The 226461-nt window shown below is 66.7% G+C and carries 213 protein-coding genes and 3 pseudogenes (2 of these 216 only partly in view); 99 read left to right on the top strand and 117 right to left on the bottom strand.

Annotated features, from left to right (window positions below; all coding sequences use genetic code 11):
- The 3 genes from OHZ10_RS20575 to OHZ10_RS20565 all read left to right on the top strand — a co-directional run.
- A protein-coding gene (locus OHZ10_RS20575; protein WP_059237784.1) for a helix-turn-helix transcriptional regulator crosses the window boundary here: on the top strand, positions 1 to 787 show its 3' portion. It extends 98 nt beyond the left edge of the window; only the last 787 of its 885 coding nucleotides appear in the window; the start codon falls outside the window, past its left edge; its stop codon occupies positions 785 to 787.
- Positions 788 to 955: 168 nt separating this feature from the next.
- The gene (gene speB, locus OHZ10_RS20570; RefSeq protein WP_342705661.1) at positions 956 to 1906 is read left to right on the top strand and encodes an agmatinase; all 951 of its coding nucleotides are present in this window, start codon (positions 956 to 958) and stop codon (positions 1904 to 1906) included.
- 22 nt (positions 1907 to 1928) lie between these two features.
- Positions 1929 to 3410: an aldehyde dehydrogenase family protein gene (locus tag OHZ10_RS20565; protein WP_256086847.1), complete on the top strand. Its 1482-nt coding sequence runs from the start codon at positions 1929 to 1931 to the stop codon at positions 3408 to 3410.
- A gap of 147 nt (positions 3411 to 3557) precedes the next feature.
- Here OHZ10_RS20565 and OHZ10_RS20560 read toward each other — a convergent pair whose 3' ends face one another.
- Entirely contained in the window at positions 3558 to 4484 is a 927-nt protein-coding gene (locus OHZ10_RS20560; RefSeq protein WP_425394791.1) for a patatin-like phospholipase family protein, read from the bottom strand.
- A gap of 482 nt (positions 4485 to 4966) precedes the next feature.
- On the opposite strand from OHZ10_RS20560, the gene motA reads away from it, so the two are divergent.
- From motA to OHZ10_RS20540, 4 genes are all read left to right on the top strand, one after another.
- On the top strand, positions 4967 to 5836 hold the full coding sequence (motA, locus tag OHZ10_RS20555; RefSeq protein WP_059237787.1) for a flagellar motor stator protein MotA: 870 nt from the start codon (positions 4967 to 4969) through the stop codon (positions 5834 to 5836).
- Between the two features lie 27 nt (positions 5837 to 5863).
- A complete protein-coding gene (motB, locus tag OHZ10_RS20550; RefSeq protein WP_256086849.1) occupies positions 5864 to 6835 on the top strand; it encodes a flagellar motor protein MotB in 972 nt (323 codons plus the stop codon).
- Between the two features lie 119 nt (positions 6836 to 6954).
- A complete protein-coding gene (locus OHZ10_RS20545) occupies positions 6955 to 7494 on the top strand; it encodes a hypothetical protein (RefSeq protein WP_256086850.1) in 540 nt (179 codons plus the stop codon).
- A gap of 120 nt (positions 7495 to 7614) precedes the next feature.
- Positions 7615 to 8961: a DUF2325 domain-containing protein gene (locus OHZ10_RS20540; RefSeq protein ID WP_342705660.1), complete on the top strand. Its 1347-nt coding sequence runs from the start codon at positions 7615 to 7617 to the stop codon at positions 8959 to 8961.
- Positions 8962 to 8990: 29 nt separating this feature from the next.
- Here OHZ10_RS20540 and OHZ10_RS20535 read toward each other — a convergent pair whose 3' ends face one another.
- The 4 genes from OHZ10_RS20535 to OHZ10_RS20520 all read right to left on the bottom strand — a co-directional run bounded on the left by OHZ10_RS20535 (position 8991) and on the right by OHZ10_RS20520 (position 11559).
- Positions 8991 to 9314, bottom strand: coding sequence for a winged helix-turn-helix domain-containing protein (locus tag OHZ10_RS20535; protein WP_047901809.1), 324 nt, complete (start codon positions 9312 to 9314; stop codon positions 8991 to 8993).
- 120 nt (positions 9315 to 9434) lie between these two features.
- The gene (locus OHZ10_RS20530) at positions 9435 to 9926 is read right to left on the bottom strand and encodes a molybdopterin-dependent oxidoreductase (protein WP_059237791.1); all 492 of its coding nucleotides are present in this window, start codon (positions 9924 to 9926) and stop codon (positions 9435 to 9437) included.
- Between the two features lie 140 nt (positions 9927 to 10066).
- On the bottom strand, positions 10067 to 10834 hold the full coding sequence (locus OHZ10_RS20525; RefSeq protein WP_059237792.1) for a DeoR/GlpR family DNA-binding transcription regulator: 768 nt from the start codon (positions 10832 to 10834) through the stop codon (positions 10067 to 10069).
- Between the two features lie 44 nt (positions 10835 to 10878).
- On the bottom strand, positions 10879 to 11559 hold the full coding sequence (locus tag OHZ10_RS20520) for an MgtC/SapB family protein (protein ID WP_059237793.1): 681 nt from the start codon (positions 11557 to 11559) through the stop codon (positions 10879 to 10881).
- A 261-nt stretch (positions 11560 to 11820) separates the two neighbouring features.
- Here OHZ10_RS20520 and OHZ10_RS20515 point away from each other — a divergent pair, with 261 nt between their 5' ends.
- From OHZ10_RS20515 to OHZ10_RS20500, 4 genes are all read left to right on the top strand, one after another.
- Entirely contained in the window at positions 11821 to 12765 is a 945-nt protein-coding gene (locus OHZ10_RS20515; protein ID WP_059237794.1) for a choline ABC transporter substrate-binding protein, read from the top strand.
- A 23-nt stretch (positions 12766 to 12788) separates the two neighbouring features.
- A complete protein-coding gene (locus OHZ10_RS20510) occupies positions 12789 to 13469 on the top strand; it encodes an HAD family hydrolase (RefSeq protein WP_059237795.1) in 681 nt (226 codons plus the stop codon).
- Positions 13470 to 13637: 168 nt separating this feature from the next.
- A complete protein-coding gene (locus tag OHZ10_RS20505) occupies positions 13638 to 13775 on the top strand; it encodes a hypothetical protein (RefSeq protein ID WP_233464268.1) in 138 nt (45 codons plus the stop codon).
- Between the two features lie 38 nt (positions 13776 to 13813).
- Positions 13814 to 16261, top strand: coding sequence for a phosphocholine-specific phospholipase C (locus tag OHZ10_RS20500; protein WP_342705659.1), 2448 nt, complete (start codon positions 13814 to 13816; stop codon positions 16259 to 16261).
- A gap of 76 nt (positions 16262 to 16337) precedes the next feature.
- Here the strand turns inward: OHZ10_RS20500 and OHZ10_RS20495 are convergent, their stop codons facing one another.
- From OHZ10_RS20495 to OHZ10_RS20485, 3 genes are all read right to left on the bottom strand, one after another.
- Positions 16338 to 16997 (bottom strand): M24 family metallopeptidase, encoded by a 660-nt coding sequence (locus OHZ10_RS20495; RefSeq protein ID WP_340625402.1) that lies wholly within the window; start codon positions 16995 to 16997, stop codon positions 16338 to 16340.
- 160 nt (positions 16998 to 17157) lie between these two features.
- Positions 17158 to 18321, bottom strand: coding sequence for a porin (locus OHZ10_RS20490; protein ID WP_342705658.1), 1164 nt, complete (start codon positions 18319 to 18321; stop codon positions 17158 to 17160).
- 406 nt (positions 18322 to 18727) lie between these two features.
- The gene (locus tag OHZ10_RS20485) at positions 18728 to 18898 is read right to left on the bottom strand and encodes a hypothetical protein (RefSeq protein WP_342705657.1); all 171 of its coding nucleotides are present in this window, start codon (positions 18896 to 18898) and stop codon (positions 18728 to 18730) included.
- A 178-nt stretch (positions 18899 to 19076) separates the two neighbouring features.
- On the opposite strand from OHZ10_RS20485, the gene OHZ10_RS20480 reads away from it, so the two are divergent.
- Positions 19077 to 19667 carry a GNAT family N-acetyltransferase gene (locus tag OHZ10_RS20480; RefSeq protein WP_174993308.1) on the top strand — a complete coding sequence of 197 codons (591 nt, stop codon included), beginning with the start codon at positions 19077 to 19079 and terminating at the stop codon, positions 19665 to 19667.
- A gap of 33 nt (positions 19668 to 19700) precedes the next feature.
- Here the strand turns inward: OHZ10_RS20480 and tam are convergent, their stop codons facing one another.
- A complete protein-coding gene (gene tam, locus OHZ10_RS20475) occupies positions 19701 to 20486 on the bottom strand; it encodes a trans-aconitate 2-methyltransferase (protein ID WP_342705656.1) in 786 nt (261 codons plus the stop codon).
- Between the two features lie 138 nt (positions 20487 to 20624).
- Between tam and OHZ10_RS20470 the strand changes: the two genes are divergently transcribed.
- Together OHZ10_RS20470 and OHZ10_RS20465 are read left to right on the top strand one after the other, a co-directional pair.
- Positions 20625 to 21521, top strand: coding sequence for a LysR family transcriptional regulator (locus OHZ10_RS20470; protein ID WP_256086854.1), 897 nt, complete (start codon positions 20625 to 20627; stop codon positions 21519 to 21521).
- 139 nt (positions 21522 to 21660) lie between these two features.
- Entirely contained in the window at positions 21661 to 22944 is a 1284-nt protein-coding gene (locus OHZ10_RS20465; RefSeq protein WP_059237802.1) for a cystathionine gamma-synthase family protein, read from the top strand.
- Positions 22945 to 23254: 310 nt separating this feature from the next.
- Here the strand turns inward: OHZ10_RS20465 and OHZ10_RS20460 are convergent, their stop codons facing one another.
- The 8 genes from OHZ10_RS20460 to OHZ10_RS20425 all read right to left on the bottom strand — a co-directional run bounded on the left by OHZ10_RS20460 (position 23255) and on the right by OHZ10_RS20425 (position 29020).
- Positions 23255 to 23689, bottom strand: a complete 435-nt coding sequence (locus tag OHZ10_RS20460; protein ID WP_059237803.1) for a GNAT family N-acetyltransferase — start codon at positions 23687 to 23689, stop codon at positions 23255 to 23257.
- A gap of 131 nt (positions 23690 to 23820) precedes the next feature.
- The gene (locus OHZ10_RS20455; RefSeq protein WP_059232999.1) at positions 23821 to 24660 is read right to left on the bottom strand and encodes an ABC transporter permease subunit; all 840 of its coding nucleotides are present in this window, start codon (positions 24658 to 24660) and stop codon (positions 23821 to 23823) included.
- On the bottom strand, positions 24657 to 25643 hold the full coding sequence (locus OHZ10_RS20450; RefSeq protein WP_256085334.1) for an ABC transporter permease subunit: 987 nt from the start codon (positions 25641 to 25643) through the stop codon (positions 24657 to 24659). Before OHZ10_RS20450 ends, OHZ10_RS20455 begins: the two co-directional genes overlap by 4 nt.
- Positions 25644 to 25653: 10 nt before the next feature.
- A complete protein-coding gene (locus tag OHZ10_RS20445) occupies positions 25654 to 26808 on the bottom strand; it encodes an ABC transporter ATP-binding protein (RefSeq protein ID WP_256086856.1) in 1155 nt (384 codons plus the stop codon).
- 37 nt (positions 26809 to 26845) lie between these two features.
- A complete protein-coding gene (locus tag OHZ10_RS20440; RefSeq protein WP_340625403.1) occupies positions 26846 to 27025 on the bottom strand; it encodes a hypothetical protein in 180 nt (59 codons plus the stop codon).
- Positions 27026 to 27279: 254 nt separating this feature from the next.
- On the bottom strand, positions 27280 to 27747 hold the full coding sequence (locus OHZ10_RS20435) for a nucleoside deaminase (RefSeq protein ID WP_174992671.1): 468 nt from the start codon (positions 27745 to 27747) through the stop codon (positions 27280 to 27282).
- Between the two features lie 106 nt (positions 27748 to 27853).
- The gene (gene cynS / locus OHZ10_RS20430) at positions 27854 to 28324 is read right to left on the bottom strand and encodes a cyanase (RefSeq protein ID WP_059237807.1); all 471 of its coding nucleotides are present in this window, start codon (positions 28322 to 28324) and stop codon (positions 27854 to 27856) included.
- Between the two features lie 36 nt (positions 28325 to 28360).
- Positions 28361 to 29020, bottom strand: a complete 660-nt coding sequence (locus tag OHZ10_RS20425) for a carbonic anhydrase (protein ID WP_059237808.1) — start codon at positions 29018 to 29020, stop codon at positions 28361 to 28363.
- A 113-nt stretch (positions 29021 to 29133) separates the two neighbouring features.
- Here OHZ10_RS20425 and cynR point away from each other — a divergent pair, with 113 nt between their 5' ends.
- Positions 29134 to 30063 carry a transcriptional regulator CynR gene (cynR, locus tag OHZ10_RS20420; RefSeq protein WP_174992669.1) on the top strand — a complete coding sequence of 310 codons (930 nt, stop codon included), beginning with the start codon at positions 29134 to 29136 and terminating at the stop codon, positions 30061 to 30063.
- A 42-nt stretch (positions 30064 to 30105) separates the two neighbouring features.
- On the opposite strand, the gene OHZ10_RS20415 is transcribed toward cynR, so the two are convergent.
- Both OHZ10_RS20415 and OHZ10_RS20410 read right to left on the bottom strand, forming a co-directional pair.
- Positions 30106 to 30309: a hypothetical protein gene (locus OHZ10_RS20415; protein WP_059237810.1), complete on the bottom strand. Its 204-nt coding sequence runs from the start codon at positions 30307 to 30309 to the stop codon at positions 30106 to 30108.
- Between the two features lie 34 nt (positions 30310 to 30343).
- Positions 30344 to 31663 (bottom strand): DUF3422 family protein, encoded by a 1320-nt coding sequence (locus tag OHZ10_RS20410; RefSeq protein ID WP_174992668.1) that lies wholly within the window; start codon positions 31661 to 31663, stop codon positions 30344 to 30346.
- A 161-nt stretch (positions 31664 to 31824) separates the two neighbouring features.
- Between OHZ10_RS20410 and OHZ10_RS20405 the strand changes: the two genes are divergently transcribed.
- On the top strand, positions 31825 to 32700 hold the full coding sequence (locus OHZ10_RS20405; RefSeq protein ID WP_059237812.1) for a LysR family transcriptional regulator: 876 nt from the start codon (positions 31825 to 31827) through the stop codon (positions 32698 to 32700).
- On the opposite strand, the gene OHZ10_RS20400 is transcribed toward OHZ10_RS20405, so the two are convergent.
- The 3 genes from OHZ10_RS20400 to OHZ10_RS20390 form a co-directional block, all read right to left on the bottom strand.
- Positions 32701 to 33261 (bottom strand): hypothetical protein, encoded by a 561-nt coding sequence (locus OHZ10_RS20400; protein ID WP_342705655.1) that lies wholly within the window; start codon positions 33259 to 33261, stop codon positions 32701 to 32703.
- A 142-nt stretch (positions 33262 to 33403) separates the two neighbouring features.
- Positions 33404 to 33754, bottom strand: a complete 351-nt coding sequence (locus OHZ10_RS20395) for a hypothetical protein (protein ID WP_256086862.1) — start codon at positions 33752 to 33754, stop codon at positions 33404 to 33406.
- 196 nt (positions 33755 to 33950) lie between these two features.
- A complete protein-coding gene (locus OHZ10_RS20390; protein ID WP_044848054.1) occupies positions 33951 to 34868 on the bottom strand; it encodes a LysR family transcriptional regulator in 918 nt (305 codons plus the stop codon).
- Between the two features lie 326 nt (positions 34869 to 35194).
- On the opposite strand from OHZ10_RS20390, the gene fae reads away from it, so the two are divergent.
- The 4 genes from fae (at position 35195) to OHZ10_RS20370 (ending at position 39776) form a co-directional block, all read left to right on the top strand.
- Complete coding sequence (fae, locus tag OHZ10_RS20385; RefSeq protein WP_031397394.1) at positions 35195 to 35719, top strand: formaldehyde-activating enzyme; 525 nt, start codon at positions 35195 to 35197, stop codon at positions 35717 to 35719.
- Between the two features lie 41 nt (positions 35720 to 35760).
- Positions 35761 to 36783 carry an aldo/keto reductase gene (locus OHZ10_RS20380; RefSeq protein ID WP_342705653.1) on the top strand — a complete coding sequence of 341 codons (1023 nt, stop codon included), beginning with the start codon at positions 35761 to 35763 and terminating at the stop codon, positions 36781 to 36783.
- 38 nt (positions 36784 to 36821) lie between these two features.
- Positions 36822 to 38273, top strand: a complete 1452-nt coding sequence (locus OHZ10_RS20375) for an NAD-dependent succinate-semialdehyde dehydrogenase (protein WP_059240836.1) — start codon at positions 36822 to 36824, stop codon at positions 38271 to 38273.
- 168 nt (positions 38274 to 38441) lie between these two features.
- Positions 38442 to 39776 carry an MFS transporter gene (locus OHZ10_RS20370; protein ID WP_226196186.1) on the top strand — a complete coding sequence of 445 codons (1335 nt, stop codon included), beginning with the start codon at positions 38442 to 38444 and terminating at the stop codon, positions 39774 to 39776.
- A gap of 157 nt (positions 39777 to 39933) precedes the next feature.
- Here the strand turns inward: OHZ10_RS20370 and OHZ10_RS20365 are convergent, their stop codons facing one another.
- Entirely contained in the window at positions 39934 to 40227 is a 294-nt protein-coding gene (locus tag OHZ10_RS20365) for a type II toxin-antitoxin system RelE/ParE family toxin (protein WP_081051958.1), read from the bottom strand.
- 2 nt (positions 40228 to 40229) lie between these two features.
- Complete coding sequence (locus OHZ10_RS20360; protein ID WP_059237817.1) at positions 40230 to 40487, bottom strand: type II toxin-antitoxin system ParD family antitoxin; 258 nt, start codon at positions 40485 to 40487, stop codon at positions 40230 to 40232.
- A gap of 212 nt (positions 40488 to 40699) precedes the next feature.
- On the opposite strand from OHZ10_RS20360, the gene OHZ10_RS20355 reads away from it, so the two are divergent.
- The 3 genes from OHZ10_RS20355 (at position 40700) to OHZ10_RS20345 (ending at position 42616) form a co-directional block, all read left to right on the top strand.
- Positions 40700 to 41434, top strand: a complete 735-nt coding sequence (locus OHZ10_RS20355) for a hypothetical protein (protein ID WP_059237818.1) — start codon at positions 40700 to 40702, stop codon at positions 41432 to 41434.
- 106 nt (positions 41435 to 41540) lie between these two features.
- The gene (locus OHZ10_RS20350) at positions 41541 to 42266 is read left to right on the top strand and encodes a hypothetical protein (RefSeq protein ID WP_059237819.1); all 726 of its coding nucleotides are present in this window, start codon (positions 41541 to 41543) and stop codon (positions 42264 to 42266) included.
- On the top strand, positions 42263 to 42616 hold the full coding sequence (locus OHZ10_RS20345) for a hypothetical protein (protein ID WP_059237820.1): 354 nt from the start codon (positions 42263 to 42265) through the stop codon (positions 42614 to 42616). Before OHZ10_RS20350 ends, OHZ10_RS20345 begins: the two co-directional genes overlap by 4 nt.
- Before the next feature lie 165 nt (positions 42617 to 42781).
- On the opposite strand, the gene OHZ10_RS20340 is transcribed toward OHZ10_RS20345, so the two are convergent.
- Positions 42782 to 43657 carry a LysR family transcriptional regulator gene (locus tag OHZ10_RS20340; protein WP_342705652.1) on the bottom strand — a complete coding sequence of 292 codons (876 nt, stop codon included), beginning with the start codon at positions 43655 to 43657 and terminating at the stop codon, positions 42782 to 42784.
- A gap of 265 nt (positions 43658 to 43922) precedes the next feature.
- On the opposite strand from OHZ10_RS20340, the gene OHZ10_RS20335 reads away from it, so the two are divergent.
- The 5 genes from OHZ10_RS20335 to OHZ10_RS20315 all read left to right on the top strand — a co-directional run bounded on the left by OHZ10_RS20335 (position 43923) and on the right by OHZ10_RS20315 (position 50962).
- Positions 43923 to 44861 (top strand): LysR substrate-binding domain-containing protein, encoded by a 939-nt coding sequence (locus tag OHZ10_RS20335; protein WP_011356424.1) that lies wholly within the window; start codon positions 43923 to 43925, stop codon positions 44859 to 44861.
- A gap of 336 nt (positions 44862 to 45197) precedes the next feature.
- Entirely contained in the window at positions 45198 to 46622 is a 1425-nt protein-coding gene (aldA, locus tag OHZ10_RS20330) for an aldehyde dehydrogenase (RefSeq protein WP_174992661.1), read from the top strand.
- 111 nt (positions 46623 to 46733) lie between these two features.
- Positions 46734 to 48065, top strand: a complete 1332-nt coding sequence (locus OHZ10_RS20325; RefSeq protein ID WP_340625410.1) for an MFS transporter — start codon at positions 46734 to 46736, stop codon at positions 48063 to 48065.
- Entirely contained in the window at positions 48062 to 49279 is a 1218-nt protein-coding gene (locus OHZ10_RS20320; RefSeq protein WP_059237823.1) for a mandelate racemase/muconate lactonizing enzyme family protein, read from the top strand. The genes OHZ10_RS20325 and OHZ10_RS20320 overlap by 4 nt, the downstream gene beginning before the upstream one ends.
- 15 nt (positions 49280 to 49294) lie before the next feature.
- Positions 49295 to 50962 (top strand): GMC family oxidoreductase, encoded by a 1668-nt coding sequence (locus OHZ10_RS20315; protein WP_059237824.1) that lies wholly within the window; start codon positions 49295 to 49297, stop codon positions 50960 to 50962.
- Positions 50963 to 51066: 104 nt separating this feature from the next.
- On the opposite strand, the gene OHZ10_RS20310 is transcribed toward OHZ10_RS20315, so the two are convergent.
- The gene (locus OHZ10_RS20310) at positions 51067 to 51366 is read right to left on the bottom strand and encodes a barstar family protein (protein ID WP_059237825.1); all 300 of its coding nucleotides are present in this window, start codon (positions 51364 to 51366) and stop codon (positions 51067 to 51069) included.
- A gap of 154 nt (positions 51367 to 51520) precedes the next feature.
- A complete protein-coding gene (locus OHZ10_RS20305; protein ID WP_256086872.1) occupies positions 51521 to 52414 on the bottom strand; it encodes a LysR family transcriptional regulator in 894 nt (297 codons plus the stop codon).
- Between the two features lie 120 nt (positions 52415 to 52534).
- Between OHZ10_RS20305 and OHZ10_RS20300 the strand changes: the two genes are divergently transcribed.
- Positions 52535 to 53566, top strand: a complete 1032-nt coding sequence (locus tag OHZ10_RS20300; RefSeq protein ID WP_059237827.1) for an NAD(P)H-quinone oxidoreductase — start codon at positions 52535 to 52537, stop codon at positions 53564 to 53566.
- Positions 53567 to 53599: 33 nt separating this feature from the next.
- On the opposite strand, the gene OHZ10_RS20295 is transcribed toward OHZ10_RS20300, so the two are convergent.
- From OHZ10_RS20295 to OHZ10_RS20285, 3 genes are all read right to left on the bottom strand, one after another.
- Positions 53600 to 54421, bottom strand: a complete 822-nt coding sequence (locus tag OHZ10_RS20295) for a quaternary amine ABC transporter ATP-binding protein (protein ID WP_059237828.1) — start codon at positions 54419 to 54421, stop codon at positions 53600 to 53602.
- Positions 54422 to 54435: 14 nt separating this feature from the next.
- Positions 54436 to 55401 (bottom strand): proline/glycine betaine ABC transporter permease, encoded by a 966-nt coding sequence (locus OHZ10_RS20290; protein WP_342705651.1) that lies wholly within the window; start codon positions 55399 to 55401, stop codon positions 54436 to 54438.
- A 76-nt stretch (positions 55402 to 55477) separates the two neighbouring features.
- Positions 55478 to 56515 carry an ABC transporter substrate-binding protein gene (locus OHZ10_RS20285; RefSeq protein ID WP_059237830.1) on the bottom strand — a complete coding sequence of 346 codons (1038 nt, stop codon included), beginning with the start codon at positions 56513 to 56515 and terminating at the stop codon, positions 55478 to 55480.
- A 563-nt stretch (positions 56516 to 57078) separates the two neighbouring features.
- Here OHZ10_RS20285 and OHZ10_RS20280 point away from each other — a divergent pair.
- From OHZ10_RS20280 to OHZ10_RS20270, 3 genes are all read left to right on the top strand, one after another.
- Positions 57079 to 58230 carry a porin gene (locus OHZ10_RS20280; protein WP_011356436.1) on the top strand — a complete coding sequence of 384 codons (1152 nt, stop codon included), beginning with the start codon at positions 57079 to 57081 and terminating at the stop codon, positions 58228 to 58230.
- Positions 58231 to 58557: 327 nt separating this feature from the next.
- Positions 58558 to 59367, top strand: a complete 810-nt coding sequence (blaOXA, locus tag OHZ10_RS20275; protein WP_342705650.1) for an OXA-1043 family class D beta-lactamase — start codon at positions 58558 to 58560, stop codon at positions 59365 to 59367.
- The gene (locus OHZ10_RS20270; protein ID WP_342705649.1) at positions 59364 to 60503 is read left to right on the top strand and encodes an acyltransferase; all 1140 of its coding nucleotides are present in this window, start codon (positions 59364 to 59366) and stop codon (positions 60501 to 60503) included. The genes blaOXA and OHZ10_RS20270 overlap by 4 nt, the downstream gene beginning before the upstream one ends.
- Before the next feature lie 103 nt (positions 60504 to 60606).
- On the opposite strand, the gene OHZ10_RS20265 is transcribed toward OHZ10_RS20270, so the two are convergent.
- From OHZ10_RS20265 to OHZ10_RS20245, 5 genes are all read right to left on the bottom strand, one after another.
- Positions 60607 to 61350, bottom strand: coding sequence for a hypothetical protein (locus OHZ10_RS20265; protein ID WP_342705648.1), 744 nt, complete (start codon positions 61348 to 61350; stop codon positions 60607 to 60609).
- A gap of 33 nt (positions 61351 to 61383) precedes the next feature.
- Positions 61384 to 62775 carry an alkaline phosphatase gene (locus OHZ10_RS20260; RefSeq protein ID WP_059237833.1) on the bottom strand — a complete coding sequence of 464 codons (1392 nt, stop codon included), beginning with the start codon at positions 62773 to 62775 and terminating at the stop codon, positions 61384 to 61386.
- Positions 62776 to 62807: 32 nt separating this feature from the next.
- Complete coding sequence (locus OHZ10_RS20255; RefSeq protein ID WP_059237834.1) at positions 62808 to 64241, bottom strand: alkaline phosphatase; 1434 nt, start codon at positions 64239 to 64241, stop codon at positions 62808 to 62810.
- A 154-nt stretch (positions 64242 to 64395) separates the two neighbouring features.
- Complete coding sequence (locus OHZ10_RS20250; RefSeq protein ID WP_342705647.1) at positions 64396 to 64986, bottom strand: class I SAM-dependent methyltransferase; 591 nt, start codon at positions 64984 to 64986, stop codon at positions 64396 to 64398.
- A gap of 225 nt (positions 64987 to 65211) precedes the next feature.
- Positions 65212 to 66195: an aldo/keto reductase gene (locus tag OHZ10_RS20245; RefSeq protein WP_059237836.1), complete on the bottom strand. Its 984-nt coding sequence runs from the start codon at positions 66193 to 66195 to the stop codon at positions 65212 to 65214.
- Positions 66196 to 66306: 111 nt separating this feature from the next.
- On the opposite strand from OHZ10_RS20245, the gene OHZ10_RS20240 reads away from it, so the two are divergent.
- Positions 66307 to 67224 carry a LysR family transcriptional regulator gene (locus OHZ10_RS20240; protein ID WP_342705645.1) on the top strand — a complete coding sequence of 306 codons (918 nt, stop codon included), beginning with the start codon at positions 66307 to 66309 and terminating at the stop codon, positions 67222 to 67224.
- 32 nt (positions 67225 to 67256) lie between these two features.
- On the opposite strand, the gene OHZ10_RS20235 is transcribed toward OHZ10_RS20240, so the two are convergent.
- From OHZ10_RS20235 to OHZ10_RS20225, 3 genes are all read right to left on the bottom strand, one after another.
- Positions 67257 to 67697: a GNAT family N-acetyltransferase gene (locus OHZ10_RS20235; protein ID WP_342705644.1), complete on the bottom strand. Its 441-nt coding sequence runs from the start codon at positions 67695 to 67697 to the stop codon at positions 67257 to 67259.
- Positions 67698 to 67759: 62 nt separating this feature from the next.
- Positions 67760 to 69481: a ubiquinone-dependent pyruvate dehydrogenase gene (poxB, locus tag OHZ10_RS20230; RefSeq protein ID WP_342705643.1), complete on the bottom strand. Its 1722-nt coding sequence runs from the start codon at positions 69479 to 69481 to the stop codon at positions 67760 to 67762.
- A gap of 226 nt (positions 69482 to 69707) precedes the next feature.
- Positions 69708 to 70235, bottom strand: a complete 528-nt coding sequence (locus tag OHZ10_RS20225; RefSeq protein ID WP_047901851.1) for an Lrp/AsnC family transcriptional regulator — start codon at positions 70233 to 70235, stop codon at positions 69708 to 69710.
- A 150-nt stretch (positions 70236 to 70385) separates the two neighbouring features.
- Here OHZ10_RS20225 and mdeB point away from each other — a divergent pair, with 150 nt between their 5' ends.
- Positions 70386 to 73118, top strand: a complete 2733-nt coding sequence (mdeB, locus tag OHZ10_RS20220; RefSeq protein WP_342705642.1) for an alpha-ketoglutarate dehydrogenase — start codon at positions 70386 to 70388, stop codon at positions 73116 to 73118.
- A gap of 90 nt (positions 73119 to 73208) precedes the next feature.
- Here the strand turns inward: mdeB and OHZ10_RS20215 are convergent.
- The 3 genes and pseudogenes from OHZ10_RS20215 to OHZ10_RS20205 all read right to left on the bottom strand — a co-directional run.
- A pseudogene (locus OHZ10_RS20215) lies at positions 73209 to 73651 on the bottom strand (RES family NAD+ phosphorylase); the annotation flags it as partial.
- Positions 73648 to 74109 carry a type II RES/Xre toxin-antitoxin system antitoxin gene (gene parS, locus OHZ10_RS20210; RefSeq protein WP_340625420.1) on the bottom strand — a complete coding sequence of 154 codons (462 nt, stop codon included), beginning with the start codon at positions 74107 to 74109 and terminating at the stop codon, positions 73648 to 73650. The gene parS and the pseudogene OHZ10_RS20215, both read right to left, overlap by 4 nt.
- A gap of 110 nt (positions 74110 to 74219) precedes the next feature.
- Positions 74220 to 74720, bottom strand: coding sequence for an Lrp/AsnC family transcriptional regulator (locus OHZ10_RS20205; protein WP_048249817.1), 501 nt, complete (start codon positions 74718 to 74720; stop codon positions 74220 to 74222).
- A 196-nt stretch (positions 74721 to 74916) separates the two neighbouring features.
- Between OHZ10_RS20205 and OHZ10_RS20200 the strand changes: the two genes are divergently transcribed.
- Positions 74917 to 75933, top strand: a complete 1017-nt coding sequence (locus tag OHZ10_RS20200) for a 1-aminocyclopropane-1-carboxylate deaminase (RefSeq protein WP_059237843.1) — start codon at positions 74917 to 74919, stop codon at positions 75931 to 75933.
- A gap of 81 nt (positions 75934 to 76014) precedes the next feature.
- Here OHZ10_RS20200 and OHZ10_RS20195 read toward each other — a convergent pair whose 3' ends face one another.
- The 12 genes from OHZ10_RS20195 to OHZ10_RS20140 form a co-directional block, all read right to left on the bottom strand.
- The gene (locus OHZ10_RS20195) at positions 76015 to 76785 is read right to left on the bottom strand and encodes a heparin lyase I family protein (RefSeq protein WP_342705640.1); all 771 of its coding nucleotides are present in this window, start codon (positions 76783 to 76785) and stop codon (positions 76015 to 76017) included.
- Positions 76775 to 77500 carry a WecB/TagA/CpsF family glycosyltransferase gene (locus tag OHZ10_RS20190; protein ID WP_342705639.1) on the bottom strand — a complete coding sequence of 242 codons (726 nt, stop codon included), beginning with the start codon at positions 77498 to 77500 and terminating at the stop codon, positions 76775 to 76777. The genes OHZ10_RS20195 and OHZ10_RS20190 overlap by 11 nt, the downstream gene beginning before the upstream one ends.
- 51 nt (positions 77501 to 77551) lie before the next feature.
- Positions 77552 to 78526, bottom strand: a complete 975-nt coding sequence (locus OHZ10_RS20185; RefSeq protein ID WP_342705638.1) for a glycosyltransferase — start codon at positions 78524 to 78526, stop codon at positions 77552 to 77554.
- 20 nt (positions 78527 to 78546) lie between these two features.
- Complete coding sequence (locus OHZ10_RS20180; protein ID WP_342705636.1) at positions 78547 to 79737, bottom strand: hypothetical protein; 1191 nt, start codon at positions 79735 to 79737, stop codon at positions 78547 to 78549.
- A 56-nt stretch (positions 79738 to 79793) separates the two neighbouring features.
- Positions 79794 to 81080: a hypothetical protein gene (locus OHZ10_RS20175; RefSeq protein ID WP_342705635.1), complete on the bottom strand. Its 1287-nt coding sequence runs from the start codon at positions 81078 to 81080 to the stop codon at positions 79794 to 79796.
- A gap of 20 nt (positions 81081 to 81100) precedes the next feature.
- Positions 81101 to 82345, bottom strand: coding sequence for a UDP-N-acetyl-D-mannosamine dehydrogenase (gene wecC, locus OHZ10_RS20170; protein WP_059237850.1), 1245 nt, complete (start codon positions 82343 to 82345; stop codon positions 81101 to 81103).
- A gap of 28 nt (positions 82346 to 82373) precedes the next feature.
- Entirely contained in the window at positions 82374 to 83552 is a 1179-nt protein-coding gene (gene wecB, locus OHZ10_RS20165) for a non-hydrolyzing UDP-N-acetylglucosamine 2-epimerase (RefSeq protein WP_059240840.1), read from the bottom strand.
- Between the two features lie 19 nt (positions 83553 to 83571).
- Positions 83572 to 85821, bottom strand: a complete 2250-nt coding sequence (locus tag OHZ10_RS20160) for a polysaccharide biosynthesis tyrosine autokinase (RefSeq protein WP_342705634.1) — start codon at positions 85819 to 85821, stop codon at positions 83572 to 83574.
- A 7-nt stretch (positions 85822 to 85828) separates the two neighbouring features.
- Positions 85829 to 86320: a low molecular weight protein-tyrosine-phosphatase gene (locus tag OHZ10_RS20155; protein ID WP_063805265.1), complete on the bottom strand. Its 492-nt coding sequence runs from the start codon at positions 86318 to 86320 to the stop codon at positions 85829 to 85831.
- The gene (locus OHZ10_RS20150) at positions 86317 to 87546 is read right to left on the bottom strand and encodes a polysaccharide biosynthesis/export family protein (RefSeq protein ID WP_059240843.1); all 1230 of its coding nucleotides are present in this window, start codon (positions 87544 to 87546) and stop codon (positions 86317 to 86319) included. Before OHZ10_RS20150 ends, OHZ10_RS20155 begins: the two co-directional genes overlap by 4 nt.
- 35 nt (positions 87547 to 87581) lie before the next feature.
- Complete coding sequence (locus tag OHZ10_RS20145; protein ID WP_342705633.1) at positions 87582 to 88979, bottom strand: undecaprenyl-phosphate glucose phosphotransferase; 1398 nt, start codon at positions 88977 to 88979, stop codon at positions 87582 to 87584.
- A gap of 379 nt (positions 88980 to 89358) precedes the next feature.
- On the bottom strand, positions 89359 to 89799 hold the full coding sequence (locus OHZ10_RS20140) for a hypothetical protein (RefSeq protein ID WP_342705632.1): 441 nt from the start codon (positions 89797 to 89799) through the stop codon (positions 89359 to 89361).
- Between the two features lie 83 nt (positions 89800 to 89882).
- Between OHZ10_RS20140 and OHZ10_RS20135 the strand changes: the two are divergent.
- Positions 89883 to 89996, top strand: a pseudogene (locus OHZ10_RS20135) (pyridoxal-phosphate dependent enzyme); the annotation flags it as partial.
- A 28-nt stretch (positions 89997 to 90024) separates the two neighbouring features.
- Here OHZ10_RS20135 and OHZ10_RS20130 read toward each other — a convergent pair.
- The 7 genes from OHZ10_RS20130 to OHZ10_RS20100 form a co-directional block, all read right to left on the bottom strand.
- Positions 90025 to 90684, bottom strand: coding sequence for a hypothetical protein (locus OHZ10_RS20130; protein WP_425394800.1), 660 nt, complete (start codon positions 90682 to 90684; stop codon positions 90025 to 90027).
- A gap of 2 nt (positions 90685 to 90686) precedes the next feature.
- Positions 90687 to 91229, bottom strand: a complete 543-nt coding sequence (locus tag OHZ10_RS20125; RefSeq protein ID WP_059237852.1) for a hypothetical protein — start codon at positions 91227 to 91229, stop codon at positions 90687 to 90689.
- Between the two features lie 8 nt (positions 91230 to 91237).
- A complete protein-coding gene (locus OHZ10_RS20120; protein WP_342705631.1) occupies positions 91238 to 92284 on the bottom strand; it encodes a hypothetical protein in 1047 nt (348 codons plus the stop codon).
- A 55-nt stretch (positions 92285 to 92339) separates the two neighbouring features.
- A complete protein-coding gene (locus OHZ10_RS20115) occupies positions 92340 to 92795 on the bottom strand; it encodes a hypothetical protein (RefSeq protein ID WP_342706017.1) in 456 nt (151 codons plus the stop codon).
- A gap of 17 nt (positions 92796 to 92812) precedes the next feature.
- A complete protein-coding gene (locus OHZ10_RS20110) occupies positions 92813 to 93499 on the bottom strand; it encodes a pilus assembly protein (RefSeq protein WP_342705630.1) in 687 nt (228 codons plus the stop codon).
- Positions 93500 to 93531: 32 nt separating this feature from the next.
- The gene (locus tag OHZ10_RS20105; protein WP_342705629.1) at positions 93532 to 95793 is read right to left on the bottom strand and encodes a TcfC E-set like domain-containing protein; all 2262 of its coding nucleotides are present in this window, start codon (positions 95791 to 95793) and stop codon (positions 93532 to 93534) included.
- 101 nt (positions 95794 to 95894) lie between these two features.
- The gene (locus OHZ10_RS20100; protein ID WP_342705628.1) at positions 95895 to 96425 is read right to left on the bottom strand and encodes a CS1 type fimbrial major subunit; all 531 of its coding nucleotides are present in this window, start codon (positions 96423 to 96425) and stop codon (positions 95895 to 95897) included.
- A 694-nt stretch (positions 96426 to 97119) separates the two neighbouring features.
- On the opposite strand from OHZ10_RS20100, the gene OHZ10_RS20095 reads away from it, so the two are divergent.
- From OHZ10_RS20095 to OHZ10_RS20080, 4 genes are all read left to right on the top strand, one after another.
- Positions 97120 to 97773: a fimbrial protein gene (locus OHZ10_RS20095; protein ID WP_230950427.1), complete on the top strand. Its 654-nt coding sequence runs from the start codon at positions 97120 to 97122 to the stop codon at positions 97771 to 97773.
- 115 nt (positions 97774 to 97888) lie between these two features.
- Positions 97889 to 98635: a fimbrial biogenesis chaperone gene (locus OHZ10_RS20090; RefSeq protein WP_342705627.1), complete on the top strand. Its 747-nt coding sequence runs from the start codon at positions 97889 to 97891 to the stop codon at positions 98633 to 98635.
- A gap of 177 nt (positions 98636 to 98812) precedes the next feature.
- Positions 98813 to 101416 (top strand): fimbria/pilus outer membrane usher protein, encoded by a 2604-nt coding sequence (locus OHZ10_RS20085; protein WP_342705626.1) that lies wholly within the window; start codon positions 98813 to 98815, stop codon positions 101414 to 101416.
- Between the two features lie 112 nt (positions 101417 to 101528).
- Positions 101529 to 102602, top strand: a complete 1074-nt coding sequence (locus tag OHZ10_RS20080; RefSeq protein WP_342705625.1) for a fimbrial protein — start codon at positions 101529 to 101531, stop codon at positions 102600 to 102602.
- 138 nt (positions 102603 to 102740) lie between these two features.
- Here OHZ10_RS20080 and OHZ10_RS20075 read toward each other — a convergent pair whose 3' ends face one another.
- From OHZ10_RS20075 to OHZ10_RS20045, 7 genes are all read right to left on the bottom strand, one after another.
- Complete coding sequence (locus tag OHZ10_RS20075) at positions 102741 to 105782, bottom strand: ATP-binding protein (protein ID WP_342705624.1); 3042 nt, start codon at positions 105780 to 105782, stop codon at positions 102741 to 102743.
- An 87-nt stretch (positions 105783 to 105869) separates the two neighbouring features.
- On the bottom strand, positions 105870 to 106538 hold the full coding sequence (locus OHZ10_RS20070) for a response regulator transcription factor (RefSeq protein WP_059237863.1): 669 nt from the start codon (positions 106536 to 106538) through the stop codon (positions 105870 to 105872).
- A 317-nt stretch (positions 106539 to 106855) separates the two neighbouring features.
- The gene (locus OHZ10_RS20065) at positions 106856 to 107026 is read right to left on the bottom strand and encodes a hypothetical protein (RefSeq protein WP_196486641.1); all 171 of its coding nucleotides are present in this window, start codon (positions 107024 to 107026) and stop codon (positions 106856 to 106858) included.
- Positions 107027 to 107153: 127 nt separating this feature from the next.
- Complete coding sequence (locus tag OHZ10_RS20060) at positions 107154 to 110192, bottom strand: ATP-binding response regulator (protein ID WP_342705623.1); 3039 nt, start codon at positions 110190 to 110192, stop codon at positions 107154 to 107156.
- Positions 110193 to 110555: 363 nt separating this feature from the next.
- Complete coding sequence (locus OHZ10_RS20055; RefSeq protein WP_059237866.1) at positions 110556 to 111572, bottom strand: hypothetical protein; 1017 nt, start codon at positions 111570 to 111572, stop codon at positions 110556 to 110558.
- Between the two features lie 114 nt (positions 111573 to 111686).
- The gene (locus OHZ10_RS20050) at positions 111687 to 112514 is read right to left on the bottom strand and encodes a hypothetical protein (RefSeq protein WP_059237867.1); all 828 of its coding nucleotides are present in this window, start codon (positions 112512 to 112514) and stop codon (positions 111687 to 111689) included.
- A 121-nt stretch (positions 112515 to 112635) separates the two neighbouring features.
- On the bottom strand, positions 112636 to 113223 hold the full coding sequence (locus OHZ10_RS20045) for a tetratricopeptide repeat protein (RefSeq protein WP_059237868.1): 588 nt from the start codon (positions 113221 to 113223) through the stop codon (positions 112636 to 112638).
- Between the two features lie 361 nt (positions 113224 to 113584).
- Between OHZ10_RS20045 and OHZ10_RS20040 the strand changes: the two genes are divergently transcribed.
- The 3 genes from OHZ10_RS20040 to atsR are packed head-to-tail and all read left to right on the top strand — an operon-like array spanning position 113585 to position 116838.
- Entirely contained in the window at positions 113585 to 114457 is an 873-nt protein-coding gene (locus OHZ10_RS20040; protein ID WP_059237869.1) for a response regulator, read from the top strand.
- Positions 114458 to 114512: 55 nt separating this feature from the next.
- A complete protein-coding gene (locus tag OHZ10_RS20035; protein ID WP_059237870.1) occupies positions 114513 to 115016 on the top strand; it encodes a molybdopterin-dependent oxidoreductase in 504 nt (167 codons plus the stop codon).
- 1 nt (position 115017) lies between these two features.
- Entirely contained in the window at positions 115018 to 116838 is a 1821-nt protein-coding gene (gene atsR / locus OHZ10_RS20030) for a hybrid sensor histidine kinase/response regulator AtsR (protein WP_059237871.1), read from the top strand.
- A gap of 43 nt (positions 116839 to 116881) precedes the next feature.
- Here the strand turns inward: atsR and OHZ10_RS20025 are convergent, their stop codons facing one another.
- Together OHZ10_RS20025 and OHZ10_RS20020 are read right to left on the bottom strand one after the other, a co-directional pair.
- Positions 116882 to 117301, bottom strand: a complete 420-nt coding sequence (locus OHZ10_RS20025) for a secondary thiamine-phosphate synthase enzyme YjbQ (RefSeq protein ID WP_174992626.1) — start codon at positions 117299 to 117301, stop codon at positions 116882 to 116884.
- Positions 117302 to 117311: 10 nt separating this feature from the next.
- Positions 117312 to 117638 (bottom strand): thioredoxin family protein, encoded by a 327-nt coding sequence (locus OHZ10_RS20020; protein ID WP_059237873.1) that lies wholly within the window; start codon positions 117636 to 117638, stop codon positions 117312 to 117314.
- A gap of 228 nt (positions 117639 to 117866) precedes the next feature.
- Between OHZ10_RS20020 and OHZ10_RS20015 the strand changes: the two genes are divergently transcribed.
- Positions 117867 to 118568 carry a flavin reductase family protein gene (locus OHZ10_RS20015; protein ID WP_256086897.1) on the top strand — a complete coding sequence of 234 codons (702 nt, stop codon included), beginning with the start codon at positions 117867 to 117869 and terminating at the stop codon, positions 118566 to 118568.
- A 22-nt stretch (positions 118569 to 118590) separates the two neighbouring features.
- Positions 118591 to 120024: an MFS transporter gene (locus OHZ10_RS20010; RefSeq protein WP_342705622.1), complete on the top strand. Its 1434-nt coding sequence runs from the start codon at positions 118591 to 118593 to the stop codon at positions 120022 to 120024.
- 99 nt (positions 120025 to 120123) lie between these two features.
- On the opposite strand, the gene OHZ10_RS20005 is transcribed toward OHZ10_RS20010, so the two are convergent.
- Both OHZ10_RS20005 and OHZ10_RS20000 read right to left on the bottom strand, forming a co-directional pair.
- Entirely contained in the window at positions 120124 to 121497 is a 1374-nt protein-coding gene (locus tag OHZ10_RS20005) for an APC family permease (RefSeq protein ID WP_256086899.1), read from the bottom strand.
- A 102-nt stretch (positions 121498 to 121599) separates the two neighbouring features.
- Positions 121600 to 123159 (bottom strand): carboxylesterase/lipase family protein, encoded by a 1560-nt coding sequence (locus OHZ10_RS20000; RefSeq protein WP_342705621.1) that lies wholly within the window; start codon positions 123157 to 123159, stop codon positions 121600 to 121602.
- Positions 123160 to 123333: 174 nt separating this feature from the next.
- On the opposite strand from OHZ10_RS20000, the gene OHZ10_RS19995 reads away from it, so the two are divergent.
- The 4 genes from OHZ10_RS19995 to OHZ10_RS19980 all read left to right on the top strand — a co-directional run bounded on the left by OHZ10_RS19995 (position 123334) and on the right by OHZ10_RS19980 (position 126302).
- Positions 123334 to 123885: a TetR/AcrR family transcriptional regulator gene (locus OHZ10_RS19995; RefSeq protein WP_059237878.1), complete on the top strand. Its 552-nt coding sequence runs from the start codon at positions 123334 to 123336 to the stop codon at positions 123883 to 123885.
- Positions 123886 to 124252: 367 nt separating this feature from the next.
- On the top strand, positions 124253 to 124585 hold the full coding sequence (locus tag OHZ10_RS19990) for a DUF2322 family protein (protein ID WP_256086901.1): 333 nt from the start codon (positions 124253 to 124255) through the stop codon (positions 124583 to 124585).
- Positions 124586 to 124655: 70 nt separating this feature from the next.
- Positions 124656 to 125525 carry a PASTA domain-containing protein gene (locus OHZ10_RS19985; protein ID WP_422674355.1) on the top strand — a complete coding sequence of 290 codons (870 nt, stop codon included), beginning with the start codon at positions 124656 to 124658 and terminating at the stop codon, positions 125523 to 125525.
- A gap of 144 nt (positions 125526 to 125669) precedes the next feature.
- Complete coding sequence (locus tag OHZ10_RS19980) at positions 125670 to 126302, top strand: LysE family translocator (RefSeq protein ID WP_059237880.1); 633 nt, start codon at positions 125670 to 125672, stop codon at positions 126300 to 126302.
- A gap of 30 nt (positions 126303 to 126332) precedes the next feature.
- On the opposite strand, the gene OHZ10_RS19975 is transcribed toward OHZ10_RS19980, so the two are convergent.
- The 3 genes from OHZ10_RS19975 to OHZ10_RS19965 all read right to left on the bottom strand — a co-directional run bounded on the left by OHZ10_RS19975 (position 126333) and on the right by OHZ10_RS19965 (position 128405).
- A complete protein-coding gene (locus OHZ10_RS19975) occupies positions 126333 to 127013 on the bottom strand; it encodes a YebB family permuted papain-like enzyme (protein ID WP_059237881.1) in 681 nt (226 codons plus the stop codon).
- A 143-nt stretch (positions 127014 to 127156) separates the two neighbouring features.
- On the bottom strand, positions 127157 to 127726 hold the full coding sequence (locus tag OHZ10_RS19970) for a hypothetical protein (protein WP_059237882.1): 570 nt from the start codon (positions 127724 to 127726) through the stop codon (positions 127157 to 127159).
- Positions 127727 to 127946: 220 nt separating this feature from the next.
- Positions 127947 to 128405, bottom strand: coding sequence for an Lrp/AsnC family transcriptional regulator (locus OHZ10_RS19965; protein ID WP_059237883.1), 459 nt, complete (start codon positions 128403 to 128405; stop codon positions 127947 to 127949).
- Positions 128406 to 128530: 125 nt separating this feature from the next.
- On the opposite strand from OHZ10_RS19965, the gene OHZ10_RS19960 reads away from it, so the two are divergent.
- The 3 genes from OHZ10_RS19960 to surE all read left to right on the top strand — a co-directional run bounded on the left by OHZ10_RS19960 (position 128531) and on the right by surE (position 130546).
- The gene (locus OHZ10_RS19960; protein WP_059237884.1) at positions 128531 to 129265 is read left to right on the top strand and encodes an AzlC family ABC transporter permease; all 735 of its coding nucleotides are present in this window, start codon (positions 128531 to 128533) and stop codon (positions 129263 to 129265) included.
- Positions 129258 to 129566: an AzlD family protein gene (locus tag OHZ10_RS19955; protein ID WP_059237885.1), complete on the top strand. Its 309-nt coding sequence runs from the start codon at positions 129258 to 129260 to the stop codon at positions 129564 to 129566. The genes OHZ10_RS19960 and OHZ10_RS19955 overlap by 8 nt, the downstream gene beginning before the upstream one ends.
- 200 nt (positions 129567 to 129766) lie before the next feature.
- Positions 129767 to 130546 carry a 5'/3'-nucleotidase SurE gene (surE, locus tag OHZ10_RS19950; RefSeq protein WP_059237886.1) on the top strand — a complete coding sequence of 260 codons (780 nt, stop codon included), beginning with the start codon at positions 129767 to 129769 and terminating at the stop codon, positions 130544 to 130546.
- Positions 130547 to 130613: 67 nt separating this feature from the next.
- Here the strand turns inward: surE and OHZ10_RS19945 are convergent, their stop codons facing one another.
- From OHZ10_RS19945 to OHZ10_RS19935, 3 genes are read right to left on the bottom strand one after another with little or no spacing between them, the layout of a single operon-like run.
- The gene (locus OHZ10_RS19945) at positions 130614 to 131435 is read right to left on the bottom strand and encodes an SDR family oxidoreductase (protein WP_340625447.1); all 822 of its coding nucleotides are present in this window, start codon (positions 131433 to 131435) and stop codon (positions 130614 to 130616) included.
- Between the two features lie 14 nt (positions 131436 to 131449).
- The gene (locus OHZ10_RS19940; RefSeq protein WP_059240846.1) at positions 131450 to 132691 is read right to left on the bottom strand and encodes an MFS transporter; all 1242 of its coding nucleotides are present in this window, start codon (positions 132689 to 132691) and stop codon (positions 131450 to 131452) included.
- A gap of 4 nt (positions 132692 to 132695) precedes the next feature.
- The gene (locus OHZ10_RS19935) at positions 132696 to 133436 is read right to left on the bottom strand and encodes an MBL fold metallo-hydrolase (protein ID WP_340625448.1); all 741 of its coding nucleotides are present in this window, start codon (positions 133434 to 133436) and stop codon (positions 132696 to 132698) included.
- Positions 133437 to 133509: 73 nt separating this feature from the next.
- Between OHZ10_RS19935 and OHZ10_RS19930 the strand changes: the two genes are divergently transcribed.
- Positions 133510 to 134184, top strand: a complete 675-nt coding sequence (locus OHZ10_RS19930) for a metalloregulator ArsR/SmtB family transcription factor (protein ID WP_342705619.1) — start codon at positions 133510 to 133512, stop codon at positions 134182 to 134184.
- A gap of 37 nt (positions 134185 to 134221) precedes the next feature.
- Here the strand turns inward: OHZ10_RS19930 and OHZ10_RS19925 are convergent, their stop codons facing one another.
- The 4 genes from OHZ10_RS19925 to OHZ10_RS19910 all read right to left on the bottom strand — a co-directional run bounded on the left by OHZ10_RS19925 (position 134222) and on the right by OHZ10_RS19910 (position 141559).
- Complete coding sequence (locus tag OHZ10_RS19925; protein WP_342705618.1) at positions 134222 to 136885, bottom strand: GH92 family glycosyl hydrolase; 2664 nt, start codon at positions 136883 to 136885, stop codon at positions 134222 to 134224.
- A gap of 64 nt (positions 136886 to 136949) precedes the next feature.
- On the bottom strand, positions 136950 to 139421 hold the full coding sequence (locus tag OHZ10_RS19920) for a GH92 family glycosyl hydrolase (RefSeq protein ID WP_342705617.1): 2472 nt from the start codon (positions 139419 to 139421) through the stop codon (positions 136950 to 136952).
- A 329-nt stretch (positions 139422 to 139750) separates the two neighbouring features.
- The gene (locus OHZ10_RS19915; RefSeq protein ID WP_059237892.1) at positions 139751 to 140218 is read right to left on the bottom strand and encodes a cupin domain-containing protein; all 468 of its coding nucleotides are present in this window, start codon (positions 140216 to 140218) and stop codon (positions 139751 to 139753) included.
- A gap of 117 nt (positions 140219 to 140335) precedes the next feature.
- Positions 140336 to 141559: a Zn-dependent hydrolase gene (locus OHZ10_RS19910; RefSeq protein ID WP_059237893.1), complete on the bottom strand. Its 1224-nt coding sequence runs from the start codon at positions 141557 to 141559 to the stop codon at positions 140336 to 140338.
- 144 nt (positions 141560 to 141703) lie between these two features.
- Here OHZ10_RS19910 and OHZ10_RS19905 point away from each other — a divergent pair, with 144 nt between their 5' ends.
- On the top strand, positions 141704 to 142621 hold the full coding sequence (locus OHZ10_RS19905; protein ID WP_174992615.1) for a LysR family transcriptional regulator: 918 nt from the start codon (positions 141704 to 141706) through the stop codon (positions 142619 to 142621).
- Between the two features lie 3 nt (positions 142622 to 142624).
- Here the strand turns inward: OHZ10_RS19905 and OHZ10_RS19900 are convergent, their stop codons facing one another.
- The 3 genes from OHZ10_RS19900 to OHZ10_RS19890 form a co-directional block, all read right to left on the bottom strand.
- Positions 142625 to 143977, bottom strand: a complete 1353-nt coding sequence (locus OHZ10_RS19900) for a pyridoxal phosphate-dependent decarboxylase family protein (protein ID WP_342705616.1) — start codon at positions 143975 to 143977, stop codon at positions 142625 to 142627.
- 20 nt (positions 143978 to 143997) lie between these two features.
- A complete protein-coding gene (locus OHZ10_RS19895; RefSeq protein ID WP_059237896.1) occupies positions 143998 to 144297 on the bottom strand; it encodes an ArsR/SmtB family transcription factor in 300 nt (99 codons plus the stop codon).
- Positions 144298 to 144424: 127 nt separating this feature from the next.
- Positions 144425 to 145312, bottom strand: a complete 888-nt coding sequence (locus tag OHZ10_RS19890; RefSeq protein ID WP_342705615.1) for a LysR family transcriptional regulator — start codon at positions 145310 to 145312, stop codon at positions 144425 to 144427.
- A gap of 127 nt (positions 145313 to 145439) precedes the next feature.
- On the opposite strand from OHZ10_RS19890, the gene OHZ10_RS19885 reads away from it, so the two are divergent.
- Together OHZ10_RS19885 and OHZ10_RS19880 are read left to right on the top strand one after the other, a co-directional pair.
- Positions 145440 to 146477 carry an aldo/keto reductase gene (locus OHZ10_RS19885; protein WP_059237898.1) on the top strand — a complete coding sequence of 346 codons (1038 nt, stop codon included), beginning with the start codon at positions 145440 to 145442 and terminating at the stop codon, positions 146475 to 146477.
- 296 nt (positions 146478 to 146773) lie between these two features.
- Positions 146774 to 147250, top strand: coding sequence for a GNAT family N-acetyltransferase (locus OHZ10_RS19880; protein WP_342705614.1), 477 nt, complete (start codon positions 146774 to 146776; stop codon positions 147248 to 147250).
- 18 nt (positions 147251 to 147268) lie between these two features.
- On the opposite strand, the gene OHZ10_RS19875 is transcribed toward OHZ10_RS19880, so the two are convergent.
- Complete coding sequence (locus OHZ10_RS19875) at positions 147269 to 147994, bottom strand: class I SAM-dependent methyltransferase (RefSeq protein WP_059237900.1); 726 nt, start codon at positions 147992 to 147994, stop codon at positions 147269 to 147271.
- A gap of 190 nt (positions 147995 to 148184) precedes the next feature.
- Here OHZ10_RS19875 and OHZ10_RS19870 point away from each other — a divergent pair, with 190 nt between their 5' ends.
- The 3 genes from OHZ10_RS19870 to OHZ10_RS19860 all read left to right on the top strand — a co-directional run bounded on the left by OHZ10_RS19870 (position 148185) and on the right by OHZ10_RS19860 (position 151375).
- On the top strand, positions 148185 to 149186 hold the full coding sequence (locus OHZ10_RS19870) for a hypothetical protein (RefSeq protein ID WP_342705613.1): 1002 nt from the start codon (positions 148185 to 148187) through the stop codon (positions 149184 to 149186).
- 221 nt (positions 149187 to 149407) lie between these two features.
- Positions 149408 to 149998 (top strand): DUF4410 domain-containing protein, encoded by a 591-nt coding sequence (locus tag OHZ10_RS19865; protein WP_342705612.1) that lies wholly within the window; start codon positions 149408 to 149410, stop codon positions 149996 to 149998.
- Between the two features lie 567 nt (positions 149999 to 150565).
- Entirely contained in the window at positions 150566 to 151375 is an 810-nt protein-coding gene (locus tag OHZ10_RS19860; protein WP_059237903.1) for a TlpA family protein disulfide reductase, read from the top strand.
- 39 nt (positions 151376 to 151414) lie between these two features.
- On the opposite strand, the gene OHZ10_RS19855 is transcribed toward OHZ10_RS19860, so the two are convergent.
- A complete protein-coding gene (locus OHZ10_RS19855) occupies positions 151415 to 152332 on the bottom strand; it encodes a LysR substrate-binding domain-containing protein (protein ID WP_059237904.1) in 918 nt (305 codons plus the stop codon).
- A gap of 112 nt (positions 152333 to 152444) precedes the next feature.
- Between OHZ10_RS19855 and OHZ10_RS19850 the strand changes: the two genes are divergently transcribed.
- Complete coding sequence (locus OHZ10_RS19850) at positions 152445 to 153044, top strand: FMN-dependent NADH-azoreductase (protein ID WP_342705611.1); 600 nt, start codon at positions 152445 to 152447, stop codon at positions 153042 to 153044.
- Between the two features lie 78 nt (positions 153045 to 153122).
- Here OHZ10_RS19850 and arsH read toward each other — a convergent pair whose 3' ends face one another.
- The 4 genes from arsH to OHZ10_RS19830 form a co-directional block, all read right to left on the bottom strand.
- Positions 153123 to 153845 carry an arsenical resistance protein ArsH gene (gene arsH, locus OHZ10_RS19845; RefSeq protein WP_342705610.1) on the bottom strand — a complete coding sequence of 241 codons (723 nt, stop codon included), beginning with the start codon at positions 153843 to 153845 and terminating at the stop codon, positions 153123 to 153125.
- A gap of 20 nt (positions 153846 to 153865) precedes the next feature.
- On the bottom strand, positions 153866 to 154939 hold the full coding sequence (arsB, locus tag OHZ10_RS19840) for an ACR3 family arsenite efflux transporter (protein WP_342705609.1): 1074 nt from the start codon (positions 154937 to 154939) through the stop codon (positions 153866 to 153868).
- Positions 154940 to 155009: 70 nt separating this feature from the next.
- On the bottom strand, positions 155010 to 155504 hold the full coding sequence (locus tag OHZ10_RS19835; RefSeq protein WP_342705608.1) for an arsenate reductase ArsC: 495 nt from the start codon (positions 155502 to 155504) through the stop codon (positions 155010 to 155012).
- A 21-nt stretch (positions 155505 to 155525) separates the two neighbouring features.
- Positions 155526 to 155873 carry an ArsR/SmtB family transcription factor gene (locus tag OHZ10_RS19830; protein ID WP_174992677.1) on the bottom strand — a complete coding sequence of 116 codons (348 nt, stop codon included), beginning with the start codon at positions 155871 to 155873 and terminating at the stop codon, positions 155526 to 155528.
- A 312-nt stretch (positions 155874 to 156185) separates the two neighbouring features.
- Here OHZ10_RS19830 and OHZ10_RS19825 point away from each other — a divergent pair, with 312 nt between their 5' ends.
- The 3 genes from OHZ10_RS19825 to OHZ10_RS19815 all read left to right on the top strand — a co-directional run bounded on the left by OHZ10_RS19825 (position 156186) and on the right by OHZ10_RS19815 (position 157460).
- Complete coding sequence (locus OHZ10_RS19825) at positions 156186 to 156599, top strand: hypothetical protein (protein ID WP_342705607.1); 414 nt, start codon at positions 156186 to 156188, stop codon at positions 156597 to 156599.
- Between the two features lie 202 nt (positions 156600 to 156801).
- Complete coding sequence (locus OHZ10_RS19820; protein WP_174992603.1) at positions 156802 to 157143, top strand: SymE family type I addiction module toxin; 342 nt, start codon at positions 156802 to 156804, stop codon at positions 157141 to 157143.
- Entirely contained in the window at positions 157140 to 157460 is a 321-nt protein-coding gene (locus OHZ10_RS19815) for a helix-turn-helix domain-containing protein (RefSeq protein WP_059237910.1), read from the top strand. The genes OHZ10_RS19820 and OHZ10_RS19815 overlap by 4 nt, the downstream gene beginning before the upstream one ends.
- 161 nt (positions 157461 to 157621) lie before the next feature.
- Here the strand turns inward: OHZ10_RS19815 and OHZ10_RS19810 are convergent, their stop codons facing one another.
- The 3 genes from OHZ10_RS19810 to OHZ10_RS19800 are packed head-to-tail and all read right to left on the bottom strand — an operon-like array spanning position 157622 to position 161771.
- Entirely contained in the window at positions 157622 to 159205 is a 1584-nt protein-coding gene (locus OHZ10_RS19810) for an MDR family MFS transporter (protein WP_342705606.1), read from the bottom strand.
- Positions 159202 to 160326, bottom strand: coding sequence for an HlyD family secretion protein (locus tag OHZ10_RS19805; RefSeq protein ID WP_059237912.1), 1125 nt, complete (start codon positions 160324 to 160326; stop codon positions 159202 to 159204). Before OHZ10_RS19805 ends, OHZ10_RS19810 begins: the two co-directional genes overlap by 4 nt.
- A 59-nt stretch (positions 160327 to 160385) precedes the next feature.
- Positions 160386 to 161771, bottom strand: a complete 1386-nt coding sequence (locus OHZ10_RS19800; RefSeq protein WP_342705605.1) for a TolC family protein — start codon at positions 161769 to 161771, stop codon at positions 160386 to 160388.
- 169 nt (positions 161772 to 161940) lie between these two features.
- Between OHZ10_RS19800 and OHZ10_RS19795 the strand changes: the two genes are divergently transcribed.
- Together OHZ10_RS19795 and OHZ10_RS19790 are read left to right on the top strand one after the other, a co-directional pair.
- On the top strand, positions 161941 to 162714 hold the full coding sequence (locus tag OHZ10_RS19795) for an AraC family transcriptional regulator (protein WP_081051962.1): 774 nt from the start codon (positions 161941 to 161943) through the stop codon (positions 162712 to 162714).
- A 102-nt stretch (positions 162715 to 162816) separates the two neighbouring features.
- Positions 162817 to 163875: a LysR family transcriptional regulator gene (locus OHZ10_RS19790; RefSeq protein WP_342705604.1), complete on the top strand. Its 1059-nt coding sequence runs from the start codon at positions 162817 to 162819 to the stop codon at positions 163873 to 163875.
- Here the strand turns inward: OHZ10_RS19790 and leuA are convergent.
- Positions 163793 to 165502 (bottom strand): 2-isopropylmalate synthase, encoded by a 1710-nt coding sequence (gene leuA / locus OHZ10_RS19785; RefSeq protein WP_174992676.1) that lies wholly within the window; start codon positions 165500 to 165502, stop codon positions 163793 to 163795. The genes OHZ10_RS19790 and leuA overlap by 83 nt on opposite strands.
- A 935-nt stretch (positions 165503 to 166437) precedes the next feature.
- On the opposite strand from leuA, the gene OHZ10_RS19780 reads away from it, so the two are divergent.
- The 4 genes from OHZ10_RS19780 to OHZ10_RS19765 all read left to right on the top strand — a co-directional run bounded on the left by OHZ10_RS19780 (position 166438) and on the right by OHZ10_RS19765 (position 169928).
- Positions 166438 to 166827: a fucose-binding lectin II gene (locus OHZ10_RS19780; RefSeq protein ID WP_059237917.1), complete on the top strand. Its 390-nt coding sequence runs from the start codon at positions 166438 to 166440 to the stop codon at positions 166825 to 166827.
- A gap of 121 nt (positions 166828 to 166948) precedes the next feature.
- Complete coding sequence (locus tag OHZ10_RS19775) at positions 166949 to 167773, top strand: fucose-binding lectin II (protein WP_256086921.1); 825 nt, start codon at positions 166949 to 166951, stop codon at positions 167771 to 167773.
- An 83-nt stretch (positions 167774 to 167856) separates the two neighbouring features.
- A complete protein-coding gene (locus OHZ10_RS19770) occupies positions 167857 to 168318 on the top strand; it encodes a hypothetical protein (protein ID WP_342705603.1) in 462 nt (153 codons plus the stop codon).
- A gap of 404 nt (positions 168319 to 168722) precedes the next feature.
- Positions 168723 to 169928, top strand: a complete 1206-nt coding sequence (locus OHZ10_RS19765; RefSeq protein WP_342705602.1) for an NAD(P)/FAD-dependent oxidoreductase — start codon at positions 168723 to 168725, stop codon at positions 169926 to 169928.
- A gap of 75 nt (positions 169929 to 170003) precedes the next feature.
- Here OHZ10_RS19765 and OHZ10_RS19760 read toward each other — a convergent pair whose 3' ends face one another.
- Positions 170004 to 170525, bottom strand: a complete 522-nt coding sequence (locus tag OHZ10_RS19760; RefSeq protein ID WP_059237921.1) for an RrF2 family transcriptional regulator — start codon at positions 170523 to 170525, stop codon at positions 170004 to 170006.
- Between the two features lie 164 nt (positions 170526 to 170689).
- On the opposite strand from OHZ10_RS19760, the gene OHZ10_RS19755 reads away from it, so the two are divergent.
- The gene (locus tag OHZ10_RS19755; RefSeq protein ID WP_059237922.1) at positions 170690 to 171529 is read left to right on the top strand and encodes an AraC family transcriptional regulator; all 840 of its coding nucleotides are present in this window, start codon (positions 170690 to 170692) and stop codon (positions 171527 to 171529) included.
- Between the two features lie 70 nt (positions 171530 to 171599).
- Here OHZ10_RS19755 and OHZ10_RS19750 read toward each other — a convergent pair whose 3' ends face one another.
- The 3 genes and pseudogenes from OHZ10_RS19750 to OHZ10_RS19740 all read right to left on the bottom strand — a co-directional run.
- Positions 171600 to 174899, bottom strand: a complete 3300-nt coding sequence (locus OHZ10_RS19750; RefSeq protein WP_342705601.1) for an autotransporter outer membrane beta-barrel domain-containing protein — start codon at positions 174897 to 174899, stop codon at positions 171600 to 171602.
- A gap of 145 nt (positions 174900 to 175044) precedes the next feature.
- Positions 175045 to 175284, bottom strand: coding sequence for a hypothetical protein (locus OHZ10_RS19745; protein WP_155627240.1), 240 nt, complete (start codon positions 175282 to 175284; stop codon positions 175045 to 175047).
- A gap of 113 nt (positions 175285 to 175397) precedes the next feature.
- Positions 175398 to 175837, bottom strand: a pseudogene (locus OHZ10_RS19740) (M23 family metallopeptidase); the annotation flags it as partial.
- Between the two features lie 453 nt (positions 175838 to 176290).
- Between OHZ10_RS19740 and OHZ10_RS19735 the strand changes: the two are divergent.
- Entirely contained in the window at positions 176291 to 177166 is an 876-nt protein-coding gene (locus OHZ10_RS19735) for a mechanosensitive ion channel family protein (RefSeq protein ID WP_342705600.1), read from the top strand.
- A gap of 12 nt (positions 177167 to 177178) precedes the next feature.
- Positions 177179 to 177346: a hypothetical protein gene (locus OHZ10_RS19730; protein WP_174992592.1), complete on the top strand. Its 168-nt coding sequence runs from the start codon at positions 177179 to 177181 to the stop codon at positions 177344 to 177346.
- Between the two features lie 42 nt (positions 177347 to 177388).
- Here the strand turns inward: OHZ10_RS19730 and OHZ10_RS19725 are convergent, their stop codons facing one another.
- On the bottom strand, positions 177389 to 178531 hold the full coding sequence (locus OHZ10_RS19725; protein WP_174992591.1) for a branched-chain amino acid ABC transporter substrate-binding protein: 1143 nt from the start codon (positions 178529 to 178531) through the stop codon (positions 177389 to 177391).
- 69 nt (positions 178532 to 178600) lie between these two features.
- The gene (locus OHZ10_RS19720) at positions 178601 to 179638 is read right to left on the bottom strand and encodes a histone deacetylase family protein (RefSeq protein WP_059237926.1); all 1038 of its coding nucleotides are present in this window, start codon (positions 179636 to 179638) and stop codon (positions 178601 to 178603) included.
- Between the two features lie 129 nt (positions 179639 to 179767).
- On the opposite strand from OHZ10_RS19720, the gene OHZ10_RS19715 reads away from it, so the two are divergent.
- The 5 genes from OHZ10_RS19715 (at position 179768) to dbpA (ending at position 184735) form a co-directional block, all read left to right on the top strand.
- The gene (locus OHZ10_RS19715; RefSeq protein ID WP_059237927.1) at positions 179768 to 180256 is read left to right on the top strand and encodes an Lrp/AsnC family transcriptional regulator; all 489 of its coding nucleotides are present in this window, start codon (positions 179768 to 179770) and stop codon (positions 180254 to 180256) included.
- A gap of 69 nt (positions 180257 to 180325) precedes the next feature.
- Positions 180326 to 180631 (top strand): hypothetical protein, encoded by a 306-nt coding sequence (locus OHZ10_RS19710; protein WP_059240848.1) that lies wholly within the window; start codon positions 180326 to 180328, stop codon positions 180629 to 180631.
- Positions 180632 to 181169: 538 nt separating this feature from the next.
- Complete coding sequence (mqo, locus tag OHZ10_RS19705) at positions 181170 to 182813, top strand: malate dehydrogenase (quinone) (RefSeq protein ID WP_425394790.1); 1644 nt, start codon at positions 181170 to 181172, stop codon at positions 182811 to 182813.
- A gap of 330 nt (positions 182814 to 183143) precedes the next feature.
- Positions 183144 to 183341, top strand: coding sequence for a hypothetical protein (locus OHZ10_RS19700; RefSeq protein WP_059237929.1), 198 nt, complete (start codon positions 183144 to 183146; stop codon positions 183339 to 183341).
- A complete protein-coding gene (gene dbpA, locus OHZ10_RS19695) occupies positions 183338 to 184735 on the top strand; it encodes an ATP-dependent RNA helicase DbpA (RefSeq protein WP_059237930.1) in 1398 nt (465 codons plus the stop codon). Before OHZ10_RS19700 ends, dbpA begins: the two co-directional genes overlap by 4 nt.
- Before the next feature lie 46 nt (positions 184736 to 184781).
- On the opposite strand, the gene OHZ10_RS19690 is transcribed toward dbpA, so the two are convergent.
- Positions 184782 to 185606, bottom strand: a complete 825-nt coding sequence (locus OHZ10_RS19690) for a phosphate/phosphite/phosphonate ABC transporter substrate-binding protein (RefSeq protein WP_342705597.1) — start codon at positions 185604 to 185606, stop codon at positions 184782 to 184784.
- A 244-nt stretch (positions 185607 to 185850) separates the two neighbouring features.
- On the opposite strand from OHZ10_RS19690, the gene OHZ10_RS19685 reads away from it, so the two are divergent.
- Both OHZ10_RS19685 and OHZ10_RS19680 read left to right on the top strand, forming a co-directional pair.
- Complete coding sequence (locus tag OHZ10_RS19685) at positions 185851 to 186876, top strand: fatty acid desaturase (RefSeq protein WP_342705596.1); 1026 nt, start codon at positions 185851 to 185853, stop codon at positions 186874 to 186876.
- A 185-nt stretch (positions 186877 to 187061) separates the two neighbouring features.
- Positions 187062 to 188264, top strand: a complete 1203-nt coding sequence (locus OHZ10_RS19680) for a benzoate/H(+) symporter BenE family transporter (RefSeq protein WP_342705595.1) — start codon at positions 187062 to 187064, stop codon at positions 188262 to 188264.
- A 23-nt stretch (positions 188265 to 188287) separates the two neighbouring features.
- Here OHZ10_RS19680 and OHZ10_RS19675 read toward each other — a convergent pair whose 3' ends face one another.
- Entirely contained in the window at positions 188288 to 189175 is an 888-nt protein-coding gene (locus tag OHZ10_RS19675) for an NAD(P)H-binding protein (protein WP_342705594.1), read from the bottom strand.
- A gap of 135 nt (positions 189176 to 189310) precedes the next feature.
- Positions 189311 to 190234 carry an AraC family transcriptional regulator gene (locus OHZ10_RS19670; RefSeq protein WP_342705593.1) on the bottom strand — a complete coding sequence of 308 codons (924 nt, stop codon included), beginning with the start codon at positions 190232 to 190234 and terminating at the stop codon, positions 189311 to 189313.
- Positions 190235 to 190426: 192 nt separating this feature from the next.
- Here OHZ10_RS19670 and OHZ10_RS19665 point away from each other — a divergent pair, with 192 nt between their 5' ends.
- Positions 190427 to 190624, top strand: a complete 198-nt coding sequence (locus tag OHZ10_RS19665) for a hypothetical protein (protein ID WP_256086931.1) — start codon at positions 190427 to 190429, stop codon at positions 190622 to 190624.
- A 21-nt stretch (positions 190625 to 190645) separates the two neighbouring features.
- Here the strand turns inward: OHZ10_RS19665 and OHZ10_RS19660 are convergent, their stop codons facing one another.
- On the bottom strand, positions 190646 to 191599 hold the full coding sequence (locus OHZ10_RS19660; protein ID WP_059237937.1) for a LysR family transcriptional regulator: 954 nt from the start codon (positions 191597 to 191599) through the stop codon (positions 190646 to 190648).
- A 100-nt stretch (positions 191600 to 191699) separates the two neighbouring features.
- Here OHZ10_RS19660 and OHZ10_RS19655 point away from each other — a divergent pair, with 100 nt between their 5' ends.
- The 3 genes from OHZ10_RS19655 (at position 191700) to OHZ10_RS19645 (ending at position 195616) form a co-directional block, all read left to right on the top strand.
- Entirely contained in the window at positions 191700 to 193058 is a 1359-nt protein-coding gene (locus OHZ10_RS19655) for an NAD(P)/FAD-dependent oxidoreductase (protein WP_342705592.1), read from the top strand.
- A gap of 324 nt (positions 193059 to 193382) precedes the next feature.
- Positions 193383 to 193817 carry an HAD hydrolase-like protein gene (locus tag OHZ10_RS19650; protein WP_256086932.1) on the top strand — a complete coding sequence of 145 codons (435 nt, stop codon included), beginning with the start codon at positions 193383 to 193385 and terminating at the stop codon, positions 193815 to 193817.
- Between the two features lie 179 nt (positions 193818 to 193996).
- Positions 193997 to 195616, top strand: a complete 1620-nt coding sequence (locus OHZ10_RS19645) for a histidine-type phosphatase (RefSeq protein WP_256086933.1) — start codon at positions 193997 to 193999, stop codon at positions 195614 to 195616.
- Positions 195617 to 195640: 24 nt separating this feature from the next.
- On the opposite strand, the gene OHZ10_RS19640 is transcribed toward OHZ10_RS19645, so the two are convergent.
- Both OHZ10_RS19640 and OHZ10_RS19635 read right to left on the bottom strand, forming a co-directional pair.
- Positions 195641 to 196321, bottom strand: a complete 681-nt coding sequence (locus OHZ10_RS19640) for an alanyl-tRNA editing protein (RefSeq protein ID WP_342705591.1) — start codon at positions 196319 to 196321, stop codon at positions 195641 to 195643.
- A gap of 36 nt (positions 196322 to 196357) precedes the next feature.
- A complete protein-coding gene (locus OHZ10_RS19635; RefSeq protein ID WP_059240849.1) occupies positions 196358 to 197377 on the bottom strand; it encodes a sterol desaturase family protein in 1020 nt (339 codons plus the stop codon).
- A 94-nt stretch (positions 197378 to 197471) separates the two neighbouring features.
- Here OHZ10_RS19635 and OHZ10_RS19630 point away from each other — a divergent pair, with 94 nt between their 5' ends.
- Both OHZ10_RS19630 and OHZ10_RS19625 read left to right on the top strand, forming a co-directional pair.
- Positions 197472 to 198518, top strand: coding sequence for an AraC family transcriptional regulator (locus tag OHZ10_RS19630; RefSeq protein ID WP_059237943.1), 1047 nt, complete (start codon positions 197472 to 197474; stop codon positions 198516 to 198518).
- Between the two features lie 91 nt (positions 198519 to 198609).
- Entirely contained in the window at positions 198610 to 198897 is a 288-nt protein-coding gene (locus OHZ10_RS19625; protein ID WP_059237945.1) for a hypothetical protein, read from the top strand.
- A 45-nt stretch (positions 198898 to 198942) separates the two neighbouring features.
- On the opposite strand, the gene OHZ10_RS19620 is transcribed toward OHZ10_RS19625, so the two are convergent.
- Both OHZ10_RS19620 and OHZ10_RS19615 read right to left on the bottom strand, forming a co-directional pair.
- A complete protein-coding gene (locus tag OHZ10_RS19620) occupies positions 198943 to 199239 on the bottom strand; it encodes a hypothetical protein (RefSeq protein ID WP_059240850.1) in 297 nt (98 codons plus the stop codon).
- A gap of 167 nt (positions 199240 to 199406) precedes the next feature.
- Complete coding sequence (locus tag OHZ10_RS19615; protein ID WP_174992543.1) at positions 199407 to 199742, bottom strand: hypothetical protein; 336 nt, start codon at positions 199740 to 199742, stop codon at positions 199407 to 199409.
- Here OHZ10_RS19615 and OHZ10_RS19610 point away from each other — a divergent pair.
- Positions 199699 to 201303, top strand: coding sequence for an EAL domain-containing protein (locus OHZ10_RS19610; protein ID WP_174992580.1), 1605 nt, complete (start codon positions 199699 to 199701; stop codon positions 201301 to 201303). The two genes, OHZ10_RS19615 and OHZ10_RS19610, sit on opposite strands and share 44 nt — an antisense overlap.
- An 18-nt stretch (positions 201304 to 201321) precedes the next feature.
- Here OHZ10_RS19610 and OHZ10_RS19605 read toward each other — a convergent pair whose 3' ends face one another.
- The 4 genes from OHZ10_RS19605 to kduI form a co-directional block, all read right to left on the bottom strand.
- On the bottom strand, positions 201322 to 201693 hold the full coding sequence (locus OHZ10_RS19605) for an SH3 domain-containing protein (protein ID WP_059240852.1): 372 nt from the start codon (positions 201691 to 201693) through the stop codon (positions 201322 to 201324).
- A 64-nt stretch (positions 201694 to 201757) separates the two neighbouring features.
- The gene (gene kdgR / locus OHZ10_RS19600; protein ID WP_342705589.1) at positions 201758 to 202684 is read right to left on the bottom strand and encodes a DNA-binding transcriptional regulator KdgR; all 927 of its coding nucleotides are present in this window, start codon (positions 202682 to 202684) and stop codon (positions 201758 to 201760) included.
- A gap of 58 nt (positions 202685 to 202742) precedes the next feature.
- Positions 202743 to 203549 (bottom strand): 2-dehydro-3-deoxy-D-gluconate 5-dehydrogenase KduD, encoded by an 807-nt coding sequence (kduD, locus tag OHZ10_RS19595; RefSeq protein WP_174992578.1) that lies wholly within the window; start codon positions 203547 to 203549, stop codon positions 202743 to 202745.
- A gap of 4 nt (positions 203550 to 203553) precedes the next feature.
- Positions 203554 to 204390: a 5-dehydro-4-deoxy-D-glucuronate isomerase gene (kduI, locus tag OHZ10_RS19590; RefSeq protein ID WP_342705588.1), complete on the bottom strand. Its 837-nt coding sequence runs from the start codon at positions 204388 to 204390 to the stop codon at positions 203554 to 203556.
- A 280-nt stretch (positions 204391 to 204670) separates the two neighbouring features.
- Here kduI and kdgT point away from each other — a divergent pair, with 280 nt between their 5' ends.
- Positions 204671 to 205690, top strand: a complete 1020-nt coding sequence (kdgT, locus tag OHZ10_RS19585; RefSeq protein WP_059237952.1) for a 2-keto-3-deoxygluconate transporter — start codon at positions 204671 to 204673, stop codon at positions 205688 to 205690.
- Between the two features lie 262 nt (positions 205691 to 205952).
- Here the strand turns inward: kdgT and OHZ10_RS19580 are convergent, their stop codons facing one another.
- Positions 205953 to 206327: a nuclear transport factor 2 family protein gene (locus tag OHZ10_RS19580; RefSeq protein WP_342705587.1), complete on the bottom strand. Its 375-nt coding sequence runs from the start codon at positions 206325 to 206327 to the stop codon at positions 205953 to 205955.
- Positions 206328 to 206430: 103 nt separating this feature from the next.
- On the opposite strand from OHZ10_RS19580, the gene OHZ10_RS19575 reads away from it, so the two are divergent.
- The 4 genes from OHZ10_RS19575 (at position 206431) to OHZ10_RS19560 (ending at position 211694) form a co-directional block, all read left to right on the top strand.
- A complete protein-coding gene (locus OHZ10_RS19575) occupies positions 206431 to 207411 on the top strand; it encodes a LysR family transcriptional regulator (protein WP_256086943.1) in 981 nt (326 codons plus the stop codon).
- Between the two features lie 184 nt (positions 207412 to 207595).
- The gene (locus tag OHZ10_RS19570; protein ID WP_342705586.1) at positions 207596 to 209980 is read left to right on the top strand and encodes a DNA polymerase II; all 2385 of its coding nucleotides are present in this window, start codon (positions 207596 to 207598) and stop codon (positions 209978 to 209980) included.
- A 153-nt stretch (positions 209981 to 210133) separates the two neighbouring features.
- Positions 210134 to 210457 (top strand): DUF4148 domain-containing protein, encoded by a 324-nt coding sequence (locus OHZ10_RS19565; RefSeq protein ID WP_059237961.1) that lies wholly within the window; start codon positions 210134 to 210136, stop codon positions 210455 to 210457.
- Between the two features lie 109 nt (positions 210458 to 210566).
- On the top strand, positions 210567 to 211694 hold the full coding sequence (locus tag OHZ10_RS19560; RefSeq protein WP_342705585.1) for a molecular chaperone DnaJ: 1128 nt from the start codon (positions 210567 to 210569) through the stop codon (positions 211692 to 211694).
- A 66-nt stretch (positions 211695 to 211760) separates the two neighbouring features.
- Here OHZ10_RS19560 and OHZ10_RS19555 read toward each other — a convergent pair whose 3' ends face one another.
- Entirely contained in the window at positions 211761 to 213137 is a 1377-nt protein-coding gene (locus OHZ10_RS19555; protein WP_059237965.1) for a pectin acetylesterase-family hydrolase, read from the bottom strand.
- Between the two features lie 66 nt (positions 213138 to 213203).
- Positions 213204 to 213914: a phospholipase C accessory protein PlcR gene (plcR, locus tag OHZ10_RS19550; RefSeq protein WP_342705584.1), complete on the bottom strand. Its 711-nt coding sequence runs from the start codon at positions 213912 to 213914 to the stop codon at positions 213204 to 213206.
- Between the two features lie 430 nt (positions 213915 to 214344).
- On the opposite strand from plcR, the gene OHZ10_RS19545 reads away from it, so the two are divergent.
- The 5 genes from OHZ10_RS19545 to OHZ10_RS19525 all read left to right on the top strand — a co-directional run bounded on the left by OHZ10_RS19545 (position 214345) and on the right by OHZ10_RS19525 (position 220671).
- Positions 214345 to 215571: an amino acid deaminase/aldolase gene (locus OHZ10_RS19545; protein ID WP_342705583.1), complete on the top strand. Its 1227-nt coding sequence runs from the start codon at positions 214345 to 214347 to the stop codon at positions 215569 to 215571.
- Positions 215572 to 215640: 69 nt separating this feature from the next.
- Positions 215641 to 217041 (top strand): D-arabinono-1,4-lactone oxidase, encoded by a 1401-nt coding sequence (locus tag OHZ10_RS19540; protein WP_342705582.1) that lies wholly within the window; start codon positions 215641 to 215643, stop codon positions 217039 to 217041.
- Complete coding sequence (locus OHZ10_RS19535) at positions 217038 to 218222, top strand: MFS transporter (protein ID WP_342705581.1); 1185 nt, start codon at positions 217038 to 217040, stop codon at positions 218220 to 218222. The genes OHZ10_RS19540 and OHZ10_RS19535 overlap by 4 nt, the downstream gene beginning before the upstream one ends.
- A 138-nt stretch (positions 218223 to 218360) precedes the next feature.
- Positions 218361 to 219557, top strand: a complete 1197-nt coding sequence (locus OHZ10_RS19530; RefSeq protein WP_059237974.1) for a porin — start codon at positions 218361 to 218363, stop codon at positions 219555 to 219557.
- A 94-nt stretch (positions 219558 to 219651) separates the two neighbouring features.
- Positions 219652 to 220671 (top strand): AraC family transcriptional regulator, encoded by a 1020-nt coding sequence (locus OHZ10_RS19525; RefSeq protein ID WP_059237976.1) that lies wholly within the window; start codon positions 219652 to 219654, stop codon positions 220669 to 220671.
- 27 nt (positions 220672 to 220698) lie between these two features.
- Here the strand turns inward: OHZ10_RS19525 and OHZ10_RS19520 are convergent, their stop codons facing one another.
- A complete protein-coding gene (locus OHZ10_RS19520) occupies positions 220699 to 221976 on the bottom strand; it encodes a Zn-dependent hydrolase (protein ID WP_340625485.1) in 1278 nt (425 codons plus the stop codon).
- Positions 221973 to 223358, bottom strand: a complete 1386-nt coding sequence (locus OHZ10_RS19515) for a dihydroorotase (protein WP_059237980.1) — start codon at positions 223356 to 223358, stop codon at positions 221973 to 221975. The genes OHZ10_RS19520 and OHZ10_RS19515 overlap by 4 nt, the downstream gene beginning before the upstream one ends.
- Positions 223359 to 223457: 99 nt before the next feature.
- Here OHZ10_RS19515 and OHZ10_RS19510 point away from each other — a divergent pair, with 99 nt between their 5' ends.
- The 3 genes from OHZ10_RS19510 to OHZ10_RS19500 all read left to right on the top strand — a co-directional run.
- Positions 223458 to 224348 (top strand): LysR family transcriptional regulator, encoded by an 891-nt coding sequence (locus tag OHZ10_RS19510; RefSeq protein WP_059237982.1) that lies wholly within the window; start codon positions 223458 to 223460, stop codon positions 224346 to 224348.
- A gap of 260 nt (positions 224349 to 224608) precedes the next feature.
- On the top strand, positions 224609 to 225700 hold the full coding sequence (locus tag OHZ10_RS19505) for a DUF917 domain-containing protein (RefSeq protein ID WP_256086951.1): 1092 nt from the start codon (positions 224609 to 224611) through the stop codon (positions 225698 to 225700).
- Positions 225701 to 225724: 24 nt separating this feature from the next.
- On the top strand, positions 225725 to 226461 hold the 5' portion of the coding sequence (locus OHZ10_RS19500; RefSeq protein ID WP_059240853.1) for a urocanate hydratase. 904 nt of this gene lie beyond the right edge of the window; only the first 737 of its 1641 coding nucleotides appear in the window; the start codon lies at positions 225725 to 225727; its stop codon lies beyond the right edge, outside the window.

Raw genomic sequence — 226461 nt, 5'->3', positions numbered from 1 at the left:
CTTCGTGCCGCGCCTCACGCAACTGCTGAACGACGTCGTGCCGCTCGACGTCGCGCACGTCGAACGCTCGCGCGTCGACGGCACGATGCCTACCGGCTACCGCTGCGAATGGATCGGCAGCAGCGGCATCGGCACCGAATCCACCGAAATCTCCGACGTGATGACGCTCTACTACGAGCGCTTTCTCGACAGCGACCCGCTGTTCGCGGGGCTGCGCGGCAAGACGGGCACGATGCTCGTCGTGCGCGACATCGCGGCGATCCCGCCCGGCGAATTCCGCCAGCGACTGTTCGACGACGTCCATATCGGCCATGAATGCGTGCTCGCGCGCGGCACGCGCTATTCGCAGCATTCGATCGCGCTGGAACGCGGCCGCGACCGGCCGCCGTTCACGCTCGCCGAGATGAACCGCTTCCGCAGCATCAGCGACGTGCTGTTCCCGCTGCTCGAACTGCACGCGTCGACCACCGCCGTGCGACGCGTCGCACATCCGACACCGGAAGTCCATCCGCTCGCGCAGTTCGACGCGCGCATCGCAGCCGACGGCGTGAAGCTGTCGAAACGCGAATACGAAACCTGCAAGCACCTGATCTCCGGCAAGACCGTGCCGGAAACCGCCGGAATTCTCGGCGTGCGCGTCGCATCGGCCGAGTCGTACGTGAAGCGCGCGTTCGCGAAGCTCGGCGTGCGGACCAAACGCGAACTCGCCGCGTGGGGTTCGGCCGCCACCGCGTTTCCTTGCGCCGGATCGCACGACGGCGCCACGCCGCCGGTCATCTCCGGCTGACCCGGCCGGGACCGGCCGCACGGCCGCCTTCGGTTGCGCCGCGTCGATGCGGGGGCGCCACTCGCATCGAGACCCGTCGATGTAAACGTTGCGACTTCAAAATCTTCGCGCAGGCGTTCTCCTCTACCATCGGCCGATCGCTTTACCTCAGAAAAAGGAGACGGCCCCATGCCCCGCGAACTCAATCAACCGATGGGCGGCAACGACATGCCGCGCTTTGGCGGCATCGCCACGATGATGCGGCTGCCGCAGGCCGCGACGACCGACGGCCTCGACGTGTGTTTCGTCGGCGTGCCGCTCGACCTCGGCACGTCGAACCGCTCGGGCTCGCGCTTCGGCCCGCGCCAGATCCGCACCGAATCCGTGCTGCTGCGCCCGTACAACACGGCCACGCGCGCCGCGCCGTTCGATTCGCTGCAGGTGGCCGACATCGGCGACGTCGCGACCAATCCGTACGACCTGAAAGACTCGGTGCGCCGCATCGAGGAAGCCTACGACGAGATCGTCGCGAACGGCTGCCGGCCGATCACGCTCGGCGGCGATCACACGATCGCGTGGCCGATCCTGCGCGCGCTGCATAAAAAGTACGGCAAGGTCGCCGTCGTGCACATCGACGCACATGCGGACGTGAACGACACGATGTTCGGCGAGAAGATCGCGCACGGCACGCCGTTCCGCCGCGCGGTGGAAGACGGGCTGCTGCAATGCGACAAGGTCACGCAGATCGGCCTGCGCGGCACCGGCTATCACGCGGACGATTTCGACTGGTGCCGCCAGCAGGGCTTCACCGTCGTGCAGGCGGAAGCATGCTGGAACAAGTCGCTCGTGCCGCTGATGGCGCAGGTGCGCGAACGCGTCGGCGATACCCCGGTCTACCTGAGCTTCGACATCGACGGCCTCGACCCGTCGTTCGCGCCCGGCACCGGCACGCCGGAAATCGGCGGCCTCACCGTGCAGCAGGGCCTGGAAATCATCCGCGGGATGCAGGGCCTGAACATCGTCGGCGCGGACCTCGTCGAAGTGTCGCCGCCGTACGACCCGACCGGCACGACCGCGCTCACCGGCGCGAACCTCGCATTCGAGATGCTCTGCGTGATGCCGGGCGTCGCCTACCGCTAACCCGATCGACAGGATGCCCCTCATGTCCACCGCCGAGCTTTCCCGCGCCACGACCACCTTCGTACTGCCCGCCGCGCGCATCGCCGGCCAGCCGGTGCGCACGCATTCCGACACGGCCGGCGCGCCGATCTTCAATGCGTCGACCGGCGACACGATCGGCTGGCAGGAATTCGCGACGCCCGCGCACGTCGACGCCGCGGTTCGCGCCGCGCGCGACGCGTTCGCGGGCTGGCGCGACACGCCGCCCGCCGGGCGCGGGCGCCTGCTCGCAACGATCGCCGAGCGCGTCGAAGCCGCGCGCGACCGCCTGGCCGCCTTGCAGATGCAGGTGAGCGGCAAGCCGCCGTTCGAAGCCGAAGCCGATGTCGGTGATGTCGTCGCGACGTTCGCGTACTACGCGAAGCTGTGCGAAGACCCGGCGCTGTTCGCGGCCGAACCCGTCACGCTGCCGAGCGACGCCGTCACGGCCGAACGCTTTTACGATGCGGTCGGCGTCGCCGCACTGGTCATGCCGTGGAACTTCCCGATGGTCACGACCGCGTGGAAGCTCGCGCCGGCACTCGCGGCCGGCTGCGCGGTCGTGCTGAAGCCGTCCGAACTCACGTCGCCGGCCGAGCATGCGCTGCTCGACATCATCGTCGAAGCCGGCGTGCCGGCCGGCGTCGTCAACGTCGTGAACGGCGGCGCCGAGATCGGCGCGGCGCTGACCGCGCATCCGCTGATCGACAAGATCTCGTTTACCGGCAGCACGGCGGCCGGCCGCAAGGTGATGCAGGCCGCTGCCGTCGACATGAAGCGCGTGACGCTCGAACTCGGCGGCAAGTCGTCGCTGATCGTGCGCGAGGACGCCGATCTCGACGTCGCGGTATCGCTCGCGGTCGCGGGCGCGTTCACGAACGCGGGCCAGATGTGCTCGGCCACCGCGCGCATCCTCGTGCACGACAGCCTCTACCGCAGCTTCATGGCCGCGTTCGAGACGGCCGTACGTGCGCTCGTCGTCGCGCCGCCGGCCGCCGAACAGGTCGCGATGGGGCCGCTGATCTCGGCCGCGCAGCGAGCGCGCGTCGAGGCGATGCTCCAGCACGGCATCGATGCGGGTGCACGCGTCGCGTTCCGCGGCCGCGTGACGGATGCCGGCGGCGAAGGCTTCTTCATGGCGCCCGTCGTGATCGCCGAACCGGCCGCCGACAACCCGCTGTGGACCGACGAAGTGTTCGGCCCCGTCGCGTGCGTGAAGTCGTTCCGTACCGACGACGAAGCGATCGCGCTCGCGAACGACACACGCTACGGGCTCGTCGCAACCGTCGTCACGCGCGATGCCGACATCGCCAGGCAATTCCAGCAGCGCGTGCGCGCAGGGCTCGTGTGGATCAATGCGCCGCAGCTGATCTACCCGCACGTGTGCTGGGGCGGCTTCGGGCTCAGCGGGATCGGCCGCGAACTCGGCGTCACCGGGCTGCGCAGCTATCAGGAACTGCGCCACGCCATGCGCGCAATCGACTGACCAGTGCGGCCGTTCAGGCCGTTGGCGGCGCCGTGGCGGGTGGCACGGCGCCGCTTTTTTTATTCCTCGAAGATTTCTGCGGAGCGGCCCGGCAGTCCGGCGATCGGCATGCGTCCGTCATGCGTCGGTACGGTGCGAGAGCCACCGCTAATGCGACTGCTCCGCGGCATGATCGTGCTCGCGCAACTGGCCGGGAATCGCACACTGCGCAAGCCCGCCCGCGTCGATCCACGCGCGCGTACGTTCCGCGGCCGCGTCGATCAGTTGCGCACACTTCGAGTAATCGTATGACGACACGTCGAGCGGACAGAGCGGCGGCACGACATGGATGTGCGCGCGTGCCGCGTACAGCTCCAGATCGCGCACCAGTTGCCGCGCGATCACGAGTGTCAGCGCGTGCGTCGCATGCGCGATCGCGCTGCGCGGCGGGACGCGCAACGCACAGGCGAACCCGGCCGGCAGCACGACGATCCGCTTGACGCCAAGCGCGATTGCAACGGAGATCGGCGTGTTGTTCGCGACGCCGCCGTCGACGAGTTCCACGCCGTCGATGCAGACCGACGGAAACACACCGGGAATCGCCGCGCTGGCCTGCACGGCATCCACGACCGAGCCGGCGGACAGCACGACTTCGCGGCCGTTCAGCACGTCGGTCGCGACGATGTGAAGCGGCAACGCGGCCTGCTCGATCCGCCGGTATGGCAGGTTCCTTTCCAGCAACAGGCGCAGCGCGTCGGCCTCGACCAGATGCGGCCGGTTGCGCAGCAGCATCGCGACGACGCTGCGCATCGAGAACGGCATGACGTCCTGGCGGCGGATTCGGCACCACAGCGCGGCGAGCATCGCGACGCCGTCCGCGTCCGGCCGGCCGGCGAAATACGCGGCATTGATCGCCCCCGCCGACGCGCCGACGACGCAATCGGGCCGTTCGCCGCTCGCGACCAGCTCGCGGAGCATGCCGACCTCGATCGCGCCAAGACTGCCGCCGCCGGCAAACACGAAGGCGGTCGAGGGAGTGGGATCGGAAGTCACGGTGCGCTCTCCTGCGGTTGGCTGCGACAGTGCCTGCTCCATGATGGATCGTGCGGCGCCCCGGATGTCCTGATGAAAACCCTGCCGGCACGCGGACCGCGCCGCTCGGCCGACGATGCGCGTCGCACGCCGCGCTCCCCGGAATCCCGCGATGAACCTTCTCCCGGGAAAGGTTACGTCATTTGCCGCCCTGTTTCAGGGTCGCATCGATACGGCCGTTCGCGCGATCGCTTCGCACTTTTTGACCTCGATCAAGAAAATCGCGCACCTCGGCGCCCGCAAACGTGTGCCGGGCGCGAATCGCGCGGGATACGTGGAATCACGGGTTCAGTCGTCCGGACGATCGCCGTTATTGCATCAACACCCGCCGACTGGCATCGCGCTGCGACGCATCGGGACGACCGCCCTGATCGCATTCGACACGCAACGATCCGGCGCCGTCGCGGGCATCGAGCGAGATGGCCGGACATCCCGCTCGCTTTTCGACAACACGTGCATCAGCGCAAGTCGCGGACGAGGTAATCATGTTTGTAGCCATCGGATGGATCGTCGTGATCGGGTCGGTGATCGGCAGTTTCGTCGGCGTCGGCGGCCATTTGCCGGCCTTGCTGCAACCGTTCGAGCTGCTATGCATTTTCGGCGCCGCGCTGGGCGCGTTCGTCGTCAGCAATCCGGTCACGACGCTGAAGAAAACCATCAAGACCCTGCCGACCTGCTTCAAGGGCGGCGGCTACACGAAGCAGCAGTACGTCGAACTGATCGCACTGCTGTACGAGCTGCTGCAGAAGGCACGCAAGGACGGCATGATGGCGCTCGAGGCCGACGTCGATGCGCCCGAGCAAAGCCCGCTGTTCCAGAAGTATTCGCATGTGCTCGAAGACCATCACCTGCTCGACTTCATCGTCGATTACCTGCGGATGATGTCGAGCGGCAACGTGAACGTGCTGGAGATGCAGGACCTGATGGACGAAGAACTGCATACGCATCACGCGGAAGCGTCGGTCGCGGCCAATGCGATCCAGAAGATGGCGGACGGCCTGCCGGCGTTCGGCATCGTCGCCGCGGTGATGGGCGTCGTGCACACGATGGGCTCGGTCGGCGCGCCGCCCGCCGTGCTCGGCAAGATGATCGCCGGCGCGCTCGTCGGCACGTTCCTCGGCATCCTGCTCGCGTATGGTTTCGTCGGCCCGCTCGCGGATCTGCTCAACGCGAAGGGCCGCGCCGCGGCCAAGCCGTTCCAGTGCGTGAAGGCCGTGCTGCTCGCGTCGATGAGCGGCTACGCGCCGGCGGTGGCGGTGGAGTTCGGCCGCAAGGTGCTGTTCACCGCCGATCGCCCGAGCTTCAAGGAACTCGACGATGCCGTCCGCGCGACCAAGTCGCCCAAGGCGGCGTAACGGATACGCAAGGAAACGGAACACGCCATGACCGACCGCCGCTCCAGTTCGTCGAAGCAGTCCGCATCGCCATCGCTCGTCGTCGTGCGTCGCAAGAAAGGCGGCGACCATGACGCCCACCACGGCGGCGCCTGGAAAATCGCGTACGCCGATTTCGTCACGGCGATGATGGCGTTCTTCCTGCTGATGTGGCTGCTTGGCTCGGTCTCCAAGTACGACAAGCAGGGGATCGAGGACTACTTCAACACGCCGTTGTCGACGCTCCTGTCCGGCGGGAAGGACGCGGACGCCCCGCGCCCGAGCGTCGTGCAGGGCGGCGGCCGCGACCTGTCGGACCCGGCGCCGGCGATCGGCAAAAGGACGCCGCCATCGCCCGCCGACTCGCCCGCGGCGCTCGCCAGCACCGTGGATACGCAAAAACTCGAGCGCCTGAAGGCGAAGCTGACCGCGGCAATTGCCCGCAGTCCGGCGTTGCGCGCGTACCAGGACCAGATCCGGATCGCGATCACCAACGAAGGCTTGCGCATCGAGATCGTCGATTCGCTCAAGCGTCCGATGTTCGCGACGGGCAGCGCGCAACCGGAAAGCTATGCCACCGCGATCCTCACGCAGATCGGCTCGGCGCTCGACGATGTCGAAAACCGCGTGTCGATCGCGGGGCATACCGACTCGACGCCCTATCCCGATGGCCCGACCGGCTATTCGAACTGGGAGCTCTCCAGCGATCGGGCGAACGCCGCGCGGCGCGCGCTGGTCGTCGGCGGGTTGCGGGAAGAAAAGCTGCTTCAGGTGCGCGGGCTCGCGGATGTGCTGCCGCTCGACAGGAACGTCGCCGACGAGCCGACCAATCGCCGCATCAGCATCCTCGTGATGAACAATGCCGCCGAACAGGCGTTCTTTCGCGACGGCGGCCGGACGACCGTCGACGAGACGCCCGGCATCCGGCCCGCCGCCCTGCCGGTGGCGGTCACGCGACGGCACCCGGTTGCCATCGACTGACGGGCGCGGCCGTTCGGGCCGTTGGCGACACCGCGTCTCGCGACACGGTGTCGCCGTTTTTTTGCGCACTCGATATATTCCGTAGAATATATCGATACCTGCCTACCCGGAGAAACACCATGGCCCGCCCGTCGACGGATCGCCTCCCGCTGCACACCGCCCGGGAACAGCCGATTGCGCGCAGGATCAGCGCACTCAAGCCGTTGTCGAGCGATGCGCGCGCGCAGCAGGTCACCGATGTCGTCGATGCGTTCCGGCGCCTGCGCGGCAGCGTCGCGCGTTTCATCCGGATGTTCCGGGCCGCGCCCGCCGGCGCCATGCCGGACGACAGGCTGTCGGCCATGAGCTTTCGCGAACTGCTGGCGACGCTCGAACACGAAGCCCGTACCGCGCGCTTCACGCGGCTGCCCGATCTCGAACGTGCGATCGGCCACGCGCGCCGCCTCGAACGCACGCGCGACGACGTGTTTTCCGACTCGTTCAGCAACGATCCGGCCGCGATGCGCGATGCGGTTGCGGCGCTGGAGCGCGTCGACGTGCTGTTCGTCGGGCTGTGCGTCGAATCCGTGATGGCGCGCCATGCGCAGGCATCGCTCCCCGTTTCACCCGCGGCACCGGCCGCCCTGCCGCACACCGGCCGTTCGACCGCGCTCTGCTGACCGCGCTCCCCCGCGTGGCCCGGTGGTTTCCCCGGCATTTCCCCCGTTATATTCCATGGTATATTTCGCGAATCTTTCGCGCATCCGTCTCCGGTCCGAACCTGCCGGATAGAGGTCAACATGCACGCTCCGCCCTTTCGCCTGGCCCGCACGGCGGATCTCTCGTCGCCGGGCGGCACGCCCCGCGCAGCCGCCGGCGCGCGGATCGACGCCTGCTGCGCGCCGTCCCGCTCGCAACAGGTCGAGCTGAAGCGCCGCGCGCGCCTGTCCGAACTCGATGCCAACCTGCATTGCTCGATCATCGGCACCTGCCTGACCACGCACGAACTGCGCAAGCTCGTACCGAAGTTCGCCGATCTCGATCGCCAGCACGCGACCGATCTGGAGATCCACCACGCGGCCGTCGAGCTCGCGATCGGCGGCACGGCCGGCGCCAAGGCGTTGCACAAGGCGCTCGACGAACGCTATGCGGGTGCAATCCGTGCGTTCGACGCCGCGAAGGACGCGGACGAACTCCTCGCGCGCTGGAAGGAAGCGCTCAAGAGCGGCGACGTTCCGCCTGCCTACTGGGCGCTGATGACGCATCCGCGCACGACGATGGGCGTGCGTCAGGCCGCGTTCGGCGACCTGCACATGCTGTCGCACCTGGTCGGCGCGGCCAATCGCGCCGATATCCGGCGGCTGGTCGCGCTGGAGGAAGAGAATGCGGAACTGCACGCGAAGATCGAGCGGCAGCAGGCGCGCCTGCACGAAATGAGCACGCAGCGCGACGCGGCGCTGCAGGAGCGGGATGCGCTCCACGCACGCCAGCATGCGCAGCCGCTGGCCGCCGAAAGCGTGTTGCGCGACGAAGTGCATGAGCTGCGCGAAGCGCTGGCCGCACGAGACGAGCGGCTCGCGCTGCACACGAGCCGCCGCGAGGCGGCCGAGCAGCGGATCGCCGCGGAACAGGCGAGCGCCCGCGCGATGCGCGCGCGGCTCGACGACCTGATGGCGATGGTGAAGACGCTGCGCGCCGAAGCGAGCGCGATCGAACAGGCGGTGCAGGCGTCAACCGGCGATCCGGCCGACCCGGCAACGGATTCGCTGTCGATGCTTCAGGGCAGGCGCCTCGTCTACGTGGGCGGGCGGCCCGGCTCGAACCGGGCGATCCGGCGGATCGTCGAAACGGCGGGCGGCGAAGTGACGCTGCACGACGGCGGCATCGAGGATCGCAAAGGCCTGCTGGCCGCGGCGCTGCCGGGCGCGCAGATGGTCGTGTTCCCGGTCGACTGCATCGACCACGATTCGATGAACCTGCTCAAGCGCATCTGCGAGCGTCACCACATCGCGTACTACCCGCTGCGGACCGCCAGCGTCGCGAGCTTCGTCGAACTGATCGGGCGGCTCGATGCCCAGGCGCGCGACGTCATCGCGACGGATACCCCCGCGGGCGACACGTCACGCTTCTGCCTGCGACACGGGTAGCCGGCGCCAGCCTCGGTACGATGCGTCTTTCAGCGGCGCACCATTTTCGTGAGCGCGGCGATCTCGTCCGCGCAGGCCGCATACGCGCGTTCCTCGATCCCGCGATAGAGGCGGATGATCTCTTCGCCAACCGGCGTCAGCACGCTGCCGCCGCCGCTCTGCCCGCCATGCTCGGACACCGTCGCCGGCGATTTCAGCGAGCGGTTCAGCTCGTCCATCAGCAGCCACGCACGCCGGTACGACATCTTCAGACTGCGCGCCGCCGCCGAAATCGAGCCGTGCTCGCGCACCGCTTCGAGCAGCGCGACCTTGCCCGGGCCGAGCGCGATCGTATCGGCCTGCTGGATACGCATCCTGAACCGCACCTCAGGCTTGGGGTGTGCCGAAGTCTTCATCTTGTCCGCCGTTAGATCGATGCGGGCAAGCATACACGATGGCCGCCGCCGCGAACGCCGGCAGCGCGCGCGTCGCGATCAGATCTCGAGCACGCGCGCGACGATGCCGGCCAGCCGCTTCACGTGGCGCGGCGCGGGCAGCAGGTCGGCGCCCGAGAACAGCAGCGGCGCACCGTCCTCGATCGACAGCGGCGCATCGCCGCATTCGAACGCAACGATCACGTGTTCGCCGACGGGTGTATTGAACAGCTCGTGCCACGAGAACGTGACCGCATAGCCGTCGTGCGCATGCGCGATGAATACCATTCGCTTGAAGTCGCCGGGCTCGTCGTTGCGCAGCCCGGCCGCGTCGAGCAGGTCCTTCAGCCGCGCGCCGCGATACGGCGCGACCGAGCGGATGAAGCGGTTCGTCGTGAAGCAGCGCAGGTCGAACGGCTCGGCCATCGCGCTCGCGTGCCGGCGCAGATCGTCGAGCGTCACCGTCATCGGCCGCACGAATGCGCCCGTCAGCGCAATCGAACCTGCCGCCGCCTGATGCGCCGAAGGCGCCGCCGTCCCTGCCATCTCCATCGCCCGCCTCCGTGACGGCCCGCCGGGTGGCGGGCCTGCGTTGTATCGGCGGATATATTACGCCGCGAAAAGGCCGGCTGGCAGAATGCGCGCCGCATGAGCGGTATACGGCAGCCGGTCGTGCCCCGCGCCTGCAGGCGCTATGAAAGCACGATGTTCCGGATCGCCTTCCTGATGCTCTTGTAGCTGTCGACCGACTCCGCCTTCTGGTCGGTCACCAGCGTGCCGATCCGTGCCGGCTCGCAGAAGCCGATCCGGCTGTTCGTGCCGAGCTTGCTGAAATCGGCCAGGATCGCGACCTCCGCCGCGTTGCTGACCATTGCGCGCGCCACCTCGGTTTCCATCCGGTCGTAGTTCGTCGCACCGCGAACATGGTCGACGCCGACCGGCGACAGCAGCGCGAGATCGGCGCGGTAGCGGAAGATTTCGGCAACCGTGCCGTCACCGACCGTTGCGGCCGCGCGGCTGCCGATCATCCCGCCGAGCAGGATCGTTTCGTTCTTCCCTTGCTCCGGGTCGCTCGACCGCATCTTCAGCGCGACGTCGATCGAATTCGTGATGATCGTGAGGCCCGACAGCTTCGCCAGTTCCTCGGCCAGCAGCGTGGTGGTGGTCCCCGCGTCGATGAACAGCGTCTGCGAGCCCGTGACGAGCCGCGCCGCCGCGCGCGCGATCGACAGCTTCGCCTTCACGTGCGTCTGCGCGCGCTCGGCGATCGGCGCTTCGTCGCCCACCTGCACCGCGCCGCCATGCACGCGCTTCAGTTCACCGAGCGCCTCGAGGTCGACGAGGTCGCGGCGCACGGTTTCCCGCGAGACGTTCAGATCGGCCATGATCCGGTCGGTGGAAACGCGCTGCATCTTCGATAACAGAAGCCGGATCCTCTGGTATCGCTCTTCTTGCCACATGAAATATCCTCGGAAATGTCTGTCAATCTTATTCGAACGACCGTCTACCCAGCGCTTTCCTCCATCTTTTTGATGCCGACGAGGGTCTGCAGGGATTGACGGACCACCTGGAACTCGCTGCTCGTCATCTTCGAAAACACCACGTGGATGCGGTCGTCGTCGGGCGCCGCGTCGTCCTGCTCGATGATGAACTGGACGATCCGCGCCTGGTCGATGCCGGGCATCGCCTGCAACGACGTCAGTTTCACGGCGCCGCGACTCGCGAGGATGCGCACGCCCCAGCGCTGCCGCGCGACGAAGAAGCGCTTCTCGATCGGCTTCAGCCCGGCCAGGATCGCCAGCACGATCGCCGTCGCGGCGATCGAGGCCACGTACATCCCGCCGCCCACGGCCAGCCCGACCGCCGCGACCACCCACAGGCTCGCCGCCGTCGTCAGCCCGCGGATGATCTCGCCGCGCAGCATGATCGACCCTGCACCGAGAAAGCCGATGCCCGACACGACCTGCGCAGCGACGCGCGACGGGTCCAGCGACACGTTCTTCGCGTCCTGGATATCCGCGAAGCCGAACGCCGACACGATCATCACGAGCGCGGCGCCCACGGCGACCAGCATGTGCGTGCGCAACCCGGCCGCCCACGACAACCGCTCGCGCTCGATGCCGACGATGCTGCCGAGCAAGGCCGCCAGCAACAGGCGCGAAATGATTTCCATTTGACTGATCATCGAGGTCTCCTCTTTCTGTCGATCTGCTTGATGAGGCGCCCGTCCCGGCCGCCCCGGCTTGTCCTGACTTCATCCGGCCGCCGTCGCATCCGGCGAGCGGCGAGTTGTATTTTTGTGCGATCTTGCGATTTTGTGCGTTCTAATATACGGTACGCAAAACGACAAAGCCAGACCCAAGTTCGTTTGTTTCATCTGATCCACACGATCAATCGTCAGACCAATCAGGCAACACGATCCGAAACACTTGCTTAGGAGACCAACATGATCAAGAAGGTATGGATGCTCGCTGCAACCCTGCTGGCGGCATTGGCAACGGCCCCCGTTCACGCGTCGGAAAGCGACGTCTGCAAGAAGGTGACGCTCGGCGATGTCGGCTGGAGCGACATCGCGGCGACCACCGGCGTCGCGATGATGCTGCTGGACGGTCTCGGCTACGAGGCGACCAAGACGATCGCGTCGCCGCCGATCGTGCTGGCCGGCGTGAAGAAGGCCCAGATCGATGCATTCCTCGGCTACTGGGATCCGAGCATGACGCCGACGGTGAAGCCGTTCGTCGATGCCGGCGCCGTTCACCAGTTGCCGCAGCCGAACCTGGTCGGCGCGCGCTACACGCTGGCCGTGCCGCAATACGCGGCCGACCAGGGCCTCAAGAGCTTTGCCGACATCGCCCGATTCCGCGACCAGCTCGACGGCAAGATCTACGGGATCGGCGCCGGCAACAACGGCAATGCGCTGGTCCAGCGAATGATCGACAAGAACGAATTCGGGCTCGGCGGCTTCAAGCTGGTCGAATCGAGCGAAGCCGGGATGCTCGTGCAGGTCACGCGCGCGGTGCAGGAACACCGGATGATCGTGTTCCTGGCCTGGGAGCCGCATCCGATGAACATCAACTTCAAGATCGCGTATCTCGACGGCGGCGACACCGTGTTCGGCCCGAATTACGGCTCGGCAAAGGTCTACACGCTCGTCACGCCCGGCTATCTCGAACGCTGCCCGAACGTCGGCCACCTGCTGACCAACCTGAAATTCACGACCAACGAAGAGAACCAGCTGATGGTGCCGATCATGAATCATGCAGATCCAGTCGCGGTCGCGAAGGAGTGGGTGAAGAAGAACCCCGGCGTGCTGTCGAAGTGGCTCGACGGCGTCACGACCATCGACGGGAAGAACGCGAAGGACGCGATCGAAAAGCTCATCGGCGCGTAAATCCGCAATACAAGGAATAACCCATGCACAAGAATCTCGCGCTGTTCGATCTCGATCACACGCTGCTGCCACTCGACAGCGACCAGGCCTGGAGCCGCTTCATCACGCGGGTCGGCTGGCAGGAGGACGACGCGCATACGGCACTGATCGACGAGCACTACGGCCACTATGCGGCCGGCACGCTCGACATGGACGCGTATCTCGCCGTGACGCTCGCGCCGCTCACGCGCTACTCGCGCGAGCAACTCGAACGCTGGCATGCGCAGTTCATGGACGAGGTGATCCGGCCGGCGATTACGGCGGAAGCACGCGCGCTGGTCGACCGGCATCGCGAGAGCGGCGACCTGTGCTGCATCGTGACGGCGACCAACGTGTTCGTCACGCGGCCGATCGCGGCCGAGTTCGGGATCGAGCATCTGCTCGGCATCGAGCTCGATACCGACGACGGCACGCCGGCCGGGCAGTTCACCGGGCGCAGTGTCGGCGTGCCGAGCTTCCGCGAAGGCAAGATCGTGCGCACGGCTGCATGGCTGAGATCGCTGGGTTACATACCCTCCGATTTCGAACGAACCTACTTCTACAGCGATTCGATCAACGACGTGCCGCTGCTCGACTACGTCACGCATCCGGTCGCGACCAATCCCGACTCGAGGCTCTCTCAGGTGGCCGGCAAACGCGGCTGGCCTGTCATGAAGCTGTTCTGATTCGGGCGCTACTCTCTGCTGTCCATTTTCATGTCTGGAGGAGAAATGAAAGACGGAGCACGCAGTATTCACCCCGATCAATCAGGAATCCGATTCGAATCGAATCGGAAGCATGTCGTCCCGCCTCGCCGTGCGGCAAGCCATATGCCGCCCTGGCGCGGCGTTTTCATGATCGCGCTCCTGTGCACGCTGGCCGCTTGCGGCGACGGCGACCCGGGCGCCGCGGGCACCGTCGCCGCCGCGCGCGCGCCGGCATCGGGGCCGGCATCCGCGCCGGTCATTCACTGCGCCAGCGAGTGTCACTGACCGGCGCAAGCCCAACCCGCCACCCAGGAAAAGCGATCATGCAAAACAAACCCACGACACGACGTCAGTTCCTCACCGATGCGCTGAAGCTCGCAGGCGCCACCGCCGTCACCGGCATGCTTCCCGAAAGCATCCTGCGCGCACAGTCGATCCCGGCGGCGACCGTCACCGGCACCCTCCAGGATGTGCAGCACGTCGTCATCCTGATGCAGGAGAACCGGTCGTTCGACCATTATCTCGGCACGCTGCGCGGCGCACGCGGCTTCGGCGATCCCCGGCCGGTCGTGATCTCCAGCGGCTATCCGGTCTGGCGCCAGCCGTCGGCGCTGTCCTACGTGTTTCCGTTCAACCCGTCGCCGCCCGTTTCCGGCGTCGCGAACGGCGACACGTACTACAACGACCTGGATCACACCTGGAGCGGCACGCACAGCGCGTGGAACAACGGCCGCTACGACAACTGGGTCGCGGCGAAGACCAGCGGCACGATGTACTACTTCACGCAGAACGACATCCCGTTCTACTACGCGCTGGCGAGCGCATTCACCGTGTGCGACGACTACCACTGCTCGATGCTCGGCCCGACGGACCCGAACCGCCTGTATCTGTGGACCGGCTGCTGCGGCAACGTCGCCGGCTATTCGCCGTATACGACCAACACGATGACCGGCACCGGCTGGACCACGATGCCGGAACGCCTGAACACGGCCGGCGTCACGTGGAAGTTTTACCAGGACAAGGGCAACGGGCTGGACGCCGGGCATGGCTATGGCGAATACAACGGCTCCAGCAGCGATCTCTGGTGGAACGGCAACTACGGCGACAACGTCATCCTGAACTTCAAGCAGTACCAGAATCTCGGCGCCAATGATCCGCTCGCACCGGCGCTCAACGGCACGCAGGTCGACCCGACCGGCGGCGGCACCGAATACGACACGAATCTGTTCAGCCAGCTGCGGGCCGACGTCGCGAACGGCACGCTGCCGCAGGTGTCGTGGATCGCCGCGCCTTATGCGTATTGCGAACATCCGTCGTGGGCCGCGAGCGGCGGCGAATGGTATGTGAGCAACGTGCTCAATGCGCTGACGTCGAATCCGGCGGTATGGGCCAGCACGGTGCTGCTCGTGATGTACGACGAAAACGACGGCCTGTTCGACCACATGCCGCCGGCCGTTCCGGCGAGTGCCGCCGCCGGCACCGGCCGGTCGACGATCTCGACGGCCGCCGAATTCGTCGCCGGCAGCGGTGCCGCATCGGACGGCTCGGCAAGCGGCGACGTGCCGATCGGGCTCGGCCCGCGCGTGCCGATGTTCGTGATTTCGCCGTGGTCGAAGGGGGGCAAGGTCAACTCGCAGGTCTTCGATCACACGTCGGTGATCCGCTTTCTGGAAGCGCGCTTCGGGCTGCAGGAGACCAACATCACCCCGTGGCGTCGCGCAGTCTGCGGCGACCTGACGTCGGCGTTCGACTTCGCGAATCCCGACCAGACGATTCCGGCGATTCCGGCAGCGGCCAGCAACATGAATCCGAACGGCTCGACGGTCCCGATTCCCGCGGCGACCACCACGGCGGTCCCCGCGCAAACGGCTGGCCGCAACACGGCGTGCCGGCTGCCGTACGAGTTCTTCGTCCAGGGCCGGGTCAACCGGTCCGGCAAGACGCTCGGGTTGACGATGACCAACACCGGCGCAGCCGGCGTGCATCTGCAGGCCTGGGTCGACGGCACGAGCACGACACCGCGGCAGTACACGATCGGTGCCGGCACGGGGACGTGTCTCACGGATTCGCTCGCGCTGAATTCGGGGGGCGGTTACGACTATTCGATCTACGGACCGAACGGGTTCCTGCAGACGCTGCGCGGCAACATCGGCGCATCGGGAAACGCGGGTTCGACCGCCGAAGTCAGCCTCTGCTACGACGTGCAGAACGGCAACGTGCGGATCACGCTCGACAACTCGGCCGGCTCGAGCGCGACGACGTTCCAGCTCGTCGACAACGCGTACGGGATGAACGGCGCGCAGTCGGTCAGCGTGCCGGCCGGCGCGACGCAGGCCGTCACGTGGTACGGCGACGCCGGCTGGTACGACGCGAGCATCCGCGACGCGAACGACCCGAACTTCCTGCGCCGTATCGCCGGCTGCGTCCAGACGCAATCGGGCACGTTGCTGACGGATTCGGCAATCGGCAACACGAACGGGAAGTTCGTCCCCACGCTGGCGTCGCAGGGGTCGTCGTACGGCACGCTGCGGTTCGACTACGTCGTGCCGCCGTGGCGCCACAGCCCGAAGAACTGGGTTGGCATCTATCCGCGCGGCGCGCAGCCGACCAAGGGCGGCTACAAGTCGTGGGCGTACCTGCCCAAGAGCACCGGCTCGCTGCTGTTCTCGTCAACCGCGAACAGCACGCTTGCATCGGGCCAGTACGACGCGTGGCTGCTGTTCGACGACGGCTACACGCCGCTCGCAGGCCCGATCACGATCAGCATCTGAGGTCGCGGCGGTTCCGTCGTCGTTTCAGGCCCCCGGCCGGTGTGCACGTGTGACGCGCGCCGGCCGGGCGCCGCGCCTAGACGAGCAGGTCTTCGTAGAACGCGCCGAACGGCCGCGTCGGGTGGGCGATCTGGATTTCGAGGATCCACAACCCGGCGGCCGGCGCGGCGTCGAAATCGCCGAGATTGCCAGCCTTGTAGATCGCGTGCGGGAAATCGCTGACGCGATGGCCCTTGATGTCGACGTTCAACCGGAAGCCGTGCGCGTCGGCGCGTTGCGCCGCGAACTCGTACAGCGCGATACCCGCGCAACCGGTGGTCCGCCAGTGATGCTCGACTTCACCGTAGATCACGCCTGCCGCACGCGCACAGGCATGCATGTCGGGATCGTCGCCGCATACGAACGTCGCGCCCGCATCGCCCTCGTGCTTCGCCCAGACGGCGCCGAGGTCGATGAAGAAGATGTCGTCCGCCGCAAGGACCGGGTCCGCCACCGAGCGCTCCTTGAACGTGCGCAACGTGTTTTCGCCGAAGCGGACGAGGACCGGATGCCAGATCCGGTCCATGCCGAGGTCCTTCAGCACGCTCAGCCCCAGCGCGTTGGCCTCCGATTCGTGCATGCCGGGCCGGACGCCCTTGGCGATCGCGTCGACGGCCTGCCATGTCATGGTTCTTGCATGCTGCATCGCGTCGAGCGAAAAGGCTTCGCCGACGGCTTCGCGTTGCGTCGAATTCAAGAGCGTGCTCCCGGGCAATGAATGTGGGCGGATCGAGTGTCGCCTCGATATGCACAGGAGAATATATCGATTTTCGAACCGGTGCCGTGTCGCGTTTCGTCGCGCGCTACAGCAATACGGGCGCTCCCGAGAGAGCGCCCGCCCGTGGGTCATGCGTCGATCAGAACTTGTGACGCAGGCCGATGCGCGTGACGAACTGCGTGTTCGCACCCGCGTTGCCGATGAACGACCCCGACGAGCCGATCTCTGCCTGGACCGGCACCGCGCGGCCGTTGATCGTGTTGCTGCCCGACGCCTTCTGGTAGGCCGCGCTCACGTACACGTCCGTGCGCTTCGACAGCGCGTAGTCGACCGCGGCGTTGACCTGGTGCCACTTGCCGTCAAAGCGGCCGTCGAGCTTCGAGAACGTGTAGCCGAGACCGCCGCTCAGGGCCGGCGTGAACGCATAGCGGCCACCGATTTCATAATTGTTCAGCTTCGACGACTCGCCCGACAGCGGCGTGAACTTCGTATGCGTCCAGTTCGCCCACACGAGCGCCGCCGCGATCGCATAGCGCGCGCCGACACCGACCGTCTCGAGATCGCGCAGCCCGAGCGTGTTGATGTTCGCGATGCTCACGCCGAACGCGGGCGTCGCGCCGTTCGGAAAGCGGATGTTCGTGTACGCGGCGCCGATGCCGAACGGCCCTTGCACGTAGTTCGCGCCGAAGCTGTACGCGCTCGACGAACCCTGCGAACCGTTCGCGCCGGTCGTGGTCGGCGTGCCCGCGAACTGCGTCGAGTTCGAGAAACCGTACATCGCGCCGAACGTGAGGCCCGCGAAGTTCGCGCTCTGGAACTTCACCGCGTTGTTGATGCGGCTCGACGTGAGCTGGTCGAGATCGTTGATGTGATACGCGTAGTTGCCGGCCGGCGTCTGGCTGCCCATCGTGTAGTTCGCACCGATGTAGTCGGTCGAGAACGAGTACTGGCGGCCGAACGTCAGCGACCCGATCCCGTTCTTCGACAGGCCGACGAACGCCTGCCGGCCGAACAGTGCGCCGCCCTGGCCGATCGTGCCGTCGCCGCTGCTGAAGCCGTTCTCCAGCACGAACAGCGCCTTCAGCCCGCCACCGAGATCCTCGGTGCCGCGGATGCCCCAGCGGCTGCCCGATGCCACGCCGTCGCCGTACTTGACGAGCTTGTCGTGCCCGCCCGTCGTCGCGACCTTGTTCGAATACGTGATACCCGCATCGATCAACCCGTAGAGCGTGACGCTGCTTTGCGCATGCGCGGCCGTGCCGAACATCCCGAGTGCGGCCGCGGCCACGATGGTCTTCTTCATGTTGCTTCCTTTTGTTGTGGACGCACGCGCCTGCGTCGCAGCGAAACGCGCGGCGTCTTGACGAAAAACCGTATGACGGACGAACGCAAGCCCGCTCACCGACGGAACGCCGGACGCGCCCATGCCTCATGCGTGCGCACGATGTTCCGATTCGATGCCAGTGTGGGCTTGCGGAAGCGGCATGCCGAAGGGCGGCCGCTCGTGTTGCAGCGTCGGGAAGCGTGCGCACCGGTTGCGCGTGCCGTGACGACGCGTTGCTCCGGCGATGCAGGTCAGAATCTCTTCCGGCTTTCGTGGAGCGGGTGGACGACGTGACGCCTGACGGCATCACGACCTTCGATATATTTTTCGGAATATATCGAGTTGTCACCAAACGGTAAACAATTATTCGGGTTCCTGTCGTCTTTCATCCACAGGCGACCGCGGGCGAACCGGAAGCGGCGACGGGCTGCGCGGCGGCCGTCATCGCATCGCGTCGCACCGGGCCGGCGCCGAATTCCAGCATAATCAGGCGTTTGATCGCGCACCCCAGCCCGCGCACGTATGCCGCAAACGTGTGCGCGGTCGTCGGGTTCACGGCTCGCGTGCCTTCGACCGCCGGAAACGCCGCCGGTCTGTGCCGGTTTCGCGCGCGGCGAATTGTGCAGGTGCAGAAAACGAAGAAAGACAATCGATGCGAATCGGCATGCCTCACGGCGCCGGCGATCGCGTCACGGACAGAACCACACCCTCCCGCGAAGACAGGACACCGACATATGGACCGAGCCGAACACATCAGCATCGAACCGGCGCTCGCGCTTGCCGCAGACGAACTGGACGGATGCGATTTCTCGTTCGACATCGCATGGGAATTGAACGCGCCGTATCAGGACTTGCTCGATCTTCGCGCGCTGCCGGTGCGACGCAAGGACTACGGCTTCGATCCGGCCGGCTGGGCGGACGAGGCGTCGGGCAAAACGGCGCTCTTTCGCGCGACGGCCGGCGAGCGGCTCGCCGGGTTCGTCGCGATCGAGGAGAGCTGGAACGGGATGGCCGAGATCGCGGAGCTGGCCGTCGACCGGGATCATCGACGCCTCGGTATCGGACAATTCCTGCTGGCAGCAGCGGAAGCCTGGGCGCGCAATCACGGGTTCGGCTTCATCCGGCTGGAAACGCAGGCGAACAACGTCGCGGCCTGCTCGACGTATGCGCGTGCCGGCTTCGCGCTCGGCGGCCACGACCGCTTCCTGTATGCCGATGGCGAGAATGCCGGGGAAGTCGCCCTCTTCTGGTACAAGGACCTGCGCGACGGGCAGACCGCACGGAGCCGCACGGTCGATCCGGCATCGGTGCCGCCGGTGCGTTGACGCACCGCCGCCACCCGTCACGTCGTTGCCGCGTTACTTCCGCGTCGCCACGATGAACAGGCGCGGAAACGGCAGCAGCACGGTGCCGTCGTCCTGCACCGGATAACCGCCCGGCCCGGCGAGCGCGTCGCGATAGCGCGCGAGGAATGCGCGCTGTCCGGCGTCGTCGAGCGCCGCGAGATACGGCCGCAACGCGCTGCCCTTGAACCATTCGACAATCGCATCGGCGCCACCGCGCAGCGCGTGGTAATAGGTCGTGCGCCACACGTCCACGCGCGAACACAGCGGCGACAGCAGCGCGTAGTAGTACCGCGCATCGAACCGCTCGGTACGCGCCGCACCTTTCAGCCGGTCGGCCCACGGCCCGGCCGCGGCGACCTCGCGCATCAGCCGGTGCGCCGGTTCGTCGAGGTTGTCGGGCATCTGCACCGCCAGATGGCCGCCCGGCGCAAGCCGGCCGACGAGCGCCGGGAACAGCGTGTCGTGCACGGGCACCCATTGCAGCACCGCGTTCGACAGGATCAGGTCATAGCCGCCCGGATCGTCCCACGTGGCCACGTCGGCGATATCGAAACGCAATGCGGGCAGACGCTTGCGTGCGGCCGCGATCATGTCCGCCGACGCATCGATCCCGTGGATCGTCGCGTCGGGCGCACGGGCAATCAGCGCTTCCGTCGAGTTGCCGGGCCCGCAGCCGATATCGATCGCGGTGTGGATCGGCGTCTTCGGCACGGCGGCCAGCAAATCGCGCACCGGCCGCGTGCGTTCGTCTTCGAACTGTACATACTGGTTCGCGTATTGATCGAGTGGGGTCGTCACGCTATTTCTCCTGGTCGGCTTGGGCGGCCGCGGCGCATCCGGGTACGGGATGCATGGGGCCGCCGATGCAGCGCATTCTGCGACTGCCGCCAACCTTCAGTAAAATGAATTTAATATCGTGATTGATTCAAGATTCTGATGAAGATCGATACGCTCGGTGTCCAGGCCTTCGTCGCAATCGCCGACGGCGGCAGCTTCCGGCAGGCAGCCGATACGCTGCACGTCACGCAAACGGCGATCACGCAGCGGCTGCGCAAGCTCGAATCGTATCTCGGCGTCGCACTGGTCGAGCGCACGACGCGCCGCACCACGCTGACCGAGATCGGCCGGCGTTTCCTGCCGCAGGCGCGCCGGCTGCTGAACGAGCTGTCCGACGCGCTGACCGAAATCCGCGAGACGGGCCTGAGCCAGCGCGGCGACGTCACGATTGCATGCGTGCCGACGGTCGGCGTGCAGTATCTGCCGCGCATCCTGCGCGCGTTCTCCGGGCACCGTCCGCACGATCGCGTGAAGATCCTCGATCACGCATCGGCGTCGGTGCTGCAGGCCGTGCTGCGGCGCGAGGCCGAATTCGGCATCAGCATCGCCGGCGACCAGCACCCCGAACTCGTCAGCGTGCCGCTCACGCACGATCCCTATGTGCTCGTGTGCCGCGACGATCATCCGCTCGCGAAGCGGCGGCGCATCCGCTGGGCGGCATTGCAGCCGCATCCGCTGATCTTCGCCGGCGAAGTGAGCGGCAATCGCGGGCTGCTCGAAGGCGCGCTGAAGACGAGCGGCGTGTCGTTGCATTCGTTCTACGAGGTGCAGCGCAGCTCGACGGCGCTCGGGCTCGTCGCGGAAGGGCTCGGCGCGGCCGTCGTGCCGAAGCTCGCGATCCAGAAGAATGCGTATCCGATGATCCGCACGATCGAGCTCGTCGAGCCGTCGGTGTCGCGCACGCTCGTGCTCGTCACGCGCAAGAACGCGCAACTGTCGCCCGCGGCGTGCGCGCTTTACGACATGATCGTCGCGCGTGCGACACCCTGTCCATAGTGTCAGTAGCGCGTCACGAAGCAGCGCCTTAGGGTTAGTATCGGCACATGCGGCTGCCACGAACGGCGCCTACCCGGCGCCGCACGCGTGATGCCGCCGCTGCAACGGCCGTTCCTCACCCCTCTGCACGGAGCACTGCATGGCCTATCGCAACTACCACAAGCGCAAGATTGCAGACCGGGAACTCCATCCCGAAACCCAGATGATGTCCTACGGCTACGATCCGTTCCTGTCGGAAGGATCGGTGAAGCCGCCCGTGTTCCTCACGTCCACGTTCGCGTTCCGCACGGCCGAGGATGGCGCCGAGTTCTTCGACGTCGTGGCCGGGCGCAAGCCGTCACCGGAAGGCGAAGGCGCGGGCCTCGTCTACAGCCGCTTCAATCACCCGAACCTGGAGATCGTCGAGGACCGCCTCGCGCTGCTCGACGATTCCGAAGCCGCCGTCGTCACGTCGAGCGGCATGTCCGCAATCGCCGCGATCCTGCTGACGTTCCTGCGGCCGGGCGACTGTGTCGTCCAGTCCGTGCCGCTGTACGGCGGTACCGAGACATTGATCTCGAAGTTCCTGCCCGAGTGGGGCATTCGCTCCGAAGCGATCGCCGACGGGCTGTCCACCAGCGCGATCCGCGCCGCGCTCGAAGCGGCCGCGCAAAAGGGCAACGTGCGGATGTGCTACATCGAGACGCCCGCCAACCCGACCAACGCGCTGTTCGATCTCGAAGGGCTGCGCCGCGAAATCGACGCGTTCGAGGCGCGCCACGGCTATCGCCCGCTGTCGGTCTGCGACAACACGCTGCTCGGGCCGCTGTACCAGAAACCATCGCGGCAAGGCATCGACCTGAGCGTGTACTCGCTGACGAAATACATCGGCGGGCATAGCGACCTCGTCGCCGGCGGCGTCACGGGCGCCCGCGACCTGATCACGAAAATCCGTTCGGTCCGCAGTACGCTCGGCTCGCAGCTCGACCCGCATTCGTCGTGGATGATCACGCGCTCGATGGAAACGCTCGTGCTGCGCATGCAGCAGGCCGCACGCAGCGGCAGCGCCGTCGCCCGCTGGCTCGCCGGCAATCCGCATCGGCCGGTGCGCGTGCTGCACCCCGAGCTGATCGACGATCTGGCCTACCAGGCCGTCTATCAGCGCCAGTGCAGCGGGCCCGGCTCGACGTTCGCCTTCATCCTCGACGGCGGCCGCGAGCAGGCGTTCCGGTTCATCAACCACCTGACGCTCTTCAAGTCGGCGGTCAGTCTCGGCGGTACGGAATCGCTGATCTGCCATCCGGCGTCGACGACGCATTCGGGCGTGCCGGCCGATGCGCGTGCCGCGGCGGGCGTATCGGAAGGGTTGATTCGCGTGTCGGTCGGGCTCGAACATCCGGATGACCTGATCGCCGACCTGTCGTACGCGCTGGAGCATTGCTGACGCAGGCGGCCGGTGCTCGATAGCGGTTCGCACGGAAGGCGCGCCGGTCGGTGCGGCAGGCAATCTGCAACGCCTGCTGCGCCGGCATGCCGGCGTTCGAGTGGCAGCGTCGCGTTGGCACAAGGCATCGCACCATGAGCACCACGCGGCATCGATACCGGGTCACGGATCGTCAAGACGCGTTGTTCGCGACGACGACGATCGCGCATCTTCCGGGGCCGGTTCGTCGATCCGGTCCGTCTTCCCGGCTAGGTCCGGAAGGCGATCGCCGCGAAAATCCGGCCGCGAGAAGCGAGCCGGTGGCAGCGATTCACAGTACCTTCACCATGAATACGCGCGATGTCCCTTCCGGCTCGCACGGCACTTCGCCGAACGTCTCGTAACCCTGCTTCCGGTAGAAGTCCGGCGCCTGGAACGAGATCGTGTACAGCACCGCGCGCGCACAACCGCGCCGCTTCGCTTCCGCTTCGGCCTCGCGCAGCAGCCGGCTGCCGAAGCCGCCGCCGCGCAGCGATTCGGGCAAATAGAACAGGTCGATGAAGAACAGGCCGAGCGATGTGCGGCCGGTGAGGCCGCCCAGAACCTCGCCGGTCGCGGGATCGGTTACGTAAACGTCGAGCGCGGCCGCGTCCGAGCGCCCCGTCATCGCATGGTTGAATTCGCCGAGCCGGCGGCTGATGAAGTCTCGGGCGGCCGGCTGCTCGGTGTCGGTCAGTCGGAGGGTGACGTCGGGATGGGCGGTCATCGGGCGAATGCGTGCGTGAAAGGGGCCGCCGGGCATGCAGCAACCGCGGCGGGCATCGCACGACTATAGCGCGTCGCCACGCGACGTGGCGACCGCGCCATTGCCGTGCGACATCGCGCCCCGCCACACGCTCACGCCGCCGCGAACGCCGCCTTCAGGTCGGCCATGCGGCGCCGCTCGCGCGCGATCATCATCCGGTTCACGACGATCACGCCGATCGTCACGGCCGTGATGAACAGCGTCGCCAGCGCGTTCATCTCCGGGTTCAGCCCCAGCCGCACGCGCGAGAACACCACCAGCGGCAACGTCGTCGACCCCGGCCCCGACAGGAACGCCGACAGCACCAGATCGTCGATCGACAGCGTGAACGACAGCAGCCACCCCGACAGCAGCGCCTGCGAGATCAGCGGCAGCGTCACCACGAAGAACACCTTCAGCGGCGTCGCACCCAGATCCAGCGCGGCCTCCTCCAGCGACTTGTTCATCTCCTTCACGCGCGACTGCACGATGATCGCCACGTACGACACGCACAGCATCACGTGACCGATCCAGATCGTCACCATCCCGCGACCCTTCGGCCAGCCGAACATCTGCTCCAGCGCCACGAACAGCAGCAGCAGCGAGATGCCCTGGATCACTTCCGGAATCACCAGCGGCGCGTTGATCATCCCCGTGTACAGCGTGAAGCCCTTGAAGCGGCCGAAGCGCGCGAGCACGAAGCCCGCCCACGTGCCGATCACGACCGACGCGGTCGCCGTCAGCAGGCCGATCTTCAGCGACAGCCACGCGGCCGTCAGCAGCTCGTCGTCCTCCAGCAGCGCCGCGTACCACTTCAGCGAGAAGCCCGACCACACCGTCACCAGCTTCGACTCGTTGAACGAGTACACGATCAGGCTGATGATCGGGATGTACAGGAACAGGAAGCCGAAGGCGAGAACGCCCGTCGACAGCGGTTTGCTCGGCTTGATCATTTCGCTTCCTCCAGTTCCTTGACCTGGTAGTACTGGAACAGCGCCATCGGCACCAGCAACAGCAGCACCATCGCGACCGTCACCGCGGACGCCATCGGCCAGTCCATGTTGTTGAAGAATTCATCCCACATCACCCGGCCGATCATCAGCGTGTCGGCGCCGCCGAGCAGCTCCGGAATCACGTACTCGCCCACCGCCGGGATGAACACCAGCAGGCTGCCGGCGATGATCCCGTTCTTCGACAGCGGCAGCGTGATCCGCGTGAACGCGACCCACGGCTTCGCGCCCAGGTCGTACGCGGCTTCGAGCAGCGTCAGGTCCATCTTCACCAGGTGCGCGTACAGCGGCATCACCATGAACGGCAGGTACGAATAGACCATCCCGATGTAGACGCCCGCATCGCTGTGGTACAGCCGCAGCGGCGTGTGGATGATGCCGAGCGCGATCAGCGTGTGGTTCAGCAGGCCGTCGTCCTTCAGGATGCCGATCCATGCGTACACGCGAATCAGGAACGACGTCCAGAACGGCAGCATCACGGCCATCATCAGCACGTTGCGGCGGTTCGGTTCCGAGCGCGCGATGTAGTACGCCATCGGGTAACCGATCAGCAGGCACAGCACCGTCGACACGGCGGCCATCTTCAGCGAGCTGAGGTAGGTCGCGATGTACAGGTCGTCCTGCAGCAGGAACGCGTAGTGCGACAGCTGCAGCGCGAAGTGCACGACGCCGTCCTTGATCTCGACGAGCGACGTGTACGGCGGAATGCCCATCACCTGGTCGGCGAAGCTGATCTTCAGCACCAGCACGAACGGCAGCGCGAAGAACACGGCAAGCCACAGGAACGGCACGCCGATCGCGACGCTGCGGCCCGACGGCAGGAAGCGCGACAGCGCGGCGAAGCGGCCCGGGCGGGCGCGGCCGGCGCCCGTACTCGCGGCGCCGGACGACACCGGCGCGGAAGGCGTGGAAGCAGAGGTTCTCATCGTGTCGTCCTCACTGCGTCAGCACGACGCCGCTGGCCGGCGACCACGACACGAACACGTCGTCGTTCCACGCCGGCGCGTTGTCGCTCATCAGGTGCGAGCTCGACAGGTTCGACACGACCGTCTTGCCGCTCGGCAGCCGCACGTGGTACAGCGAGTAGCTGCCCATGTACGCGATATCGGTCACGACGCCGCGCGCCCAGTTGTGCTTCGAACCCGGCTTCTCGCGCGACACGTGCACGCGTTCCGGGCGCACCGAGATGCCGACCGGCATCCCGAGCGGGCCGGTGACGCCGTGGCTCACGACCATGCGCGCTTCGAGGTCGTCGCTCTCGACGAAGATGTGGTCGGGCTCGTCCTCGACGACGCGGCCTTCGAACAGGTTGGTCGAGCCGATGAATTCGGCCGAGAAGCGGCTGTTCGGAAACTCGTACACCTCGCCCGGCGCGCCGATCTGCACGATCTTGCCTTCGCTCATCACCGCGAGGCGGCTGGCCATCGTCATCGCCTCTTCCTGGTCGTGCGTGACCATCACGCAGGTCACGTCGACCTTCTCGATGATGTTCACGAGTTCGAGCTGGGTCTTCTGGCGGATCTTCTTGTCGAGCGCGGACATCGGCTCGTCGAGCAGCAGCAGCTTCGGGCGCTTGACCAGCGAGCGGGCCAGCGCGACGCGCTGCTGCTGGCCGCCGGACAGCTGATGCGGCTTGCGCTGCGCGTACTTGCTCATCTGCACGAGCGCGAGCGCATCGGCCACGCGCTCCTTGATCTCATGCTTCGGCGTGCCTTCCTGCTTCAGGCCGAACGCGACGTTCGATTCGACCGTCATGTGCGGGAACAGCGCGTACGACTGGAACATCATGTTCACCGGGCGGCGGTACGGCGGCAGCGACGCGAGGTCCTCGCCGTCGACGAAGATCTTGCCGGAGGTGGCCGTTTCCAGCCCGGCGAGCATGCGCAGAAGCGTGGACTTGCCGCAGCCGGAGCTGCCGAGCAGCGCGAACAGTTCGTTCTTCGCGATCGTCAGGTTCACGTTGTCGACGGCCGTGCTGTCGCCGAACTTCTTCACGACGTTTTCGATGCGCACGAAGGCGTCGTTCGGCTTGAGCTGATCGATCGTCGCTCGAAGCGCTGCATCAGGTGTACTGAATGAATCCCGTTTCATGATGGTCCGTGTTGGGCAGGTAAGCGAATCTCGGGCGTCAGGCGCGACCGGTCGGACGCGCGCGCGGTGTCGGTGGAGCGGAATCGAACGACTCCCCGTCCGGAACGAATGGCGCAACGAAACAGGGCTGGGGGAAAGGCACGGCGATCGGCAGCCATTCGCGTCGGCCGGCATCGGCCGGCGCGCTGGCTGTCATGAACATTTCATTGGTTTTCATCGGGCTTTCCGCACGTTTCTGTCGTCTCCAGGGCGAATTTTTAAACGTGTCAAAAACCTTTTGGATCGCGGATTTCCGTTCCGGACATTGAACGGGATCGATGTTTGGGGAGGCGGGAAAACGGGGCGCGACACGGCGCCCGTGCAGCGGCGCGGGCACCCGGCAGATCGGGCGCCGCCGGGCGAAACGGAGGGTGGGGAAAACGAGCAGCCGGGGCGGCTGCCACGCGCGGCCGGTGCGCCGCGCGGGTGACGTCACTTCGCGTTCAGTTCCTGCCAGCGCCGGTACACGTCGATCGCACCGCTGTGCTTTTGCTGCACCATCGGCAACCGGCGTGCCTCGATCGGCTTTGCATATTCGGCATAGAACGTGTCGAGCTCGAAGTACTTGCGGTCGTCGCGGTAGAACGGCGCGTAATCCTCGCGCGTCGTGATGTAGATCACGCGCTTCGGGCTGCAGTAGTACAGCGAGCCGAGGCACATCGGGCACGGGCTCGCGAGGATGTAGATCTCGCAGTCGGTCAGGTGCTCGGTGCCGAGCTTGCGGCATGCGTCGCGCACCGCGAGGATCTCGGCGTGCGCGGTTGGGTCGCGGGTCTGCGCGACGAGGTTCGGGCTCTCCGCGACGATCTCGCCGTCGCGGACGATCACCGTCGCGAACGGGCGGCCGCCTTCTTCCACGTTCTTCATCGCGAGATCGATCGTGCGTTTCACAAAATCCATGGCGGTGTCCTCGTTGCAACGGAATCGCGGGAACGCGCGCCGGCCGGCAGCCGGCGCACGTCGGGCGGAACCTGTACGGCGCTGCTGCCGCGGCGCCGTGCGGGCGTCAGAACGGCTTGGTCGGCAGGTACTTGCCGTCGAGCGTGATCACCGCGCGCGAACCGCCTTCGGGATCGTCGACCTTCTTCACGTCGAGCCGGAAATTGATCGCGCTGATGATGCCGTCGCCGAACTTCTCGTGGACGAGCGCCTTCAGCGTCGTGCCGTACACCTGCAGCATTTCGTAGAAGCGGTAGATCGTCGGATCGGTCGGCACGCGATCGTCGATGCTGCCGCGCAGCGGGATCGTCTGCAGCAGCAGGACCGCATCGTCGTCGAGGCCGAGCTTGCCGGCGACGACGCGCGCCGCATCGGCCGGCAACGCATGCTGGCCGAGCAGCGCGGCCGTGACGAACGCTTCGCTCAGGCCCGTGCCTTCGGTGAGCTGCGCGAACGACAGGTTCTTGCGCGCCTTCGCGAGGACGACGGTTTCCGCAAGCGCGTGGCGGGCAGTCTGGCTGTGCTGGGACTGGATCATGGCAATTCCTCGTGGTGGGGTGGGAGCAATTCGGATTCAGGCCGCGACGGCGAGCGTCGCGGGAGTCGCGCGGACACCAGGGTGGTCCGCGAGGGACACGAACCGGCCGGTCGCGCCGTCATAGGCGTCGATACAGCCCGATTCGATGTCGTAGACCCAGCCGTGCAGCGCGAGACGCCCTTCTTCGAGCGCGAGCCGCACGGCAGGGTGCGTCTTCAGGTTGGCGAGTTGCGCGACGACGTTCTCGCGCACCATCGAGTCGATCCGCTCGCGTTCGCTGCGGTGCGTGCGCGCCTCGTTCACGACGCGCGCCGAATCGGCGTAGCGCAGCCAGTGGCCGACGGCCGGCATGTGGTCCATGCACTGGCACGTCGCGATCGCGGTCATCGCGCCGCAGTCGGAATGGCCGCAGATCACGACGTCGGTCACGCGCAGCGCGGCGACCGCATATTCGACGGACGCCGACACGCCGCCCGGCTCAGGGCCGTACGACGGCACGATGTTGCCGGCGTTGCGGATCACGAACAGGTCGCCCGGTTCGCGCTGCGTGACGAGTTCCGGCACGAGCCGGCTGTCCGAGCACGAGATGAACAGCGCACGCGGGTGCTGGCTGCGGGCGAGATCGCGGAACAATGCGGCGCGTTCCGGATAGGCGTCGCGCTGGAACTTCAGGAAGCCTTCAATGATGTCCTTCATCGCGTGTTCTCCGGGTCGGGTGGAATCGATGAAGGGCAGGTTACGCCGGACTTCCAATAACGTAAAAGACTGATTTATGATCAACCCGATAAGCACAACTTATAGGAACCGCCATGCTGCTGCGCCATATCCACTACTTCCTGGCCGTCGCCGAACACCGCAGCTTCACGCGTGCGGCCACCGCGCTGCATGTGTCGCAGCCCGCGCTGTCGCAGCAGATCCGGCAGCTCGAGGAGACGCTCGGTGCGCAACTATTCGACCGCACCGGGCGCGTCACGCGGCTGACGGACGCCGGCGACGTGTATTTCCGCTATGCGCGGCAGGCGCTGCACGATCTCGCGGAAGGCCGGCGCGCCATTCACGACGTGCAGGATCTGAGCCGCGGCTCGCTGCGGATCGCGGTCACGCCGACTTTCACGAGCTATCTCGTCGGGCCGCTCGTCGACGCGTTTTACGGGCGTTATCCGGACGTGACGCTGTCGGTGCGCGAGATGTCGCAGGAGCGTATCGAGACGCTGCTCGTCGACGACGAGCTCGATGTCGGCATCGCATTCGAGGACGTGCAGTCGGCGGATATCGAAGTGGAGACGTTGCTGGTCGAAACGCTCGCGCTCGTCGTGAACCGTCGGCACGCGCTCGCGGGAAAGCGCAAGGCCGGCCTGCGCGCGCTGCACGATGCGCCGCTCGTGCTGCTCACGGCCGAGTTCGCGACACGCACGCAGATCGATCGCTATTTCCGCGAGCACGACGTGCAGCCCCGCGTGCTGATGGAAGCGAATTCGCTGGGTGCGGTGATCGAGATCGTGCGCCGCACGAACCTCGCGACGCTGCTGCCCGCGACGATCGCGACGGGGCACGACGATCTCGTCGCCGTCGCGCTCGATCCGGCCGTCCTGAAGCGCACGGCCGTGCTGCTGCAGCGCAAGGGCGCGTACCGCAGCGCGGCCGCGCGCGCGTTCGTCGAGCTGGCGCTGGCACTGGGAAAGGGAAAGGAAAAACCGGAAGGCGATTCACGCCCGGCGAGCCGGAAGGCAGCCGGGTAATGCAGGCCGCGGCGCCGGATCGAACCGGCGCGGCAAACCGCGTCAGTTGTAGCCGAGAATCGCCACCGCCGCGACGTCCGGCCGATCGAGCGTATTCCCGACGAGCGACGTCATCGGTTCCTGCAGCACGGCCTGATACGACGTCACGCGCGCCGCTTCCGGCACGCCGGCATCGTCCGATGCCGGTTCGTCGAACGCGGCATCGAAACCGCTATGAAACCCTGCTTGATTCTGCGAAAAAGTCATCTCCACTCCTTTACCTGATCATGTTTTAGATGTTCTAACCGACCTGCTTCAACGCTGCCGCATGCACTGTCGTGCCGTCGTGCGCCGCCTCCGATCGCGCCAGCTGCGCACGCGTTCGCCGCGTGATGTGAATCACCGCGAACACGACCGGCGCGATCAGCAGGCCTTCCGCCAGTTCGGGGTCGACCGGCAGGTTCATCACGTGCAGCGCCTTGAACGCTGCCGTGGCAAGCGATAGCACGTAGTACGAAATGGCAGCCACCGACAGCCCCTCGACCGCATGTTGCAGATGCAGCTGGTTACGCGCGGTGCGCTCCATGCCCGCCAGCAGGCGTGTCACGTCCTTTTCCTGCGCGAGGTTCACACGCGTGCGCAGCAGGTCGACCGCCCGCGCGATCCGTGCGGCGATCTGTTCGTGGCGCGCCCATACGCTGCGACAGGTTTCCATCGCCGGCGCGAAGCGCCGCTCCATGAATTCGGCGATCGTCGGCATCCCTTCGATGCGTTCCTCGCGCAACTCGTGGATGCGCGCCAGCACGAGCTTTTCGTACGCACGCGACGCACTGAAGCGCGCGCCCGATCCCGACAGCGATTCGACCCGTACCGCGAGATGCGTGAGCTTGACGAGCAGCGCCGTGTCGTCGCCGTCGGCACCGCTCGCGTCCATCCGCTGCATCAATGCGTGCAGCGCCGCGTGGATCTCGTCGAGCTCGCGGCTCATCCGGCGCGCGACGGGCAACGCCAGCAGCGCCATCATCCGGTACGTTTCGATTTCATACAGGCGCTGCAGCAGGCGGCCGCCCTGCTCCTCGCGGAAATCCTCGTCGACGACGAGAAAGCGCATGAAGCCGTCGTCGCGCACATGCCAGTCGCAGAACACCTTGCCGCCGCCGAGCACGCTGCTGCCGACGAGCGCGGGCCCGTCGATCCAGCGGCGCAGGTCGCCGCAGACGAGCCGCGCGGCGTCGCCCGTCAGCAGTTCCATGCGCACCGCGACGAAACGGATGCCGGCGAGCCGCGCGAACCACGCGGCCGGAATGCCTTCGATCGCGAGATCGTCGAAATAGCCGGTGTCGCGACGCGGCGCGACGAACGTGAAGGTCGAGAATTCGGTGTGGCGCTCCCACTTCAGGTGCCAGCCGCTCGGCGACTGCACCGCGTAGTGCGTCGCGCCGTCGTGCGGCGCGGCAATGCCGGTATCGCGGCACAGCGCGTGCAGCAGCGTTTCGTGGATGTCGGGCTGGCCGTCCGCGTAGATCGCGTAATGCGTGAGCGACACGGCTTCGGCGAGCCGCAGGAACGGCCGGGCATGCAATTCCGCGGCCAGGGCGGCGCGCAACGGATGGTCCATCATCGATACACCACGCTTCCTTGTTCAGTCCTGCACGCCGGCTCGGCCGGCCCGTTCGCCGCGCCACCCTCGGGGGAAACGCCAGCGTGATCGCACTATGGCAGACACACAGCAACAATAAAAACGCATAATGCTGATCGTTACGTTCAGTTTTCCTGATACCGATGAAGATGCTCGATCACGACGTGCTGACCACCGTCGTCGCCGTCGCGGAGACCGGCAACATGACGCGCGCCGCCGAGGCCGTGAACCGCTCGCAGTCGGCCGTGAGCATGCAGATCAAGAGCCTGGAAGACGCGATCGGCCGGCCCTTGTTCGTGCGCAAGCCGCGCAGCATCGTGCTGACGCGCGAGGGCGAGGTGCTGCTGGGATTCGCCAGACGAATGCTGGCGCTGCGCGACGAGGCATGGGCGGCCGTGGTACGGCCGGAAGTGACCGGCAAGGTCGTGATCGGCGTGCCGGACGACTATGCGTCGTCGCTGCTGCCTTCCGTCCTGAAGAAGTTTTCGGCGACCTACCCGAAGGTCGAGATCCAGGTGATCGGGCTGCCGAGTAGCGCGCTCGCGCCGTTGATCAAGGACGGCACCGTCGATCTCGTGTGCGGCACGCGCATCAAGGGGCTGACCGGCGATTTCATCCGCCACGAGCCGATGGCGTGGGCCGCGATGACGAACGGGCCGCGCGTCTGGGAAGAACGGCCGCTGCCGATCGCGGTGTTCATGCCGGGCAGCGTCGCGCGCGAGAATGCAATCCGCAGCCTCGAGCGCGCCAAGGTGCCATACCGCACCTCATATGAAAGCCCGAGCCTGCTCGGGCTGCTGAGCATGGTCGAGGCCGGCCTTGCGGTCGCGCCGCTCGCGCGCTGCGCGATTCCCGCGCAACTGTCGATGTTGGGCCGCTCGCACGGGTTGCCCGACCTGCCGCCGCTCGAACTGATCCTCGCACGCAGCACGAAATCGAAGCGGCCGCCGTGCGACTTTCTCGCGGAACAGCTGATGGAAGACCTGCAGCGGCAGACCGGGCAGGCCGGCGACGCATAGTCAGCGCGTCGCGCCGAACCCGGCCGCGCCCAGCGCCGCGTTGACGTGCGCGGCAACCGCATCGACGAGTGCCTCGAGCGTATCGGCGCGCACGTGCCGACATTCCGGCACCACGTGTTCGGTACGTTGCCAGCCCCATTGCGCGCCCGACGCGACCGACAGCGTCGCGCCGAACCGGTGGCCGTGGCGGCGGCCGAAGATGCTCACGCGCCGCTCGGCCACATATGCCTGCTCGGGCAGGCAGAGCCGGATCTCGACCGCCACCTGGCCGGGATCGTTGACGCGTGCGGCCGGGCTGACCGCCGCCCCGAACACCTTGCCGATCCGCCAGGCCACGCAGGTCTCCCAGGCATCTAGCGGCCCGCCGATCGCGTCGACCCGCTCGGTGTCGACCGACCACTGATGCCCGTCGGGCACGACGATCGCCTGATGCAGCAGCACTTCGGCCACGCGCACCGTCGTCACGAGCTGACGCGCGAGTTGCTGGCCCGACGGCAGCAACGCCGTCCGTACGCGACGGCTTGCCGGCCGCGCGACCTGCACTGCTTCCATGAGGTCCATGACCCCTCCATATTCAGGATCGGCGCCGCGCACGCGGTGTCGCGCGCCTGTCCGCCGCCTGCGGGCGGATAGCGCGGCAACCCGGCGGTCGGGCAGCGGATCGGATAAGCCATCGAGGAACGGGCAACAACCGCTCCCCGCTTCACCGTGCCTTCGGCCCGACGCGCAACCAGCGCGCGACCGGCCCGATCACCGCATCGGCCTGCTGCGCGATCAGCATGTGCAGCGTGAAATCCAGGTCTTCAGGCGCGATGTCGAAGTGCACGTGGATCACGTCGCGCACGGCACGCGCGCTGACGACATACACGCCGAGCGGGGAATGCAGCAGCGCCGCGAGCCGCGCGTGCGCGTGTTCGCCGGAATCGGCCGTCAAGGTGACGGGCAACTGCAGGCGCGGGCGCGGCGGCGGGAACGGAATGACGTTGTTGCGTGCGCCGGCGCGCAACTGGCGGCCGGCGACGTCGTAGGCGGGAACGGGATGAATGAAGGTCATGGAGCGGACGGAGGCCGTCTCGGCTGTTCGACACATCCCCAGCTTAGAAGAGACCGCATAAACGTCGTGCAAAAAAACGGGGCGCCGGCGCAAAAAACGGCACGGAGACGCGACACGTCACCGTGCGGCCGTCATGTGCGCGCCGCAGCCGCGCGCCACGGTTCGCGTCAGCCTTGCCTGCGCGTCGGTCGCCGCACTACGCGAACGCTTCGAGCGACGCGCGCCGCCGCTCGTCGACCATCGATTCGATCAGCGACACCAGATCGTCGGTCAGCGGATCGCAGATGCCCGGCGAGCGATGCAGTTCGAGATCGGCCGCCGGCAGCGGCGGCAGCCCGTCCGTCTCGTCGAGCACGCGCCAGTTCTCGGGCAGCGTGCAGCGGTCGATCATCGTCACGGCCGCGCCGTGGTTCACCGCGATCTTGATGCCGGTCGGGCTCTGGCTCGTATAGACGACGTGATACGGCCGCTCGGCCGTCGCGAGCGCCTGCAGCCCGCGCTGCCGGTAGCAGCACGTCTCCGGAAACAGCGCGAGCGGCACCGACGCCTGCGGGCCGAGCGCGAAATCCCGGTGCGCGGCCCACACGACCTCGTGACGGCCGAGCAGCCGTCCGCCCGCGTTCGGCCCGTGGCGCACGACGAGCGCGACGTCGAGCTCGCCGGCCTGCAGCCGTTCGAGCAGTTCGAGCGACGTGCGGCAATGCACGTGAAAGCGCGCGCCCGGCCGCATCGCATAGAACGACTTCAACAGATCGGGCAGCCACAGCTCCGCATAGTCCTCGGGCAGCCCGAAGCGCACGACGCCGCGATCGCTGCTCGCCTGCTTCAGCGCGAGGATCGCGTCGTTCTGCACCTGGATGATGCGGCGCGCATGGATCAGGAAATTCTCGCCGTCGCGTGACAGTTCGAGCCGCCGGCTGTTGCGCATGAACAGGTGCGTGTCGAGCCGCTCCTCGAGCGTGCGGATGCGCAGGCTGATCGTCGATTGCGTGCGATGCAGTTGCCGGGCCGCCGCGGTGAAGCCGCCGCTCTCGACCACGGCGACGAATGCGCGGATCAGTTCCGGATCGAGCGAACTGAGCTTCGACCAATCGGGCCTTTGAATGGCAGCCATCGGAATTACTCGCTTTCGAAAAAAGAAGGGAAGACGAAAGATAGGGCTCGGAGTACGCCGATTGTTGTCCGGATGCGCCCGGCCCTCCAACCCCTGCCCGGGTATGACAAACCCGGAGCCGGTTCGCGAATGCCCGCCCGCCGAGCCCGCCCCGCCCGCCGTCACGACACCGGCCGAGGCCCGCCCGGCGGGCGTCCGCGTGCCGACCTCAGGGCATTCCCGGAGACGACGAAAACTCATAGCCCGATCAGAAAACATCGATTCACCGGCCGCGCCGCGGCCCACCACAATCGCCTCACACCCAACCTCATCGACGAGACACCGCAATGACCGCATCTCAACCCAGGCAGCTTTACATCGGCGAAGGCTTCGAAGGCCCCGGCGTCAACCTCGCGCACATCAACGTGCTGGTCGGCCCGCGCAACGGCCCGGCGGGCCAGGCGTTCGCCACGGCCCTCGCGACGCCGTCGGCCGGCCATGCGCCGTTCGTCGTGATCGCGCAGCCGGGCGTGCCGACCAAGCCGCTCACGCTGTACGTCAACAAGGCGCAGATCGCCGGCGATTTCCACGGCAACGCCACGTGGGGCGCGTCGCAGGCCGGCATCGCGAAGGCCGTGGCCGAAGCGCTCGAGAACGGCACGCTGCCGCCCGAAGCGGAGAACGACTGGGTCGTCGTGTCGGCGAACTGGGTGAACCCGCAGACCGACGATCTCGATGCCGTGTTCGAGAACAACTATCGTGCGTGCCGCAACGCGATCGTCGCCGCGATGGAAGGGCTGCCGCATCGCGACGCGGTATTCGCCGCCGCGCGCGACGTGTCGAACCCGTTCTATACCCCGAAGAAAAACTGACGACGACAAGCGGCCGACACAAGGCCGCACCTGGAGGAAACATGGAATACGTCCGCCTCGGCCAGTCCGGCCTGAAGGTGTCCCGCCTGTGTCTCGGCACGATGAACATGGGCACCCCCGAATGGAAGCCCTGGATCTTCGACGAAGCGCAGAGCGAGCCGATCGTGCGCCGTGCGCTTGACGCCGGCGTCAACTTCATCGATCTCGCGGATTTCTATTCGACGGGCGTCGGCGAGGAAGTGGTCGGCCGCATCCTGAAGCGCAACGCGCGCCGCGAGGAGCTCGTCGTGACGACCAAGGTCGGCTACGACATGGGCAGCTATCCGAACGCGGGCGGCCATTCGCGCAAGCACGTGCTCGACGGAATCGACGCTTCGCTGAAGCGGCTCGGGATGGATTACGTCGACATCTTCATGCTGCACTTCTTCGACGTGAACACGCCCGTCGAGGAAACGATGAGCGCGCTGCACGACATCGTGCGCGCGGGCAAGGCGCGCTATATCGGCGTATCGACGATGTATACGTGGCAGTTCGCGAAGATCATGCAGGCCTGCGAACGAAACGGCTGGGACAAGCCGATCAACATGCAGCTGCAGTTGAACCTCGCGTATCGCGAGGAAGAGCGCGAGATGGTGCCGTACTGCATCGACCAGGGCGTCGGCGTGTCGGTGTTCAGCCCGCTCGCGCGCGGCCTGCTGACCTGCGAGCCGCAATCGACGCGTAACCAGACCGACTTCTTCACCGCGCAGATGTACGGCGATGCTTCATCGCTTGCGATCGCGGAATCGGTCGCGAAGGTCGCGAAGCGCCGCAGCGTACCGCCCGCGCAGATCGCGCAGGCGTGGGTGCTGAGCCGCCCCGGCATCGCGAGCATGCTGGTCGGCGCGGATTCCGTCGCGCAGTTCGACAGCGCGCTCGGCGCGCTCGAAACGCAACTCGCCGAAGAAGAACTGCACGAGCTGGAACGCAACTACACGCCGTGCGACCTGATCAACGACTACACGGCCGGCAAGCGCATCGCGCGCGCGTCGCGTCCGGCGCAGGGCAGTTTCGCGACGGACTGATGGGCCGAGGCTCCGAGGCACTGAAGGAACAACACACAATGAACGAATTTCTGAGGACCGGCCATTACATCGGCGGCGAATGGCACGAATCGCATGGCGCGAGCGATGCGACCTATCCGGTGCTGAACCCCGCGACCGGCGAGACGATCGCGAAAGTCGCGAAAGGCGGCGCCGACGACACACAGCGCGCCATCGACGCGGCCGCGCACGCGTTTCCCGCGTGGCGCGCACTGACCGCGAAGGCGCGCGGCGCGCGTGTGAAGCGCTGGGGCGAGCTGATGCTCGAACACCGCGACGCGCTCGCCGAACTGCTGACGCGCGAGCAAGGCAAGCCGCTCGCGGAAGCGCGCGGCGAAGTCGCGTACGCGGCGAGCTTTCTCGAATGGTTCGCGGAAGAAGCGAAGCGCATGTACGGCGACGTGATCCCTAGCCCGAAGCCGGATGCGCAGATCGTCGTCACGCGCGAGCCGGTCGGTGTCGTCGCCGCGATCACGCCGTGGAATTTCCCGCTCGCGATGATCACGCGCAAGGCCGGCCCCGCACTCGCGGCCGGCTGCACGATGGTGCTGAAGCCGTCCGAGGAAACGCCGCTGTCGGCGTTCGCGCTCGCGGTGCTCGCCGAGCGTGCGGGCGTGCCGGCCGGCGTGTTCAACGTGGTGTCGGGCGACGCGGTCGCGATCGGCGAGACGCTGACGAGTTCTTCCGTCGTGCGCAAGCTGTCGTTCACGGGCTCGACGCGCGTCGGCAAGCTGCTCGCGAAGCAGTCGGCCGACACGCTGAAGAAGCTGTCGCTCGAACTCGGCGGCAACGCGCCGTTCATCGTGTTCGACGATGCCGATCTCGATGCGGCGGTCACGGGCGCGATCGCGTCGAAGTTTCGCAACACGGGCCAGACCTGCGTGTGCGTGAACCGCTTTCTCGTGCAGGACGGCGTGTACGACGCGTTCACGCGCAAGCTGGCGGACGCCGTGCGCACGCTGCGCGTCGGCAATGCGCTCGTCGACGAAGTCGACCAGGGGCCGCTGATCAACGAGGCGGCGCTCGGCAAGGTCGAGCGGCACGTGGCCGATGCGACCGCGAAGGGCGCGCACGCGCTCACCGGCGGCAAGCGTCATGGGCTCGGCGGCACGTTCTACGAGCCGACCGTGCTGACCGGCATGACGGCCGACATGCTGATCGCCGAAGAGGAAACCTTCGGCCCCGTCGCCGGCTGCTTCCGCTTCACGACCGAGGAAGAGGCCGTCGCCGCGGCCAACGACACGCCATTCGGGCTGTCCGCGTACTTCTACACGCGCGACCTCGGCCGCGCGTGGCGCGTGTCGGGTGCGCTGGAGAGCGGCATGGTCGGCGTCAACGACGGGATCATCTCGACCGAGGTCGCACCGTTCGGCGGCGTCAAGCAATCGGGGCTCGGCCGAGAAGGCTCGAAGTACGGCCTCGACGAATACGTGGAACTCAAGTACACGCTGATGGCCGGCCTCGGCCGCTGACCGCTCCCCGCGGTCGACCCGCGCCGCGTGCCGCCCGGGCGCGCGGCCGCACCACGCCTTGCACGACGCTCGCGGCGGCGCGCCGCCTGCGCGCGCCATTGCGCGCCAGATAACAATCCAGGAGGCAGCTTGACCCAAGCCAACGTTCAATCCGGCACCGCGCGCGCGTTGCCGCTGTCGCGCGGCGCCGATGCGCCGCACCGCCCCGTCGCGCTCGACGACGTGCCGCTCAACCGTTTCCACGTGAAGATCGCCGGCCTCACGTTCGGCGCGCATTTCACCGAAGGCTACACGCTCGGTACGATCGGCTACGCGCTGGCCGCGCTCGGCAGGCAGATGCCGATCGACGCGTTCTGGATGGGGATGATCGGCAGCTCGGCGCTGATCGGCATCTTCTTCGGCAGCCTCGTGTTCGGCTGGCTGTCGGACCGGATGGGCCGGCAGAAGATCTTCCTGACGAGCTTCGTGATCATCACGGCGGCCGCGTTCGCGCAGTGCTTCGTCACGTCGCCGCTCGAACTGTGCGCGCTGCGCGTGCTGATCGGCTTCGGGATGGGCGGCGACTTCACCGTCGGCCATGCGATCCTCGCCGAATTCTCGCCGCGCAAGCATCGCGGCGCGCTGCTCGGCTCGTTCAGCGTGATCTGGACGATCGGCTATGTCGCCGCGAACGTGCTCGGCCTCGCGTACGGCGACGCCGCGCCCGACGCATGGCGCTGGCTGCTCGCGTCAGCTGCGCTGCCTGCGCTGATCGTGCTGGTGCTGCGGATCGGCACGCCCGAATCGCCGCGCTGGCTGCTCGGCAAGGGCCGCGTGCAGGAAGCGCGCGCGATCGTCGCGAAGCATTTCGGGCCGCACGTGATGCTCGACGGTTCGGCCGAACCGCATGCGAATGCCGGTTTCGCGCGACTGTTCCAGCGTGACCTGGTCCGCCGCACGCTCTTCAACTGCGCGTTTTTCGTGTGCCTCGTGATTCCGTATTTCGCGATCTACACGTTCCTGCCGACGATCCTGAAGACGATCGGCCTCGCCGAAGGATTCGGTGCGGACCTGCTGCTGAACGCGTTTCTCGTGCTGGGCGCGCTGATCGGCATCTGGCTGACGATCCGGCTGTCGCGACGCGGCTTCCTGATCGGCTCGTTCGCGGTGACGTGCGCGTCGCTCGTCGCGCTCGCGGTGCTGCCGTCGTCGGCGGCCCTCGCGATGATCGTCGCGTTCGCAATCTTCACGCTGACGATGTCGGCGTTCAGCAACCTCGTCGGCGTGTTCCCGCCCGAGTGCTTCCCGACCGAAGTGCGCGCGAGCGGCGTGGGCCTCGCGATCGCGTGCAGCCGGCTCGGATCGGCGATCGGCACGTTCCTGCTGCCGGCCGGCATCGCGACGCTCGGCTTTCACGCGACGATGTTCGCGCTCGCGGGCGTGTTGCTGGCGGGGATGATCGTGTCGATCGCGTGGGCGCCGGAGACGAAGCATCTAACGCTGGAGGAGGCGTCGGGGCATTGACGATGGAGGCGGGTTGCGTGCCCGCCTGCTTCATCGCGCCTGAGGCTTTCGCATCGGCACGCCGCTGATGTGCCGCGGCGATGCCGAACGCGATGCGGTCGAACCGGGTCGTGGCCGGGTTCGTTCATTCCGGACACGATGAGATGCGCGCGTCCGCTCAGAACAGAATCGACGCGTAGTCCCGCGCGCCGTGCAGGACGTGAAGAATGTCGATCCGCGTCGGCGGATCGCCGACGACCCGGTAGAAGATCTGGTAGTTGCCGTACACTCGGTGCCGCACGCCGTCACGCTCGAGGCGCGGCACCAGCGGAAACGCCAGCGGCATCGCGGCCAGGCCCAGACACTTGTCGCGGATTTCCCGCACGAACGTCACGGCGCGTTGCGGGTTGTCGCGTGCGATGTCATCGGCGATTGCTTCGAGTTCGGCAATCGCAAAATCGGACAGGCGCACGGTCAGGCCTGACGATCCGCCTGATCCCGATACTTCGCCTCGAGACGATCGAAGACTTCCGCCGCCTCGGCGCTGCGCCCTGCTTCCGCATCGGCCACGCTGCGCGCGATCACCGCGTCCAGCGCATTCAGTTGCGCCTCGCGATCCTGGATCAGGCGCACGCCTTCGCGCAGCACTTCGCTCTTGGAACCGTAGCGCCCCGATTCGACCAGCTTCGCGACGTAAGCCTCCAGTTGCTGGCCCAGTTCCGCACTGATCATGTCGACCTCCCGACCGGATTGCATTCGATCTGCCAAGCGTATCCCGGCTATCAACTATTATCAAGAAGACGATCTCCAGACGGACCGGCGCGAATGCTTTCACGGCCGATCGGGTGGATGGACGGAACGGGGCGCGCTACGAACAGGCTGCGACGGCGCCGGTATTCATCCGGGTTTCGCCTTTACTCGTGTAGCCTTGCCGGATCCTCACCATGCGGATACCGATCACGATTGAAGACATCGTCACGCCACAACCTGGCCTGAAGGTCTACCCGCCGGACACCGACGTCTTTGCCGAGCCCCATGCCGCACTCGCGCGCCATCTGCATCCGCTCGTGTCGATCGACCTGTCGACGGTCAATCCGTCGTGGCAGGGCTGGATCCACCTGCTCAGCCCCGTCGAACCTTATGACGGGCTCGTCGGGCAGGACACGGCCGCGTACCACAACGACTATCTCCGCGCGAACTGGATCGGGTTCCGGCTCGACGAAAACAACCGCTACACGCTGCTCGGCGACCCGCGCTACTTCTATCTGGAAAACCCGCCCGGCACACATGACGCAGGCTATCGCGCGGAACTGAAGGCGCATTACGCCGAACAACAGGCCAGCATCGAAGCGACGCGCAAGCGGTTCGCCGAATACGGCGTGCTCTACTCGTCCAACCAGTACGCGCCGGACGAGCGCGATTTCAGCCAGGAAAAACCGTGCAACCTCATCGACCAGCTTGGCGGATCGGTGGGCTGGGGCAACTGGTCGGGCACCTCGGATTTTCCGGTCGACGACAGCGATCCGGACAACATCCGGCCGATCGGCCCCGACGGTGCGCGCTTTCGCTTCGTCGCCGGCGTAACCGGATGGGAATATCGCGCGATGGGGGCGGACTGGATTCTCCTGTTTTACGAGCCGGTGAGCCGTGTGGCGCTGTTGACGTTCGACTGGTCGTAAGGCGGGCGGAACGGCGGGCGTTCCGTCTCGCGATTGGCCGTTCGGCTGACTCGGCCCGCAGGATTCGCGGCGATATGCTGGGGTTTTCCGCTTTTCGACCGCCACCATGCCCGCTCAGCATGTCGACCTCAGCCATGTCCTGCCGTACGAGACGACGTACTTCGACGATCGGCTCACGATCGATCGAAACGACCTGGATATCTCCGCGTTGCTGGGTGTGGAGGGTCACGTTCCCGACGCGTTGCTGGTTTCGTTGTGCGGAGCGCCCACCGGATCGGCGATTCAAGCCTATCTCGACAGCAGAGGCTGGTTGACGCTCTCGGTCACGAACACCACCTGGATCCGATCCGAAAACCGTGTATCGGTGCGTCGAGAATCGGACACATCCCTACTCGAACTCAAGACGATCGATCTCGTCGACAACGCAATCGCGGGACTCGGCGCGGCGATGCTGTGGCGCATCGCCAGGGCATCTGATACGTTGGGCATCAGCCGAATCATTGCATTCGCAGCGGGGGGCCGGAAGGGCGCGCCCAAACCGGGCGGGCGCCGGCTACTCGGATACTACGCATGGCCACGGTTCGGTTTCGACGCGCCCATTCCCGACAAGTGCAGCGATGAAGCGGCGTTGTTCCAGTATTTCCAGGGGCACCCGGTCGGTCTTGCCGACGGATCGCTCCGGTCGCTGCGTGCGCTCTATGCCACACGATTCGGGCGAGATTTCTGGCGTGTGGCGGGATCACATCGCTGGATGTCATTCGACGTCGCACCGCACGGCACATCTGTGCGGGCGTTGCAAAGATATCTGATCGAAAAGGGGATTTACGAATGAACGCAAAGCACACGCCGATTGCCGGATTCCGGATCGCGCGCGCCACGGCAAAGCGGGGCCGGCAGGCGAACCGGCATCGCCTCGCTCTCGTCTCCGAAGCCAGGCAACTCCTCGATACGCTCGTCGCAAGCGAACTCCATCGAAGCCTGGCGCGCGTCATGCGCCAGTCCGCCGTCGAGCATGACACACGGCCGGCCGACGTGCCGGCATCCCCGCCGCGACGCGCCGTCTTCAACGTCGGGCGTATCGATCTCTCCAAGTGCCAGTTGCCGGTCGAATCGCTCGCCGAAATCGAAGCCAGCGGCCGCCGGGAGACACTCATGCACTTCGGACACGACCCCGACGCGTAGCCGGCAACGACGGGGAAAAGCCGTCTGGCTCGGCTCGACAACGACCGTACACGTCTCCCGTCGGTAACGATCTTTAACGGACACCAAAGTTGAAAGCACCGTGCGACGGGCGCGGACCGATCCGATTTCCCCCACCTTCCGATCAGTCGCGTCCCACGGTCGCCCCTACCCCTTCCGCCCCGCCTGCTCCCGCAACCACGCGGCGAACGCGACTACTGGCTCGACCGCGATACTCTCCGGCTCGACATCGAGCCAATAACCGAACGGCCCGATCGGCTGCACCGGCGACAGCCGCACCAGGCTGCCCTCGCCGATCTCCTCCTCGATCATGTTCAGGTCGACCACCGCGAGCCCCGCACCCTTGCGCGCCGCGCGGATCGCCTGTTCGAGCGTGGAAAACTCGATGCCGTCGCCGATCCGCGCCACCGGCACGCCCGCTTGCTCGCACCAGTCGGCCCACAGCGTCAGACGCTTGCCTTCGTGCAGCACATGCAGCGACGGCAGCCGGCCGAGCAGCACGTCGAGCGCGTCACCGCGATAGCGCGGCGCGCCGACGAGCGCATGCCGCTCCATCATCAGAAGCTCCGACTGCATCCCGGCGCGCGCCGCGCGCCCGAAGCGGATGTGGCAATGGCAGTCGTCGGCCGGCTCGGTGCGGATCGACAGCTCGACGTCGGGCAGCGTCTCCGCGAGCGTGCCGAGCCGCGGCGAAAACCACTGCGTCGCGAACGTCGGCGGCAGCGACACCGTCAGCCGCCGCTTCGCACCCGGCCGCGTGGCGGCGATTTCGTCGACGCCGCGCTCGATCGTGTCGAACGCCTGCCCGATGAACGGCAGCAACCGCTGGCCGGCATCGGTCAGGCGCACGCCCTTGTGATCGCGCTCGAACAGCCGCGTGCCCAGCGCTTCCTCGAGCAGCCGGATCTGCCGGCTCACCGCCCCCTGCGTCACGCACAGCGAAACCGCCGCACGGTTGAAGCTCAGGTGACGCGCGGTCTCCTCGAAAAATCGCAGCGCGATCAACGATGGCAGGCGTCGCATGATGTGTGTCCCTTTCGTTCGAATCGTTCGTATCGTTCGTATCGTTCGTATCGTTCGTATCGTTCGTGCCGTTCGTGCCGTTGCCGGCCGGCGCCGCCGTCCATCCAGCGCGCAGCCTTGTCGCAACGCCGCGCCAACCGCCGCGCCATAAAGCTGCCCGGAGGCCCGCGCCCTCCGTCGCATCCATTCATCGTCCCCGCGCCCGCGCCGCCCGCCTACAATAAGCATCCCGCACCAAACACGACACCGCCCCGTGAGACGCAAGATGCCGGCGCTGAATGCGCTGAAAGCCTTCGAGATGGCCGGCCGCACCGGCAGCTTCACACGCGCGGCCGAACTGCTCAACGTGACGCAGAGCGCGGTGAGCCGCCAGGTTCGCCAGCTCGAGGGCCAGCTCGGTGAAACCCTGCTCGAGCGCCGCCATCACCAGCTCGAACTGACGGCGGCCGGCCGCGTGCTGCTGCGCGCGCTGCAGCAATCGTTCGACAAGATCGAGCTGACCGTACGCAGCCTGCAGGAAAAAACCCACCTGAACCGCCTGCGCGCGAACGTGCCGCCCACCTTCGCCGCGCGCTGGCTGATGCCGCGGCTCGGCCGGCTGCGCGACGCGCATCCCGAATTCGAGCTGAGCCTCACGACCCGCATACACGACAGTCTCGGCGAATCGCGCGTGCTCGACTGCGCGATCCGGTTCGGCGACGGCGAATGGGACGGCTTCGACAACGCACTGCTGATGCAGGAGCAGCATATCGCCGTCTGCGCGCCCGCGCTGTATGCGCGGCTGCGACAGGACGGCGCGCCGATCGACCTGAACCGCTTCACGCTGCTGCACGTGCTCGCCACCGACGACCAGCGCTACCTGACCTGGCAGCACTGGCTGAAGGCGGCCGGCATCGCCGACGTCGACACGCGCGGCGGCTACGAATTCGACCTGCTAGACCACGCGATCCGCGCGGCGATCGACGGCCTCGGGATCACGATCGCCGATCGCCACATGGTCGCGCGCGAACTGGCGACCGGGCAACTGATGCAGGTGCTCAACGTGCACGTCGACGGCCACCAGTCGTACTGGTTCGTCACGCGGCCCGAGCAGACGAACCTGCCGCACATCGTCCAGTTCCGCGACTGGCTGCAGCAGGAAGTGTGGCTCGCGAAGCGCCATCTCGAACCGTCGTCGCCGCTTCCGCAAGTGCCGCTGGCCTAGCGCACGATCCGTCCCCCCAGGCATAGCCGACCGCCCCGTCCGCGCCGAAGCCCCAAGCGCGGCCGACACCTTACCGCCTCCCGCCCCCGCGCGCCTTCGGACCAGTCGGCAACCGCGGCCCTGCCACCGCCCGTCCCGCTCCCGGCCCGCGCCACGACAGCCACGCCGGACACGCGATTCCGGCCGATCGGCCGAGTAACGTGCGTTTTTCTCATGCTCGACGCGAAAATAAGTCGTTTGTCGTGCGCTAAACGCATGAAGAGAATGACCTCTGTCCCGTACCGCGCGTGTCGCCACCCGAAGCGATCCGCCCGCATTCATCGGAGGAGTCACTTCATGCGCACCGAACGCAACTACGTGAACGGCCGTTTCGTCGCCCCGGAAAGCGACGCGTTCATCGTCGTCCACAATCCCGCCACCGAAGCGCCGTTCGCGCGCGTGCCGGCCGCGACGCCGGCCGACGCACTCGCCGCCGTCGACGCCGCGGCCGCCGCGCAGAAGACGTGGCGCAAGCTGCCGAGCGCCGAACGCGCTGCGTACCTGCACCGTTTCGCCGACGCGCTGACCGCACGTGCGCCCGAGATCGGCGCGGCGCTCGCGCAGGAATCCGGCAAGAGCGTCGAGGACGCGTCGAACGAAGCCGTCTACGCGGGCCAGATCACGCGCTACCACGCGGAGTGGGCACGCCGGATCGAAGGCGAGATCATCCCGAGCGACACGCCCGACGAGAACCTGTTCCTGCAGCGCGAGCCGATCGGCGTCGTCGCGTGCCTGATCCCGTTCAACTATCCCGTCTACACGCTGCTGCGCAAGGTCGCGCCCGCGCTGATCGCCGGCAATACCGTGGTCGTGCGGCCGAGCAACCACACGCCGGTCTCCGCGTTCGAGATCGCGAAGGCGGCCGACGATGCGGGCTTCCCGCCGGGCGTCGTCAACATCCTGACGATGGACCACGCGACGGCCGAAGCGCTGTGCACGCACCCGGCAGTCGGGATGATCACGCTAACCGGCAGCGTGAACGCGGGCCGCAAGGTGCTCGACTACTGCAAGGCGAACATCGCGAAGCCGTCGCTCGAACTCGGCGGCAAGACGCCCGCGATCATCGAGCCGGACGCCGATCTCGAACGCGCGGCCGCTGCGCTCGTCGCGTCGAAGACGACCCATTGCGGCCAGCTCTGCACGGCGATCGAGCGCGTGTACGTGCACGACAGCGTGCACGACCGTTTCGTCGCGCTGCTGAAGGAGAAGATGGCGGCCGTGCGCATCGGCAACCGTGAGGAAGACGCCGCGCGGATGGGCCCGCTCGTGAGCGCATCGGCGCGCGCACACATCCACGGAATGGTCGAACGCGCGATCGCGGCAGGCGCGACGCTCGAAACCGGCGGCGCGATCCCCGACGGCCCCGGCTTCTTCTACCCGGCCACGCTGCTCACCGGCGTGCGGCAGGACATGGAGATCGTGCAGGAGGAAACCTTCGGCCCGATCATGCCCGTGCTGCGCTACACGACGATCGACGAAGCGATCGCGCAGGCGAACGACCACCAGTTCGGCCTGTCGTCGGTGCTCTACACCGAGCATTACCGCACCGCGATGACCGTCGCCAACGCGATCGAAGCCGGCGAGCTGTACGTGAACCGCACGCCGGCCGATCCGTACCAGGGCTTCCACGCCGGCTGGAAGCGCTCGGGCCTCGGCGGCGACGACGGCAAGCACGGGATGCTCGAATTCACGCAGACGCGCCTCGTCGTCATGAAGTACTGACACCGGCGCGCGCCCCACGACACCACGCCGCGCGCGCCGCCCCTGACCCGACCAGAACATAAAAAAACCTGCAGGCGTCCGCTTCAAGGACGCCTGATGGAGGAAGACATCATGCCGACCCAACCGTCGACGCCCGCGGCGTCGCTCGCGTTGCACGACGACGCTCACGCGTCGCAGCATTCCCGTGCGCAACGCTACCTGCAACTGCTGCTGCTCGTGATTGCCGCGGGCGCGATCTACCCGATGCTGTATCTGCGGCAGGTGTACCAGCCGACGATGCTGCAGTTCTTCCATATCGACGACGTGCAGCTCGGCTACCTGTATTCGTCGCTCGGCACGATCTTCCTCGTCAGCTACCTGCCGAGCGGCTGGCTTGCCGACCGCCTGTCGCCGCGCTGGCTGATCTGCTTCTCGCTGCTCGCGACGGGTGCGCTCGGGCTCGTCTACGCGACCGGGCCGTCGTTCGACACGCTCGTGCTGATCTTCGGCTGCTGGGGGCTGTCCACCGGCCTCACGTTCTGGGCCGCCGTGATCAAGCGCGTGAACATGATCGCGGGCCCCGACGAACAGGGCCGCTTCTTCGGCCTGCTCGACGGCGGCCGCGGGCTCATCGAGGCGCTGCTCGCGACGATCGCGATCACCCTGTTCGCCTACGTGACGCAGGCGCGCGGCGGTACCGATGCGGCCGGCTTCAGGCTCGTCGTGCATCTGTACGCGTTCTTCTGCATCGCGCTCGGCGTGCTGCTCGCTTTGGTGAAGGATCCGGCGAGCACGGGCGAACGCAAGGCCGTGACGGAACGCCGAAAAGGCAACGTGCTGACCGACCTGAAGACGCTCGCGGCGATCCCCGAGCTGTGGCTCGTCGCCGCGATCGTGTTCTGCGGCTACCAGGTGTTCTGGGCGACCTACAGCTTCTCGGCCTACCTGCACGAAGGCAATTTCGGGCTCAGCGCGACGGCGGCCGGCTTCATCACGACGCTCAAGCTGTGGATGCGCCCCGTCGGCGGTATCGGCGGCGGCTTCCTCGGCGACCGCGTCTCGAAGGTGTCGGTGCTGTTCTGGGCACTGGTGCTCGCCGCGCTGTCGCTCGTCGGGCTGATCGCAGCGCCCGCGCACAGCCCGCAGGCGATGCTCGTCGTGCTCGTGCTGTTCATCGGCATCCTCACCTACGCGATCCGTGGCCTGTACTGGTCGCTGCTCGACGACTGCAAGGTGCCGACGCATTGCGCGGGCCTCGCGATCGGCCTGATCTCGGTGCTCGGCTATTCGCCCGACGTGTTCGTGCCGCTGATCAACGGCTACGTGACGCAGACCTACCCGGGCGCGCATGGCTACCAGCTCTATTTCGGCTATATCGCGGCCATCGCGCTCTGCGGCGCGGGCGCCGCCGCGTTCCTCAAATACCGCCTCAACCGAATTCACCGCATCCAGGAGTCCGCATGAAGATCGTTTCGCTCGAAACCCATATCGTCGCCGTGCCGCCGCCGCATATCGGCGGGATGTACTGGATCTTCGTGAAACTGAAAACCGACGACGGCATCGAAGGTGTCGGCGAGATCTATTCGGCGACGTTCGGCCCGAAGGCAATGGCCCCGATCATCGACGACGTGTTCGAACGCCACCTGCTGGACCGCGACCCGCACCACGTCGAACGGTTGTTCCGCCAGGCCTATTCGAGCGGCTTCACGCAGCGGCCGGATCTCACGATGATGGGCGTCGTCAGCGGCCTTGAGATGGCGTGCTGGGACATCATCGGCAAGGCCGCCGGCAAGCCCGTGTACGAACTGCTCGGCGGGAAGATCCACGAGCGGCTGCGCGCGTACACGTACCTGTACCCGAAGAACGCGAACGGCGAATACGACTACGACGATCCCGACCTCGCGGCGGAATGCGCGGCCGAGAACGTGAAGCTCGGCTTCACGGCCGTCAAGTTCGACCCGGCCGGCCCGTACACGGCCTACTCCGGCCACCAGCTGTCGCTGGAAGTGCTCGACCGCTGCGAGTTGTTCTGCCGCCGCGTGCGCGAGGCGGTCGGCAGCAAGGCTGACCTGCTGTTCGGCACGCACGGGCAGATGGTGCCGTCGTCGGCGATCCGGCTCGCGAAGCGGCTCGAGAAGTACGACCCGCTGTGGTTCGAGGAGCCGGTTCCCCCCGGCCAGGAAGACGCGATCGCACAAGTCGCGAAGCACACGTCGATTCCGATCGCGACCGGCGAGCGCCTGACCACCAAGTACGAATTCCACAAGCTGCTGCAGGCGGGCGGCGCATCGATCCTGCAGTTGAACGTCGCACGCGTGGGCGGCCTGCTCGAAGCGAAGAAGATCGCGACGCTCGCCGAAGTGCACTACGCGCAGATCGCACCGCACCTGTACAACGGGCCGGTGGGCGCGGCCGCGAGCATCCAGCTCGCGACCTGCACGCCGAACTTCCTGATCCAGGAAAGCATCATGACGTGGGGCGGTTTCCACGCCGAAGTCGTGAAGACGCCGATCCGCTGGGAAGACGGCTACATCATCCCGTCGAACGAGCCGGGCCTCGGTATCGAACTCGACATGGACGTCGTGAGGCGACACACGCCCTACACCGGCGAACGGCTGCACCTGCAGATGGGTGAACACCCCGTCGACGTGAAGGATCTCGCCCCCGCGAAGGGCTGAGCGCAAAGGACAGACATGAGCTACGACTACATCATCGTCGGCGCGGGTTCGGCCGGCTGCATCCTCGCGAACCGCCTGAGCGAATCGGGACGGCACTCGGTGCTGCTGCTCGAAGCGGGCGAACGCGACGCGTCGTTCTGGTTCAAGGTGCCGGTCGGCTTCACGAAGACCTACTACAACCGCCGCTACAACTGGATGTACTACAGCGAGCCCGAGGCGCAGCTCGCCGATCGCAAGCTGTACTGCCCGCGCGGCAAGGTGGTCGGCGGGTCGGGCTCGATCAACGCGATGGTCTACGTGCGCGGCCAGCGCAGCGACTACGACGACTGGGCGAACGCCGGCAATCCGGGCTGGGCGTACGACGACGTGCTGCCGTACTTCCGCAAGCTCGAAACCCACGCGGCCGGTGCGACCGATCCGCAGCATCACGGTGCGACGGGGCCGATCCACATCACGTCGATGAAGGCCGACGTGCATCCGATCGTCCACGCGTTCCTGAAGGGTTGCGCGCAACTGAACCTGCCGCGCACCGACGACTTCAACGGCGCGCAGTTCGAAGGCGCGGGCATCTACGACCTGAACACGAAGAACGGCGAACGCTGCTCCAGCAGCTTCGCGTACCTGCGTCCCGCGCTGGGCCGTTCGAATCTCACGCTGCGCTCGGGCGTGCTCGTGCGGCGCGTGACGTTCGACGGCACGCGCGCGACCGGTGTGGTCGTCGCGGGCGAGCAAGGCGACGAAACGCTCGTCGCAGCACGCGAGGTGATCCTCGCGGCCGGCGCGGTCGATACGCCGAAGCTGCTGCAACTGTCGGGCGTCGGCGATCCGGCGCTGCTCGCGCGCCGGCGCGTGCCGCTCGTGCATGCGCTGCCGGCCGTCGGCCGCAACCTGCAGGACCACCTGTGCGTGAGCTTCTATTTCAAGGCGAACCGGCCGACGCTAAACGACGAGATGGGCACCCTGCTCGGCAAGATGAAGATCGGGCTGCGCTACCTGCTGACGAAGCGTGGCCCGCTCGCGATGAGCGTGAACCAGGCAGGCGGCTTCTTCCGCGGCACGGCCGATGCGCAGGAGCCGAACCTCCAGCTCTACTTCAACCCGCTGTCGTACCGGATTCCGAAGAGCGACCGCGCGAGCATCAAGCCCGAGCCTTACTCGGGCTTCCTGATCGCGTTCAACCCGTGCCGGCCGACGAGCCGCGGCATGATCGAGATCGCGTCCAACCGCGCGGAAGATGCCGCGAAGATCCACGTCAACGCGCTCACCACGCAGAAGGATCTCGACGAGGCCGTGCAGGGCAGCAAGGTGATTCGTGCACTGATGCGCGCACCGGCGCTGAAGTCGATGACCGTCGAGGAAATCTCGCCGGGGCCGCAGGTCGATTCCGACGACGCGATGCTGCAGTATTTCCGCGAGCAGTCGGGTTCGATCTACCACCTGTGCGGCTCGTGCGCGATGGGACCGGACGCGGCGACCTCGGTGGTCGATGCGTCGCTGCGCGTGCATGGGTTGCAGGCGCTGCGGATCGTCGATGCGTCGGTGTTTCCGAACATCACGTCGGGCAACATCAACGCGCCGACGATGATGGTCGCGGAGAAAGGCGCGGATCTGATTCTGGCGGATGCGAGGCACGGCGAAGCGTCTGCCGTGCGGGTAAGCGAACGGGAAACGGTCCCGCATTGAGGCGGCTGCGTTCTCGCCGATGCGGGCCGGCGCGCACGATGCGCTTGCATGCCGGCCCGCCGATCGGCGTCACGACGCAACGCAACGCAACGTCAACGCCACGACTACGCCCAATACGACAAGACGATCAACGGATCGCCGCCGTCCTTCGTCGCGCGCCAATTGATGAACGCGCTGCACGCGACGAGTGCGGCGAATATCTCCGGATTGCGATCCTTCAACGCTTCCGCGTCGTCGATCCGCAGCGACACGATGCCGTGCTCGTAGCAATAGTCGCTCATGCAATCGTTCCATGCGTCCATGTTCCGGCCGTAGTAACCCGGAAATCCGAATTCGCTCGCGAAGTAGTCGTGAAACTTCTTCCAGTCGCAAAGCGTTGTTCCGTCCACACTGAATCGATTCATCGAGCCCCCTCACTCCCTTGAGAATCGTTGCGACCATTCGGCGTACGACACGAAAGGCCCGTTCACCCGCAGCGGAATCGGATGCGCCTGCCGCACGGATCTCGTCGATCTCCAATGCATCGACGCGCGCCGCGCCTCATCCGTCGATGCACCCTCAATCCCCTGCCCCGCTCCGCCCCTCCACCTCGTCGAACACCCGCACGATGTGGTCGATCATCGCGCTCATCCGCGCGGTATGCCGCAAATCCTTGTGCGTCACCATCCAGACTTCGTAAGGACGCGCCGACGTACGTGCCGGCCACACGCGCACCAGCGCGTCGCGCTCCGCGATCGGCACCGGGAGTTCGGCGAGCCCGAGCCCGGCGCGCGCCGCCGCGCGCAACATCAGATTCGAATTCAGCCCCGACACGATCCGCCCCGCGCGCACCGGCTCGCCGACCACCGTGAGCGGGCTGCGCGCATTCAGGTGCGGCAGGAAGCACACGAGGTCATGCCCTTCGAAGCCGGTGCCGGGCACCGGCTCGCCATGCCGCTCCAGGTATTCCTCCGACGCGTACAACCCCGTCGGCCACGCGGCCAGCCGGCGCGTGAGCAGATCGGGATTGTCGGGCTTGATCGTGCGGATCGCGATGTCCGCCTCGCGCTTGGCCAGGTTCTCCACCTGCGTCGACGTGTTGAGCAGCACGCGCACGTCCGGATGCTCGTCGTGCAGGTCGCGCATCGCGCGCATCACGAATTCGAGCCCGATCGTATCGGTCGTCGTCACGCGCACGTCGCCCGCCAGGCGCCGGTCGACGCCCTGGGTCTGCCGCACCAGGTCGATCGCCGACTGCTCCATCTTCTCCACGTTGCGCAGCGCGACCTCGCCCACCGCGGTCGGCACATACCCGGCCGACGTGCGCAGGAACAGCGTCGCGCCGAGCGCGCGCTCGAGTGCCGCGAGCCGCCTGCCGACCGTCGCCTGGTCGAGCCCGACCGCCCGCGCGGCGCCGCGCAGGCTGCGTTCCCGGTGGATGGCGAGAAAGATCCGTGCGTCGTCCCAGTTCAAGCGGCTTCTCCGGTGTGATGCGAATTTGCATCGGTGGTTGTGAAAATCGCTGCGCGAATTCATCAATGCCCAAGCCTATACTTTTTTCACCGACCACTCACCTGTCTTTTGGAGGCAAACATGTCCGATACGCTTTCCCCCGTTCCCGCCGACATGGCGGCAGTCGAAATCACCCGGCCCGGCGGCCCCGACGTCCTCGCGACCGCACGTCGCCCGGTGCCGCGCCCGAAGGCCGACGAAGTGCTGATCCGGGTTCACGCCGCCGGCGTAAACGGCCCGGACGTGCTGCAACGCAAGGGGCTCTACAACCCGCCGCCCGGCGCATCCGACATCCTGGGCCTGGAAATCGCGGGCGAAGTCGTCGCGACCGGCGAAGCCGTGCACGGCTTCGCGCCGGGTGACCGGGTCAGCGCGCTGGTGACGGGCGGCGGCTATGCGGAATACGCGGTCGCCCATCACCTCACGACGATGAAGCTGCCGCCCGGCCTCGACATGATCGAAGCCGCGGCGATGCCGGAAACGTTCCTGACGGTCTGGCTGAACCTGATCCAGCGCGGGCGGCTGCAGGCGGGCGAATCGGTGCTGATTCACGGCGGCGCGTCGGGCATCGGCACCACCGCGACGATGATCGCGAAGGCGATGGGCGCATCGACCGTCATCACGACGGTCGGCTCGGACGCGCATCGCGCCGCGAGCCTGCGGCTCGGCGCGGATCACGCGGTGCACTACCGGGAAGAAGATTTCGTCGCCGAAGTCGACAGGATCACCGCCGGCAAAGGCGTGGACGTGATCCTCGACATCATCGCGGGCGACTACGTCGCGCGCAATTACCGGGCGGCGGCGATGAACGGGCGGATTCTGCAGGTCAGCGCGCTCAACGGGCCGGCGAAGGAACTCGACGTGTGGCCGATGATGACCAAGCGCCTCACGCACATCGGTTCGACGCTGCGCTCGCGCACGCCGGAGGAGAAGGGCGCGCTCATCGCCGAACTCGAACGGCACCTGTGGCCGCACGTCGCGGCGGGCACGGTCAGGCCGCAAGTGTTCCGCACCTTCCCGCTCGACGACGCACGCGGCGCGCACGTGCTGATCGACTCCGGCGTGCACGTCGGCAAGATCGTACTGACGACGTCCGCGCACCGCGCGCAGTGAGCGCGGTACGCGGCCTGGGCGGCGTGACGCGCGTCAGTTCACGCTCGTGCGCTTCTCGACGAACCGACGCACGTAATCGTCCGCCGGGCGCGACAGGATGTCGTCCGGCGTGCCGACCTGCACAAGCGTGCCGTCACGCAGGATCGCGATCCGGTCGCCGATGCGCAACGCTTCGTCGAGATCGTGCGTGATGAACACGATCGTCTTCGACAGCGTCGCCTGCAGTTCGAGCAGTTGATCCTGCATCTCGGTGCGGATCAGCGGATCGAGCGCGGAGAACGCCTCGTCCATCAGCAGCACGTCGGTATCGGCCGCCAGCGCGCGCGCCAGCCCGACACGCTGCCGCATCCCGCCCGACAGCTCGTCCGGGTAATGATCGCCGTAACCGTCGAGCCCGACCTTCGTCAGCCAGTTGCGCGCGGCATCAAGCGCGTCGTGCCGTTTCTCGCCGCGCGTGCGCAACGCATACGCGGCGTTGTCGAGCACGGTCTGGTGCGGCAGCAGCCCGAAGTTCTGGAACACCATGCTGACCTTGAAACGGCGCAGCTCGCGCAGCCCGTGCGCGTCGAGCTTGATCACGTCGCTGCCGTCGATCACGATCTCGCCGGCCGTCGGCTCGATCAGCCGGTTGAAGTGCCGCACGAGCGTCGATTTCCCGGAACCCGACAGCCCCATGATCACGAAGATCTCGCCCGACTCGATGCCGAGGCTCACGTCGTTGAGCCCGACGTTGCAGCCCGTTTCGGCCAGCACGTCGGCCTTGCGCTTGCCCGAGCGCAGCAGGTCGAGCACGCGCGCATGCGCGGCCTGCGGCCCGAACAGCTTGTACACGTGTTTGACGTCGATGGTCGTCATGTCTGCCTCCGTTCCTATGCGCGCGACGATTGCGTCGCCTGATTCGAATCGACGCCCGCCGACTGCGCCTTGCGCGGCTGCCGGTACGGCACGCGCGATGCGCCCTTCTGCCGGCGCTGCTGCGCGAGCCTGCGGCGCGCGCGCCGCTCCTGTCCGAAGCCCTGGCTGATCCGGTCGATCACGATCGCGAGGATCACGATCGCGAGGCCGGCCTGCGTGCCCTTGCCGACATCGAGCGTCTGGATGCCCGCGAGCACGTCCTCGCCGAGCCCGCGCGAGCCGATCATCGACGCGATCACGACCATCGACAGCGCCATCATCGTCGTCTGGTTGATGCCGGCCATGATGCTCGGCCGCGCAAGCGGCAACTGCACGTTGACGAGCAATTGCCAGCGCGTCGTGCCGAACGCACGCGCGGCTTCCGTCACGTCCGGATCGACCTGGCGGATGCCGAGATCGGTCAGGCGGATCAGCGGCGGCAGCGCGTAGATGATCGTCGCGAGAATCGCGGGCACCTTGCCGAGACCGAACAGCATCAGCACCGGGATCAGGTACACGAAGCTCGGCAGCGTCTGCATCACGTCGAGCACGGGCAGCAGCATCCGGCGCAGCCACGCGCTGCGCGACGCGAGGATGCCGACCGGCACGCCGATCGCGACCGACAGCACCGTCGCGACGAGCATCAGCGCGAGCGTCTGCATCAGCTTGTCCCACAGGCCGAAGCAGCCGATCGCGTAGAGCAGCAGCATGAAGAGCGCGCCGAGGCCGATACGGCGCGTCGCGTTCCACGCGATGGCGCCGACGACCAGCAGCACGAGCCACGGCGGCGCCACGCGCAGCGCGCCTTCGAGCGGCACGAGCAGGTAGCGCAACACGAGCACGCTGAAGTGATGGAAGCTGTCGCCGTATTGCGCGACGAACGTCTCGAGCGCGCTGTTCACCCAGTCGGCGATCGACAGGTGCAGAAAGAAGCCGTTCATGTTGATTCTCCGTCGCGCCGCGAAGGCGCGTGACGGCGGCGGCGAGCCCGAGCCCGAGCCCGCCGCCGCGCGCAGGTTACGCGCCCTTCAGGCTGCCGGCGATCTTCTGCGCGACGTCGGCCGGCACCCACTGCTTCCACATGTCCTGGCGGGTCTTCAGGAACTGCGTGGCCATCGCCGCGCCATCGATCTTCTTCGTCGTCATCTCGAGGATCGTCTGGTTCAGGAAGTCCATCGGGAAACGCACCTTGCCGAATACGCCGACGAGATCGGGGTTCGCATCGGCGAACGGCTTCGACACGCCGACCGTCAGCCGCGACACCATGTACGACGACGCGCACTGGTGCGTGCTGCTCTCGTCGCGCAACGTCTTCCAGCATGCTTCGTTATAGGCCGGCATCTTCAGCGCGGTGAACTTGTATTTCGCCATCAGCGCGGCCGGGCCCCAGTAATAGAACACGATCGGCGCGCCGCGCTGGTACGCGGACGCGATCGCCGCGTCGAGGGCCGCGCCGGTGCCCGGATGGAAGTTCGTGTACGACTGATCGAGCTTCAGCACCTTCAGCAGGCGCGTGTTCACGCGCTCGCAGTCCCAGCCCGTCGGGCAGTTCAGGAAACGGCCCTTGTCCGGTTCCTCCTCGTCGGCGAACACCTGCTTGAACTTCGGCAGATCGTCGACCGACACGAGCCCGGGCGCGACCGGCTTGATGTTGCGCGCCGGATCGCCCTTCAACACGTAGTCGGGCACGAACCAGCCTTCGGTCGTGCCGCCCGGCAGCGTGTCGCCAATCAGCTTCACTGCGCCCGACGAGACGGCCTTCGCGGTGATCTCGCTGCGGCCCGTCCACTGCTCGGCCCAGATCTGCAGGTCGTTGCGCGCGAGCGCCGTTTCGGTCGCGGCCGTGCTGCCCGGCACGACGTCGGTCTTGCAGCCGTAGCCCTTCTCCATGATCTGCCGCAGCACTTCGGTCGCAAACGACCCGCTCTCCCACGTGATGCCTGCGAAATGGACCGTCTTGCCGTCGGCGCACGCGCCGCCGGCCGCGTGCGCCGCGGGCGCGGAAAGAATCGCCGCGGCGGCGAGAAGGACCGTTTTCAGTCGTCGAATCTGCATGGTGGGTCGTCTCCAAATCGAATCTGTTGTTTGTGCGTCGCGGCATGCGCGGCGACCGGCGAATCGTGCATCCCGCCACGTCCGGTCAGCCTGCATGTTTCCGTCGCCAATTTGTTTAGGGAAACGAGTAATTCCGATCAGTGCAATCGGCTGCGCCAATCGATCGCCGGGCGCCCTGCCAGGCAGGCTGGACGGGCTTCGGCCGGGATTCCGGGAGGCGCAAGCCCCTGCCCGGACCGCGTCGTGGCGCTGGCCCGGCCAGCCTTGAACCACCGCGCCGCGCACACCGTTTCGACTGTCGAAACGAGCTGTCGCGCCCCCATTGGCGAACCCGATCCCATCCATCGAAATTACTCGCTTTCGATTCCTTTTCGGCTTCGGAAGAATGCGCGGTGTCATCGGAGGAGACACGACCCGTCACAGCCGGTCGCCGCGGCGCCGCGCATTGCGCGTTTCCGGCGCCGCGCGCGCTGCGCCGGAAACGCCCCGGATGACGGGGCGCGCCTCGCCGGACGCGCTCACGACAACCGATACAAGAAGCTGGATATCCCGGAGATCTCTCAATGAAAAAGACCCTGACGGCGCTCGCCGTAACGGCAACCTTCGCAGCCCCCGTGTTCGCGCAAAGCAGCGTCACGCTGTACGGCGTGATCGACGAAGGCCTGAACTACACGAACAACGTCGGCACCGGCCACGTCTACGAGATGGCGAGCGGCTACGCGCAAGGCAGCCGCTGGGGCCTGAAAGGCAGCGAGGATCTCGGCGGCGGCATGAAGGCGATCTTCCAGCTCGAGAACGGCTTCGACGTGAACACCGGCCGGCTCAACCAGGGCGGCCGCATGTTCGGCCGCCAGGCGTACGTCGGCCTGAGCCAGACGCAGTACGGCACGCTGACGTTCGGCCGCCAGTACGATTCCGTGGTCGACTATCTCGCGCCGACCACGGCCAACGGCAACTGGGGCGGCTACCTGCTTGCGCACCCGTTCGACAACGACAACACCGACAACTCGTTCCGCCTCGACAACACGGTGAAGTACGCGAGCCCGAACTTCGGCGGCTTCCAGTTCGGCGGCGCGTACAGCTTCAGCAACAGCACGAACTTCTCGGACAACCGCGCGTACAGCTTCGGCGCGCAATACCAGAACAACGGCCTGCTGATCGGCGCCGCGTACCTGCAGGCGAACCATCCGGGCGACGGTTCGGCCGGCGCGATCACCGCGAACGACGCGAGCTACATCGCCGAGCGCATGCGCGTGTTCGGCGCGGGCATCAACTACACGTTCGGGCCCGCGACGGTCGGTTTCGCGTACACGAACTCGAACTACAAGAACCCGACCGGCAACGGCTACCTCGGCACGCCGGGCGCGATCATCGCACCGGGCGCGACGGTCAGCGCGATCAAGTACCAGAACTTCGAGGTGAACGGTTCGTACCAGATCACGCCGGCGTTCATGGTCGGCGCACAGTACGTGCTGTCGCTCGAGAAATACGACGCATCGACCGGCGACGCGAAGCCGAAGATCCACTCGGTCGGGCTGATGGCCGACTACAACCTGTCGAAGCGCACCGACGTGTACGTGCAGGCCGCGTACCAGCACATCGCCGGCGACAAGACGAACTCGATCCTCGACAACGCGTTCATCCCCGGCACCGACGCGCCGTCGTCGACGTCGAACCAGGTGGCCGTGCGGCTCGCGCTGCGCCACAAGTTCTGACGCAACCCGGCGCTCCGTTCTTCACGCGACACCCGCGCCGATCGGCTCGAGGTGTCTTCGCCCGCCCGCAGGCGCCAGCCTGCCGGCGGGCTTTTTCATGCGCGCCGCCACGCGCGACGGGCCATTGCCGCCGCCAACGGGTAACGGGCACGCAATTGCCCCGTCAACCGTGACAGGTCAACGAACGACGATCCGTCGATACACTGTGGGCCTGCGCAACGGCCGCCATCCCCGCCTTCCTCGATGCCGGCCGTCGCCTTCCTTGCGCACGGCCTGCCGCCTTTCGCCCGCGCCGTGCGCCTGCTGCCCATCCCCGAGGAGTGTCACTTGAAGCCCTGGCGCCGCGCGCTGTTCACCTTCGCCGCCGGCCTCCTGGCCGCCGCGTCCTCTCACGCCCATCCGGTCTGCACCGTCGTCGCCGACGCCGCCACCGGCCAGGTGCTCGTGCAGCAAGGCGACTGCGCGGCCCGCGTGACGTCCGCATCGACGTTCAAGGTCGCGATCAGCCTGATGGGCTTCGACGCCGGCGTGCTGAAGGACGAGCACACGCCCACGCTCGACTTCCACGCCGGCTACCCCGACTGGGGCGGTGCGCCGTGGCGCGAGCCGACCGACCCGGCCCGCTGGATGAAGCTGTCGATCTTCTGGTATTCGGAGCAGGTCGCGCAGGCGCTCGGGCAGGCACGCTTCCAGCAGTACACGAGCGCGTTCGGCTACGGCAACGCCGACGTGACCAGCAAGCAGGGCGAACTGAGCGGCGTGATGGGCGCATGGGCCAACTCGTCGCTGCGGATCTCGCCGCTCGAACAGGTTGCGTTCATGCGCAAGATCGTGCGCCGCACGCTGCCCGTCAGCGCGCATGCGTACGACATGACCGAGCGCATCACGCTGATCGACGCGCACCCGGGCGGCTGGACCGTGCACGGCAAGACCGGCACCGGCTCGCCGGGCCTCAAGTACGACGGCGCGCACGCGTATGGCTGGTTCGTCGGCTGGGCGACGAAGGGGCCGCGCACGCTGGTGTTCGCGAACCTGATCCAGGACGACAAGCGGCAGACGCCGAATGCCGGCCTGCGCTCGCGCGACACGTTCCTCGCGGCGCTGCCGGCGCTCGCCGAGCCGGGCCAGCCGCAATGAGCACCGGACCGCGCAACGCCCGCATCGACCTGCTGCGCGGCGTGTCGATCCTGCTCGTCCTGCTGCATCACTTCAACATCGCGTACTCGCTGCGCGACACCGCGCTCGCGCGCGTGCTCGGCTGGGACACGCTCCACGCAATCGTGCGCAACGGCAACTACGGCGTGACGATGTTCTTCGCGATCTCGGGCTACCTGATCACGTCGAACGCGCGCCGCCGCTGGGGCAGCCTCGGCGCACTCGACGTACGCGCGTTCTACGTGTCGCGTATCGCACGCATCGTCCCGTGCCTGCTTCTGTTGCTCGCGCTCGTCAACGGCCTCGCGGCGGCCGGCGTGCCGATCTTCACGAACCATGCGCCGCAGGGCGTCGCCGTGTCGTACTGGCTCGTGAATCTCGCGTCGCTCACGTTCTGGATGAACGTGCTGATCGGCACCTACGGATGGGTCAACTACGCGCTCGGCGTGTTGTGGTCGCTGTCGGTCGAGGAGGTGTTCTACCTGTCGTTCCCGCTGCTGTGCATCGCGCTGCGCCGCGACGCGCGGCTGTGCGCGTTCTGGCTGCTGATCGCCGCGATCGGTCCCGTGTACCGCTACACGCATCCAGGCGACGAAGGCGGCTTCCTCTACGCGTACTTTGCGTGCTTCGACGGCATCGCGATCGGCTGCTGCACCGCGCTGCTGGCCGAACGCGCACGCTGGCAGGCGCTCGCGGCAGCGCCGGTGCAATGGATTACGGCAACGTCGATGGTGGTGCTGTATCTCGCATGGCCGATCGCCGAAAGCCATGTGCCCGGCGTCTCCGCGATGGCGCTCGGCACGGCCGTGCTGCTGATCGGCGCGCATGCGGAGCGCGAACGCACGCACGGCCGCATGCTCGCACCGCTGCGCTGGAGCGGCCGGCTCAGTTACGAGCTGTACCTGTTCCACCTGATCGTGCTCGGTGCGCTGCGCACGTTCTGGCCGCCTTCGGCGATGCATGGCGACGGCAAGCTGGCGTTGCTCGTCGCGTATCTGGTGCTGTCGGCCGGATTGAGCGCGATCATCGCGCGCGGCTATGCGACCCCGCTCGACCGCTTGATCAAGCGGGTCGCGTTACGGCCTGCGGTGCAAGTGACGGACAGCGCGCGCGTGTAGCTTCCCGCGCACGTCGGCGAGGAAAGAAAAATCGGCCAGGACCCGACCGTATCGCGCAACGATACGGCCTGCCTGACCGCAAGCCCCGCCTACGACACTTCGATCAATCGAGATAGTCCGCGTATTCCTTGCGCGAATAACCGGCGAGCGTCTGCCACGGCAACGTCTCGCGCCGCACGGCCGCCGCCGGGGTCAGCGTCAGCTTGCGCATGACGCGCCCATCGGCACTCCGGTATTCGACCGACAGCGGCGCCTGCAGCCGCTCGCTCCACAGGATCCGGTTCACCCCACGCGCGCCGGGCGTATCGACGGCCTGCTCGTACCAGAGCGTACCGGGCGCGTCGCCGCGCCTGGCGACCGCGAGCCGCTTCAGCTGCGAAGGCGGCGTCACGTAATACGCGTTGTCCCACGAGCCGTCGAAGCCCGTGGTTTCGTACTCGGCCGGCGGCACGCTGACGACCGTCCGGTTCGTTGCATCGACGTACTCGATGCGCGCCGCCTTGCCGTCGTACGTGACGTGCCGCGCGGCCGCCTGGAAGTTGAAGTGCTTGTGCCCGGCGTGTGCCGCAGCCGGCTGCACGCCGGTGCGGCGGCCCGCGTCATGGTCGTGGTCATGGTCGTGATCGTCGCCATGACCGCCGCCGGCCGCCGCGGCGGGCAGCACGCGCTCGACCCATACGTGCCCGTCGCGCCGCACCATCCGTTCGCGATACAGCGTCGTGCGTGTCACGCCGTCGGCCGTGACCGTGCGGCTCTCGTGCAGCAGCACGGCGTCGAGGTCCGCCGCTGCAAAAGCCGGCAGTGCAGCCATCCCGCAGGCGAGCGCACAGAGGATCTGACGTTTCATCGGGCGTTCCCGTTCGTCATGCAATCACCAGGCTCAGAAACCGAACGCCGAACGGACGAGACCGAACACCTTCGTGTTGTCGATCGTGCCCTTGAACGCCTTCGCATCCGCGCCGTCGGCAAACAGCATCACGTCGCCGCCGCCATGCGTCTCCGAACCCGCGCTGCCCATTCGCACGCCCACTTCCTGCAGATACGCCTCGTTCATCGCGGTGGCCGAATCGACCGACGTACGCACGTTCGGCCGGTTCGCGCCGTTGCCGAACACCAGCGTCGTGTAGGTATTGCCGTCGGCATCCTTGCTCGGCTGGCCGTCGCGATAATTGCGGCTGATGTCGAGAATCGGATTGCCGCGCTTCGAATAGCCGTTGATCGTCATCGTGTGGTCGTGGTCGGCCGTCACGACGATCAGCGTATTCGACAGGTCGACCTTCGACAGCGCGACGCGGATCGCTTCGTCGAACGCCGCCGTATCCTCGAGCGCGCGCTTCGCGTTGGTCCCGTGCAGCGCGTGATCGATCCGGCCGCCTTCGACCATCAGGAAATAGCCGTTCGAATTCTTCGACAGCACGTCGATCGCCTTCGACGTCATGTCGGCCAGGCTCGGCTGCGTCGGCCCTTCGCCCTTGCCCGCGACACGGTCGAGTTCGTACTCGAGATGGCTCGTCGAGCTGAAAAGGCCCACCAGCTTGCCGTTGCCGGCTTGCGCGAGCTGATCCTTGGTGGCAACAACCGTGTAGCCCTTTGCCTTCATCTCGTTGAGCAGGTTGCGCCCGTCCGCGCGCCCGCGCTTGTTCGACACCGAATCGAACGGCGTCCAGTGGTTGCGGCCGCCGCCCATCAGCACGTCGACGCCGTCGCCGAGCGCCGCGTTGTAGCCGGCGCCGCCCGGTGCCGCCTGCGCAGCGATGTCGTACTGCGCATCGCGATGGCAGATGTGCGAATAGGTCGCGGCCGGCGTCGCATGCGTGAGCTCGGTCGTCGTGATCGCGCCGACCGCCTTGCCGCGTGCCTTCGCCAGTTCCAGCAGCGTCGACACCGGCTGGCCGTTGCCCGGCGCGCAGTTGTTGACGGTCTTGTTGCCATTGGCGTCGTTGCCGGGCGCCACGGCGCGCGTGTCGGACGACATCGACAGCACTTCGTTGTTCATCTTTACGCCGGTCATGTACGCGGCCATCGACGGCGCGCTGTCGGTCGTCTGCGCGTCGTTCGAGAAGGTCTTGACGCGCGCGGTGCGCGCCAGCTTCTCCATCGTCAGTTGTCCCGACTCGCCGACCTTGTAGATCCGGCTCGCCGTCACGGTCGTCGGCCCCATGCCGTCGCCGAGAAAGAAAATCACGTTCTTCGCCTGGCCGGCGGCCTGCGCCGCGCCGCACGCGAAACCCGCGACGGCCAGCGCCGCCGCGATGCACTTGATGGTCGACATCCTGTATTCCCCTGTACCCGTGTTGTCGGCGCTCAAAGCTGCACCGCGTTGCGCACCAGCTCGAACACCTTGTTGTTCTCGATCACGCCGTGGAACGCATCCGCGCCGCGACCGATCGCACCGAGGAACACATCGGTGCCGCCGTGCGTCTCGTTGCCCTTGTCCATCCGCACGACCGCCTCCTGGCGATAGTCGTCGGCGCCCGTCACCGCATCGGTGAGCGCGGTGCCCGCGCGGCTGCCCTGCACGCGGTTCTCGCCGTTGCCGAAGCCGATGATCGTGTACGGCGCGCCGTCCGCGTCCTTCGCGATCGCGCCCGTCTGGTAGCTGCGCAGCACGCCCAGCACGCCGGGCTTGCCCGCTTCGGTCTTGCCCGTGCGCGCCGCATAGCCGTTCAGCACCAGCGTGTGGTCGTGATCGGCCGTGACGACGATCAGCGTGTTCTTCAGGTCGGGATCGGTCTTGCGGACCTTGTCGAGCGTCGCCTTGATCGCGTTGTCGAACGCGACCGTGTCCTGCAGCGCGCGCTTCGCATTGGTGTCGTGCAGCGCGTGATCGATCCGGCCGCCCTCGACCATCAGGAAATAGCCGTTCGGGTTGCTCTGCAGCACGTCGAGCGCGCGCGTCGCCATGTCGGTGAGGCTCGGTTCCTTGGTCGCGCCGCGATCGAGGTCGTAGCTCATGTGGCTCGACGAGAACAGGCCGACCAGCTTGCCGCTCTTCGTCGCATCGGCGGCCAGCAGGTCGTCGCGGTTCTGCGCGACCGCATAGCCCTTCGCCTTCAGTTCGTTGACCAGGTGGCGGCCGTCGGTGCGCTTGCCGCCGCCGTCCTTCGGCACGAAGAACTGCGTGCCGCCGCCGAGCACGACGTCGACGCCGTCGCCCAGCGCGCCGTTGTAGCCCGCGCCGCCCGGCACGAGCTGCGCGGCGATGTCGTTCTCGGCATCGCGATGGCACACGTGCGCGTAGGTTGCAGCAGGCGTCGCGTGCGTGACGCGCGTGGTCGTCACGACGCCGGTGGCCATCCCCTTCGCCTTCGCGATTTCGAGCAGCGTCGACACCGACTTGCCGTTGTTCGCGCCGCAGTTGCCGGTGAGGCCGGCGCTCGGCTCGATCGCCTTCGTGTCGGGCGACATCGAGATCACTTCGTTGTTGGTCTTGACGCCGGTCATGTACGCCGACATCGACGGCGCGCTGTCCGTCACCTGTGCGTCGTTCGAATACGTCTTGATGAACGCGGTTTCCGGCAGCGTGTCGATCGTGAGCGCGCCGTCTTCACCGACACCGTAGATGCGCGCGGCCGTCAGCGTCGTCATCCCCATCCCGTCGCCGAGGAAGAAGATCACGTTGCGCGCCGCTGCCTTCACGGGGGCGGGCGTCGAGCTGGTCGGGCCGTCGTCGCTGCCGCAGCCGGCCAGCGCAAAGGCGCCGGCACACAGCAGCGCCGCCATTTTGATTCGATTCATGTTGCCGGTTCTCCCCGCCGTTGATGCTTTCGAAATGAAAGGCGATGGTAGGAACCTGATGTGACGGCACGATGAATGGAAATTGGAAGGATCGGTATGACTTATGAAAGGATGCGGCAGGCCGCCGCGTCCGGATGCCCCGCGCGTGGCCGCGTCACTCCGCGTGTTCGGCGGCGGCGCTGCGCACGGTCACGATGCGCGCAGGCGGAATATTTGCCCAGACGATCCGGCTGCCGCGGACAACGAATGCCGAATCGCCGAGCGGATGACGGCCGGGCGGCCGCAGATCGTACGTGAACTGAATCATCACGCCGTCAGCCGACAGCACGCGACGACATTGATCGACGATCGCCGTCACGGCCTCGCGCGGCAGCGTGCGCAACGGCAGGCACGACACGATCGCATCGACGCGCGCATCGGGCGGCAACAGCCGCTCGAGCTGCCGCGCATCGCCCGATACGATCGAGATGCCGGGAAAGCGTCGTCGCAGGTGCTGCACGAACGCCGGCGAACGCTCGACCACGACGAGGCGCCGTGGCGCGACGCCGCGTTCGAGCAACGCCGCGGTGATCGCGCCGGTGCCGCCGCCAAGCTCGACGACCAGCCCGTCGCCGTCCGGCACCGCATCGGCCATCTCGCGCGCCAGGTGCCGCGAACTCGGGCACAACGCGCCCACCGCGGCCGGACGGCCGACCCACTCGCGCACGAACAGTGCCGAGACACGCCACGCATTCGGCCACATCATGGGCAGCCCTTGAGCAGTTGCGCCGCCCGCGGCGACGTGCCGAAGACTTGATGGAACAGGGCTACGGCGACACGGGGCTTTGGCATGCGCATCCTCCTGGACGAATCGGTCCGCCGCAGGAAGAGCGACGATCAAATCGATTCTAGGAAACGCAAACTTAAGGCGACGTGAAGATTGACCCTGATTCCCCTGATCAATTCGTGCCCGATCAGCCGCCGGACGCGTTCAGCGATCGACGCGCTGCTGCAAGTGCGCGGGATAACGTTCGCCGACGATCCGGATCTGCTGCAGCGCGGCCTCGATCGCGGCGAGATCGTCGGCCGTCAGCGTGACGGCGGCCGCACCGACGTTCTCGTCGAGCCGGTGCAGCTTCGTCGTGCCCGGAATCGGCACGATCCACGGCTTGCGGGCCAGCAGCCAGGCCAGCGCGATCTGCGCGCGCGTCGCGCCTTTATCGGTCGCAATGCGGCCGAGCAGATCGACGAGGCCCGCGTTCGCCTTGCGGTTTTCCTCGGAGAAACGCGGCACGAGATTGCGGAAATCGTCGGCGGCGAACGTCGTGTTCGCATCGATCGCGCCGGTCAGGAAACCTTTACCGAGCGGGCTGAACGGCACGAAGCCGATGCCGAGTTCCTCGAGCGTCGGCAGGATCCGCGCTTCCGGCTCGCGCCACCACAGCGAGTACTCGCTTTGCAGCGCGGCGACCGGCTGCACCGCGTGTGCGCGGCGAATCGTCCGCTCGCCGGCTTCCGACAGTCCGAAGTGCGCGACCTTGCCCTCGCGGATCAGGTCCTTGACCGTGCCGGCTACGTCTTCGATCGGCACGTTCGGATCGACGCGATGCTGATAGAACAGATCGATGCGGTCGATCTTCAGCCGCTTCAGCGCCGCATCGGCTACTTCGCGGATACGCGACGGCCGGCTGTCGACGCCCTTCATCGCCTGCCCGTCCTCGAAGCCGAACTTGGTCGCGATCGCGACCTGGTCGCGAAACGGCGCAACCGCCTCGCCGACCAGCGCCTCGTTGACGAACGGGCCATACGCTTCCGCCGTATCGAAGAACGTCACGCCGCGCTCGAACGCGGCACGGATCAGCGCGATGCCGCTGGCCTTGTCGGTGGCCGGGCCGTAGCCGTAACTCAATCCCATGCAGCCGAGCCCGATTGCCGAGACTTCGAGGCCGCTGTTTCCCAGTGCACGCTTTTGCATGAATGGCTCCTGCTGAAAGTGAAGGCGAATGCCGAGGAAGCCAGTGTAGGTTGATGGATACTGCTCAACAATCGGCGTACCATTTCATGCGTTATTGAGGGAATCTCACAAATGCTGCGCACCGGCATCGGCGAACTGACGACTTTCATCACGATCGCGGAGCAGCGCAGCTTCAGCGGCGCGGCGCGTATCCTGGGCGTATCGCCGTCGGCGCTGAGCCACGCGATCCGCCACCTCGAAGCGCGGCTCGGCGTGCGGCTGTTCAACCGCACGACGCGTTCCGTCGCGCTGACGGAAGCCGGCGAACAACTGCTGCTGCGCGTCCGGCCCGCGGTGGCCGATCTCGAGGATGCGCTGAACGACGCCGCGACCGCCCGCAACCGGCCGTCCGGCCAGATCCGGATCAGCGCGTCGGAAGCGGCATCGCGCCCGCTGATCCTGCACGTGCTGCCGGCGTTCGCCACGCGCTATCCGGACATCCACGTCGAATTCGTCGTCGATTCGCGGCTGATCGACATCGTCGAGCACGGCTTCGACGCGGGCATCCGCGTGCACGAAGACGTGCCGCGCGACATGATCGCGGTGCGCTTCGGCGATCCGCTGCGCTTCATCGCAGTTGCATCGCCCGGCTACCTGACGCGGCACGCCGCGCCGGAAAGCCCGCAGGAACTCGCGCGTCATGCGTGCATCCGCTACCGGTTCGAAAGCGGCACGCTCCTTCGCTGGGACCTGATGCGCGACGGCAGGCGCGTGACCGTCGATGTCGACGGGCCGCTGACACTCGGCAACCAGAACCTGATGATCGACGCGGCGCTGGGCGGCCTCGGGATCGCGTGGGTCACGGCATCGCGTGTCGCCGACCACGTGGCCGCCGGGCGGCTCGTGCACGTGCTGCCGCAGTGGGGCCAGGACTTCGGCGCGCTGTGCCTCTACTATCCGGCGAACCGGCATCCGCCAGCCGCGTTGCGGCTGTTCGTCGAGGCCGTGCGTGAGTGGGCCGCTGCCGGACGCGAAGCGGCGACGGACTGAACGCACGCGGCACGCCGAGCCTGCCTGCGCACTCAGCGCGTCGAACGCATCCGGATGTTCGCGAACGGCAGGCCGTCGTCGTCTTCGTCGCGCCGCGAGACTGCCTCGAAACCGAGCCGTCCGTAGAACGCGCGGGCGTCGCGATTGTCGGCATACACCTCCAGGTCGAGCGCGCCCTTGATCGCGAGCGCGTGCTCGACCAATGCGCGACCGATCCCGTGGCCGTGCATCGCCGGCGCGACGAACAACCCGCCGATCGCCCCGTCGAGCAGGCCGATGAAACCGACCGGCTCGTCCGCGCGACAGGCAACCCAGGTTTCCGAGCGAGGCAGGTAGATGTCCTCGACGAGCGTGCGCTGCTGGCGCAGGCGCGCGTTGCCGAGGAATGGATGCGCGAGCATCGATGCGTCAAACCAGATGGCCGACAGTGCGTGCAGGTCGGATGGTTGGTAGGTGCGAATCAGGATATCCATGCTTCCGTGTCGTTCGACCGGCAACGCAAAACGGGCGCGGCCACGACGCGCCCCGTACCGCATCACCGCAGGTTGGTTCTCGCAAGCTCGACGATCTCGTCGCCGCGCCCGCTGAGGATCGCGCGCAGCATGAACAGGCTGAAGCCCTTCGCATGCGCGAACTCGATCTTCGGCGGCATCGCCAGCTCGTACTTCGACGTCACGACGTCGACAACGGCCGGCCCGTCATGCGCGAACGCCATGCGCAGCGCTTCCTCGACGTTCTCCGAATGCTCGACGCGCACGCTGAAGATGCCCGCCCCCTTCGCGATCGCCGCGAAATCGGTCGGACTCAGGTCGACGTTCGTATCGAGATAGCCGGCCGCCTTCAGTTCCATCGACACGAAGCCGAGCAGGCTGTTGTTGTACACGACGATCTTGATCGGCAGGTTGAGCTGGCGCGCGCTCAGCAGATCGCCGAGCAGCATCGACAGCCCGCCGTCGCCGGACAGCGACACGACCTGCCGCCCGGGATGCGCGCCTTGCGCGCCGAGCGCCTGCGGCATCGCATTCGCCATCGACCCGTGATTGAACGAGCCGTGCAGTTGCCGCTGGCCGTTCATCGTCAGGTAGCGTGCGGCCCACAGCGTCGGCGTGCCGACGTCGGCCGTGAAGATCGCGTCGTCGGCCGCGACTTCGTCGACGATCTTCGTCAGGTACTGCGGATGAATCGCGCGGCCCGGCGGCTCGGCCACCGCGAGATCGTCGAGCCCCTTGCGCGCCGCCGCGTAGTGCTTCAGCGCATTCTCGAGGAAGCGCCGCTGCGTCTTGCGTGTCAGGCGCGGCAGCAGCGCCGCGATCGTTTCCTTCACCGTGCCGACGAGGCCGAGCGCAAGCGGCGCGCGATGGCCGAGCTGCGAGCCCTTCCAGTCGATCTGCGCGACCTTCGCGTTCGTCGGATAGAACGGCCGGTACGGGAAATCCGTGCCGAGCATCAGCAGCGTGTCGCACGATTCCATCGCGTGATAGCCGGAGCTGAAACCGATCAGCCCCGTCATCCCGACGTCGAACGGGTTGTCCCATTCGACGAACTGCTTGCCCCGCAGCGCATGCACGACCGGTGCGCCGAGCATGTCGGCCAGCGCGACCACTTCGTCATGCGCGCCCTGCGTGCCGCTGCCGCACAGCAGCGTGACCGCGTCGGATGCGTTGAGCAGCGCCGCGAGCCGGTCGAGATCGGCATCGGCCGGCAGGATCGACGGCGGCGCGGAATCGCTCCATGCCGGCGCCTCTTCCGGGCCGTCGCCGAGCGCGATGTCGCCCGGCAGCACGATCACCGCAACGCCGCGCGCCTCGATCGCGGTGCGCATCGCCCGCGCGAGCACGCGCGGAAACTGCGACGCATTCGTCACGAGTTCGACGAAGTGGCTGCACTCGCGGAACAGATCCTGCGGATGGGTTTCCTGGAAGTAGCCGAGGCCGATCTCGGTGGACGGGATGTGCGCGGCGATCGCGAGCACCGGCTGGTGATTGCGGTGGCAGTCGTACAGCCCGTTGATCAGGTGCAGGTTGCCGGGGCCGCAACTGCCCGCGCACACCGCGAGCCGCCCGGTCGACGCGGCATCGGCGCCGGCCGCGAACGCGGCGCTCTCCTCGTGCCGCGTATGCATCCAGCGGATCGAGCCGATCTGGCTCAGGCTGAACGACAGGCCGTTCAGACTGTCGCCCGTCACGCCCCAGATGCGCTCGACGCCCGCTGCCGCCAGCGTCTTCGCCAGGTATTCCGCCATCGATTGTCTTGCCATGATGCCCTCGCTGTTGATGGATCGAGACACGCATGAGCCGGACGTGCATGCGCAGCCGGCAGCGACCGAACGAGCATACGCGATTGGTCCGCGCCGCGTCGTGACCGCGCAAGCGGGCCGACTGCCGTAGGACGCGCTGGCGCGCGACGGGTTCGATCCGGTGCGGCGAGCGTCATGGTTCCGTCACCGCGCCGTCAGCGAACGGACCGGCGGACAGGTCGTGCGCTCAGCTCCAGTCGGACGCCGACTCGTCCGGATCGACGAGCGTGAGCCCCGCCGCCGGCAGCGGCAACGCGGTCTTGTAGCGCACCTGCTTCAGCGCGAAGCTCGACCGGATGTTCGACACGCCCGGAATCGTCGTCAGCCGCTCGATGATGAAGCGTTCGAGCGTGCGCATGTCCGGCATCACGACGCGCAGCAGGTAGTCGGCGTCGCCCGACATCAGGTAGCACTCCATCACCTCGGGCCGCTGCGAGATCGCCTCCTCGAAGCGCTGCAACGCGTCCTCGACCTGCTTCTCGAGGCTGACCTGGATGAACACGTTGATCCGCAGCCCAAGCGGCTCGGGATCCAGCAGCGTGACCTGCTGCCGGAACAACCCCAGCTTCTCGAGCGCGCGCACGCGGTTGAAGCACGGCGTCGTCGACAGGTTCACCGCGCGCGCCAGTTCCGCGTTCGTGATCCGCGCGTTCTGCTGAAGCTGGTTCAGGATGCCGATGTCGATGCGGTCGAGCCGCTTCGGGGAGGTGCTCATGGCCTGAATATTCCTTATCTCGCGACGATTCCAGAATATTTACACTATCCAGACACAAATTCCCAATGAAATCAGACGCATATTCTGCGGATCGGCGCGTAGCATGAGTCCCATTGATGCGTGCCGCCGCCGGCGCGCGAGGAGACTGGCATGACGGATCTGTCGAACGGTATCGAACACGCGCAGCGCGCGGCCCTCGCGCGCGTCGATGCGGACCCGGAAGAAACCGCCGAATGGCTCGAGGCGCTCGACGCGGTGGTTGCACACGTCGGCCGCGACCGCGCGCAATACCTGTTCGACCGGCTCGCCGAGCATGCGCGCGCGACGGGCCTCGCATCGTCGCGCACACCCGTCACGCGCTACCTGAACACGATTGCGCTCGCCGAGCAGCCGCCGTATCCGGGCGATCTCGACCTGGAGGAACGGCTGTCGGCCGCGCTGCGCTGGAACGCGCTTGCGATGGTCGTGCGCGCGAACCGCGCGTACGGCGAGCTTGGCGGCCACATCGCGAGTTATGCGTCGGCGTCCGACCTGTTCGAAACCGGCTTCAACCACTTCTTCCGCGCGGCGCCGCCCGAGACCGGCGATGCAACCGGCACGGCCAGCGGCGATCTCGTGTACTTCCAGCCGCATTCGTCGCCGGGCGTCTATGCGCGCGCGTATCTCGAAGGTTTCCTCACCGAGGATCACCTGAAGCACTATCGCCGCGAAATCGCCGGCCCGGGCCTGTGCTCGTATCCGCACCCGTGGCTGATGCCCGATTTCTGGCAATTCCCGACCGGCTCGATGGGGATCGGCCCGATCAACGCGATCTACCAGGCGCGCCTCATGCGCTACCTGCAGCATCGCGGCCTCGCGAACACCGCGGGCCGCACCGTGTGGGGTTTCTTCGGCGACGGCGAGATGGACGAACCCGAATCGCTCGGCGCGCTGTCGCTCGCCGCGCGCGAAGGGCTCGACAACCTCGTGTTCGTGATCAACTGCAACCTGCAGCGGCTCGACGGCCCGGTGCGCGGCAACGGCCGCGTGATCGACGAGCTCGAAGCGCAGTTCGCGGGCGCCGGCTGGAACGTGATCAAGGTGTTGTGGGGCTCCGACTGGGATCCGCTGTTCGCGCGCGATCACGCGGGCGCGCTCGCGCGCGCGTTCGCCGGCACCGTCGACGGACAGTTCCAGACCTTCTCCGCGAACGACGGCGCATACAACCGCGCGCGCTTTTTCAGCCAGGATCCCGCACTCGAAGCGCTCGCCGCGCAGCTCACCGATGCGGAGATCGACCGCTTGCGCCGCGGCGGCCACGACGCGCGCAAGCTGCACGCCGCGTATGCGCGTGCGCTCGCGCACCGCGGCCAGCCAACGGTGATTCTCGCGAAGACGATGAAGGGTTACGGGATGGGCGCGGCCGGCCAGGGCCGGATGACGACCCATCAGCAGAAGAAGCTCGACGTCGACGATCTGAAGGCGTTCCGCGACCGCTTCCGGTTGCCGCTGTCGGACAGCGACGTCGAGCAACTGAAGTTTTACAAGCCAGCGGAAGACAGCCCGGAAATGCGTTACCTGCATGCCCGCCGGGCTGCCCTGGGAGGCTATCTGCCCAGAAGGCGGATGGCGGCATCGAAGGGGCTGACCGTCCCTTCGATGCCGGCCTGGGGAGCGTTCGCGCTGGACGCGGCCGGCCGCGAGATGTCGACGACGATGGCGCTCGTGCGCATGCTCGCCGCGTTGATCAAGGATCGCGACGTCGGCTCGCGCGTCGTGCCGATCGTGGCCGACGAAGCGCGCACGTTCGGCATGGCCAGCCTGTTCCGGCAGGTCGGCATCTACTCGCCGCTCGGCCAGCGTTACGAGCCGGAAGACCTCGGTTCGATGCTCTATTACCGCGAGGACACGCGCGGCCAGATTCTCGAGGAAGGCATCTCGGAGGCGGGCGCGATCTCGTCGTGGATCGCGGCCGCGACGTCGTACAGCGTGCACGACCTGCCGATGCTGCCGTTCTACATCTACTACTCGATGTTCGGCTTCCAGCGCATCGGCGACCTGATCTGGGCCGCCGCCGACCAGCGCTCGCGCGGCTTCCTCGTCGGCGCGACGTCCGGGCGCACCACGCTCGGCGGCGAGGGGTTGCAGCATCAGGACGGCAGCAGCCATCTCGCCGCGTCGACGATCCCGAACTGCCGCGCGTACGATCCGGCGTTCGCGTATGAAGTCGCGGCGATCGTCGATGCCGGCATGCGCGAAATGGTCGAACAGCAGCGCGACGTGTTCTATTACGTGACGGTCACGAACGAGAACTACGCGCAGCCGTCCGCGCCGGACGGCGATCCCGACGCGCTGCGCGAAGGCATCCTGAAGGGCATTCATCTGCTGCCGGCCGAATCGAATGCGCGCGCGCGCGTGCAGTTGCTCGGCGCGGGCGCGATCCTCGGCGAGGTGCTCGCCGCGCAACGGATGCTGAAGGACGACTGGGGGATCGACGCGGCCGTGTGGAGCGTCACGAGCTTCACCGAACTGCAGCGCGACGGGATGGAAGCCGAGCGACTCACGCGGCTTGGTGAGGATACCGGCACAATGCCTTACGTGACCGCCGCGCTCGCCGCAACGCGCGGGCCCGTGATTGCCGCGACCGACTACGTGCGCGCGGTGCCGGAACTGATCCGCGCGTACTTGCCGCGCCGCTACGTGACGCTGGGCACCGACGGGTTCGGGCGCAGCGACACGCGCGACGCGCTGCGTGCGTTCTTCGAAGTCGATCGCGCGAGCATCGTGCTCGCCGCGCTGAAGGCGCTGGCGGACGATGGGGAACTCGATGCGGCTGTCGTGCGCGACGCGCGAGCGCGTCTCGGCAAGCCCGCGCAGCCAGGCGTCGCGCCATGGCAGCGCTGACCGGACGACGCGACCGCCCGGCACTCGACGACTGTTCGTCGATCCAGGCAAACCAACCGGTTAGCCAAAGAGGCGAGGATCCAGCGCGAACGCTTCCTTGCTGATCACTTTCACACTCGAAGCGAAATCCGCATGCAGCGGGTTCAGCAACACGTTGAAGTCGGTCGGGCAAACGATTGACGGTACGCGCATCGCCAACGGCTCGCCCGCTTCAAGCCAGACCTGCCCGATCCGGGCGGTCGACTCCGGATCCTGCGACAGTACCGCCCAATCGTCCGGCAGGTCCGGCTGGTACGCGTTGTCATGGAGGTGTCGGGCACTTCCAGCGTCACCAGAAAAAATCCGCCAGCGGGAAGCAAGCCGGACAGATGGACGAGCGCCTCGAGCAACGACGTCGACGCATGGCAGCAGGTGTACAGCACACGCATGCCGCGCGGATTCCAGCGGCCACCTGCGATCGCCGCGCCGTTCCCGCTCAGGTCGTCGGCCAGGTAGTGCCCCTTTCGTTCTTTCGCGAGACGATACAACCTCACGCGGCGACCCCGAACTGGGCACGGTTCAGAATGTCGCGCACCCGGTCGTAGCCGGGCTGGACGTCGAGCACTTCGAGCGGCTTCAACCCGTCGAGCTCCGCGTTCGCCCGGCTCATCCACACCGCTGCGCGCTCGCGGTCTTCAAACAGATCGGTAGCGAGATCCAGCACATAGAGCACGCGCGCAACGCGATCGGACTCGCCTTGCGACAACCGGCCGTGTTTGGCGATTTTCCGCAGAATGGTCGAGCTGGGAAGGCTCAGCGCGCTCAGGAGGGACTGAACCGGCACGCCAAGCAACTCGCGCGCGACGCGCTCGATGATGACCGCATCGAAACCCTCCGCGATCGTGCGCCGCTGCAACATCGGCGCCATCCGGCGAAAGGTGTCGAAATCGCCCTTGCCGGCGCCCAGACCGTTCGAACTGCCCGCCGGCGCCGCGGGTGTGGTCGCCGTCATTGCGACTCCCAAATGGGTTAATGTGAATTCCCATTGCATGCAACCAATCGAGAACTTCCAATCAACCAAATGGCATAGCCGTCACTACCGGGAACCGCCCGCGCGCCGCGCTACACCGGCAGCGCGTGCGTCGACAGGATCTCCTTGAGTACCATGAACGAGCGTACCTGCCGCACGCCCGGCAGGTAGATCAGCTGCTCCGCGTGCAGCCGGTTGAAGCTCTCGTTGTCGCGCGTGCGCACCAGCATGAAGTAATCGAATTCACCGGTCACGACGTGGCACTCCACGCACCCCGACACCTTCTGAGCGGCCTTCTCGAACGCGGCGAACGCTTCCGGCGTCGAGCGGTCGAGCACGAACCCGATCACGACGAGCATGCCGGCCCCGAGCGGTTTCGGGTCGAGCAGCGCGACGATCCCGCGAATCATCCCCATCTCCTTGAGCCGCTCGACGCGCCGCAGGCACGCCGGCGCGCTCAGCTTCACCTTCGCGGCGAGGCTCACGTTCGAGATCGACGCGTCCTGCTGAAGCTGCCTGAGGATCGCGCGATCGATGCGATCGAGCGCGGGTGCGGCGTCAGCCGACGAAGCCGAACGTCCACTTAATTTCATTGCGTCTTCCTCCGTTTCTGCGAACTCAAATTTTGATATTGATGTTCGAATCATTATCAACGTAGGCCGACGATATTTATTTCGCAAGCTCATTTCTCGCCTGCATGCCTATCATTTTTTATCGGGAGACGCCGTGCCGGTTGCTCCCGAGCGCACCGATTCCCATGCACATTCCGCCTTACCGGAGACCGCTTCGATGAACCTGCAACGCTTCCCCCGTTATCCGCTGACGTTCGGCCCGACGCCGATCCAACCGCTCAAGCGCCTGAGCGCGCACCTCGGCGGCAAGGTCGAGCTGTATGCGAAGCGCGAGGACTGCAACAGCGGCCTCGCGTTCGGCGGCAACAAGACCCGCAAGCTCGAATACCTGATCCCGGACGCGCTCGCACAGGGCGCGGACACGCTGGTGTCGATCGGCGGCGTCCAGTCGAACCAGACCCGGCAGGTCGCGGCGGTCGCCGCGCATCTCGGCATGAAATGCGTGCTGGTGCAGGAGCACTGGGTCAACTATGAAGACCCCGTCTACGATCGCGTCGGCAACATCCAGCTGTCGCGCATGATGGGCGCCGACGTGCGGCTCGTCGCGGACGGTTTCGACATCGGCATTCGCCGGAGCTGGGAAGAAGCGATGGAAAGCGTGCGGCAGGCGGGCGGCAAGCCGTATCCGATTCCGGCCGGATGCTCCGAGCATCCGCTCGGCGGGCTCGGGTTCGTCGGCTTCGCCGAGGAGGTACGCCAGCAGGAAGCCGAGCTCGGCTTCAAGTTCGACTACATCGTCGTGTGCTCGGTGACGGGCAGCACGCAGGCCGGCATGGTCGTCGGCTTCGCGGCCGACGGGCGCGCGGATCGCGTGATCGGCATCGACGCGTCCGCAACGCCGGAAAAAACGCATGCGCAGATCACGCGCATCGCACGGCATACCGCTGAAATCGTCGAACTCGGGCGTCGCATCGACGAGCGCGAAGTCGTGCTCGACACGCGCTACGCGGGCCCCGAGTATGGGTTGCCGAATGACGGCACGCTCGAAGCGATCCGGCTGTGCGCGCGACTCGAAGGCGTGCTGACCGATCCGGTCTATGAAGGCAAGTCGATGCACGGGATGATCGACAAGGTGCGGCGCGGGGAATTCGAGCCGGGGTCGAAGGTGCTGTATGCACACCTCGGTGGCGTGCCGGCGTTGAGTGCGTATTCGGAGATTTTCCGGCAGGGGTGATGGGGGCCGGGCGGAGGCGTGGTGCGCACCTGCGTCGCTCCTCCGTCGAACCGGTACGACAGCCGCCCGGTTCGACTCCGCTCACCGCTCCGTCTCGTGCAATACCTTCATCTCGATGTCGCCGTAATACATCGTTCGCTCGGTCACATCGGACGGGCGAGTCTTCCACCACCATTTATAGAGGCCGAGCTTGAAGTAAGCGTTGCGATCGTTCGGATACGCGTTCGGGACACCCGTAACATGCACGACGCGTTCGCCGTTCCGGAAAACATCGGTCAGCGCGTCGACGCCTTGATCGTCCGCTCGATACCGCAGCCTCCACCAGACCGGCTTCCCGCGATCCGCCGACGGGTCGCCGAACGTAATGGATCGGCTCGGCATGCCCGGCACGCCGCGCACATCGACTTCGTACTTTCCGTTATTCAGCAGCAACGCAAACGGCGGTGATCCGTCGCTGCCGCCCTGATGCAACTGCGCGATGAGTTCCGGCTGTCCGGAATCGAACCGGTAGTCGGCGGGAATGACCGTCGACCAACGCACCTCGTAGTCGCGACCGTTGACGAAGCGAAACACCGGAGAGAAGCTGATCTCGGAACGTGGCGTGCCGCTCGCCACGCCGCTGAAGTCCTGCGAACGGCTCATCGTCACCCTCAACAGCGTGCCGTGAATACCGGAAATTTCGGCAGTGGTGATGTTCTGCGCCACCGGCGCCTGCAAACGAAGCCGCGAATCGATGCCACGCGCCCAGTCCGACCGATAAAAGCGCGCATCGTCATGCTTGCCACTTTCCGGACCTGCGCGGCAAACCGATGTAACGAGCGCGCATGCGGCAACGACGAATCTACCGCGCATTCGGCCCGCCTTTTCGCCGAAACAACCGCGATACATACGCGCGCGCCAGCATCGCCAGGAAGCGGCTATTGGTCCACAGATAGCGCTTCCACATCCGCCCCGGCTCCTGGATCACGCGAAACGCCCACTCCAACCCACTGCGCCGCATCCACATCGGCGCCCGCTTCACCTTCCCCGCCACCACGTCGAATGTCCCGCCCACGCCCATCACGAAATCGACGCCCAACTGCGATTTCCAGCGATTGATGAAGGTTTCCTTGCGCGGCGACGTGATCGCGACGAACAGCAGCCGCGCGCCCGACCGGCGGATGTCGTCCACGATGGCCTGTTCGTCGTCCCGGAAATAGCCGTGGTGATATCCGGCGACCGGCAGCCGCGGAAAGCGTGCCGCCGTCACCGCGACGACCCGCTCGACGACCTCCGGCGTTGCGCCGAGCAGATAGACCGGCAGCCCTTTCGCTTCGGCCAGCGCCAGCAGACGATCGAACAGATCCACGCCCGCGACGCGCTCCGGCACCGGGATGCCGAGCAGCCGCGCGCCCCAGACGACGCCCATGCCGTCGACGTTGACGATGTCGCATTCGCGGACCGACGCGGCGAGTTCCGCATCGCGCTGCAGGTTGACGATCTTCGCAACGTTGACGGCGACGTGCTGCGTGAATTGCCGTTTCTCGACTCGCGCGCCGATCCAGTCAACCGTCTCGTTCATCGACATCAGATGGATCGGGCATGAAAATATTTCGGCGCGGTTCATGGCAGGGCCTCGTTATCTTTTTTTGACATCCGGGGTATCGTCGACAATTCGGGGCGCCCCGCGCAGCGACGCGTACAGTGCCTTCAATTTCGCCGACACATCGGCGGAGAAGTAACCGAGCGCCGCAAGCTTCTCGCGCCCGTTGGATCGCGCGCCGTCCATCAACACATCCGCAACGCCGTTCGTGAGACGGCCCGCGTCGTGGCCGAACACCACCATGCCCGGCGACACGCCGTCGAGCAGTTGCCGCACGTTGCCGACATCGACCGATACGACCGGCAGATTGAGTGCCATCGCTTCCTTGACCGATTGCGGCGACCCTTCCCGGGTCGACGTCATCAGCAGGCACGCGGCACGCGCCAGCAGGTCGCGCACCTCGCAGCGATCGAGGCCGTCGATATGCCGCTCCTGCACCCGGATGCCGTGCTGTTCCGCGAGTTGCTGCAGCACTAGCGCAAACAGCGGATAGTTCTTCTCCCGACGCTTCGGCGACGACGGAAAGACAACGATCGGCACGGCGGATTTCATGAGCGCATCGTCGCGAGCCTCAGCGAAGACCTTCTCATTGACGGCACACGGAATCGTCACGCATCCGCGGCGCAGCCAGACCAGACGCGATGAAATTTCCGCACTCACGCCGATGCACGCATGCGCGAAGCAGGCCATCGATTTCGACAGCGCGCGCATCCAGAGCGGACCCAGGATGTCGGTGCCGTGGAACGTGATGACAACCCGCGCTTTCGTGAACAGCCGGACCAGCGGCGCGGAACACGCGCTCAGGCCGAAGTGGTAATGCACGATGTCGTACCGTCCCGCGCGAGCAGTCTTCCAGACCTGCCAGACCGAGCGCAGGTATTCACGCTTGTCGCCGTGCCCCTCGATGACAAGCACATCGACCGTGCAACCGCCGGAACGCCGCAACGCCTCGACCTGCTCGGTCACGAACACGCCTTGCCAGGGACTTGCGCGGTTGCTGCCGAGATACATGTTCGTCACGACGAGAATATTCATGAGCGGACCTCCACCTCCCCGCCGCGCTGCACCGAGCCGACGCGCGGCCGCCCCCACGAAAACGCATACATCGTGAGCAGCGAGGAAAATACGTAAGACGGCGACACGAATGCCATCGAGAAGATGTTGTCGAAGCAGAACGCGCCGACGATGTAGAACCAGACGGCCGGCTTGCGCCGGCCTTGCCCGTATGCCAGGACGAACGCCAGCCACGCGATCGCGCCGAACACGCCCATCTCGACGAACAGGTGCGGGTAGAACGTGTCGGTGGTCTTCAACAGCCCGCCCAGCCCGTACCAATCGAAGTGATAGAGCGGGTAGAGCGGCGACGAGAACTTCACCGATGCCGGGCCGCCGAAGCTGCCCAGCCCTTCGCCGAGCAGATGGCCGTTGCGGATCGACTCGAACATCACGCGATAGGACTCGGCGCGCGCCGAATTGCCCGCGACGACGTAGAACAGGATCTTCGCCATGCCGACCTTCAACAGCGAATCCAGCACGCCCATCGCCATCAGCACGAGCATCGTGCCCGCGATGCCGGCAGCGGCCAGCCATGCGCGCATATCCCTGACGTTCCTCACGAACGGATAGAGCGCCAGCGCCGCGAACAGCTTGAACGAGAAGCCGAGCAACGCGAAGAACAGGAACCCCCACGACGCGATCGCCGCGCGACGGCCGGACCAGTGCCAGCGGCACAGCAGAAACGCACAAAAATTGATGAAGCTGAACTCCGAAAAGAACCCCATCCACCCTTGAGCACGCAGGAACAGTCCGGAGTCGATCCGCACCGGCATGAACAGCGGCAACCCGGTCGCATACGACACGTAGAAATACAGCTGGAACAGGTCGTTGCTCACGACCACAGCGATGAACGTTCTGAGCAGCACGTCGAGCCGGTCGCGGTACGGGAAGATCGCTACCGTGATCGCGACCGGAAAGAGGAAACGGACGAGTTCCTCGATCCCGGCACGGACGTTGAACGACAACAGCATCCCGATGCAGAGCGACACGGCGATGGGGAGCACGACGACGGCCAGCCGATGAAAGCGCGGGCGCAAGAGCATTGCCGCGAACACGAGGCCGAACGCGCCCATCTTGACGGCTTGCGAACGATCGTCGTCGAGCGTGAGCAGCGTGTCGCTGACGCAGAAGACGAAGTACGCGAACGCCAGCAGTCCGGCGCCCACGTCGGCTACGCGCGACCGACGATGTGGCGCGATCGCCGGGAATCGGGCCGCCACGTTCATGAACGGGCCCCCGACGACGCCGGCACCGTTTTCCGATCGGCAACGTCCACCGCCCCGATCGAGCCTGCATAGGCCGCACACACCCGCCGCGCCTGCATCACGACGATCGCGTTCCGGATCAGCGTGACGATCACGGCTGACACCAGCATGCAGAAGAACCCTGCGTCGCCGCCGATCGCGATGCTGCCGCCGAGCAGCGCGACGAACAGCGACGACGTGCCGATGTTGATCCGCGCGGTGATCGCGCTCTCCTCGAACGCCATCATCACGTTACTGCTGACGACGCCGAGCACGCCCGCCGCGCACTGGATCGCCAGCAGCACGCCGCCCGCGAACACCACGTACACGCCGTCGCCGTCGAGCCCATAGCGGTAGGTCAGCCCCGCCACCATCGCAACGTTCGCGACGAGTACAACCAGATTCGACACGCCGATATTGCGCCGCATCGCGCCCAGCGTTGCGTCGAGCGGCGCCCTGTCCTTCTTCCGCTTCACGAGGTCCGGCAATTGCGCGATCGAAATGGCGCGCGGCAGCAGGTTGCCGACCGCGGTCACCGAAGCAAACAACGACAGCATTCCCGCGAACGACGCACCGCACATCGCCTTCGCCGCCGGCACCGTCACCAGCGCAACACCGCCGGACAGGAAATTGGTCAGCCCGAACTGCAGCCCCTTCACGTCGATGCGCATCGAGAACGCGCGACGACCGGGCACCCCGATCGCGGCAAACATCGCGACAGCCACCCCGACCAACGCAACGGCCAGGCACGACGACGCGGAATAGCCGTGGCGCATCCCGACCCATAGCATCGCGCACGAACCCGCGATCAGCAGGCCGTCGAATGCGATCGTGATCCGGTAGCGGCGGTACGACACGAAAAAATGTCGCGCGAGCTGATACACGGCCCAACCCCACGTCAGCGCGACCACGCCGCCGAGATCGAACGCGGCGAGGCCGGTCGCGGACACCAGCACGCAGGCGACCGTGGCGGCCACGGCGGTCCATCCCGCCATCGACACCAGCGCGTAGAACGCGTCACGCGCCGCCTGCTTCCCGTCGGTTGCCGGTACGCGTACCAGAATCAGCGTCGCCCAGCCGATCGCCGTGAAGAAGCCGATCATCTGTGCGATCGACAGGTTGGACGCCGCCTGTCCGAGCTCGTCCAGCGAATAAATTCGCTGGACGAGCCAGAATGTCAGCACGCGATAAAGGCCGGGCGCGCCGGTGCAGACAAGCGCCTCGACACGGCCCTGCAGCTTTTTGGCGTCGGTATTCCGCAGCATGGCTTTCGCGCACCTACCTGTTACCCGCGCGCCAGCACGCCGCGCGTGTCGATCACGACCTTGGTCTGCAGCCGCACCGGGTCCATGCGCCGAAACGACGCGTGGTCGACGAGGATCGCGATCACGTCGGCTTCGGCCAGCGCGGTGTTCAGGTCGCACAGCCGGGTCTTCGCTTCGAGCGAAGCCGGCAGCGCCGCGATGTTGGGTTCGACGACCAGCAGCGTCGCGCCGGCGTTCTCCGCCAGCGCTTCGACGATTTTCACTGCCGGGCTCTCGCGCAGATCGTCGATATCCGCCTTGAATGCAAGCCCGAGACACGCGATCACCGGGTCGCGGAACCGGCTCGCCGCCTGCCGCACGCGCTCGTAGACGAAGTGCGGCTGGTCGTCGTTCACGTGGCGCGCGGTGCGGATCAACCGAGCGTGCTCCGGCGCCGAATCGACGATGAACCACGGATCGACCGCGATGCAATGGCCACCCACGCCCGGCCCCGGCTGCAGCACGCTGACACGCGGATGGCGGTTCGCCAGCCGGATCAGTTCCCAGACGTTGATGTCCAGCCGGTCGCAAATTACCGACAGCTCGTTCGCGAACGCGATGTTCACGTCGCGGAACGCATTCTCGGTCAGCTTGCACATTTCGGCCGTGCGCACATCGGTCAGGATGCATTCGCCTCGCACGAACACCTCGTACAGCGCCTGCGCACGCGTGCCGCATCTGCGCGTCATCCCGCCGATCACGCGGTCGTTCTCCACAAGCTCGCGCACGACATGGCCCGGCAGCACACGCTCGGGGCAATGCGCGATACGGATGTCCGAGCGCTCGCCGGCCTGTTGCGGGAATGTCAGGTCCGGGCGTTGCGCGGCGAGCCATGCGGCCAGTTTTTCGGTCGCGCCGACCGGCGAAGTCGACTCCAGCACCACCAGATCGCCCTTCTTCAGCACGGGCGCGATCGACCGGCCCGCGGCCTCGATGTAGCTCAGGTCCGGCTTGTTGCCGTCGGCAAACGGTGTCGGTACCGCGATCAGGAACGCATCGGCCGGCTCGGGCGCTCGCGTCGCGCGCAGGTAGCCTTGCGCCACGGCGGCATGCACGAGCATGTCCAGCTCGGGTTCGACGATATGGATTTCGCCGCGATTGATCGTGTCGACCGCGTGCTGCGATACGTCGACGCCGATCACGCTTTTACGGCGCGCAGCAAAGGCCGCCGCGGTGGGCAGGCCGATATAGCCCAGTCCGATGACGGAAACGGTTTCGAATGACATGAATGAGGTTCTCAGGACGTCGGGGGATTCAGCAGGGCGAGCCGGCCGGGAATGTCGGCCCCTGCGTCAGGACCGGCGGCGAGACCAGCAGATCCGCGATCCGCTCGCTGGCACGGCCGTCGCCATACGGGTTGTGTGCGCGGCTCATCGCGCGATAGGCGCGGCCGTCTTCCCACAGCTCGACCACCGCGCCGACCAGCTGGTCGACCCCGGTGCCGACCAGCCGCACCGTGCCGGCCGCGACGGCTTCCGGCCGCTCGGTGGTGTCGCGCATCACGAGCACCGGCTTGCCGAGCGACGGCGCCTCTTCCTGGATTCCGCCGGAGTCGGTCAGGATCAGCCATGCGCGGCTCATCAGATAGACGAACGGCAAATACGCCTGCGGCTCGATCAGCACGACGTTGCCGATATCGCCGAGCAGCCGCAGGACGGGTTCGCGCACGTTCGGATTCAGGTGCATCGGGTAGACGATGCGGCACTCCGGATAGCGCTTCGCGATGGTCGCGATCGCTTCGCACATCTGCTCGAACCCGCGTCCGAAGTTCTCGCGGCGGTGGCCGGTCACGAGGATCATGCGCCGCTCGTCGTCGACGAACGGGAACCGCTCGTGCATCTGCCGCACCAGTGCCCGGTCGTGCTCGAGGCGCCCGGTGATCGTCAGCAATGCGTCGATCACGGTGTTGCCGGTCACATGCACGCGATCGGCTTCGACGCCTTCGGCCAGCAGGTTCGCCCGTGAGGTTTCGGTGGGCGCGAAGTGATGCAGCGCGAGCGCGCCCGTCACCTTCCGGTTCGCCTCTTCCGGCCACGGCGAGTACAGGTCGCCGGTGCGCAGCCCGGCTTCCACGTGACCGACCGGAATGCGCCGGTAGTACGCCGCGAGCGTCGCGCCGAGCGTCGTGGTCGTATCGCCGTGCACAAGCACGAGATCGGGACGGAACGATGCCAGCACCGGGTCGAGCGCATTGAGAATGTGCCCGGTCAGGCTGCCGAGCGTCTGCCCGGCGCGCATCAGGTCGAGATCGAAATCGGGCACGATGCCGAACAGGTCGAGCACCTGATCGAGCATCTGGCGATGCTGGGCCGTCACGCAGACACCGCATCGCACGCCTTCGCGGGCACGCAGCGCGTGGACGAGCGGCGCCATCTTGATGGCTTCCGGGCGCGTGCCGAACGTAACGAGGATGTTTTCGTGGCGATGAGTCATCGGATTCTCCATCGGCGGATCACGCGCGATCCACAGCGGTTTGCACATCGGCGCCGTCATACGCATACGCGCCGTAGTTGCCGTACCGAGCGGAGCGCAGCCCCGGCCGGAAGCCGTTGAACACGACCGCCGTCGGTCGCACGCCGACGCGTTCGATCCGCTTCACCGATTCCAGCAGCTCGCCCGAGGTCGTCACGCCGGCGCGCGCCGCGAGCAGGATCGTGTCCGCGTGCGCGGCCAGCACGACCGCGTCCGTCACCGGCAACAGCGGCGGCGCGTCGACCAGTACGACGTCGTAATCGCGCGCAGCTTGCGTCAGCAGCGCCGGCAGACGATCCGACGACAGCAGTTCGACAGGCCGGTCGGTGCGCGGCCCGGACGGCAGCAGGTCGACGTTCGGCGCGACGTCGCGCACGATGGCGTCGGCGGCGCTCACGCCGCCGCGAAGGACGCTCGACAGGCCGATACGCGGCTGCATGCCGAAGCGCGTCGCCAGTTCGCCGCGACGCAGGTCGCCGTCGATCAGCAGCACGCGCTTGCCCGACCGTCCGAGCAGCGCGGCCGTGTTGGCCGACACGAACGATTTCCCGACTCCCGCGGAAGGTCCGGTGATCAGCACGCGGTTGCCCTCGGGCCGGTCCATCAACTGGAACCGCAGTGCCGTGCACAGGCTCTGCAGCGCCTCGACAGCGGGCTCCCCCGGTCGCGCCAGCGCCAGAACCGTTGCCCCGCCTGCCGCGGCGCAGCGCTGCGCGACCCGGCGTTGAGCAGCACTGTATGGAATCGTCGCCATCACGTTCAGGTTCGTCTCTCGCTCGATCTCCGCCGGATCGGTCACGCCGCCGAACAACACCGCGCGGCCGATGACGGCGCACGTGCCGAGCACGAGCCCCACCAGCGCGGCAATCGCCGCGACCAGCACCGGCTTCGGACGCACGGGCTCGTCCGGCACGATCGCCCGGTCGATCACGCGCACGTTGCCGATCTTGCTCGCGGTCGCCACGCGAAGCTGCTGGATGCTGTTCAGCAAGCCGACATAGATCTCCGTTTGCACGGTCGCGTCGCGGCGCAGGCGCACGACGTTCTGCTGCGCGTCCGGCAAGCGCCGGATCGTGTCGTTGATCGTCCCGATCTGCGCCTTGGCGGCGGCAATCTGCCGGTCGACCGCCGCGAGCTCCGGGTGCGCCGGCGTCAGCGTTGACGCCAGCACCAGCCGCTTCTGTTCGAGCTCGAACAGCGACGTCTGCGCGGCGGTCGATTGCGTCAGCATCGCCTTTGCCTGTTCGGTCAGGTCCACGATTTCATGGCGGGCCTTGTATGCATTGAGGCGATCTTCGGCCGCGCGCAACTGCCGCTCCACGGTCGGGATCTGGTCGCTCAGGAACGCCAGCGACTTCTCGGCGGTAGCCGCCTTGCGGTTCGCGTTCTGCCGCACGTAGTTGTCGGCGATCGCATTCAGCACGGTGGCCGCGCGCACCGGATCATGGCTTTCGTACGACACGCCGATCACGCCGGACTGATCCTTGCCGCGGTTCGCTATCGTCAGTTTCTTCTGCAGTTCGGCGAGCACGACCTGCTTCGAATCGGCCTTCACGACGAACTGCGCGCCCGCCGCGGCTTCGATGCCGGCCACCTGCAGCGTCACGTCGCCGGCGCCCGTCTTCACGCGCAGCAGTTCGCCGGTCGCGCCTTCCACATCGCGATCGAGATCGCCGCCGGACAGGCGATAGCGCCCGTGGCCCAGCGTCGTGACGATGAATGCGTGCTCCAGGAAGTCGCGCGGCACGTCGAAAGTCGGAACATCGATGCGCTCGTTGCCCCAGACGAATCCGCCGATCCCGAAGAGGCCAGGTGCCGACTGCCCGCGATTGAAGCGCGCGACGATGGAGCCGATCACGGGCACGCGGCGCGGACGCGCTTCGATGTGCAGATGCTGGCCGTCGACGACCGGTTCGGTCACGAGCCGCGAGCGGATGATTTCCATCTCGCCGTCGTCGGTCGACTTCACGTTGAACAACGCGCCGAGGCCGCCGACGAGCCCGCCTTCCGCCGTGCTGCGCAGGTCCGAGCTGCCGCTTTCCACCTGCACGACGATGTCTGCCTTGTAGACCGGCTTCGCGACGAACGCACAACCGACGCCGAGCGCCGCACACGTCACCGTGACCGCGACGATGCGGCCCGCGTGCCGGATCAGCACGTCGAGGAGGCCGCGGACGTCGAGTTCATCGGCGTCGCGTAAATGAGGTTGGCGTAGGTTCGATGCATTCATTTGAGGTTCACTGCGATTGTTCCGGCGCATCCACGCCGGTATCCGGACACTGCGGCCGGTTCGGTTCCAACGTCGCGATCCGCGCAGCCCAATCGGCAACGCCGTGCTCGATCAGCTTCGTCGCATAGTCGTAGACGTAGCGGCTACGGCGATACGGATCAGGAACGTCGGTCTGGTAGCGCTCGGTAAGGCGATACACACGGCCGCGCGTCACCGGGTAAGTCCGCTCGATCAGTCGGCGATGCGCGCTCTCCATGACCAGGATCAGGTCTGCCCACAGGCAGGTCCGGTCACCGATGCGCCGGGCCCGATGCGCGGAAAGGTCGAAACCGCGCGCGGTCAGCAACTCGTTCATCACGGGGTCGACCACCGTCCCGTCGATCGCCGCGACGCCGGCCGACTGCACCGTGCGCCCGAGCAGCGCATGCGACAACAGCGCCTGTGCGGCCGGGCTGCGGCATACGTTGCCGGTGCACACCACCAGGATCCGCTGCATCATTTCGTGACGATCGCGGCAGTCAGGCCCGCGTTGATGGCCGGCAGCAGCTGCGCGAGCACGCGGCCAAAGCGCGCCAGCTTCGTGCTGTCGACGTACACGACGTCGCGCGGCTGCAGCTCGAACTCATCGGCGAGCACCATCGACACCGGCGAGCTGCCATCCAGATGAAACACCTGCGCCTGACGATCCGCGCCGGCGCGAATCACGTAGGTTTGCTTCGGGTCGGCCGTTCCCTGGTTCACGCTGCCGGCCTGAGACAGCGCGTCGGCCAGCGTAAGCCGGCCGTTGCGCAACGGCAGTGCCGTCATCGGCTTGTTGACCTCGCCCATCACGTACACGCCGAACTGGTCGCGCGCGCCGACCTGCAGCAGGTCGCCGTTGCGCAGCAGGATGCGCGACGGATCGAAGCGCTCGCGAATCAGCGCCGGCAGATCGACCGGATAGGCGGTACCGGCACGCACGAGCGTCATCCGGCTCTGGTCGGCATCGGCCGTGAAGCCCCCCGCGCGCCCAACGGCCTCGAGCAGCGTCATCGGCACGTCGTTGAGCGGTTGCGCGCCCGGCGCACGGACCTCGCCGTCGACATAGACGCGATTCCCGCGATACGACGCGACCCGCACCGTCACCTGCGGCGCAACGAACCACTTCGAGAGCCGCGCACGCAGCGCCGCCTGAATCCCGCTCGTACTCATACCGGCAACGTGCAGTTCACCCACGTACGGAAACGACACGCTTCCGGCCTGATCGACGACGAAGCCCGCCGGCGGATCGGCGGGGCGTACCTGCTGATTGCCCGGATTGCCCTGTGCCGCGGCCAGCTCGGGGTGATCCCATACGGTGATCTGCAGCACGTCGCCCGCGTCGACCACGTAGGGTGCCGGCTTGGCGAAGAGCGCCGCGCGCGTGCGTTCGCCCTGTGTGCGCGCGTCGCGCCGCTGGGCTGCGATCAGCGTGCCGTCGATCGGCCCGATCGGCACCGGCGCCGCTTCGCGCGGCGCAGGCTCACGTTGCGACTGATCGAGCAAGGCCGCATCGATGCGATGCATCGACACCGTCACGCCGCCGTCATGCGTCCGCGCGAGACCGGCATCCTGCCGCGTATCGTTCGCGAGGTTCATGTGCATGCCAGGCTCGACTGCGCAAGCGGACAGCAGCATGACGGGCAACCCCGTCAGCACCGATCGCAGGCGTGGCGCCCATGAGCGCGACCATTTTCCAGTTTCCATTTCCGTTATCCAGACCGCGTGCGGCGACGCGTCGTTCAATAGGCATTGCGATGCGTGAATCCGCACAGAACGGTGGCCGCCACAATCCGCACGTCCAGCGCAAACGACCAGTTGTTCAGGTAATAGAGATCGTGTTCGACCCGCTTCTGCATCTTCTCGACGCGATCCGTTTCGCCTCGATATCCGTTGACCTGGGCCCAGCCCGTGATGCCCGGCTTGATCCGGTAGCGCTGGATGTAGCCGTCGACGAGAGGCTGGTAGAAGCGGTCATGCTCCACCGCATGCGGGCGCGGCCCGACCACCGACATGTCGCCCTTCAGCACATTGAAGAACTGCGGTAGTTCGTCGAGGCTCGTGCGCCGCAACAGCGCGCCGATGCGCGTGACGCGCGGGTCGCCTTGCGTCGCCTGCCTGACCTCGCCCTGTTCGCCCGCATCGTGCCGGTGCATCGTCCGGAACTTGTAGATCGTGAAGATGCGCCCGTAGGCGCCTCGGCGCTGCTGCCGGAACAGCACCGGCCCCGGCGACGACCACTTCACCGCGATCGCGATGAGGGCCATCAACGGTGCGATCACGACCAGCGCCAGGCCGGCGAATGCACGATCGAACATCGCCTTGCCTGCCAGCGCCCGCGCCGATAGCGGCGACGCGACGAGATCGAGCGCATGACCGCGATTCGCCCGATGCGGATGAAGCGGCGTCATGCCGGTCAGGTCCGGCATGAAGCGGATGTCCACCAGATCCTCTGCGAACGCACGAACGATCTCGCCGACGCGATCGGCCGCCGACAGCGGCAGCACGATCCAGACTTCCCCGATGTGGGCGCGGCGCACGCTATCGACAAACGCGGCCAGATCGCGATGGACTTCCGGTTCATCCGGGCCGACCGGCGACGAACCGGACATATCGAAGATCGCGGCCACCTGGAACGGACTGCCCGCTTCCCGTGCGTCGGGACGGGTGACCGCCCGACAGCGTTCGCGATATCCGGCGAGCGCAATCGGCTTGCGCCGGAGATGCCGAGCCGCCGCGCGAACGCCCAGCCATCGCCTCAATGCCTGCGACGCGGCGAGCGCAACCGCCGACAGCGCAAACCAGCCGATCACCCACCCGAGCGCCACCTCGGACTGCTCGTCGAGCGTGGTGACGCAAACCGTACCGACACACAACGCGACGGCCAGGCCGGCCGGGGCCAGCCATACGCGGTGCCGCGGTGCGCCGCGTCCTGGATCGCCGTACAGACCGAGCAGCGAGAACAAGGCCAGCGCACAAACGATCGAGATGGCGATCTGCACGGAGTCGGCTCGCGCGTACGACGAGCCGCCGAACCAGCTTCTCGCCGCCCATGCGGTAGCGACAAGCAGGCCGGCGTCCACCAGCCCGAACCGGTAAACCTTCCTGCGCGCGACGGAGACGTATCTGGCGTGGTTCAACGAAGACATAACCCTGATCGATCACCCGTCACAATCGAGCGACGACAGGACAGCAACGTGCCTACACGCCGCACACGTCATGCCGGAACGAATCGATGATCGAGTGTAGAGCGATTCCTGAAAATTATTTAGCGATACGAATCTTTTTTCATGGATGCTGGCTAACCGCCAAACTTCATGAACCGTCAAATTTCAAACTCCGGTGACAGGATCGGCACACCCCGGATGGACTGCCGCCTGCGGCTTGCCGGCGAGCTCAATGCTGACCGAGACGAAGCAAACCCGAATATTGCCTGCACGATCTTCCGGTTTAAATCGGTCACGTCCCAAAACGTCATAAACAAGGACGAGTCTTGTCCGATTTTTCGATGAAGTGCATTTACGTACCTGACGGATTGATGGTGGTCAATGATCGACCGAGCCCTGCAATGTGTGTCCGCCCGCCTTCGCGCAACGACCTGCGGATGAACATCGCCGCGACGCACCGCTCGTCCGCTGCCGTGCCTGCCGGCACGCCTGGTTCGGGAACACGGGTTGCAGATTCGTTTCCGGCCGAAATGGCAACATCTGCAGCGCCCACCGAAATTGCGCGTGCCGAGGCGATCACGCATTCGCGCGAGTACTTGCCCGATTTCGAAGTGTGCGGCCCTTTCGCGATATCCCAGAGATCGTCAACGGGTCGGTGCGGATGCATAGGATCGACCCATGCTCTTTGATCCGGGACGGGATAGACATATCGACCGCCGCATTCGGGCACCGATGATCTCGATCGCGGCTTTGCGCTGCCCGACGGCAATCCGCATCCGGATACGTTGCTCAACGGCATGCTCGACGCGATCCGCCCGCGTACGTGGCTAGAGAGCGCACCGACCGTTCTGGTTTGCGACGGAAACGATGCAATAAATGACCGACACGGTGCCGCGCGGGGAATTCGAGCCGGGGTCGAAGGTGCTGTATGCGCAGTCGGGCGGGGTGCCGGCTTCGAGCGCGTATGCGGAGATCTTCAGGAACGGCTAACGGCGGCCAGCATCACACCGGCGCGCCGTCAACGCGCATCGCCGCCGCGGCACGCCGGCTGCCCTGGAATCTCCACGACGCGCCCTTGCAGCATCCTAGGCACGCCCGGGTAGACATTGAAGCGCTCGACCGCGCGCCCGTCGACCCGGGCGCCTTTCACCTCGTAGCGCACGTTTCCCGCGGCCGTCAGGCGGGCGCCGGATGCGTCGCACGCGACGGACAATTTTTCTTCCGGGCGAGCGGGCAACTGACGGACCAGCGCGCTGAACCCCAGATTGACGACGACGTTGCCGACAGCCTTCTGCTGCTCCGTGCCCAACACCTTGATTTCCGGCCTGACGTCCAGCCGGTAGACCGTCTCCGTATCGACCGGACTCAACGGCTTCAGCACGATGGTCTTGGTCTGCCCGGGCCCGAGGCTCAACCTGAACGGCGACGCGTAGAGCGTCGGCCTGGCCGCGTTGCCTACCGGCTCGAGTTTTTCCTCGTCCAGCGGCACACCCGGATTGAGCAGGCGCGACAGTGAAATGGTCACGTACTCGGCGCGGCCGCCGTTGTTCATGACCTGCACCGTGGCTGTGTCCGAGCCGATCGACATCTCTTTCGGCAACACATCGATTGTGGCCCCGGCGTGATCGGGGCCAAATGTGGCGATCATCGTCACGAGCAGGAAAAGAAAAGGGCGCATTTTCACGGCTTCGCCACGAGCGGTTCGAAGACCAGCGACAAGGTGCCCGTATACGTCCCCGCCGTGCTCTTGAAATCGCCCACCGGCGGATAGGCGGAAACAGCGAGGTTGTAATAGCCCTCGGAGTCGACGTTAGGCAACGGCGCCGCCGGGTTCTGGAAATCGACGCCGTGCCCGACGACGAGCGGCTTGCGCTCGGCGCCTTCGGCGCCGAGACTGACCGCCGGCGACCGGAAGACCACGGCTGGCTTCGCCTGGTTCCTGATGTCCAGCGGTTCGTCCATCCGGACCCGGAACCGTCCCGTCGTCGATACGACACGCAGCCGCGCCTGCACTTCGTAGGCCGTATCCCAGCCGCCGAGTTGCTGCATCGTCAGACCGCTGCCGAACCAGCCGCCCTTGTCGTCGGTCACGATCAGGTTGTCCGCGCGCACCACGCGAGCCGTGACCTTGCTCACGGTCTTGCCCTTGATCTCCTGCGCCGCCGCGCACATCGGCAGGCAAGCCGACGCCGCAAGCAGGCAACCCCAGATGTGCTGCTTCATTCAGACTCCTAGGTTTTGGTCATGACCGTGAACGACAGCACATCGCTGTAGTCGCCGGGCTCGGTGGACATCTCCACCGACGTCTTGAACGTCGGAATGAAACAGGTGCGCATCGCCTTGTTCAGTCTCACGCCCGCACTGCCCGTGTTCGGCAACGGGAACCGTTCGGTGCCGCTGTCGAGCGTCAGGCTGTACGGAATGCTCTGGGCCGGCTGGCGAACGTTCCGAAGCAGATAGCGATTTCCGGCGACGCCGTTTGCGCTCGTCGCGTCGATGACGAAATTCCGGAAGCCGTCTTCGCCCATATAGGTAAAGCACAGCTGATCCGCGGGCTTGGCGAGCGTGACTTCATGTTCGCCCCGCTGCAGTTCGCCGAGGTCCCAGTCCGGAGCGGCCATGTCGACGGTGACGATAGGCGGCGGCTTGGGCGGCCGGATTCCAGGATCGATCTTGCGACACGAGCCGCCCCCCAAGTCGCTGACATAAAGCGCCTGGTAATCAAAGACCCAGCCGCTCTGCGTGCTGTTGCCGGCGCCCACGCCGACTGCGGGCCAGTCCTTGATCTTCGCGTCGTTGATCAGAATCCGGACAGTGACGTCCCGGAAACCTCCGAAATCCCACCCAGGAACAGGACCGGCCACGGTGCCTCCGTCATAAATCCGAGCCGTGTAGACAGCTCCGGCACGCGTGTGGTAAGTGCCATTCATCGTCACCAATGTGGCCGCCGCCGCCTGAGGGCCTGGATCCGGCTTCCCGGTGCTGTCGTACGTATATACCCGCACGAGCCTGGAGGTGAACCAGCTATCTGGCCGGAACGCTCCCGACGGGTCCTTGCCCAGTGCGTCTCTAATCGGTAGGTAAAAGACATTCAGCTCGATCGTGCTGGTTCCGTCACCGTTGCTCCTCCATGTGCATTTGGTGAAGGAGCCCATGACGTTTCCAAACTCGAGCGCCGCCGACGCACCACGCGAGAACAAGGCAAGTGCCAACGCCAATGCCAATGCACCGGATTGCCGCCACCTCGCCATTCCGATTACCCCAATCACTCTTTTCATGTCGCTCCAGTCATGTTGCAGTCTCTCGTCACAACGAACCTGTTCGCATTCCTGCCTATTCCTTCCCGGTCGCGCGCTGGTATATCACCACGCCGTACCCGATCTTGACGAACAGCGGCGCCGCGCCCTCGCGCTCGCCACCTTCGACGCGTACCCGCTCGTTCGGCCGAAACGTGACCCGCCATACCTGGGGCCGTGACGGCACACTCAGTTCTTTCAGCACCATCCTGTACCGCTGCCCCGGTGCGAGCGAGAGCCGGCCGGGCAGCACCAGCAAGCTCGGCCGTGCCACTTCGGCAATCGGCACCCGCCGCTCCGGCGCCTCTCCCGGATTGGTCAGCAGGTGCTGCTCGACATCCAGGTAGAGCGGCGTATCACCGACGTTCTCGACATACAGTTCGCCCGGTGGCCGGCCCGGCTCCAGCGTCAGTTCCACACGCGACAGCTTCAGCACGCCGGCGGCCACGCTGCTGCCCGCACACGCCAGCCCTGCCAGCATGCCCATCGCCATCCGGGCGCGGCGGGTCGTCACGGACACTGCAGTGTCCGAGGTTTGTCGTCGACCCGCAGCGTCATCCGCTTCGTGGCGAACCGCTGCGGCGTGCCCGGAAACACGGCGACGGTTTGCGCGGCAGGCGCCTGGTCGTATGTCACGTCCGTGAAGACCTGTCGCACGTTGCCGGTGTTTTCGAGCGTCAACCCGCCGCCGTCACACCGATGCGCCCATCCGCTGCGCTGCTTTCCCGGAGGCGGCATCAGCCGGACGAGCACGCCGTATCCGACGGAAACCGACATCGGCGCGGTGATCTTGTCTTGCGGCGCATCGTCCACCTTCAGCGATTTCACCGGCACGATGTACAGCCGGTACAGCTCCTCGTTCCCGGGCTCCGCAAGCGACTTCAGCGAGATCGAGCGATCCTGGTTCGGCCCGAGCGTCAGTTTGTCGGGGCTCGCGAGGATGCCCGGATGCGGCAGATCGCCGAGCGCTACCTTCGTTTCGGGCGTCATGCCCGGATTCGTGACCTTCTGCACGGAAACGGACAGATAAAGCGGCGCATCGCCGAGGTTGCGCACCGTCACTTTCTGCTCGTGCCCATCGAATACCTTGACGGTGGCCGGCATCACCATCAGTTCGCCTTCCGCGTGTGCCGAAAGCGCGGTTGCCAGCCACAGGACGCCCGCTGCGATGCGTGCGATTCGCCATTTCCGATTCATGTGTCCATCCGTAAAGTTCATTGTCGAAGCCGTCATTCGCAGCGGAAGTAGTTGCCGTCCGGCTGCTTCAGGTTGCAGGTGCGCCGCTGGCCGCCGGAATCGAGCGTGATCGTCGACAGCATCGCCTTGCTGACGATCGAGAACAGCCCGTTCGGGTGCACGGTGTCGCCCGTCTCGACGATCTTCCCGCTGACGGGCTGGCCAGCCGTATCCGTCAGGAAGCCGCTGTAGATCATGTTGATGTCGATCCGTGCTTTCGCGGAATACACCTGCCCGGGGTGCGCGCGAACGATGTTCGCGGGCACCTCGATGTTCATGTCGACGCCTTCGCTGTTGCTCAGCACGCGCGCGAACGGCACGTCGCGATACGCGTTCAACGGCACCGCATAGGTGCCGCCATCGCCGACGGGGCTGCCCTCGACGTTGAAACCGTACGACAGACCGTCGAGAGCGGGCGTCTTCAGCAGCATCGCGCTGCCGCTCTGGCTGTAACGCCCGAATGCGATGCCGTCGCGGCCGGCCGCGATCATGCCTCGATAGTTGAAATCGACGTTGCTGCCCGCACTGCTGTGGCCGAGGTTCAGCGATGCATCGCCGCGCGTGCCCGCGCGCGTGCCGTATACGTTGAGGCTGTATTCGTTGCCGATGCGCGCACCAGTGAGCCCGGCCGTGGTCGACCCGAAGCTGTCGATGAACTCCTTGCGGACGTCGCCGCTCAACTGTGTCTTCCCGCCCGCATAGGTCGCGTTGACGGTGCCTTGCACACGATCGAGCATCATCGTCATGTTGAAGTACACGCCGTAGCCGTTGCTGCGGTTCGGCTGGAAGCCGCCCTTCTGCACGCCGAGCGCGAACGAGCCCCACAGGCCGTTCGGCCGGTAGTTCCAGCGCGCCTCGGCCTGCTGCGATTCGCCGGAATTCGACTTCTGGTAGTTGTAGCCGAACGTCACCCCGCGCACGTTGCGGCTATAGGACACGGCCGTGCTCGGCTGCCCCGCATAGAAACGCGACACGTTGGTATTCTGGTACCGGCTCACCGACAGGCTGCCGAGCGCTTCGCTCGCGGTCGAGATATTGATATACGCGCCGGTGCTGCGCTCGCCGCTCAGCACGCCGAGCGTCGGCGCGACGTCGACGCCGGCGATCTGCATCGGGCGCGTGACGTTCACTTCGGCCGCCCACTTGCCGCCGCGCCCGGCAATCGCCGACGCGTTCATGTAGAACAGCTTCAGGTTCCGGCTCATCGCGGCCTCGAGCAGATATCCGCCCTCGCTCATCTCCTTGCCGGCCGTCACATGCCACGAATTACCGTTGCTCGCGCCGAAATTGAGGTTGTTGATCTCGCGCGTCTCGCGATTGATCACGTTGCCGTTCCGGTCGACGAGGCGCACGTCGACCGGGTAATAGCCGCCCGGCAGGTCGGCGAAATTGATTTCGTTGCGGCCGAGCATGGCCGGACGCTTCAGGATGAGACGGCCGCCGCGATAGAATTCGTAGTTGCCTTCCGCCGTCGCGTACAGGATCAGCGATCCCGCGCGCGTGTCGGCTTGCAGGTGGGTCTGGCTGCCGAGCGTCACGAACTGGTCGAAGCTCGGCGTCAGCAGCGTGCTGACCGACCCGGCCGCGTAATCGATGCTGCTCTGCTTGCCCGCCCGCATGTAGGTGCTGGCGAAATTCTTCTGCAGGTAATACGACGACACGCCTTTCGTACTGCTGTTGTAACTGCGCGTCTCGGTGCGGCTGGCATACCAGCTGACATACCCGAAGCTCTGGAACGGCAGTCCGACCCAGGTATTGCCATTGACGTTGACCGTGCGGTACCCGTCGGACGCCGCGCGCAAATCGAGCGACTGGTTGTTGACGATGCCGACGCCCGTCTGCGGTGCGATGGTGTCCTCGCCCGCGTCGCGAATGGCGATCGAGCGTCTCAGCTTGTCGACGGTGACGTGATAGCCGGCGATGTCGAGATCGCAGCCGCGACTGCACTCCTTGTAGTCGAGCTGCGACACGACACGGCGAAGCGTGTCGATGTCGTCGCGCGAAATGCCGTTCGCTTCGTACTTTTCCTCGTCGAAGACAAGCGCAGCCGCTTCCGGCGAGTAGCCGATGAAACCCGGCAACGTCCGGCCGTTGAACGTCGCCACGTAATTCGCGGTATCGTCGAGCTCGGCCGCGCTGAATCCATCAGGCACGCCATACGATACTTTCAGTTCTGCATACGAGTGCGATGAAATGAAAAGACACGCGCCCAGCCACAGCTTGTTGACGCGAAACGGAGCTTGATAGGCGGACACGCTGTTTTCTTCTGACGTGATTCTTGACGGGCGGGCACGGTGCGATGACCGTGCCGTGAAGGGGACAACGAGCCCCGCCGGAAGCGGGGCTCGTTCGTGGGTTACGGCGTGCCCGACGCAGCGGCAGGCTCGAACACCATCACGAGATCGCCGCTATAGCTGCCGTTGGTGCTGATCGAGCCGAGCTGGGCCGGTGCGTCGACGTCGATCTTCAGGTTGTGGATCTCGTCGAAGCCGCCGTTGCCGGGCGTCGTCTGCGTGATCTTCTGGACCGCGCCGAACTTGACCTCGGACGGGCCCGCGTTGGACGACAGCGTGACCTTCGCATTCTTCATTTCGTACGCGCCGCTCGACATCTTCAGCGGCTGCGCCAGCGAAATGTTGAAATCGGCGTTCTTCGTGAACACGCGCACCGGCAGCGTCTTCGTGAACTTCGACTGCGTGTAGTCGGTCGGTGCCAGCTCTTCGGTGTTGTACCAGGACGAGCCGTCCGGCTTCGACACGAAGATCGCGTCGTTGATCTGTGCGGTCAGCGTGATTTTCTTCGACACGGCTTCGGCCTGCGCCGTTTGCACGACGCCGAACACCGCGCCGCCAACGCCGAGCACCAGAATGAGTTTGCTGAGTTTCATCGATTGGTCTCTATCAAGAATAGGCTTCGAACAAGCGACTCCCGGCGTTTTAAATTCACACCGGAAATCCGTACGTGGATAATTCAATTCCACGACACGAATATTGCCAGCCGACCCTACATGACGGTCAATAGAACTTGTTCGTCAATATTCGAAAATATCACTAGGACTTTTACGAAATCAGAATTTCCAAAAAAATCCGTCAAAAGCACTGCATGCATGGCCGCCCCTGTCCATGCGGTGCCGACGCCGATGCCGGCCCGGCCAGGCAAGACTCACCGGATAGTGGGTGCGCAGCCTGATTTGTCTTATTCGACTTCCTGATTTTCACGACTCGCCTTCATATTTTTTTTAATTTTACGAATCCGACCAGGGATATCGCGCCTCTTAAATCTATCCTTTCGGACTATGCAGAATGACTGACTTACGATTCATCACCCCCGAGGGACCGGAGGCTGTCCGATTGTCTTCGGCACGGAGACCCGAATCAGCATAACCCGCTGATTTAAAAATGTTAAATCCACCGAACAATTCCACCTCGCAACCCCGCAAACCACACCATAAATTCCGATTTAGTACTTGTACTATTAAATCAACAATCAATCTCGTTCGAATCCCATTTCATCCACTGGTCGAACTCTCGACAATCGTTCCTGATTCGTACCTCGCCATTCCAAGACTTGCCATGCCCCAAATGTGCACTGTCAAAAAGCGGCTTTCGTGCGTTTCACAACATCAACCACCGTTTGAGATCAAGACTATGAAACTCGCAAGCACCAAACTCATTTCAACGCTGCTCGCCGTGGCTGGCCTTGGCCTGGCGTCGGCCGCCCATGCGGCGGACGGCACGATCACGTTCACCGGCAACGTCACCGCGGCAACCTGCAAGATCGACGGCACCGATGCCGGCAGCACGTCCAACAAGGCCGTCCCGATGCCAACGGTCAGCGCCGGCGCGCTGAATGCCGCCGGCGCGGTGGCGGGCCGCACGGCGTTCGGCTTCAAGCTGTCGGGCTGCGCGGTGGACGGCGAATCCAGCTCGGGCAACCCGACCAAGGTTCAGGTCTCGTTCGAAAACGCGACCAACGTGACGGCGGACGGCAAGCTGTCGCTCGACAAGGGCACGGCAGAGAATCCCGAGGCGCAAAACGTCGTTCTCCAGATCCTGAACGACGGCCAGAGCCCGATCGTGGTCGGCGCGAACGCATCCGACCAGCAATCGCAAGTGGTCTCGATCGGCGCGGACGGCACCGCGCAGCTGAACTTCTTCGCCGAGTACCTGGCGACCGGCGTGGCAATCGGCGGCCCGGCAAATTCGAAGGTCCAGTACTCGCTGGTCTATCAGTAATCCTCCGCTCGACCAGGCCCCGCTTGCACAGGAGGCCTTCCGGCGGCGTGCGGCGCACGCCGCCGCTTCGTCCCACCGATCGACGACAACGATCGGCAAACCTATCCGGCTCGCCATGAACGTCATCCTCAAATCGCTTCAAGCCATCGCGCTGACTACCACCTTGATCGCTTCGCATGCGTATGCGAACGTCGTGATCTCGGGTACGCGCGTCATTTTCCCCGGCAACGACCGCGAGGTGACGATCAAACTCACGAACGACGGTTCCGCGCCGGCGCTGGTGCAGACCTGGATCGACACGGGCGACGCGGACGCATCGCCCGATACCATCGACGTCCCTTTCACCTTGACGCCGGCGATGTTCCGGATGGAGCCGCAGAAAGGTCAGACGCTGCGGCTCATCTACACGAACGACCCGCTTCCGGCCGACAAGGAGTCGCTGTTCTGGCTCAACGTGCTGGAAATTCCGCCGAAAGCGGCCGGCAACGCCGATCGCAACCAGCTTCAGATCGCGTTCCGGTCACGCATCAAAATCATGTTCCGCCCCCGCGATCTGCCCGGCAACGCGCAAGGCGCGCCCGCACAGATGCGCTGGCAGGTCGCGCGCGGCGCGGAAGGCAAATATGTCCTGCAGGCGACGAATCCGACGCCGTATGTCGTCAATATCGGCAGCGTGCTGTTGCATTCCGGCGGCAATAAATACGACGCCGGCGCCGGTTACGTGCTGCCGGGCACCACGCAGTCATTCCCGATCGCCGCGCTCAAGACCCAGCCCGCCGCCGGCGCAATGGTCCAGTTCGGCAGCATCAACGACTGGGGCGCGTCGACCAACAACGAACAGCCGGTGTCCATGCAGCCGTAACGCCGTGCGGGTTGCCCGCGCGTCCCCACCCGACCGCCTAGCCTCGCGACGTGGCCACACGGCCACGCATGCGGACGACCGGCGAGCCCATGCCCACGTTGTCCGCATCGACCTCACGACCGGTTCGTGCAATTGCGCACGCCGCTACGCATCCTCTCCACCCGAGGCTCATCCACCATGACTCAGCCCATCCAGCATCCGCTCAAGGATGCGCCGTCTACCACGCGCCTCAAACCGATGTGCGCCTTGGTGCTGTCGAGCCTCGCCGCGTGGGCAGGTGAAGGACATGCCGACGGCGGCCTCCCCGAGACAGGCGTGTCCGATACGATGCAGATCGCGCAGGTCGAGTTCGATCCGGGCTTCCTGAACAACGGCAACGGGCAGCCGGTCGACATCACGCGCTTCGCGCGGGGCAACCTCGTCGAGCCGGCCACCTATAGCGTCGACCTCATGGTCGGGCCGCGCTGGATCGGGCGCTACGACATCGCGTTCGCGGCCGTCCCCGGCATGCCGGACGCGCAACCCTGCTTCGACGAAAAGCTGCTGCGCCGTATCGGCGTCGATTTCACGAAGCTGCCCGCGGAGACCGTGGCCGCGATCACCGTCAAAGGCGAGTGCCGCCGCATTGGCCAGATCGTGCCTGAGGCCAGCGCATCGTTCGACTTCAGCGAGCAGCGCCTGACGCTCGCCGTTCCGCAGGCGTCGCTCGTTCGCCAGGCACGCGGGCATGTCAGCCGGGATCAGTGGGATGCCGGCGTGCCCGTCGGGATGCTCGACTACAGCCTCAACGTCTACAGCTCGAAGCCGAGGGGCAGCCGCACCGATACGCAAGCCTATCTCGGCCTGAACGGCGGCATCAATATCGGCAACTGGCACTTCCGCCACAACGGTTCGTACACGTGGTCGGAACGCGGCGGCAGCCGGTATCAGGACATCTCGACTTATGTGCAGCGGGATCTGCCGTCGCTTTCGTCGCAACTGGTGATCGGCGAAACCTTCACGTCCGGGGAACTGTTCGACTCGACACAGTTCCGCGGCGTGCGCCTGTCGACCGACGACCGGATGCTGCCTGACTCGCTGCGCGGCTATGCGCCGGTCGTGCGCGGCGTCGCGAACACCAATGCGAAGGTCACGATCCGGCAGAACGACGTGACGCTGTACGAAACGACCGTCTCGCCCGGCCCGTTCGAGATCAATGATCTGTATCCGACGGGCTACGGCGGCGACCTGCGCGTGTCCGTCACGGAAGCGGACGGCTCCGTGCACACGTTCTCGGTGCCGTATGCGGCGGTGCCGCTGTCGCTGCGGCCCGGCATCCAGCGCTACAGCTTCGTCGCGGGCACGCTGCGCAACCAGCAGAACTCGGGCCACCCATTGTTCGCGCAAGCGACCTACCAGCGCGGCCTCACGAACCTGGTCACCGGGTATGGCGGCGTCACGATCGCGGCCGGCTATGCGTCCGCGATGCTGGGCGGTGCATTCAACACGCGCTTCGGCGCGCTCGGCCTCGACTTCACGCAGGCCGCCACGTCGATCCCCGGCGTGAAGCGCTTCAGCGGCTCGAGCCTGCGCGTCAGCTATGCGAAATCCGTCGCGGCGACGGGCACCGACGTGTCGATCGCCGCGTACCGCTACTCGACGAACGGCTATTTCAACCTGAACGACGCGATGAACGCGCGCGATACGGTGCGCAAGGGCCAATCGGTCGACACCGTCTGGCGGCAGCGCAGCCGTGCGTCGCTGATGGTCAGCCAGCGTCTCGGCGAGAAAGGCGGCCAGTTGAGCCTGACCGCGTCCGCCGCCAACTACTGGAATCGCCCCGGCTCGGACATCAACTACTCGGCCGGTTACAACAATTCGTTCCGGAATATCTCATACAGCCTGTCGGCAACGCGCCAGCGCGATTTCGGCGGCGCCATGAGCACGCTGTACTACGCGAGCGTGACGATTCCGCTCGGCAAGTCCAGCCCGACGATGCTGACGAGCAACGTGTCGCGCGATACGCAAGGCCGCACGCAAGTGCAGTCGATGGTATCCGGCTCGCTCGGCGAGGACAACGCGTTGTCGTACAGCGTCGGCGCCAACTATACGAACAACCGCGGCAACGCGAACACCGACGGCAGCGGCAACCTGACGTATCGCGCGCGCGTCGCCGAGCTCAACGTCAGCGCCGGCGGCAGCTCGAACTACCAGCAGGGTTCGATCGGCATCCGCGGCGCGGCGGTCGCGCACCCGGGCGGCATCACGCTGTCGCAGCCGCTGTCGGAGACCTTCGGCATCGTCGAGGCGAAGGGGGCGGAAGGCGCGCGGCTCACGAACGCATCCGGGGTGCGGGTCGACAGCCGCGGCTACGCGATCGTGCCTTACCTCACGCCGTACAACATGAACACGGTCGAGCTCGACCCGAAGGGCATTTCGATGGACGTCGAGCTGAAGGAAACGAGCCAGCAGGTCGCGCCGCGCGCCGGCGCGGTGCCGCTGCTCAAGTTCGACACCGACAGCGGACGCGCGGCCGTGATCCAGGCGCGCAAGCCGGATGGCACGCCGCTGCCGTTCGGCGCCGCGGTCACCGACGAAACCGGCAAGAGCCTCGGCGTCGTCGGTCAGGCGAGCAAGATCTTCGTTCGCGGCCTGAAGGACAACGGCGCGCTCACGGTCACGTGGGGCAACGATGCGCGTTCGATCTGCCGGATCGAATACAACCTTCCGGTCAAGGCGGGCAAGCGTCGATCGGCCGTGCTGGAACAGGTCGGCGGCGTATGCAGGACGAATGCGACCTGACACGCCGTCCGACTCCCGAACGCCCCCGTTCCGGCGAATGCGCCGCCTTGACCGGCCGGCCAATGCATGCGGCAACGGAAACCCAACCGACATCTCATCGCAGAGACACACCATGACACGCAATTCGACCCGCTCTTCTCGCCACTTCGTTCATCTGATCGTCGTTGCACTCGCGGTGCTGATCGCTCCGTCCGCCGTGCATGCGATTTGCGTCGTCATTCCCGGCAACGCCCTCCCGCGTCCTACGATTCCCGCAAGTATCTCCAGCGCGCGGGATGCCCAGATTCCGGGCACCCTGGTCGAGGCCGGTTCGTTGAGCAACATCACGGCCCCCGGAGGATTGACGGAAGACTGCAATCCGAACAAATGGGACGCCAAATTGCTCGGCACCAGCGTGCTCGTCCCCAACGTCACCTATCTTTTCGAAGGGCAATCGGTTCCGGTCTATGAAACGGGGATTCCCGGCATCGGCTTTGCCGCAATGGTCCGGCTGAAACACCCGTCGGTCGTCGGGCCATGGCATGCGCTTACATCGGAGACCCGCTCGGAGCCCACCCCTGCCAACGGCAACGGCAACAAGCAGGTAGGGCCCGAGTTCCGGCTCGCACTCGTTTTCAGCGGTTCACTCGCTACCGGTTCCTACAAGAATCCGCAAAAGGCGATCGGCGAAAGCGGCGTCCACTCTTCAACCCAGCATACGAATCACACCCTGTACTTGCCGGCCCTTTCGGTCAACGTGACGACCGACGGCTGCTCGCTGACTTCCGGCACACATAACACGATCCCCCTTCCCGGCATCTACGGCGGCGCGCTCAAGGCCGTCGGCGACGTCTCCGATGCATCGAAGAATCTTTCCGTGAGCGTCGCCTGCCGCGGAAAGGTGAGTGTTCATGTAACGATGACCGATATCAACCAGCCCGCGAACACCGGCGACACGCTGAGCTTGTCCTCGACGTCGGGGGCGAGCGGCGTAGGCGTTCAGCTGTTCCGTCAGGGCAATTCGACACCGATTCGCTTCGGCCCCGACTCCGCGGCAAAGGGTAACACCAACCAATGGTTCGTCGACGAGGTCAACGACGGCGGCACCGTGACGATTCCGCTGGTGGCCAAGTATGTGAAAACGGCGCCGACCATCACCCCGGGAACAGTCGACGCGCGCGCGTCGTTCACGTTCTCCTATCAATAGCGGCCCGCGCTTGACAGGCCGCGTATCGCGGCAAGCCGGATCATGGCATGTTCATCCGGCATCGTCGGGGCAACGCGCGCGGCCCGCCATCCATTCGGAGGACCCGCCAGCGCGGATCATGCCGGCACTCGACCGACATCAGGTATCGATCGACGAGGGCCCGTCCGCCAGCCGGTCAAGCGCTTCCTCGACCGCGTGCCGAACCGTCGGCCAGATCGGCGCGAGTGCATCGAGGCCGCCGTCATGAACCGCGCGCTCGGCGCGCGCGCACGCGTCCATCGCCTCCGCGTATCCGGCCAGCGCGAAACCGCCACGCATCGAGTGCAATTCGATCTTGACCTGATCGACATCGCCATTCGACAAACCGCTTTCGATCATCGTCAACGAGCGCATCGAGGCCACATGCAGTGCCTGCCTGATCTCGTCCGTCATCACGACATCCGAACGCCCGTTATCCGAGCGCTCGCCGTGCCCGGCATGTCTTCGCAATACTTCGTCGAGCGCATCGATCGACAACGGCTTCAACACGACCTCCACGACCCCAACCTGCACGCAGCGCCGGCGATCCTCGTCGGTCGCGTGCGCCGTCATCGCGATCACCGGTATCTTCGCCCCCTGCTCGCGCAGGAAATTCGCCAGCGCGAAGCCGTCGAGTTCGGGCATCCCGAGATCGGTCAGCACGACATCGTACTGCCGCTCGAAAAATGCACGCATCGCCTCCACGCCGTTTGCGACGATCGTCGCATCGAAGCGCAGCGCGTCAAGCTGGTCGCGCAGCAGCGCGCGGCTCGCGGGGTGATCCTCGGCTACCAGCACGCGCAATGGCACCGCGTCGTCAGCGGGGATTGTTGCCGCTCCCTCGTCGGAAAACGGCTCGCCGTCGACGTGCATACCGGATGCCGGTTGCTCCGCGCACCAGCCGGGCGGCGCCTCCGGCAGCGGCAGCGCGGCGACGAACATCGAACCTTCGCCGGGCCGGCTGCTGACGGACAGCTCGCCGTCCATCAGCTTCACGATGCGCCGGCACAGCGGCAACCCGAGCCCGGTGCCGCCAAAGCGCCGGTAGATCGACGCATCGGCCTGGATATACACGTCGAACAGCGTCGGCATCGCGTCCTCGGGAATGCCGACCCCCGTGTCGGTCACGACAATCTCGACGCCTGGCCCGCCCGCGCCCGCCGCCGCCGCGCGCCGCGCGTCGATCGTCACGCCGCCGCGCTTCGTGAACTTGATCGCGTTGCTGACGAGATTCGTGACGAGTTGCTGGAGCCGCACGGGATCGCCGACGTAGCCGTCGGCCAGCTCGGGCGCCAGCCGGCACACGAGCGTCAGATGCTTTGCGTCCGCGAGCGGCCGGAAGATCGCGGCGACATCGCGCAACACGCCGCGCAGGTCGAACGGAATATGCTCGAGCGCCATCTGGTTCGACTCGGCTTTCGACAGGTCGAGCACGTCGTTGATCACGCGCAGCAGCGCATTGGACGACGACATGATCGTACCGAGCCGACGGCGCAGGGGCGCCGCCATCGACGCACGCTCCATCAGCTCCAGGTTGCCGATGATCGCGTTGAGCGGCGTGCGGATCTCGTGGCTCATCGTCGCGAGGAACGTCGACTTCGCCTTGTTCGCATGCTCGGCCGCTTCGCGCGCGGCGCGCAACGCCTCCTCCGCCTGCTTGCGCGCCGTGATGTCGAGCAGCGTGCACAGCAACACATCGATCCCGCGATACTTGGTGCGCATGATGTGCACGGCCAGATACGCGGTGCCGAACCCCGTGCGTTCGACCGCCAGTTCGTGCGTGACGAGCGCGCGGCCGCCGTCGCGCGGAAGCGCGGGCACGTGATCGCGATAAGCACGCCAGAGCCGCTTGCCGAGCGGCTCGCCCGACACGTCCCGATCGTATGCGGTCATCACCTCGTTGCGCACGATCGTGTCGCCGTCGGCAAACGACAGCAAGGCGAGCCCGGCCGGCGCCGTGCGGATCAGCGTCCGGTTGAGCGCCTCGCTCTCGATCAGGCGAATCGCACGGCGGTTCGCGGTGCGCAGCGCGCGTCGATCGAACGTGACGATCACGAACCACAGAACCGCGATCGCGAACAAGGCCGCGGCGGCCGTCAGGCTCGCGGACGCGGCGACGGCCGCCAGTACGCTGCGCCACGAGAATGTCGTCATCAGCACGAGACCCGTATCGGGCAGGCGGTCGCCGATCACGAAGCGGCTGCCGATGCGACGCGGGGCGACATGGTCGCCCCGCGCTTCTCGCGCTGCATCCAGCGCGTGCGCAATCATCGCCCGGTCAGGCTGCCCGCCGGCCACGACGTCGCCATCCTGATCGACCAGTGCGAACGCCTGATCGACCTCCTGCGACGCCATCAGATCGTCGATGCGGGGGCGGGCGTTGAACACGAGCCAGCCGACCGGGTGGCCGTCCGCGTCGCGAAACGGTTCCGCGACGCGCAGCACCGACCGGCCGAGCAACGGATCGACGCGGGCGTCCACGATCGTATCGCTGTCGCCCACCGGTGCCACCGGCAGCGCGCGGTCATCGCGCGGCGTCAACTGGCGCAACAACGCCGCGAGATCGAAACCGGGCGGCAGCGCGAGCGCCCGCTGCGCGAGCCTGCGGCCCGCCACGCCAAGAAACTCGCCATCCAATCCGATCAGATAGGCGTTGATCCCGGAATCCCTGGCCTCCTGCGTCGGCAGGACCGTCACTTCGGCCTGCCGCAGCACGATCGCGAGATACCGCGAATAGCTTGCGATCGGATGCGTCGGCGTCACGCGCGCGAATGCGACGAAGGTCGCCTGTCCGTTGCGATTGCGAAACACCCGCTTGTCGCCGGAAGGCGCAAAGCGGGCAAGCGCGTCCGGCGATGCCTGCTCGCCGCGCCGCCACAGCAGTTCCAGGTTGTCCACATGGCGGTTCAGCAGCACCGTCGTCACCTGCAGCTCGGCGTACAGCTCGGCCTTGCGCCCGAGGAAGGCCGAACGCGTGCGCGCGAGATAGTCGGTGACGTCGAGCCGCATCACGAGCATCGCACAGAGCACGATAAACGCCGTGATCGCAATGCCGCCCCCGTACAGCAACGCTTGCTGCTGGCGCCGCACGCGGCCGGGATCGAAGGGTTTGCCGCCTACCGCGGCGACTTGCGCGGCGTGCCGTTTCAGTTTTGCTGGCATCGTTCCGTTGCTGAGGGTCGACCGGGGGCGACGGGGCGGGCAAGTCTTGCGAGATGGCCGCGCATGAACGCGTGCCGCGTATCCACGCTATTCGCTCGCGTCCGACGCGCCCGGTACCGGTTGAAGCCTTTCGTCGTCGGCGTAGCGGATCAGATCGGCATCGCGGACGATCCCGAGCTTCTTCATCGCGCTCGACTTCTGCGAACTGATGGTCTGCTTGCTGCGATGGAGCTGCGCAGCGATCTCGCCCACCGTATAGCCCGCGCAGAACAACCGGACGACCTCGATCTCGCGCGTCGTCAGCGCACGCGCGACCGGCGCGAGATCGCCGTCCTGCAGAAGCTGCTTGATGTATGGCGACAGGTAATTCCCGCCCACGTACGCGGCGTGCACCGCGCCGATCAGGTGCGAGATCGCATCCGACTTGCTGAGGATGCAATTCACGCCGTGCCTGCCGATCGCGCGCAGCACGCTCGGACTGTCGATCATCGTGATCGACACGATATGCAGCGCGGGATAGCGGCGCTGCAGGAACGACAGCAGCGCGAGACCGTCGCCGTACTTGCCGCTCGGCATCACGTAATCGAGCACGAGCACGTCGCTCTGTTGCGCGTCGAGCGCCGCGACCAGGTCCGTCGAATTCGAAACGGCGCCCACGAGCTTGATCGTGCTGCTTCCCTGCAGCGCTTGCGACATCCCGAGCGCGGACGCCGGATGGTCGTCCGCCACCATTACGCGCACAAAGAATTCGTCCATGTTCCTGTTTCCCCGAGGCTTTCCGTCACGCATCCGGTTCCCCGCCCAGGCGGGGGCGTGCAAGCGCCATCGCGTCGATGGCTGGCCGTGATCGGCACACCGGACAAAAGGTGACTCAATTTTAAGATAAATCCCGTTTCGCCTCTCCATCGGCACCATCCCCGTGGCGATCAGGCATTCGATGCACCCCCACACCCCGCGCGCATGACGCATTCGCACGACTTCTTCGCACGATTCGCCGAACCTCGCAATTGGTCCGGCGCCGCTACTGGATACCGCGACGGCACCCGAGCCCCATCGCGCCCCATCGCGATCGGCTATCGACCATCCGGATTGACGGGCAGGTCATGCGCGTGGCCATCCGCTCTGCTTTTCCATTCGCTGATCGCGCGCCGCTTCTGTGCCGGCGACATCAACAAAAACTCGTTCATCGACGTCAGAAATTCCCGGCGGGATTTCTCCGGGAGCGCGGCAAACTCAAGCAGCATTGTGAATGTCTTCCTCGCATGGCGCACGACCTTCCCCTCCAAGGTTGATTGGAAATCTGCCGCGCGACATGCGACGGCATCCTGCCTTCTTTTTCTTGACCCGCACTCGCACGCCTGCGGTCGATCGTTATTCGTCGCACCACGCTGTTGCGTGATCGGCCGGCCCCGTTGGCCCGGAAACCGCGCGCGCCGAAGCGGCACCACGCTGCCACACCGGCGCGAGCGCGCCGCGCAAGCGTGCGAGCGTCACGGGTTTCGTCAGGACGCGCCGCACGCCTGCCGCCACGCAACGGCGCATGCTTTCGGGCGTCAGGTGCGACGTCACGACCAATACGTCGCAACCGGCGGCGGCGGCGCGCGCGGCCTCGGCCAGTTCATACGCGCGCATGTCGGGCAGATCCGCGCCGATCAACAACACGTCCCAGCCGCCGCCCATCAACGCTTCAAGCGCCGCGTGTCCGGCCCTCACTTCGGCCACCATGCAGCCGAGCGCATGCAGTTGCTCGCGGAAAATCGAACCGTCGACGGCTTCGTCGTTTGCCACCAGCACGCGCGGCCCGCGGCCGGCGCCCGGCCGCTCGCCGGACGACGAAGCGTCGAGCGAGCCTTCGCCGGCTGGCGGCCCGCCCTGCGTCAGCACCGCGCGCAGGCCGCCGAGCGCATAGCTCGACACGCGTACGGTAGCGCCCGCGCGGTACGGTTCGAGCGGCCCGTCGCGCGTGGCGAGAATCAGCGGCGTACAGCCGCGCAGGCTGTCCAGGTCCGCCTGCGACCATGCATCGGCATCGCCGAACAACACGACCGGCCCGCGCCACGCGGCGTCGCGCGGCAGGTTCGACGGGCTGTCGTACACGACGACGTCGAATCCCCACGCATCCAGGTGCGGCCACGCGAAATCGCGCCACTCGGGTTGCGCGGCGATCAGCGTCAGCGTGCCTACGCGGCAGGCGCGCGGCCGGCCGAGCGCGACGACCGTCGCACCAAGCGGCAGGCGCACCGCGAAGCAACTGCCGACGCCAACCTCGCTCGCCACCGAGATGCGGCCGCCCATCGCGGTGACCAGCCGGTCGCACAGCGCGAGCCCGAGCCCCGTGCCGCCGTAGCGGCGCGTGATCGACGTGTCGACCTGCGAGAACACCTTGAACAGCTTGTGCCGATGCTCGGCCGCGATGCCGATCCCCGTATCCTCGACCTCGATGGACAACTCCGGCGCGCCGCGGCCGTTGGCGACGACGGCCACGCGCACGCTCACGCGGCCCGTGTCGGTAAACTTGATCGCGTTGTTCAGCAGGTTGGCGAGCACCTGCGCGAGCCGCGTCGGGTCGCCGCGCATCCGCTGCGTGACGCACGCACGAAATTCGCAGAACAGCTGCAGCCCTTTTGCCTTCGCGATCGGCACGAACGCGTTCAGTTCGCGCTCGACCGTTGCGATCACGTCGAATTCGATCGACTCGACCTGCATCGCGCCCGCCTCGATCTTCGAGAAATCGAGAATGTCGCTGACGAGCGCGAGCAGGTTCGTCGCCGACGAGCGCAGCGTGCGAATGCGGCCGTGCTGGGCCGCGTCGAGCGCCGAGCGTTCGAGCAACTCGAGGTTGCCGAGGATCACGTTCAGCGGCGTGCGGATCTCGTGGCTCGTCGCCGCGAGGAACGACGATTTCGCTGCATTGGCCGAATCGGCCGCACGCACGGCCTCTTCGAGTCGCTGCGTGAGTTGCCGCTTCGCGGTGGTGTCGGCGACCGCGGCAATCAGCACGTCCGCGCCCTGGTAACGCGCGCCGCACGCAATGAATTCGAAATGCGGGTGCGCGGCTTCATCGTCGCCCAGCACGAGATCATCATGCAGCACGCCGCCCTCGTCGCCGCTCGCGACATGCGCTTGCCACGCGGCAGCCACCTGATTCGACAGCGCGTGATAGTCGCCGCCGATCCGCGTGACCATGTCCGTCAACGCAGGGCTCGCGAGCAGGAAATGTCCGTCGTCACGCGCGATCAGCCCGAGCCCGATCGGCGCCATCTCGATCACGCTGCGGCACAGCGCCTCGCTGTCGAACACGCGCTGCGAGCGCGCGTAGAGCGGCGCGAATTCGCGCCGGTGAAAGCGCAGCAGCAACCCCCACATGACCGCGAGCGTGAGCAGCGTTGCCGCCACCAGCGTGCCGGCCGAACGGGCGACGCCGGCCGCAACGTCGGCCCACGACAACGCATACGCGAACGTCCAGCCCGTCGATTCGAGCGTGCCGTGGAACAACAGGAAACCGTCGCGGAACACCGGCGAACCCGCCGACGCACGGCCCCGCCACGGGGCGAGTTCCAGCAGGCGCGCAACGCGGCCGGCGTCGCCCGCGGCGGGATCCATCGCGACGAGCCGGCCATCGGCCGTCGTGATGTAGAACGCACCTTCGGGACGATAATCGGCCAGCCACGACAGCAGGTAATCGGGCGGGTATTCGGTCGCGAGCACGGCAAACGTGCCGCCGTCGTCATGTGCCTCGGCCGCGATCCGGATGCGCGGCTGCCCCGATACGGGATCGGCGAACGGCGCCAGCCAGCGCACCTGCGGACGGGCATCGACGACACCCGGATACGTACGCCCGAAATCGATATGCAGCGCGTCGAGCACGCGTGCGCGCGCGTCGGGCGACACCAGCGCGGGATCGTCGCGGTTCCGGTTCGGCACCAGCCCGAACATGCCCGTGCGCGTGCTGTAGTGGTAACCCTCCAGCGTGCGCCCGCGATTGATCGAGCTCGCCGCGCTGATGCGCGACAGCAGCACCGACAACGACAGGTAGCGCGCGACCTCGGCGCGGTCGCCGGTGTGCCCGGGCACGCCGAGCACAAGCGACGGATGCGGCCGGATCGCGACGCGCTGGTCGTCGCGGAAGAATGCAGCGACAGCCGACTCGGGCGCGCTATCGGCCTCGCGCCAGATCAGCTGCGCATTCGCGACGCCGTTGCGGAACGACGCCTCGCTCACCTGGATCTCGTTGAGCGTCTGCTCCAGCCCGTTCAGGTAGTTGCGCCGCTCGCCCTCGACATGGCCCGAGACGATCGCCACCATCCCGAGACCGCAGGCGATCAGGACCAGGACCGTAACGACGATGCCGCCACCGAACACCGAAATGCTCTGGTAGCGGCGGAGGGATTGAAGCGAACTCTGCGGCATGACGCGCGGCGGCGGCCGCGACCCCGAACACGACCGATTCGGATCGCAAGCGCTCGCCGGAACTCACCATGGAAAGGATGGAATGAATTCCGACGATGCCAAACGCGTGTGCGAGCGTCCACCCCGAATGAACCGTTTCGTACACGTCAGAGTCTATTGGTTAGATATTTAGAACTTGACCTAGATTCGATGCGGGGAAAAACCGTGACAGGACGCGTCCCGGCCGCGCACGAAACAGGCGACGCGTGACCGCGAGGGGAAGAAACGAGGAAAAAAGCGGGGGTGGGCCCGAAAGCGGCGGCCCCCCGCGGAAGCGCCGCGCAAGCGGCGAGGCACATGGACAACCGGCAAGCGACGGCCGGTTCAGTTCTGCGTGAGCGGGTTGAGCGTCGTGCACAGGAAGCCCGTGCAGTTCGTCGGCTTGAAGTAGAACGACGCCATCACCGGGCTGGTCGTACCGAGCGCGAGATCGCCCAGATAGGCGGAACCCTGCGCGCCGAACGTGTTCGACTGCTGGACGAAGGCGGCGCCGGTCGACTGGATCGCGGCCGACTGGTACGTGAAGGTCGGCGACTGCGTCTGGTCCTTCACGTAGACCCACGAGATCGTCGAACCGAACAGCATCCCGCCCTTCGCGCGATAGCCCTTCGCGCCTTCGCTGTTGGCCTGGGCGATGAAGTCGCTGACGGTCGTCGTCGGCACCAGCGCATCGTACGTATAGGTCGCGTTCGACGCGTTGTTCTTCATGTACACGTTCGCCTGCACGGCCCCGATCGCCATCGGGCCGAGGAACCAGTAGCCCGACTGGCCCTGGCCGTTTGCCTGCGTGAGGAACGCGTTCGTGTCGGCCGGCAGGCCCGTCGTCGTGTACGTATAAGTAGCCGACGAGCCGCCGTCCTTGCGATAAAGCTCGCCGAACGTGAGCGGCCCTTCATAGCGGTAGCCGCTCGCCCCTTGCGCGTTCGCCTGGCTGACGAAGGACGGCATGTCGGCCGCGGCCGTCTGCAACTGGTACGTGTAGGTCTGGGCAGTGCCGTCGTTCACGAAGATCGATTGCGAACCGCCGCTGCCCGCGTTGTAGAAGTAGTCGCCCAGATAGCGATAGCCCTTCGCGCCTTCGCTGTTGACCAGCGTCAGGAAGCTCGCCTTGTCGGCCGCGACGGGCTGCGCCTCGTAGCGCCACGTCAGCGTGCTGCCGCCCGAGCCGCCCGACCCGCCGCTACCGCCGCTGCCACCACTTCCCGTCCCGCCCGAACCCGACCCGCCGCTGCCACCGTTGTTGCTCGTGCCCGATCCACCGCCGGGCGAGGAATTGTCGTCGCCGCCGCCGCAAGCGGTCAGCGCCAGACAGGTCAATGCGATCAATGCAACGGCCTTCATCGGGATCACCTCACTGCAAAAAGGACGGACGAAGCCAGTACGCACGGCTCACGCCGCGCGCACGGACAGTCATGAATCAGGAATCGGCCAGCGGCGCTCCGCCGGCCGGGGACGTCAGTTGACCTGAAGCTGGCCACCACGGCCGAGGCCGCCCTTGACGTCCTGCGCCTTGTAGCTGCGCAGTGCAACGACCATCTTGTTGTATGCGTCGATGAACGCGACGACCGTCGCCTTGCCTTCCGGCGTCGTCGAGAAGCCGGCCAGCGCACCGCCCACGCCGCCGCCGAAGCCGCCCAGCGCCGCACCGTAGTTGGTTGACGTCGAGCTGCCTTCCGACGCCGCGATCTGCACGGCCGAACGCACGTCGAACAGCGTCAGCGTCACGACCGACGCCTTCGTCTGCAGGTGGCCGGCCACCGCCGCCACCGCGCTGTTGCCGATCAGGCCGCCGATCATGCTGCCGATGCCGCCGATCGGCGAATCGTTGATGACGATCTGCGGTTCCATGTAGTAGTCGGCCGCGACACGCTGGCCCTTCTGCTGCTTCGAGCCCGCGCGGTATTCGCCCGAGTTGCGCTGCAGCTGCGTGATGCGCGACAGCCGCGCGTCGCTCTTCTGATTGCCGATCGACGTGATCACGAAGCAGTTCGACTGCTGGACCGCCAGGCGCAGCAGCGGATCGATCGTCGTCATCTTGGTCGCGCTGCCGAACGGGCCCCACCAGTCGGCATTGCGGCCGTCGTCGACCGCGATCGTGCCGAGCGGCGACGCGCAGCGCTGCAACCCCGAATCGGCGCCGGCGCTCGTGCCGCCCGCCGCCGCGCCCGTCACGCCGGCGTTCTGGCCGCCGGGCGTCACCATGCCGCCGCAGCCTGCGACGGACGCGCAAAGCGCTGCAACCAGCGCACCTTGAGTGAGACGATGGGAAAGGTTGGTCTTCATGTCGTTGTCGATCGATTAGAGTCGTTGTTCGGCTTATGTGTTCGTGCGAACTTCGATAAGCCCCCCGGCGTGGCGCGCGATGGTGGTCTCCCCGCTGCTGCCCCCGTTGCTTTAGGCCCGGTCAGTAGTACCAGTACGTCTGCTGCCAGACGCCGTAGTACGGATAGCCCGAGTACCAGTAGCCGTAATAGACGTCACGCCATTGCGTGCGCCATTTCCAGTCTTCCTCGTCTTCCTTCTTGGCCTTGCGCGCGAGATCGAGCAGCTTTTTCGATTCCTTGTCGCCGCGGCCCGCCGCGATCGACAGCCACTTCTCCGCTTCGCGCGCGTCGGAGCCCATTTCCTCGAGGCCGAACAGGTAGAAACTGCCGAGCGCCTTCTGCGCCTGGAGGTCGCCGCGTTCGGCGGCCTCGCGCATCCACTTGAGCGCCTGGTAGCTGTCCTGGCGCACGCCGTCGCCGCGGAAATAGCGCAGCCCGAGGTCGTAGGCCGCCTTCGGCTGGGTCTTCGCGGTCTGCTTCAGTGCGGCGATGCGCGGGTCTTCCCGGTCTTCCGTATCGTCCCTTTTTTGATAGGACACCTGATCTTTTGGACGGTCGGAACAACCTGTGTCGTCGCAGATCCGCACCGTGTTGCTGGTGACGGACGGATCCTGCGCGCACGCGGCCAATAGCAACAGCAGCCCCGGTGCGAGTAAACGGCGATACATTGGTACTTTCCTCAAGTTTTATTGGCGCCGCAATTCTTCGAGCTGTCCCACCCTAGGAGCTCGTACCCGGTTGCGCGCGGCGCAGCGGATACAATGCCATCCGCCAACGCCGACACGCGCCCAAGGCTCTCTCAGGTTCTCTCTTCGAATCGTTCCGTCACTGCCTCACTGCTGCCGCTTTTCGCTGTACCGGCTGCTGCCGGCTCGATCTCCAAACATGACGCGACAAACAATAGTGACGTGGTGAGCAATAATAATGGAGAAAAATGGCATGTCAAGGTCATTCGCTTTCTCAAAACTTGCATGATGCGTCAACTTTGATATGCTCTTCCTCGCCACAACCCCCGGAGACCCCATCGAGATGTCCACCACCGAGCAGGCCAATGTCGATCTCATGACCGCCAACAAGGTGCGCGACCTACTGAACCGGAACGGCATTCCGCCGCGAAGTCACAACACGACGATCGCGAACGTGCTCGGCCTGAGCTTCTCGGTCGTCACGCGCAAGATGAAAGGCCTGATCCCGTGGAACCTGTCGCAGTTGCAGGACATCGCGACGCACTTCGGCGTGCCGCCCGCGATCCTGCTCGACGACAAGGGCTCGCAGCCGGCCGCCGCCGAGATGATCGATGCGACGCTCGTGATCGAATCGAAGCGCTTCCGCTGCCGCGCCGCGATTTCGGCGAAGGCCAGCAGCCAGATCGAAACGGATTTCGTCGCGATGCAGTGGCAGGGCGAATGGATCGTCACCGAGCGCCAGCACGCGCGCGAGGGCCGCACCTATCCAGTCGACGTGATCGAGCTGCGCTCGGCCCAGCCGAGCGTGTATGCGGCGCGGATCGCCGTGGTGGACGATTCGCAGGACGTCGCCGAAACGGTGTGTGAATACTTCATCGAAAAAGGCGTGAACGCGATTCCGTACTTCGACGGCGCGACGTTCCGCAAGGCGCTGGAAGTCGAGGATTTCGACGGTTACATCCTCGACTGGATGCTCGGCGACCAGACCGCCGCCGAACTCGTGCGCGGCATCCGCTCGAGCGAGAACAGCGGCGCGCCGATCTTCCTGTTGACCGGCAAGATCTCGACCGGCGAAGCCAGCGAGGACGAAATCGCGCACATCGTGTCGCACTACAACGCACGCTGCGAAGAAAAGCCGGTGCGCCTGCCGATCCTGTTCGCCGAAGTGGCGCGCGAACTGAAGATCGCGCTGCCGGCCGCGGCCGCCGCGAACTGAGAACCGGAACCGGAACGACAACCCGCCAAACGAACCACAATACCGAGGGAAAGACATGCGCGTTTCAACCATCTGGACCAAGAGCGTGCTGGCAGCCTGCCTGCTCGGCATGGCCGCCGCCGCATGGGCCGCTTCGTCGTTTACGTTCACCGTCGACGGCAAGATCGGCAAGAGCAACCAGCAGGGGAAGATGACCTACATCTTTTCCGAGCAGGAACTGATGGCGCTGCCGCAGCACACGATCGTCACGTCGACGAGCTGGACGCCGAAGGCGGCCTTCACCGGCCCGCTCCTGTCCGACGTGCTGAAGACCGTCGGCGCGCACGGCACGCAGATCGAATTCCGCTGCATCGACGAGTACACGTTCACGATTCCCGTATCCGATGCCGACCGGTACGGCGTGATCCTCGCGCGGACGATGAACGGCAAGGTGCTCGGCAACGACAACTACGGCCCGCTGTGGATCATGTATCCGCGCGACGAGTATCCCGACGAGCTGAAGACGCCGCTCGGCGAAGCCAAGTTCGCGTGGCAGATCATCGGCCTGACCGTGAAGTGACATGAAGCGGCGGCGGTGGAAGAACAGAAAGATCATCCTGGTCCTCGGCTCGCTGTGGATCATGGGGTTCGCCGCGTGGGCGTTCCTGCTGTGGGACCTCCTCGCCACCTCGGTCAACGAGGGTGTGCTCGAAGGGCCGCGCGAAGGCGTGTTCTGGACCGCCGCGCAATACCGCAACGTCTACACGCGGTTCGACCGCCAGCTGATTCTCTACGCGACGCACGAGGACGACGATTTCGATCACGTGCAGATGCAGCTCGACAGCCTGTCGGTGTCGTTCGGCTTCCTGCAGCGGCCGTCCGAAGTGTCCGAATACTGGCTGCGCATCCCGCGCGCGCGCAACGAGATCGACGCGCTCGGCGAATTCATGACGCGCCTGAAGCGCGACGTGCCGCTGCTGCGCGACTCGCCGAAGAACGCGCACAAGGTGATCGACGAGGTCGACGCGTACTGGCCGAAGGTCAACGGCCTCGCGAACTACTTCCGCGCGATCGAGATGGCGCAGCGCGACTTCACGTTTCATCAGTTGAAGGAAAAGCAGCGTGCGATCCTGATCCTCGGCATCGTGCTCGGCGTGATCCTGTGCGCGCTGTTCCTGCTGCTGTTCTACACGATGCGCACGCGCGACGACCTGCTCGAACGGCAGGACGCGGCGCTCGACGCCGAACGCAAGGCGTCCGACCGCGCGTTCGAGATGATCGAGGCGAAGAATGCGTTCCTCGGGATGGTGAGCCACGAGCTGCGCACGCCGCTGCAGGCGATCTGCGGGTCGATCGAGATCCTGCTCGCGCGCCCGCAGTCGGACGCGAACCTGAAGACGATCCGGCGGCTGCAGAATTCCGCGCTGTCGCTGGAAGCGCTCGTCAAGGACCTCACCGACTACATCAAGCTGCGCTCGACGAAACGCCTCGCCGAACTGGATACCGTCGGCATCGCGCCGCTGCTCGCCGAAGTGCTCGAACCGCTGCGCGAAAAGATCGCCGCGAAGCGGATCGCGGTCACGCAGCTGGTCGAACCGCCCGGCCTCGCGATCCGCTCCGATCGCAAGCTGCTGAGGCAGGTGCTGTCGAACCTGATCGAGAACTCGGTCAAGTACACGCTCGGCGGCTCGATCCGGGTATCGATCACGCTCGCCGACGCACCAGCCGGCCAGCAGGTGAGGATCGCCGTGCGCGACACCGGCGCCGGCATCGCGAAGCAGCACCTGTCGAAGATCTTCGAGCCGTTCTATCGCGCGAACGACGCGGTCGGGCTGCACGTCGACGGGATCGGGATGGGGCTCGCGGTCGTGCGCGAAATCGTGACGACGCTGCGCGGGCATGTGGACGTGCACAGCGTGGTCGGCGAAGGCAGCGAGTTCGTCGTGACGCTGCCGGCCGAAGTGCCGGGTGTCGACACCGCCGGCCACGCGGCCGGCGACGGGCCCGCGCTGCCGCTCGCGATCCCGCATCACGACCGGCGCGCGCTGGTGGTCGACGACAACGACAACGCGCGCGAAACGCTCGGCGCGATGTTGTCGGCGCTCGGCATCGACGCCGATCTGTGCGGCACCGGGCAGGAAGGCGTCGCGCGCTTCGGCACGGGCCGCTACGACATCGTCGTGCTCGATCTCGAACTGCCCGACCTGAGCGGCTTCGAAGTCGCGCGGCGCATTCGCGCGGTCGCGCAACCCGACGACGACGGCCGCCATCCGGCCATCCTCGGTGTCAGCGCGTACGAATCGGCCGCGTTGCGCGAGAACCAGCGGGTATTCGACGCATTCCTGCCGAAGCCCGTCCACCTGCGCGAACTCGGCGCGCTCGTCGAGAAGCTGCTCGCCTGAGCCGGCGGCCCAGCGGCCCGGCAGGCTGGCCCCGCGCGCCCGCCTACTCCCCGATCACGTGCAGCACGATGTCGCGCCGGTGCGCGGCACGGCGATGCTCGAACAGATAGATCCCCTGCCACGTGCCGAGCACCATGCGGCCGTGCTCGACCGGAATCGACAGCTGCACCTGCGTGAGCGCCGTGCGCAGATGCGCCGGCATGTCGTCGGCCCCTTCGGTGTCGTGCTCGTAGCGCGTGTCGTCCTCGGGCGCGAGCGTCGCGAAATAGCGTTCGATGTCGCGCCGCACCGACGGATCCGCGTTCTCCTGGATCAGCAGCGAGGCCGACGTATGACGGCAGAACACGGTGACGAGGCCGGTGCGGATCGTCTGCTGGTCGACGAACGCACGCACCTGCGGCGTGAATTCGACGAGGCCGCTGCCGCGCGTGTCGACGCCGATGTGCGTGATGGCCTGTTGCATCGCCGTGATCTCAGGCCAGCGCGGCGAAGCCGTCGGCTTCGATCTGTTGCGCGTCGGCGGGGCGCACGACGCGCGCGACTTCGACGCCGTCGCGCAGGAATACGAGCGTCGGCCACAGCTTCACGCCGAACGAGCGGCCGAGCGGGCGGCCCGGGCCATCCTCGATCTTCAGGTGGCGCACGGCGGGATGCGCGGTGAACGACGCGACGATCGCGGGCTGCGCGCCTGCGCAAATTCCGCACCAGTTCGCGCCGAATTCGATGACGGTGGCGCCGCCCAGTGCATCGACTTCCGCGCGTGTCGGCGCGTTGGCGGTGTAGCGTTGCTCGGTGTCCATCAGGCCCTCGGGTGCGTTGGCGGAACGTGGCCGCGCCCGCGTGCGTGGTGCGGCGGGCGCGGCCTGCGATTTCCTACTGTAGCGGAAAAGCGCACGCGCTGCCGACCGGTCCATTGCGGCGTCATCGCCACCTGCGCACACGTTCGGAATGACACGACAAGATTCGGAGCGCCGCGCCGCGGCGACGCGATCAGCATGTGGACTGATCCGTCACCGAGGGCTCCAGCCATGAATGCACCGCATTGCGTCACCGAACCGAACATCCTCTATTTCGGCACGCCCGTCGTGCTGGTCAGCACGCTGAACGAGAACGGCACGGCCAATCTCGCGCCGATCTCGTCGGCGTTCTGGCTCGGCTGGCGCGGCGTGATCGGCATCGCCGCCAGCTCGCAGACCACCCGCAACCTGCTGCGTACCGGCGAATGCGTGCTGAACCTGCCGTCGTCCGCGCAGGCGAACGCGGTCGACCGGATCGCGCGCACGACCGGCACCTATCCGGTGCCCGACGGCAAGCGCGCGAAAGGCTACGTGTTCGAACCCGACAAGTTCGGCACGGCCGGGCTCACCGCGGCCGCCTCGCAAACGGTCGCGCCGCCGCGCGCGCTCGAATGCCCGGTGCACATGGAAGCGGTCGTCGCGGCCACACACGGAATCGGCGAAGAAGCGCCGGACCTGCGTGGCCATATCCGCGTGTTCGAAGTGCGCATCCAGCGCGTGCACATCCACCCCGACCTGCTGATGGACGGCCACCCGGACCGCATCGATCCGGACAAGTGGTCGCCGCTGATCATGAGCTTCCAGAAGTTCTACGGGCTGGCGCCGCGGCAGGTGCATGCGTCGCGGCTCGCGGAGATTCCCGAGCGCGCGTATCGCAGCCCCGACATCGAGCGCTCGCGCGACGCGGGCGTACTGAGCGGTACCGGACGGTAATGGGACGCCAAGGGGATTGCCCGTGAACCCGACGCTTCGTCCTGCTTCCACCGGCGCGGCCGATGCCGTCGCGCCCGCCCGGCACCGCCTCGTGCTGCCGGCCCTGTGCATCGCCGTGCTGATCGCGCAGATCGACACCGCGATCGCCAATCTCGCAACCGAACCGATCGGCGCGGCGTTCGGCGCGCGTGTCGGTGCGCTGCAATGGGTCATCGACGCGTACAACCTCGCGTATGCGGTGCTGCTGCTCACGGGCGGCCTGATCGGCGACCTGTTCGGCCGGCGGCGCGCATTCGTGCTCGGCGCGGCCGTGCTGAGCGGCGCATCGGTCGTGTGCGCGCTCGCGCCGACGCTCGGCGTGCTGATCGCGGGCCGCGCGCTTGCCGGGGCCGGCGCCGCGCTGCTGATCCCCGCATCGCTCGCGATCGTCCGCGTGACCTGGCGCGATCCGGCCGAACGTGCGCGCGCGCTCGGCATCTGGGCCGCGTGCGGCGGCATCGCGATGATCGTCGGGCCGACGCTCGGCGGCGTGCTGATCCCCGCATTCGGCTGGCGCAGCATCTTCGGCATCGTGATTCCTTTCAGCGTCGCCGCGATCGTGCTGGCCAGCGCCGTCGTGCCGGAATCGGCCGATCCGCAGGGCCGGCGCTTCGATCCGGCCGCGCAGGTGCTCGGCGCGATCGCGATCGGCTGCGTCGTGTTCGCGACGATCGACGCGCGCCACGCCCCGCTGCGCGCGGTGCTGCTGGTCGCGGCTGCGGCTGCCGCCGTCGCGCTGTTCGTGCGGATCGAACGGCGGCTCGGTACGGCCGCGCTGGTGCCGCTCGACCTGTTCGCGAACCGCGCGTTTCGCGGGATGCTCGTCGGCAACGGCACGATGACGTTCGGCGGCTACGGGATGCTGTTCGTGCTGCCGCTCGCGTGGCAGAGCCACCACGTGCTCGACGCCACCGGCGCGGGCCTCGCGCTGCTGCCGATGTCGATCCCGTTCGCGCTCGTGTCGTTCGGCTCAGGTGCGGCCGCAGCCCGCGTCGGCGGGCGCACGGCCGGTGCCGGCGGGGTCGCGCTGATGGGGCTCGGGCTCGCCGCGATCGGCATCGGCGCAGCCGGCTCGACGGACCCGCACGCGCCGATGCTGCTGTGGGCCGAGGCGGGGCTCGCACTGACGGGTACGGGGCTCGGCCTTGCCGTCGGGTCGCTGGCCGCGACGGCCGTCGGCGCGGTCGATGCCACGCGCGCGGGCACGGCCGCATCGCTGATGAACGTGACGCGGATGATCGGCGCGGTGTTCGGCGTCGCGATGCTGGGCGCGCTGTACGACGCGTGCGGCGGCGATGCGACCGGGTTGCGGGTCGCGATGCTGACGGGCAGCGCACTGCAGCTCGCGGGCGCGGCGCTCGCGTGGCGCACGGCCGGCGCCAGCGTGCCGACCGGTACGACACGACCGGGCAGATAAGTGCTCGAGATCCGTCGTTCCGGCGATCTCCGGACACGCATCATTAATCTGTATACCTAATTAAAAAGAGATCGCCGGTTCCCGCAATATTCCGCGTGATCAGCTGTCGCTCAGGAAGCGTCCCAATCGGCTATAGACCGTCGGCCGCGCATACCGCAGCCACGCCGCGAAGGTCGCACCGATGACAGCGATCGCCGGTGTCGTCCACGGCAGCATCGACACGACGACCGACGACGTACCGGCCATCAGCGAGACGTTGCCGATCATCGCGTACAGGAAGTAGCCGAATCCCGCAAAGCTGATGGCCGGGAAAACAGCCCACCGGACAAACCGCGTCTCGCGCTCGCGACGGGCGGCGAAGAACCGGATGACCGCGAGCGCGGTCAGCGCCTGCACGCACACGATGCCGATCGCGGACGGAATGCTCAGATACGGTGCGATCACCATGACCGGGTCGACACGATAGAGGGCAAACAGAACGATCATCGTGACCATGATCGTCGACTGCATGTTCGCAGCGCGGATCGGAAGCCCCTTCTTCACGCTCAACCGCGCAAGCCACTCGAACGCAATGCCGTCGCGGCCGAGCGAATACCAGTAACGCACGGTCGCGTTGTTGAAGCTGATGATCGCGGCCAGCATGCTGGTGATCAGCAGTGCATTGGTGACCACCACCATCTGCTTGCCGAGTACCCGCTCAGTCACGGCGAACCACAGATCCGCCGGGGACTTCACCGCAAGGGCAACGACTTCGGCATAACCGAACGCATTGGACATCTGCACCGTCGACACCACGTAGATCGCCATGATGACCGCAACGCTGACGTACGTGGCGATCGGAATCGACCGGCTCGGGTTCCGAACGTCGTTCGCGTAGATCACGGTCGTCTCGAATCCCATGTAGGCCACCACGACGAACACGAGTGAAGTGCCGAACTTCGCGGTGAATACATTCGCGGGATGCAGCGGTGCGAGACTGAAGTGCTCAACGCCTCCGCCCGTGGCAGCCACCTTGATGTTGAAAGCGACGATCAACCCGATCTCGACAATCATCAACAGGAACAGCACCGCGCCATTGAACTGCACATTGTTGATCGCGAACACGTGCACGACAACCGCCGCGCCCAGCGTGCCGAGCCACCACGGCACGGTCACGCCGGTCAGCGTGCCGATGAAATAGCTGATATAGAAGCCCAGCAGTGCATAGCACGCGAGCGTGATCACGAAATAGGATGCGACAGCCATGAACGCGGCTCCCACGCCCGCCGGCCGGCCCAGACCTTGCCCGACGTAGGCATAGAGCGCGCCGGCATGACTCACGTGGCGGCTCATCGCCGTGAAACCGACCGCGAAGAACAGATAGATCAGCCCCACGCAGAGATAGGAACCGGCGATCCCGATTCCGTTTCCATACGCAACGCCATACGGCACGCACCCGATGAGGCTGGTGAGCGGCCCGTTGGTGGCAAGCACGAAAAATACGATGGCAATCCAGTTCAAAGGCCGCGTGGGTGCGGATGCAGGGGTGGCCGCTGACGTCTCCATGGTGGTTCCTTGTCGATGAGGGGAGGTGCATTACAAGCCCGCGTGCCCGGCGAACAGCGCTCGCCGGCGCTCGGCATCGGGATCCTGGTCGATGCGGCAGGTGCGGTCGAAAATCCGTATCGAACGCGCCTCCGTCGTGTAAAGCGGCCACACCGGGGCGCCGCGCGCCGATGGATCTCCGTATCGGGCGAAATCGGCCCATGCGCGCCGCATGCGCGCGGCCAGTTCGAACCGGTCGCCTCGCGTGTCGCCCGGATACCGGTTGCCCGGGAAATCCGTGCTGTCCCAGGCCGGAAGCGCGTAGTCGAGCGTACCGAATACGAAAGGGATCTCGGCGCCGTGAATGGCGTAGCTGCCGCCACAGCACGGGAATTCCCAGTCGAACCGGTACATGAATGTGTCCGCCCGCCGGCTGTTGCGCTCCGCCAGCGCCACCGCGGGCATCCAGAACACGGCGTCCGTCAGATCCCGACCGATCGTGTCGGGTTCGATTTCATGGGTACGCCATGCGGCTCCCACGGTTGCCGTCACCTCGTCCGGGCCGGTGCTGAACGGGCGGACACCGTTCTCCAGCGCGTCGCGATGGCCGGTCGAGTCGAGCGAATCGTGCGCGAGCAACCCGGGTTCCAGAAAGTACGCTGCCTCGTGACGCGTCGTACCGATCATCATCGGTATCGACGGGCTCCGGCTTCTCGACGCATCGATGACGACACCATCGTCGACGGGCCAGAACGCGGTATAGCCATGGCGATCGAACAGGCGTCGCGCGGCTTCGAGCACCCGCTCCTCCGGCATCCCGTCGAGCGATCGCGCATCGGCGCCCAGCATCGAAAGGAATTCACCGGCCCTGGCGTTCGCCTGCTCCCGCGACAGCATCGTGAGAAACGCGCCGCTCTGAATGATGGCCTTGTGATACAGGCCGTCGGCTGACGGCATCATCGTCAGCGCGCAGATCTTCCCGCCACCGCCTGATTCGCCGAACAGCGTGACGTTGGTCGCATCGCCGCCGAATGCGCCGATGTTCGCCGCGATCCACTCGAGCGCCAGCACGATATCCTGCTGTCCCACGTTCGCCGCGTGCGAATAGCGGGCATCCTGATCGCACAGGTACAGGTAGCCGAACGCATTGAGGCGATGGTTGACCGACACGACCACTACCTGCTGCTCCTCGGCGAGCATGCGCCCGTCGTACAGCGGCAGGTTTGCGGAACCCGACAGATACGCGCCGCCATGCAGCCACACCATGACGGGCAGACGATCGCCACGCTCCGCCGCGACCGGCATCCAGACATTGAGGTTCAGGCAGTTCGCCGAATGGCCTCCATCGAACTGCCAGGCCGGCAAGTCGTCATTGAACTGCGGGCATGCATCGCCATAAGTGCAGCAATCCCGGATTCCGTCCCATCCCGGTGCGGGCGCAGGCGGCTTGAAACGCAGCTCGCCATTCGTTGGCCTTCCATACGGAATGCCAACGAACCGGATGCTGTCGCCCATGTGGGCGCCGCAGACCTTCCCTTGCGAAAGCGTCAATACGCAGTCGAGACGTTCGGCGCATTCGTCGATCGCGGAGAAACTCGTGTACTCGTTCATCGTTCTATCCAGGCCGGGGCAGATGGGATTTTGATTGGCGCACGTCTTATGTACCGTCCAGCCGGTACAGTAACGAAATCAAAAAAAATGGCAAAGGGAATTTGTATAATGCACCGTCCAGCCGGTATGGCTCGTTTCGAATCATTTTTACTGCAGTATTCCGCCAGATAGCATATGAACAATGAAATCAGCGACACAAAGAGAAAAATATTCGAAGCGTCGCGAAACATCCTGCAAGACAAGGGCATCCTGGGATTAACCCTTGCAGAGGCCGCGTCGGTTGCCGGCATCAGCAAAGGAGGACTGCTCTATCACTTCTCGAGCAAGTCCGAACTTCTGGCCGGGCTGCTTCACTTCGAAGCCACCACCTTCGAGCGGGCAGTCACCGAAGCCGCACAGGCCGATGGGCAGCCAGGCGCCTGGACGCGCGCCTACATCATCGCGAGTTCCGAACAGGCGCTGCAAGGGAGAAGCCTTTCCGCCGTGATCGGCAGCCTGCTTCTGGAACCCGGCCTGCTGCCTGTTTACGCGACGCATGCGGCGCGCTGGGCAGAATTGCTGAGCCGCGACCAGTTGCCCGAACGCACCGCTCATATCATCCGCTTCGCGGTGGAAGGGCTGTGGTTCGACGAAGTGTGCGGACTGCGTCCGCTGGGCCCGGCGCAGCGCGAGGCATTCGTCAACTCGCTTCTGGCCATGACACGTCCGGCCGCCTCGGGCCAATAGCCCGCTTCGGAGCGCGCACGCTGGCGGGGCTCGCGAATCGTCGCCCGCGATCACCACTGGCCTCTTCTGTCGACTGCAAGCGTCCTGCCATGCCGCCCACGGTTACGCCAGTGCCAACGACGCGGGGAAGCCTCTGCTGCGCCATCGGGCGCGCCAGACCCGGCCGGCGCCATATTTGCCCTGTCGCGTCAGTCATGCGCCCGGATTCAGGTGCCGTTCACGTCGCCTCGTCCCCGGCGAATCCGTGCCACCGAAGGCGAAGCGCTGTCGAGTCCTCCGCCGCGCCGGCCAGTTCGCCGAAGCCGATCGGATAAGATACGGCCGGCCACGCACTTTGGCCCATGACCGAACCGACGGAGTGTTTTCAGTGATTCAACCGACCCCAGTATTCAAGGACAACCTCGCGCAACTGCCGGCCATCGACGGCGTCGCGCGCATCGATCTCGTCGGCGCGAACGGCGACGTGGTCGCGACCATCGAGAACCAGCCGGGCAAGCAGGGCTCGCTCGCGGTGTACAACTATCTGCGGCAGGCCTTCGGCACGCTCGACGCGAAGGCTGCCGAGCATGGCCTCGCGGTGTTCGCCGAGCATACGGCCGACGCGCGTAACCGCCCGGGCGCGCACCCGAACGTCGATCGTCTGCTGGCGATCGTCGACGGCGGCGCAGCGCTGCGGATCGACGTCGTCGCGCAGGGCTGAGTCGTTGGCGGCACGCGCGCGGAAAATCGCGATCGTCGCGTTCGCCGCCCTTTCGACGGAGACTGCCCGCGTGTTCCGCTTCATCGCTCCGGCCTTGGCCCGCCGTCTCGCCCCTGCAGCCGCGATCGCGGCCGTTGCCTGCGCCGCGCTCGGCGGCACGGCATCGGCCGATACGCTGCGCACGGCCTCCGAGATCGCCGGCGCATCGCTGGTGCCGCTCGGCGTGCTGCCGCATTCGCCGGAGAACGGGTCACTCGATCCGTTTTGCCCGCAATATCGCGCGAAGACCACCACCGCGGCCGGCCGCGAAGTCGCGAAGCGCAACTGGATCGTGACGTCCGAAGCGCCGCTTGGGCGCTACACGGTCGTGACGTTCTCGAGCGGATTCAGTGCCGGCACGAGCGCGATCTGTTTCGCGCGCAACGGCAACGTCGGTGTGTTCGACGGCACGACGCTCGTCGCGCTCGGCTATACCGCTCGCAAGGCCGGCTGGCAGCTCGGCTCGGCCGATCGTCTGGACAACGGCGCGCTGCTGATCTGGGGCGGCGACGGCCCGGCGCCGCCCGTCGGCGAACTGCATGAAGAGAACGGGAGCCTGCGGCTGACCCGCGTCGCCGCCGAAAGCACGCACTGCAACGGCCGCGCGGTCGTGCCGAACGTGTACGGCAAGCCGCTCGACGCGGCACGCAAGATCCTGATCGCGCATGGCTGGCAACCGCTGCCCCCGCGCGAGAAACCGGACGCGATGGACGGTGCGGCAGCGCTCGCAAAGCACGGCATCATCGAAGCCGAAGCATGTTCAGGCACCGGCATGGGGTATTGCGCGCTGCGCTACCGGAACGCGGCCGGCGCGCTCGGCGTGACGACAGTCGGCGGCGAGCCGGACAAGCCTTCGGCGAACACCGTGATCGACTATCAGGTTGCTTGCCGCAAGCAGTGACGGGTGCGCCGATCGCGCGCGCATGATGATGAGTCACGTTGCGATCTGCGACGCCTGACCATCGTCCGCTCGCTCGATTGACCGGCTGCGCGCGCCCTCCTAAACTGACCTCCCTTTTACGTCGCATCGACAAAAGGGACTGCCATGATCGACCTCTCCACGCTCGCGCTATTCTCCGGCGCGTGTCTCGCGCTGACGGCCACGCCCGGCCCCGACATGCTGCTGATCGCGTCCCGCAGCGTGAGCCAGGGTCGGCGCGCAGGCTTCGCGACGCTCGCGGGCATTCAGGCCGGCACCTACTGCCACGCGCTCGCGGCGGCACTCGGGCTGTCGCAGCTCTTCGTCGCGGTGCCGCTCGCGTACGACGCCGTGCGCTTCGCGGGCGCCGCGTATCTGCTGTATCTCGCGTGGAAAACGTTCCGTTCTGATGCGACCGCGCTGTCGCCCGTCGCGTCGCCACGTCGCCACTCGACCGCGACGATCTTCCGTCAGGGGCTGACGACGAACCTGCTGAACCCGAAGATGGCGCTGTTCGTGCTCGCGCTGTTCCCGCAGTTCGTGCGGCCCGAGCACGGTTCGATCGCCGTGCAGATTCTCGTGCTCGCGACGGTGCTGAACCTGATCGGGATCGTCGTGAACGGCGCCGTGATTCTCTCCGCGAGCCGGCTGAGCCAGCGGATCGGCGCGCGCCGCCGGCCGTCGAAGCTGCCGCAGTATCTGCTCGGGTCGGTGTTCGTGGGGCTGGCGGCACGGCTTGCGGTGGCGGGACGGAACTGAGCACGGGCGGCGCGGCGATACACGTGCTCGTCAGTCGGCTCGATCGTTACCCGGATCGCGTGTATCCACCACCACCCGCAATGCGCCGCTGTCGAGCAAGCTCGCCGGCGTCACGGTGCGGCGACGCCACGGAATCCGGCCGAAGTACCAGATCTTCCAGAAACCGAGCGGATGATCGGGATTCCGGCGCAGCAGCATGTCGAAGGTCTCGACGTCGCCGAGCACGATCCGCGTCGCATCGCGCACCACTTCGCGCACGAACCGCGAGCAGAACTGCCGGCGCGACGCGAGATTGAAACCCGTGTCGTAGACCACGCCGATCCGGCGCATCGCCGCGTCGACGAGCCCGCGCCGCTGCGCGGCGTCGAGCGGCTGCCTGAGCCGCGCGATCACGCATGCGCCGCGGTCGGAGCGCGCGAGAAATCGCGACATCGTCGTCACGCGCGACAGCGGAAACGTGCTCTCCGCGATCAGCGCCTCGCCGCCGCGCTCGCCGACGATGATCCCGACGTGATTCGTCCATGAGCGCGTTGCGCTCGCCACCTCGAGAAACGGCCGCACGGTTACACGGATGAACACGATGTCGCCGATCTCCGGGTCGACCGGCAACGGCGTGTCATGCGTTTCGAGAGAAGCAACGGAGAAGAAACGCCGCCGGCCCGCGCCGGGCGAGCGGACCAGGAGCGGCTGGCAGCCAGTGTCGACAACCATACGGACCTCGCGCGAGTGGTGATGGCGCGAGCATGTCAGCAGCGGCCGGGCTCCGCATCCGCTTCGTGTGCCAGGGTGGGGTTTCGCGCCGCCCGGTGCCGGATTTCGATACCGGCGTGAAGCGTCGCGCCGGCGCCGAAGCCTTAGCGCGTCGCGCCGAGCGCCACGCGCAGCCGCTCCATCAACTGCGTGTAATGGCGCAGCACGTCGTCCTTCGGCACGACATTCGCGGTCGCGAAACGGTCGGACCACGCCGGCTTCCAGTCATAAGAACCATGCACGCTGCGATCGCCGTCGGGCGCCTGGATCAGCGAGCGGATCCGCGCGTCGCGGCCCGGGCCCGTATGCACGTCGAACAGCGCGTGGATGTACGTGTGATACGCGTCGTACACGTCGTCGTCGAACAGGTAGCGGTAGATGTGGAACGTGCGGTCGAGGTCGCGCTTCGCACGGATCACGTCGTCCGGCGAGATGTCCTTCCAGTAGCCGATCCACGTGTAGAAGCACAGCAGCGCATTGAGCTGCGGCGCGACGGCGTCGTACAGCGCGAGCCGCTTCTCGATCAGCCGCTGGTTGGTCCACTGCACGAGTTCGAGCCGCTTCAGCCGGCGCGCGACGAGCCAGCCAAGACACGCGACCGACAACGGCGTCAGCACGCCGAGCACGAGCTTGACGATTTCCAGCGAATTCCACGGATTGTTGAATGGCTGCATGAATGGCCCGACAAGAAGAAACGCACTCGCTTCAACGCATGACCCGGCGCGGCGCGCCGTGTGCCCGGTCGCATCGAGATTGACCGTTAGTTGCTTGCGCATCGAACGTCGCACGACTGCACCGGCAACCCGCGCGATGCGACTTACCCCGCCAGTTTATCCGCCGATTGTCACCGCGCCATGACCATTCGTCGACGCGCTGCCGCCTACCCGCGTCGCACTACGTCGGCAACGCCGACGTGAGCTTGACCTTCTGCATCGGAATGTCGGTCTTCACGCTGAGCACGCCCGGAATGCGCGTGAGGTATTCCATCTGGAAGCGCCGATAGTCGTCGATGTCGGCCGCGACGACGCGCAGCAGGAAATCGCAATCGCCGGCCATCAGGTGGCATTCGACGACTTCCGGCATCTGCTGGACGGCCTCCGAGAAACGGTTCACCGATTCCGCGTCCTGCCCCTTCAGCCACACGCGCGTGAAGATCGTCAGGCCCTTGCCGACCTTCGCGGGATTCAGCACGGCCACGTATTTCTCGATCACGCCCGCTTCCTCGAGGAGCCGCACGCGCCGCAGGCACGGCGACGGCGACAGCCCGACCTCGTGCGCGAGTTCCACGTTCTGCATCCGGCCGTCGCGCTGCAGCGCGCTCAGGATCCGGCGGTCGATAGCGTCAAGTTTCATTTGGCATCCGATTCCAAAAAATTCATGTATCACGCGTTCAATGCCAAATTCTGAGAAAAATCTGGCCACAACGCAACCCGATTCGAGTCAAAAAAGCAGACAATCCCTCCCCCGAAGGAGGAGTAATGAGCAGTAGCGTTTCAACGTCGTCCGGGCTTCGCGACAAGCCCGCCTATGTCGCCGAGATGGGTCGCGGTTTGCGCGCGGCGCTGCCCGTCATGCTGGGTTTCGTGCCGTTCGCGCTCGTGCTGGGCGCGCAGGCCGCGCAGAAAGGGCTGAGCCTGTTCGAGGTGCCGATGATGACGGGCCTGAACTTCGGCGGCGGCTCGGAATTCGCGGCGATCCATCTGTGGACGTCGCCGCCGCACATCGCGCTGATCGTCGCGATGTCGTTCCTCGTGAATTCGCGCCACATCCTGATGGGCGCCGCATTCGAGCCGTACATCCGGCGCCTGCCGCGCCGCCGCGCGTTCATCGCGCTGTTCTTCATGTGCGACGAGAGCTGGGCGATGTCGCTCGCCGACGCCAGGGCGCGCTCGGCCACGCACATCAGCGTGCCCTATTACGCGGGCATCTGCATGGGGCTCTACCTGACGTGGATCTCGATGACGACGCTCGGCGCAGCAGTCGGCCCGACGATCGGCAACGTCGAGCAGTACGGCTTCGACATGGCGTTCACGGCCGTGTTTCTGGTGCTGCTGCGCGGGATGTGGAAAGGGATGCGCGCGAGCCGCCCGTGGTTCGTGAGCCTCGTCGTCGCGGCGGCCACGCATCTTGCGTTGCCGGGCGCGTGGTACGTCGCGGCCGGCGCGTGCGCGGGACTGATCGCCGCGCTGCTGTGGGAGCCGCGCGATGCCTGAGCTTCCGGATTTCAGCACGGTCGCGACGATCGTGCTGATGGCGTCGACGACGTATCTGTCGCGCATCCTCGGCTACGTGCTGCTGCGCAACCGCACGCTGAGCCCGCGGATGGCGTCGGTGATGGAGAACGTGCCCGGCTGCGTGCTGATCTCGGTGATCGCGCCGGCCTTCGTGTCGACGCGCCCCGCCGACCTGCTCGCGCTCGCGATCACGCTGCTCGCCGCGACGCGCCTGTCGATCCTGCCGACCGTCATCGTCGGCGTCGTCTCGGCCGGCCTGCTGCGCTACCTGCTCGGCTAAGCGGTGCCGGCCCGCCGCATCGCCGGCACATTCGACGACGAACGGGCGCACGAGGCGCCCGTTTTCACGTCCGCGCCGCCGAACGCCGGTGGCGTGACACGACGATCCTCACGCCGCGGTGCTAGCCTTGTGGTTTGCGCCACGCAGGCCGCGGCGCTGCACTCCCCCTCTCATTGCCCATCTCCGCGAGGATCGTCCCGATGCAAGCAACCCGCCCGCTGTTCGACCGTGTCCTGCTCACCAACGACGACGGATTCGACGCCCCCGGCCTTGAAGTACTCGAACAGGTCGCCACGCAACTGGCGCGCGAAGTGTGGATCGTCGCGCCGGCGGAAGACCAGAGCGGCACGTCGCATTCGCTGAGCCTGCACGAACCGCTGCGCGTGCATCGCAAGGGCGAGCGCCGTTTCGCGGTGCGCGGCACGCCCGGCGATTGCGTCGCGATCGCGGTCAGCCACCTGATGAAGGATGCGCGGCCCGACGTCGTACTATCGGGCGTGAATCGCGGCGCGAATCTCGGCACCGAAACGGTGTTTTCCGGCACGGTCGGCGCCGCGATGACGAGCATGCTGGTCGGCGTACCGGCCATCGCGCTGAGCCAGGCGTTCACCGATCGCAACGCGGTGCCGTGGGGCACCGCACGCGCGCATGCGCCGGACGTCATCCGTCGGCTCGTCGCCGCCGGCTGGGACAGCGATGCGTGCCTCAACGTGAATTTCCCGCCGCGACCGGCCGACGACGTACGCGGCCTGAAGGTGACGAACCAGGGCACCGGCACGCTGCAGGGTGTCGAGATCGTGTCGGGGCGCGATCCGCGCGAGATCGACTATCACTGGCTGAGGCTCGCGCGTGCCCCGCGCGACGACGATGCGGATTCGGAAACGGTTGCGCTCGGCGAAGGCTACATCGCGGTCACGCCGCTGAAGTTCGAGCGCACGCACGACCAGGCGCTCGCGCGGCTGCGGTCGAACCTCGGCTGATCGCCCGCCCCTTCCGATCGCCCCGGCGGTTGCGCACGCGACGCGTGCGCGCCGCTGCATCACCCCATCACGTCAGGTTCAATCCGCCATCGAGCATCACGATCTCGCCCGTCACGTAATCGGATGCGACGAGCATCGCGACCGTCTGCGCGATGTCGTCCGGCGTCGCCGCGCGGCGCATCGGCGCGCGCTCGCGCCACAACTGCTGCGCTTCCGTCCAGTCGGCAGTCAGCGGCGTATCGACGAGCCCCGGCGCCACGGCATTGACGCGGATCGCCGGCGCGAGCGTACGCGCGAGCAACCGTGTCGTGTGATTGAGCGCGGCCTTCGCGGCCGCATACGGAATCGACGCGCCCTTCGGCCGCACGCCCGCATGGGAGCTGACGTTCACGACGCACCCGGCCCGCCCGTGCGACGCGGCCTCGCGCAACGCGGCCTCCGCTTCGGCGACGAGCCGGAACGGCGCGATCACGTTGATCTCGTGCATCTCGCGCCACACGTCGGGGGTGGCCGCCGCGAGGTCGTCATGCGGAATCACGCGGCTGACGCCTGCATTGTTGACGAGCACGTCGAGCCGCCCGTGCACGGCAAGCGCGTCGCGGATCAGTCGCACGCGCTCCGCATCGTCCGCAAGATCGGCCTGCACGTAGGCCCCGCCGAGTTCGCGCGCCATCTCGCGCCCGGTGCTGGCCGAGTGGCGCGAATGCAGGATCACCGCGTAGCCGTCCGCCGCCAGGCGGCGCGCAACGGCCGCGCCGATCCCCGACGTCGAGCCGGTGACGAGCGCAACCGGCCGGTGCAGGCGCGACGCGCGCGGCTCGCCGGCGGCTTCGGTTTCAGGGGCCGTTTCGGCTATCGGGGCAGACATCGGCGGGAGCGGCGCGTCCATATCGGGGAACCCTGTCAGTGGCGTTCCCGCATCATAAGCGCGACGACGCCCCCTGACGCGAACGTGACGGCCGCCACCACGAGAATCGCCGCCGCGAAGCCGAAACGATCGGCCATCAGGCCGGCCGACAGCGCGCCGATCGCATAGCCGAGATCCCGCCAGAACCGGTACACGCTCAGCGAACGCGCGCGCCAGCCGGGCTCGGACGCATCGGACACAGCCGCAATCAGGCTCGGATAGACCATCGCCGTGCCCAGGCCGAGCAGCACGCTCGCGACGAGCCACCAGCGGAACTGCCCCGTCAGCGCGGTCAGCGCAAGCCCGGCCGCCTGCACCCACATTCCGGCGACGATCAGCCCCTTGCGGCCCCACCGGTCGCTCAGCGGGCCGGTGACGACCTGGCAACCTCCCCATACGATCGGATAGACGGCTTTCAGGATGCCGATCCGCTCGATGCCGAGCCCGAGCGTCGTGAAGAACAGCGGGAAAATGCCCCAGCTCATCCCGTCGTTGAGGTTGTTGATCATGCCGGCCTGCGACGCCGCGAACAGGTTGCGGTCGCGGAACGACGTCAGCAGGAAAACCTCGCGGAACGACAATGCGGACGCGCCGCCCGGCTTGCCGCTTTCGAGTCGCACATGCTCGCGCGTATCGCGCACGACGAGGATCGACAGCAGCAACCCCGCGATCGCGTAGAACACGCCGAGATAGATCGGCGTCGGCCGCAATCCATGGCGGCTCGCGAGATAACCGGTCGCGAACGCGGTCGCGCCCACCGCGAAGTAGCCGGCGAATTCGTTCAGGCCGACCGCGAGGCCGCGGCTCTTCGGGCCGACCAGGTCGACCTTCATGATCACCGTCATCGACCATGCGAACCCCTGGCTCAAGCCGAGCAGCACGTTCGCGGCGATCACCCATTCCCAGTTCGGCGCCGCGATGATCATGAACGGCACCGGCAGGCCGAGCAGCCAGCCGACGATCAGCACGCGCTTGCGCCCCCACGTATCGGCGAGCTGGCCCGACACGAGGTTGGCGAACGCCTTCACCAGCCCGAAGCTGACGATGAACGACGTGATCAGCGTGGTCGATTCGAGATGGAACTGCTCCGACCCGATCAGCGGCACGACCGTGCGCTCGATGCCGACCATCCCGCCGACGAACGCGTTGACCAGCACGAGCAGCGCGAATTGCCGCCAGTTCGCGCGCAGGCCGAGCGCCACTGCGCGCCCGCCGCGCGCCACCGCTCCATTCGTCATCACGTCAGCCCCCCGCCGCGTCGCGCCCCGCGTTGGCCGCGCGCAGCTGCGCAGCGGCCGGCGGTGCGGGCGGCACGTCGGCCAGCATGAAGCGGACGAACGCGTCTTCGTCGTCGATGCGCAGCGCAGCGTTGTAGCGCTTCTCGAACCCGATCGTCGACGCCGGTTTCCCGCTGAGCGCGCGTCCGCACACGGAGCCCGAGAACGCGCCGGGCAGCACTTCGACGTGGTCGGGCAGCGCGGCCAGCCGCCGCACGCTGCGGAACAGGTCGCGCGCCCCCGTTTCGGCGCTGACGGCCAGCTCGGTGCGGCCGACGTCGCCGATCATCAGCGTATGGCCGGTCAGCACGAACCACGGCTCGTCGGCGCGCGTGCGATCCGTCACCAGCAGGCTGATGTGCTCGGGCGTGTGGCCAGGCGTGTGCAGCACGTCGACGGCGACGTTGCCGAGCGCGAGCCGGTCGCCCTCCCCGACGCCGGTAAACGGCACCGCCACATCGGCCCGCGCGGACAGCACGTACGCCGCGCCGGCCACGTCGGCCAGCGCACGGCCGGTCGACAGGTGGTCCGCATGCACGTGGGTATCGATCACGTATGCGATCTTCATGCCGACCGCCTCGGCCGCGCGCAGGTAGTCGTCAGGCGGAGCGACCGGATCGACGACCGCGCCGGCCGCCTTGCCGCCGCAGCCGAACAGGTATGAAATGCCTCCCGTATCGGGATGCAGGAATGGTCTGAGGATCATCGGATTTGCCCCTGTCCCGCGGATGCGGTAACATTCAATCAATTTGATGAATGATTGATCGAGGAGAGGCCACGTGTCAAGCACGGGACCCAAGCAAGCGATTTATGCGAGCCTCGCCGAGGTCGCGCAGGCGATCGGTCACCCGAACCGGCTCGAACTGCTCGAGCACCTCGCGCAGCGCGAGCGGTCGGTCGAGGAACTGACGACGCTGTCGGGGATGACGTTCGCGAACACGTCGCGGCACCTGCAGATCCTGCGGCGCGCACGCCTCGTCGATACCGAGCGGCGCGGCAAGCACATCGTGTATCGGCTCGCCGGCGACAGCGAAGTCGTCGTGCTGATGAAGGCGCTCGGCCGCGTGGGCGAGCGCAATGTCGCGGAGGTCAACCAGGTGCTGGGCGACTACTTCCATGCGCGCGATGCGCTGGAGCCGGTGTCGCGCGGCGAGCTGACCGGCCGGATGGCCGACGGGCTCGTTGCGCTGCTGGACGTGCGTCCGCACGACGAATTCGCGCTCGGGCACCTGCCCGGCGCGATGAACATTCCATTGAGCAACCTCGAAGAACGCCTCGGCGATCTGCCGGCCGGCACGGAAATCGTCGCGTACTGCCGCGGCCCTTACTGCGTGCTCGCGTTCGAGGCCGTCGCCGCATTGCGCGCACGCGGCTTCAAGGCCGCGCGGCTCGAAGACGGCTTTCCGGAGTGGAAGGCGGCCGGCCTCGCGATCGAGACCGACACGGCCGAGTGAAGAAACGCGGCCCCCGTCGAAGCGGGCTGCTTGCGGCTTACTTGCCGGCCAGCGCCAGCGACGGCGCGAGCGCGCTGTTCGGGTCCTGGCCGTTCCACTGGCCAACCCACGCATCGTTCGGCGTCGAACCCATCACGAAGTCGAGCGTGCCGCCGGCCTTCATCTCGTCATAGGTGATGTACGGCCGGTGCAGCGGCGTGCCATTCAGGCTGACCGACTGCACGTAGCGGTTGACCGGCGACGGCGCGCCGCCGCCCGCCGTATGCGCGCTCACCTTGAAGCGCCGCGTCGCGCCGAACTTCAACACCCCGCCCGCCCCGCTTCCCGACGCAACCGGGATGTCGATCGTCGCTTCCTCGAACAGCGGCGTGCCGAAATAGAACACGCCGCCGACCGGATTCAGCGAATAGATGCCGAGTGCGGACAGCACATACCACGCGGACAGCTGGCCGCAATCGTCGTTGCCCGGAATCGCCGCATCGCGTACGCGCCGCGGATCGTTCACCGCGGCCTTCAGGCTGTCGCCGCTCAGTAACGCGCGATCGCCGGCCGTCAGCGTCAGCGAGTACATGTCGTCCATCACCGTGCGCACCCGGTCCTGCGTCTTCGACGGCATGCCCGCGACGTCGTACAGGTACGGCAGGTGGTTCGCCGGCTCGTTGCCCGCGAAGAACTGGCCGCTGCGGCCGGTCAGGTCCGGAAAGCCCTGGTTGTTGAGGAAGGTCAGCGGGTTGGACTGATCGAACGTGCGGTCGAGCTGCGCGATGAACTGGCTCTTGCCGCCGAGCAGCGCAACGAGGCCCGGGAAGTCGTGGAAGATGTTCCACGTATCGACCCACGAATTCGATTCGGAGAAGTCCGTCTTCTCGGCGGCCGACGGATCGAAGCCCGCGACCCAGTTGCCTTGCGCGTCCTTCGGCTGCGAGAACTTCCAGCCGTTGTTCGGCACCGGGTTGAACACGTTCCGGTAGTTCTGGCTGCGTTGCAGATACGGCCGGTAGTCGGCCGCGCTCCTGCCGGCCGCCTTGCCGACCGCGGCCGTCGCCCAGTCGTCGAACGCATAGTCCTGCGTCGTCGACACCGACGCGTTGTCGCCGGCGAACACGTAACCGCTTTGCCGATACTGATCGAAACCGTGCGCGCTTGCGCTCTGCGTGGTCGTCAAGGCGGTCCAGATGTCGTCGATGCCCGCGCTCGTCAGGTGCTTCAGGTACGCATCCGCGATCATCGGGATCGACGGGTGGCCGGCCATCGTGAAGGTTTCCGTTTGCGCGAGCGGCCACACCGGCAGCTCGCCCTTGCCGTTCTGCCTGAACTGCGTGAGCAGCGACTTCACCCAGCCGTCGACGCGCTCGGGCTGCACCAGCGTCATCAACGGCGATTCGGCGCGGAAGGTATCCCACAGCGAGAACGTCGACGAATAGTCGAAGCCCGGGTTCGCATGCTTGCTCGTGGTCGGCGGCGACTTCGTGCCGTCATTGGTCGAATCCATGCCGACGTAACTGCCGTCCGCGTTGTTGTAGACCGTCGGCGCGAGCATCGTGCGGTACAGCGACGTGTAGAACATCGTCCGCTGGTCGGCGGTGCCGCCCTTGATCCGGATCCGGTCGAGCGCGGCGCTCCACACGCGCTCCGCGGCGCCGCGCACCTGGTCGAACGATTTCGTGCCGACTTCCGACGCGAGATTGGCCTGCGCATCCGCGATGCCCGACGGGGAGATGCCGACTTTCACGGTGACCGCGCCGCCGTCGCTGCCGTCGGCGAACGTCAGGTAGGCCTTGAAGCCGTCCGCGCTGAACGCGACGTGCTTCGTATCGAACGGCTTCGAGAAACGCGCGACGAAATACGTCGGCTTGTTGTTCGCCCAGTTGTTCGTGAACTGCCAGCCGGCGATCGTCTGCGCGTCGATGACCTGGATCTTGCCGCTCGCGGTCGAGCCGCCGATCGGGTTGTCGATGCTCACGATCATGCTGCGTTTCTGCGTCGCCGCACTCGGGAAGTACGTATAGCGATGGACGCCCGCGTGCGTGGTCGCCGTCATTTCCGCGAGGATCTTCGCGCCCTGCACGTTCCACGGCGTGTTGCCGCTGCCGACCGGCGCCATCTTCACGCGGTAATAGCCGGGGCTCGCGGTTTCGTCGTCGTGGCTGAACGATGCGTTGTAGGTGATCGTCGCATCCGCGGCGACCTTCGCCAAGGTCGCCTTGTCGACCGGCGCGAGCGTCGGCATGAACCGCACTTCACCGCCCGAACCGATGCCGGTGCCCGACAGGTGCGTATGCGTGAAGCCGGTGATGAACGGATCGTCGTACTGGTAGCCCGACGTGCGATCCCAGTTCCACGGCAACGTATGCGCGCCGCCGGTCGTGTCCGGCCCGAGCTGCACCATCCCGAACGGCACGGTCGCGCCCGGGTACACGTGACCGTGCCCGCGCACACCGCTGCCCCAGTCCGCGTTGATGTCGAGGTTCGCGGTGCCGATCATCGGATCGACGCTGCGCAGCACCGACCGCTTGCTCGCGCCGCCGTTCTCGCCTTGATCGTTCTGATCGCCCTGGCCGTTCTGGTTGCCTTGATCGTTCTGGTTGCCCTGCGCGTTCGATATCTGCGCCAGCACGCTCGCATCCGTCGAACCCTGATCGCCTCCGCACCCCGACAACACGGCAAGGCACCCGATACCCACCACATGACGTAGCTTCATCCGTTCGTCCCTCCCTCTCTCTCGTCGATCCTGTTGGCAAGAACCGCTCGTTGATCCCCTGGATTTACTGCGCGCCGCCCGCCCGCGGGAACGACGGCATCGCGGATGCATCGGTGCCCCACGTCGTGGCGCTCGCATCGGCCGTCATCGAATACGACAGCTTCCCGCCCTTCGCGATGCGCTCGAACGGCAGCCACGCGGTCGAGTAAGGTGCGCCGTTCAGCTTCAGCGACTTCACGTAGAACGACGCGCCGTCGCCCGAGCCCGCGCCCGGCGCGGCGATGTGCAGCAGGCGGTAGCTGCCGTCGTGCTGCCCGACGCGCACCGTGATCTTCTCGAACTGCGGGCTCGACAGCGCGACGCCGCTCACGCCCGGTACGACCGGATAGAGACCGAGCGCGGCCCACACGTACCAGCCGGAGATCGCACCGAGGTCGTCGTTGCCGGGCAGCCCTGCCGCACCGGTGCCGAACTCGCTCGCGAGCGACGCGTGCAGCACGCGCTGCGTATGCGACGGTGCGCCGGCCCACGCATAGGCCCACGGCACGGCCATCGTCACTTCGTTGCCGACGTAGAAATACGGCTGCACGGTGCCGATGTTCAGGTGCGTGAAGAACGTGTCGAGCCGCTTCACGACCGGTGCGGCGCCGCCCGCCTGCGCGACCACGCCGGCGAGATCGTGCGGCACGTACCACGTGTACTGCTCGGAATTGCCTTCCATGAAGCCCGAACCGTCGGTCACCCACGCACCGGCCGACGTCTTCGGCTGGATCGCGCCCTGGTCGAACAGGTTTTGCCAGTTGCCGCTCGACTTCAGCAGCGTGCCGGCCGTCGCCGTATCGCCAAGCGCCGTCGCGAAGCGCGACACCGCGAAATCGCGCAGCGCGTATTCGAGCGTGTTCGACGCGGTCTGGTTGTCACCGTTGCCCGATGCCGGCACGTAGCCGAGCCGGTCGTAGTCCGCGCGGCTGCCCATCACCGGCGTGCCCGCGCACGCGGCGCCCGGCGCGGTGCTGGTCTTCATGATCGACAGCGCGGCCTGCGTATCGAAGTTCGTCGCGCCGAACGCATACGCGTTCGCCGTGACGATCGACCCCGCATCGCCCGGCATCACGGCCGTTTCGGTATTGAAGTACGCCCAGCGCGGGAACGCGCCGCACGCCTTCGCATCGAGCACGAGCGACTGCACGATATCGCTGGTGCGCACCGGGTCGAGCAGCGCCTGCAGCTGGATGAACGAGCGGTCGATGTCCCAGCCGGAGAAGTTCGCGTACATCGTGCGGCCCTTGTCGACCTGGCGCGTCGGCGCCGTGGATGCGCCGTTCGACGCGTAGAAGTCCGGATACTGGCCGTTCACGTCGTTGAACACGTTCGGGTGCAACGACGCGTGATACAGCGCGGTGTAGAACTTCGTCTTGTCGGCTTCGTTGCCGCCCGTCACCTGGATCGCGTTCAGGCGGGCGTTCCATGCGGCGCTCGCTGCGCTGCGCACCTTGTCGAAGCGCCAGTTCCGGCCGCCTTGCGCATCCGTTTCCGGATTCTCCGCGCGCAGGTTCGCCTTCGCATTCGCTTCGCTGACGAACGAGATGCCAAGCTTCATCATCACGTCCGGATGCTTGCGGTCGACGTTGAACGTCAACGTCAGCGGGCGGTTGTTCGACAGCGCGGGCTTCGCCGCGAACGGCTGGCTGAATTCCGCGTAGTAGTAGACAGGCACCGCATGCCCGGCCCAGCAGAACCCGCCGCCCGCGATCGTGCCCGACAACGCCCGGTCGCCAACCTGGCCGACCGTGTCGGCCGTCGTGCCCTGCGCACGGTTGTTCAGCACGGTCGGATCGATCGCGATCGTCGCCTGCTGGCCCTGCGCGAGTGCCGGATACGTGAAGCGCGCGAAGCCGGTGCGTACCGTCGTCGTCAGCTCGGCCTTGATGCCGTTGCCGAGCGTGACGCCGTAGTAGCCGGCCTGCGCGGTTTCGTTCGCGTGGCTGAAGCTGGCCGGCGTGCCGGCGTCGCCGGGTGCGAGTTGCGGCATCACGTTCAGGTAGCCGCCGTTCGCCCAGCAGCCGGTGCCGCTCAAGTGCAGGATGCTGAATGCGTCGATCGACGTATCGCCGTACCAGTAGCCGCCGGAGAAGCCGGAGCCGTCGCCTTTGCGGCTGTCGTATTGCGCAGTGGGCGTCATCGGGCTCCACTGCATCATCCCGAACGGAACCGTCGGCCCCGGGAACGTGCCGCCGCCGAGACCCGAGCCGACCGGGTCGGCCGGCTGGTCGGTCGCGTAATCGGTGCCGATCAGCGGATTGACGTACTGGACGACGCGGATGTCGGCGTTTTTCTTCGACGCCTCGTTGCCGTTGCTCTCGTCGTTTCCATTGCGGTTGTCGTCGCCGCCGTTGCCGTCTTCGTTGCCTTGCGAATGCGCCGCGGCCGACAGATTCGAAGCCGCTGCCGACGGCGAATCGCCGTCACCGCCGCATGCAGCCAAGACAACGCACAGCGCCAGCAGCGCCGTTCCCAACCCCCAGTTCCTCGACATCGCCTGTCTCCGTTTCGCTCTTGAATCAAGCTGTTGGTTCGAACTACTGAGCTTCCAGCCAGGAATCTTTTCGTGACTTGTCGCGTACGCGGTCAATCGGTCGAAACTGCCGGACGCGCGTATTTATTGCCGCATTCGGGTGACCGAAAAAAGACGCGCCGGCATGTCGAAATACCGGCGCTCAGGAACGGACAATGCGCACAAGCGTGCCCAAATAAACGCGATTTCTCTACCCCGTATTTTTACGAATTTTTATTTTGTTTATCTAAACAAGATAGAGTTGATTCGATTTTTTATATGGAATCCGGCATCGCGGATGCGATGGGTCTTTACGGCTGTTTCGGCAGCTCGACATAGTCTTCAAGCTCGCCCGCGATATAAAGCCGTTTGCCGATTCGCGGGTATTCGCAGACGTCGTGTTCGAGCCGCTGCCCGCCGACGAGCAGCTCCAGCGGCGCTTCGCCCGTGTTCTGCACCGTATGCGCTTCACCGCCGCGCGGAAAGCCGATGAAGTCGCCCGGTCCGATTTCACTGGCGCGTTCGCCGATCGTGACCGAGCCCGTGCCGGACAGCACGTACACGAATTCTTCTTCGTACAGGTGACGGTGATATTCGGCCGATTCGTGACCGGGCATCAGCGTGAGCAGATGGACACCGAATTGCGTCAGACCGGTCAGGTCGCTGAGTTGTCGCTTGAGACGAACGGCATTGGGATTCAGCGAATGCACCGCGCGCGCCGGTTCCATCTTCTCGATATCGGCGGCCTTCAGCAGTTCCCGGGGAAAGGGCGTTGGCATGGGGATCTCGCAAGCGTGAATGCGTCTATTGAACGCGGCGCCGACGTGGCGCGCGCAGCGGCTATTGTCCGACATTTTCACGCTCGAAAGGTACGCCAGGCCGCCCCTGCGATACGGCTAGCGCGCGCAATCGGCCAGCAGGTTCACCAGCACCGACGCGCCCTGCGCGAGGTGCACCGGATCGGCATCTTCCGCTTCGTTGTGGCTCAGGCCGGCCTTGCACGGCACGAACACCATCGCGGACGGCGCGACGTACGACAGGTTCACCGCGTCGTGCCCCGCGCCGCTGCACATCTCCAGGTACGGATAGCCGGCGGCGGCCGTTGCCTGCCGCACGCGTGCGACGCATTCGGCATCGAACACCACCGGCTCGTATTCGGCGATCGTCTGCACCTCCACGCTCGCGCCGCGCAGCGCGGTGCGCTCTACGCAGATCGCTTCGATGTCGGCGACGAGCTGCTGCAATGCAGGCTGCGACGGGTGGCGCACGTCGACGCTGAACCGGACCTTGCCCGGTATCGTGCTCGGCGAATTCGGCTGGCACGCAACATGGCCCACCGTCACGCGCGCATCGGCGTCGAACGCGTGGCCGTGCTCGATGATCGCGGCGATCATCGCGGCCGCCGCCCCCATCGCGTCGCGACGCACGCTCATCGGCGTCGTGCCCGCATGCGATTCGAAACCGGTCACCGTGACGTCGAGTTCGTAGATGCCCTGCACGCCCGTCACGACGCCGATCGGCAAGCCGGCCTGCTCCAGCACCGGCCCTTGTTCGATGTGCGCTTCGAAATACGCTTGCGGCATCTGCCGCTCGCGCGCAGGGCCGGCGAAGCCGGTCCGTTCGAGCTCGTCGCGGAGCAGCACGCCCGTCTGCATGCACGGGCGATCCAGTGCGTAGTCGAGATCCAGCGAGCCTGCGTAGACGGCCGAGCCCATCATGCCCGGCGTGAAGCGCGAACCCTCTTCGTTGGTCCATGCGACGACTTCGATCGGATGCCGCGTTTCGATCCCGTGCTCGTTCAGCGTGCGGATCGCTTCGAGGCCCGCGAGCACGCCATAGACGCCGTCGAAGCGGCCGCCGAGCGGCTGCGTGTCGAGATGGCTGCCGCACATCACGGCCGGCAGCTCGGGCTGCGTGCCCGGCCGGCGCGCGAACACGTTGCCGATCGGATCGACGCGGATCTCGCAACCGGCCGCCTCGCACCACGCGATGAAGCGGCGCCGGCCGCGCGCGTCGTCGTCGCTCAGCGCGAGCCGGCAACTGCCGCCGTGCGCGGTCGCGCCGATCGCCGCCATCTCCATCAACGAATCCCACAGCCTTTGCTGGTTAACGAGCATCATCGTCGCCGCTCCTGAAAAGCACCGAGCATATACACTCGACCCAATAAGAAAAATCCAAGATTTCGTTGTAGACGATAATTTTTTCTTGTCACCTGGCGTTCCGCCCGGAACCCCGCGCTTTCTTCGTCACCGGATCGGTCACCCATGAAGCTCAAGCAGCTCGATGCGTTTCTCGCGGTCGCCGAGCATCGCACCATTCGCGGCGCGGCGCGCGCGCTCGGCGTTACGCAACCGGCCATCAGCAGCATCGTGCGTGAACTCGAACAGGAGCTGGGCGTGCCGCTCGTCATGCGCAGCGTGAAAGGGATCGCACTGACCGACTACGGCAGCGCGTTCGCGATTCGTGCGCGCCTGATCGTCGAGGAGATCCAGCGCACGCGCGACGAAATCGAGCAGTTGCGGCTGGGCACGACCGGCTCGGTGTCGATCGCGGTCAGCCCGACGGTCGCGTTGACGATCCTGCCGCGCGCGTTCGCGGCATTCGCGCGCGACCTGCCCGGCGCGACGCTGAACGTCGACGATGCGCTGACCGCGACGGATCTCGCACGGCTGCGCGACGGTTCGCTCGACTTCATCGTCACGCATCAGCTGTCGAACGCGCTGCCGGACCCCGACGAATTCGTCAGCATTCCGTTGTTCCGGACGGCGTTCGCGGTCGTCGCGAGAAACCGCCATCGGCTCGCGCACGCCCGCTCGTTGCGCGAACTCGTCGATGCGCAATGGTGCGTGCCGCGCTACGGCGAAGGCGGGGACGATCTGGTGCGCTCGATCTTCATGCCGTTCGGCATCGACACGCCGAAGCGGGTGGTGCACTGCCCGTCGTTTGCGGCGACACTCGGGCTCGTGTCGCAGACGGATGCGCTCGGCGTGTTCGCACGGCCGCTCGCCGACGTCGAACGCAAGTCGCGCGGCATCGTCGCGCTGGACCTCGCCGAGCCGATGCCCGCGTTGACGGTCGCGATCGTGATGCGGCGTCATGCGTTGCTGACGCCGGCCGCGCTGCATTTCATCGAATGCCTGAAGGCGGCGTCTGCAACCGTCGTGAATCAGGACGATGCGTGACGTTCAACGCACGTGCACGCCGCGCAGCTCAGTCAGCAACGCGACGAGCCGGTCGATGTGCGCATCTTCCGTGCGCCACGACGATACGCTGATCCGGAACGCCGGCCGCCCCTGCCACACGGTCGCACCGAACCACACGTCGCCCGACGCCTGCGCGGCGTCGAGGATCGCGGCGGTTTCGTCGTCGGTGCCGGCGCGCACGAGCACCTGGTTCAGCACAACGCGGTTCAGCACGTCGTAGCCGGCCGCCCGCAGGCCGTCCGCGACCCGCGCCGCCTGCGCGCAATGCCGCTCGACCAGCGTCGCCACGCCGGCGCGGCCGAGCGAACGCAGCGCGGCCCAGACCGGAATGCCGCGCGCACGCCGCGAGAATTCGAGGTTCAGGTTCTTCTGCGCATCCTGCGCGCCGCTCAGGTAGACGGCGTCGCTGTTCATCGCGGTCGCGAGCGCGGCTGCGTCGCGGCAGATCACCATCGCGCCGTCGTACGGCGTGTTGAGCCACTTGTGGCCGTCGGTCGTCCAGCTGTCCGCGCCGTCGATGCCGTCCGTCAGCGCGCGCTTCGACGAGGCGCGCGCCCACAGGCCGAATGCGCCGTCCACGTGCACCCATGCGCCCGCCGCCTTCGCGGGCGGAATCAGCACCGCGAACGGATCGAATTCACCGGTGTTCACTTCGCCGGCCTGCACGCAGAAAATGGTCATGTCGTCGAGCGGCGGCATCTGCGCGGGGTCGATGCGGCCGTGTACGTCGACCGGCGCGACGACGATGCGCTTCATCCCGAAGCCGAGCACGCGCAGCGCCTTCTTCACCGTGATGTGCGCGAGCGCGGAAATCACGACCTTCACTTCGGGCGCACCGATCAGGCCGTTTTCATCGATATCCCAGCCCTTGCGCGCGAGCAGCGCACGCCGCGCGGCCACCAGCGCGACGAGCGTGCAGGCCGTCGCGCTCGTGCCGAAGCCGACCGCGCTGCCTTCGGGCAACGCGAGCGCATCGACGACCCAGCGCGCGGCCTGCCGTTCGAGCGTCGCGGCCACCGGCGAATTCGCATACGACGATGCGCACTGGTCCCACGCAAGCATCAACCGCTCGGCGGCCGCCGCGGCCGGCAGCGTCGCGCCGATCACGAAGCCGAAGTAGTTCGGGCCGTTCGATGCGACCGTCGCGGGCGTGCCGTGCTCGTCGAGCAGGCGCAGCACGTCGTCGGCCGGGCGGCCCGTATCGGGCAACGGTTCGTCGAACGCGGCGAGGCCAGCCAGCGCGGCCGCGTCGGGAAACGCGCGCCGGTCGGCGGTTGCAGCCAGATACGCGTGCGCGCGCCGGTCGGCGTCGGCCAGCAATGCAAGTTCGTCCATGTCGGTTGCCTCGGTGGGAGTCAGAGTTGCGAGAGATCGTGGCCGAGCTGCTGCAGCGCGCCGTCGATCCGCTTGTAGTACGTGAACTTGCCGACGCGGGTCGCCCGCACGAGCCCGGCATCCGCGAGGATGCGCATGTGGCGCGTGGTCGTGGCCGGCGCGATGCCGAGCTTCTCGGTGATGTACGTGCAGCACACGCCGAGCTCGTCGAAGTCTCCATGCGGCTGCGGCGGGAAATGCCTGCGCGGCTGCTTGAGCCAGCGCAGCACGGCCAGACGGCTTTCGTTGGCCAAAGCGCTGATGCGGGTGACGTCGTCCATGGGGTGCGGTTTCGTTTGACGTTTTGAATATTAGCTAAATGACGAAATGTGGGCAAATGGTTTGGCGGGGGATTTCCGCCGGCGATGCGATCGCAGCGAGACCGTCGCTGCAACGTGTGGCGACGCGTTACGCCGCCGTCAGCGCCTGCGTCAGCATGTCGATCAACGCGCGCACGCGCCGCGGCTGCGCCACACCACCTGGATAGACGATCTGCAAATCGACTTCATCCGGCGAGAAGTCGCGAAGGATCTCGATGAGCGCACCCGAAGTCAGATCCCGTTCGACGTCGACCAGCGACTTCAGCGCAATGCCATGCCCCGCGACGCACCACGCGCGCACGAGCGCGCCGTCGTTGGCCACACGCCGGCCGCGCACCATCACACGCTTCGGTTGTCCATCGATGCTGAACGGCCATTCGGCATAGAGCTCCTGCCCGAAACGCATCACGATGCAGTCGTGAGCAGCAAGATCGTCCGGATGCGTCGGCGTGCCGTGCGCGGCGAGATACGCGGGTGACGCGCACACCACGCGCCGTGCCCGGCCAAGCGAACGGCTGCGCAGCGAACTGTCGGCCAGCGTGCCGCGGCGGATCGCGAAATCGAGCCCCTGCCCGACGAGATCGACGTAACCGTCGCCGAGATGCAGGTCGACCGTCACGCCCGGATGCTCGGCCAGGAACGCATCGACGACCGGCACGACGCGCTCGCGCCCGAGATCGGCCGGCGCGCTCAGCCGCACGGGCCCCGACAGCGTCTGCACGCCCAGCCGCACGCGGCTCTCGAGTTCGTCGGCTTCGGCCAGCAGGCGCCGTGCGCCGTCGGCGAGCGTGCGCCCCTCGTCGGTCAGGCTGATCGCGCGCGTCGTGCGCGTGAGCAGCGCCGCGCCGTAGTGGCGCTCGAGCGCCGTCAGCCGCTCGGACACCGTGGCCGGCGACAGCCCGACCTCGCGGCCCGCCGCGGCCAGCCCGCCCTTCTCCACGATGCGCAGGAACAGCGCGAGGTTGTCGAGCAGCATTGTTCGCCTCTTCCGAAGGATATTTTCGCTATCTTCAGGATTATCAGGAAAAGCCGCAAACGGTACAGTGATCGCCTGACAAACGACACGCGGCCTCGCACCGCGCTCACGACGAAAGGAAGCGCACATGGAATACCGCACGCTCGGCCGCTCCGGCCTCAAGGTTCCCGTCCTGAGCTTCGGCGCAGGCACCTTCGGCGGCACCGGCCCGCTGTTCGGCGCATGGGGCAACACGGGCGTCGACGAAGCGCGCCGCCTCGTCGACATCTGCCTCGAAGCCGGCGTCAACCTGTTCGACACGGCCGACGTGTATTCCGACGGTGCGTCCGAGCGCGTGCTCGGCGCCGCAATCAAGGGCCGCCGCGACCAGGTGCTGATCTCGACGAAGACGGGCCTGCCGACCGGCGACGGCCCGAACGATACAGGCACGTCGCGCGCGCGGCTCGTGCGCGCCGTCGACGACGCGCTGCGCCGCCTCGACACCGACTACATCGACCTGCTGCAACTGCACGCGTTCGACGCGGGCACACCGGTCGAGGAAGTGATGTCGACGCTCGACGATCTCGTGCGCGCGGGCAAGCTGCGCTACATCGGCGTGTCGAACTTTGCCGGCTGGCAGATCATGAAGTCGCTCGCGGCGGCCGACCGGCACGGCTGGTCGCGCTACGTGGCGAACCAGGTCTACTATTCGCTGGTCGGCCGCGACTACGAATGGGACCTGATGCCGCTTGGCGCCGACCAGGGCCTCGGCGCGCTCGTATGGAGCCCGCTCGGCTGGGGCCGGCTCACCGGCAAGATCCGGCGCAATGCGCCGCTGCCCGAAGGCAGCCGCCTGCATGAAACGGCCAGCTACGGGCCGCCGGTCGACGACGAACGTTTGTACGACGTGGTCGATGCACTCGACGCGATCGCGGAAGAAACCGGCAAGACGGTGCCGCAGATCGCGCTGAACTGGCTGCTGCAGCGACCGACCGTGTCGTCGGTGATCATCGGCGCGCGCAACGAGGAACAGCTGCGGCAGAACCTCGGCGCGGTCGGCTGGGCGCTGACCGATGCGCAGGTCGCGAAACTCGACGCAGCGAGCGCGGTGGAAGCGCCTTATCCGTACTTCCCGTATCGCCGGCAGGCGGCGTTCGCGCAGCTCAATCCGCCGATGCGCGGGTAAGCAACCGCGCCGTACCCGTCGCTGCGGTCGAGGTCCGCTCGCCCATGTGCGACTGGAAAGGCCCAACACCGGTATTCGAGGAAGAATCACGATTGCAGTCGGGCCGTCGGCGCATCCCGAAAGCGCTGCCGGCGCTTCACGATCGCGTTGGCCGGATGCCCGGTCCCTGGCGGTGGCACCAGAAAGTGCGGTCGTCATGGGCCTACCCGTCGAGCCGCGAACTTCCTATCGTAGAGGCCTGCGACGTGCCCGCCGGATGGGCAACGCACCCTACCCTCATCGACAGGCTCGCGAACATGAACGTTACCGACACCGACCTGACCGTACGCATGGTCCGGGAAGACGACTACGACCAATGGCTGCCGCTGTGGGACGGCTACAACCGCTTCTACGGCCGCTTCGACACCACCGCGCTGCCGCTGTCCGTCACGCAGCTCACGTGGTCGCGCTTTTTCGACGGCTACGAACCCGTGCACGCGCTCGTCGCCGAACACGACGGCCGGCTCGTCGGACTCGTGCATTTCCTGTACCACCGCAGCACGACGCACGCGGGGCCGTCCTGTTACCTGCAGGATCTGTTCACGCTCGACAGCGAACGCGGCAAGGGCGTCGGCCGCGCGCTGATCGAGGCCGTGTACGACGCCGCACACCGGCATCGCGCCGAACGCGTGTACTGGCAGACGCACGAGACAAATCACACGGCGCGGCGGCTCTACGACACAGTCGCGGATCGAACAGGCGGGGTGGTGTACAGGAAGGCGCTGCCGCGCTGAGCGTGGCGGGCCGGGCGCTCAGCCCAGCGGCCGCGCCTTGATCCACAGAAACAGCGGCACGCGCGCCCACTGCTTCAGCTGATCCGTATCGGCATGATCGGGCGGCGGCTCGCGCAGCGACGCGATCGCGAACCCGGCCGCCTCCAGCGCTTCCATGTACGCCTGCAGCGGCAACGACCACCCCGCGAAATGCATCGACAGCCCGTCGCGCGTTTCCACGCCGTCGAAATGCTCGCGCCCGAAATAGCTGCCCTTCAGCACGAACGGCGCATCGGGTTGCGGCCCCGCGAAGCCGCCGCGATCGCGGAACGGATGCACGAGCGAGATGAACAGCGTCCCGTCCGGCTTCAATACGCGGCGCGCCTCGTTCAACGCGCGCTGCATGTCGTCGAGATCCATCAGCACGTTGTACGCCATCACGAGATCGAAGCTGGCCGCGTCGAACGGCAGCGCCGCCGCGTCGGCCAGTTGATAGCGATGCGCGGAATCGGCGTGGCGTGCCGCGTCGAGCATCGCGGGCACCGCGTCGCTCGCGGTCACGTCGTAGCCGAGCGCCTTCAGCTCGCGGCTCACGCGGCCTTCGCCGCAACCGATCTCCAGCGCGAGGCCGGTGCCGCGGCCAATGTAGGCCGCAAGCCCCGCACGGTATTTCCAGAACGCATCGTGCCCCGGCTTGCCGGCCCAGCCAATCCATTGATCGGCGACCTGCATCCAGTGTTCGGTAATGGCTTTCGTGTCGGTCATGTCCGCTTCCGCCCGGTATTCGTCGTTGCCCAGGATGCGGATGGTAAGCCGAAGCGGCGAACGGCGTGGGCCGGCTACGGCATTGGGCCGGTTTCCGTTTCCGGCCGCAACGTCCTACAGTTACGACAAACAACCCGCGCCGCCGCGTATCGCCCCCTCGACGATACGCACCCGATTCCGAGGAAAGTCCATGCCGAGCATCCTGGCCGCTCAAGCCAACCTCCCCCCGAGCCCTGTCGCGGCGGAAACACGCATGGTGCACGACGTGGCGACGCTGAAACCGTCCGACTACCATTCGGCGGATGGTGCATCGTGGGTCATCTCGACCGTCACGCCCGCCAAGGACAGCGGAGCGAACGTCACCGGCCCGACGTATTTCGACACCGCAAAAGGCCAGACCGTCGCGGTACCCGATGCGCGCCGCCGCTATGCGAACCGCGGCACGTGGCAGGTCGTCGCGAGTTCGAGCCCCTCCGTGCCCGCGACGGGCCGCTATGACTGGCTGACGCTGTCGTGGCTGCCGATCAACCGGCGGCCGCTGCCGCAAACGCCCGAACACCTGTATTCGCCGTTCATTCGCGGCGGCACGATCGTCTATCGGTGGAATCCGGCGGCGGAAGGCGGCGAGCAGTTCGGCAACGTGCGGATGATCTTTCCGGAATGGACGCAGCAGGTGGCCGCTGCGTTGCGGTCCGCGCCGGGTGCGGCGCCGGATGGCGCGTCGGCCGCACCACCCGCGCTCGATCGCCTGACGGCGGACACGAATCCGATGACCGCCGTGCTCGACTTCGGCGACGCGCTGCGTGAAGAACCGGTCGAGCGGATCGTCGCGCGGCTGCCCGCGTTGCTGCGGGTGAAGGACCTGCATGAACTGTCGGCGATCGTGTTCCTGTGCCTGTCCGGATCGCGCGCCGAAGACCGGCCGCGCTTCGCCGAGACGATCAACGGCGCGATCGCGTCAACCGACGACCACGCACGCCTGCTCGCCATCGCGTACGGCGCGTTCGCGGCCGGCCGGTCGCGGCCCTATCCGTTCAACGATGCGGGACAGACGGCGCGCATCAACGACGTATTCGGCGCGTTGAAGCAGCGGACGGCAGCGCTCGGCGTGCCGGTCGGGGAAGGGTCGCCGTGGTACGAGTTCTTTACCGCGTATCGGCTGGGTGGTGCGGTATCTGCCAACCGACGGTAATCGCACGCAATGGGTCGCCGCCGCGACCGCAAAGGCCGGTCTCCAACACCTGTCGTCCGACACCACGCAGTGCCGCCGCCATGCATCGGCGCTAAGCACCACGATGCATAAACACCGAATCGAATTTCGATCCATTCGACTATCTGGATCGGATCGCGTCATGTTAGATTCCGGCCCGGCCACAGAGCCAATTCAAATAACCCCAATCAAAAGACCAAACCATGCAATCTCTTTTCCGTCATGCCGCGCTGGCACTGGTGACGATCGGCTTCCTGTCGGGCTGCGCCAGCAGCGTGACACGCGATGCCGGCAATCCGGCGGGGGCCGACGTGACCGCATCGACGACCCAATTCGGTACGAAACCCGTGATCGTCAAGGTCACGCTCGACAATGCTGCGCAGGAGGCGTTGAAAGACAACCTGAAGTTCGACGCCAAAAAGCTGCAGGAGAAAATCGAAAGCGCGCTGGACGCACGCAAGCTTCTGGCAAAGGCGGATTCAACCGATGCGATGCACCTGAATGTCGAAGTCACCGGCATTCGCGTGCGGTCGAGTTTCTCTGCCGTCATGTTCGGCTTCATGGCCGGCAGCGATTACATCGACGGCGCCGTCACGTTTGCCGATGCCGACAATCATCCGGTCGACCACTTCAAGGTGTCGGCGTCGTATGCGCTCGGTGGTATCGCCGGTGTCGACAGCATCCGCTTGGACTGGCTGTACGAGAAATTCACCGAGAAGACGCTCGCGACGCTCGATCCGGCGACCGCGGCGCAGCAGGCCACCGCCGCATCGGCAGCGTCCAAGAAACTGTAAGGCCCGATGCCCGACGGAACGCGGATGCGCGGCCCGTCGGGCCATGGCGGCAGACCCCATGCCGCCGCCAACGATCAGCTTCGCCGGTCGACAACCAACATCATGCAATGCGCGAGTGAATGCCCCGCGCTCGCATCTGGCAGCATTCCTGTTGCGTTGGTCCGGCCGACTGGCATCGGCGCGCGGCCGCGCCCACCGGCCGCCACAAGGCATTCACCCCCGCTCGCACGACGATAAAAAAGCGGCCGCTCGCGAGAGGAGCGGCCGTCAAAGAACGTTCCCGGTTCGGGATACCGGATGACACCACATCTCACCGGCATGCATCTTGTTGATGAGCGAAATGCCGCTGGCCATCAGGCCGGTCTGATTCGCTGCCCATCCACATGAACATCACGCAGTCCTGATCCACGCGCGTTCGCCGAATCCGCAATACGCCGTTACGTTCTCGAAGGGAACCCCCATACGTGGCAACCGGTCGAATCGCCGACATCACCGTCGACGGTTTCATCGCCGCGGCGGACAATCCCCTCTCCTGCCCCGCTCGTTCACGTCCAACCATTCCCTTTCATGCTGAGCCTCGGTCCCTTCTCGATCCGCGTCGTCGCGGTCGCTGCCGCCGCGCTGCTGGCGTGGCTCGTCGCGCGTGTCATCCAGCGCCGCCCGCCTGACGGACATCACAAGACGGCATCGAGCCTGATCCTCGACGTGCTGCTGCTCGGGCTGGTCGCCGCGCGCGTCGGCTATATCGCGCAGTGGTGGAGCGACTATGCGGCATCGCCGCGCTCGATCGTCGCGCTCGGCGACGGCGGCTTCGACTGGCGCATCGGTCTGGCGGCCGCCCTGGTGTTCGCGGGCTGGCGCCTGCGCCGCTTGCCCGCGCTGCGGCGGCCGGTACTGGCCGGCATCGTCGCGGGCCTCGGTGCGTGGGGTATCGCGCAAGGCACGCTGGCGACACTGCAGCAGAGCGCGCCGCCGCTGGCCGCAATGGAACTCCAGGCGCTCGATGCAACGCCCGTGCTGCCGGCAAGCTTCGTCGGCAAGCCGGTCGTCGTGAACCTGTGGGCGACATGGTGCCCGCCGTGCCAGCGCGAGATGCCGATTCTCGAACAGGCACAGCGCGACCATCCGGGCATCACCGTGCTGATGCTCAACCAGGGCGAAAATGCACAGGTCGTGCGCGCGTTCCTCGAACAAAAGGGCCTGCGCTTCGATCACGTGCTGCTCGACCCGTCGCTGCACACGATGCATGCGTACGGGTCGCGCGGGCTGCCGACGACGCTGTTCTTCAATGCGAAAGGCGACCTCGTCGAGTCGCACATGGGCGAGCTGACCGCCGCGCGACTGAAGGACGCCGTCGCGCAACGCTTCGGACAGTAACGCGCGCCGGCGGACGGGAGGCGGCGCGATGCCGCTTCATCACATCCGCGCTTCGACTACCGCCAGCCGGGCAGGCAAGTGCACCAGCAGCGCATCGACCGCTGCGCGGACTTTCAGCGGGAGATGCAGCGTGTAAGGCCATACCGCCTGGATCGGATAGATCACGCCCGGCCGATCGGCCAGCAACTCGCGCAACGCGCCGCTGCGCAACGCATCGCGCGCCAGCCAGTACGGCAGCCACGCCACGCCGAGATCGGCCAGCGCGGCATCCATCAACGCGCGCAGGTCGTCCGACAGCAGCCGAACAGCGGGCTGCAGTTCCACGCGCTGACCGTCGACGATGACGGGCCAGCGATGCACCTGACCAAAGCGCGTGTAGGCCAGCGCCTTGTGCTGTTCCAGTGCTTCATGGGTTCGCGGTTCGCCGTAACGGCTCAGGTAAGCCGGAGATGCGCAGAACGCCATCCGGTGCTCGCCGAGCGGGCGCGCGACCAGCCCGCTGCTGTTCGGCAACGTGCCGATGCGCACCGCGAGATCGAAACGCTCTTCGACGAGATCGACAGACCGGTCGCTGAACGACAGGTCCAGATCGAGATCGGGGTGTGCCTTCGCCAGTTCGATCAGGATCGGCGCGAGGCACAGATGACCGAACAGCGTCGGCATCGACACGCGCAGCCGCCCTTTCATCTGCCATTTGCCGGTTTCGAGCAGTGCCTCGCCGGCCTGGATCTCGTCCATCGCGCGCAGGCAATGCTCGTAGAACAGCGCCCCTTCGTCGGTCAGGCTCTGGCTGCGCGTCGTGCGCTGAAACAGTACGACACCCAGCCGCTCCTCGAGGCGCGCGATGCTCTTGCCGACCGCCGAACGCGTGATGTGCAGCTTCTCGGCCGCCTGCACGAAGCTGCTCGCTTCCACCGCGGCGACGAACACGTCGATGCCTTTCAGGTTGTTTCGCATGCAATTGAGGACAATTACGCTACACAATGCGTCGATCTTATCGCTTTTGGCGATAAAAAGTGAATGATAGGATCGATTCCAGTCCTCAACATTCGCAATGGAGCACGCCCCCATGGCCCGGATCCTCGCCCTCAAATCCAGCATCAACGGCAGCCAGTCGCAAACCGGTACGCTGATCGACACGTTCCTCGCGCAGCGCCAGGCCAACGGCCACACGGATGAAGTAAGCGTGCGTGACCTCGTCGGCGACGACCTGCCGATACTCGACAGCGAGCTGTTTCACGCACTGCGCGGCGCGGAGAATCCCAGCGAACGCGCGCAACAGGCGATCGCGTTGTCCGACAAGCTGATCGCCGAACTCAAGAGCAGCGACCTGCTGCTGATCGGTGCGCCGATGTACAACCACAACGTGCCGACGCAGTTGAAGAACTGGTTCGACCTCGTCGCGCGTGCACGCGTGACGTTCCACTACACGGAGACCTATCCGATGGGCCTCGTCGAAGGCGTCAGCGCGATCGTATTCAGCGCGCGCGGCGGCGTGCACGTCGGCCAGGCGACGGATGCCGTCACGCCATACCTGCGCGCCGTGCTCGGCCTGATGGGTATCAATGAAGTGGAATTCGTCTATGCCGAAGGGCTCGACATGAAGCCGCACGGCTTCAATGCCGGGCTGGAGCATGCGCGCCAGCGGATGGAAGCGCTGCTCGCGTAAGTCGACGCGTGCCTGCCACGTATGTGCAGTGCGGGTACGCGTGACGCAGCGTCACGCATCAATCGACGTCGAGAAAGGTCAGATGCTGCGCTGATTGACCCGCAGCGACAGCGCCTCCGCAGTCTCTTTGCGTTCGCTGTACCGATCGACGAGGTAGGGACCGACATCGCGCGTCAGCAGCGTGAACTTCACCAGTTCTTCCATCACGTCCACCACGCGATCGAAATACGCCGACGGCTTCATCCGCCCCGCTTCGTCGAATTCCATGAACGCCTTCGCCACCGACGACTGGTTCGGGATGGTCAGCATGCGCATCCAGCGCCCGAGCACGCGCATCTGGTTCACCGCGTTGAACGACTGCGAGCCGCCGCTCACCTGCATCACCGCGAGCGTCTTGCCCTGCGTCGGCCGCACGGCGCCGACCGACAACGGAATCCAGTCGATCTGCGATTTCATGATGCCGGTCATCGCGCCGTGCCGTTCCGGCGAACACCACACCATTCCTTCCGACCACATCACCTGCTCGCGAAGCTCGACGACCTTCGGATGACTGTCCGGTGCGTCATCGGGCAGCGGCAGGCCGCTCGGATTGAACACGCGCACGTCGGCCCCCATCGCCGTGAGCAGGCGCCCGGCTTCCTCGACCAGCAGACGGCTGAACGAACGCTCGCGCAGCGAGCCGTAAAGAAGCAGGAGCCGGGGCGGATGAGTCGAGGGCCTCACGGGCCGCAATTGAGCGGCGTCCGGCACGCGGAACAGGTCGCCGTCGAGTTGCGGCAAATCGTTCAGGTAGTCAGTCATGGGTGAGTTCTCCGATGTTCTCAGGTCCGGCACTCGTACCAGCCCTTCGACTGATTGACGATGCGCACGACCAGCAACATCACCGGCACCTCGATCAGTACGCCGACGACCGTGGCCAGCGCCGCGCCGGAATGAAAGCCGAACAGGCTGATCGCGGCCGCGACGGCCAGCTCGAAGAAGTTGGATGCGCCGATCAGCGCCGACGGACACGCTACGTTATGTTGCTCGCCGACCGCACGATTGAGCCAGTAGGCCAATGCCGAATTGAAGAACACCTGAATCAGGATCGGCACCGCGAGCAGCGCGATCACCAGCGGCTGCTTCAGGATCGCTTCGCCCTGGAACGCGAACAGCAACACGAGCGTGGCCAACAGCGCAGCGATCGACCACGGGCCAATCTTCGCCATCGCGGCATCGAAGGCAGCCGGCCCCTTTGCAAGCAAACGCCTGCGCCAGAGTTGCGCGAGGATCACCGGGATGACGATGTACAGCACGACCGACGTGAGCAGCGTCGCCCAAGGCACCGTGATCGCCGACATACCGAGCAGCAGACCGACCAGCGGCGCGAACGCGACCACCATGATGCTGTCGTTCAATGCGACCTGCGAAAGCGTGAACAGCGGATCGCCCCCCGTCAGCCGGCTCCACACGAATACCATCGCCGTGCATGGCGCGGCCGCCAGCAGGATCAACCCGGCGATGTAGCTGTCGAGCTGGTCCGCCGGCAGCATCGGTGCAAACAGATGGCGGATGAACAGCCAGCCGAGGAATGCCATCGAGAACGGCTTGACGAGCCAGTTCACGACGAGCGTGACGCCGATGCCTTTCACGTGCCGGCGCACCTCGTGCAACGCACCGAAGTCGACCTTGACGAGCATCGGGATGATCATCACCCAGATCAACAGCCCGACCGGCAAATTGACTTGCGCATATTCCATCCGGCCGATCTGCTGGAACAGGGCCGGCAGTGCCTGGCCAAGCGCAATGCCGGCGACGATGCACAGCGCAACCCAGGCGGTCAGGTAGCGCTCGAAGAAATTGATGGCGGGCTTCACGACAGCCTTGCCCGGCGGGGCGACGTTGGAGGTATTCATGGCGTGGGCGTGGGCGTCGGTGTTGAAGTCGCGCGTGGCGGCTCGATGCTTCGAGCCGCCACGCATGCGATCAGTTTTGCGAGATGGCGGTCAGCGCCGTCTGCAGTTCGGCATTGCTCATGCGATCGACGGGCAGCGCCAGCAACTGCAGCATCCGGTAACCGATCGCCTGACGCGTGAGCTCGAACGCGAGGCGCTTGCCTTCGTCCCCCCCTGTCGCATTCGACGGATCGGCGTAGCCCCAATGGATTTTCACGGGACTGCCGGGCCAGTACGGGCAGGTTTCCACCGCCGCGCCATCGCACACCGTGATGACGATGCGCATTTCAGGCGCGCCGTCGCCGACGAATTCGTCCCAGCTCTTGCTGCGGTAGCCGTCGACGTCGACACCCGCGTTCGTCAGCGCCTCCAGCGCGAACGGATTGAGTCGCCCGCTCGGCGCACTGCCGGCGCTGTACGCCCGCACGTCCTTGCCGAGCTTCGCGGCCCAATGGTTCAGCATCCCTTCCGACAACACGCTTCGTGCCGAGTTATGGGTGCAGAGGATCAGTACGTTGGTCGTCATGAATGGGGGCGCGCGTGCGCTTCACGGTTGACGGGCGCGAGCCGTTCCACCGGCCGGCGAACAAACGGACACGGGCGAGCATGGATTGCCGCCGCAGCAGTTCTCCGTGAGATAGCCGAGCAACCCGTTCATCGTATCGAAGTTTGCGCAATAGATCACAAAGCGCCCTTCCTGCCGGCTGGTAACGAGTTGGGCGTGCGCCAGCTCTTTCAGGTGGAAGGAAAGCGACGACGGCGGCACATCGAGCAGCGTGGCGATCTGGCCGGCCGGCAAGCCTTCCGGCCCCGCCTGCACGAGCGTGCGGAACACGGCAAGCCGGGATTCATGCGCGAGCGCCGCGAGCGCGGCAACGGTCTGTTTCGTTTCCATATTTCCATGATAGTCGAAATATTGAAATATGTGAAGCAGCCGTGATGGCGAGCAATGCGCGTGAGGCGCCGGCTCGACGCCCTGTCGGCATCCGGTTCTTCTCGATGCAATCCGCCCGAGACGTTGCCCGTGCCGGGAACGGGTTGCGATGATCCATTCGAAACCGGATTGCGCGATGTACGCCCCGAACATTGGGGTGGGATGCCCGACGCATCGGAATCAGCCATCGCCGCGCCTCGCGCAACTGCCCGATTCAGGCCGCCCGACGCATACGTCGCATTGCTTCGCGTCCGCACCGGTGGCGAAGGGTCGTTGTCCGATCCGTTCGGTACGTTGTGCTTCGATCGCACCGAAGACACACGCCACGCCGGGCGCCCTCGGAGCTGCGACGTTGTCCTGTTCGAATTCGATCTGCCAGCCGCATCGTGGTGGCCGGCGCTCGGGTTCGACCGCATCGAGCCGATCGGTTTGGCACGAACGGTTACGGACAATTCTTCACAGTTTCCACAACTGATCGGCGTATCTCGTTTGCACGATGACCAAGCTCGCATCGAACATCGCGCCCCCGTGCCGGCAACGCCGGATCTCAACGTGCCGAACCTTGACAGCACAACGCTCTCACCCTTGTCGCGCGTGCTGCCGGCTCTACCGGCGAACGCGCATGAACGGCATGTACATCGTTGCAGAGACGATCGCGCCCTGCATCGTCCACATGGCCAAAGTTAGGAAAACGCATCTTTCCATAACCCGCCCCAATCGCGACTACGCTACAGTGGCTGTGCGTTTTCGCGAGGATGCATGGCCATCGAGCGTGTCATGTATGCGATGGCCTGGCCGACAAAAATCCGTCGTGTAAACGAGCGCGGCGCGCGGGTGCACGAACACCCACGCGCCGCTGACCACAACCGACTCACAGCAGGAGTTAGCCATGGCTGACGCGAATCATAGCGCAACCGTTCTGTTCCCCGATCGCTTCGTCATGCCCCACGCGGCGATTGAACATCGCCGCACCATTCCGCACCTCCGACTCACCGACATGGCGCCGCCCGAGCGGTATCTATCGATGAAGCTGTCCGGCCGTTGGATCGAGGCAGCGGGTTTCGATCCGGGGCAGCGCCTGAGAATCGAGGTATCGCACAGGCGTCTGGTGATCACGCCAATCGACGAAAGCGACTGCGATTCTTTCGAGCGCGAACGATTCCCCGAGCCCGGTCCCGCGACGAAAAACCAGCAGCAACCGCTTTCGCCGACAACGGGAAATGCACGATGAATCGCCACGCCCCGCACCAACCTGCCGACGACGTGCCGGCCGATTTCGATTTCTATGACGTCGGTGAACTGGCGGCCAAGTCCGCGCTCGTGCTGAAGCTCAATGCACTGATCGCGTCGCGCGGCCTGAGCGACGACGAGGCTGCCGCGCTCACGGAAATGGTCCGGCCGGTGGTGACTCCGGAGCAGCGCGACACGCTCCGGAGCGTGTCGCTGGATCAACTGATGCTCACGTTGGTGGCGTTTGGGCAGCAAGTGGAAATCGTCGTGCGACCGGCCGGACACTCGGCTTCGGCAGGTATCACGGTTTCAGTCTGACGGCCGACGCCGCGCTTCCTCGAGGTCGGTCAATCACGCGTCCGAAAGCTGGTACGCATCTCGCGGCACTCGCGTGCGCGCAACAAGACACTGCCCGAAACCGGGCAGTGCATCGCACGATGCGATGGCGTCGAATACGAGGTATCGCGCCCCCTCCACCGTCACCCCTTCCTCTTCCCCTTCAACACGAACGCCGCCGCCGTACACCCGATCATCGCGATCCCGGCAATCAGGAACGTATCGCTGTACGCCATCAGCAGCGCCTCGCGCATCACGCGCTGGTTCACGAGCCCGAGCGCGAGCTCGTGCACGCCGGAGATCGATCCGCCCGGCAGTACGTCCACACGCGGGGCATGCACGCGTGCGAGCAGCCGCGCGAGCATCGCCATGCGTTCCTGGAATGCTTCGGAGAACGGCGTGACCGCCTCGCCGATGCGCATCGCGTGCAGCTTCTGCCGTTCGACGACGAGCTGGCTCATCACCGCAATGCCGATCGCGCCGCCGACGTTGCGGACCATGTTGAACACGCCGGAAGCTGAGCCGAGCTGCGCCTTCTCGATCCCGTCGACGGCCATCACGGCCAGCGCGATCACGACGAACGACTGCCCGATCCCGCGCACGATCAGCGACGGGACGATCACGTTCGATGCGGCGTCGGCGTCGAGGTGGATGTTCATCAGGCACCCGGCCGCGACCAGCACGAAACCGAGCACGATCGTCGTGCGCGGGCTCGTGCGGCGCATCAGCGGCGGCGTGAGGAACGACATCGCGAACTGCACGAGCCCGTACGGAATCATCGCGAGGCCGATGTCGCGCGCGCTGTAGCCGTGCAGTTCCGCGAAGTAGTTCGGCACGAGGAACACCACGCCGAACACGACCGCGCCAAACAGGAACTGCATCAGGCTCGCGATACCGAAGTTGTAGCGACCCAGCAGGCGCAGGTTGATGAACGGCTCCTTGCACCGCAGCTCGATCGCAACGAACGCGGCCAGCCCCGCCGCCGCGACGAGCGACAGTTCGACGATCAGGCCCGACGCGAACCAGTCCTTGCGCCCGCCCTCCTCCAGCACGATCTGCAGCGCGCTCAAGCCGACCGCCATCGTCGCGATCCCGAACCAGTCGGCCCGTCTGAGCATTCCAAGCTGCACGGGCACCGGCCGGATCGCCCAGCCGATCGCCGCAACCAGCGCAATCGCCGGCGGAATCTGCAGGTAGAAGATCCAGCGCCACGAATACACGTCGGTCAGCCAGCCGCCGATCGACGGCCCGGCCGCCTGCGCGACGTTGTTCGCGATCGCGAACAGCGCCATCCCGAGCGGGTGCTTCGACGGCGGCAGCTCGGTGATGATCAACTGGAACGACAGCGGAATCAGCACGCCGCCGAATGCGCCCTGCAGCGCACGCGCGGCGATCATCGTCGAGATGCTCGGCGCGACCGAGCACGCGAGCGAAAACGCGAGGAAGCCGGACGCCCCGACCAGCAGCACGCGCCGCGCGGAAAACACCTGCACGAGCCAGCCGGTAAGCGGAATCACGACGATCTCGGCGACCAGGTACGCGGTGGTGATCCACGAGCCTTCCTCGAAGCTCGCGCCGAGCGAGCCGCGGATGTCGGGCAGCGACGCATTGGTCACGTGCACGTTCATGCCTGCCATGAAGCAGCCGAACACGCCACCGAGCACCGCGACCCACGCGCGCAGCGAAACGGTCTCTTCGTGCGCAGCCTGCGCAGTCGTATCGGTCACGAGCCGGCCCCCTGCGTGCCGCGCGTGTCGACGCGAGCGATCACCGACATCCCGGGCCGCAGCACGACGCCGGCCGGCGGCACATCGACGCGGATCTTCACCGGAATGCGCTGCACGATCTTCGTGAAGTTGCCGGTCGCATTGTCGGGCGGCAGCAGCGCGAACTGGGCGCCGGAGCCCGGCGCGAGGCCGATCACGCGGCCGTGCAGCGTGCGGCCCGCATAGGTGTCGACGTCGATCTCGACCGGCTGGCCGTCGCGCATCGCGCCCAGCTGCGTTTCCTTGAAGTTCGCGACGACATACACGTCGCTCAGCGGTACCACCGCGAGCAGCGGCATCCCCACTTCGACGTACTGGCCCGAGCGCACCGCGCGCTGGCCGACACTGCCGTCGCGCGTCGCACGGATCACCGTGTGGTCGAGATCGAGCTGTGCGAGTGCCAGCTTCGCCTGGGCGGCTGCGCGCCGCGCACGCGCCTGCGCGATCGCCGCGGTGCTCTGCTCGCGACGGCGCTGCAGCACGGTCTGCTGGTCGGTCTGCACGCGCACGGCCGCGCCCGCGCGGGCCAGCTCGGCGCGCGCCTTCAGCGCGTCCGCGTGCGCCTGCTCCCAGCGCTGTCCGCTCGCTGCCGATTCGGCGAGCAGTTGCTTGTAGCGCGTCGCATCGGCGTCGCGTCGCGCGGCTTCGGCGCGTGCGGCGGCCGCGTCGGCGTCGGCCTGCGCGATCTGGCTGCGCTGCTGGCCGACCTGCGCGTCGAGCGTCGCGGCCGCCGCCTGCTCGGCCTGCAGCGTCGCATCGGCCGCCGCGACGGCCGCCTGCGCATCGTCGACTTTCGCGCGGTAGTCGCGGTCGTCGAGCCGCACGAGCACGTCGCCGCGCTTCACCGGCTGGTTGTCGTCGACGGTGACCTGCACGACGTAACCCGATACGCGCGAACTGACGGTCACGACGTCGGCGCGGACATACGCGTCGTCGGTGCCCTCGATGAAACGGCCGACGGTCCACCAGTGCGAGCCGGACACGGCAAGCGCGATGACGGCGAGCACGACGCCCGCGGCAATCAGTTGGCGCCGGGAGAATCGGGCGGTTTTGGCTTTTTCGGGTATGGCAGTCGTGCTCATGATCGGAATGATGAGTGGGCGTGCAAGAGAACGGACAGGGGTGCAGCGAATGCGGCGGGCTACGGTTGCCAGCCGCCTCCGAGCGCCTTGAATACGGCGACCTGGTCGAGCGAGACCTGCTGCGTCGACTCGGCCAGCGCCGAATCGACCGCAACGAGGCTGCGCTGCGCATCGAGCACGCCGAGGAAATCGAGTGCGCCGGCCTCGTAGTTCAGCTCGGCGAGGCGATAGGCGCGCGCATGCTCGGCGCGCGCGGTTTCGAGCGCGGCGCGGCGGCGCCAAGCGGCGCCGTACCGCGCGAGCGCCTGCTCGGTTTCCTTCAGCGCGCGCAGCACCTGCGCATCGAATTGAGTTCGGGCGAGCGTGTCGTCGGCGCGCGCCTGCGCGAGTCGCGCGCGGCTCGCCGCCAGGTTCGGAAACCGCCACGTGATCAGCGGTCCGACACCCCATGCGATCGCGTACTTGTCGCCGAGCGTCGCCGGGTCGCTGCCGGTCGACAGCCAGTTCACCGAGCCGCCGAGCGAGATCGACGGATACAGCTCGGCCGTCGCCACGCCGATCCGCGCATTCGCGGCAGCCAGCTGGCGCTCGCTTTCGCGCAGGTCGGGGCGGCGGCGCAGCAGCGACGCGCCATCGCCGACCGGGAACGGCCGCGCGAGCACCGGCGCCGTGCGGCAATGCGCGGCGGCATCGGGCAACGCGCCGGGCGCACGCCCGGTCAGCACCGCGAGTTCGTACAGCGCCGCGCGACGCGAGCCGACGAGTGCGGGCAGATCGGCGCGCGTGTCGCCGGCGAACGCGCGCGAGCGCGCCACCTCGAGGTCGGATACGAGCCCGTGGGCGCGCTGCTTCGCCGTCAGCGCGGCCAGCCGATCCGCGATCCCGACCGACTGTTGGGCCACGTCGATCCGCTCGCCGTATGCGCACACCTGCGCATAGGCGGCCGTCGTTTCGGCAGCCACCACGACGCGCATCGCATCGGATGCGGCCTGCACGGCATCGGCATCGGCGCGCGCAGCGTCGACCAGATGGCGCACGCGGCCCCACAGATCGACTTCCCACGACAGCGAGAACGACGGCGCGAAGCCCCCGCGCGTATGCGCATCGGTGCCCTTGGCCGCCGCGACGATCTGGTCGGGCGCGTGTTTGCCGTAGTCGACGCCGAACCCGGCCGTCGTGTCGGGCAGCCGCGCGGCGCCGGCCTCGTCGAACACCGCACGCGCACGCTCGACCCGCGCGGCGGCGGCCGCGAGATCGCGGTTCTGCGCGAGCGCGTCGCGCACGAGGCCGTCGAGCACGGGATCGTCGTAGAGCCGCCACCAGCGCGCGGGCGGTTCGCCGGCGGCCGCGACCGGCACGTCGGACACCGCGTCGAACGGTCCGATGCGCGCCGCATCGGGTGCGGGCGGCCGGTACGGCGCACCGACCGAACACGCGGCGAGCATCGCCGCGCTCAGCAACACAACAGCAACGGACGAACGAAGAAAAACCGGAGGCAATAACGAGGCGCGCATCGTGCAATGGCAATCGAACAAAAACGATGGGCCTATGGTAATTTCGACCCGGTCGGTCGATCTCGCGCGTAAAGCGCATTCGTCGTCGAGAAAAGGACACGTGGATCAATTCTTCAGCGCGCTCGAGCGCAAGGACAAGCACAAGCAGATTGCCGCCGTCGCGTCGGACGCAGCGGCCGGCATCGCCTATCCGCCGCATTCGCATCGGCATGGCCAGCTGATTCACGCGATTTCCGGCGTGATGCTCGTGCATGCGGACGCCGGCAGCTGGGTCGTGCCGACGGGCCGCGCGGTCTGGGTGCCGGGCGGCACGCGGCACGAGATCCGCATGGCCGGTGACGTGCAGATGCGCACGGTGTTCGTTGCGCAGGAAGTGCGGCCGAGCCTGCCGCGCGAATGCCGCGTGATCGAGGTCGGCACGCTGCTGCGCGAGCTGATCGTGACCGCATGCGAACTGCCGGCCGACTACGACCTCGCGCATCGCGCGGGCCGCGTGCTCGCACTGATCCTCGATGAAATCGAAATCGCGCCGCTGCTGTCGCTGCATGTGCCGATGCCGCGCCATCCGGCGCTCGCTGCGCTGTGTACGCAGCTGATCAGCGACCCAGCGACGGCCGTCACGCTGCAGTCGTGGGCACGCGACGCGCACATGAACGAGCGCACGCTCGCGCGCACGTTCAAGCGCGAAACGGGGATGACGCACGGCGCGTGGTGCCGCCATGCGCGGCTGCTGCTGAGCCTGCCGCGCCTCGCGGCCGGCACGCCGATCCTCGAACTCGCACTCGAACACGGCTACGACAGCCCGAGCGCATTCGCGGCGATGTTCCGCAAGGCACTCGGCGTCCCGCCGAGCGAATACTTCCGGCGGCGCTGAGCCGGACTGTCCGTTTCGCGACGATCGATCGCTGGCGGGCGCGCGCAGCGCGCCGGGCCGCTCGCTACAGTAGCGGCATCGCACCACACACGCGCCACGCCGATGGATCTGATTCAAAGCATGCAGGTCTTCGTCACACTCGCCGACGCGGGGACCCTCACCGAGACCGGCAAGCGGCTCGACCTCACGACCGCGTACGTGAGCCGCACGATCGCGGCACTCGAAACGCATCTCGGCATCCGGCTGCTGAACCGCACGACGCGCTCGATGTGCCTGACCGAAGCCGGCGAACGCTACCTCGCGCGCGCACGCGACATCACGCTCGCCGTCGCCGCGAGCGAACGCGAGGCCCGCGGCGCGCAACGGCATCCGCACGGCCGGCTGCGCGCGCACTGCAGCGCGAGCATCGCAAACCGCTTCGTGATTCCGCTCGTTGCGCGGTTCCAGGCGTGCTATCCGGACGTCAGCGTCGACCTGACGCTCGCGCCGCAGGTGCCGGACCTGATCCGCGGCAGCTACGACGTCGCGGTGATCGCGATGCCGAGCCTGCCGAGTTCCGACCAGGTCGCGATCGACGTCGGCAGGATCCGCAGCGTGCTGTGCGCCTCGCCCGCGTATGTCGCACGCTACGGGATGCCTGACTCGCCGCGCGCCCTCGCACGGCATCGCTGCGTGCAACTGGTCGCGCCCGCGTACCCGGCGCGCGAATGGGCGCTGACGAACGGCACTGCTTCGGAGACGATCGCGTTCGAACCGGCCTTGACGGCCGATATCGCGGCTTCGCTGGCGATCGCGGTAACGGAAGGGGCGGGCGTCGGCCTGCTGCCGGATTTCGTCGTGGATGACGCGCTGCGTTCGGGTGCGCTGCTGCGCGTGCTGCCCGACTATCGAGCGGACGACGTGAGGGTGTTTCTGGCGTATCCGTCGCGCCAGCTTCTCGATGCGAAAACGCGCGCGTGGGTGAACTTCATGAAGAAAGCGCTGCACGACTCGCTTGCCGGATCGTGCAGCAGCAGCGACACAGCGATCGGCGAGGCCGCCGCGCCGGAGCACCCCGGCGCGGCCACCCCGGCTCCGCTTACGCGACGGCCTTCACCGCGGCCCGTGCGCCAAAAAACGTCGCCTGCACGGCCTCGTCCGCACGGGCATACGCGCGATTGACGCCGCTGATCACCGCACGAATCGACGCGGTCGTCAGGTTCGCGTCGACGCCGACACCGAATGCGCTGCCGCGCACGCCGGAACCGGCCAGCTCGGCGATCGCGATCGCCTTCGCGTCGGCGCCCTGCGACAGCGCGCGTTCCTCGTAATGCTGGATCCGCAACGGCGTGTGGAGCGCGTGCATCAGCGCGTCGAGCGGGCCGTTGCCTTCGCCGCGCAGCACGCGGCGCTCGCCGTGCACGTCGACGGTCAGCACGATCGACTCGCGGCCGTCGCGTTCGGTCAGCTCATGGCCGACATAGCGCAGCGGCGCATCGCCTTCGACGTACTCCTGCTGGAACAGCGACCAGATCTGCGCACTCGTCACCTCTTGCCCGCTGTCGTCGGTCAGGCGCTGCACGGCTGCGCTGAAATCGACCTGCATGCGGCGCGGCAACGCGACGCCGTAACCCTGTTCGAGCAGGTACGCGATGCCGCCCTTGCCCGACTGGCTGTTCACACGAATGATCGAATCGTAGGTGCGGCCGAGATCGCTCGGATCGATCGGCAGGTACGGCATTTCCCATACGGCGTCGGCACGCTGCACCGCGAAGCCCTTCTTGATCGCGTCCTGGTGCGAACCGGAGAACGCGGTGAACACGAGGTCACCGACATACGGATGACGCGGGTGGATCGGCAACTGCGTGCACGCCTCGGACGTGCGCGCGACTTCGTTGATCTGCGAGAAATCGAGGCCCGGATCGACGCCCTGCGTGTACAGGTTCAGCGCGAGCGTAACGAGATCGACGTTACCCGTGCGTTCGCCGTTGCCGAACAGGCAGCCTTCGATGCGGTCCGCGCCGGCCATCACCGCGAGCTCGGCCGCCGCAACCGCGGTGCCGCGATCGTTGTGCGGATGCACGGACAGGATCAGCGAATCGCGACGCGCAAGGTTCCGGTGCATCCACTCGATCTGGTCCGCGTAGAAGTTCGGCGTGCCGACTTCGACGGTCGCCGGCAGGTTCACGATCGACTTGCGTTCGGGCGTCGGCTGCCACACGTCGAACACGGCGTCGCAGACTTCCTTCGCGAAGTCGAGCTCGGTCGCCGTGAAGGTTTCGGGGCTGTATTGCAGCGTGAACTGCGTATCGGTCGCCGCGTCGGCGAAGCGCTTGATCGTGCGCGCCGCGTTCACTGCGAGCTGCTTCACGCCGTCGCGCTCGAGGCCGAACACGATCTTGCGGAATTCCGGCGCCGTTGCGTTGTACAGGTGCACGATCGCGCGCTTCGCGCCGCGCAGCGATGCGAAGGTTCGCTCGATCAGGTCGTCGCGCGCCTGCGTCAGCACCTCGATCGTCACGTCGTCGGGGATGTGGCCGCCTTCGATCAGTTCACGCACGAAGTTGAAATCGGTCTCCGACGCGGACGGAAACGCGACCTCGATCTCCTTGAAGCCGATCGCAACCAGCGTCTTGAACATCCGCATCTTGCGCGCGGCGTCCATCGGCTCGAACAGCGCCTGGTTGCCGTCGCGCAGGTCGGTGCTCATCCAGATCGGCGCCTGCGTGATCGTGCGCGACGGCCACGTGCGGTTCGGCAGGTTGACGGGCGTAAACGGGCGGTACTTCGTCGCGGGGTTCTTCAGCATCATGGTGTTCGGTCCTCGGTCGGTTTGTCGGGAAACCGCGTCGCGGCGGCCATCGGCGGGAGTGGCCGGCTGCGCGCGCAGCGGTGACAGCGATGAAACGGCACAACGGCAAAGCGGTACGGCGAACGACAGCCTTGGCGGTTGAGCGACCGGGACGGAGCGGAGCGATACGGAACAAAGACGAACTCAGGCGCCGGTCGATAACCGGGGCCAGGTCGGCGATACGGGGGAAATCTGGCGCTTCAGGACAGAAGCAGATGGAAAGCGCGCAGCCGCAGACCCAGCCCGGAGAAACGGGCTAGTAGTCGTAGCGAGAAGAGGGACTGGGCGGCTTGCATGGCCAGAATCAAATCACAGGGTGGCCGGGGCTGTCAACGGGGTGCGCGGGAATCGCGCGTTTTTTGTGTGCGCAGAATCAGTCGTGTCCGATAGGCGGCGCCCTGCCCTGCCGATATGCTTCACGGGTGCGGCGCCGGTGAGGTCCTATTCATGTTCGGAGTGAGTCGGTCCATCCTCTTCGCCGGTCGCCGCCCCTTCCCCTTGTAACCGGGTTTCGGTGTGGGCGTTCGACGGTGGCCGGTGGCGCGGCCACGACCGAGGTGTCGATGTTGAAACGACAACGCTGCCATATGCGAACGCCGAGTGTCGGCTCCGAAGCCCAATCGCGCCCGCCCCCTCCCCGCCGGCACAGCCACGCAGCGTTCAATAAAACGATACGCGCACCGACATCATTTCCCGAATACCTCGAAACTCATTTCATTCAATCCATTTCATTGAATCGATTAAACGTGATTTTCGATTCATTAAACAATAATCACTCAATTTCGAATATTTTTTTATTTATTTTTCGGCATGCTCGGGAAGTCGCATTTCAAACGGCAAACGTTTGCGCGACAGGGCCTCACGCCCTACCCAACACTCCTCAGGAGGAACGCATGGCCGACTCTCAAACGTCTTCCAACCGCGCTGGCGAGTTTTCGATTCCGCCCAATACCGATTTCCGCGCGATTTTCTTCGCGAATGCGGCCGAGCAACAGCACATCAAGCTGTTTATCGGCGACAGCGCCGAACCCGCGGCCTATCACAAGCTGACGACGCGCGACGGCACGCGTGAAGTCACGCTGAATTCCGGTAACGGCAAGCTCCGCTTCGAAGTGTCGGTCAACGGCAAGCCGTCGGCCACCGACGCACGCCTCGCGCCGATCAACGGCAAGAAGTCGGACGGCTCGCCGTACACGGTCAACTTCGGCATCGTCGTGTCGGAAGACGGCCACGACAGCGACTACAACGACGGCATCGTCGTGCTCCAGTGGCCGATCGGCTGACCTGACGCGCAACAAACGACCGACCGCCGCCGGCCGGCCGCCTGCCGGCCGGCGGATTTGCGTCGCGTTCGGCGGACCCTCACGCCCCCCATCCAGAACTGCGTTATCACCGGAGACTTCCATGCCGCTTCTTTCGGCTTCGATCGTCAGCGCGCCTGTCGTGACGTCAGAAACCTACGTCGACATCCCGGGCCTGTATATCGACATCGCCAAAGCAGAGATTCGCAACGGAAAGCTGCAGGTCATCCTCAACGTGCCGACGCCGTACGCGACCGGCAACAACTTCCCCGGCATCTATTTCGCGATTGCGACCGACAAAGGCCTCGTCGCGGACGGCTGCTTCACTTATTCATCGAAGGTGCCCGAGTCGACCGGGCGCATGCCGTTCACGCTCGTCGCGACGATCGACGTCGGCAGCGGCGTCACGTTCGTGAAAGGCCAGTGGAAAAGCGTGCGCGGCAGCGCGATGCATATCGATTCGTACGCGAGCCTTTCCGCGATCGGCGAAACAGCCGCGCAATCGTCGTCGCAGGGCGGCGGAAGCAGCGAAACCGGTGCGGGCGGCAACACCGGTGCCGGCAACGTCGGCGCCGGCGGCGAACGAGACGGCACCTTCAACCTGCCGCCGAACATCAAGTTCGGCGTCACCGCGCTCACCAACGCGGCGAACGACCAGACGATCGACATCTACATCGACGACAACCCGAAACCCGCCGCCACGTTCAAGGGCGCGGGCGTGCAGGACCAGAACCTCGGCACGAAGGTGCTCGACTCCGGCAAGGGACGCGTGCGCGTGATCGTCATGGCCAACGGCAAGCCGTCGCGCCTGGGCTCGCGGCAGGTCGACCTCTTCAAGAAGTCGTACTTCGGGATCGTCGGGTCGGAAGACGGTACGGACGACGATTACAACGACGGCATCGTGTTCCTGAACTGGCCGCTGGGTTAACCGGCCGCACCATCAACGGGAAGGCAATCGCCGGGGGCCGATTCACCCGGCGATTGCCAGTCAATGGATTTGACGAGGAAGCAATGCCAGCAGGCAAGGCAATCATGAAATGGGCCGGTCGTCGCAGCGACACCCGGCACCTGTTGAAACCGCTGCCGACCGACATCGTGCAAACCCTGTCGCTGGCCCATCATCTGGCGCTGGAGTCGGTGACGTCGGGCGGCGGCAACCTCGATCAGGTCGGCTACCTGGTCCGCATCGTCTACCTGACGTTTTACCTGCGCGATACGGCGTCGATCGACACGAACGTCATGGCATACCGGTGCGCAGAGCGCGCGCTTCACGCGTGCGTCGCACGCGTCGACCAGGGCGCCTGCTGCCGGCTGGTCGATCACGAACCGGAAGCGGTCAGCCGCATCCTGCTGATCCACGATCAGCAACTGTCCGCCATCACCGGGCACCTGTATCTGGCCGCCCGGGAACGCCTGCGTCATCACGTCGCCAACGGAAGACGCTCGCCGATCGCGCTCGCGGCAGGACGTTGAGCGCCGTCGGCGAAGGCCGGCAACCATGAAGCCGGACGCCGGATCCCCGCGCCGGCACGTTCCCCTGCGCCTCAGCATCGCTTCGCGTCATGACGCAGCAACGGTCGCCCGTCCAACGACTGCGACATCGTTACGGTGCGGGCGACGGATCGGCGTCAGGCCAACCCGATTACGGTCCAGTCGCGCGGCAATGCCCCGCGAGCATGCCGGCAAACCGGCTCCGAACCGGGTGCGCGACACAGCCTCCAACCGGGTCACTCCCTGATTTTTCGCCGGGTCATTCCGAACACAGGACTTGCGCTCCATAACTACGACTCATAGAATCGTAGTTATGGAGCGCATCCATGCGGGAGGCAACGTCGGTGTTCTACCGACCTCGTGCATCAATCAACCGGAGTGGAACAGTGGCACAACGAATTCTTGTTATCGGGGCCGGCTTTGCCGGCATGTGGAGCGCATTGAGCGCGGCGCGTCTGCTCGACCTGCACGGCCGAACCGACGTGGAGATCACCGTGGTGGCGCCCGACGCGCACCTGCACGTTCGTCCGCGCCTTTACGAAGAAGGCCCGGCGAATTTCCGCGCGCCGCTCGGCGAGATCTTCGACGCGGTCGGCGTGACGTTCGTCCAGGGCACGGTCGAGCGCATCGACGCCGCGCGCCGGGCCGTCGAGGTGCTGGGCACCGGCGGCCAGGCGTCGACGCTCGACTACGACCGCCTTGTGCTGGCAACCGGCAGCCGCCTGTTCCGCCCGGCAATTCCGGGCCTCGTCGAGCACGCGTTCAGCGTTGATCAGACCGACGAAGCCGTCGAACTCGAAGCGCACATTCGCGACCTGGCGCGGCAGCCGGCTTCCGCCGCACGCAATACGGTCGTAGTGGCAGGCGGCGGATTCACGGGCATCGAGACGGCAGCGGAAATGCCGGCGCGCCTGCGCACCGTGCTGGGCGAGCAGGCCGACGTGCGCGTCGTGATCGTCGAGCGCAACGACGCGATCGGCCCCGATCTGGGCGCGGGGCCGCGCCCCGTCATCGAGGAAGCGCTGCGCACGCTCGGCGTGACGTGGCAGCTCGGTTCCGGCGTCGCGTCAGTCGACGCAGGCGGCATCACGACGGCCGACGGCGAGCGCATCGAGTCGAACACCGTGATCTGGACCGCCGGCCTGCGTGCGAGCACGCTGACCGAACAGATTCCGGGCCGCCGCGACGCGACGGGCCGCCTGCACGTCGACCGCAACCTCGCGGTCGACGGCGTGCCGGGCGTCTATGCAACGGGCGACGTCGCCTATGCGGCAACCGACGACGAAGGCAACCATACGATGATGTCGTGCCAGCACGCGATGAACCTGGGCCGTTCGGCCGGGCACAACGTGGCGGCCGATCTGCTGGGTCTCGAACCGATTCCGTACAGCCAGCCGAAGTACGTGACGTGCCTGGACCTCGGCCCGTGGGGCGCGGTCTATACGGAAGGCTGGGAGCGCGAGGTGAAACTGACGGGTGCTGAAGCGAAGCAACTCAAGCACCGGATCAATTCGGAGTGGATCTATCCGCCGCGCGCGGATCGTGCGGAAGCGCTGACGGCCGCGGATCCGTTGCGGATCGTCGTGGCCTGACCGGCGCACGTGCGCCGATGATGCGCGGGGCGCGGTGACAGCGTCCCGCGTATTGTCGTTTCACGCAAACACGAATCAGCGCTCGCCGCCACGGTTCGCCGCGCGATCGGCAAACCAGCCGACCACCTTCGGACCGTAACTGGCCGGCGCTTTCGACCACGCCCGCCCGGCAAGATCGGCGAGCGACTGCTTCTTCAGTTCTTCCCGCATCGCCTGTTCGGCCGCCTGCATCACAGCGTGAATCGAACAGGTGCCGCGCGTGGCCCACGCGGGTGCGTCACCCTCGAACACCGCGCACTGGCTGCGTACTTCGCGGCAGTCGAACAGCCGCTTGTCGCCGTCGATCGCTGCGACGACATCCTGCACGGAGATGTCACGCGCCGGCTTCGCCAGCGTAAAGCCGCCGCGAATGCCTTCGCTGGACGCGACGATCCCGGCCTTCGCGAGACGCGTGAACAACTTGGCCGCGTAGTCGACGGACACGCCCTGCATCTCGGCCAGATCGCGCACGCTGGCATCGCGCACGCCCGTGGAAGTGTCGGCGAGGTAGAGCAGGCAATGCAGGCCATACTCGACGCCGGTGCTGATGAACGACATGCTATTACGACTCGGGGTATCGGAGTTGGGAGCGTAGCGCAGGTCGGCGACAAAGTCACTTGTGACACCTTTTTCGCGACGAAACCCGCTTGCGCGTGCAAGAACGATCAAATGCCCGAGACGCCGATACCATATAGTCCGCCCGACACCCTCATTGGCCCGCCATGAACCCGGTAGGAAAAGCACTCTGGTTGATCGAAACCGAACTGGACAGGGAACTGACGCTCGACAGGATTTCCGCCGGTTGCGACATGTCGCGCTTCGGCTTCTCGCGCCTGTTCTCGATGAATACCGGCTGGCCGGTGATGCGCTACGTCCGGTCGCGGCGGCTCACGCGTGCGGCGCGGGCACTGGCGCAAGGCGCGCCGGACATCCTGCACGTGGCGCTCGATGCCGGCTATGGCTCCCATGAGGCGTTCACGCGCGCCTTCCGCGATCTCTTCGGCATGACGCCCGAGGACGTGCGGGCACGGCGCACACTCGACGGGTTGTCTCTTGTGGAGCCGCTTCGCATGAAAGAACTGAAGATCATCGACGTGACGCCGTCACGCTTCGAAACCGCCGGCAAGCGATTGATCGCGGGCATGAGCGACCGCTATACGTTCGAAACCAACGAAGGGATTCCGGCGCTGTGGCAAGCGTTCATCCCATACATCGGTACCCTTCCGGGCCAGGTCGGCGACGTGACGTACGGCGTGTGCTGCAACCCCGATGCGGATGGCAGCTTCGAATACATCGCGGGCGTGGAAGTCACGAGCCGCGACCGGCTGCCCGCGCCGTTTCGCTGGGTCGAACTGGCGCCGCAGCGGTATGCGGTGTTCGAACACGCCGGGCATATCTCGACGTTGCACCAGACCTTCTACAGCATCTGGAACGGCTGGCTGCCGACGTCGGGATTCAAGGCGGTCGACGCACCCGAGTTCGAGCGCTACAGCGGCGACTACGATCCGGTGACGGGCGCTGGCGTGCTGGAAATCTGGTTACCGGTCGAACACGCTGCGTAAGTGGCGTGCGCGGACCGGCCGCGACGATATGCGCCGCGGCCGATCGATCAACGCATCCCAGCCCTTTCAATCACCACGCCCACCGCACGCCCGCGTTCCCGGTGATCGTGCGCTGGTGCTCGCCGCCGAGGTTCGTCAGGTAGCTGACCGTCGCATACACGCTGCCGCGCTTCGTCAGCTGCGCGACGAGCCCCGCGCCGATCTGGCCGGCCGTCTGCCCGACCTGCGTGCCGATCGTCGTCGAACCGCCGAACGTCGTCTTGTCGTCGGTGCCGAACGAACGCAGCACGTTCGCGCGCAGGTACGGCTTCCAGCTCACGCCGTTCGAATCGAACGCGTATTGCAGCCGCGCACCGATCCGGCCGAGGAACGTATTGCCGTTGTGCCATCCGATGCTCGACACGCCGTCGTTGAAGCGATCGAGCGACAGCCACTGCCACACGAGCTGCGCCTGCGGCTCGAGCGTCAGCCCGTAACCGAGTGCGATAGGCAGCCCGGCTTCGACCGAACCCGTGAACGCGTTGCCGTTCGTCGAACCGCTTACGTTGTCGTTCGAATGCGTGCGTACGGTCAGCGCGCTGCCCATCAGTACGGCATCCGTGTACCAGCCGCCCGGGCCGATATGCGTCCAGTAGCCGCCGAGGTTGTACGCGTTGACCTGCAGCGAGCCGACGCCCATGTCCTGCTGCGCGAGCGCGAAGCCGTTCACGTCACCGACCGCGCGCGAGAAGCCGAGGAAGAAGCCGTAGTGGTTGCGATGGCCGCTGGCAGTCGTATCGGCGTAGAGGTCCTGGCCGACCTGCATCCCCCACACCGTGCCGTCGAACGACGGCGTCACATCGCCCTTCTGCTTGATGTTGCTGTTGCCGCCCCATACGCGTGCCCATGACGCGGGTACCGAACCGTTCTCGGCCAGCAAGCCCTGCTCGCCCTGCCGGTCATGGAACGTATCGATCTGCAGCAGGCCGAGCTGGCGCGCGACGGCCGGCGCTTCCGCGTACAGCGGCACCTCGGGGCGATAGATCGGCTCCGGGTTGCCGCCGGCGCCGGCATCCGTGACGGCTTCGACGATCGACTCCGGCGTGCCTTCGGCGGGCGTGACCGGCTCGGGCGTGGGCGGCGTCGGCTGCCCCGGCTCGACGACCGGCGGTTCCGGCTTCGGCGGCACCGTGTTGCGCAGGTACCAGCTGTCGCCGGTGCCGTTCGCCGCGCCGCCTTTCGCGAGAAAGTACGAATAAGCGCCCGCGCTCACCGTGCCGCCCGACAGCGTGAACGCGCCGGCGCTCGATGTCGCGCCGTTGGTCGCCTGCACGACCTGGATGCCGTCGCCGGTCGTCTGCGCACCCGCGCCACCGACGTTCGTCACCTTCAGCGCGCTGCTGCCGCTCGCCGTGCCGCCGCTGACGACCAGCTTGTCGGACGGCGCACCGTCGCCCGCGAGCGTCGTGTTCAACGCGATCGTCGCGTTCTGGCCGACGTAGTTGCCGGCCACCGTCAGTGTATTGCCGACGCCGCTGCCGCCGAGTTGCACGCGCCCCGCGTTCGTCAGGTTGCCCTTGATCAGGAAATTGCCGGTCGCGCCGCCTGAAAGGCTCGCGAGTGCGTTGGCCGCCGAGATCGTGCCGTTGTTCGTCACGTTGCCCGTCACGCTGCCATACCCGCCGAGCGTCGCGCCCGGCGCGACCGCCACGGGGCCGCCGCCGACCAGGGCCGACGTGGCGCTCGATCCATCGCCGACCACCAGCGTGCCGGCGTTCACGTTCGTGCCACCCGAATAGCTGTTCGATCCGTTCAGCGTCAGCGTGCCGCTGCCGAGCTTCGTCAGCGCGCCGGCGCCCGTGATGCCCTGTGTCAGCGTCGAGTTGAAGCCTTGCGTATCGATCGTGCCGTTGTTCGACGTGATCGACACCGCACGGCCCGACGCCAGGTTGAACGCGCTACCAAGCTGCAGCGTGCCGCCGTTGAATGTCAGGCCTCCCGGCGCCGCACCGAGCGCGTTGTCGGCGGCGACCGACAGCGTGCCCTGCGTGATCGTCGTGCCGCCCGAGTACGTGTTGCCGCCCGCCGACGATGGCGTGACCGTCAACGTGCCCGCACCGGTCTTCTCCACCGCGCCCGAACCACTGATCGTGCCCGTGTACGTACCGGCGCTGTCCTGCTGAAAACGCACGAGCCCGTTGTCGGTGACGGACAGCGGCAGGTTCGACGCGTTCGCCTGCAGCGTAGCGCCTGCATTGACGGTCGCGACGACCGACGCCGTCGTCGTGCCGAGCGTGCCGGTGAGGTTCAGCGTGCCGCTCTGCACGAGCGCGGTCGAGAACGTGCCGGTGCCGGCCCACGTCCAGTCGGTGCCGGCCATCGTCAGGCTCTGGAAGTTCGTGAACGCGTTCGACGCGGTACCCGTGCCCTGCAGCGTCACCGTGTTGGCGCCGCCGCCGCCGTTCGCGGTGCCGACGATCTGCGAGCCCGTCTGCAGGATCAGCGTCACGTTGCCGTTGCCGCCCTGGATCGCGGTGCCGCCGCCGCCCTGGATCAGCCCGGCGTTGGTGATCGTGGTCGCGCCATTGGTCGAGCGCACGCCGATGCCGTTGTTGCTGATGATCTTTCCGCCGGCCTGGTTCGTGATCGTCGCGGTAAACGAGCTGCCGAGCGTGTTCGACACGACCGCGTCGACGCTGCCGCCGCTCGTCGCGGTGCCGGTCGTCTGGATCGTGCCGCTGTTGACCAGCATGTCGTTGTTGCCCTGCATGTAGACGGCCGGCGCATCGCGGCCATTCGACGTCAGCGTGCCGCTGTTGGTGATCGTGCCGTTGCCGCCGAGCAGCGACGCGGCGCGCGCGTTGTTGCCGGACGTCGTCACGGTGCCCGTGTTGACGATCTGGTTGCCCGACGCGCCGGGGTTGCTCTGCCCCCACGCGGCCGTCATCCCGTAGGAATTGTTGCCGGTAGTCGCGATCGAGCCGTTGTTGACGAGCGTGTTGTTGTTGCCGTTCGCGGCGATCGCGTCGTTGTAGGCGCCCGTCGTCGAAATCACGCCGGTCGCACCGTTGGTGAGCGTGTTGCCGTTGTTCACACCGAGCAGCACCGCGCCGCGGTTCGCGACGCCCGTGCCGTTGCCGGACATCGACAGGTTGCCGTTGTTGGCGATCGCGCTCGAGGTGTCGACGGAGAACGGCGTCGGTGTCGACGTCAGCACATAGCTGCCCGTCGCCGTCGAATCGAGGTTGATCGTCACGTTGGTGCTGCCGGTCGCGGCCACGACCGACGGCGCATTCGCACCCGTGCACGTGACCGTCGTGCCGCTACCCGGCGCGGTGGCCGAGCACGCCGCATGTACGCCCACCGGCATCGCGCCGGTCAGGATCGCCATCCCACCCAAACCCAGGTTCCGCGCCTTTCTTTTCATTTTGCCGTTCGCCTTTATTGGTGACGTTATTGCTGCAAATCGGTGCGTGAAACGGGTTATATCACCTGTCTTGAAATAATCGCAAGATCCGGTGACGTGATATCGGCAATCACGCCGCGATTAATTTCGGATTGGGAAATAAGGAAAGCGGAATTGCCGCTGTGCGGCATATGAAGGCGTGGCGGGCGCCGTAGCCGGATGAAGCGAATTGCCGGTTGAAATTGCCGGCTTTGCTTGACGCGTTGAAGGAGATCGCGCCGCATTCCGAAGCAATCGGAAAATTTGACGCAATGCGACGAATGATTGGCGGCGCACATGCCGCACGCCATTCAGTGATGTTGCTTCGCACGATGACCTGTCATTCAAACGCACGCGCGCTCCGAATAGTGACGACGCTGCGACAGCCAACGTGTGTGCCCGATGACGCAATGCCGGCCGCGAAGGCTCGCGTCCGGCAAACGATCAGCCTGCGTGCGACGCGGAAGGCTCCGACCTCGCAACCGGTTGCGTCCACGCGGCCGAAGCGAGTTGCGTGCGCGCATCCCGCGCCACGCGGTTGAACGCGACACGCTGCTCGCCCTTCAGCTTCGCCGACTTGGCCGCCTGCACCCGCGCGACCGGATCGACGAGGCGGGCATGCCTGCGTATCTCGAAGTGCAGATGCGGGCCGGTGGCCGTCCCGGTGCGGCCGACCGCGCCGACGCGCCGACGCGCTGGCCGCGCACGACCCGCCTGCCGGTTCGCAACGTCGGCTCGAACACCAACAGGTGTGCGTAGTACGACGCATAGCCGCCGTCGTGGCGGATCACCACGTACTTGCCATAACCGCGCGGCTCGGTGCCGATGAACGTCACGACGCCGCGCTCCGACGCATGCACCGCGCGACCTGCCGGTGCGACAAGGTGTGCCATGCCCGCCACCACGGGCGTGAACGGCGCGGCGTCGTGAGACGCCTGCGCGATCGCGCCGCAATGACGGCGCGCAGCAGCGCATGGCGAAACGGGAAACAGCGAACGCCGTGTTGTGCGGGTCGACCTTGCTCGCGTGCGAGACGAAAACGCAGGTCTGACCGCATGACGTCGTCACTCGCTGTCTATCGATGAAAAACCGGGAAAGGACCGGGTATCGCGGAGGAGCCTGCATCGCGATCCGGCAACATGAAGGCGAGTGTATCGATCCACTCAACATGGCTGAATAGGACGAATCCTATTTGTTATAACGCGCCCTTAGTACCCGCGTTAAATCCACGCGCTCCGACCTCAGGCATTCGCGTGAACCACCGCGCCGCGTGTACAGTCGAACGCTGCCGGCAGCGCGACGCGCTGCATCATCTGTCCTCAACCCGGAATTCCGTCATGTTTCTCGATCAACTTCATCCGGAACGCTGGACGTTCCTGTGGAACGCGCTTTCCACCCTCTCGATCAAGCTGAGCACCGCACTGGCGCTGCTCGTCGCCGGCTGGTGGCTGTCGAAACGCATCGGCAACTGGCTGAGCCGGCTGCTCTCGAACAAGGAGCGCGTCGACGACACGCTGCGGCCGATCCTCTGCGACGTCGCCGTGTGGGGCATCCGCATCGTCGCGATCGTCGGCGCGCTGTCGCAGCTCGGCATCGAGACCGCGAGCCTCATCGCGGTGCTCGGCGCAGCCGGCCTTGCGATCGGGCTCGCGCTGCAGGGCACGATGCAGAACATCGCGGCCGGCATCATGCTCCTGCTGCTGCGGCCGTTCAAGGTGGGCGACTACATCGACGGCGGCACGGGCGTCGCGGGCACCGTCGACGAGGTCGGGCTGTTCATGACGCGGCTGACGAAGCCGGACGGCATCTGCGAGTACGTACCGAACAGCGCGCTGTGGGGCAGCGCGATCCGCAACTACACACGCAACCCGACGCGCCGTCTCGATCTCGAAGTGGAAGTGTCGGTGCACGACGATATCGATCGCGCGCTCGACGCGCTGCGGGCGCTGGCGGTGGCCGATCCCGACGTGCTGCAGGATCCCGCGCCGGACGTGATGGTGATGCGCTTCGACGACAGCACGGCCATCGCGAACCTGCGCGTGTGGACGCATACCGACAGGTTCTGGGCGATGCGCTGGCGCCTCGCGCGCCAGGTGCGCAAGACCCTCGCCGACGCGAATTGCGCGCTGCCGATCCGCACGCGCGAGCTGCATATCGTGCACGACGCGGAAACGCGCCAGGCCGGCACGCGCGCGCAGGTGCAGCGGCTGTAACGGCGACACCCGATGAACGGGATCGCGCTTTGCGCGTGGATCGACCGTGAATCGCTCGGGTCGCTGCACGGCAGCCAGCCGACGGTGCGCATCGTCGCGCACGCGTTCGACTGGCTGCGGCAGCCCCGCCTCGTGCCAGGAGTGGTCGTCCACAACGTGTTCGCCGGTATCGCGGCCTGAGGTCTGCGCCTGCGGTGGGCCGCGACAGCGGTGCGTGCCGCGTTACATCTTGACGATATCGAGCAGCGCCTTCTTGCCGCTCTTGTACGTGAATACCGAAATCGCGCCGTGCTTCAGGTCGCCCTGCGGCGTGAAGCTCGTTTCGCCGATCACGCCGCGATAGTCGGTGGCCGGCATCGCGGCCAGCACCTTCGTCGGATCCGTCGAATTCGCGCGCTTCATCGCGTCGACGATGATGTACACCGCGTCGTACGAGAACGGCGCATACACCTGCATCGGCTGGTGGTAGCGCGCTTCGTAGCGCTTCGCGAACGCCGCGCCGCCCGGCATCTTCTCGAGCGCGATGCCGGCCTCGGAGCACACGACGTTGTCCGACGCCGGGCCCGCGAGCTTCGGCAGGTCGGTCGAGCACACGCCGTCGCCGGCGAGGATCTTCGCGCGCATGCCGAGCTGGCGCGCCTGCTTCGCGAGCGGCCCGCCCGTCGCGTCCATCCCGCCGTACATGATCGCGTCCGGGTTCTCGCCCTTGATCTTCGTGAGGATCGCGCGGAAATCGATCGCCTTGTCGTTGGTCGCGTCGCGCGACACGACCTTCATCCCGGCCGACTTCGCAGCCTTCTCGAACTCGGTCGCCAGGCCCTGCCCGTATGCGGTCGAGTCATCGACCACGGCAACCGTCTTGATGCCCATGTTCTTCGCCGCATACATCGCGAGCGCCGGCCCCTGCTGCGCATCGGTCGCGACGACGCGATACGTCGTCTTGAAGCCCTGCTGCGTGTACGTCGGGTTGGTCGCGGCCTGCGAGATCTGCACGACGCCGCCGTCGCGATACACGCGCGACGCGGGGATCGACGTGCCCGAGTTGTGATGGCCGACGACGCCGATGACCTTGTCGTCGACGAGCCGCTGCGCGACCTGCGTCGCGGTGCGCGGATCGCCCGCGTCGTCCTGCGCGTCAAGTTGCAGCGTGACCTTCTTGCCGCCGATCACGAGCCCCTTTGCGTTGATTTCCTCGACCGCGAGCCGCGCGCCGTTCTCGCTGTCCTTGCCGAGGTGCGCGATCGCGCCGGTCAGCGGTGCGACGTGCCCGATGCGCACGATGTCGTCCGCGTGCGCGGCCCCTGCAGACAGCGCGCACGTCAGTGCGGCCGCGGTGGCGAGTGCCGTCTTGTGATGTCGATTCATGGTTGTCTCCGTCCTTGTCGCGCTTCGTTCGTGTTCAGATCCGTCGTTCGTCGAAGTCATGCCGCACGCTCACGCGCGCCCTTCGAATCCCAGCAATACGTTCACTGCGTTGATGCCGATCTCGTCGACCATGTAGCCGCCTTCCATCACGAACAGCGTCGGCAGGTTCAGGCGCGCGAGCGCTTCGCCGATCCGCAGGTAGTCGGGCGAACGCAGCTTGAAATGGCTGATCGGGTCGTGCTCGAACGTGTCGACGCCGAGCGACACGACGAGCAGATCGGGCGTGTGCTTCGCAATCGCGGCAGCGGCCTGGCCGAGCGCGGCCGAATACGTGTCCCACTGCGTGCCCTTCGGCAGCGGCAGGTTCAGGTTGAAGCCTTCGCCGGCCCCCGCGCCGCGCTCGTCCGCATAGCCGGAGAAGTACGGGTACGACACCGGCGGCTCGCCGTGCAGCGACGCGAACAGAACATCGGAACGCTCGTAGAAGATGTCCTGCGTGCCGTTGCCGTGGTGGAAATCGACGTCGAGCACCGCGACGCGCGCCGCGCCGCTTGCAATGCCGTGCTGCGCGGCGATCGCCGCATTGTTCAGGTAGCAATAGCCGCCCATGTACTCGCGGCCCGCATGGTGGCCGGGCGGGCGGCACAGCGCGAACGCCGCGCGCGCGCCGCCGCCGGACAGCAGGTCGGCGCCCGTGAGCGCCGAGTTCGCGCTCGCGCTCACCGCGTCCCACGTGCCTGCGTTGATCGGCGCGCCGGCGTCCATCGCGAAGAAGCCGAGCTTGCCATCGATGAAGCCGGGCAACGTCGTCGACGCCGGCATCGCACGCACCGGCCACACGAGCGGCAGCGCCTGGCAGGTGCGGCCGGTCGCCGTCCATTCGTCCCATGCGCCGGCAAGGAAATCGACGTAGCGCGCGCTGTGCGCGCCGGCATAGCTCGCGCGGTCGAACGCGCGCGGCGCGATCACGTCGCCGAGGCCGGCCGCGCGGACCTGCGCCAGCACCGTTTCGGCACGAAGGGGGTTTTCGAACGACTCGGTAATCGCGCCGTCCTTCAATTCGACGCCGCGATGCAGGTGGTGATCGCTGCTGTAGACCGTGAGCATGGTTGACCGTTGCCGTGATGACGAGGGGAAAGGGGTGGCAACAGTCTATTGACGCCAGCTGGCAATAGCTTTGCTTTTCGCCTCTTCGTTTCGTACAATTTTGAGAAATCTGCCTACGGAACTCCGGATATGAGCAAAAATCGCGCTTCAGTTGAACTGGACGGCGTAGACCGCGCGATGCTCCGCCTGCTGCAGGAAGATGGCGCACTGTCGAACGCGACGCTCGGCGAGAAGCTGTCGCTCAGCGTCACGCCCTGCTGGCGCCGCCGCAAACGGCTCGAGGACGAGCACGTGATCACCGGTTACCAGGCGAACCTCGACCGGCGCGCGCTCGGCATGAACGTGTTCGCGTTCGTGCAGGTCACGTTCAACATGCACTCGGATCAGGATTCGGATCACTTCGAGGAGGTGATGCGGCGTCACGACGAGGTCACGTCGTGCCACAAGATCACGGGCGCGGCCGACTACATCCTGCAGGTCGTCGCGGCCGATCTCGACGCGTATGCGGAATTCGTCGAGCGCGTGCTGAGAAAGCAGGCCGGCGTGTCGTCGATCCAGTCGAGCCTCGCGTTGCGCGAGGTGAAGTTCTCGTCGCGCGTGCCGGTGCCGGATGCGTGACCGTTCATGCTGTTATGCGCCCGCGCACGGGCATCCGCAGTCGATCGTCATCCCATGGAGCGCTACCCGATGAAACGTTACCTTCCCTCCGCGTCGTTTGCCGCCGCGATCGCCTGCGCATTCGCATTGAGCGCCTGTGCGGCGCAATCGTCCGCACCGGCCAATGCGCCGGCGCCGGCCGATACCGCCGCGCAAGCAGCCCCGCCGATGGTCGGCGGCGATCGCGATGCACACGGCTGCATCGGCTCGGCCGGCTATGCGTGGTGCGAACGCACGCAACAATGCGAGCGTCCGTGGGAACTCGCGAAGGCGCATGGTTTCGCGAATTCGGCGCAGGTCTACGAGCAGTTCTGCCGGAACGGCGGAGCGAAGTGAAGTGATCTGATGTGGACGGGTCGCGGTGCAACGCCGCGACCCGATGAAGTATCGGCGTGGTGCACGGCATGCCCATCCCGCGCATTTCACCCCTCCGACCCCGCCCGTTTTCCCGCTTCGCGCACCGTCGTTCCGGAAATCCGGACACACAAAAAACCCCACAAAAACAGGGACATTCGTCGTCTGCGACACGTTGTCCGAGTTCGGTTATATTACGCGCCCCTTGCCACCCGCCCCCGCAAAAACGCGTCGCGCGCGGCCTCTTTCCATGCAGCCTGAAGCGCCGTCCGCTCAGGCTTGCCACGAGGGCCCGGGCGCGTTGCGCACCCTCGCGACGCTGGCAGTTGCCTGCCCGCGGGAAGCCGATCCGAAGGTGTCCTTCCGAACGGCTTCGCGTGCGCAAATGCAACGGCGCGCAGCGTCGATCCGGAATTCCGGATTCGCGGTCCGGATCTCCGGATCCGCGTGCCGGCGCGATGGAACTGCGCGCCGGGCGGCATGGCAAACCGATGCATCCAAGTTGAAAAAGGGATCTGCTGTGATCAAAACGTTACGGGTAATACTGGCGGCGCTCGCGCTGTGCGTCGCGACATCGTCCGCGCATGCCGCCGATACGAAGAAGGTCGACGTCCTGCTGGTGGGCGGCGGCATCATGAGCTCGACGCTCGGCGTCTGGCTGCACGAGCTCCAGCCCGACTGGTCGATGACGATGGTCGAACGCCTCGACGGCGTCGCGCTGGAAAGCTCGAACGGCTGGAACAACGCCGGCACCGGCCACTCGGCGCTCGCCGAACTGAACTACACGCCGGAGAAGGCGGACGGCAAGATCGACATCTCGAAGGCGATCGAGATCAACGAATCGTTCCAGATCTCCCGCCAGTTCTGGGCCTGGCAGGTCAAGCAGGGCGTGCTGAAGAACCCGCACTCGTTCATCAACTCGACGCCGCACATGAGCTTCGTGTGGGGCGACGACAACGTCCGCTTCCTGAAGAAGCGCTACGAAGCGCTGCAGGCAAGCCCGCTGTTCCGCGGGATGCAGTATTCGGAAGACTACGACCAGATCAAGCAGTGGGTGCCGCTGATGATGGAAGGCCGCGTCCGCAACCAGAAGGTCGCGGCGACGTGGACGCCGATCGGCACCGACGTGAACTTCGGCGAGATCACGCGCCAGTTCGTCGGCTACCTGAAGACGCAGCCGAATTTCACGCTGTCGCTGTCGAGCGAAGTGCGCGAGATCACGCGCAATGCCGACGGCACGTGGCACGTGTCGTGGGTCAAGCTGCACTCGGATGAACCGCCGCAATCGGTCGACGCGAAGTTCGTCTTCATCGGCGCGGGCGGCGGTGCGCTGCACCTGCTGCAGGCGTCGGGCATCCCCGAAGCGAAGGACTACGGCGCGTTCCCGGTCGGCGGCTCGTTCCTCGTGACCGACAACCCCGACGTCGTGAAGCAGCACCTCGCGAAGGCGTATGGCAAGGCATCGGTCGGCTCGCCGCCGATGTCGGTGCCGCACCTCGACACGCGGATCATCGACGGCAAGAAGATCATCCTGTTCGGGCCGTTCGCGACGTTCTCGACCAAGTTCCTGAAGAACGGTTCGTACTTCGACCTCGCGAAGAGCACCAACCTGCACAACGTCGCGCCGATGATGCGCGTGGGCGTCGACGAATTCCCGCTGGTCCAGTACCTCGCCGGCCAGCTGATGCTGTCCGACGACGACCGCTTCAACGCGCTGAAGGAATACTTCCCGAACGCGAAGAAGGAAGACTGGCGCCTGTGGCAGGCCGGCCAGCGCGTGCAGATAATCAAGCGCGACCCGGTCAAGGGCGGCGTGCTGAAGCTCGGCACCGAAATCGTCGCGTCGCAGGACGGCAGCATCGCGGGCCTGCTCGGCGCGTCGCCGGGCGCATCGACGGCCGCGCCGATCATGCTGAACCTGATGAAGAAGGTGTTCAAGGACAAGGTCGCGACGCCCGAGTGGCAGCAGAAGATCCGCCAGATCGTGCCGAGCTACGGTACGAAGCTGAACGACAGCCCGGCGAAGGTCGTCGAGGAATGGACCTACACGAGCGACGTGCTGCAACTGTCGCCGCCGCCGAAGATCGACGTCAGCGTGTCGTCGCAGCCGGCCGGCAACGCGCCGGCCCGCCCGGCGAAGGCGTCGGCCGACATGGCGCTGTAACGCGTCCGGCCCCGTTTCATCGCACTGCACGGCCGCCCCACGGGGTGGCCGTTTTTCATCGTGGATGCGCGCGGTGCGGCGTGCGCCGTCTGCCGGGACCCTCGACGATCGTGCCGCGGCCGGGCCGTCCGCTGCCGATAGCCGGCTGCCCGCCCCCCGCATCCGCTAGAATTGCGGCACGCGCGACCCTGTCGCCGCCCGATCCATCATCCGCATCGACGCCACCCAAGCGACGCCGGTGCGGCCCGCGCCCAAGCCGCGCGAGCGCCGCCCGCCGTTGCCGCGCCCGCCCGGGGCGCGCCATCAACCGAATTCAGCTGGAGAAAGACCGTGTTTACCTGCCGAAACCAGAGCTGCGGCACGCAGTGGGAGCAGTCCGACGTCGTCATCAAGGACGAGGGCCAGGGGCTGCTGTTCCGCTGCCCGCTGTGCGGCGCGCGCAACTATCTCGAACGCTTCGAGGGCGACGACGGCACCGTCGTCTACGAACAGATGGAAGGCAAGCCTTACCTCGGAGACCTCGAATGACCCAGCCGACCGCCACGCCCTTCAGCGCGCTGTCGTTGACGCCCGCCACGCTCGCGAACCTCGCGCAGCTCGGCTATGTCGACATGACGCCGATCCAGGCCGCGAGCCTGCCGGTCGCGCTGGCCGGCCAGGATCTGATCGCGCAGGCGAAGACGGGCAGCGGCAAGACCGCCGCGTTCTCGCTCGCGCTGCTGGCACGCCTCGACACGCGCAGCTTCGACGTGCAGGCGATGATCCTGTGCCCGACGCGTGAGCTCGCCGACCAGGTCGCGCAGGAAGTGCGCCGCCTCGCGCGCGCCGAGGAAAACGTGAAGGTGCTGACGCTGTGCGGCGGCACGCCGATGCGCCCGCAGGCGCAGAGCCTCGAGCACGGTGCGCACATCGTCGTCGGCACGCCGGGCCGCATCATGGATCACCTCGATCGCGGCAACCTGAAGCTCGACGCGCTGAACACGCTCGTGCTCGACGAGGCCGACCGGATGCTCGACATGGGTTTCTTCGACGACATCGCGAAGGTCGCGCGGATGTGCCCGACGACGCGCCAGACGCTGCTGTTCTCCGCGACCTATCCGGACGGCATTGCGAAGCTCAGCCAGCAGTTCCTGCGGAACCCGAAGGAAATCAAGCTCCAGGAGCGTCACGACGACAGCAAGATCCGCCAGCGCTTCTATGAAGTGACCGAGGACGAGCGGCTGCATGCGGTCGGCCAGTTGCTGAACCACTACCGGCCGGTGAGCACGATCGCGTTCTGCAACACGAAGCAGCAGTGCCGCGACCTGCTCGACGTCCTGCATGCGCAGGGCTTCCACGCGCTCGCGCTGCACGGCGAGCTCGACCAGCGCGAGCGCGACCAGGTGCTGATCCAGTTCGCGAACCGCAGCTGCTCGGTGTTGGTCGCGACCGACGTCGCCGCGCGCGGGCTCGACATCGCGCAGCTCGAAGCGGTGATCAACGTCGACGTGACGCCCGATCCCGAAGTGCACGTGCACCGCATCGGCCGCACGGGCCGCGCGGATCAGGACGGCTGGGCGCTGAGCCTCGCGAGCATGGACGAGATGGGCCGCGTCGGCGGGATCGAGCAGGCGCAGAAGCGGGAAGTCGAATGGCATCCGCTCGCGGAACTGAAGCCGGCGGACGACAGCGTGCTGCTGCCGCCGATGGAAACGCTGCAGATTCTCGGCGGGCGCAAGGACAAGATCCGCCCGGGCGACGTGCTCGGCGCGCTGACCGGCGACGCCGGGTTCGACGGCAAGCAGATCGGCAAGATCAACGTGACCGAGTTCTCGACTTATGTCGCGATCGAGCGCGGCGTCGCGCACGACGCGCTGCGCAAGCTCAATGCCGGGAAGATCAAGGGCAAGCGGGTCAAGGTCCGCTTGATGGACGAGGAATGACAGTACGCGGCGCGAACGGTCGCAGCGTTGCGCGCCGGCCCTTGCATCAGGCCAGTTCGGGATAGCCGTGCGCGGCCGCATCCTGCGCGAACCGCGCAATCGTGTCGTAGTCGGCGGGTAACAGCCGTTCGAATCCCGTCAGCCGCAGCACGCGCGCGCGTTCCGCATCGGCCGCGGCCGCGCGGTCGAGCGCATCCTGCAATGCACCGATCTGCGTTTCCGGCAGCACGCGCGATGCGATGAGCGGCAATCCCGGCGCAGAGGCCGTCGTGCCGATGATTCGAATGTCCTTCAGCAGCTCGGGCAATGCGTCGCGCACATAAGCGAACGTCACGCAGTCGATCGACGCGCAATCGGCTTCACCCGAGGCCAGCGCACGCAGCACGTTCACGTGCGAGCCGAACGGCGTGACCGATCCGAAGAACCGTCCGTCATGCGCATGCGGCGCGACTGCGTGCCGGAACGCGTTCATCCCGCTGTGCGAATCCTCGCCGTTGAAGGCGGCGCGCAGCCCCCGGCATGCGGCGAGCGTCGTCGCGCCGCCCGCATGCACGCGCGCCGACACGACCAGCACGCTGCGGTAGCGCGCCCCGTCGCAGCCGTCCGCGTCGAAAGCGGGCGTCGCGATCAATCGCACGGCGTCACGCAAGCCGAGCATCCGGTACGGGTAGCCGCAGGTCTGCGACAGCAACAGATCGTCGCGCCGCCACAGCGCGTGCAGGTCGTCGAACGGCGCATCGGGCAGCGCGACGCCGGCCGCACCGCCCGCGCTCGCGAACGCATCGAGCGCGTCGCGCAACAGCGCACGCCACAAGGCGGCGTGGCGTGGCGTCACGTTGTACATCGGCAGTACTGCGATCCAAGGGTTCATGCGGGCATTCTACGCATCGGCGGCGGCCCCGATGCTTATCGGCCGCACGACGATAAGCAAATGCGAATCGATTGGTTGGCCAGGCGGCCGCCGCCGGGTACCGTTCGAAGGCCTGCCGGCGCCGCCATCGTGCGCGATGCCGGGCAGACCGACCGTGATCCGCGAGACACCTGCGCACCCGGGCCGAGCGCACCGGTTCTACCGCTCGTTCCCCGCCCTGCCCGATCCATCCCGCCTCAACGCCATGGCCGAATACTTCGACGTCGATCATGCGCGCGCAATTGCCGCGCTCGACGCCCGCTTCACTGCCCGCACCGAGTGGCCGACCTGGCTGCTGGTCGCCGTGATCTACGGCGGCTGGCTCGCCGTGCTGCTGCTCGTGCGCGACGGGCACCTGTCGCTCGCGGCCGCGACGCCGCTGCTGATCCTGCTCGGCGCATGGCACATGTCGCTGCAGCACGAACTGCTGCACGGACATCCGACACGCTCCGCCCTCGTGAACAAGCTGCTCGGCTATCCGCCGCTGACGGTCTGGTATCCGTACACGCTGTATCGCGACATGCACCTCGACCATCATCGCGACGAAGACCTGACCGTGCCGGGCGTCGATCCCGAAACGAACTACGTGACGCGCGAACGCTGGGCGCGGCTGCCGCGCTGGCGCCGGGCGCTCACGGTCGCGCGCAAGACTTTCATCGGACGAATCGTCGTCGGGCCGCCACTCTCCGTCGTGGCGACGGTCGCCGATGCGCTCGCCGCGTTCCGGCGCGGCGACTTCCGTTATCTGCCGATGTGGGCGACGCATGCCGCCTGCGTGGCCGCGCTGCTCGCGTGGCTGCAATGGGCGATCGGCGTGCCGTGGTGGTACTACCTGCTGGCCGTCACGTGGCCCGCGCTGTCGCTCGCGATGATCCGCTCGCTGTACGAGCACCGCGCCGCGCGGCATCCGAAGGCGCGCATCACGATCAACGAGGCCGGCTTCGCGATGCGGCTGCTGTACCTGAACAACAACTACCACCTGGTTCATCACGACCTGCCGAAGCTGCCGTGGTACGACCTGCCGCGCGCGTACCGGATGCGGCGCGACGCGTATGCGCGGAAATGCGGCGGCTTCGTGATCCGCGGCGGCTATCGCGCGTTGCTCGCGCGCCATGCGTGGGCGCCGACCGATCCGCCCGTGCATCCGTTCGACGAAGGCACGGCGTCGCTGTCGACCGGAAGCGGGGTGAAGGTAGCGGTGGTCGACAAGGTGCTGCAGATCAGTACGTGACGCCCGGCGGGGCCATCGATCCGCCCGCATCGGCGCAAATCCTTACGAAACGCCGACAACGTCAAGCTTCGCCGGCGAATTGCCAATTGCGCCGGCAATGTCCAGAATGACGGCTCATCCGGGGCTTCCAACAATCATTCGCCCCGGCTCTGCCTCACGGCCGCGCGCCGCACTCCCCGACGACGATGCAACCGAACTCCCCGCCCGGCGCGATCCGCACGATCGGCAACGACTGGTCCGTTTCCGCGATCACCGCAGGCTTTCTCGCGGTCCTGATTTCCTACGCGGGCCCGCTCGCGATCTTCTTCCAGGCGTCGCAGGCCGCGCACGTATCCAACGAAATGGTGTCGTCGTGGGTCTGGGCGATCTCGATCGGCGCGGGCGTATCGGGCCTGTTCGCGAGCTGGAAGATGAAGGTGCCGATCATCACCGCGTGGTCGGCGCCCGGCACCGCGCTGCTCGTCGGCCTGTTTCCGCAACTGACGCTCAACCAGGCCGTCGGCGCGTACATCACCGCTGCACTCATCATCGTGGTGATCGGCGTGACCGGCTATTTCGACCGGCTCGTGCGCCACATTCCGCGCGGCATCGCGTGCGGGATGATGGCCGGCATCCTGCTGCCGTTCGGCATGCATGCGTTCTCCGCCGCGTCGGATCAGCCCGTGCTCGCATTCGGCATGATCGCGGCCTACGTGATCTTCAGGCGCCTGCTGCCGCGCTACAGCATCGTGCTCGTGCTGCTGACGGGCGCCGCGCTCGCGACGCTGCTCGGGATGACGCATCTGGGCAACGTGTCGCCGAGCATCGCGCGGCCGATCTTCATCGCGCCCGAATGGACGCTCGGCACGACGCTCAGCCTCGCGCTGCCGCTCGTCGTCGTGAGCCTCACCGGCCAGTTCCTGCCGGGGATGACGATCCTGCGCGTGTCCGGCTATCACACACCCGCGCGCCCGATCATCACCGCGACCAGCGTGATGTCGCTCGCGGTCGCGTGCTTCGGCGGGATCACGATCGTCGTTGCCGCGATCACCGCGGCGCTCTGCACCGGCAAGGACGCGCACGAGGATCCGGACCGGCGCTACATCGCCGGCCTCGCGAACGGCGCGTTCTACCTGATCGGCGGGCTGTTCGCGGGCACGATCGTCACGGTGTTCTTCGCGTTGCCGAAGGCATTCGTCGCGATCCTCGCGGGGCTCGCGCTGATCGGTGCGATCAGCGCGAACGTGCACGGGATCTTCGACGACGAGAACCACCGCGAAGCGTCGGTGATCACGTTCCTCGCAACCGCGTCGGGGATGACGTGGCTCGGGCTCGGCTCCGCGTTCTGGGGGATCGTGATCGGGTCGCTGTCGTATGCGGTGCTGAACAAGGTGCGGCGCGCGGCGTGATGCGCGCCGCGCGGCCGCTTCGGTCAGCGCGCGTGCTGGCGCACCAGTTGCGCAAGCGCGTCCGCCGGCGACGTCGTCCCGTAAGCGCGCTCCGACGCGCCTGCCTCGACGTCGATCTGCCCGGCGTTGTGCACGTCGTACAGATCGACGATCAGTTGCGCATGGCGTTCGCTGAGCCCGGCGCGCAGCAGCGTCGCATTCCACGTGTCGCGCGGCAGCTCGTGCGCGACGATCGCGCGGCCGGCCGCCGCGCCGAGCGTATCCGCAATGGCCGTCACGCTCACCCGCCGCGGCCCTTCGACGCTGACGATGCGCGGCCCGCCGCCGCCTTCCGGTGCATCCAGCAGCAGCCGCGCCGCGACGACGCCCACATCGGGCGCCCACACCGTCGGAAAGACCTTGCCGACCGGATGGTGGAAGCTCGGCAGCACGCCGGCGCCCAGCGCGACCGGCAAGACGCGCGCCCAGTTCTGCAGATGCTCGGCCGACCGCAGCAACGTCAGTTGCGTCGGAATCGTCTTCAGCCGTTCCTCGAAATGATGAAACAGCCGGGTGATGCCGGTATTGCCATCGCGCTCCGCGCCGTAGTCCGACAGCGCGAGCAGCGCCGGCGGCGGGTTCGCGGCGAGCGCGGCGGTCGCCACGTCGATCGTCCGCGTCATCGTCGCGGCCGGATCCGGGTCGGCAACCGGCACCGGACACAGTATCTGCACGGCCTGCGCGCCGTCGATCGCCGCGGCGATCGCGTTCGGGTCCGTCAGTTCCGCGATCGCGACATCGCAGCCGAGTTGTACGAAGCGGTCACGATGACGTGCGTCGTGCAACACCGCGCGCACGGCATGGCCTGCGTTGCGCAAGGTCGTCACGGTCGACAGGCCGACGTTGCCTGATGCTCCAAAGATCACGAACACGGTTCGCTCCTGGGGGATGAAGGTGCTGTGATTGTCGGGTTGCGCGGCCGGCGCGGCGCGCAGGGAGGGATGAATCGAGCAGGAAAGGATGACGTGATGCAAAGGTCCGCACGGATCGTGCCATCCACCCGCCAGCTATCGACGCGCAGGCTTCGCGCCGTCCTCGCCGTCATAAGCAAGCCGCAACCCGCCCCGCGCCCCCGACCGCGCAATCTCCGTCGGCGTCGCACCGAGCACGCGGTTCATCCAGTTCGCCATGTGGCTCTGGTGCGCAAACCCCGCTTCCAGCGCGATCTGGCTGATGCTGAGCCGGCCTTCGAGCAGCAGCGCCTTCGCGCGCTCCACCCGGCGCCGCACGACGTACTGGTGCACGGGCATCCCGAGCGTTTCGCGGAACAACACCTTGAAATGCGGCACGCTGATCGACACGAGCGCCGCGAGCTCGGCCAGCGTCATGCGCCGGTCGAGATTCGCTTCGACATAGTCGATTACGCGCGCGGCCGCTTTCGGCGCAAGCGTGCGCCGGCGTTCGCGGAACGCCGGCTGGCCGTCGACCAGCCGCGCGACGAGCGCCGTGCACAGACTTTCCGCATAGAGCGGATCCGACGCGTCTTCCGCTTCGAGTTCGGCGGCCATCGCCCATGCGATGTGCTGCAGGCGCGGATCGCGCACCTGCAGCCGGCGCCGGATCTGTGCCTGCGACGGCTTCAGCTCGAGCTGTTCGACCGTGCGCCGCACGAACGTGTCGCTGAGCGCGATGTGCAGGATCCGGCAGTCGGCGCTGTCGGTCCACTGGCCGGGCAGGCCGGCCGGAATCACGTCGACGTCGCCGTGCGCCTGGATGCGCGACACACGTTCGCCGTCACACACGCAATCCGCACGGACCGGCGAGCCGATATGCACGCCGATCCGGTGATGCTCGGCCGCCGGAATCCGGTACGTGCCCGCGCGGATCTCCAGCAGCGACGCGCCAAAGCCCTGCCAGCCCAGCCCGCAGCTGGAGCGCAGGCTGACCGGGACGCCGTTGTCCGTCGGCGCGGCAAGAATCGGATCGCTCATTGCTTGTCTCCACCAGATCGGGTGCCGAACGCGCATTGTGACGCGTTTCGAGCCGGCGTGCCGGGCCTGCGCGCCTGCCGCGACGTCGAGCAGAAAAAGATCATCCGTTTCTGCTCCGGATGATCCTTGCGTGCGCGCCGGCGGGCGCCGCGACGCTTACGATCGCCTCATCCGACACCTACGGAGCCCGTCATGCCCCATTCCTGCCCGCTGCGCGCGACTTCAATCGCGCTCGCGCCTTCCACCCCCACCCACTGCGCATCCGGCCCCGACGCCCGCCACGACCGGACTTCCGTCGCCGCGTGGTGCCTGCGCCGCATCGGCTGGTACCGGCTCGAACGGCTGCTGGCGTCGATTCCCGACAGCAACGACGACTTCGGGCTTGTCTGACCGGCCGGTCGACGTATCCACCTATTTGCGCCGCCGCTCGTGCGGCGCCACCGTCGCACCGTCGATCACCGGCGCGCCCTGCTTGATCAGGAAGTCGCGGAACAGCCCCGTCACCTGCGAGATCCGCCGGTCGGCGAGCGTGACCACATACCATTCGCGCTCGATCGGGTTGCCGGGGAATGGCAATTGCCCCAGCAGTCCCGTACGCAGTTCGAGCGCACACGCGTGCAACGACAGAAACGCGATGCCGAGCCCGGCTTCGGCCATCTGCTTGATGGCCTCGTTGCTCGACAGTTCGGAGCCCACATGGAACCGGTAGCCCGCGTTCTTGAACAGGCTTTCGACGGTCGAGCGCGTGCCCGCGCCGCGTTCGCGCACGAGCAGGTGCGCGGATTCCAGATCCTTCAGCGCGACGCGCTTGCGCTGCATCAGCGGATGGCCGGGCGCCGCGACGAACACCATCGGATGTTTCGCGAACTCGACCGCATGCGTGCGCAGCTCCTTCGGCGCACTCCCCATCACCGCGAGATCGATTTCATGCGTTGCGAGCATGCGGATGATGTCGTCGCGGTTGCCGACCTTGAAATAGGTCTTCACGTGGGGGCGCGTCGCGGTGAATTTGACGAGCAGCGGCGGGATCAGGTACTCGGCCGTCGTGATCGCGCCGATCCGCAGCGTGCCGCCGAGGTCGCCCGTCAGCGCGGCCACTTCGTCGCCGGCCTCGCTCCACAGATGCAGGATCTCGCGCGCATAGCGCGCCACGATCTCGCCGGCCGCGGTCAGCTGCACGCCGCGCCCCACCCGCTGCAGCAACGCGGCGCCCACGGCCTCCTCGAGCAGGCGAACCTGCAGCGACACGGCCGGCTGCGTCAGGTTCAGCTCCTCGGCCGCGCGCGACACGCTGCCGAGCCGCGCGATCATGTCCAGCGCCTTCAGCTGCCGGAACGTCGCGGTCTTTCCTATAAGTGAATACATATGAGTCGCTTATAAACATTAAATTGTTCGAGTGGGTTCCAAACTATATCGTCGGTTCTTGAGCAATGTCATCCGAATCGTCATTCAGCGGGAGCCCAACATGGACAACACCACGCCCACCCTTGCAACGGACCGCGCACCGCGCCTGCCGCGCATCGTGATCGTCGGCGGCGGCGCCGGCGGCCTGCAGCTCGCCACGCGTCTCGGCGACACGATCGGACGTCGCGGCCAGGCCGACATCGTGCTCGTCGACCGCTATCCGACGCACTTCTGGAAGCCGCTGCTGCACGAAGCCGCATCGGGCCATCGCGATCCGGCGTCCCACACGATCGAATACGCGGCGCAGGCGAAGCGCCACGGCTTCCGCTTCGTGCAAGGCGCGCTGCAGCAGGTCGACCGCGCGTCCCGCACCGCGACGATCGCGGCCGTGCACGACGCGGACGGCACCGAAATCCTGCCGCAACGCGAACTCGGTTATGACGACCTCGTGCTCGCGGTCGGCAGCGTGACGAACTTCTTCAACGTACCGGGTGCCGCTCGCCACGCACTGCCGCTCGAAAACCTCGACCAGGCCGAGGATTTCCGCCGCAAGTTCCTCGCGGCCTGCACGAAGGCGAATCACGTGGCCGAGCAGCAACCGGCGCGGCGCGCGGCGCCGATCTGCATCAACGTGATCGGCGCGGGCGCGACGGGCGTCGAGCTGGCCGCCGCGCTGCGGCACGCGGTCCAGCAACTGACGACGTACCGCTTCAAGGCACTGGTGTCGGCACGCGACGTGCACATCCGGCTGATCGAAGGCGGCCCGCGCATCCTGCCGGCACTCGACGAACGGCTGTCCGGCAAGATGCACGCGCAGCTGCGCGCGCTGAACGTCGACGTGCTGACCGATACGCGCGTGGCGGAAGTCGGCGCGGATGCCGTGACGACTGCAACCGGCGAACGGCTCGCGAGCGACATCACGATCTGGGCGGCCGGCGTGGCTGGCCCCGCGATGCTGCGCGACATCGGCGACATCGCGCTCAACCGCTCGAACCAGGTGATCGTGACCGGCACGTTGCAGACGCCCGACGATCCGCACCTGTATGCGTTCGGCGACTGCGCCGCGTGCCCTTCGACCGGCGCGAGCGGATTCCTGCCGCCGCGTGCGCAGGTCGCGCACCAGCAGGCCGTGTATCTGGTCAACGCATTCGCGCGGCGCATCGCCGGCAAGCCGGTGGCCGGCTTCACGTTCCACGATGCGGGCACCGTCGTGTCGCTCGGGCAGGCGGGCGCCGTGTACCAGGCGGACATCGGCGTGCGGTCGCGCTCGCTGATCGTCGACGGGCTGGCGGCGATCGGGCTGTACAAGTTCCTGTATCGCAAGCACCTGTTCAGCGTGGTCGGCGTGAAGCGCGCGCTGTTCCAGTCGCTGAGCCACTGGCTGCAAAGCCGCAACCAGCCGTCGATCAAGCTGCACTGAGCGACGATTCGCACGCGGCATCGCATGACGGCATATCGGGCGGCCATCGCTCGATATGCCGTTTTTTTATATGCATATAACGGTTGCATCCACAACGTGCGCGAGTTTGGTGCATCACATCGAGGGCCGTCGATGCGACGCAATTCGCGCGGAACACCCCGCACGACACGCATCCCGCGCCCGCTCTGGCTCGCCACCCCATTCATTAGTCAAATCATATAGGTCTGATAGAAATATTAATTGGTCGCGTTTTCCGGATCGACGCTAAGGTGTGTGGCATTCCCGTCGGCGAACGGATCATCACGTCTCTGAAGAGGAATCACCGTGGTTATCGAAGCCATCGTCACCCGTCTCGACGCAGCATTCGCGCAGATCGAAGCAACACCGGATTCGCGGGAATCGCGCCATCAGCGCGACGCGATCATCCAGTGGCTCGACCGTGCATCGGAAGAAGGTTATCGACTCGGTCTCGTCACGACGCTGCCGGCCGCACGGCTCAGCGACATGTTCGAAGGCCAGTTCGGCCGCGCGAACCTCGACCGCTTCTCGGTCGTCGTCACCGATGCAAATCAACAGGACTCCGGACCAAATCAGCATCCGTTCGAGATCGCGCTGCAGGCGCTCGGCGTGCCGCCCGAACGCGCGGTCGCCATCGCGAGCAGCGAACCGGAACGCCGCGAAGCCGAGCATTTTGGCCTGTCGCGCTGCGTAAACATCACCGACACCGTGCGCTCGATCGCATCGGCCGGCCTGCACTGAACGCCGGCACTCGGGCCGGCGGCGGCCGGCCAGCATCGATCCGGCGGCAATCCGACGGTTGCCCGACCGTATCCTGACATTCTGCTGTCAAAGTTGCTTGCAACACTTCCGGGCTTGACCGACCTCTCCCGGAGACGGGACGACGCGAACCCGCATCGTCCCGCCCGCTGCTCGCCACGATGACACGCCCGACCCGCACCGCCGCCGCCCTCGCGATTGCCTGCCTGATGCTCGCCGCCTGCGGCGGGGATGACTCGCCCCCGCCCGCCACGTCGGCCGACAACAGCGGCGCGACACCCGCACCGCAGCCGCAGCCCAAGCCGACACCGGCGCCCGCGACCTACTACCAGACGAAGACGCCGTATCGGCCACAGCAGGACGCCGCGACGTACGAAGCGCCGCCCGCCGGCTACGCGCCCGTCTATACCGGGCTCGTCGCGCGCCACGGCTCGCGCGGGCTGTCGGGCTTCAAGTACGACGGCGCGATCTACGCGATGCTGGTCAAGGCCGAGGCCGACGGCGCGCTGACCACGCTCGGCACGCAGCTCAAGGCCGACACGTACGCGATGATGAAGGCCAATGCGCTGCTCGGTTACGGCGTGCAGGGCATCTCGACACCCGGGTACGGCAACCTCACGCAAACCGGGATCCGCGAACACCAGCAACTCGCCACGCGTCTCGCGCAGCGGCTGCCCGCGCTGTTTGCAGCGGGCAACCGGCAGGTCGTCGTGGTCAACTCGGGCCAGGATCGCGCGGTCGACAGCTCGACGTATTTCTCCGCGGCACTCGTCGCCGCGCAGCCGGCGCTGGCGCCGGCCATCACGCTGCCGGCTGCGCCGTCCGGCTATCCGGCGAACGCACCCGCCGTGCAACCGGCCGGCACCCACCGCTTCCTGCTGTACTTCCACTCGCTGAAGCCGGCCACCGATCTCGTCACCGATACGAGCGATCCGTACTACGCGACCTATCAGGCGAGCCAGACGTACCAGGCCTATGCGAACGACGCGACGGTGGCCGCGAAGCTGAAGGCGATCAAGGCTGCGCCGCAGGCGGCCGACGTCGCGCAGACGGTGTTGTCCGCGCTCGTGTCGCCGTCGTTCATCGCGAAGCTCGGCACCGACGGCTACACGTTCGCGAACACGGGGACCTATGCGTTCACGTCGACGGACGGCAAGTTCACCAACACGCTGAAGGGCGACGGCAAGACGAAAATCGCGACGGCCGTCGATGCGGCCAACGTACTGTACAACCTGCTGCAGGTCGCGCCCGCGATGACGGCGGAGACCGGTGGCGTCACGTTGGAGAAATACATCGGCGCGGAGCAGGCGCAGTATCTTGCATACCTGCAGGATGCCGAAGATTACTACCAGAAGGGGCCCGGTATCCAGGAGGCGAACCCCGTGACGTACCGGATGGCGAAGGTGCTGCAGGACGATTTCTTCGGCGAAGTCGACGCGATCGCGCGCGGCGACCTGACACGCGCCGCGAAGCTGCGCTTCACGCATGCGGAGATCGTGATTCCGTTCGCATCGGTCATGAACCTGAAGAACGTGTTCGTGCCGACGCCGCAGGCGCAGACCTACACGTATGCGAACAATCCGTGGCGCGGTGACCAGGTGTCGCCGATGGCCGCGAACATGCAGTGGGATGTCTACCGCAACGGATCGCGGCTCATCGTGAAGATGCTGTACAACGAGCGCGAGACGGATTTCCAGGCCGCGTGCGACGGCGCGAAGATCGCGCCGGGCAGCCACTTCTACGACTACGCCGGGTTGAAGCAGTGTTACGGGTATCGGTGACGCGCAGGTGAAGCGCGGTGCGGGTCACACGAGCCGCACGGCCGCATGCCCGTCCGCCACCTGCGGCTCGAGCAGCATCACCTCGATCCGCTCCTTGCCCTTCCCGGTGTTCTTCCGCTTGAGCGTCAGCATCCCGATCTCGCCGGTCGTCGCCGGATGCGTGCCGCCGCACGCCATCGTCGCAAAGCCGTCGACCGTCCAGAACCGGCGCTGCGCATCGACATCGCTGAAGTCGGTCACGATGCGCAGGTCGCGCTTCGACAGGTCGGCCGCGGCCGATTCGATCTCCGGAAACAACGGCGACAGGCTCGTGTCGCTCGCGAAGTCGATGCGCGCCTTGTCCTGCGCGATATGCGCGCCAATGCGCTCGATACCGGGCCTGAGCCGGTAGACCAGTTGCAACACCATTTCGGCCGCGAAGTGCAGGCGCATCAACCGGTGCCGGCGCGCCCAGTCGATGCGCCAGGTCACATGATCTCCGATCCGCAGTGCGTGGTCATGCGGGAGCGTATAGACGATGTCGAGGCCCCGCTTCTCGGCCTGGATGACCGGATAGTCGCCCAGCGCCCCCGCGTCGCTTTCCTGCCCGCCCGAAAACGCGAAAAAGATGGTCGCGTCCACCTGCACGCGATCGCCGTCGACGTGCGTGACGACGGTATCCAGCGTGGTCCGGTAGGGATCGTCCCAGAATACTTTCCTTGTCATCGCCCGCCACGCCTTCCGCCGAAGAAAACACCGAGCCTAGCCCGGGCGCGTCCCGGTGGCTTGTACGATCTTGCGCCCGGACGCGGCAGCCTCTTCCACGGGGGCGGCGTGCGGAATCGCCACGCCCGCCTCCTCCCCCTTCCGCTCGACGCTCCACGTATGGATCGGCCGATGCCCCGGCCGCTCCCACTCGGGCGGCATCCACAGATGTTTCAATCGCTGCAGCACCGGCCCGGGTGCGCACACGTCGCGCCACATGTCGACGAACTCGTGCACGTTCAGAACCAGGAAGTTGTACGAAATAATCTGTTGCGTGATCCCGTAGTCGACCGGTTCCGTTTCCTCCACGTACGTGCCGAACATGCGATCGAAAATGATCAGCACGCCGCCGTAGTTCCTGTCGATATAACGCGGATTACGGCCATGATGCGCACGATGGTTCGACGGCGTGTCGAACACGTACTCGAACCAGCGCGGCAGCCGCCCGACCGCTTCGGTATGCACGAAGTACTGGTACGCGAGATCGACCGCGAGCAGGAACAGCACGACGGCGGGCGGGATGCCGAGCCACACCGGCGGCAGGTAGAACACGAACACGCCGACGAACGCGTTCAACAGCGACTGCCGCATCGCGGTCGTGAAGTTCATCACTTCGCCGCTGTGATGCGGCACGTGCGCGGCCCAGAACCAGCGTACGCGGTGCGACGTGCGATGAAACCAGTAATAGCAGAACTCCACGAGGACGAAGATCGGCACGATCGTGAAGCCGTTCACCGGCACGTCGAACAGCCGGTGCCGGTAGACCCACGCAAAGATCGCGCCCGTGAACAGCAGCCCCATCACGGTCTCGGCCACCTGATAGCCGGCACCGAGCGACAGGTTCGCGACGATCTCCTTCCAGCGAAACGGCTCGCGGCGGCCGCGCCCGGTCATCACCGCGTATTCGATCGCGAACGCGATCAGGAACACCGGCGTCATGCCGATCAGCAGCACCTGCTTCCAGTCCACGCCGTTACCCAGGAACGCATGGAGCCACGTCATCAATTCGGTCGGCATGTCGGCAGCCTCGATCGGGAACTGCCGGGCAGTATGGTCGCGCACGGGTCGCCCCGCGTTGACACTTGCCGACGATTACTTGACACTTTCCGCCATGCCCGCCGCCTCCCCGCTCTCGACCCAGCGCGTCTACTATTCGAGCACCTACGTACGGCTGCTGTTCGACTATCTGTCCGCGCAGGGCCAGGATGCGGCGCACGTGCTCGGCGAGGCGCGGCCGCCCGAGGACGACCGCGGGCTGACGCTGTATGCGAGCGCGCATTGGCGAAGCCTGCTCGAACGCGCGGTCCGCGCGCTCGACGATCCGCTGCTCGGCCTGCACGTCGGCCAGCGGATCACGCCCGCGCATCTCGGCGCGCTCGGCTATGCGCTGCATGCGTGCCGCGACGCCGGCGCCGCGCTCGCGCGCTGGCAGCAATACGAACACCTGATCGCGAACGTCGCGCGCATGGAAGTGCGCGTCGAGGCGGCATCGGTCGCGATCGAATGGCACGATGCGCCCGAACCGCTCGGCCCGCTCGTCGACGAAGTGGCGCTGACCGCGATCGTCCAGTTTGCACGGAACATCACCGGCACACGCAACGGGCCCGACGAAGTCTGCTTCGTGCACCCGTCACCCGGCGACGAACAACCGTATCTCGACTACTTCGGCTGCCCGGTGCGCTTCGGCCAGCCGGTGAACCGGCTCGCGTTCCCGTTGCGCCTGCTCACGCAGCCGTTGCAACAGCCGGACGACGCGCTGCGGCAGATGATGGAACGCCAGGCGAGCGCGCTGCTCGCCGAGCTGCGGCAGACCGATGACCTGGAACAGTCGGTGCGCGAAGCCGTCGCGCGCCTGCTGACGCAGGGCGAAGCGAGCATCGAGCAGATCGCGTCGGATCTGCATGTGTCGTCGCGCACGCTGCATCGCCGGCTGGCCGACCTCGGGCTGAACTTCCGGATCCTGCGCGAGGACACGCGGCGGCGGCTCGCGATCGACCACCTGAACGATCCGCGGCTGACGCTGGCGGAAGTCGCCTGGCTGCTCGGCTATTCGGAGCACAGCGCGTTTACGCGGGCATTTCGGCGCTGGACCGGGGAATCGCCGCAGCAGTGGCGCAACCGGCAGCCGGTGCGGGCGGCCAGCGTCGCGCGCGGCTGAGCGGCTGAGCGGACGAACGCGCGACGCGGCCGCGCCGCCGCCGAACTCGCGTGCGCCCGCACGGTCGAACGAGCATCGCCGGAGAATCTTCATGAAACGCGTTGCCATTGCCGCTGTCCTGACCCTGCTCGCCGCCGTCAGCGTGCCGGCCATCGCCGGTGCGCCGGTTCCGGCTCAAACGCATGGGAAAAATTGCGTGCCGTCGCGGGACGCCGCGCAGCCCGCCGGCGCGCCATCGAAGGCCCCGCCGATCCGCGTATGCGTCGGCGATTCCGATACGCAACTGAACCTGCCGTGGTTCGTGACCGACGTCCTCACCGCAGTGGATACGCATCAATCACCCGGCGACCTGTTGCACAAGATGCGCAACGATTTCTGAATCGCGGCCGACGCCACGCGCCGGCACTGCATCGCTTATCCCTTGTCAGGCCACGTCGGGCCGCTTCAGCACCTCGATGAACGTGCCGACGATGCCGGCCCACATCGCGGGGTCGGCAATGCGCGCCAGCAGCCCCCGCAGTTCCTGTCGTTCTCCTTTCGACAGCACGCCGTCCTCGCCGCTGATCGTGTCGTAGCGCGGCGTACCGCGCGACACGAGCGCGCGATCGAGCGAATAGTTGCGGACCTGCCCGTCCACCGAAATCCGGATCCACAGCGAGCCGCCGTCCGCGGCGGCTGCGCCATCGGTCACGATGACCGTGGGCGCGGGTTTGTCTTCCATCATCGCGACGCTCCGGCATGATGTGCGGCCGTCCCGCGGCGACCGTCCGTGCGCCGGCGGCAGGCCATCGAACACGGCGTCGCTCGTGGAAATGTTTCTTTTTGAGACACAATCACAAAACTGCACCAATTTTTAGACAACAATATTTCGTAATACCTCGGCTCATCTTATACTTGCCGCGCACCATCCTCGTGCCAAGAGACGGTGTTTTTTGTCCCGGCTGCACCCTCGTGCGGCCGGGGCTTTTTTCGGTACGCTGCGCCGATATACATGCTTGATGAACGCATGTTATTGAGGAATGCTGCCAGATGAAGGACCGATCGCGAGCAGGCTGCCGCCATGCCCGCCGCGCCGGCCGGATCGACCGGCGTCCCGAATCCGGCGCGCGAGCCGCACGGCCCGAACCAGGCATGCGGCATGCGCGCCGTTTGCGCGTCGACCGGTTCGACTTGCCACGCCATGCGTACAACACCAAAGGCAACCGCGGGAATGTCGGCGCTCACGCCAGGCTCGAAGCCAGTTTTCTACCGCAGCGGCGCGTGGCCGCGTGTTGTCTTTTTCGTCGCCGTCATCGTTTGCGTGCTCGTGCCCGCATTCGCCATCGCACTGGCCGATCGCTACGCACGCGAGGCCGTCACCACACATGAGCGCGTCGTCGCGAACGACATCGCGGCGTCGGTGGACCGCATCCTGGACAGTGCTCGCCTGCGACATGCGGACGAACTGACCGCACTCGTCGGACGGCCCTGCTCGACGGTGTTCCGGACGCTGGCCGAAGTGGGTACTCGCCTGCGCTACCTGCGCGCGGTCGCGCTGGTACACAACGGCCGCGTCACCTGCTCGTCGGCGCTCGGTGCGATCGACCTCCCGCTCGACGCGTATACACGCGAGCCCGCACCGGGATCGATGGCCGTCACGCTGCTGCGCCAGACGCCGTTTCAGCGCGGCATTCCGGTGGTGTCCATGTTCCGGGCCACCGCGAGCGGCGCAGGCATCCTGTACCTGATCGAGGGCGACTACGTGGCCGACGCGCTCGCGCACGGCGCGGGCAACGGCGCGAAAGCCGCCACGCTGTCGATCGCGGGCTCGGGCCGTCTCGATCAGCACGGCAAGTTCGCGCCGGAAGCGGACGCGGCCCCCGCAGGCGGCAGCACGATTGCATCGCACCGCTGGCCCTTCACGGTGTCGGTCACGGCATCGGCGCGCTACGCCTCACAGGTCCGGCGCCACTACCGGCTGATCTGCGCGACGATCGTGCTGCTGGCGGACGGCCTCGTGATGGCCGCCTACCTGCTGGCGATGGCGCCGCGGCGGCTGTTGTTGAAAGCCGTGCGCCAGGCGCTCAGGCGCAACGAATTCCATGTCGTGTACCAGCCGATCGTCGACGTGCAGACGCGCAGGACGGTCGGCGTCGAGGCGCTGCTGCGCTGGCACCATCCGAAGTGGGGGGCCATCAGCCCGGCCGTGTTCATCCCGCAGGTGGAATCGAGCGCGGTGCTGCCGAAGATCACCGAATTCGTACTGAGCACGGCCGTGTCCGAACTGACCGCGCTGACGCCGTCCGTGCCGCTGCGCATCGCCGTGAACGTTGCGCCGAAGGATCTCGAGCGCGCGAAGTTCGTCTCCATCGTCGAGGAAGCGATCCACGCGCTGCCGCCCGGCTTTACGCTGGTGCTCGAAATCACCGAGCGCATCCTGCTCGAGAAGAACGCGCGAACCACCGAGATCTTCCAGGCGCTGCGGTCGAAGGGCGCGAAGTTCGCGATCGACGATTTCGGCACGCATCACAGCAATCTCGACATGCTGTCGCGCTTTCCGTTCGACTACGTGAAGATCGATCGCCAGTTCGTCGCGCAACTGAACGACGGCGGCGCGGGGCTGATCGAGGGGATCGCGGCCGTCGCGCATCATTACGACCTGAAGATCATCGCGGAAGGCGTAGAGACGGAAGCGCAGCACCGCGCGCTGCATGCGGTCGGGATCCAGTATGCGCAGGGCTACCTGTATCAGCGGCCGCTGCGCGCGGCGCACCTGCAGCGCGACTTCGCGTGGGCGTCGGCATAGGGGCGTTGCCGCCGGCGGCTACTGCGCGCCGTACTGCCCGTCGAGGTGCACGCGGCCCTGCTCGACCCAGCCTTCGAAGTCGTCGCCGGTCTTGCCGTTCACGTACATGATGTTGTACCAGCGCCCGTGCGGCTTGTAGACGGTCACCGAATCGCCGGGGACGATGAAGGTCCGCTTCGTCATGCACTGTGCGTCAGGCGCCGAGTAGAAGTACGCGCGCCCCGCGCCGACGACCCTGCCGGACGCCGGCGGCCGGAAGTTGTCGTCCGGGCCGCTCGCGGCCGCGTTGAGTTGCCCGCAATCCACCGCGCTTTTTGCCTGCGCGCCGTTCGCCGCCAGGCTCGCGCCGAGCACCAGCATCGCGATGCCCATGCGCATCGTCATTTTCATCTGCATGATCCGTTCTTTACGTCGTCGTGGTTTTTCATTCTGCCGGCTCGCGACCGGCACGCGCTCAATCGTGCGCGACCGTTGCGGGCTCGACGCCGGCCACAGCCGGACGATGGCCGAGCCGCGCGGAAATCGCCTGCCCGGCTTCCGTCAGCAGTGCGACGTAATGCGCCTTCGTGTCCGCACCGCAACGCATCGTCGGAAACGACAGCGACAGCCCCGCGATCACGCGATCGAAACGGTCGAACACGGGCACCGCGAGACACAGCAGGCCGTCTTCCTGCTCTTCGTTGTCCTCGCCGTAGCCCTGCTGCTGCACGCGCGGCAGGATGCTCATCACCGCATCCGCCGACGCCAGCGTCTTCGCGGTCGACTTCCGGAACTCGACGCCCGCCAGCACCGCACGCGCCTCGCCGGGCGACATCCACGCGAGCAGCACCTTGCCGATCGCCGTGCTGTAGAGCGGATTGCGCCGGCCGATCCGCGACTGCATGCGCAGCCCGTAGTCGGCGTCGATCTTGTGGATGTAGATGATCGCGTCCTCGTCGAACGCGCCGAGATGCACGGCTTCGCGCGTCAGTTGCCCGATGCGGCGCATCTCGAGATCGGCCTCGCGCACGAGGTCCACGCTCTCCAGCGCCTTGCTGCCGAGTTCGAACAGACGGATCGTCAACCGGTAGCGGTCGGTCTCGCCTTCCTGCGCGACATAGCCGAGCGCCTTGAGCGTCTGCAGGAAGCGATGCACGGTCGTCTTCGACATGCCGAGCTGATGCGACAGTTCGCTGATGCCGATTTCGCGGCGATCGCCGAGCGCCGCGAGGATCGTGAAGACCTTGCCGACGGCCGCGACCGAATCGGCCTTCTCCGCGCCGCCTGCCGACGACGCGTCGGCCTCCGGCTGGCCGGCCCCCGGATGGCCGGCCCCCGGACGGCCGGCCCCTGCCTCCGGGTTCGCCTGATCGCGCTTGCGCTGCCTGGGCGTTGCTGTCATGTCCGTGAATCCGTAAGTGCGAATCGGGAGAGCATAACGCGTCCGCCGTGCGGCGCGCTCAGCGCGCGAGCCACCCGCCGTCGACGGCGAGCGTGTGACCGTGCACGTAGTCCGACGCACGCGACGCAAGAAACACGGCAGCGCCCGCGAGATCGTCGGGCACGCCCCAGCGGCCGGCCGGAATGCGGCCGAGGATTTCGTCGCTGCGCCGGCTGTCCTCGCGCAGCTGTGCGGTATTGTCGGTTTCCATGTAGCCGGGCGCGATCGCGTTCACGTTGATCCCGCGCGCGGCCCATTCGTTCGCGAGCAGGCGCGTGACGCCCAGCACGCCGCTCTTCGACGCCGTGTACGACGGCACGCGGATGCCGCCCTGGAACGACAGCATCGACGCGACGTTCACGATCTTGCCGCCGCGCCCCTGCCGCACCATCTGCCGCGCGACGGCCTGCGACAGGAAGAACACGCTTTTCAGGTTCACGTCGATCACGGCGTCCCAGTCGGCTTCGGTGAATTCGAGTGCATCGCAACGGCGGATCATGCCCGCGTTGTTGACGAGGATGTCGACATGACCGAACGCATCGACCGCACCGCCGACGATCCGCTCGACCGGTTCGAGCGTCGACAAATCGGCGCGCACGTCGACGAAACGCCGACCAGCCGCTGCGACACGCGCCGATGTCTCGGCAGGCGCCGAACGGTTCGCGCCGACGATGTCGCACCCGGCCGACGCGAGCGCGACGGCCATCGCCGCGCCGAGCCCCGTGTTGCAGCCGGTGACGATCGCGACCTTGCCGGTCAGGTCGAACAGGCCGGCGAGCGCGCTGCGCGCGTCGGGGGAAGGAAGATCGGGCGTATCGCGTTTCATGGTGTCAGCGCAGGTCGGCAACCGCGAGGTGATCCATGTCCTTGAACACCTGGTTCTCGCCGGCCATCCCCCAGATGAACGTGTACGCCTGCGTGCCGACGCCCGAATGGATCGACCAGCTCGGCGAGATCACCGCCTGCTCGTTGTGCACGACGACGTGGCGCGTTTCCTGCGGCTCGCCGAGCATGTGGAACACGGCCGCGTCGTCGGCGAGGTTGAAGTAGAAATACACCTCCATCCGGCGCTCGTGCGTATGGCACGGCATCGTGTTCCACAGGCTGCCGGGCTCGAGTTTCGTCATCCCCATCGACAACTGGCAGGTGGGCAGCACGTCGGGCACGATGAACTTGTAGATCGTGCGGCGATTGCTCGTGGCCGCATCGCCGAGCGTTTCGGGCGACGCCTGCGCGAGCGTGATGGTGCGCGTCGGATAGGCCGTGTGCGCGGGCGCGCAGTTCAGGTAGAACTTCGCGGGATGCACGCGATCGTCGCTGCCGAACACGACACCCTGCCCGCCTTGCCCGATGTAGATCGCCTCCTCGGTGCCGACCGCGTGACGCTGCCCGCAGACCTCGACCCAGCCGGACCCGCCGATATTGATCGCGCCCAGTTCGCGCCGCTCCAGCAGATGGCTCACGCCCATCGCCGCGCCGAGCGACGCAGGCACCTCGACCGGCCGCGTGGCCGGCCACGCGCCGCCGACGACGATCCGGTCGATATGGCTGTAGGTGAGCGACAGCGCGTCCGGCGCGAACACGTTCTCCACCAGGAAATGCCGGCGCAGGCCGGCCGTATCGAGCGTCTTCGCGTGTTCGCTGTGTATGCCCTGCCGCACTTCCATGCCGGTTCTCCGTGAGGAATGAATAGGCCGCCGGCCCCCGTTTCGACGGCGGTCATACGATGAATTGAAGCACAGATTCCACAAATACGGAACGCCGATCCGAAATTTGAGTACCGTGCTATCGGCGCATATTTCCGATAATTATCATAGATTTATGCCGATGCGGGTATACGACTATCCATCCAAATAACAAAAACGGACCGTCGTTCCGAATCATGCTCTATAGTCAGTCAGCAGACATCATTCGACAACGGGACGCATCGACGTCCACGGAGGAGACGTGAAGCTGAAACAGGCCATCGACCGCATTCCGGGCGGGCTCATGCTGGTCCCGATGCTGCTCGGCGCGTGCGTGCATACGTTCGCGCCGAACGCCGGGAAGTATTTCGGCTCGTTCACCAACGGCCTGATCGCGGGCACGGTGCCGATCCTCGCCGTCTGGTTCTTCTGCATGGGCGCGACGATCAACCTGCGCGCGACCGGTGTCGTGCTGCGCAAATCGGGCACGCTGCTCGCGACGAAGATCGTGGTCGCGTGGCTCGCGACCGTGATCGCCGCGCAGTTCATCCCCGACGACGGCATCCGCACGGGCCTCTTCGCGGGCCTGTCGCTGCTCGCGATCACGACGTCGATGGACATGACCAACGGCGGCCTCTATGCGGCCGTCATGCAGCAGTACGGCAGCAAGGAAGAAGCCGGCGCGTTCGTGCTGATGTCGGTCGAATCGGGGCCGCTCGTCAGCATGCTGATCCTCGGCGCGGCCGGTGTCGCCGTGTTCGAGACGCGGCTCTTCGTCGGCGCGGTGCTGCCGTTCCTGATCGGCTTCACGCTCGGCAACCTCGATGAAGATTTGCGCGAGCTGTTCGGACGCTGCGTGCATCCGCTGATCCCGTTCTTCGGCTTCGCGCTCGGCAACGGCATCGATCTGAACGTGATCGCGAAGAGCGGGCTGCCGGGCATTGCGCTCGGGCTCGCGGTAATCGTCGTGACGGGTGTGCCGCTGATTCTGGCGGACAAGTGGCTTGGCGGCGGCAACGGCACTGCCGGGCTTGCCGCGTCGTCGACGGCCGGCGCCGCGGTCGCGAACCCGGCGATCATCGGCGAGATGATTCCGAAGTTCAAGCCGATGGTGCCGGCCGCGACGGCGATCGTCGCGACGGCTTGCCTCGTGACGGCGATTCTCGTGCCGATTTTGACGGCGATGTGGGCGAAGCGGGCGGCTAGATTGTCAGGAGTGCCGGTGAGGGTCGCGGCAAGGACCACGCGTGGTGGGGCGATCGAGCATGAGGGGCATGTTTGAGGGGGCCGGGATCTGCAGTCTTCCGGGGAGCCGCCGGCGTGCCGTACGCCGGCGAATCGCCTCCATCCGCCTTTGGCTTCTACGACGACGACATTCCCCGAGACGTTTCGACGGTGTCGCGGCCCACGGGAGCGTAGAAAACGCGGAACCACACCCAGTAGGCCACAAAGGCTCCGCCGAGAACAACGCCCGCCAGTGTTTGCTCGTCTCCGGTCGCGCTCTCACGAATCCGGACCTTGATGCGCATCTGCCGCGCCGCGCTTCAGTCGAAAGTACGCACAACGGCCGACGCCTTGGTCGCTATCAGCCAGCGGCCCTCCACCTTGTGCATGACGAAGTGATCGTTGAACAGCCTGTTGCCGATCCGCACCCGCACCGTCGCCGTTGAAAGGCCGTCCGAGACATTCTCCATCGAGAGGATCGCCTCGTCCCTGGGCGCGCCGGTCGATCGAGGGCTCGGCCTTCCGTTGATGAGCGCCGCATACTCCTGCGACGACAGGGTGCGCAACCGGCCTTCATCCAGCCACTGAATCAGGCAGCTCGGGTGAAAGACCGTGTTGAAGTCGCGGCTCTTCGGCTCACAAGCCAAATTGAAGTAGTCGTCGATCAACGCGACGACGGCCTGGGTCTGGGTCATGGCTGGCTTTCCTCGGTAGTGAACGGCTCGTATAGTGAGCGATCGTCCCCGCCGTCGGCTACGGCAATCCGGTTATCGCTGCCATTACAGGAACACATGGATCATGGAAGACCTCGATGGAGGACTGGTCAGCGGCTTGCTTGTCCTGGCAGCGCTGGCCGAATCGGGCAGCTTCGGTCGTGCCGCCGCTCGCCTGGGCAAGACTCAGCCTGCAGTCAGTCGCGCCATCCAGCGACTGGAGGACCGCCTGCGCGCGAAGCTCGTGCATCGCACCAGCCGCCACGTCGAAGTGACGGACGCGGGCCATGCGCTGTTATCGAAGGTGCTGCCGCTACTCCAGGGCATCGAAGCGGCGACCGTCGATGCCTCCGGCCAGACCTCGGTCGTCAACGGAACGCTCCGTGTGGCGTGCGATGCCGTGTTCGCCCGCCTCGTGCTGGCGCCGGAGCTGGCCCAGTTCATGAAGGATCACCCCGCGCTTCACCTGAAGCTGGAGACCCGGAACGACCTCTCGGACCTGGTCAGCGACGGATTCGATCTCGCCATCCGGTTTGGACCGCCATCCATTTCAACCTTGGTCTGTCGCAGGCTCTACAGTCCGCGGGTGCTGACCGTGGCCGCGCCGTCCTATCTGGACCAGCGCGGCCGGCCGGGGTCGCCGCAGGATCTGGTCGATGATGACCATGAATGCATCCTGGCCATCGATCCGGCTACCGGCAGGCCTTTCGACTGGGAGTTCTGGCGTGACGACGAGAAAGTGAAAGTGGCCGTAAAAGGCAACCTGACCGTCACGGATGCGGGAACCAAAATCGGCGCCTGCCTTGCAGGCTTCGGGATCACTCAGGTGATCGACCTCGGCATCGACACGCACCTGCGTGCGGGCACGCTGGTGCCGATTCTGACGGACTGGCGCGACGAGACGTTCCCGCTCTATGTCTACTATCCCAGTCGAAACCATGTTCCGGCCAAGGTAAGAGCGTTCATCGACTTCGTCGTCGGCATGATGCCCAGGCTGCAGTCGAAGGGCTATGGCGCCAGCCAGCGGCCGCCATCCGCCGAGCTCGAAACGCTGCGTCGCGAGTAGCCTTCTTCTTGCCGTCGCACGCCTGCCGCCGACCGCTTTGAGCAACCGTGACACCAGTCGGCACGCACAGGATCGCGCATCGCCCGACGGCTTCCTGCCACCTGTTGCCACGCGCACCCCGTCGGCACGACCGCCATTCAAGCGCTAAAATCCGCCGCCTGAGCATCCACGACGAGCAAGCGTTTTGACGGCGTTCGAGCAGGGCTTCATCCTTACCCGCCACTGGCGGGACACCGCATCCGGCATCGAGATCGAGTTCTGGCTGGCAACCGAACACGGTCCGCGCCGCGTGCGCTTGCGCCCGCAGGAAGCCGTCGCGTTCATCCCCGCCGAACAGCAGGCGCTCGCCGAACGCACGCTGGCCGGCGAGCACGACGCCGAGTTGCGCCCGCTCGCGCTGCGCGACTTCCGGCAGCGCCCCGTCGTCGGCCTCTATTGCAAGCGCTATCGCCACCTGTCCGGGCTCCAGAAGCGGCTCGCCGCGGCCGGTGTCGACGTCTACGAAGCCGACGTGCAGCCGCCCGACCGCTACGCGATGGAGCGCTTCATCACGGCCTCCGTGCAGTTTCGCGGCCAGCCCGGCCGCGACGGCACGCTGAGCGGCGGCGAGCTGAAACCCGCCAACGACTACCGCCCGACGCTGCGCTGCGTGTCGCTCGACATCGAAACCAGCGTCCACGGCGAGCTGTATTCGATCGCGCTCGAAGGCTGCGGGCAACGGCAGGTCTACATGCTCGGCCCACCGAACGGCGACGCAAGCGGCGCTGCAGCCACGCTGGACTTCAACCTCGACTACTGCGACAGCCGGCCCGCGATGCTCACGCGGCTCAACGACTGGTTCGACGCACACGATCCCGACGCGGTGATCGGCTGGAACCTCGTGCAGTTCGACCTGCGCATCCTGCATGCCCATTCCGAGCAATACGGCATCCCGCTCAAGCTCGGCCGCGGCGGCAGCGTGCTCGACTGGCGCGCGCACGGGCAGCAGCCCGACCACTTCTTCGCGGGCGCGGCCGGCCGGCTGATCCTCGACGGCATCGACATGCTGAAATCCGCGACGTGGACCTTCCCGTCGTTCAGCCTCGAATACGTGTCGCAGTCGCTGCTCGGCGAAGGCAAGTCGATCGACAACCCGTACCAGCGGATGGACGAGATCCAGCGCCGCTTCGATCACGACAAGCCCGCGCTCGCGCGCTACAACCTGAAGGACTGCGAGCTCGTCACGCGCATCTTCGACAAGGCCGACCTGCTGTCCTTCGCGCTCGAACGCGCGAGCGTCACGGGCCTCGCGGCCGATCGCACCGGCGGCTCGGTTGCGGCGTTCACGCACCTGTACCTGCCGCGCATGCACCGGCTCGGCTATGTCGCGCCGAACCTCGGCGACGTGACGGGACAGAACAGCCCCGGCGGCTTCGTGATGGATTCCCGCCCCGGCCTGTACGACTCGGTGCTCGTGTTCGACTACAAGAGCCTCTACCCGTCGATCATCCGCACGTTCCTGATCGATCCGGTCGGCCTGATCGAAGGGCTCGCGAACCCCGGCGACGATGCATCGGTGCCCGGTTTTCTCGGCGCGCGCTTCTCGCGCACCGCGCACTGCCTGCCCGATATCGTGCGCCGCGTGTGGGAAGGCCGCGACGACGCGAAGCGGCAGCGCAATGCGCCGCTTTCGCAGGCGCTGAAGATCATCATGAATTCGTTCTACGGCGTGCTCGGCTCGACGGGCTGCCGCTTCTTCGACCCGCGCCTCGCGTCGTCGATCACGATGCGCGGCCACGAGATCATGCACCGCACGCGCGAGCTGATCGAAGCTCAGGGTTACGAAGTGATTTACGGCGATACCGATTCGACGTTCGTGTGGCTCGGCCGCACGCATGACGACGACGAAGCCGGCGCGAAGGGCCGCGCGCTCGTCGAGCACGTGAACCGCTGGTGGCACGCGCACCTGCGCGACCACTTCGGGCTCGAGAGCGCGCTGGAACTGCAATACGAGCGGCATTACCGCCGCTTCCTGATGCCGACCGTGCGCGGCGCGGAAGAGGGCAGCAAGAAGCGCTACGCGGGCCTCGCGGCCGCGGCCGGCGGCGGCGAGGATCTCGTCTTCAAGGGGCTCGAAACGGTGCGCACCGACTGGACGCCGCTCGCGCAGCAGTTCCAGCGCGAGCTGTACCGGCGCGTGTTCCGGCGCGAGCCGTACCAGGACTTCATCCGCGACTACGTGCAGCGCACGCTGTCCGGCGAATTCGACGACCAGCTCGTCTACCGCAAGCGCGTGCGCCGGCCGCTGCGCGAATACGAGCGCAACGTGCCGCCGCACGTGCGTGCGGCGCGGATCGCCGACGAGTTCAACCTCGCGCAGGGGCGGCCGCTGCAGTATCAGCGCGGCGGCTGGATCAGCTACGTGATGACGACGGCCGGCCCCGAGCCGCTCGAAACGATGCGCTCGCCGATCGACTATGCGTTCTATCTGAGCCGCCAGCTGCAGCCGGTCGCCGATGCGATCCTGCCGTTCCTGCGGGACGATTTCGAACGCGTGATCTCCGGGCAGGGCCAGTTGTTCGGCGACTGACGCAACGGCGCCGCCCGGCCCACTCTTGCTCGTTCTGTAACACTGCTGGCACGAATTCCGCATTTATCCGGGCGGTCCGGGTTCCTAAACTTGTGTCGTCGGTTCAGCCAGCCAAACGCGCGCCGGACCGTAACGAAACCGTCTGAGGAAACCGTGAAATCCGTCATCGTCACCATCGCCACCGTCGCCGCTACCGCCACCGTTCTCCTCGCCGCACCGTCCGCGTCGTACGCACAGGCGTCGCACTCGACGCTCACGCGCGCCCAGGTGCGCCAGGAACTGCTCGATCTCGAATCGGTCGGCTACGTGCCGATCGCCGCCGACGGCGACAACTATCCCGGTGACATCGTTGCCGCGCAGGAGCGGCTGGCGGCCAAGCGCCTCGCCGAACGCAAGACCGCCGAAGCGGCCTACGGGTCGAACGGCGCGCCGGGCGCGGAGTCCGGCTTGCCGGCCGTTGCGACGGTGAAGCCGTAACGCGCCGCCGGTCGCTGCGGAGGATAGCGCCCTTCCGTGCCGCCCCGCAGCCCATCCGGCTAAAATACCGGCCTGCTGCGCCTCCCGCCGCGGCCGGAGGACATTCATCATGACCGCACATCGCGGTGCCGCGGTCGTCATCGCACCCGGCCACGAGACAGCCAGCCTGTCGAAAGCCCAGAACACGTTCAATACGCTCGTCAAGCAGATCGAAAAGCGACGCGAGCGGCTCGGCGCGTGGGACGCCGTGATGCCGGCCTTCCAGGCAAAATTCGTCGACGGGCTGCTGCCGCTCGAACAGGCGTCGACGGCGTTGCGGATTCGCTTGCTCAATCTGCTCGACGACGCATTCCTGCAGAAGGGCTTGAGCAAGGCCGAGCAGCGCACGCTGTCCGGGCTGATCGCCGGCATGGCTCGCGACTTGCTCGACGTCAGCGCCGACGCGGCGTTGAAAATCATCTACAACCGGCACGCCGCCTCCGGCGACGACGACCCCGCAGCGGCCGATCGCGCACCGACGAAACAGAAGCCGGAACCGACGCCCGCCGCTGAACCGGCAGACGATCTCGACGCGCTGTCGCCCGACGAACTCGCCGAGCGCATGCAAGCGGAACTCGACGAACAGTTCGAGCGCGACATGGCCGCTCATGAAGCCCGCGAAGCGCAGCGCGCCAAACGCAAGAAAGCGCCCCGGCAATCGGCCGCAGCCGCCCAGCGCGAAGCCGAGCAGGCCGAATCGAGCAAGTCGATCCGCGAGGTCTATCGCAAGCTCGCGAGCGCGCTGCACCCCGATCGCGAAACCGATCCGCAGGAGCAGGAGCGCAAGACCGTGCTGATGCAGCGGGTCAATCACGCGTATGCGAAAGGCAATCTGCTGCAGTTGCTGGAATTGCAGCTGGAGATCGAACAGATCGACCGGCGCGCGATCGACGGCCTGAGCGAAGCACGGCTGACGCGCTACAACGGCATCCTGGAGGAGCAGCTCCGCGAGCTGGATCAGGAGATCCAGCACGTCGAGACCGGCTTCCGGCGGACTTACGGGATCGCGTCGACGGTCAAGGTGGCGCCCGATACCGTGATGCGCATGCTCACGCGCGACATCGCCGGCATGCAGCGCAGCAACCACGACCTGACCGTGGCACTGCGCGAATTCGACGATCCGGAAAAGGTCCGGGACTGGCTGAAGGACATGAAGCGCCGTCCGGCTTCGTCCCGCTTCGACGACGGTTCTTTCTAGGCGCGCATCGCCCCGGCAGGAACGGCGGCGTACCGCGCCGCCGCCCGCTCGCCCAGGCGCAACACCTTATGCACGATGCCCCGAGATCGGCCCGGCTTCGCCGGTCAGGTTGAACACGCTGTCGATCCACGCAAGAAACGTCGAGAACGTGAAGTCCGACCACTGCTGCGTGCGGAACGCCTTCATCACCGGCGTATCGGCCGGGTCCTGCTGGTTCAGCAGGTTGTCGACGAACGTGCCGATGTCGGCGTCGGTGCCGTTCTCGTGAATCCCCGACCCGGTGAAGCTGACCGCCGTCACCTGGTGGTTGTCGATGAAGTCGTTACGTGCCCACGGCATGAAGTAGCCGAAGTTCGGCAGCGGGTTCAGCGTCTGCTTCAGCCCGTCCAGCTCCGTCGCGAACATCGCGAGCGACAACGCATCCTTCGTCGCATCGTCGGGCGCCGCCATCACGGCCGGCACGAACGCGCGGTAGTGATACGCGGCGATGATCTTGTCGCGCTGGTAGCTGGAAAAGCCGAAGCGGTCATGCGGAAAGGTCGCCGACAGCGCCGCGTACGCGCTCCCCATGTTGCCCGGATCGAACCGGCTGGTCAGCCGGCTGTTCACGGTGATCATCCCGTCGGGGCCCGTCATCCCCCACTCGGTGCGCACCCTGTCGTACAACCCGACCGACGGATGCGCGGCCGCATCGGCATCGAACGGCGTGTTGAACACGGTGCCGGCATCGTCGAGCAGCGAGCTGTGCGCCTGCGGCTGCAGCGTGTTGCGCAGCGTCGCGTAGTTCGCGAGCGTGCCGTAGCCGCCCGCGCTCATCCCGTACACGAGCAGCCGGTTCGGCTTGCCGAAGCCGTGCGACGTCAGCCACTGCGCGACGGCCTGGATGTTCTTCAGCCCGCTGTAGTGCTGGAGACGCCAGTCGCCGGTCGGCGACGTGTAGTTGCGCACCGCGCTGCCCATGTGGATATCTCCGGTGCAATAGGGCACGAAAACCTGTGTCCATTGCTGCGTCTCGACCTTCGGTTCGCCGACGAGAATGTGCGCGAGATCCATCCGCGTGAGCAGCGGCGACAGGAACGAAGACAGCAGCGCCTCGTTCGCGGTGCCGTTCATGTAGTTGTGCGGGATGCCGTCCGGATTGAAGCCGCCGAGGCCGGCCTCGGCGCCGGTCGACGTCTGCGTGCAGGTGCCGTAGTTCCAGCACGCGCCGCCCGGCTCCATCATGTACAGCAGGTTGTCCGACTGCGCGCGATTGACGTAGAAGCGCATCGGTGTGCCGTTGCCGCACGACGCGCCGCTGCTCTCCGGCAACGTCACTTCGTACCACGAATAATAGGGAATCGACGGATCCGGCATCGTCGTATCGGCCGCGTGGCCGTTCAGTGCCGCGCAACCGAGCAACGTCGCGACGGCGACGCGCAGCAGGCATCGTGCTGTGGACATCTCCCCTCCTGGTCAATGGACATGACGCGGCCGCCGGGCATCGGCCCGGCGTCGCGGATTCGGCGCTCAGTGCACGCCGGACGGTGACGCGCCGTCGAACAGCTGGACACGCAGCGCCTGCAGGCGCTGCGCGATGACGGTCTGTTGCTGGTCGGGATCGGGAACGCTCGCCTGAACCTGCCGGACCACGTCGCGGCTTTGCCGTTCGTACGCGAGATAGCGCGGATCCTGCGCGGGTGACGGCCCGACCGTCTGCTGCGCATACGCATCCCATTGCGCGCGCATCGACCGGATCGCCGCGCTGCGTGTCGCGGGATCGGCCTCGGTATCGGTCAGCAGCGCCGCGCTGAGCGCTTCGGCCTGCACGGGCACGATCTCGTTACGGGCGACATGGTCGGGCAGTTCGTCGAGAATCCGGCGCGCGAGCACGGAGCGCTCGGCCTGCGGCAGGCTGTTGCGGCGATCGCCATAAGCGGCGACCTCGTCGCGGAAGCGCGCGAACGCGACGATGCGCTTCACTTCGGCATCCGCATCGGGGCGCCCCGCGAGGCTGCGGCGCAGCGCATCGACGTCGAGCCGTCGCGCTTCCGGGCCGGGCGTCGCGGCGCCGGTGCCGAACGCATCGGCCGCGACGGGCTGCGTGCTCGCTGCTGCGGCCGGTGTGCCGGATGACGCGGCTTCGGCCGGCGTCGCCGCTTCGTACCGCCAGATCGCGACAGCCACGCCGATCGCCACGATCGCGCCTGCGCGCCGCCAGAGTGCCCTGTTCTTCTTCACGTCGCCTCCTCGTCACGTCATGCCGTTCTTCGCCGGTGCATCCGCGAGTAGGTTCTAGGTCGAATCCGGCATGCAGTCAAAAGCGGCACTAGAACGCAGGCACTAAACCTGCTCGCACCGGCCAGGCCCGGCACGACGTTTGAAACGCATTTCGTTGCCGCCTCGGCCAACGCGAGCATTGGCGCGCCTTGCCCGCCCGGCGGAGGTTCGGGCCCGCATGCGCGATGCGCGTCGCGACACCAAGCAAGGCGCGGTCCAGCCGCGCGACGCGCAGCGGTGCGCCGCCGACGTGGCCGATACGGATGGCCGGATCGGACCCGTCTAACGACCCGCTCAGCGCTTGGTCACCATTTTGGCCAGCCCTATGCTGATTTCCGACACGCGCCGAACGGTCGGCGCGACGCACAACCGACCCAGCCGAGCCCGTTCCATGAGCCGTGCAGACCTCCCGCTTCGCCCCCCTGCCGCCGTCCGCGACTACCGCCATTACCGCGACGCGCTCGCGGGCCGCCGGCTCCCCGCCGCGTTCGTCGATCTCGATTGCCTCGACGCGAATCTCGCCGACCTGAAGCGCCGCGCGCGCGGGATGCCGATCCGGCTCGCGACGAAATCGGTGCGCTCGCGCGAACTGATCGGCGCGGCGCTGGCCGCCGGCCCGTTCATGCAGGGGCTGCTGTGCTACTCGGCCGGGGAAGCCGCATGGCTCGCGGCAGGCGGGTTCGACGACATCGTCGTCGCGTATCCGACCGTCGAGCCGGACGATCTGCGCGCGGTCGCCGCGCAACTCAGGCAGGGCCGCTCGATCACGCTGATGGTCGACGACGGCGCACAGGTCGACGCGATCGACCGCATCGCCCACGAGGAACGCGTGACGATCCCGCTCGCGATCGATCTCGACATGTCGTCGGCGTATCCGGGCCTGTACTTCGGCATGTACCGCTCGCCGGTGCGCGACGCGGCCGGCGCCCTCGCACTCGCGAACCGCATCCGCGAGCGGCGGCACGTGCGGCTCGACGGGTTGATGGGCTACGAAGGACAGATCGCCGGCGTGGCCGACACCGAACCGGGCGGCGGCGCACGCAACGCGCTGGTGCGCCACCTGAAGCGCCGCTCGGCGCGCGAGATCAATGCGCGCCGCCAGGCCGCCGTGCAATCGCTCGTCGACGCCGGCCACACGCTGCGCTTCGTGAACGGCGGCGGCACCGGCAGCTTCGAGAGCACGCTCGGCGACGCGTCGGTCACCGAACTCGCAGCCGGTTCCGGCCTCTATGCGCCGGCGCTGTTCGACCACTACGCGGCATTCCATGCACAGCCGGCCGCCGGCTTCGCGCTGCCGGTCGTGCGGATGCCGCAGCCGGGCATCGTGACCTGCTTGGGCGGCGGCTACGTCGCGTCGGGCCCGGCAGGCAAGAGCCGCCTGCCGCGCCCGTGGCTGCCGGCCGGCTGCACGCTGATCGCCAACGAAGGCGCGGGCGAAGTGCAGACGCCCGTGCGTGTGCCGCACGGATTCGCGCCAGCCGTCGGCGATCCGATCCTGTTCCGCCACGCGAAAGCCGGCGAGCTGTGCGAGCGCTTCAACACGCTGCTGCTGATCCGCGGCGGCCGCGTGGTCGGCGAGGCGCCGACCTATCGCGGCGAAGGCAAGAGCTTTTTCTGACGGGCCACGTGCTCCTCATTCAACCCGCACAAACCCAAACATTCAAACGAGACCCAGGGAGACAACACCATGTGGCGCAATTGGTCGGGATATGTCTGCAGTCCTGATGCAACCGTGTCGACGCCCGCATCGCGCACCGCGCTCGCCGCCGTGCTGCGCGACGCGGCCGCGTCAGGCGCAACCGTGCGCGCGGCGGGCGCCGGTCATTCGTTCTCGCCGCTCGTGCAGACCGACGACGTGATCCTGTCGCTCGACGCGATGCAGGGCGTGATCGACGTCGATCGCGACCGGCGCGTCGCACGCGTGCATGCCGGCACGCGGCTGTGGGCGCTGGGCCCCGCACTCGCCAGGCACGGCCTCGCGATGGAGAACCTCGGCGACATCAACGTGCAGTCAATCGCCGGCGCGACCAGCACCGGCACGCACGGCACCGGCATCGCGCTCGGCAACCTGTCGACGCAGATCGACAGCCTGACCTTCCTGTGTGCGGACGGCAGCGAGATCCGCGCGACGGCCGACACGCATCCCGAACTGTTCGCGGGCGGCCGGATCGGGCTCGGCGCGCTCGGCGTGCTGACCGAGATCGGCCTGCGCCTCGTGCCCGCATTCAACCTGCGCCTCGAACGCGGCGGCATGCAGCTCGACGACTGCCTCGCGCAGGCGGACACGCTGATCGCGAAGCACCGCTCGTTCGAGTTCTACTGGTTCCCGCATACCGATACCGTGCTGACGAAGGCGTGGGACATGACCGACGCGCCGGCCGATGCCGTGCACTGGGCGAGCCGCGCATCGGAATCGTTCCTCGAGAACACCGTGTTCGGCGCGCTGTGCGGGCTCGGCCGGCGCGTGCCGTCGCTGTGCCCGGCGCTGAGCCGGCTGTGCGCGTCGACCGTATCGGCCGGCCGGCATGTCGATGCGAGCTACGCGATGCTGTCGACGGTGCGGCGCGTCCGCTTCAACGAGACGGAATGGTCGGTGCCGGCCGAACGCGGCGCCGACGCGCTGCGCGAAATCCGCGACTTCATCGCGCGCCGCAGCTTCCCGCTGATGTTCCCGATCGAATACCGCTGGGTGCGCGGCGACGACATCTGGCTGAGCCCCGACTACGGGCGCGACAGCGTGCGCATCTCGGCGCACCAGTATCGCGGGATGCCGTTCGACGCGTACTTCTCGGGCGTGCAGGCGATCTGCCGCAACCACGGCGGGCGGCCGCACTGGGGCAAGGTGCATGCGCTGCGCGCGGCCGAACTCGCCGCGTGCTACCCGCACTGGGACGACTTCCTCGCGCTGCGCGAGCGGATGGACCCGCACGGCCGCTTCCTGACGCCGTACCTGCGCACGCTGTTCGGGCTGCAACCGAACGCATTCGCCTCCGCGCCGGCTTCGACAGCCCGCCGAGGGACACACCCGATGCACGAAACGGCCGGCGTCGCGCAAGATCGGCCGCGTTCCAGCCAGGAGACTTCATGACCACCGCCACGCTGCACTCCGCCGCGCAGTCGCGCCCCGATCCGTCGACGGGCGCCGTCGTGCGCCTCGCGCTCGCCTTCGCGGCGGCCACCAACGGCCTGATCCTGTCGCCGTTCCTCGTCGCGGCCGTGATGATGCGCTTCCGGCTCGACGAAGGCACGGCCACCGCGCTCGTCAGCGCCGAGATCCTCGGCATCGCGATCAGTTGCGCACTGCTGTCGCACCGGATCGCGCGCGCCGCGCGGCCGTTCACGCTGGCCGGCCTCGTCGGCGCGATCGTCGGGCAGGCGCTCAGCGCGATCGCGCCCGGCGTCGTGTCGGCCGCCGCCGCACGCGGGATGACGGGGCTGTTCGAAGGCATGCTGTTCGTCGTCGTCGCATCGGGCGTGTCGCAGCGCGCGTCGACCGACCGCCTGTGGGGGCAGATCAACCTGCTCGCGGGCGGCATCAACGGCGGCATCCTCGTGCTGATCGCGGCACTGCCTGCCGCGTGGCTCGGCCGCTGGGTGTTCGCGCTGCTGGCGGCGGTCGTCGCGGTGCTGGCGCCCGCGATCCGCGGTATCGACGCATTCGCGAGCGCGCAATCGCAAGCCCGCGCGCGCGGCCACGCGCTGCCGTGGCGACCGGTGATCGCGATCTGGATCGTGACCGCGCTCGTCTATGGCGTGCAGGCGTCGCAGTGGGCCATCGCGGGTTTCGTCGGCGAGCGCGCCGGGCTGTCGCCGACGACGATCGGCGTGCTGCTGTCGGTGTCGTCGCTGCTCGGCTTCGTCGGCGCGGCGATTCCGTCGCATCCGGCCAGCCACAAGCATCGCCTCGTGCTGATCTGGGCCGCGCAGCTCGCGATGATCGGGTCGATCGAATGGTTCTTCGGTGCGCGCAGCGGCAGCACGTACTTCCTGAGCCAGTTCGTGCTGAACAGCGCGTTCTTCGTGATCGTGCCGTTCCTCACCGGGATGCTGTCGGACGTCGACCCGGACGGCTCGCTGGTCGCGCGCACGCTCGTCGTCACGTTCTTCGCGGCCGGCATCGGCACCGCGCTGTCCGGCGCGCTGCTCGGCCGCTTCGGCGGCCAGCACGTCGCGCACGTCCTGTGCGTGGCCGTGCTGGCCGCCGCGCCGTGCGTGCGGCTCGCGCTGCGCCGTGCCGAACCCGGCGTCGCGGTCCGCGCGTCACCCTGACCGCACTGCGCAACGGCGTGGCCGCGACGCACCACGAGATTGGCCGCCGCGGCCGTGGCCCGCGCAAATTTGGCTTTCTACAGTCGCTTCCGGCAGTGCAACGCTGCCGCCCCCCTGACCGATGCGGAGTCCATAAGAATGAATCGTCCCGATAGCATTCGCGCGGCATGCTGCGCGATGATGGTCCTGGCCAGTGCCGGCGCGCACGCGCAAAGCAACGTGACGCTCTACGGCGTGATCGACGCGGGCATCCGCTACGAAACGCACGGTGTGTCCTACGGCGCCGACGGCACTCCGGTGTCGACCGGCCGCAAGCTCTCGATGGCCGACGGCGGCGGCCTGACCGAAAGCTACTGGGGCCTCAAGGGGCAGGAGGATCTGGGCGGCGGGCTGTCCGCGCAGTTCAACGTGGAAAGCCACTTCGGCCCGAACGGCGGCGCGATCGTGCCGGCCGGCTCGCCGAACTTCTTCCAGGTCGCGTACGTGGGGCTCACGTCGACGTCGCTCGGTCAGCTCTCGCTCGGGCGCCAGTACAACGTGCCGTTCGAGATGGTGTCGCTGACCTACGGCTCGAACCTGTGGGCCGGCCCGCAGGATCCGTACTTCAACCTGTTCAAACCGGAGCAGACGATGCTCGCGGGTGCGCGCACCAGCAACATGATCCAGTACGGCGCACAGCTCGGCAGCCTGTACCTGCTCGCGCAGTACGCACCGGGCGGCCATGCGGGCGGCGGCGCGCTCGGCAGCCAGGCCGGCGCGGCGATCGCGTACGCGCCGGACAAGGGGCCGTTTACGGTCGGCGCGTCGTTCATGCGCAGCTGGGACGACGTCACGCACGCGAAGTTCGACATCTATGGCGGCGGCGGCTCGGTCACGCTCGGCAACGCCACCGTCAACGCCGGCTATATCGAGAACGCGCGCGACAACGACTTCACGTCGTTCGAGAACGGCCCGTTCAGCCCGACCGATCTCGCCGCGCTCGGCATCATCTCGCCCGCGCAGGTGGTCGATCCGTCGACGCCCGGCGGGTTCCGCCGCCGCAAGATGGCGCTCGCGGGGCTCACCTACCGCTTCACGCAGACCTTCACGGCGGCCGTCAACGCCTGGTGGACCACGCAGTCGGGCTACACGCCGGACTTCGACGGCCGCGCGCGCCAGTTCCAGGCGATCGCCGGCTACGCCCTGTCGAAGCGCAGCATGCTCTACGCGGAAGTCGACTACGCGATCTACCGCGGCGGGCTGATCGGCGCGCAGCTGGTCGGCGTGAACGGGCAGTCGCCGAGCACGAGCACCACGCAGCTCGGCGCGACGGTCGGCCTGCGGCACTACTTCTGACGCGGGGGCGCATGGCATGTGGGCGATAACGGCCGGGGCGGCACCCCGGCCGGGCGGGACGAGTACAATCCGTGGAAAAAAACAGGGAGCATCCATGGACGATACCGCCCGTTATACGACGGCGAATCTGCCGGTGCATTTACTGCGGTGCCTCGCGGAGACAAGCAAGGAACTGGGCATCGATCCCGTGCGGCTGTGCCTCGGGCTCGGCTTCGACGTGGCCGACCTGTCGAATCCGTCGTGCCGGATTTCGTTGCGCCAGGCCAGCACGATGATCCGGCGCGCGCTCGAGATGGCGCCGCAGCGCGCGCTCGGCCTCGAACTCGGCACGAGCGAGACGATCGCGTCGATCGGGCTGGTCGGCTATGCGATGCTGACGAGCCCCACGCTGAAGGACGCGATCACGGTCGGCCTCGAGCTGCAGCGCCACACGGGGCCGCTGATGCGCTTCGACCTCGTGTCGGACGCGCGCACGCTGTCGATCCGCGCGACCAACGTGTTTCTCGAACCGGACATCGAGGCCTTCCTCGTCGAGGAAGCGTTCAGCAGCTTCCTGAAGATCGGGCGCTCGCTCGTCGGCCCGGCGTTCCAGCCGAAGGTCATCGATCTCAGCTACCCGCCGCCTGCCTATGCGGAGCAGTACGGGCGCGTGTTCCCGTGCCCGGTGCGCTTCGAGCAGGAGCAGAACCTGCTGTCGTGCGACGCGTCGATCGGCAACCGCGCGATCGCGACGCACGATCCGCTCGCGCATCGCCAGGTGCTCGAATTCCTGCAGGACGCGCTGCCGCCCGAATCCAAAGGCACCGAGTTTCTCGAATCGATCGAACGGATCATGCGGCGCGACCTGCGGCATACGCCATCGCTCGCCGAGATCGCCGCGCAGCTGTGCATGAGCGAGCGCACGCTGCGGCGGCGGCTCGCCGACCAGGGCGTGTCGTACCAGACGGTGATCGACACGATCCGCCGCAAGCGCGCGTTCACGCTGCTGAGCAACCCCCGGCTGTCGATCGAGGACGTCGCACACGAAGTCGGATTCAGCGACGCGCACAACTTCCGGCGCGCATTCAAACGCTGGACGGGGCACGGGCCGCGCGAAGGGCAGCGCACCGCGTAGGCATCACGCCGCGCGCCTGCCATCACGTTACGCCGCGCCCGCCAGCGAGCGGTCGAGCGCGACGAGCGTCCGGTACAGCACGCGCGTGCCGTCGAGCAGTTGCTGCGGCTCGATCCACTCTTCCGGGCAATGGCTGCGGCCGCCCAGGCACGGAATGAAGATCATCCCGATCGGCCCGGTCGGCGCGACGTACACGGCATCGTGCCCCGCGCCGCTCGGCAGCCGCATGCTCGGATAGCCGAGCTGGGTGGCCGCCTGCTCGACCGCATCCATCACGAGCGGCTGGCAGTCGGTCGGCCGCGCACGGCTCACGTGCTCCGCGCGTGCACTCAGGCGCAATGCATCGAGGCGTGCGGCCGCACCGGCCAGCAGCGCCTCGGGGAAGGCATCGAGCACCGCGTCGCTGTCGCTGCGCACTTCCAGCATCAGCTCGACCTGCCCCGGCACCGCGTTCGGCACGTTCGGCGTCATCGCGATCCGCCCGATCGTCGCGACCACGTAGTGCGGGTTGCCCGACAGCGCCGACGCGCGCGCATGCGCGGCCTCGATCAGGTGCGCGGCGCCGACGAGCGCGTCGCGACGGATGTCCATCGGCGTCGTGCCCGCATGGTCGGGCTGCCCGGTCACGGTGATCAGCACGCGCCGGATGCCGACGATGTTGGTCACGACGCCGATCGGCAAGCCGCGCGTTTCGAGCACCGGCCCCTGTTCGATATGCAACTCGACGAACGCGGCCGTGCTGCCCGGCGCGCGCAGCGGTTCGCGCAGCGCGTCCGGGTTGCCGCCGATGCGGCGCAATGCTTCCGCCAGGGTTTCCCCTTCTGCGTTCGTCGCGCGCAGCATGCCTGCGTCGAGCACGCCCGCCCATGCGCGGCTGCCGACGCACGAAATGCCGTAATCGCTCGGCTCCTCGGACAGGAAGTCGATCACCTCGAACGGATGGTCGAGCACGATCCCCTGCTCGTTCAGCGTATGCGCGACCTCGATGCCCGCGAGCACGCCGATGATCCCGTCGAAGCGGCCGCCACCGACCACCGTGTCGCAGTGCGAGCCCGTCACAAGCGGCTTCGTGCGGCGGCCGCTGCCTTCGCGGCGGCCGATCAGGTTGCCGCCTGCGTCCATCGACACTGCAAGCCCGGCCTCGGCGAACTGCGCGGCGAGCCATGCGCGTGCTTCCGCGAACAGCGGCGAGAACGCGCGGCGCGTCCACGGCACGTCGGGCCGCGTGAAGCGCGCCAGTTGCTCGACGCGCGCGTTCAGGCGCACCGCGTTCAGCGGCGGGAAAGGGAAATCCGTCGGATTCATGCTGGCTCCTGTTGCGGGGCGATCGAACGGCTGCCGTGCGGCTTCAGGAAGCGGCCCGAGCCTGCTGCGTTGACGATGCGCTCGCCGTCGTACACGAGCGCGCCGCGGCAATAGGTGGCCGCGATCCGCACCGTGAATTCCATCCCTTCGAACGCGCTCCACTGCACGGCCGACAGGCTGCGCGACGGATCGAACGCATAGCGTTCCGGCATGAGGATCACGAAGTCTGCATCGGCGCCGACGTCGAGCGATCCCTTGCGGTCGTCGAGCATGAAATGCCGCGCGGGGTGAGTCGCCAGCAGTTCGGCCACGCGCGTCGGCGCGATGCCACGCTGTTCGCAGCCGGTCCAGAACGCCGGCAGCAGCGTTTCGAGCCCCGGGCCGCCCGACGCGTTGCGGAACACGTTCGGGTCGCCCTTGCGTTCGAGCCCCCAGCTCACGTGATCCGATGACACGAACGTGCATTCGCCGCGCGCGATGTGCGTCCACAGCAGGTCCTGCTCCGCGCGCGGCCGGATCGGCGGATAGTGCTTGGTTTTCGCGCCGAAGCGCTTCGTATGCGTTTCGTGATCGAGCATCAGGTACTGCACGCAGGTCTCGATGCTCGCGCGGTGGCCGGCCTGCCGGAACATGTTGCACAACTCGAAGCCGCGCGACGTCGACACGTGCACCGCGTGCGCGCGGGCGCCCGTCTCCGCGCCGATCTCGTAGATCAGCGCGGTCGCGAGGTTCTCGATCAGCGGCGGATGCGCGCGCAGGAACGCGTCCCAGCCCGTGTCGCCCGCTTCGATCATCCGCGCGACGTTCTTGCGCGTCATGTCCTGCATCTGGTTGTGCACGCCGCATGCGAGGCCCGACGGCGCGATCAGCCGGAACGCGTCGTACAGCACGTCCTCCTCGACGCGCGGAAACCGGCCGGGCGTCGCCTCGAACGTCGAGAACTTGAACGCGCACACGCCGCCGTCGATCAGCCCGGCCGCCGCTTCGAGGCCGTGTTTCGCGTTGAGCGTGCCGTACAGCGCGACGTCGACGTGGCAGTCGCGCTCGGCTTCCGCGATCTTGCGGTCGAGCTGCGCGCGCGACGCGACCGGTTCCGGATCGTCGTACGGCATGTCGACCATCACCGTCACGCCACCCGCGGCGGCCGCACGCGACGCGTGACCGAGCCCCTCCTGGTTGGCCTGGCTGGCCGCATGCACCTGCCCGTCGACAACGCCGGGCAGCACCCACTGCCCGCGCGCATCGACCGTCTCGCGTGCCGCCGGCGGCACGCCCGTGCCGCGCGCGGCGATCCGCCCGCCACGGATCGCCAGCCAGCCGTCGTCGACCACCTCGCGCGCATCGACCAGCCGGCCGCGCACTACCTGCTCGAATTCGCTCATCTTCGCCTCCTGCTTTTTTGATCACGAGCAGTTTAGGCAGCGCTCTGCCAGAATGTCTCATGCCGATTTATCGTCCCCACATAACATGGAGTTAAGGCTGTGCGTCTGAACCTGCGCCAGATCGAGGTGTTTCGCGCCATCATGCTGACCGGCTCGATCAGCGGCGCCGCGAAGCTGCTGCACGTCTCGCAGCCAGCCGTCTCGCGGCTCATTTCGTATGCCGAACAACGGCTCGGCCTCGCGCTGTTCGAGCGCATCAAGGGGCGGCTCTACCCGACGCCGGAAGCGCAGCGGCTGTTCGTCGAAGTCAACGCGGTGTACCAGGGCGTGCAGCGCGTCAACGAAATCGCGGAAGACCTGATCGAGAACCGAATGGGCCACCTGCGCATCGCGTGCAGCCCCAATCTCGGCCAATCGCTGCTGCCGCGCGCAATCGCGGCGTTCTACGAGCGCTTTCCCGACGTGCGCATCATCCTGCACACGATGATCCCGAGCGTGCTGCTGCAGGCGGTGCTCACGCAGCAGGTCGAGCTCGGCATCGCGTTCCTGCAGGACACGCACCCGAACGTCGAAAGCCAGCCTCTCTATGAGAACCGGATGGTCGCGGCCGTGCCCGCATCGCACCCGTTCGCGCGCCGCAAGACGCTGGCCGTGCGCGATCTCGCGAACCAGCCGCTGATCGGCTATGGCAGCGACATTCCGCTCGGGCAACTGGTGCGGCGGCTGTTCAGCGACGAAGGGCTCGTGCCGCAGGTCAAGATCGAGGTGCAGCAGGCGCACGTCGCGTGCGCGCTCGCGCAGGCCGGCACCGGCATCGCGCTGATCGACGAACTGACGGTCGCGGGGCCGATATGGCCGCAGATCGTCGTGAAGCCGATCGTGCCGACGATCGCCGCGCCGGTCAGCGTGCTGCACCCGGTGCTCGCCCCCCTGTCGAGGCTCGCGCACGAGTTCATCGACACGCTCCATACGCTCTCCGCGAACGCATGAATTTGGGTGCCGAAACGGGCTGGAATCGTTGTCCAGCCTGCGTTTCGTCGTCGCACCGGCAGGGACGGATTCGTGCGCAGGCAGCCTGTCGCTCGAGCGTCACCGGGATTACCCTACGCTTAACATCGCGTTATGAAGTCTCCATAAAATAGCAATAACGCTCAATATTCGGCGTCCCTAGAATCGTTTGGACAGTACCGCCACACAAGGCTTTCCGGCCGGCGCGTACAGCCCTTTTCCCCTCTCAGGACAAACGACACATGGGACGCATTCTGTCTTCGAAGGACGTCGAAGCCGCCGTCAAGGGCGGTTCGGTTTTCGCATGCGGCGGCGGCGGCTGGGCCGACCACGGCCGTGAACTCGGCACGCTCGCGGTCACGATCGGCCGCCCCGAACTGGTCACCATCGACGAGTTGCCGGACGATGCGTGGATCGCCACGGCCGCCGCGATCGGCGCGCCGGGCGGCCTCACCGACTGGCAAATGCTCGGCGCCGACTACGTGAAGGCCGCACAGCTCGTGCAGGACGCGCTCGGCGAGCCGCTCGCGGGGCTCATCATCGGGCAGAACGGGATGTCGAGCACGCTGAATGCGTGGCTGCCGTCCGCGCTGCTCGGCACCAAGGTGGTCGACGCGGTGGGCGACATCCGCGCCCATCCGACCGGCGACATGGGCTCGCTCGGCCTCGCATCGAGCACCGCGCCGATGATCCAGGCGGCAGCCGGCGGCAACCGCGCACAGCATGCGTACATGGAAGTGGTCGTGCGCGGCGCGACCGCAAGGGTGTCGCCGGTGCTGCGCAAGGCGGCCGACATGGCCGGCGGCTTCATCGCGAGCTGCCGCAATCCGATTCGCGCCTCGTACGTGCGCCAGCATGCGGCGCTCGGCGGCATCAGTCGCGCGCTCGCCCTCGGCGAAGCGATCATCGACGCCGAACGGCGCGGCGGCAGCGCGGTGATCGACGCGATCTGCGCGGCCACCCGCGGCGAGATCGTCGCGAGCGGCAAGGTCGAGCGCAACACGCTCGAATACACGCGCGAAGCGTTCGACGTCGGCCTCGTCCATGTCGGCAGCGGCGCGCAGCGCGCAGTCATTCATGTGATGAACGAACACATGGCGGTGGACGACGCGCACGGCGCACGGATCGCGACCTACCCCGACGTAATCACGACGCTCGATGCACAAGGCCGCCCCGTCAGCGCCGGGCAGTTGAAGGAAGGGATGGAGATCCACGTACTGCGCGTGGCGAAGGCGCACATTCCGCTGTCGTCGTCGGTGTTCGATCCGGCCGTCTATCCGCCGGTCGAAGCCGCACTCGGCATCTCGATCGCCGACTATGCGCTCGCGCGCTGAACGGAGATCACGATGACGAACCGGATGAACCGCACCTTCGAAGTCACGTCGGGCAACACGCTGCGCTGCAAGGGCTGGCGCCAGGAAGCGCTGCTGCGCCTGCTCGAGAACGTGCTCGCCGTCGGCGAGGATCCCGATCGCCTGATCGTCTATGCGGCGCTCGGCCGTGCGGCGCGCGATTGGCCGTCGCACGACGCGATCGTCAACACGCTGAAGACGATGGACGAGGACCACACGCTCGTCGTGCAGTCCGGCAAGCCCGTCGCGCTGCTGCGCACGCACGCGAGCGCGCCGCTCGTCGTGATGGCGAACTGCAACCTGATCGGCCAGTGGGCAAAGGCCGAACACTTCTACGAACTGGAGCGGCGCAACCTGATCTGCTGGGGCGGGCTCACGGCCGGCGACTGGCAGTACATCGGCTCGCAGGGCGTGATCCAGGGCACCTACGAAATCTTCTCGCGAATCGCCGAGCGCCATTTCGACAACGACCTGCGTGGCCGCTTCATCCTGACGGCCGGCCTCGGCGGGATGGGTGGCGCGCAGCCGCTCGCGGGCCGGATGGCGAACGCGGCGACGCTCGTCGTCGAGATCGACCAGACGCGCATCGACAAGCGGCTGCAGATCGGCTTCCTCGAACGGCAGGCGCGCGATCTCGACGAAGCGCTCGCGCTGATCCGCGACGCGCAGGCACGGCGCGAGCCGGTCTCGGTCGGCCTGCTCGGCAACGCGGCCGACGTGTTCCCGGCGATCCTCGCACGCGG

It is taken from the genome of Burkholderia arboris (assembly GCF_038723655.1).
Taxonomy (GTDB): domain Bacteria; phylum Pseudomonadota; class Gammaproteobacteria; order Burkholderiales; family Burkholderiaceae; genus Burkholderia; species Burkholderia arboris.
The sequence above is the reverse complement of the archived record's forward strand: the minus strand, read 5'-3'. Positions and strand labels throughout refer to the sequence as shown.

Bases quoted from the DNA above. Each gene is read 5' to 3' on its own strand.
- speB (WP_342705661.1), top strand. From the start codon at position 956: ATGCCCCGCGAACTCAATCAACCGATGGGCGGCAACGACATGCCGCGC.
- OHZ10_RS20565 (WP_256086847.1), top strand. From the start codon at position 1,929: ATGTCCACCGCCGAGCTTTCCCGCGCCACGACCACCTTCGTACTGCCC.
- OHZ10_RS20560 (WP_425394791.1), bottom strand. From the start codon at position 4,484: ATGGAGCAGGCACTGTCGCAGCCAACCGCAGGAGAGCGCACCGTGACT.
- motA (WP_059237787.1), top strand. From the start codon at position 4,967: ATGTTTGTAGCCATCGGATGGATCGTCGTGATCGGGTCGGTGATCGGC.
- motB (WP_256086849.1), top strand. From the start codon at position 5,864: ATGACCGACCGCCGCTCCAGTTCGTCGAAGCAGTCCGCATCGCCATCG.
- OHZ10_RS20545 (WP_256086850.1), top strand. From the start codon at position 6,955: ATGGCCCGCCCGTCGACGGATCGCCTCCCGCTGCACACCGCCCGGGAA.
- OHZ10_RS20540 (WP_342705660.1), top strand. From the start codon at position 7,615: ATGCACGCTCCGCCCTTTCGCCTGGCCCGCACGGCGGATCTCTCGTCG.
- OHZ10_RS20535 (WP_047901809.1), bottom strand. From the start codon at position 9,314: ATGCGTATCCAGCAGGCCGATACGATCGCGCTCGGCCCGGGCAAGGTC.
- OHZ10_RS20530 (WP_059237791.1), bottom strand. From the start codon at position 9,926: ATGGAGATGGCAGGGACGGCGGCGCCTTCGGCGCATCAGGCGGCGGCA.
- OHZ10_RS20525 (WP_059237792.1), bottom strand. From the start codon at position 10,834: ATGTGGCAAGAAGAGCGATACCAGAGGATCCGGCTTCTGTTATCGAAG.
- OHZ10_RS20520 (WP_059237793.1), bottom strand. From the start codon at position 11,559: ATGATCAGTCAAATGGAAATCATTTCGCGCCTGTTGCTGGCGGCCTTG.
- OHZ10_RS20515 (WP_059237794.1), top strand. From the start codon at position 11,821: ATGATCAAGAAGGTATGGATGCTCGCTGCAACCCTGCTGGCGGCATTG.
- OHZ10_RS20510 (WP_059237795.1), top strand. From the start codon at position 12,789: ATGCACAAGAATCTCGCGCTGTTCGATCTCGATCACACGCTGCTGCCA.
- OHZ10_RS20505 (WP_233464268.1), top strand. From the start codon at position 13,638: ATGATCGCGCTCCTGTGCACGCTGGCCGCTTGCGGCGACGGCGACCCG.
- OHZ10_RS20500 (WP_342705659.1), top strand. From the start codon at position 13,814: ATGCAAAACAAACCCACGACACGACGTCAGTTCCTCACCGATGCGCTG.
- OHZ10_RS20490 (WP_342705658.1), bottom strand. From the start codon at position 18,321: ATGAAGAAGACCATCGTGGCCGCGGCCGCACTCGGGATGTTCGGCACG.
- OHZ10_RS20480 (WP_174993308.1), top strand. From the start codon at position 19,077: ATGGACCGAGCCGAACACATCAGCATCGAACCGGCGCTCGCGCTTGCC.
- OHZ10_RS20470 (WP_256086854.1), top strand. From the start codon at position 20,625: ATGAAGATCGATACGCTCGGTGTCCAGGCCTTCGTCGCAATCGCCGAC.
- OHZ10_RS20465 (WP_059237802.1), top strand. From the start codon at position 21,661: ATGGCCTATCGCAACTACCACAAGCGCAAGATTGCAGACCGGGAACTC.
- OHZ10_RS20460 (WP_059237803.1), bottom strand. From the start codon at position 23,689: ATGACCGCCCATCCCGACGTCACCCTCCGACTGACCGACACCGAGCAG.
- OHZ10_RS20455 (WP_059232999.1), bottom strand. From the start codon at position 24,660: ATGATCAAGCCGAGCAAACCGCTGTCGACGGGCGTTCTCGCCTTCGGC.
- OHZ10_RS20450 (WP_256085334.1), bottom strand. From the start codon at position 25,643: ATGAGAACCTCTGCTTCCACGCCTTCCGCGCCGGTGTCGTCCGGCGCC.
- OHZ10_RS20445 (WP_256086856.1), bottom strand. From the start codon at position 26,808: ATGAAACGGGATTCATTCAGTACACCTGATGCAGCGCTTCGAGCGACG.
- OHZ10_RS20440 (WP_340625403.1), bottom strand. From the start codon at position 27,025: ATGAAAACCAATGAAATGTTCATGACAGCCAGCGCGCCGGCCGATGCC.
- OHZ10_RS20435 (WP_174992671.1), bottom strand. From the start codon at position 27,747: ATGGATTTTGTGAAACGCACGATCGATCTCGCGATGAAGAACGTGGAA.
- cynS (WP_059237807.1), bottom strand. From the start codon at position 28,324: ATGATCCAGTCCCAGCACAGCCAGACTGCCCGCCACGCGCTTGCGGAA.
- OHZ10_RS20425 (WP_059237808.1), bottom strand. From the start codon at position 29,020: ATGAAGGACATCATTGAAGGCTTCCTGAAGTTCCAGCGCGACGCCTAT.
- cynR (WP_174992669.1), top strand. From the start codon at position 29,134: ATGCTGCTGCGCCATATCCACTACTTCCTGGCCGTCGCCGAACACCGC.
- OHZ10_RS20415 (WP_059237810.1), bottom strand. From the start codon at position 30,309: ATGACTTTTTCGCAGAATCAAGCAGGGTTTCATAGCGGTTTCGATGCC.
- OHZ10_RS20410 (WP_174992668.1), bottom strand. From the start codon at position 31,663: ATGATGGACCATCCGTTGCGCGCCGCCCTGGCCGCGGAATTGCATGCC.
- OHZ10_RS20405 (WP_059237812.1), top strand. From the start codon at position 31,825: ATGAAGATGCTCGATCACGACGTGCTGACCACCGTCGTCGCCGTCGCG.
- OHZ10_RS20400 (WP_342705655.1), bottom strand. From the start codon at position 33,261: ATGGACCTCATGGAAGCAGTGCAGGTCGCGCGGCCGGCAAGCCGTCGC.
- OHZ10_RS20395 (WP_256086862.1), bottom strand. From the start codon at position 33,754: ATGACCTTCATTCATCCCGTTCCCGCCTACGACGTCGCCGGCCGCCAG.
- OHZ10_RS20390 (WP_044848054.1), bottom strand. From the start codon at position 34,868: ATGGCTGCCATTCAAAGGCCCGATTGGTCGAAGCTCAGTTCGCTCGAT.
- fae (WP_031397394.1), top strand. From the start codon at position 35,195: ATGACCGCATCTCAACCCAGGCAGCTTTACATCGGCGAAGGCTTCGAA.
- OHZ10_RS20380 (WP_342705653.1), top strand. From the start codon at position 35,761: ATGGAATACGTCCGCCTCGGCCAGTCCGGCCTGAAGGTGTCCCGCCTG.
- OHZ10_RS20375 (WP_059240836.1), top strand. From the start codon at position 36,822: ATGAACGAATTTCTGAGGACCGGCCATTACATCGGCGGCGAATGGCAC.
- OHZ10_RS20360 (WP_059237817.1), bottom strand. From the start codon at position 40,487: ATGATCAGTGCGGAACTGGGCCAGCAACTGGAGGCTTACGTCGCGAAG.
- OHZ10_RS20355 (WP_059237818.1), top strand. From the start codon at position 40,700: ATGCGGATACCGATCACGATTGAAGACATCGTCACGCCACAACCTGGC.
- OHZ10_RS20350 (WP_059237819.1), top strand. From the start codon at position 41,541: ATGCCCGCTCAGCATGTCGACCTCAGCCATGTCCTGCCGTACGAGACG.
- OHZ10_RS20345 (WP_059237820.1), top strand. From the start codon at position 42,263: ATGAACGCAAAGCACACGCCGATTGCCGGATTCCGGATCGCGCGCGCC.
- OHZ10_RS20340 (WP_342705652.1), bottom strand. From the start codon at position 43,657: ATGCGACGCCTGCCATCGTTGATCGCGCTGCGATTTTTCGAGGAGACC.
- OHZ10_RS20335 (WP_011356424.1), top strand. From the start codon at position 43,923: ATGCCGGCGCTGAATGCGCTGAAAGCCTTCGAGATGGCCGGCCGCACC.
- aldA (WP_174992661.1), top strand. From the start codon at position 45,198: ATGCGCACCGAACGCAACTACGTGAACGGCCGTTTCGTCGCCCCGGAA.
- OHZ10_RS20325 (WP_340625410.1), top strand. From the start codon at position 46,734: ATGCCGACCCAACCGTCGACGCCCGCGGCGTCGCTCGCGTTGCACGAC.
- OHZ10_RS20320 (WP_059237823.1), top strand. From the start codon at position 48,062: ATGAAGATCGTTTCGCTCGAAACCCATATCGTCGCCGTGCCGCCGCCG.
- OHZ10_RS20315 (WP_059237824.1), top strand. From the start codon at position 49,295: ATGAGCTACGACTACATCATCGTCGGCGCGGGTTCGGCCGGCTGCATC.
- OHZ10_RS20310 (WP_059237825.1), bottom strand. From the start codon at position 51,366: ATGAATCGATTCAGTGTGGACGGAACAACGCTTTGCGACTGGAAGAAG.
- OHZ10_RS20300 (WP_059237827.1), top strand. From the start codon at position 52,535: ATGTCCGATACGCTTTCCCCCGTTCCCGCCGACATGGCGGCAGTCGAA.
- OHZ10_RS20295 (WP_059237828.1), bottom strand. From the start codon at position 54,421: ATGACGACCATCGACGTCAAACACGTGTACAAGCTGTTCGGGCCGCAG.
- OHZ10_RS20290 (WP_342705651.1), bottom strand. From the start codon at position 55,401: ATGAACGGCTTCTTTCTGCACCTGTCGATCGCCGACTGGGTGAACAGC.
- OHZ10_RS20285 (WP_059237830.1), bottom strand. From the start codon at position 56,515: ATGCAGATTCGACGACTGAAAACGGTCCTTCTCGCCGCCGCGGCGATT.
- OHZ10_RS20280 (WP_011356436.1), top strand. From the start codon at position 57,079: ATGAAAAAGACCCTGACGGCGCTCGCCGTAACGGCAACCTTCGCAGCC.
- OHZ10_RS20270 (WP_342705649.1), top strand. From the start codon at position 59,364: ATGAGCACCGGACCGCGCAACGCCCGCATCGACCTGCTGCGCGGCGTG.
- OHZ10_RS20265 (WP_342705648.1), bottom strand. From the start codon at position 61,350: ATGAAACGTCAGATCCTCTGTGCGCTCGCCTGCGGGATGGCTGCACTG.
- OHZ10_RS20260 (WP_059237833.1), bottom strand. From the start codon at position 62,775: ATGTCGACCATCAAGTGCATCGCGGCGGCGCTGGCCGTCGCGGGTTTC.
- OHZ10_RS20255 (WP_059237834.1), bottom strand. From the start codon at position 64,241: ATGAATCGAATCAAAATGGCGGCGCTGCTGTGTGCCGGCGCCTTTGCG.
- OHZ10_RS20250 (WP_342705647.1), bottom strand. From the start codon at position 64,986: ATGATGTGGCCGAATGCGTGGCGTGTCTCGGCACTGTTCGTGCGCGAG.
- OHZ10_RS20245 (WP_059237836.1), bottom strand. From the start codon at position 66,195: ATGCAAAAGCGTGCACTGGGAAACAGCGGCCTCGAAGTCTCGGCAATC.
- OHZ10_RS20240 (WP_342705645.1), top strand. From the start codon at position 66,307: ATGCTGCGCACCGGCATCGGCGAACTGACGACTTTCATCACGATCGCG.
- OHZ10_RS20235 (WP_342705644.1), bottom strand. From the start codon at position 67,697: ATGGATATCCTGATTCGCACCTACCAACCATCCGACCTGCACGCACTG.
- poxB (WP_342705643.1), bottom strand. From the start codon at position 69,481: ATGGCAAGACAATCGATGGCGGAATACCTGGCGAAGACGCTGGCGGCA.
- OHZ10_RS20225 (WP_047901851.1), bottom strand. From the start codon at position 70,235: ATGAGCACCTCCCCGAAGCGGCTCGACCGCATCGACATCGGCATCCTG.
- mdeB (WP_342705642.1), top strand. From the start codon at position 70,386: ATGACGGATCTGTCGAACGGTATCGAACACGCGCAGCGCGCGGCCCTC.
- parS (WP_340625420.1), bottom strand. From the start codon at position 74,109: ATGACGGCGACCACACCCGCGGCGCCGGCGGGCAGTTCGAACGGTCTG.
- OHZ10_RS20205 (WP_048249817.1), bottom strand. From the start codon at position 74,720: ATGAAATTAAGTGGACGTTCGGCTTCGTCGGCTGACGCCGCACCCGCG.
- OHZ10_RS20200 (WP_059237843.1), top strand. From the start codon at position 74,917: ATGAACCTGCAACGCTTCCCCCGTTATCCGCTGACGTTCGGCCCGACG.
- OHZ10_RS20195 (WP_342705640.1), bottom strand. From the start codon at position 76,785: ATGCGCGGTAGATTCGTCGTTGCCGCATGCGCGCTCGTTACATCGGTT.
- OHZ10_RS20190 (WP_342705639.1), bottom strand. From the start codon at position 77,500: ATGTCGATGAACGAGACGGTTGACTGGATCGGCGCGCGAGTCGAGAAA.
- OHZ10_RS20185 (WP_342705638.1), bottom strand. From the start codon at position 78,526: ATGTATCTCGGCAGCAACCGCGCAAGTCCCTGGCAAGGCGTGTTCGTG.
- OHZ10_RS20175 (WP_342705635.1), bottom strand. From the start codon at position 81,080: ATGCTGCGGAATACCGACGCCAAAAAGCTGCAGGGCCGTGTCGAGGCG.
- wecC (WP_059237850.1), bottom strand. From the start codon at position 82,345: ATGTCATTCGAAACCGTTTCCGTCATCGGACTGGGCTATATCGGCCTG.
- wecB (WP_059240840.1), bottom strand. From the start codon at position 83,552: ATGACTCATCGCCACGAAAACATCCTCGTTACGTTCGGCACGCGCCCG.
- OHZ10_RS20160 (WP_342705634.1), bottom strand. From the start codon at position 85,821: ATGAATGCATCGAACCTACGCCAACCTCATTTACGCGACGCCGATGAA.
- OHZ10_RS20155 (WP_063805265.1), bottom strand. From the start codon at position 86,320: ATGATGCAGCGGATCCTGGTGGTGTGCACCGGCAACGTATGCCGCAGC.
- OHZ10_RS20150 (WP_059240843.1), bottom strand. From the start codon at position 87,546: ATGGAAACTGGAAAATGGTCGCGCTCATGGGCGCCACGCCTGCGATCG.
- OHZ10_RS20130 (WP_425394800.1), bottom strand. From the start codon at position 90,684: ATGCGCCCTTTTCTTTTCCTGCTCGTGACGATGATCGCCACATTTGGC.
- OHZ10_RS20125 (WP_059237852.1), bottom strand. From the start codon at position 91,229: ATGAAGCAGCACATCTGGGGTTGCCTGCTTGCGGCGTCGGCTTGCCTG.
- OHZ10_RS20120 (WP_342705631.1), bottom strand. From the start codon at position 92,284: ATGAAAAGAGTGATTGGGGTAATCGGAATGGCGAGGTGGCGGCAATCC.
- OHZ10_RS20115 (WP_342706017.1), bottom strand. From the start codon at position 92,795: ATGGCGATGGGCATGCTGGCAGGGCTGGCGTGTGCGGGCAGCAGCGTG.
- OHZ10_RS20110 (WP_342705630.1), bottom strand. From the start codon at position 93,499: ATGAATCGGAAATGGCGAATCGCACGCATCGCAGCGGGCGTCCTGTGG.
- OHZ10_RS20100 (WP_342705628.1), bottom strand. From the start codon at position 96,425: ATGAAACTCAGCAAACTCATTCTGGTGCTCGGCGTTGGCGGCGCGGTG.
- OHZ10_RS20095 (WP_230950427.1), top strand. From the start codon at position 97,120: ATGTGCACTGTCAAAAAGCGGCTTTCGTGCGTTTCACAACATCAACCA.
- OHZ10_RS20090 (WP_342705627.1), top strand. From the start codon at position 97,889: ATGAACGTCATCCTCAAATCGCTTCAAGCCATCGCGCTGACTACCACC.
- OHZ10_RS20085 (WP_342705626.1), top strand. From the start codon at position 98,813: ATGACTCAGCCCATCCAGCATCCGCTCAAGGATGCGCCGTCTACCACG.
- OHZ10_RS20080 (WP_342705625.1), top strand. From the start codon at position 101,529: ATGACACGCAATTCGACCCGCTCTTCTCGCCACTTCGTTCATCTGATC.
- OHZ10_RS20075 (WP_342705624.1), bottom strand. From the start codon at position 105,782: ATGCCAGCAAAACTGAAACGGCACGCCGCGCAAGTCGCCGCGGTAGGC.
- OHZ10_RS20070 (WP_059237863.1), bottom strand. From the start codon at position 106,538: ATGGACGAATTCTTTGTGCGCGTAATGGTGGCGGACGACCATCCGGCG.
- OHZ10_RS20065 (WP_196486641.1), bottom strand. From the start codon at position 107,026: ATGCTGCTTGAGTTTGCCGCGCTCCCGGAGAAATCCCGCCGGGAATTT.
- OHZ10_RS20060 (WP_342705623.1), bottom strand. From the start codon at position 110,192: ATGCCGCAGAGTTCGCTTCAATCCCTCCGCCGCTACCAGAGCATTTCG.
- OHZ10_RS20055 (WP_059237866.1), bottom strand. From the start codon at position 111,572: ATGAAGGCCGTTGCATTGATCGCATTGACCTGTCTGGCGCTGACCGCT.
- OHZ10_RS20050 (WP_059237867.1), bottom strand. From the start codon at position 112,514: ATGAAGACCAACCTTTCCCATCGTCTCACTCAAGGTGCGCTGGTTGCA.
- OHZ10_RS20045 (WP_059237868.1), bottom strand. From the start codon at position 113,223: ATGTATCGCCGTTTACTCGCACCGGGGCTGCTGTTGCTATTGGCCGCG.
- OHZ10_RS20040 (WP_059237869.1), top strand. From the start codon at position 113,585: ATGTCCACCACCGAGCAGGCCAATGTCGATCTCATGACCGCCAACAAG.
- OHZ10_RS20035 (WP_059237870.1), top strand. From the start codon at position 114,513: ATGCGCGTTTCAACCATCTGGACCAAGAGCGTGCTGGCAGCCTGCCTG.
- atsR (WP_059237871.1), top strand. From the start codon at position 115,018: ATGAAGCGGCGGCGGTGGAAGAACAGAAAGATCATCCTGGTCCTCGGC.
- OHZ10_RS20025 (WP_174992626.1), bottom strand. From the start codon at position 117,301: ATGCAACAGGCCATCACGCACATCGGCGTCGACACGCGCGGCAGCGGC.
- OHZ10_RS20020 (WP_059237873.1), bottom strand. From the start codon at position 117,638: ATGGACACCGAGCAACGCTACACCGCCAACGCGCCGACACGCGCGGAA.
- OHZ10_RS20015 (WP_256086897.1), top strand. From the start codon at position 117,867: ATGAATGCACCGCATTGCGTCACCGAACCGAACATCCTCTATTTCGGC.
- OHZ10_RS20000 (WP_342705621.1), bottom strand. From the start codon at position 123,159: ATGAACGAGTACACGAGTTTCTCCGCGATCGACGAATGCGCCGAACGT.
- OHZ10_RS19995 (WP_059237878.1), top strand. From the start codon at position 123,334: ATGAACAATGAAATCAGCGACACAAAGAGAAAAATATTCGAAGCGTCG.
- OHZ10_RS19980 (WP_059237880.1), top strand. From the start codon at position 125,670: ATGATCGACCTCTCCACGCTCGCGCTATTCTCCGGCGCGTGTCTCGCG.
- OHZ10_RS19975 (WP_059237881.1), bottom strand. From the start codon at position 127,013: ATGGTTGTCGACACTGGCTGCCAGCCGCTCCTGGTCCGCTCGCCCGGC.
- OHZ10_RS19970 (WP_059237882.1), bottom strand. From the start codon at position 127,726: ATGCAGCCATTCAACAATCCGTGGAATTCGCTGGAAATCGTCAAGCTC.
- OHZ10_RS19965 (WP_059237883.1), bottom strand. From the start codon at position 128,405: ATGAAACTTGACGCTATCGACCGCCGGATCCTGAGCGCGCTGCAGCGC.
- OHZ10_RS19960 (WP_059237884.1), top strand. From the start codon at position 128,531: ATGAGCAGTAGCGTTTCAACGTCGTCCGGGCTTCGCGACAAGCCCGCC.
- OHZ10_RS19955 (WP_059237885.1), top strand. From the start codon at position 129,258: ATGCCTGAGCTTCCGGATTTCAGCACGGTCGCGACGATCGTGCTGATG.
- surE (WP_059237886.1), top strand. From the start codon at position 129,767: ATGCAAGCAACCCGCCCGCTGTTCGACCGTGTCCTGCTCACCAACGAC.
- OHZ10_RS19945 (WP_340625447.1), bottom strand. From the start codon at position 131,435: ATGGACGCGCCGCTCCCGCCGATGTCTGCCCCGATAGCCGAAACGGCC.
- OHZ10_RS19940 (WP_059240846.1), bottom strand. From the start codon at position 132,691: ATGACGAATGGAGCGGTGGCGCGCGGCGGGCGCGCAGTGGCGCTCGGC.
- OHZ10_RS19935 (WP_340625448.1), bottom strand. From the start codon at position 133,436: ATGATCCTCAGACCATTCCTGCATCCCGATACGGGAGGCATTTCATAC.
- OHZ10_RS19925 (WP_342705618.1), bottom strand. From the start codon at position 136,885: ATGAAGCTACGTCATGTGGTGGGTATCGGGTGCCTTGCCGTGTTGTCG.
- OHZ10_RS19920 (WP_342705617.1), bottom strand. From the start codon at position 139,421: ATGTCGAGGAACTGGGGGTTGGGAACGGCGCTGCTGGCGCTGTGCGTT.
- OHZ10_RS19915 (WP_059237892.1), bottom strand. From the start codon at position 140,218: ATGCCAACGCCCTTTCCCCGGGAACTGCTGAAGGCCGCCGATATCGAG.
- OHZ10_RS19910 (WP_059237893.1), bottom strand. From the start codon at position 141,559: ATGATGCTCGTTAACCAGCAAAGGCTGTGGGATTCGTTGATGGAGATG.
- OHZ10_RS19905 (WP_174992615.1), top strand. From the start codon at position 141,704: ATGAAGCTCAAGCAGCTCGATGCGTTTCTCGCGGTCGCCGAGCATCGC.
- OHZ10_RS19900 (WP_342705616.1), bottom strand. From the start codon at position 143,977: ATGGACGAACTTGCATTGCTGGCCGACGCCGACCGGCGCGCGCACGCG.
- OHZ10_RS19895 (WP_059237896.1), bottom strand. From the start codon at position 144,297: ATGGACGACGTCACCCGCATCAGCGCTTTGGCCAACGAAAGCCGTCTG.
- OHZ10_RS19890 (WP_342705615.1), bottom strand. From the start codon at position 145,312: ATGCTGCTCGACAACCTCGCGCTGTTCCTGCGCATCGTGGAGAAGGGC.
- OHZ10_RS19885 (WP_059237898.1), top strand. From the start codon at position 145,440: ATGGAATACCGCACGCTCGGCCGCTCCGGCCTCAAGGTTCCCGTCCTG.
- OHZ10_RS19880 (WP_342705614.1), top strand. From the start codon at position 146,774: ATGAACGTTACCGACACCGACCTGACCGTACGCATGGTCCGGGAAGAC.
- OHZ10_RS19875 (WP_059237900.1), bottom strand. From the start codon at position 147,994: ATGACCGACACGAAAGCCATTACCGAACACTGGATGCAGGTCGCCGAT.
- OHZ10_RS19870 (WP_342705613.1), top strand. From the start codon at position 148,185: ATGCCGAGCATCCTGGCCGCTCAAGCCAACCTCCCCCCGAGCCCTGTC.
- OHZ10_RS19865 (WP_342705612.1), top strand. From the start codon at position 149,408: ATGCAATCTCTTTTCCGTCATGCCGCGCTGGCACTGGTGACGATCGGC.
- OHZ10_RS19860 (WP_059237903.1), top strand. From the start codon at position 150,566: ATGCTGAGCCTCGGTCCCTTCTCGATCCGCGTCGTCGCGGTCGCTGCC.
- OHZ10_RS19855 (WP_059237904.1), bottom strand. From the start codon at position 152,332: ATGCGAAACAACCTGAAAGGCATCGACGTGTTCGTCGCCGCGGTGGAA.
- OHZ10_RS19850 (WP_342705611.1), top strand. From the start codon at position 152,445: ATGGCCCGGATCCTCGCCCTCAAATCCAGCATCAACGGCAGCCAGTCG.
- arsH (WP_342705610.1), bottom strand. From the start codon at position 153,845: ATGACTGACTACCTGAACGATTTGCCGCAACTCGACGGCGACCTGTTC.
- arsB (WP_342705609.1), bottom strand. From the start codon at position 154,939: ATGAATACCTCCAACGTCGCCCCGCCGGGCAAGGCTGTCGTGAAGCCC.
- OHZ10_RS19835 (WP_342705608.1), bottom strand. From the start codon at position 155,504: ATGACGACCAACGTACTGATCCTCTGCACCCATAACTCGGCACGAAGC.
- OHZ10_RS19830 (WP_174992677.1), bottom strand. From the start codon at position 155,873: ATGGAAACGAAACAGACCGTTGCCGCGCTCGCGGCGCTCGCGCATGAA.
- OHZ10_RS19820 (WP_174992603.1), top strand. From the start codon at position 156,802: ATGGCTGACGCGAATCATAGCGCAACCGTTCTGTTCCCCGATCGCTTC.
- OHZ10_RS19815 (WP_059237910.1), top strand. From the start codon at position 157,140: ATGAATCGCCACGCCCCGCACCAACCTGCCGACGACGTGCCGGCCGAT.
- OHZ10_RS19805 (WP_059237912.1), bottom strand. From the start codon at position 160,326: ATGAGCACGACTGCCATACCCGAAAAAGCCAAAACCGCCCGATTCTCC.
- OHZ10_RS19800 (WP_342705605.1), bottom strand. From the start codon at position 161,771: ATGCTCGCCGCGTGTTCGGTCGGTGCGCCGTACCGGCCGCCCGCACCC.
- OHZ10_RS19790 (WP_342705604.1), top strand. From the start codon at position 162,817: ATGGATCTGATTCAAAGCATGCAGGTCTTCGTCACACTCGCCGACGCG.
- leuA (WP_174992676.1), bottom strand. From the start codon at position 165,502: ATGCTGAAGAACCCCGCGACGAAGTACCGCCCGTTTACGCCCGTCAAC.
- OHZ10_RS19780 (WP_059237917.1), top strand. From the start codon at position 166,438: ATGGCCGACTCTCAAACGTCTTCCAACCGCGCTGGCGAGTTTTCGATT.
- OHZ10_RS19775 (WP_256086921.1), top strand. From the start codon at position 166,949: ATGCCGCTTCTTTCGGCTTCGATCGTCAGCGCGCCTGTCGTGACGTCA.
- OHZ10_RS19770 (WP_342705603.1), top strand. From the start codon at position 167,857: ATGCCAGCAGGCAAGGCAATCATGAAATGGGCCGGTCGTCGCAGCGAC.
- OHZ10_RS19760 (WP_059237921.1), bottom strand. From the start codon at position 170,525: ATGTCGTTCATCAGCACCGGCGTCGAGTATGGCCTGCATTGCCTGCTC.
- OHZ10_RS19755 (WP_059237922.1), top strand. From the start codon at position 170,690: ATGAACCCGGTAGGAAAAGCACTCTGGTTGATCGAAACCGAACTGGAC.
- OHZ10_RS19750 (WP_342705601.1), bottom strand. From the start codon at position 174,899: ATGGCGATCCTGACCGGCGCGATGCCGGTGGGCGTACATGCGGCGTGC.
- OHZ10_RS19735 (WP_342705600.1), top strand. From the start codon at position 176,291: ATGTTTCTCGATCAACTTCATCCGGAACGCTGGACGTTCCTGTGGAAC.
- OHZ10_RS19730 (WP_174992592.1), top strand. From the start codon at position 177,179: ATGAACGGGATCGCGCTTTGCGCGTGGATCGACCGTGAATCGCTCGGG.
- OHZ10_RS19725 (WP_174992591.1), bottom strand. From the start codon at position 178,531: ATGAATCGACATCACAAGACGGCACTCGCCACCGCGGCCGCACTGACG.
- OHZ10_RS19720 (WP_059237926.1), bottom strand. From the start codon at position 179,638: ATGCTCACGGTCTACAGCAGCGATCACCACCTGCATCGCGGCGTCGAA.
- OHZ10_RS19715 (WP_059237927.1), top strand. From the start codon at position 179,768: ATGAGCAAAAATCGCGCTTCAGTTGAACTGGACGGCGTAGACCGCGCG.
- OHZ10_RS19710 (WP_059240848.1), top strand. From the start codon at position 180,326: ATGAAACGTTACCTTCCCTCCGCGTCGTTTGCCGCCGCGATCGCCTGC.
- dbpA (WP_059237930.1), top strand. From the start codon at position 183,338: ATGACCCAGCCGACCGCCACGCCCTTCAGCGCGCTGTCGTTGACGCCC.
- OHZ10_RS19690 (WP_342705597.1), bottom strand. From the start codon at position 185,606: ATGAACCCTTGGATCGCAGTACTGCCGATGTACAACGTGACGCCACGC.
- OHZ10_RS19685 (WP_342705596.1), top strand. From the start codon at position 185,851: ATGGCCGAATACTTCGACGTCGATCATGCGCGCGCAATTGCCGCGCTC.
- OHZ10_RS19680 (WP_342705595.1), top strand. From the start codon at position 187,062: ATGCAACCGAACTCCCCGCCCGGCGCGATCCGCACGATCGGCAACGAC.
- OHZ10_RS19670 (WP_342705593.1), bottom strand. From the start codon at position 190,234: ATGAGCGATCCGATTCTTGCCGCGCCGACGGACAACGGCGTCCCGGTC.
- OHZ10_RS19665 (WP_256086931.1), top strand. From the start codon at position 190,427: ATGCCCCATTCCTGCCCGCTGCGCGCGACTTCAATCGCGCTCGCGCCT.
- OHZ10_RS19660 (WP_059237937.1), bottom strand. From the start codon at position 191,599: ATGTATTCACTTATAGGAAAGACCGCGACGTTCCGGCAGCTGAAGGCG.
- OHZ10_RS19655 (WP_342705592.1), top strand. From the start codon at position 191,700: ATGGACAACACCACGCCCACCCTTGCAACGGACCGCGCACCGCGCCTG.
- OHZ10_RS19645 (WP_256086933.1), top strand. From the start codon at position 193,997: ATGACACGCCCGACCCGCACCGCCGCCGCCCTCGCGATTGCCTGCCTG.
- OHZ10_RS19640 (WP_342705591.1), bottom strand. From the start codon at position 196,321: ATGACAAGGAAAGTATTCTGGGACGATCCCTACCGGACCACGCTGGAT.
- OHZ10_RS19635 (WP_059240849.1), bottom strand. From the start codon at position 197,377: ATGCCGACCGAATTGATGACGTGGCTCCATGCGTTCCTGGGTAACGGC.
- OHZ10_RS19630 (WP_059237943.1), top strand. From the start codon at position 197,472: ATGCCCGCCGCCTCCCCGCTCTCGACCCAGCGCGTCTACTATTCGAGC.
- OHZ10_RS19625 (WP_059237945.1), top strand. From the start codon at position 198,610: ATGAAACGCGTTGCCATTGCCGCTGTCCTGACCCTGCTCGCCGCCGTC.
- OHZ10_RS19620 (WP_059240850.1), bottom strand. From the start codon at position 199,239: ATGGAAGACAAACCCGCGCCCACGGTCATCGTGACCGATGGCGCAGCC.
- OHZ10_RS19610 (WP_174992580.1), top strand. From the start codon at position 199,699: ATGCGTACAACACCAAAGGCAACCGCGGGAATGTCGGCGCTCACGCCA.
- OHZ10_RS19605 (WP_059240852.1), bottom strand. From the start codon at position 201,693: ATGAAAATGACGATGCGCATGGGCATCGCGATGCTGGTGCTCGGCGCG.
- kdgR (WP_342705589.1), bottom strand. From the start codon at position 202,684: ATGACAGCAACGCCCAGGCAGCGCAAGCGCGATCAGGCGAACCCGGAG.
- kduD (WP_174992578.1), bottom strand. From the start codon at position 203,549: ATGAAACGCGATACGCCCGATCTTCCTTCCCCCGACGCGCGCAGCGCG.
- kduI (WP_342705588.1), bottom strand. From the start codon at position 204,390: ATGGAAGTGCGGCAGGGCATACACAGCGAACACGCGAAGACGCTCGAT.
- OHZ10_RS19580 (WP_342705587.1), bottom strand. From the start codon at position 206,327: ATGACCCAGACCCAGGCCGTCGTCGCGTTGATCGACGACTACTTCAAT.
- OHZ10_RS19575 (WP_256086943.1), top strand. From the start codon at position 206,431: ATGGAAGACCTCGATGGAGGACTGGTCAGCGGCTTGCTTGTCCTGGCA.
- OHZ10_RS19560 (WP_342705585.1), top strand. From the start codon at position 210,567: ATGACCGCACATCGCGGTGCCGCGGTCGTCATCGCACCCGGCCACGAG.
- OHZ10_RS19555 (WP_059237965.1), bottom strand. From the start codon at position 213,137: ATGTCCACAGCACGATGCCTGCTGCGCGTCGCCGTCGCGACGTTGCTC.
- OHZ10_RS19545 (WP_342705583.1), top strand. From the start codon at position 214,345: ATGAGCCGTGCAGACCTCCCGCTTCGCCCCCCTGCCGCCGTCCGCGAC.
- OHZ10_RS19540 (WP_342705582.1), top strand. From the start codon at position 215,641: ATGTGGCGCAATTGGTCGGGATATGTCTGCAGTCCTGATGCAACCGTG.
- OHZ10_RS19535 (WP_342705581.1), top strand. From the start codon at position 217,038: ATGACCACCGCCACGCTGCACTCCGCCGCGCAGTCGCGCCCCGATCCG.
- OHZ10_RS19530 (WP_059237974.1), top strand. From the start codon at position 218,361: ATGAATCGTCCCGATAGCATTCGCGCGGCATGCTGCGCGATGATGGTC.
- OHZ10_RS19525 (WP_059237976.1), top strand. From the start codon at position 219,652: ATGGACGATACCGCCCGTTATACGACGGCGAATCTGCCGGTGCATTTA.
- OHZ10_RS19520 (WP_340625485.1), bottom strand. From the start codon at position 221,976: ATGAATCCGACGGATTTCCCTTTCCCGCCGCTGAACGCGGTGCGCCTG.
- OHZ10_RS19515 (WP_059237980.1), bottom strand. From the start codon at position 223,358: ATGAGCGAATTCGAGCAGGTAGTGCGCGGCCGGCTGGTCGATGCGCGC.
- OHZ10_RS19505 (WP_256086951.1), top strand. From the start codon at position 224,609: ATGGGACGCATTCTGTCTTCGAAGGACGTCGAAGCCGCCGTCAAGGGC.